The following is a 230,686-nucleotide window of genomic DNA, read 5'->3' as shown; positions in this document are numbered from 1 at the left end:
CACTTGAATGATTTATCAAATTCAAATTATCTGTACTTAGCCTTAGAAAATTCTCTTGATCTAAATTAATTAACTCCACATTCAAATTAAGTTGACTTATACATCTATCTTGAGTCAATAAAACTTTTACATTACTATCTTGTAACATGTAGTCAATTCTCTCTTTAGGAGTCTCAGGATCAATTGGTAAATACGCCGCTCCGGATTTTAAAATCCCCATAATTCCTATAATCATTTCTAAAGAACGGTCCACCATGATTCCTACAATTGTGTTTGATTGAACACCTTTTTCTCGCAGTAGTCTAGCTATTTGATTTGATTTTTCATTTAATTCCCTATAAGTTAGGTTATTACTTTTAAAGCTAACTGCCACACGGTCAGGTGTCTTCTCAACCTGTTCCTCAAACAATTGATGTATCAACCTATCTTTAGGATATTCAACGGTTGTTTCATTAAATTTATAAAGAAGGATGTTTCTTTCCTCTTCTGAAATTAAATCTATATCGATCAATTTCTTAGCATCATTTTCGATAACTTGCTTCGTTACATTTTGAATATGACACTCTAAATTGTTGATTAGTCTTTCTTCATATACATTTTCATCATATACAATTGTTAGTTTCAATTTCTCTCCTATTCCTACAGTAAGGCTTAGGCTATAATTACTTCTCTCTTCGTCGGTTACAGATACAACTTCGAACCCTAATCCACTTTCCTTTTCTTCCAATCCTTTTTCATCAATAGCATAATTTTCAAATACTAATATATGATCAATAAGATTACTTTTTAAGTTGCTAAGAGCTTGAACTTCGGCTAAATTAATATAATTATAATCATTACCCTCTATTGCATCATGTTGAGTTGCTTTTAAAACCTCTTTAAATGATTTTTCACTTTGCAACTTTATTCTAGTTGGTATTGTATTTATAAATAAACCTAACATATTCTCTATACCTTCTACAGCTGCATCTCTGCCTGAGACAACTGTTCCAAAAACAACATCCTCACTATTGTTATACTTCGCTAGAATAAGCCCCCAAATACTCTGCATCACTGTATTTAAGGTGACGTTATTTTTATTTGCCAGTTGTGTAATCTTATCAGTTAACTCTTTTGAAAACTCTATCACTTTTTCTCTTCTCTGATACTTTCCAGCACTAGAGTTATTAAATTTAGGGAGGGTAGCAGTTAACTCATACCCCTCCAGATACTTACTCCAATACTTCAATCCTTCTTCATTATCCTGATTATTTAGCCAATTTATATAATCACTATAGGGTCTAGGATCTTCTAATTGATGCTCTTCACCTTTCATTTTATGTGAATAGATAGTAAATAACTCATCTAATATAATCCCAATACACCAACCATCAAGTAATATATGATGAAAGCTCCAAATTACTTTATATGAGTTATCATTTGTTTTGATCAAACAAATTCTCATAAGGGTTTCTTTTGTTAGGTCAAAGCCCTTCACCTTATCATCTACTATATATTTTTCCACATATAAATCTTTAGTGTTTAAATCTAAATTACTTACATCATTGTAGCTAAACTTAATTTTTCTATCCCTTAATATTACATGTAATGGCTCGTCCAATTTATAATTAAATGATGCTCTTAACACTTCGTGCCGTTTCATAATCTCGTTGAAACTTTCCTCAAAAATAGTTTCATCTACATAACCTTTTATATCTAATATAATTTGTTCAAAATATGCATCTGAATTTTTATCTTCAATAGCATGAAACAGTATCCCCTTTTGCATATTTGACAATGGATAGATTTTCTCAACTTTATTAACTTTCATAAATTTATCCCCCTAAATAGTTTCCGTCGGAAAAGGCACAAAAATTATAAATATGATTTGTACAATTAAGTAGTCGCTATGATTGTGTTTTGCCTCCAGGCTTTAATTATCGATGAATTCATATTCACCTAGTAACTCATCAAGCTCTTCTAGTGACATTTTATTGTAACCATAATCGGAAGCTGTTTTTTCTGATTCCGTTTGATTAATACAATGATTGATTATCATTTCAAGGTTCTCTTTATACTTTTGGTTAAAATCAGCGATTAAAAATTCAGAATATTCCCCTTCATTGAAGGTAGTGTTTATTATTAATGTATCCTCTACAATTATTGAATTAATTTCTATAGAAGCATCTCTTGCATTTTCGCCACCTATACTTTCGCCAGGTGATAGCCATGATGCAGAAAATTCTTCATCGGTCGCTTTTTTACTCATTTCTCCCAAATAATTAAATAATATAGGTGCCGTTTCATCATTTAACAAATCTTGATCCTTTTTTAGGTATTTTAAAACCCCATATCCTATTCCGTTATTAGGAATTTTTCTTAAAGTCTCTTTTACCAATTTTATACTCATAGAAATTTCTTTTTCTTTACCTAAATCAAAATATACAGGGTATATTGTAGTAAACCACCCAATAGTCCTACTAACATCTATGTTTTCAATGACTTCTTCTCTTCCATGACCTTCCATGAGAATTTTCAGCCTGTTTTCTCCTGTTAAATCTCTTACTGTTACTAACAAAGCCGCTAAAAGGATATCATTTATTTGAGTATTATATGTTTTGTTTGTTTCTCCCAATAACTTTTGAGTGTTCTCCTTATTTAGTGAAATGGTTAAGGTCTTGCTATTTTTATAATCGGTCACATCTATTTCTTCATTTTTTGCTAAAAAATCTACTTTCATTTTAGATATGTCTGCCCAATATTTTCTTTCTTTTAGAAGTTTATTACCTACCGCATAATCCATTAAATTTTCTGAAAACTCCTTAAATGAATCCGTTTTAAAACCTATATCAAGTTTTTCATTGAGATATGCTTGTTTGTATAACATTTCGAAATCTTCGAATAATATTCGCCATGATACTCCATCTATTACAAGATGATGGATAGTAATAAGCAAATGATCACCCTCATTTGTTCTAAAAATGCAAAGTTTTAACATTTTACCGTCAGTAATCGAAATTTCTTTTTGTATATTTGTTGCTAGTTGACCCACTATCTCCTGTTGATTATCTTGACTCTTAATATCATGGACATATAAATCAAAGAAATCCCCATTTAAATCACGATTATATTGAATAATTTCACCATTTTCCTCTTTATAAATCATTCGTAAAGCATCGTGTTTTTCACAAATTTTACGAAACACCTTTTCTACAATCTGTTCTTCAAATCCATTTTTTCTATACAGCATAAATGATTGATTATAGTGATTTAGCTCTTTATTATTTAATGCTTCGTTTAATACAAAATGTCTTTTCTGTATTGGCATTAAAGGAACATTTCCCTGAATTATTTCATAGTTTTTCTTTACTCTCGATTCATTTTTTACATACTTACTAAGATTTTTAATTTTCGGGTTTTCAAATAAATCTTTAATTTTGAGTTTAAGATTCACTTTCGATAGTTTAGAAACTATTTGTAACGCTTTTATAGAATCTCCACCAACCTCAAAAAAACTATCGTTAATTCCAATTTCTTTAATACCCAAGACATCCTGCCAAGCTGATACAAGATGTTCTTCCACTTCATTTCGAGGCGCTTCATAATCTGTTCCCTTAGAAAGGTCCCCCTCTTGTACAAGAGGCAATGCTTTTCTATCTATTTTCCCATTCGGTGTAAGAGGCATTTTATCTAATTGAATAAAAAATGAAGGAATCATATAATCTGGTAAATAATTTGACAAGTAGTCTCTTAATTCACTTGTAGTTAGCTCCTCTTTAGCTATTATGTATGCACATAAATAGGTAAAACCAGCATTATCTTTCCGATCAATTACTACCGCCTGATTTATATTTTGATTACCTAATAGTTTAGCTTCAATTTCTCCTATTTCTACCCTAAACCCTCGAACCTTTACTTGATTGTCTATTCTTCCTAAAAACTCAATATTTCCATCTGAAAGCCATCTTGCCAAATCTCCTGTTTTATACATTTTTTCACCAGGTATAAAGCCATTTGAAACAAACCTTTTATGAGTAAGATCTGGCTTGTTTAAGTATCCTTTTGCAAGACCTTTTCCACCAATGTACAATTCACCATACACCCCTATAGGTTGTGGTTCTAATAAAGAGTTTAAAACATAATATTTTGTGTTATTTAACGGCTTTCCTATAGGAGTATTTACCATTTGTGGTATATAATCGTACTCTTCTTCATAATAGCTAGAATCAATAGTTGCTTCTGTAACTCCATAGCTATTAATTACTCTCATATTCTCCCCATATCTTTTAACCAAATTTTTGTACTCATGTATAGGACAGCTATCAGAACCTAATATTAATAATCGTAATGTCGTGAGATCAAAATTATTTTCATATACATAATTCATAAAAGGTATAATAAGACTTGGAGTGGATTCAAAAATATTAATCTTATACTTCTTAATTATCTTATATAATAAATCTAGTTCTAGCTTGATATGACTCGGTACTATATACATTGTCCCGCCATTTAATAAACTTCTACATAAGTCCCCTGCAAATACATCAAACGACATACTAGCCATTTGTAATAAATTCACTTCATACTTTGACAATTCATAGTGATCTCTCCAAGTGTAATGGGCATTAACCAAATTTTTATGCTCTACTAACACACCTTTAGGGTTTCCAGTTGTTCCTGATGTATATATGATATACACTAAATCATCTGGTGAATTGATATGATTCAAATTATCTTCATCGATATCATATATATCTATATGATTTATATTTACTACTTCACCGTAGGAACCATTTTTATCCGTTAGATGTTCTTGGGTAATAATAATGTCCGCACTACTATCCTCAAGCATAAATTCTATTCTCTCTGTAGGGTATTCTGGATCTATCGGCAGATATGCTCCTCCAGCTTTTAGAACCCCCAATATTCCTACAATCATTTCTACTGATCTATCCACCATTATTGCAACTATACTATTTTGTACAACACCTTTTTCTCTCAAAGTTCTAGCTAGTTTATTTGCTTTTTTATTCAATTCTTCATAGGTCAACTGCTTTTCTTCGAACACTACAGCTATATGATTTGGTGTTTTTTTAACCTGCTCTTCAAAAAGTTCGTGTATAGTACCTACTGGATATTCAACAGCAGTATCATTATACTTGTTTAATATCATTTCTCTTTCTTCTTGTGAAAGCAAATTTATTTCACTTAATTTTTGTTCAGGATTATTAACAATTTCTTTTAAGATATTAACTACATGATTTCCAATTCTTTGTATTGTTTCTTTTTTAAATAATTTTGTGCAATACTCTAAAATAAATTCTATATGATCTGTATTTTCAATTGCCGATAAACTTAAATCAAACTTTGCCGCTTTAAAATCAATGTTATACGGTTCGATTTTTAAGCCTTTTATATTCAACTCTAGATTATCTAAATTTTGAATAGAAAACATCGTATCAAACAATGCGTTTCTACTAATATCCCTTTTTAAGGCTAGCTTTTCAACTAATTCATCAAATTGATAATCTTGATTTTCATAAGAATTTAAGGTGTTTTCTTTTACTTTCTTCAAATAATCAATGAATCTACTGTCTGCTTTAGGACGATTTCTCATCACAAGAGTATTAACAAACATACCAATAGTATTTTTCAAATCATCATGTTGTCTTCCTGCAGTTGGCGAGCCAACTATAATGTCTTCTTGTCCCGTATATTTCGAAAGTAGCGTTGTATATGCTGCTAAAAGTAGCATATACATAGTAACTCCATTTTCCCTTGCAAACATTTTAAGCTTGTTTGTTAGTTCAGGATCTATTTCAAAACTTAATCTATCTCCCTCGCTACTTTGTATTTGTGGTCTTGGAAAGTCAGTTGGCATATTCAGAACTGGTATCTCATCCTCAAATACTTTAAGCCAATATTCCTCCTGTTTCTTTATATTATCACCGTTACAAAACTTTTCTTTCCATTCTGAATAGTCTTTATATTGAATTTCTAATGGCGCTAATTTTTTTTCTCCAAATATATCTGTTAACTCTTTCATCAAAATGCTCATTGATACTCCGTCTGAAATAATATGATGCATATCAAGCATCATGATATGCACATCCTGACTAACTTGTACGATTTCTACCCTTAGAAGAGGAGCTACCTCTAGATTAAAGGGTCTTATGAATCGCGCCACTCGTTCTGATACGTTCTCTTTCCCTAATTCACTATATTCAATTTTAAAATCTATTTCTTTTTCTATCTTTTGAACTGGTTCTCCATCAATCATTACAAAAGAAGTTCTTAATGCTTCATGTCTATCAATTAATGCTTTAAAGGCTTTTTCAAAAGTGTCCAATTGAAAGCGCCCCTTCATTTGTATAACAACTGGTAGATTGTAAGTAATTCCACTATCCTCTATTTGATTTAAAATATATAGCCTTTTTTGAGCCGATGAAAGATTATAAAATTGCTTTTCCTCAGCTTTCTTTATTTTTGAGTAAGTACTCGTTTCTTTCCCTTTTATATATTCGCCAATGCCTTTGATAGTAGGAAAATTAAATATTTGTTTTAATGGTATTTCAACATTTAATTCTTTGTGTATCTTTGATACCAATGAAAAAGCTTTTAGTGAATGTCCTCCAGCTTCAAAGAAGTTATGATTTATTCCAATTTTCTCTATACCCAAAACGTCCTTCCACACTAAAGCCAACTTCTCTTCTACTAGATTTCGAGGTGCTTCATAATGATTTTCTATAAATTTATTGAAATCTGGTTCCGGTAATGCTTTCACATCCACTTTTCCATTAAGTGTAATCGGCAATTTTTCCATCTCTATGAAATGCAAAGGAATCATGTAACCAGGAAGCTCTTTGGCAAGCAACTCTCTCACTTTATCTATGTTCAGTTCTTCATTCAAATCATTAACTGTAATAAATGCGCAAAGATATCTGTTTCCATCTATCCCCTCTTTATCAATTACTTTAGCTTCTTTTATGTTCGATTGTCTTAATAAGTGATATTCAATTTCTTCCAGTTCAATTCTAAAACCGTGAATTTTTACCTGATTATCTATTCTACCTAAAAATTCAATATTTCCATCAGGTAGCCATCTTACTAAATCTCCAGTCCGATACACTCGTTCTCCTAAACTAAAAGCATTAGACTTGAATTTTTCTTCAGTTAATTCTTTTTTATTTTTGTATCCTCGCGCTACACCTTCTCCACCTATATATAATTCACCAGGTATTCCTATCGGCAGTAATTGAGCGTTATTATCCAAAACATATAATTTATAATTGCTTAGTGGTTTACCTATAGGTACACTCATTCCCATACAATCATTGGAACTGACCTTATAATATGTTGCACAAACAGTTGTTTCTGTAGGACCATATGAATTATAAACATCGGCAATCTCAATAATATTTTTTATATATTCATACTTTAAAACATCTCCACCACTAATAAATTTCATATTTTTATTAAGTATTAAATGCTTATTTTTATCAATTTCATTGAGTAACAGTGGTGAACAGCTTACTAAAGTCACATTATATTTTTCAATATTTTTAACTAGCTCATCTATGTTCAGATCACCAATTTTTTTACTAATGATTAATTTCCCTGAATTAGCCAAAATAGGAAATGTTTCTTCCGTAAAAGCATCAAATGAAAATGAAACTACTTGTAATATAGAATCTTCTTCATTTAAAGTAATTTGTTTTGAAAATGCATAAATATAGTTAATGACGTTACGATGTGTAGTCATAACCCCTTTAGGCTTTCCACTAGAACCTGACGTATATATTAAATAAGCTAAATCAGATGAATGATTTAAATTTTCTAGGTTGTCCTTATTTAAAGAACTAATTTCTTCATCATTAAATAAAATACTTGGAACTATTCTTACTTTGAATTGTAAGTGCTCCTGAGTAACAACTAATTTTGCTTCACTATCTTTTAGCATATATTCAATTCTTTCTTCAGGATACTCAGGGTCAATTGGTAAATATGCTGCTCCAGCTTTTAAAATTGCCAATATGCCAATTATCATTTCTGGGGATTTATCCGCCATAATTCCTATTACAGTATCCGGCTTTGCACCATTTTTTCTAAGCAACCTTGCCAGTCGATTTGCTTTTTCATTTAGTTGTTTATATGTTAATTGTTCCTCTTCAAATATAACTGCAATATGATTTGGTGTTTTTAGAACCTGCTCTTCAAATACATGGTTTAAGGTCTTATTTTTAGGAAATTCGGCCATGGTATCATTAAATTTGTGTAATATGATTTCCGTTTCTTCTTCTGAAAGTAAATTTATTTCTCCTAATTTAAGCCCCGGATTATTGGTAATTTCCTTTATTACATTTACTAAATGACCTGCAAGTCTTTTGATTGTTTCTTTTTTAAATAATTTTGTGCAATATTGCAAATCAAATTTCAAATGATCTGTATATTCTATCGCCGTAAGACTTAAATCAAATTTCGCCACATTAAAATCAATATCGCAAACCTCAGTGGTTACTCCATTTATATTAAACTCAAAATTATTTTGAGTTTGTATATCAAACATCGTATCAAACAATGCGCTTCTACTTGTTTCTTTTCTTAAATTTAGTTTCTCTACTAATGTATCAAATTGATATTCTTGATTCTCATAAGCATTTAATGTGTTTTCTTTTACTTGTTTTAAATAATCAATGAATTTAGTATCTGCTTTTGGATAACTTCTCATTGCAAGGGTATTGACAAACATGCCAATTGTATTTTTTAAATCATCATGTGTTCTTCCCGCAATTGGTGAACCAACTATTATGTCCTCTTGCCTTGTATATTTAGAAAGAAGCGTTTTATATACTGCTAAAAGAAGCATATACATAGTAACTCCATTTTCCCTTGCAAGAAATTTAAGTTTATTTGTTAATTCAGAATCTATTTCAAAACCAAGCCTATCTCCCTCACTACTTTGTATTTGTGGTCTTGGAAAATCAGTTGGCATATTCAGAACTGGAATGTCACCCTCAAATACCTTGAGCCAATATTCCTCCTGCTGCTTTATGTTATCTCCTTTATAGTATTCTTTTTGCCATTCCGAATAGTCTTTATACTGAACTTTTAATGGTGCTAATTCTTTTTCTCTAACTAAATCAGCTAACTCCTTCATTAAAATGCCCATTGATACTCCATCTGAAATAATATGATGCATATCAAGCATCATGATATGCTCATTCTGATTAACACGTAAAATCTCTACCCTTAGAAGCGGCGCTATCTCTAAATCAAAAGGTCTTATAAATCGTGCCACTCGTTCTGATACGCTATCTTCTCCTAATTCACTATATTCAATTTTAAAATCTATTTCTTTTTCTATCTTTTGAACTGGTTCTCCATCAATCATTACAAAGGATGTTCTTAATGCTTCATGTCTATCAATTAGTACCTTAAAAGCATTCTCAAAAACTTGCATTTGAAAATCGCCCACGATTTTGATAACTAAAGGAATATTATATGTCGTACCTTTAGATTCCAAATTATTTAAAATAAGCATCCTTTTTTGTGCCATTGATAAGGTATAACAATTATTTTCTGATTGTTTCGCTTTTGGAATTTCATTCTTTTTTTCTATATCTTCATTTTTTAAAGCTATAATAATTTTTTCTTTATATAACTTTATTTTTCCCTTTAATTCAGCTGTTATTAGTTCACGAGGTCCAATAATTTTTATCTTCCCTTGATTCTGATATAAGAAAATGTTTGATTTTTTCAAATCATTTATAAACCCTTTAATATCCATAACTAGAATCATTCCCTTCGCGGTGCCCATTCAATTTCTCACACTATTAGTAAATAACTAAAACAACTATCAAATTCCATATACATCTTTGAAATTCAAACCATTGGGCCTAGCTTAACTGCACAATCTATTCCTTTTTCTCTGCTGAGAAGAAGTATAGATTGTACAGTTTTCCTAGGATAAATCCCCTTTTCTTATAATTAAATCTGAAATCTCAAAACAATCAACATTATAGAAAATCTGCCTTTTTACACCTATTACTAATATCTTTTACCTCCAAAAGAAATGAATTTCATTTTAAACCGTTATACCTCTTCCTCAACATAATCATAAGAACTATTTTGACGATCATGTTCAGTTGATAGGATATAATTTGCTAAACCCATTACACTTGGATTCTCAAAGAAATTGTGAATGCTTATATCTGTATTTAAAACTTTATTAATAGCAGCAACAGCACTCATTAACTTCAGTGAATTTCCTCCTATTTCAAAGAAGTTATGAGAAATTCCAATAGATTTGATGCCTAGGATTTCTTCCCAAATTGAAATAATAGTCTCTTCTACAAAATTACTTGGTGCTACGTACTCTACCTCAGTTGTTACATTCCCATCAGGCTTTGGTAATGACTTTCGGTCTACTTTCCCATTTGTAGTTAGCGGTAGCTTATCAAGTTGAACAAAAAATGCAGGAATCATATACTCTGGAAGCTTTTTAGTTAGATACTTTCTAATTTCTTGAATTATTAATTCATCTTTCCATGTTTCAGAAGTAAAGTAAGCGCATATATATTTTTCACCATGAATATCATCTCTTACGATAACAATAGCTTCCTTTACTTTTTTATATTTAAGTAGCTGACTCTCTATCTCACCAAGTTCAATCCTGAAACCACGAACTTTCACTTGATGATCTATTCTACCTAAGAACTCAATATTTCCATCAGGCAACATCCTAACGAGATCCCCTGTTCGATACATTTTTTCTTCTGGTATAAATGGATTTGAGACAAACTTTTCTGCTGTCAAATCTGGTCGGTTTAAATATCCATGAGCCAATCCTGCTCCACTTAAACAAAGTTCTCCAGCTACGCCGATTGGAAGTAGTCTCTGATTTCCATCTACTATAAATGCTGAAGTATTTGCTAATGGCTTCCCAATTGGTATTGTGTCGAATTCTTCATTGATTTCATTTATACAATAATACGTAGCAAAAACAGTACTTTCTGTCGGACCGTATACATGAATCAGCTTATCTTTCCCTAAATACTCCAATGCTCGTTTTGTATGTGATACTGAAATTCTTTCACCACCAAAGAGGATTTTTCTTATATTAGATAAACACTCTATTTCTAAATCAACCAATGTATTAAATAAGGCTGTAGTTATAAACATAACACTAATTTTTTCTTCTTTTATTAATTTTGTTAGCTTACTTAAATTCAATACTGTATCTATTGATACCATCACTAATTTTGCACCATTTAACAATGCACCGTAGATGTCAAATACGGATCCATCAAAAGAATAATTTGAAAGCTGTAAAATAATATCATCTGCATCAATCTTAATATAGTTTGTGTCACGAACAACCCTTACTGCATTAGAATGTGATGTTACCACACCTTTTGGTACTCCAGTAGAGCCCGATGTATATATGATATAAGCTATGTTCTCAGAATCATTTATAGGAGCTAAATTCTCTTTACTCAATTGAAAATTCTCACTCTTATCTAAACTAACCATCTCTACATCCAATGAGGAATCATTAATGAACTTCTCCTGCGTTAATAGAATTTGAATATCACTATCTTGTATCATAAATTTAATTCTATCCTGAGGAGATTTAGGATCTATCGGCAAATAAGCTGAACCTGATTTTAAGATACCCATTATTCCAATTATCATCTCAGGGGATCTCTCAACCATAATTCCCACAATTGTATTTGCAGTAATTCCTTTATCTCGTAACCATCTAGCAACTTGATTAGACCTTTCATTTAATTCTTGATACGTCATTTTAGTGCCTTCAAATTCAACGGCAATATGATTAGGCGTTTTCTCTACCTGTTCCTCAAACAGCTGATGTATAGTCTTATCCTTCGGATAATTCGTCTTTGTATCATTAAATCTATACAATAATACATCTCGCTCTTTCTCTGGGATTATGTCTATCTCATTTAATTTCTTATCCTCATTTAAAACAACTTGTTCCGTTACCTTTTTAAGATGCATTTCTATATTGTCTATTATTTCCTGTGGATAAATCTTTTCGTTATAAGTTAATTTTAATACTAACTGTTCTCCAGGAATTGCTACAATGTTGAATCCATAATTGGTTTGCTCTTCTCCCCTTATATTTTGACACATAAAACCTGTATTACTTTCTGCATGATTAAAACTACTATCATCCAGTGAATAATTTTGAAATACCATTACATGATCAATTAGATTTCTTTTTAGATCATGTAAAGATTGAATTTCAGCTAAATTTATATAGTTATATTTATTATTTTCTATTGATTCATCCTGGACATTTCTTAAAACCTCTTTAAAACTACTATCTTTTTCCAGTTTAACTCGAGTCGGAATTGTATTAATGAATAATCCTACCATCGCTTCAATTCCTTCTACTTTTGCCTCTCTTCCTGATACGACTGTTCCAAATACAACATCTTCTATATTATTGTACCTCGCTAAAAGAATGCCCCAAATTGCCTGCAGTACGGTATTAAAAGTAACTTGATTTCTATTTGCGAGTTGAATAATGTTACGATTCATTTCTTTTGAAAATTCTATCATTTTTTCTTTTCTTTTATATTCATTAACTTTATTCAAGATTTTAGGAACCTGTGCTTGTTCTTCATATCCATCCAAATAGCTCTTCCAATGTGCTAATCCTTCTTCTTTATCCTGTTCTTCCAGCCATCTTATATAATCACTATATGGTGTTGGCTCCGCTAAATGGCTATCTTCACCTTTCATCTTTCTTCCATAAACATCAAAGAACTCACCTAATATAATCCCAAGACACCATCCATCTAACAATATGTGATGATGACTCCATACCAATTTATATGAATCCTGATTCATTTGAATTAAGCTAATTCTCATTAATGTGTCTTCACTTAAATTAAAGCCTTTTTGTTTATCATTTTGTAAATAATTCTCTATAAACTTTGTTTTCTGCTCAATGCTTTCGTCTTGAATATCATAATATTTGAAACCTACTTTTCTATCTTGAAGTATGACGTGTCTTGGTTCCTCCACTAATTCATACTCAAATGCTGCTCTTAATATTTCGTGTCTCCTCATTATTGTATTAAATGATTTTTCTAAAATATCTACATCTACAGTCCCTTTTATATCCATTACAATTTGTTCAAAATACATACTAGAATTTTTATCTTCTAATGCGTGGAATAACATCCCTTTTTGCATATTTGCTAACGGATATATTTTCTCAATAGTAAAACCATTGTATTTTTCTTTTATTTCTTCAAGTTCTTCTAATGTTATATTTATATCTCCATAATCAAAAGGTGTTTGGTCTGGTTCTACTTTATTCGCACAGTGATTAATTATCATTTCAAGACTTTCTTTATATTTCTGATTTAAGTCCTTTATCATTTTTTCACTGTATTCTAATTTATTAAATGTTGTATGAATAACCAATTCACCATTTAAAACCATTGAATTCATTTCTATAGATGTATTCCTATTAATTTTCTTACCCACTGTTTCACCTATAGACCATTTCGATGCAGAGAATTCTCTCCTGTTAATATCTTGATCCAATTCACCTAAATAGTTAAATGAAATTGGTGCCTTTTCTTCATTCATAAATCCCTTATCTTTTGCTAAATGTTTTAATACCCCATAACCTATTCCTTTATTTGGTATTTTTCTCAAAGTTTCTTTAACTGTCTTTATGTTGGTCGAAAGTTCATTTTCATTCCCTATATCTAAAAGCACTGGATACATCGTCGTGAACCAGCCAACAGTCCTATTGATTTCGAAATTCTCTATTACGTCCTCTCTTCCATGCCCTTCCATATTTACTTTTAGCTTGTATTTCCCCGTCAATTCTCTGGTTCCAACTGCTAAAGCTGTTAATAAAATATCATTTATTTCTGTGTTATATGCCCTATTTGTATTTCTAAGTAAAGATGTAGTGAGTTCTTTATCTAATGTAATACTTACTGTACTACTATTTTCAAAGTTGTTTTTTGTGATTTCTTTCTTTTTAGGGATAAACTGTACATTCTCTTTTGATATACTTGTCCAATATTCCCTTTCTTTCATTAATTCCCTACTCACACTATAAGCTTTTAACTTTGATGCAAATTCTTTATAGGAATCTGTTTTGAATCCTATTTCTAGCTTTTCACCCTTTTCTAGTTGTGAATATAAAGTCTCCAAATCTTCGAGTAGGATTCTCCATGATACTCCATCCACTACAAGGTGATGAATCGCAATCAGAAGATGATCTCCTTCATCAGATTTAAATATACAAAGCTTTACAAGTTTACCTTCTTTAATATCCATCTCTTTTTGAATATTTGTAGCAATTTCATATACCTTCTCTTCCTTATTCTCAACACCCTTAACATCATGAATATATAAATCAAATAGGTTCTTGTCATAACCTCTATTATATTGAATTATTTCTCCCTCTTTTTCTTTATATATCATGCGTAAAGCATCATGATGTTCCATAATTTTATTAAATACTTCTTCTATCTGTTTTTCATCAAATCCATTTTCTCTAAATAGCATGAACGATTGATTAAAATGATGTATCTCTTCTTGGTTTTTCTCAAAATACCAACTTTGTATCGGCGTTAATTCTACTTCCCCATTTACTATTTCATGAACCTTTTGTTCTTTCTTTTCTCGTTTTATATATTTTCCAAGATTTTTAATTTTTGGATTTGCAAATAAATCTTTCATTTCTAGTTTAAGACCAATTCTAGATAACCTAGATATAATTTGGATTGCCTTAATGGAATCTCCTCCAGATACAAAGAAATTATGATTAATCCCTATATCCTCTATCCCAATAATACTTCTCCAAATTTCAAAGAGCTTTTCTTCCACTTCATTTCTCGGTTCCTCATACTCTACCCCGGTATTAATACTTCCATCTGGTTCAGGAAGTGCTTTTCTGTCTACTTTCCCGTTCGTTGTCAACGGAAGTTTATCTAATTTCACAAAAAATCCAGGAATCATATAATCCGGAAGTTTCTGTTCTAAATATTCTCGAATTTCCCTTGCATGTAATTCTTTTTGTGAAACGATATACGCACATAAATATTGATTACTTTCCTTATCTTCTCTAGCTATAACAATCGTTTCTTCGATATCTTGATGAGTTGACAGTTGACTTTCTATTTCTCCAAGTTCAATTCGATAACCACGTATTTTCACCTGATGATCTATCCGTCCTAAAAATTCTATATTCCCATCAGGTAACCACCTTGCAAGATCTCCAGTTCGATACATAGATTTACCGTTATTAAATGGATTTTCAATAAACCTTTCAGCTGTTAATTCTAGATTATTCAAATATCCTCTTGCTATCCCCTCACCTGATACACACAGTTCCCCAGCTACTCCAATTGGCTGAAGATTATTTCCCTTGTCTAATATATATATATTAGTGTTTAAAATTGGTTTTCCAATCGGAATTACCTTATCACCGCTTATTTGATCAAACTCAATTCTATAACTTGTGGAATCTACACAACACTCTGTAGGCCCATAAACATTTGTGATATTAGGTTTAAAATCAGCAAACTTTCCAAATAAACCTTTGATTAAATAAGGCGTTAATGCCTCTCCTCCTACAATAAATTCTTTAATTTCTAATTCTTGTTCTATTTTATTTACATAGCTAAGCATTGTTAAATGTGCCGGAGTAGCATCGGATACATGTATTTTATTTGTTGCATAATACTCAATTAAACTCATTGCATTCCAACATACTTCCTTTGGCACAACAAATAAGGTATGTCCTAAAAGTAATGTGGCAAATATTTGTTTCACCGATGCATCAAATATAAATGGTGCTAGCAACGCGACATTAACATTAGTATTGAACCTTTTATAAATTACATTATTTAACCCATTGACTAAGTTATTTACACTATTTTGTTCTATCATTACCCCTTTAGGATTCCCTGTAGAACCTGATGTATATATTACATAAGCTAAATTTCGAGGACTATTTATTTTACTGATATTCGTTCTATTTTCTTTATATTTTAATTTATCTAATTGTATAATTTGTCCACGAAAAGATATATCGCTATGAACCTCATTCGTTACGCATAGTATCTCTATATGGCTATTACGTAACATATATTCTTTTCTTGTCCTAGGATAAGTTGGATCAATCGGTAAATAAGCTCCTCCAGCTTTTAAAATCCCCATTATACCTACTATCATTTCAATAGAGCGTTCCACCATTATTCCCGTTACTACGTCAGGACCAACTCCTTTTTCGCGAAGTATATGCGCAAGGCTATTTGCCCTTTCGTTTAGCTCTTTATATGTTATACTTTGATTTTCAAAAACAAGTGCCACATTATTAGGTGTCTTCTCTACCTGTTCTTCAAAAAGCTCTGGAAGTGTTTTTTCTTTAGCATATTTTCCTTTTGTATTATTAAATTCGTTTAATAACTTACTTTTTTCTTTCTCTGTTAATATATCTATTTCACTTAATTTCTGTTCTGGATTTTCTACTACTTCTCTTAAGACGTTTATAAAATGCTCTAAAAACCTCTCTATTGTTTCCTTTTTATAGAGAGCCGTACAGTATTCAATTTCTAATCCTAATCCATGCTCTAACTCACTTACATGTATAGTAATATCAAACTTAACTATTTCCCTCTGATCTTCTAACATGCTAACCTTTAGTCCATCCAAATTTAATAGCATATTATCAGTGTGTTGAAATACCAGCATCGTATCAAATAGTGGATTTCTTGAAATGTCTCTTCTCACATTTACCTTTTCTACCAATTCTTCAAATTGATAATCCTGATTTTCATATGCTTTCAATGTATTTTCTTTTACTTCTTTTAAGTACTCTCTAAAAGATCTATTGCCCTTTGGATAATTTCTCATTGCAAGGGTATTCACAAACATTCCCATTACATTATTTAAATCTACATGTTTTCTTCCTGCAATTGGTGATCCTACTACTATATCCTCTTGCCCTGAATATTTAGAAAGCAAAGTCGTGTATCCTGCTAACATCAGCATATACATAGTAACTTCATTTTCTGTAGCCAACTTGTTTAACTGATTATAAGTTTCACTATTGATTTTTAAATTGATTCTATCTCCAGCAAAACTTCTTCTTTTTGGCCTTTTATAGTCCGTTGGCATATTTAGTACTGGTACTTCTTCATTGAACACATTCATCCAATACTTTTCTTGCTTTGTGATTTCTTCTTGAGTAAACAAGCCTCTTTGCCACTCAGAATAATCTTTATATTGAATGCTTAATGGAGATAATTTTTGACCATTATATAATTCAGCTAATTCCTGCATGAAAATCCCCATTGATACACCATCTGAAATGATATGATGCATATCTAATACCATCACGTGCTCATCATCTGTAACATGTATGATTTCAACCCGTAAAAGAGGAGCCTTCTCCAAATCAAACGGTTTAACAAATCCATTGATTATATCATCTAGTTTATTGGTACCCATTTCTCTATACGTCACTTGGGAATTTATGTCTTTTTTAATCTTTTGAACTGGTTCACCATCTACCATTACAAAAGAAGTTCTTAAAGATTCATGTCTTTCGATTAATTTACGGAAAGCCTGTTCAAGCTGATGAACATCCAAATCACCTTTTATTTTCATAGCGAAAGGCATATTATAAGATACTCCGCTACCCTCTATTTTGTTTAAAATGTAGAGTCTTCTTTGGGCAGATGAAAGCGGATAATAATCTTGTTCTTCTACTTTTTTGATCGATGCATATACACTTTCTTTTGTAGAGTTAATAAATTCTCCAATCTCTTTTATAGTAGGTACTTGGAATATTTGTCCTAAAGGTATCTCCACCATAAGTTCCTTATGGATTCTAGAAACCATCGTAGTCGCTTTCAGTGAATGGCCTCCAATTTCAAAAAAGTTGTGTTGAATTCCTATGTTTTCTATATCTAAAATATCTTGCCAAATGGATACAAGCTTTTCTTCGACTGTATTCCTTGGCGCCTCATACTCTACTACTCCTGCAACCGAACTTCCATCAGGACTTGGTAAAGCCTTTCGATCCACTTTCCCATTTGTAGTAAGTGGTAGCTTGTCTAGCTGAACAAAAAAAGCAGGAATCATATACTCTGGTAACTCTTTTGTCAAAAACTTTCGAATTTCTTGAACCCTAGTCTCGCCCTTCGATGTTTCGGAAGTAAAGTACGCACATAAATATTGATGATTATTATTATCTTCTCTTGCGATAACAACAGCTTCTTTTACTTCCTTATGTTTTAGAAGTTGACTCTCTATCTCACCCAGTTCAATCCTGAAACCACGAATTTTCACTTGATGGTCAATTCTTCCTAAAAACTCAATATTTCCATCAGGTAACATTCTCACAAGGTCTCCTGTTCGATACATTCTCTCTCCTGGAATGAACGGATTTGGAATGAATTTTTCTGCTGTGAGCTCTGGTCTATTTAAATAACCACGGGCCAAACCTTCTCCGCTGATACAAAGCTCGCCTGGCACTCCCAATGGACAAAGCCCATTAGATTCGTTTAAAATAAAGACTTTTGTATTACATATTGGTTTTCCTATCGGTATATTGTCATAAGAATTTTCTATAATAAAGCTTGTTGTTACTACTGAATTCTCTGTAGGACCATAGTTATTAACAATCTGGTAACTTTTATTTTCAAAATAATTTAGTTTATCTCCACCTGTTAATAATCTTCTTAAAGATGTATTCTCAAGCATTAAAAATTGTTCACATACTTGTGTAGGTAAAAAGCTTATTGAAATCTCTTTTTCAATAAAATATTTGTTTAATTTCGTAATATCTAATTTTAAATTATCATTTATAATATGAATCTCTGAACCCGCTATGATATAAGGAAATACTTCCCAAGCAAATGCATCAAAACTTATACTTGCATAACTAGCATTTTTATCAGTTTCACTTATTTTATTGAAGGAATTATGCCAATTACATAAGTTCACCAATGAATGATGCTCCACCATAACTCCTTTTGGCTTTCCAGTAGAACCAGATGTATAAATGACATAGACTAAATCTTTACTGCTGCTATCAATACGTAAGTTCTCGGTTCCGTATTTAAACAAATGCTCATTATGAATATTAATAATGCTAATATCATCAACTTCTGTACAATCAACTAAATTAATTAATTTATCCTGGGTCAATAATATTTCAGTTTGACTATCTTGAAGTATATATTTAATTCTATCTATAGGATATGTAGGATCAATTGGTAAATACGCACCACCAGCTTTTAGAATTCCCATAATTCCCACAATCACATCAACCGAACGTTCTAATAATATTCCTACTATTTTATCAGAACCAACACCATTTTCTCTTAACGCTCTTGCCAATTGATTAGATTTTTCATTTAACTCCCTATATGTCAATTGCTTATCTTCAAAAACAACTGCAATGCTATCTGGCGTTCGTTCTACTTGTTCTTCAAATAACTTGTGTATTAACTGGTTTTTAGAGAAATCTACATTTGTATCGTTATGTTCATACAATAAAAAGCGCTTTTCTTCTTGTGGGATCATATCTATTTTATTTACACTTATCGAAAGATTTCCTGATATTTCTCTCAGAATATTAATATAATTTTCTGTCATTCTTAATATTGTGTCTCTTTTGAATAATCCAGTACTATATTCGACATTTAACACGATCTCATCGTCATAATCTAAAATATTAAAAGTGATATCGAATTTTGCATTATCTAATTCAAATATAATTGGACTAAGATTTAAAGCACCTTGCTTCTTAGTAAATAATTTAGCGTCTTCCAATACAAACATGGTATCAAATAAAGGGTTTCTATTAGAGTCTCTTTCATAGTCTATACTGCGAATTAGTTCGTCAAACTGATACTCTGAGTTTTCAAATGCTGTAATTGTATTTTCTTTTACCTGTTCCAAAATTTCTTTAAAACTTTTTGTAGCATCTATATTGTTTCTTAAAGCAATAGTGTTAACGAACACACCAAAAATATTTTGTAAATCTTGATGTAACCTACCTGATGCAGCTGTTCCGACAACAATATCAGTTTTTCCAGTATATTTGTGAAGTAATATATGATAAGCGCTAAGCATAAGCATATATAAAGTTGACCCTGTATCCTTAGCTACCCTTCTTATCTGTTCAGATAACTCTTTTTCTATATGAAAGTATGCATTTTCTCCTGCAAAGGTATCAATATTTTCTTTTCTATAATCATAAGGTAATTCTAATTTAGATGGCAGATGACTGTATAAATTCAGCCAATATTGCTCTTGTTTTTTTATAGCATTAGATTGATTATACGTATTATTCCATTCTACATAATCCTTGTATTGTATATTTATCTTAGGTAGATCAAGATTGTTATATAAATCGAGTATTTCATTCATAAATATTCCTTGTGATACCCCATCTGCTATTATGTGATGGAAGTTAACAACCAATATATGCTTCTCTACTCCGATTTTAATTAGTTTAGCTCTCATTAATGATGGTTTATTTAAATCAAAAGGCTTTGTTGATTCCTTACACATTTTGCTAGTTAAATCTCTTAAACCTTCATCATCTGTTACGACTATATCTAAACATTGGTATTCCAAATCAAAATCAACTTTATCATAAACCCTTTGAACTAATTCATTATCTAATACTTCAAATCCTGTTCTCAGGATTTCATGTCTATCTATAAATTTTCTAAATGCTTTTTCAAGTCTATTACATTCGATTTCACCTTCGACAAGTAACGCCATAGGAATATGATATGCTCCTCTATTATTTTCCATCATAGAAAGCATGTACATTCGTTTTTGAGAAGGCGATGTAGCATAATAATCCTTTTTCGATACCCTTTCAATCCTATTTCCCCTATGATTGTCTTGGCTATTTTTCAAATATTGATCTAATACCTTTATAGTGTCATTTTTAAATATTTCTCCTATCGGCACCTCTATATTCATTCTCTTTTTAATTTCAGTAACAATCGATATCGCTTTTAATGAATCTCCGCCTATTTCATAGTAATTAGTATCTATTCCTATGTTTTCTATTTCGAATACATCTTTCCATATATCTAATATTTGGGCTTGAGTTTCATTTTCTGATTCTTCACATGTAGTTGCTGCAACTTCATCTAGTTCATGATTTTTTATTAATTCCCCCAAAATACTCTTATTTACTTTTCCATTTACAGTCAATGGTATTTCATCTATTTTGAAAAATCTTGATGGAATCATATAATTCGGGAGCTGATTTTGCAAATATTGTTTTAGTTCATTTGGGTTTATGTCTTCATCTGAAACTACAAAAGCATACAGGCTTTTCATTTTATTATCGTTTGTATAGTCAATTACTACTGTTTTATTTACACCTTTATATTTGATTATACAATTTTCAATTTCCCCTAATTCTACCCTATATCCCCTTATCTTAACTTGACTGTCTTTTCTTCCTAAAAATTCGACATATCCGTCCTCTTTTAACACGCCATAATCACCGGTTTTGTAAATATATCCTAATTCTTCGTGCAAAATAAATGACATCTTAGTTTTTTCAATATCATTTATATATCCACTTGCTACTCCCACTCCACCAATGTACAATTCTCCCTCTACATCTACGGGACACAATTGCTTGTTTTGATTTAATACATAAATTTTCTGGTTAGCCAACGGCATCCCATATGGTATACTTTTCCAATCTCCCTTAATTTCCTTAATAGGGTAATATATGGACCATATTGACCCCTCAGTTGCTCCACCTAAGCTAATAACTTCCGCATTTTTGAAAGTTTTCTTTATCTTCTGAGGAAGTTCCAGCGGTATCCAGTCCCCACTAAGCAATACAAGCCTTAGACTATCATCCTGTTCACTATCATTATATAAGTCCACTGTCAGTTCCATAATTGCTGGAACTGAGTTCCAAATTGTGATTCCTTCTTTCTTTACAACTTTTTTTAGGTTATATACATCCCTTTGATCATCTATAATTACAAGGGCCGCTCCACAGCTCAATGCACCAAAAACATCATAAACTGACAAATCAAAGCACAGTGAAGAAATCCCCATAATTTTATCATTTTCTGTCACACAGAATTTTTCGTTAATATCTATAATTGTATTTGTTGCTGCACCATGAGTTATTTGAACTCCTTTAGGTTTTCCTGTACTACCAGAAGTAAAAATAACATATGCCATATCTGTTTCATCTACTTTTATATTGACTTCATCACCAGAATATTCCCTAATATTTTCATCTTTATAGGTAGAAGGTGTTATAAAGAACTTACAATTACTTTTCTTTTTTATATATTCTTTTCTTTCTTCAGGATAATCAGGATCAAGCGGTATATATGCTGCTCCAGCCTTTAAGACAGCAAACAAATTTATAATGGTATCTATACATCGCTTACCTATCACACCAATGTAATCACCTTTTCTAACTCCCTTATCCATTAAGTATCTTGCAATTTGATTCGATTTTTCATTTAGTTCTTTATAAGTTATCGAATCATCATGATGAATTACAGCTACCTTATCTGGTACTAGTTTTGCTCGATTCACAAACATTTCATGTAAAGTACACTTATCAAACTTTTTGTTTGTATCATTATAGGTTTCAATAACTTTTATGCTATTGTCACTAAGGTTAATACCTGACACTTGATCATTAAATATAACCTGATTTAATACATTTATATATTGTTCAAACATTGATTTAATAACATTGATCTCAAATAATTGTTCAACGTAATCCCATGTAATATATAAACCTCCATTTAATTCATAAACTTGGTTATCTATATAAACTTGGGATGTTCTTGTACTAAAAAATTTAATTTTTTCAAAATCTATCAAATGATTAAATGAATCATCTGAGTCCTCACTCAATACACTTGTAAATACAATAGGCATTATAGCTTGATTAACCATTCTATGTTTTTTCCCAATAGCTCTTATAAAATCCACACCATCATAATGTCTATGTTCAAGGGCTTCTAACAAGGTATCCTGTACCTTCGCAGCAAATTTCCAAAATGACTCAATACTATCTTTCGCATTAATATCTAATAACATTAGAGTTGTGAAATCCCCAATGATTTTTTTTACGTCTTGATGAAACGGTATCCGATTAAAAACAGTTAAATTTACTGCAAATCGACTCTGATTACTCCAATATGCTAAGACATAAGCATATGCAGCACATAAAACCGATGTAGGGGTAAGATTTTTTTCTCTTGCTTTTTGTTTTAATCTATTCCACGTTTCGCGTTCTAAAAATTCCGAACATTTATTGAATGTAGGTTTTTCAATTTCTAATGGGTTGCATTTTAAAGGCAATGCTGGTGCACTTGGGAAATTATCCAATTTATTTAACCAGTACTTCTCATCTTTTTTATATCGATTAGATTGCCTAAATTCATTGGTTGCTAAAACATAGTCTCTAAAATTATACTCCAGCTCAGGCAGCTGCAGACTTGGCTGATTGTAAAACATTTTAAATTCCTTGATTAATATTTTCATGCTACTGTCATCACAAATTAGCGGATCTATATTTAAACAAAAATATTTTTGATTATTGGGTAATATAAATGCTTTTATCTCAAATAATGGCCAAGTACTTGGATCTATGATTTTAGCTATCATTTTTTGTCTTTGTTCCAATATACGTATCATTATATCTTCTTGATTTAAATGCCTTACATCTACTGTGTCTACAGAATAAAGAAGTTCTCCTTCTAAGATTCTTTGTGTTCCATTTTCAAAAACTATTGTTCTTAGTATTGGATGTCTATTAATTAATTTTTGTAATGCACTATTAAACCTATCTATATTAATATCTATTTCAAATTCAACCGTTAAATTTGTAGCTGCTCCACCAATTTCAAAAGCCGGATCTCTACCTATTAAATAGGCTAATTGTATACCTGTAAGTGGGAAAGGTTCATGTAAATTCTTTAAATCTGTAGTTTTTGTAAATTGTCGGTTCTCAATAATTTCTCCCTTGTTTGTTTCGATGTAAGCACTTATTTTCTTTATTGTGGATAATCTAAACAGTTCCTTTAATGGTAAATCAACACTTAACCTATCATTCATTTTAGATAAAAGCTCCATTGCGTTTATCGAATGCCCACCAAGAACTGCAAAACTGTCATTAATACCAACTTTATTTATATTCAAAGTTTCCTGCCACATTAAAACGAGCTGTTTTTCAATCTCACTTCTTGGTTCCTCATATTCAACCTCGGTATTAAAACTTCGATCTGGTTCAGGTAAAGACTTTTTATCTATTTTTCCATTTGCTGTTAACGGCATTTTATCTAACTTAAGAAAATAAGTAGGAATCATATAATCAGGTAACTTTTCACCTAAAAATTTTCTTAATTCTTCAACAGTAACTTCTCCTACTAATGTTAGATATGCACAAATATAATTGCTCTTGTCCTTTTCTTCTCTTGCTACAACTACAGTTTCTTTTACATTTGGATGCTTTAATAACTGACTCTCTATCTCTCCAAGTTCAATCCTAAATCCCCGAACCTTTACTTGATGGTCAATTCTTCCTATAAATTCAATATTCCCATCAGGTAACCACCTTGCCAAATCTCCTGTGCGGTATAAACGCTCTCCTTCTGCAAATGGGTTTTTAACGAATTTCTCTAATGTTAGCTGCTCATTATTTAAGTACCCTTTAGTTAATCCATCACCAGAAATACAAAGTTCTCCAGGTTCACCAATAGGAAGTAAATTTTTCTTTTCATCTACTATGTAAACTGAAGTATTTGCTAACGGTTTACCTATAGGTAGAGTGTCAACATCCTCATCTATTTCATTTATAAAGTAATATGTGGCAAAAACAGTACTTTCCGTTGGTCCGTATACATGAATGAGTTTATCTTTCCCCAGAAATTCTAATGCTTTTCTTGCATGGGAGACAGAAATTCTTTCTCCACCAAATAATATTTTTCTCATATTGATTAAACAATCTATTTTGATATCTACAAGCGCATTAAATAAAGCAGTTGTAATAAACATCACGTTTATGTTTTCTTGCTTAATTATATTTCCAAGCTTATTTATATCCGTGACTGTATCTTTTTCTATAACTACTAATTTCGCCCCATTTAACAGAGCACCATATATATCAAAAATTGATCCATCAAAAGAATAATTCGAAAGCTGCAGAATGGTATCATTATTATTTATTTCTATGTAATTTGTATTTCGAACGACTCTGATAGCACTATAATGCGAAATGATAACTCCCTTTGGTATTCCAGTAGAACCCGATGTATAAATAATATAAGCTGTATCATCAAAACGATTTATATGTTTCAGATTACCTGTACTTAAGTCACTTGAATCTAGCTCGTCCAAATTGATTATTTCTAAATCATATTCGATTTTCTTAATGAATTTCTCTTGAGTCAATAAAATCATGGTATGACTATCCCGTAACATATAATCAATTCTTGCTTTTGGAGTATCAGGATCAATTGGGAGGTAAGCTGCTCCAGATTTTAAAATACCCATTATTCCAATTATCATTTCAAGTGATCTATCAATCATTAATCCTATAATAGCATCTGTATTAACGCCCTTATTCCTTAACATCCTTGCTAATTGATTGGATTTCTCGTTAAGTTGCCTGTATGTGAGTTGTTTATCTTTAAACACAACTGCAATATTCTCAGGTGTTCTCTCCACTTGTTCTTCAAATAGCTGGTTTATGGTCTTATTTCTTGGATATTCGTTTTTTGTGGAATTGAATTTATTTAATATCATATCTTGCTCTGCTACTGTAATCTCATCGTAAGTTCTTGTCCCATCCTTGTTTATTTCACCAGAATTCTTAATAGACATGTTGGATTTCCCCTTTTTTAGTAATTATCCATTACCAAAATTATTTATTATTTTATTACTGTTAAAAATATAGAGAATGAATTAAATAAAAAATTCATCGTTCATAACAAGGTATACAATCCCCCCTATTTAGAAGTTACTAAAAGGAATTCTATAAAAAATTTAACTTACTACGAGAAAAATTTCCTTATTTTCACGCAAAAAACATATGATAAAAATTTATCTAAATAATTAAAATAATCAGATTTTTTTACTGTAATTTAATTAAAGACAAATATTAAAACTCATATCAAGTTACAGATAAGGCTACTACAGCACATAATTAAGAACATGAATAAGTAAGGATAACTATTGGTATATATCTGAGGAATCTAATTTAAAACCTCAGTTAACGTATCATTTATTATTGTTGTAATTTTTTCCACATTGTTATTTATAAAGAAATGATTTCCTTCCAAATTATAAATCTTAAAATTCCCACAAGTATGCTTCTTCCAACCAATTATGCCTTTTAGACTAATTAAATCTTCTGTTCCGTTTAATACAGTAATATCGCATGTGATTTTGTCCGCTTTTTCTTTATATTCATATGTTTCAACTATTTTAAAATCATGTTTTAGTAAAGGAATGAAAAATTCGAACAATTCTTCGTTACGAATTAATTCTTCTGGTGTTCCCCCTAATTCTATAACTCTATTTTTAAACTCGTTATTTGGTAAATTATAAGTTATCTCCTTCTTTTCCCTTTCACTCGGTGCTTTGTATCCAGAAAAAAAGATATGCTTGGGTTTCTTGAATCCCATTCCTATTATTTTATAGTATAATTCATACGCTAATAGGCTCCCCATACTATGTCCATAAATTGCATAATCTTCCTCACCTATTTTATCCCGAATATTATCAAAGATGTCATCTACCGCTTCTTCTAAGCTATTATAAAATGGTTCATTGAATCTTTTCCCTCTTCCTTTTAACAGTACTGGACATAGATTTATAGATGGGGTTAGATAATCACCCCATTTATAATATAACGCTTCGGATCCTCCTGCATAAGGCAAACAAAATAACATCATTAAAATGCACCTCTATCTCATAAAAGTTTGTAGAAATCATTAATAATAATATCTTGGTTAATCACTGTTATATTACTAGAAATTTCTTCATTTAATGAACATACGGCCATTTTGTATTCTAACTCTATATCAAAAATCGCCATTGAATAAGAATTACTTTTTTCTTCATTATCGGAAAGTATACGAACAGCTTTGTGACTATCTATATTAATAGAAAATGATTTTAGTGACATTGATAATCCGCTTCCATAGCATTTAATATAACTCTCTTTCAATGTCCATACCTCATAAAACTTCCTCAATTGATAATTAACATCACCTTTTTGTATATAAGCATATTCACTATCACAGAAAAAACTTTTTGCTATTTCTTCGTATTCAATATGTTTTATTTGTTCAATGTCAATTCCAACAGGGTTATTACTAATTGCACATACTACAAATTCTCCCGAATGTGAAATGTTAAAGTAATAATTCGGATACCCCTTTAAATAAGGTTTTCCATAATGATTTTTCCCCCATACTATTCTTTCATTACCGATTTTAAGCTTTTTATTTGTTAGAGTCCTTACTAGTAATTCACCAATCAAGGTTCTAATTTTATCTTTTTTATTAATAAATTTTTTTATTCTATATCTTTTCTCTTCATCTATCCACGAACAAATTTTTTCTAATTTGCGATCATTTATATCTTTAATTTTGGTAACAAAAATTTCCATAAAACCCCTCACAAATCCTAGTTAAATTAATTGATCAACTACAATTATTCGAGCGTTATGCTAACTGATTTTTCTACTTTCATTAATCGTGGAATGCTAATCATGTAAAAAACTCCTACAAATATTAAACATCCGCCAACTATCCAAAAAAGAGTTTCAACTGCAAGAATACCTGGGTAAAATCCAGCAATAAAAAGTAAGGTTAGTGACTGTGAGAGCATCATCAAAGGATTAATACACCCGTGTACTCTTCCCATCATTTTGGGATTTACTATTTTCGGAATCCAACCTCCAATTGCTACATTAATCATCGGAAGTGCTAGGGCAACTATGCCCGTACAAATAACATACAGCCAAACTGTATTGACTAATGAGCTCAAAATAGTCGCTCCTCCTCCAATAAACAAAGCTAAAATTAGTAAATGATAAAGCTTTATTTTTTGAGAAAGTATAGATGCTATAACACTACCAAGTAAAATCCCGATACCAAAGACTATACTTAATATAATTGAAACTTCTTCATAGTTTCTTGGGGCTAGTTTGTATTTTAAAATAAATACCTGCATCACTGAGAGCCCTCCATTTAAAATTCCGAAAACTATAAATCCGGAGATAAGTGTAAGTAACAAGTTGTGGTTCAAAATATAACGTATTCCCTTCACAAAATCCTTCATTACAATTGAAATGTTCAAATCCTTGATATTATGCTTTCCATTTGGCATACGAATTTCTTCTGACATTCTACAAGATTTTATTAGAAGAGCACTAATAAAAAAACTAATTGCATCAATTAAGATTGCACCATAAATACCGATTACCCAATAACAATAAATCCCGATACCACTACCAAAAAGCATAAACAAACTTGTAACCATCTGATTCAAACCAACTGCAGTAGCATAGTCATCTCTTGTTAAAACACCTTGTACAAGGGATGATTGCGCGGGTGTAAAAAAGCTCTTTACCATACTTCTTAAAAATAACAGCGCAAATGCTGCTGGCATCCAATTTAGAAAAAGAGACCATAATAATAAAAGCGATAATATAGAACAGATCCAATCACAATTTTGAGCTATTTTTTGTCGATCAATCCTATCAGTAACTACACCAACAAGAAAAAATACTACTAATGTGGGCAAAGACAACATCAACTCCGTAATAGTAGCATATGCAGGTTGGTGCGAAAAACGATTTAAAAAATAAAACATAAGTGCAGTTAAACCAATTGTACTACCCATTTGTGAAGTAAAAGATGCAAAAAATAGCCTCGAGTAATTCCCATTTTGAAATATAACTAAAATTTTCTTCATAAGGACTCCCCATTTAATTTGACTTAATTCTAATTATTCGGAATTTAATACCTTTGCTATGTTTGAAACGTATAATATCTAAATCCCTAACGTTCATCGCAGTTCCTTTGGTTAGAGCCTAACACACTGCTTTAAGATATAATTTGCCATTAGGATTTCTATCGCGGATTACACGTCCAAATGTACATTACCACTCATTAAATTGTATAGTTTTTCATTCTGATATTCATAATCCAAACATAACTATCCAAAAGCATCCTCCTTTTGATATGCAGTTTATTTTCTCTAACTTTCCACGCTACATTCTAATACTACCTTATATTGTAATCAAAATAATAAACGAATTATTTTCTCAAGTTGTCAAAATCACTAATAAATCATATTTATTAGTGATTTTGACAACTTGATTTCTCCTCTAAAAACGTAATATTACTGTAAATTGTTTTCCAAAAAATAATTATGTATATCTACAATTATTACAACAAGGAATGAACACCAATGTTATCCTATCCCTTATAACTGTTTTAACTTAAGTATGAAATTCATTTTTGAAGTGAAAATGATGTGGGGTATGTCTATGAGGTTTAGTCTTCCAAAAAAAATTGTAATGAGTAAATTCTTACCAAGAAAACGTTATTCGTATTGATGATACATATATAAACCATATTTTCACTCAGTCATTCTAGGACAATTGAAGTGGCTTAAACTTGCCACTTCAATTGTCCTAGAAATGTTTCATCTTTATCTAACATCAAATTAACACTATAAGCAAAAAGCTACTTATAATTCAGATGTTTTTCCTTAAAAATTTTTTGATTTATCTTTTGCAGGTAAAATGTAGTTTTCCCCTTTTTCATATATAGAAAGTATTCTTTTCAAGAAAGTAACTTTTGGTACTAACCAATAAGCAATTATCGCTGAAACAATCCCTAATATAGCACCTGTTATAACATCGAAAGGATAATGAACTCCTACCCAGATACGAGAAATGGCTACACAGAATGCAAGTGTAATCCATAGCCAACCAATCTTTTTATGAACAAGCCAAAATGAAAAACAAATTGAAAAGAATAAAATTGTATGGTCACTTGGAAATGAATTATCAACAGCATGCTCTACCAATTTATTAACATTGGGTAACTCTGCAAATGGTTGATAGTTTGAATGAAACTTTCCTGCTATTTTCCCGATAACCTCAGCAATCACAAAAGCAATCATCGCTTGAACAACCATCATTCGATTTTGGTTAGATCGAGTAAACCAATACACTACAATAATTAAAGCTAAGAAATATACCATATATTCTGCCACGAACGTCATAGTAGAATTGAGAAATGGGTACTGTTTACCTAAATCGTTAACGGCTCGAAAAGCATCAATATTGAATTGAGAAAAAGACATTTTCAAACTCCTCCTTACCATATATAAATCAAACGCTAATTATAATTTTTTAATCTACTTTTTGTTACTACCTAATAGTTTTAGATGGTCCCATTTTATTTTTCTTAATGAATATCTACCTTTTTAAAATATGAAATCAATAATACTAATCCAATAATAGATGTTCCAAATATACCTATATAGGAGTACTCGGGAGGATAAGTGGGCTGAAGCGTATTTCTTGAGATATCACCTGCTGCTGCCCATGGAAACAATCCTCTATGTTCTGAATTTGCTGTCATTAAATTAATCATGGTTATTACAACTGTAAATACAATGGTCGGTACGTAATTCTTAAGTACAATTGTTAAAAGTATGATTGGTGTTGATAAAATAAAAAGCAATAATCCACCTATCAAAAACTGTACAAAAGATTCCCTTATTAAGGATGAACTTAGTCCATCAAATTGAAATATTATCCCTAATAATAATGTTAATCCCCATGCTACAAAAGTTAACATCATAATCCACGAAAATAGAAGTAGGAATTTACTTATAAGAAAATTCATACGTGATACAGGTATAGTTAATAAATTCTTTAATGTATCTTCTGTATATTCCCGAATAAATAGGTAGGCGGTTACTACCCCATATAGTGGTACTCCTATTATTAGAACAGTATATAAATTTACTTCACCAAACAATTGACTAAATACAATAGTAGGAGTAGGATGTTTAGTTTTTAAGCTTACAAATGATGCTACTACTACCATAAAAGGTACTACCGATGCACCGAGAATACTAATTAAGAACATATGGGATCGTTTTAGCTTTAATAATTCTGTATATAACAGATTAACCAATTGTTCCACCTCCAACTAATTTTGTGAAGTAATCTTCTAATCTGTCTTCACTCATCAAGATTTTCAAAACCTGAATATCATTTTGTACAAATATTTTATTAATATCTCCTTGTTGCCCAAGTTTAGAATACACGCGAATAATCCCCTCATTATGAACTTCATAATCAAAAATACCAAAGTTTTTCTCTAAGATTTTTGTAGCTTTATTGTCATTCGATACTTGAAACTCAATATATTTGCGATTCTTTTTTCTAAGGCTGTTAAATTCGATTTCCTCTAAGAGCTTACCTTCATGAATGATCCCCATATGATCTACTAACTGTTCTATTTCCGATAAAATGTGGCTGGATATTAATAAAGTAATTTTTCTTTCTTTAGCCAAATTTTGTATCAATCTTCTAATTTCCTTAATTCCTATTGGATCCAAACCATTAGTAGGCTCATCTAATATTAATAATTCTGGGTAATGAAGAAGAGATCTAGCAATCCCTAATCTTTGCTTCATCCCTAAAGAATATTTGCCCACAAGCTTTTTAGTTTCATGTTGCAATCCCACGATTTCTAACGCTTCATCAATTGCATTTTTTTTGTGTATCCCAATAATTTTCGCATTAATTAGTAGATTTTCCCGTGCTGTAAGATTCTCATAAAATCCAGGAACTTCAACAATAGACCCAATTCTTTTAAGGATTTCTTTTTGATTTTTTAATAAATCTTCTCCAAATATTTCAATCTTTCCATGGGTGGGCTTTATCAATCCTAATAACATTCTAATTGTAGTCGTCTTCCCTGCACCATTTCGACCTAAAAAGCCGTAAATTTCTCCTTGATTTACGGTTATATTAAGATTATCCACTGATTTCTGATTGCCATAAATCTTTGTTAAATTTGTAGTCTTTATTATTGCGCTCATGTAAGAACACCAACTTTCTTGTATGCTTATGTTTTTAGTATAGAAAGCAAATTTTAAACCGGGCTTAACTATTTCTTAACTATTTCTTAATTATGAAATTAACTATTCATCATTAACTCCATCTTGCTCCCTTGTACACTAAAGATAACCCCACTCTCCTTTGACTTTGATATAAGTCTCATCTAGATGCTAAGTATAGTATGTAAATTTGTTTTTCTTTTTCCAAATCTGATTAACATCAGGGTATGTTACAATTACTTGACCTTTATGTAATAAGTCTTCAAACACTACTATTTCTCTTTCTTGCTGTTTAGTACCAACGAAAGTAATGGCTAGCTTTACAAAACCTTTTTTCTTTTTCAATAAACTTAATCTCAACAGTTACTTCTTTACCCTCAATTAATAATTGAGGGTAATTAGTATACAATTGATAAAAGAAAAAAGAAAACGTGAAATTCAAAATTTAATGGATAAACTATTTGAATATTAATTCTTCAAACGAGAAGAGCCCTCCAAATAGGACGGCCCTTCTTTATTTCACATACAAATAGGCTTACTTACAGTAATTTTTTTGTATAGGACTTTTTCTTAACACACATACTATTTTTGAACCTGTTTACCAATACGTGTCCTAATGGTATCTTGAATTCCTCCTAAAAAGGGCTGCAGATACGACTGCATGCCCTTTTATTTACGTTGCTTCTCTATATTGAATAAAATAATTAAAAAATAAAAATGTAATATTACATATTTTTTCTGTTCAGATTATGTTAGGATTTACTTCGTAGTCGAATTATGGTTTCGTATCTAATTCAGCAATATGTGAACTGTTTACCTAAAGAAAAGACACCCAAAAGGTGTCTTTTCTTCTTTTAATCTAAAAAACATTTTTTCTTTTCAGTAAGATCCAATTATCCCTCTAACCTAAACCTCATAATTAAAGGCAATTTAATCATGGTACTCAAGAGTTTTCATCTATTTCAATATACATATGTTTTAATTTAAAATCACATTTCCAGCACTATATTTGCTTTCCTACAGATTTTCTGTCTTGTTCTTAATTCTGTCAAAATCCTCATGTAGCTATACAAAGAATATATGCTACTATGATATTAAGAAACTATGCGTTCCCTTAACCCTGTATCCGGCCCTGTATTTATTACAGGGTCTTTGTTTATTTTATTTACTTTTATTGGCTTATAAGAGTTAATACACAACCAATTTCAATTAAAACCGTTTAAATGTTAGTTAGAATTTGAAATAATATATCTATTAACTTTTTTAACAAATGTAATCTAATATTAAATTTCTAAATCTATACTGTACTATACACCAGTTAACACTATATAAATAGTATTAACTATCTTAATTGAATATTAGTAATAGTAAGTATAAACATTATCAATTTACTACATCTTACATTTATGTAAAAATAAATACATGTTAAGCTTTTTCAAAATCTTTCCCCTAATAAAGATTTGAAGTAGCATTTCATGATTCTCCTTACTGTTAATATGCCTTGAAAAAGAACCCTATAGGGTTCTTTTTCTTCTCATTATAACCTCAGTAAGTCCATGCAAAAAGGACTGCTAATTATTTGCAGCCCTTTTACACGTTAATATACACTTGTATTACATGCTTAAAACTTTATTGTATTAGGTATTTATACCAACTAAACATGCCATTATCATTTAGATATATAACACTTCAAAGTTTAGAAGTATACAATAACAAATCTTTCCCAGCTTCCAACTACATAACTAGTAGCTGTTAATTCTCTACCACCATTTGCTGATATATATCTACCATTACTTAGTGCTTGTAATACATATATCCTATTGTCTCCACCATTATATAAGATAAACTTTTCCCATGCACCAATTGATGTACGATCTGCTACTACTCTACCATTTGGCTCAAACAAAACATACTTCCCATTACTTTTAGTTTTTAAAGCGTACGTATATAATTCCCCAGTCGGAATTAATTCGAATTTCTCCCATTCATTAACTGCATTACGATTTGCTATTATATTTCCCGAAGGCTCAGCTGAAACATATTGTAAATTTGCTGCCTGTATAGCAACTGTCCAACTTCCATTTTACTTTAAAGGTTTAAACAATTGTGACCACATTTGTTTAAACCTCCACAATTTTTTCTAAGCTATTCTCTAAAAATCTTATTTTTCGTTGTAAATAAACCTGATTGGTACTCTTTATGCAAAAGAAAAGATGGAACCTTTAATTCAACTCCACCTTTTTTCGAAATAAAAAGCATCTAATTCTATTTGAATTAGATGCTTACATTTAGTCCTTAAACCTAATATTCTAAACTATTTACGCGTTTGTAAATCTTTTTTTATTACATCCCAGAGTGAATTATCTTGACGCATCGGTTTACCCTCTTCATCCCATTTTATTTTTTCTGTTCCCAATTCATAATTCATCCCTGTCCATGTGTCTTCACGGAATGCATAGAATGATTTATGCCATCCTTTTTGGTTAAAGATAGAAATAAGATCTTGCATGTATTGAGTAGCACCTGGAACAGTACGGTTAATTCCAAACTCCTCTGCAATAATTCGATTAGATGGTACATGATTTTTCTTAGACCATTGTTGAATTGGCTTCAAAAACTTCTCTAATCCCTGTCTATTCCACATTACAGGTTTCTCTAAATCCCCTACTTTTACTAATCCTGGATATTGATATTCCTTGTTTTGTTTTTCACCTTGGCTCGTTAATTCATATGGTTCATACATATGAAATGCGTATAGTGTTTTTTTATCCTCTACTGGTTTTAAATATTTAAAGGCCCATGGAGTAGCATATAAACCTGAATCTAAAATAATCGGTGTTTCTTTGTCCACTTCACGAATGGAGTTAATCACCTTTTCATAAAATCTGTTTAAATCAGCTGTCGTTCCTTTTACTTTTGCATACCATTTCTCGTAATCTTCCGTCCAAAAATCATTATATCTATTATTTTTAGCTGTTTCTGGATGTGGTTCATTTATAATATTATAACCAACCACCGCGGGGTGATCTTTTAGTTCCAGAGCGAGGTCCTTCCAAAATTGACTTGCTTGTTCTTGATACTTCTCTTCTTCCCATATTCTGTCGTCATTCTTATTATTATTAAATTGACGCCATCGATCACCAGGTAAGGATAACATTGTAAGAACGACTTTCATTCCTTGTGATTGTGCGGCATCTAAATCCGCCTTTAATTTTTCTAGATCTTCCTTTACTAATCCCCGATAGTTATCTGCATTACCTATCAGAAAATCCTTTCCAGAAGTATCTGGTTTATCCTCAAATAGAAAATCTTTATCTTTTGCCCATTTATCAGGTGCTAAACGCACATATTCAATATTAGCTTCTTTTGCACTTTTATAGTTTTCAGGTAATGACGTACTATTCATGAAATTAGTACCCTTTCTTTTCGAATCCCAAAAACTAATTTTTGAATCTCCCTTGTGGTATGTATCAGCTCTTACATTCATTTCCTGTACTCCAAAACTCATCATGCCTAATAACGCAACAATTGGCAAAACTTTTTTCACAACTTTCCCTTCTTTCTCTTTATATTTAACACACATAACATACCTTTGTTTTGTTACAGGAATATGGCAATTTTCCAAAAATACCTTTTAAATTTATACATTGGTAGTTCATTCATAAAAAAAGAAAGAGATAATTAGAACGTTGCTTCATTTTAAAAGAAACAAAAAAGGAATCCTTTACGGATTCCTTTTTGCAATGCACTCTTTTCCAAATGGTACATTTTGCACCTACTTTTAGTATAACTTATAATTCCTATAAAATAAATAAGATTAACTGAAATTTACTTCAAATTGTGATAAAAAACATAATTAAGAAGCGCAGATAACTAAATATCATCCCTTTTATTAAATAAAAAAGATTAAATAATTCCCCCTCCAAACTAGGACCCTTTTACACCTTTTACAAATATTGTTATAATTAGATAAACTAAAGCATTATCCCATTAACAAAGAGAATCCATAATTGAAGTCCTTTTGTTAATTAGCTATTAAAAATGATAGCATGTGATTATTGTATAATTTCTTCCTTTTTTAGATCTGCATATTCTTCTACGAAATCCCATAAACCTTGCTTTTCGAAGTAAGAAATACTTTTTTCACTTCTTCTAAGAGTTTAATTGCTTCATCTTCATTAAGAGAACGTAAAATATTGAAATGATATACTCTTCATTTCCTAATTCCATACAAACTGCTAATCCTTTTTCAATAAGTTCTTTTACAATATTTGTTTTTCTTAGCTTATAGTGTTCACGCGCTTGTAAGAACAACGCTTTAAAATGGGCAATATTCTTCTCTGTCACTTCTGATAAATGACGAATTGCTAATTTAGATAAATTTTGAGTTGCATATAATAGTCCTAGATTATGCCTTACTATTAAAATCAATTTTTCTTCATTATGTTTTTGCAAAAGGTCAATGGAACGATTGAAATGTTCTTCCGCTTTTTCAAATTGCTTTAAGAATATACGAGCTGTCCCTAATGCGGTTTCACAAGAAGCAACTTTCACCTCATATCGCATTAGCCCTAAATACAAGGAATATAGATACTTATTTTACTTTCAAAGGCTGAAACCTTGCTGCATAACTACTGAAAATAAAATGAAAAGACGTTCAAATCCATATGGATAGATCGTCTTTTCACTTTATTTCATACATATACTGATTTTTCACTTATTCATTTTGTATTGTACTTAAAAAACCAATAAATTCATCTTCATTTACAGGTTTACTGTAGTAATAGCCCTGAATTAGATAACATGCAGTACGTTGTAACACTGTTAATTGTTCCTTCGTTTCTACCCCTTCTGCTATCACTTTCATGTTTAAAGTATGAGCAAGTGAAATAATGGTTTGTATAATTTCATCTCCATCAGTAGAAGTTCCAATCCTATTAACAAATTCTCTTGGAATTTTCAAAGTATCAATTGGATAAAGAGGCAGATACGCTAATGAAGAATAACCTGTACCAAAATCGTCAATTGATAAATGTACACCATATGATTTTAATGCTTTTAACTTCGATAAGGTTTCCTTTTCATCTACCATTGCTATTCGCTCTGTTAATTCCAAATCAATCGAATTAGCAGGTACTCCTATCTCTTCTATGGTAGATATAATGGTTTGAACAAAATCTTTCTGTTCAAACTCTATAGCTGATAAATTTATCCCCATCTTTAGATTTGAAAAGCCCGCAGAATGCCATTCTTTCAGTTGTTGACACGCTTTCTGTAACGTCCACTTCCCAATTGAAATAATCTGCGCCGTTTCTTCTGCGATAGGTATAAACTCAAAAGGAGAAATCAGCCCAAGCTCTGGATGTTGCCAACGTATTAAAGCCTCTGCACCAATAACCTTACCTGCCTTACTATCAATTTGTGGTTGATACAATAAAAACAACTCATTATTTTCAATTGCATTTGGTAAATCCTGTTCTAATCGTAATCGACGAGTTACTTTTTGAGATAATGTCTCGTCATACATACAAACAGCATTGTTACCTTTTTCCTTTGCGCTATACATAGCGATATCAGCGTGTTGTAAAAGTGTAGTAGTATTTATTCCTCCAAATGGATACACTGCTATTCCTATACTAAGAGATAAGTAAAAACTATGCTGATTTACTACAAATGGTTCTTCAGTTATACGAAATAAAGTTGTACACAAATCCAATAGCTGTTGCTCTGTTTGGTTATGGACAATGATCGCAAACTCATCACCACCTATTCTTGCTAGAGGAATAGTCGGTGACAGACATGTCCTAAAACGTTTGGCAACTTCTTTTAAAACCTTGTCACCAATCGAATGACCCAATGTATCATTAATAGTCTTAAAGCGATTTAAATCAATATACAGGAGCCCAAACTTATCCTGTGTTTTTTGTGCACGCTTAATAGATCTATCTAATTCTTGTTGGAAGAATATACGATTTCCAATCTCCGTCACCGTATCATGGAATGCAAGGTAATTTATCTCTTCCTGTTGTTGTTTCATCCTTGTTATGTCTTTTACCATTACATAGCTCCCAAAGGTTTGTCCTTCTATCATAATAGGAACTATAGTGACATACCAAAAGAGTATATCCTTCTCATTGTTATTTTTCACACGTAACTGTAGTGAAGATGAACTACATCGTTTCCCTTTCTTTATAGCTGCTTCCAATTCAGATTTATCTTCATCTAAAAAAATAGAGAAGCACTCTTTCCCTATCAATGCAGCACTTTCTTTTCCTAATAACATACTTCCAGCCTGGTTTATATTTAATACGATACCGTTTGAATCAATCGTTAAAATAGGATCCGGATGATACTCATATAATGACTTAAATCTCTCTTGATTTTTTACTAAATCATTAGATTTATTTATTAAATCCCTTGTTCTTTGAGATACTGTTTGTTCTAATTGATTATTAAACACTTTTAATGTTTTAGTTAACTCTTTGTTTTGCATTCGTACGATTGTATGACGAATCAGTACAAATACAAAAGCAATACAATTTCCCGTAATTAATGTAGCTGAAGAAGTTTGCTCTTTCAAAGTAAAGCCAATTAAGACTGCAACTGCAAGATAAGGGAATATACCAAGAAGTTTCTCTCCAAATGTCGGATTAATAATAAAATAATTTCTTTTAGAAGAAGTATTCTTTGGGATTGTAGCAGCAATAGCGATAAATAATAGGAAAACTCTATACAAACACCTTAAAAATATAACTGAACGCTCTGACAAATCACCTTGTAAGTAAAAATACAAATAGTCCGTAATAGCCAATCCAGTTAATACTAGGATAAAAATAAACAATTTACTTTTTGCATTGAAAATAGCAGGTCGAAAGATCAGTGTAACTCCAAGTAATAGAAGCAATAAATCTATAATCGGAAAAATAAATGAGAGAAAAACATCTCCAATTGATAAGAATAAAATATTTGCAGATGGTTTATTAAATAGGTACCACTCTAATGTAAAAATAGCAGTAACAACAATGCATAAATCACAAAGTAAATACGCTTTCTCCCATTTGTTACATTCCATCATAATTTTATAAAAGAACGCAAAAAGAAAGAAGAATAAGAAAAACAGTAGAAATACATCAGAAATATTAAAATTTTGTATTGGTAATTCTACATTAAGTACTTGAAAAGCGGATATGAAATTCCCTATCAAAAAACACCCTATTGCAATAGTAATGCAAACCCAGAATACTCCTAACTTAATTTTTTGGGATAATATAGAATACAGTAATGAGATAAATACAGTAGTTTCAACGACTAAAGATGATAGTCGGATATTAAAATCTGATACGAAATAATGATTCGGAAAAACAAATAAAAATATAAAGCAAAAGCTTATATAAGTTATTAAAGCCAATATCAATACATAAAATTGCACATATGCATGCTTACGCAATGGACTCACCTTCTTGAGTTTTTTCTATACTTTTATTAAAAAATGGCTTGATGGTGGCACAAGTCCTACTAATTAAAATGTGTGCTACCTATTATCCATATTATGACCTTTTTAAAAGATTTCTTTCTACACACAACAATCTTATTAACTTTTTGTAGATGTTTACAATTATCAATACTGAGGATTCTAAAAAGGATAAGCTGAAAAATGTAATTTTTTAAGTATTTGCGCGTCGTAAATTTGGCGGGTACAACTTATCTACTCTTTACATATGAGATAGAATCTACTCCTCTATTGGATTATAGTTGCTATCTGTCACACTTAAAAAGGAATGAAAATATACTATCATTAAAATAGAAATTCAAATTAGTTTACGAAACCAACTGTAACTATTATAGTTACACAAAAATTTGATGTCAATTTCATATCCTCCCTTTTTAACGGACAAAAGACATGACCTATTGAACAAAAATGTGATGTTTATAAAAAGGGCGGTAAAGTTTTATCTCCTTACTCAAAGAATTATAAATGATTTAGAATTAGATGAAATTGAAGCTAATATTGCATCTCCCTAAAAAGAATGTTACTCTAAAAATAGAATTATGAAAGGAATGATGGATGAATAATGATTAACTAATTTATATTTTAAGTTGAATTTTATAACTTCAAACTACAAAATATAGGGTTAGTCTATCCATTTTTAAAATTCAGTTCATACTTTATTTGTCATGATTCAAATGATTAATAAGTACTTATTAAGTATAGACGAAAGACTAATCCTTCCGATTACAAATTGGGGGATTTTTTTATTCCCGTTTGTCTTAGTTGAAACTTACTAATTGTTAAATGTACTTCACAAATAAAGGAGCGAGAAAAATGAGTACTTCAGATACTATTGTTACACATGTAATGCTCTATATAAGTCGTTAATATCCATCAAACTTATATAGAGGAATTAAAAAATGGATGGATGTTCCGACTTTATATGAAACGTTTCGATATATAAAGGAGGAATTATTATGTCAATGATAAAGGTCCAAGACTTAACTTTTTCATACCCAGGTAGCTTTGATAATATTTTTGAAAGTGTAAACTTCCAAATAGATACGGATTGGAAGCTAGGATTTATTGGTAGAAACGGACGAGGTAAAACGACATTCTTTAATTTATTGTTAGGGAATTATGAGTATAGCGGGAAAATCCTTGCTTCAGTAGAATTCAATTACTTCCCCTACTCTGTTTCAGATAAGAACAAATTCACTCATGAAATCCTTGAAGAAATTTGTCCCCAAGCCGCAGATTGGGAACTTCTACGTGAGATATCCTATTTAAATGTTGATGCTGAGGTCATGTACAGACCATTTAAAACATTATCAAATGGGGAACAAACAAAAGTGTTGCTTGCTGCACTGTTTTTAAATGCGGGTCAATTTCTATTAATTGATGAACCAACAAATCACTTAGATACAGATGCACGAAAGATAGTCTCCGATTATCTAAGGAAGAAAAAAGGATTTATTTTAATTTCACATGACAGAATCTTTTTAGATGGGTGCGTTGACCATATCCTATCTATTAATAGAGCAAATATTGAAGTTCAAAGTGGTAACTATTCTTCTTGGAAGTTAAATTTTGATAGACAGCAAGAACACGAGAAGGCTACAAATGAGCGTCTACAAAAAGACATAGGGCGATTAAAACAGTCTTCCAAACGTTCAGCAAGTTGGTCTCATGACGTGGAAGCTTCAAAAAATGGAACGAGGAATTCAGGCTCTAAGTTGGATAAGGGGTTTGTAGGACATAAAGCAGCCAAGATGATGAAAAGAGCAAAAAACCTTGAATCAAGGCAACAAAAAGCTATTGAGGAAAAATCAAAATTACTAAAAAATGTGGAAAAAACTGAGTCATTAAAATTGGAACAACTACAATTTAAATCAAATGAATTGGTTACTTTAGTTGACGTGTCCGTTAAGTACAATGATCAAATTGTGAATGAGCCGATTAGCTTCATAGTTGAACAAGGTGACCGAATTGTACTTGATGGAACGAATGGGAGCGGAAAAAGTAGTATCCTAAAACTAATTCTAGGACATCCGATACAGCATACAGGCTTAGTTACTTTAGGTACAGGACTCATCATTTCCTATGTCCAACAAGATACTTCTCATTTGAAGGGATCGCTATCAGGCTTTATTGAAGAGCACAAGATTGATGAAACCTTATTTAAGTCCATCCTAAGTAAGATGGACTTTGACCGAATTCAATTTGAAAAAGATATATCTCATTATTCTGGTGGACAAAAGAAAAAACTGCTTATCGCTAAAAGTTTATGTGAAAAAGCTCATATATATATATGGGACGAACCACTAAATTTTATAGATATCTATTCCCGTATGCAGATTGAAGAACTTATTCAACAATTTAATCCCACAATGGTTATTGTTGAGCATGATAAAATATTTCAACAAACAGTTGCAACGAAAACTATATCTATGTAGCTCAAAACGAATACTTGAAAATATAATCATTAACTTGAGTCCTTGAATTATAAAAACTTTAATGAATTGATAAAAAAAGCCTAATTTCTCTACAATACATTGAGAAATTAGGCTTTAAATAGTAATAATAGAATTCATAAACACTGAATAATTTACACATTAGGTTTATCTGTTAATGCAGTAACAATCCTGTCCACTAAGTCTTCGGGTAATCCATATTCCTTATTAACTACAGCCTGTATACTAGCAAAAGAACTTTCATTGTATTTTGATTGCCTTTTTCCTCTACTATCTTTCTCTTTATTTATGAAGTTTTCACGAGATTCATAGTTCATCTTATCTGGTTCTTTAGCAATAGATTGATTGGTGTAAATTATAAAGATACCTAACATCATAATTACACAAATGAAAATCCCTACTAATTTAAGTCTCATTATTCATTTCCTTCCTGCAACTCTTACTGTTTCTCGTTCATAATATCTCAACCATATCAAATTCATATTAATTTGAAGTAAAATTTTGTTCTTAACATATTTCTTAATAGAAAGACTGTATATCCTTCTATTTGTTTGACATCATTAAGATGCTCACAAATAGAAATAAATTCTATTCCTATATATAGATAAATAATCTAAAAATTTATATAATAAGATTAGAAGTATAGCATATTATTATTATTGAAAGGTCTTGGTATAATGCTAGGCATTAATGTAAAAAAAACAAATGAAGAGTTAATTATTTCATGGTAATTGGCGGAGATTATAATTCCATTACGTGATGTGATTGAGGTTACCGAAGATGCTACCTATGCTGGTGTTGAAGAAGTAGATGTAATATGTATTGGAACAGCTTATGGGACAACAGACCGTATTTTAATTAAAACAGTAAAACAAAATTATGTATTGTTTACTACAAATAAAGTTGCTATTTTAAATGCCATTCACGCTTAAATATAGGAGTCTTCTTGGCTAAAATGATAAAAATAAGCACATCTTGTTATAAAAACAGATGTGCTTATTTTTTAATTTCTATGCATTTTTACGTTTTAAGAAAATCACTCCACCAACAATTAACAGTAATGCTCCTGCAGCCATAGAGATCCAACTTGTAAGATTAGTACCTGTTTGCGGTAACCATCCAATTTTAGATTGAATTTCTTTCTTAAGTTGTGGTTGTTCTTTTACTTGCTCGTTAGGTTGCTCTGGTGTTGGCGTATTTTTACCTGAATTTGGCTGTTCTGGTTTAGGTTGTTCCGATTTTCCCTCTTTAAATTTCACTGTTTGTCCCTTATCTTCAATTTCAGCGTGAATAGCTACTAATATATTATCTTGATACAGTTCTTCAAATACTACTACTTCTTTACCTTGTAGTTCAGAAGCATTTAATATGAAGTCTAATGTGATAGAACCATTCTTCTCTTTAGCAGTAAACTTAGATTCTACTGTTACTTCTTTACCATCAACTAATAATGGTTTTTTTGTTGCTTTATCCATTAGTTTGCCTTTCACAACGTACTCTTTACCCACGATTAAGTCTTTGTATTCCACTTTATCTTGGATTGTTACAGATTTAGAAACGTCTAACTCTTTAGAACCATCAGCTTTGTTTGTAGCTGTCGTTTTAATGGACGGTTCTACAAATCGAACTGTTTGACCTACATCGTTAATGTCAGCGTGAGTTGCAATTACTTGACCTTCATGTAATAAGTCTTCAAACACGACTACTTCTCTTCCTTGCTGTTCAGCACCAGCGAAAGTAAAGTCTAATGTTACAAAACCGTTCTTTTCTTTTGCAGTAAACTTAGTCTCAGCTGTTACTTCTTTACCATCAATTAATAATGGTTTGTTAATAGCTTTGTTCATTAGTTTACCTTTTACAGTGTACTCTTTACCTACAACTAAGTTAGTATACTCTACTTTGTCTTGAATAGTGATAGAATCCTTTGAATGAATCTCTTTTCCACCATCAGCTTTGTTTGTAGCTGTCGTTTTTATTGATGGCTTAACGAACTTAACTGTTTGACCTTTATCATTGATATCAGCATGTGTCGTAACAACTTTTCCGTCTTTCAGTAACTCTTCGAATACTACTACTTCTTTTTCTTCTAAACCAGTTGCATCAAATGTAAAGTCTAATGTAATAGAACCATTTGCTTCTTTTGGTGTAAACTTCGTTTCAGCTGTTACTTCTTTACCATTTACAACTAATGGTTTATTAGTCTCTTTATTCATTAATTTACCTTTTAAAGTGTACTCTTTACCTACTTGTAGATCTTTGTATTCCACTTTATCTTGGATTGTTACAGACTTAGACGTGTGCATTTCTTTTGTACCATCTGTTTTATCAGTAGCTGTTGTTTTTATTGAAGGAATCTTTTCATCTTTGACAATGTGTTTAATGATTTGACCATTCTCTTTAATTTCAAAAGAGAACGTTTCTTCATTTAATACATAGCCTTTTGGTGCAATAGTTTCGTTATATGTGTATTTTCCAAATGGTAATTTTTCAAATTTAGCGATTCCTTTATCGTCTGTTTTTCCTTTTACTACTTCTTTTCCTACTTCGTTATAAATCGTAAATTCTGCATTTGGAAGCTTGTTATTTCCATCAGCCACATCTACCTTTGTAATTTCTAGATCACCTTTGATAAGATGATTAACTGCCAATAACTCAATAATCTTCCCATGTTCTTTTATTTCGAACACGATTTGTTCTTTAACAAGAACGTAACCGTTTGGAGAAGCCTTTTCTACAAATGAATATTTACCATACGCTAAATCTTTGACGTTAATCTCGCCATTTTTATCTGTCTTATATTTCCCAACTACTTTTCCACTTTCATCTTTCAATTCAAATACTGCACCTTCTAATTTTTTACTAATATCTTCATTATCTACTTTTAGTAATTTTACACTACCTTTCACTTCGGTATTTTCCACTGTAAAAGTAAGTGTTTTATTGTGCTCTTTAATTTCAAAAGGATACTTTGTTTTATTTCCAACATATCCATTAGGTGTTTTTGTCTCTAAGAAATAATATTTACCATACGTAAGACCTTCAACGTTTGCAATTCCATTTTCTTTTGTTACTACTTTTTTCACTTCTTTTCCATCTTCAGTGAAGACTGTGAATTCAACATTTGGTAAAATCTTTCCTGAATCACTAAGCTTTTTAATTTCGATGTTACCTTTTACTTTGTTATTTACTATTTGGACAGCTCCTGTTTCTCCTGTCTTAACTTCAATAGTTTGTGGTTTATCATCTGAAACATAGCCTGTTGGTGCTTTAATTTCTTTTAATGTGTAAGTACCAATTGGTAAGTTGTTTAATTCTGCCATACCATCAGCACCAGTCGTAATTTTTCCGACTGATTCATTATTTGTATTAAAGACCTCAAATACTGCACCAGCTAAAACTTCTCCATTTTCTCCAACCTTTTTAATTTTTAAAGAACCAGCTGCTTCCCAATTTACTGCAAGATCACTACTAAGCTTTTCTTCATTTCTTTCTAATAGTACTGTAGCATTCTGAACAGTATCCGTACCACGGTAAGCAATTGCTTGAACTTTAGTTAAATTAGCAGCAACACTTAAATTAAATTCACCCGTTTTTGTATTCTTAGGAATTTGGATACGAAATTTTTCTCCAACTGAAAGCTGATCTTTCACTTCTCCATTTTCACTAACAATTCTAACTCCATTAGGTGCATTTTTCGCTACTACCTTATAAGAACCACTCTTAGCATTTGTTTGTACTGAATATAGATTTGTTTCGAAGAATTCACCCTTTAATTCTGCTTTTTGCTTTTCAGCAGGAATCACATTCATAAAAACATCTTGAGTCTCTTCACTATTATTAGCATTACTAATAATAGCCTTAGCTGCTTTTTCAACATTTTTATTCTCATGTTTTAATTCATTTACATCGAGTTGACCTAATGCATTCCAAACCGCAAGTTGCGTTGCATAATGCGCTTCATTTTTATTAGCTACTCCCAGCTGTTCAGCACTTTTTTGCGGGAAACCATTTAATAAGACTCTATATACTACATTATCTGTTTTCCCCATTTCAGGAAGATCTTCACCATTTGGTGATTTTAATCCAAGAGTTAAGCAATAAGCAATTTGACCACTTGAATTTTTAATCATTTCAGTGCGAATGTACTTAGCTAGACTGTTACTATAACTCCAGTCCATTGAATATTTCTCATGCGTCATAACCTCTGCACTAGCCCTAGGTAAAAATACATTAAGGAATAATACCAGTACTGATAATAATGTAAAAACTCTTATAATGACTCTCTTACCCAATTTTGTAACCTCCCTAGAATAAATTAATTCGAGTATATATCGCAATATCTAAAACATTCACGATCGACCCAATTATCATTATAAAACAATAAATTACAAATATTAAATAATTTTAATAAAATAGTCAAAAAATTTACACATTTTATTATTTATCAAGTTTTTTAACGAATTTACTATATACAAATTCTAAAACATGCCTACAATTTAAAAGACAAATATGTATGTTAAATATATAAATAGCAATTCCTTTACTCCAATTATTAAGCTTTCCCCCTATTAAAAATAGCCTTTTCACTTTCTTATTAATCTGAGTAATTTATACACCTCTTTTAATCTATTACACTCCTCCATTTAAATATAAAGGTGACTTCTTGTTCAAAGAATAAAGTGAAACTTTAATCCGCCCGATTCCCCTCTAACTTCTTTGCTTTCATTAAATTTTTGGGCGGGAGTCTTACTGCCCAAAAATAGCGGGATATATTATGCAATATTGCATTTGATAATCATTTTCGATGTAACTATAATGATTACAGGATTACTATTAATCCAATATTCTACATGGAGGTTTTATTATGTTTAAAAAAATTATTGTATCTTCTATGGCGCTTACTATGTTCGGTGGAGCTGCAACTATGCTAGAGGCACCTACTGCTCAAGCAGCTTCTTATAACTTAACGTCATCCTCTTACTTTGATGTCACTCCTGAAGAGGCCGTGGCTTTCTATCAATCTCAAGACTATAAAAAATTAAAAGTATTTTTGGATGACTTTGAAGCTAAAAACCCTTATACTCCAGGTGGAGGCTACGCTCAAGGGAGTGTACGTATGCAAAAATTCAACGATGCTCTTAGAGATGCCAAATTAACAAATGTCTACCAAGAATTTATTAGAATCTCATACTACAATCATTATCCAGAACCAAAATAATAACAACGGATAAAATGTTATTATTTCTATAACTTAGCCTAATTTTAAATGTATAACCTAAAAATAATTACTAAAAACCACTCATATAAGAGTGGTTTTTCTATTTCCCCATATAATGTAGCTAAATGTTACATCATCTTTATTTTAATATCTTTTATAGTAGACATTCTCTCGTTGACACAATCTAGTAGGTTAGCAATGGGGATATCAAAATATATTTATAATTATTTTCTGTTTAATAGCAAAAAACGAACACCCTCTCACAATTAGATAAGGTGCTCGTTTTCATTTTTATCGGTAATTCTCAATTCATTTTAGCTTCTTTCCAATAAGCAAAGATTAAATTAACTTAAAAACAAAGCGTTTTAAATTTAATTCATAGATCTTACTGAAACTTGGAATTGCCCCTTAGAACCATCATCATTTGAAACGTAAATTTTATATGTTCCATTCGGTAATGGAGATAAAGCATTCCGTACATTTGTAACATTAATTTGTTGTTCTCCAGGTTTTATATAACCACCAACAATTAGCTCTGTATTTGGACCTTTTACACTATATCCCATTGTATTTTGACCATTATTTTTCATAGAGAAGCTTAAGTCAGTACTCCCATCATATACGAAAGAAGTTACAGCCTCGCCGCTATAATCCATTGTTTGAGTTAATAATAAGTCTGCAGAAACATGTTCAACTAAATGAATTGGATCATTCGTTTTGTGTACTTCTTCAGCATAAGTATTATTCCCTAACACACCAAGTGTTAATGCTGAAACTACTCCACAACTAAGCACTAGTTTATTTAACTTCATTTTAAGTTCCCCCTTGATGTTTGTATTCTATTACCATCATACATCCTTTTTTAAGTGCGTTTTTATGTAATAATTCATATCTATAAACCTATATATTTTAACCTTTCACCTTAATAGTTATTGAGAAAGCCACATAGATAAAGCTACAATATTACACTTCATAAAAAACATGTAAATTTTAAAGTCTTTTTCTAACAAAGTTTTATACGAGTAAGTACCAAAATAATCAAATAAATAGCATTTCTATTTCAGATAAAATGTACTAATAAAATTTTTCTAAAATTTCACTTTGTAATTTGATATATTCCATGTTAATATAACGAAGGCTACAAAACAGGAGTCACCACGCATATCATTTTCACAGAATATTCATACTTAAAAAGACTTATTTTATCAGTAACTCAATCCCAATTTTACCTATACAAAAGTTAGTTTATGATTTCATATGTACATAAATTTAAATAGATTTTTTATCTATTATTTTTTTCTATTTTCCTTATCAATTTTAATACGAGTAATATAACAGCACTTTTCAAGTACCCTTCCTTTTTTAGATAAAAAGTCTACTAATACTAAACATCTATGTCCAACTCACACATAATTCTACTTACAAACTATCGGAGATGCAAAACTATGGGAATTTCTACTCTTTTATTAAATACCTTTATTATAATAATTTGTATCCTTAGCTATCACGTATTTTGGCTAGAGTTTAAAGAAAAAATAACATGTAATAATATGTTATTTTCTATCCTTTCCTCCATTGCTATTATTTTTTGTATGACTTTTCCTTTTCATTTACATGTGGGATTTATTTATGATTTACGTTTTATTCCTATAATATTAGTTTTTCTATATGGAAATACAAAAAACATTGTTTTTATAGGAATTTTATATCTTTCTTACCGGTTTTACTTAGGCGGAAATGGCGTTCTTCCATCATTTATTATCTTTACTATCATTTCTGTTATAACAATGCTCTTTCGTTACTTATTACCTATGTATTTTAAAGAAAAAAAGATATTATTAAGCTTACTTCTTATTTTAGTATGTACAGCTTCCCTTTCTATTTGCGGTATTGTAACTCAAATAAATACAGGAGGTAAAATAGACTCTACTCTCATAGAATTTTTATTAAATTATATAATCATTAATATTTTCACAGTATTATTATCAGTTTATTTTATAGAGGAAATGATTGAGAAATATAAAATGAAAGAAAAACTGCAACGGGCTGAAAAATTTTATATAGCTAGCGAACTAGCAGCGTCAATTGCACACGAAATCCACAATCCACTAACCACGGTACATGGATTCACTCAATTATTAAATGAAAAACATGCCTCTAAGCTATCTCAGGATCAATACTTAGAAATCATGTTAATTGAAATGCAGCAAATACAATCTACTATTAATAACTATTTATCTTTAACCAAACCACAGAATACCCTAAAAGAAAAAATAGATATTAATCACATTTTAAATCAGGTGAAAGATACTATTTCACCACTCGCTCTATCATACAAAGTTGAAATCAAACAAAATAGTACAGATTCCTTTTATATAAATGGGGACCCCGAAAAATTCAAACTCTGTCTAAACAACATCATCCAAAACGGAATTGAGGCTATGAAAAATGGTGGATTATTACAAATAAATATACAAAAAGTAAAAGGAAATATCATAATTGATATTATTGATTCAGGAATTGGGATGTCATCTCAACAAATAAAACGAATTGCTTTGCCATTCTATTCAACAACAGAAAAAGGAACTGGGCTTGGTACTATGATTGCTTATAGTATTATTAGAGAATTAAACGGAGATATAGAAATAGAGAGTGAATTAGGTAAAGGGACACGCTTTTCTATTAGTATCCCTTGCTAATGTGATAACAATTTTCTGTTTAGTTAATTACATAAATGAATTTTAAGAATCCCGCTAGCTAGCTTACTTATTAATTATCTTAAATTCATATGCGTTAATTAAATATAATAAGGATCAGAGCTTATCTATTGTTACAGATACACTCTGATCCTTTAGTTTAACTACATTAAACGCACTTAATATTTATAACTTTTCTTACATCGTGATGAAATACTAGTTCATCGATTTTATCTCATTTACTGATTAGATTTGTTTAATGTAAATATAATATCTCGCGACACTTAATTTGTTATTATCACTAGTGACATTTCCTGCAGTTGTTTTTTCATTAAAGTACGGACCTTTTTCCATTCATCGAAAAAGACAACTCCCCTTCTACTACTTCACTTCCACCGTATAATTCCCTGTCCCCCCGCCATACTGATACACATGTAAATAATACTTCCCTGGATACGTGTAGTAGCTACCTACTAATTTATTCCCTTGTTGCTGAGCATACGTAACATAATTATTTAAATCTGCTTCAGAATAAAGTACCCAGTTCATTCCAATATTATTTTCATTCGTTACGTTAATTTGAAGGTTTTTAGCAGTCTCCACATTAATTTCAAAGAAATCACTTGTATCGCCATTTCCTAAACTAGCACGTAAAACTTGATTTAACTGCAATTTGTTTGCTGTTTGGAATGAGTTATTCGGTTCTTTTTCTACACTGTTATCTTCTTTCTTTTGAACAGTTACAGTCGCTGTAGCAGTATTAGTTGCTCCTTTATCGTCTGTTACCGTTAATTTCGTCGTATACGTTCCTTCTTTTGTATATACGTGAATTGGATTTTGCTCATTACTTACTGCTCCATCACCAAACTCCCATTTATATGAAGTAATTTTCCCATCTTCATCTTTTGATCCGTCGCTTTTAAATAAAATTGCTTCATTTACATTTCCACTATACGGACCGTTTATAACTGCAACTGGTGCTTTATTCTCTGCACCTTCTTCTGTATTAATACCGTGGAACACAACATCATATTCAAATTGTCCTGATGCATTCACGCGATAATTTACGAAGTATGCTGTTACTGTTTTATAGCCTGTCCATTCCTTTGCACTTAAACGTTTTAACGTATCATTAACGTTTTGTGTAATTGTTTTCCAATCTTCATATTCTCCTTTTACTGTAGTTCCTGTATATGTTCCTTGTAGTGTGAATGTATTAAAGAACTGTGATTTATTTTTCTTCACTGATACATTTTTCAATTTTGCTTCCGCTGTTATTTCTGCCGCAATATCTGAAACTCGCTTCGATGCATGATTCGCTAAATAATCGTCTGATACTAATGGCACATTATATTTCTCACGATTATCAACTAGCATTTGCATATAATCTTGATATTCTTTATTTAAATTCGCATCTTTACTTAATGTAGAGCGATATGCATCATATGCTGTTACATCATTTTTCCTAATAAGATCATGTATTTTATCGAACATATCATATCTCTTATTGTACATATACGATTGTAAAGCAAAGGAATAATTATAGAAATCCCACGTTCCATACTTTGCATTTAACGTTCGCTCTGCCGTATAACGCTCTGCTGGATTTGAAGATAATCCTCCTATAATACTCTTTCTCGGTACAACATTATCCGTTCTCGTTGCCCCTGCAAAAAATTCAGCATTCCCTTCTTCAAACCAAGATAACCTTTCATTTTCATATATTTTCCCTTGTCCCCATAACCCTGGTACTTCATATCTACCTTGTAAATAATGCGTGAACTCGTGTCTGAATAATTCTTCTAAACTATAAATACTTTCTTCTAGCGTACGCTCATAAGTAAAGAACGTACCTGTTCCTTCTATATAAAGACCACCGTTATTCGTTTCATAACCGTACAATTGACGATTAAATTGATATTCTGCTGGGCTATTATAAATAACCATCGTTAATACATCATCAGGATTTCCTTTTTCTAAAGGTTGATCACTTTCAACCGTACGATGGAATTGTGCCTTCACTTCTTTTGCCGCCCAATATAAACGTTTTACTTTTTCTTCTGTCACTTTATCTCCAGCTTTTAAAACAATTGTCCCATCATCAAACGTATACGTTTTTGGCAAATATTTTTTCTTTCCCTCTTCTCTTATTTGATCTAAATTCACCACGTTACCATTTGCATCTTTTCCGCCATAATTCGTTGCGATTTGCTCAGCAGCTACGAAATATTGCTCCCCTAAATACGGGTAAATTTTCATCGCATCAGTTACAACTTGTAACCCTTTCGTTCCTGTATTATGGAACATACCGAGTCTACCTGTATAATAAATGCCATTATTAATAAGCCAACCGTTTTTTTCTGTAATCGTTCCCATTAATGCAAAACGACTTAGTTCATTAATATAACTATCTATTTTCTGATACCATACTGTATCTTTCGGTTCTTTCCTCGTATCGTACAAATACGATTGAATGTCGTAATCAACACCTTGCATAATATCGTAAATAGCATTTCCAGCTGAAAGATTATCTACTAATGTAGAAAAATTATCATTATATTGTTTAAAAATCTTTGCAGCCGATGTTATCGTTTCCACATCGCTCGAAGCGTTTCCTATCAACTTTCCGTATGATGATACCACTCTATTTTGCTCTAATGTACCCAGCTTGAAATTTGAGTTGTTAGCTATCGCTTTTAATGCGGGTAAGCATTTATCATGATAACCCCGCTCATTTAATTTACTAAGTTCCGAATTATAAAATCCTAAATAAAATCCTGAACGTAATACCTCCACTAATGTCTCAATCCCTTTTGAATCATCCTTCGTATAGGCTTGTCCTTGCTGCTTCAATTTATCAATAATCGCCTGCATCCTACTATCATTTTGATAGAATGCTAGACTGTCTGTATTAAACTGAAATAGCCCCGTAATTTGCTCCCAATCAATTGTTACAAGTAAATCTACTAACTGCTGATTGCTTAATTGATTTAATTCAGCAATTGTATAAGTTTTCGCTACAGCTAATTGCTTACTTTCTTTTTTCACCTCAGGTGGTCTTTGTGATAAATCGGCAAATTGTAGCCTTTTCTCAAAAGACTTGCTTTCGAGCACTTTCGATGAATGAGCTAATTCTTGTACTGGTAGTTGTACACCGACTGGCTCCATTTTGAGCACATTTCGATAAGAAACTTGCTCTCCCTTAGTATCTTCTGCCAAACTTCCCCCTTGAAAATTCCCTAACATTAAACTAGCAAAACTTACCCCTACTAACATTTTCTTTGAATAGCCTTTCATGCTCTCCCCTACCTTACATTTTTAGTGTCCCGCTCCATTATTTTACTATTTTCACTTTATGTCCTGTATTGAGAAAAAATAAGGTAACGTTCACACATGTATTCATTCCATGTAAAATTAACGCTTGACTTTCCGTACATTTTATATCAAAAAAAAGATAGATAATAGCAAAATTCCTGCTACATCTATCCTCATTTTCAACACTATGATTTTAACTTTATAAACGTAACTTCCGGTAATGTTTGCATATGCTGAATAAACTCATTCTGTTCTTCTGACGATATATTTTTCAGTTGCATCCCTATCTTATAAACAGTTTCTGTACCTTGCTGTGAAGCTTCCACCTCATATGAGAGTATTGGGATGCCTTTCACTTGTAGTGTTTCCAATACTTGTTGTACCGCTTCATGTTTGTTTACAAACATTTGCACTGTAATATTTTGTGGAAATAAAAATTGCACCTTAAAAATACGACTTACAATTTCTAAACCAATTAAAACGAGAATCGTCGCTCCAATGCCTACTACATACATTCCTGCTCCAATTGCTAATCCTATGCCGGCAGTAGCCCATAAACCAGCCGCGGTCGTTAATCCTTTCACCGCCTGCTTTTGAATAATAATTGTGCCTGCACCTAAAAAACCAACTCCACTAACGACTTGCGCTGCAATCCGACTTGGGTCTAGAGACGTATGCTCTTCATACACAATATCTGAAAAGGCATATTTCGAAACAACCATTATTAACGCACTTCCTACCGCTACGAGGAAATGAGTCTTTAATCCAGCTTCTTTCGATCGAATTTCTCTTTCAATACCAATCATTGCTCCTAACAAGCCAGCAACACCGATTCGTATAATAAAATCAAAATCTACACTCACGGGCACTTCCCCCTTTCATTCATTATAGATAGATAAAACAAAAATTATCACAAATATCCATTTATCAACATGAAAGAATATCACTAAAATAAACTTAATACTCCGACCGTTTTATGTTAATATTTTAAATATTAACATAAAATAAATAACTCCTAATTTTAAACCTTCACTAATTTTCTAAAAAACCAAAGGTGGATTACATGAAATTAGGTTAAGAAATTCTGGAAAACGCTTTCATTTTGTATCATAATTTTTTATAAATACTACATAAACAAAGGAGCTTACTAACAATGAACGTCTCGTTACTTACACCTACTACTGATTTACAAGAAGAATACTTAGATTTCTATAACGAATGGAAAGATAGCGGTGAAACAATGATCCCGTGGGTTATCTCAAAAAATCCTGCTAACTTCCCAGCTATGGTTCAAGAACTTCTCGATGCGCATAACGGAATAAATATCCCTGAAACTTGGGTACCAGATTCTACATATTGGCTCGTTACAAATAATAATAGAATTGTCGGAGCTGTTAATATACGTCATAGTTTAACTGAACATCTATTTAACGCTGGCGGTCATATCGGTTATGGCATTCGCCCTTCTGAAAGAAGAAAAGGTTATGCTACGAAATTACTAGCATTATCATTAGAAAAAACGAAGGAATTAGACATCACGAAAGTACTTGTCGTTTGCGACGCAGTGAATACCGCTTCTGAAAAAACGATTTTACATAACGGCGGGCTTCGTGATCATGATTTCACTGAGGAAGATGGGAATGTAGTAAGAAGATATTGGATTGAGCTATGAATGATCACAAATAAGCGAGAAAGTGATTATACACTTTCTCGCTTATTTTACACTGCTTCTATTTCAAATTGCACTGTAATACCACTTGGATCTACCACCACAAACCCATTTGTAGTTTCATTTATTTCATGTTGTTTTTCTATTAATCTTTCTTTCACTTCATCTAACGCTTCTTTATACGGTAGTACAATCGTATACACTTTTAGCCCAGTTGCATGTACTGGTGGGTGTGGGTTGTTTACTCCGTTCCACGTATTTGCACCAATATGGTGATGATATCCCCCTGCTGAAATAAATAAGCAATCCTCTTCACGCTGTTGTACTTCAAAACCTACTGTTTCCACATAAAATTCATGTGATTTCTCTACATCAGCTATTCGTAAATGTACGTGCCCAACGACAGTATTAGCAGGCAAACCAGCAAACTCATAATCAACAAGTGTTGCCAATTCTTTTAAATCAAGTGGTGTACTTCCTCCTGGCCCTTCTCCCCATCGATCGCGCGGACGGTCTGCATAAATTTCAATACCATTCCCCTCTAAATCTTGCAAATAAAAAGCTTCGCTATATGTATGATCACTTGCACTATTAAACCTTGAAATTGGTAAAATTTCATTTGAATATGTATAACGCCCTTCTTGCTCAGCCGGGCTGTCAATTACATTCTTATTACGAAGAACCCCAAATAGCGCAGAAGCAAAAGCTTCACGAGTCGGAACTAAAAAGGCTACATGATATATACCAGTCGTACGCGGTTCTTGCAGTACCCCTTCCTCTAACTTTTCAAGAACAAGTAACGCGTTCTTTCCACCTTTTCCAGATAAATATGCTTTATTTTCCTCTTGCTTAATTACTTCTAAGCCTACAACATTTTCATAAAAAGCAATTTGACGCTCTAAATCTTTCACTTTAAATTCAACATGACCAATACGTGTTTTCGGATGAATTTGTACCATGAATAACTTCATCTCCTTATCCCTATATTTTCCCATTACATATAACCGTTACTATGAAGGATACAAGTAAAATCATCCTATGTAAATAATAAAAGTCAGAATTTACATACATTTTTATTTTCATAATAAAAAATGCACCTCCAATTGTTAGACTGTGTCTAACAATTGGGGTGCACTTCATTTTAACTTTTAGAAAAGGTGGCTTTTTAACTCTTATCTCATTTTATGTACTTCAGCAACTAGCTTTCCACCCTGAATGCCCATATAAAGCTTCACAGGTGCATCATTCGTATTTTCAAATACTAAATCTAAATATGGATATGCAATTGTAGCATCTCTTCCTTGTGGAACATAACCTACCGTTTTAGAATGTGTAGTTCTCTCCACCATTTTCAGGCCAGCTTGATCTGCTGCATTGTATAAAGTTGAAGATGTTTGACAAACACCACCGCCATATCCATCTACTAATTTACCATCAACTATTTCTTTCCCTAATTGATATCCTTTATCTGGTGTTGTATCACCGATTAATGAATTAAAAGAGAAACGGTCTCCTTTTGCTAGCACAACTCCATTTATACTCGCTGCTGACAAACGAATATTCTCAATACGGCCACCTGTTGAACCACCTAAGTTCGTTTCATATCTACCAATTACCGTACCATTTCCTTGCGCATCACTTAATGTTGCGACTGGTTTTTTCTCCACGATCGGCAACTGATACGTAGCATCCCACATACCAACATTTAACAATTTATCTACTAATTCTTTTTCCATTAATTCATAAGAAGGTTTTCCTTCTTGCCAACTTCCATCAGGTGCTATACGTGAAGGAACCATTTTTTTGTCGACGCTTTTTCCAACCTCACCAACAACCTTTGTTACAGACTTTTTAAATTTCGCTTCATCTTCAAAATAGCCTAAACTAGATAAATCTAATTTTTTCACTTCAGTACCAGTTCGACCATCAACTAAACTAATAGTATTCTGCACTTCTGCTTTAGCCTCTACAGTGTGCCCACCAATATCACTTACCAATGCAACATCACTTACTTTTGCACCACAGCCACTCATTATAGCTACACATAACACCCCAACTAATATACCCTTTACTTTACGGAACAATATACTCTCTCCCTTTCCCCAACATCACTATTATGTATTCATTTCATTTTTATGTATATTTTGTTACAATCATTTTACAATATGTTTATAAAATGTTACAAGTTATTTTTCACTCTATATAAATTACTCTTTTCTTTTACAAATGTCTATACATATTTACATAAAAGTTTGAGCTTGATAGAATTGTAACTTTTATGTAAACTCCCCTTTTATCCAGTATATACCATTAACCAAAAGAAATACAAATTAAAAACCCTCAAGCTATTTTTTATAAAGTGAAACTTTAATCAGTGGGGGTCTTACTGCCCAGCAAATAGCACGATAAAGAGAAATCCCTCAATATAAATAGGTATTTGCCGTGTCACCGCTCCGCTTTTGCACATACATTATGGTGAATTCAACCTATTTTAAAGAAATGGAGGATGTTATTATGTATCCCTACAATCCATATGATCCATATAATCAATATGCGTACCAACAACCACAGTATGACTTACAAGCACAATACCAATCTTATATAGATCAAGCAGAGCAAACGAATTCATATGACCAAAATAGACAATTCCAACTTCCAATCTCTTTTCCTGGCACTGGAAATCGTCAATTAGAAAGACGCGTAAATGAGCTTGAACAAAGAGTACGTCGACTAGAAAATACAGTTGAGCGCCATACACGTAGACTAAACCGCTTAAACCAACGTTTACGCACAGTAGAAAACAGACTAAACATTCCATTCGCAGCATTAGAAGACGGATTTTAATCGAGAAAATAAAAATTATATAAGGAAGGGGCTCCCCCTTCCTTATATAAATTGACGAAAGTTTTTTCCATCTCTATACTGATAAGAGTTAATGAAATGAAACAAGGTGATAAATATGGATTTTGAAATAAATTATCTTTCCTTTTATGTTGTACAAGTAGAAGGAAAAGGTGAAGCAGTTGATAAACGCTACAAACATTTTCAAACTTTAGACGCTGAAGAATATGAAGATAGCTCATTAAAAGAATTTTTGAATGGTGAGTTATTAAAAATATCAAAGCGAAAAGTAGAACGTCATGCAAAAACAGAACAAGCCCCAACAAAGATTGGTCGCTTTATTGTAGAAGAAGGACACGAACTGGATTCAAACCCTCATTACAACCTTTTTAATCGTATTCGCTTTGCAGAAACAAAGGAAAGCTTTAAAGATATGAGCGAACCTCTCGTTTATACATATCTTGACACAAGCGCTGTACGCGGAGGTGTATTTTTAATTGCACAGGCAAAACTACGCAAATACTTTGATGATCCATTCGTATTCGTAATGAAATGTGACTTCGAACCAAAGGTGGCTTCTATTTCTGATGAATCAACACTGATTCGTAACGTTGAAATGGCCATCACAACAAAGAATATGAAATCTATCCAATATCCGTACATGCCTGAAGAAGGTATGGTTGAAGTAGGCGAACTAAAAATACACCAAGCATCACATGCCCGCTACTTCGAAGACTTCTTAAAATTTGTCGAATATGAACGCTCTATGCCTGAAATTATGAAAACACAGGTAATGGACATGGTATACGACCAAATTGAAGATGTATTTGAAGAAGGTACGGAAGAACGCGAACAATTCGACCAAGCGATGGAAGTATGGGCTGCCAGTCCGAAACGCGAAATTATGGAACAATTTTCAACCGAAGAGGTAATGGAAGCAACCGCTCAAATCGTCGAGCACGCTCCTGAAGTGGAATTAAAGCTAAAAGCAGACCATATCTCTGTAAAGGCCCTGCTTGCTGATTTCGGGGATCAAATACATATTGCGAAGGTAAATGACCGATATGTACTTATGATTGAAGCAGACACACTTACGTTTGAAAAAGGCTTCTCTCCTATTGAGTTTCTGAAGCCAGATGAGCTGCAAGATGTGATTGAGCGGATTGAGAATAAGCAGCAGTATTCGTTTGATCCGAGCGGTATTGAATAAATACTTCCATATAACTATTTTTACTGAGCGCTTTTAACAAGCGCTCTTTTATTTTAGACTTAGTTGACATTTATATTAAAAACCGATTCTACTAAGAATCGGTTGCTCTGCTTTATAGCAAAATATGTTTATGTTTAAAATTTTTTAATCTAAGATGAAATTTGTTGCAGAATCAAGTAGATTCTTTCCTTGTTATACAAGCGTATTTCCATTAAAGATATCTGCTTCAATATTTCTAGTTGATTAAACCCTTCTATAAGTTTTTTATGTTGTTCCTTTTAGTCACTATGTATGTTCTCAAAATTAAAACTTCACTTCACTACCTCAAATTTATTGTACTCGTAAAAAGATAATTGAAAACGATATTCCGGATGTTCTCTTACCCAATCGTAGGCTTCTTCTAAAATTTCCATTTTGTTTTGCAAGTCATTAAGTTCACTACATTCGTCCTTTTTCTGTTTGCACAGAGGGCAGAATCCATTCACTATTTCCGCACTCGTCGCCCTAATAGTTTTACTTTCTAAATCAACTACTAGACGAAGAATAAAAGAATGCTCTTCTTTTGTAGTCACCTTCATTTCAGCAATCCCATCCTCATTCCAAAAGACACCGTTTAATTCCATCTTTACTGTGACATCTTTAATATCCAAGTCTACCACTACCACACCTCCCTTGTACAAAACTCAATCTTACTCTTCTATTTTAAACTTTAATACACCACAACTTAAAGAGATATTAAGTTTTTTCCAATTCTTCTTTACTATGAAAGAAAGTGTAGTTAATGCTAATTGTGTGGTAAATATTATCCCAAAAACTAAAACAGTTAAAATGTTAAAGATTGTTTCCATTAAACTACACTCTTTTCTTTATATATATTTTTATTTTATTAATACGGTTTAAAACTCTTATTACGTCTTAACACTCCCTAAGCAATTATAATGCGCAATCACAACAACAAGTTGATGCCTATTTAATATCAATACGCTGTTATTACATGTATGTAGTTAGAGATGGAGAAGAAATTCATTTAACCTCTGTATTCTCCTCCATTTCAGCCAAGTATCTAATCTGCCTTTCCGCTTTTCTAACCGCCGTACGAAAATGTTTTTTCAGCAGTTCTACTGTATTTTCACTTATATAATATCTTTCCGTTATACTTTCCCACGTGTCACTACTTTCAAATGTACTCCATTCAAAAAGGCGTTCTGTATCTTTCTTTAGTTCTTTAAACACCCATTTTCGCATCTTTTTTTTCGCTTTTTCTGTTAGTTTTCCGTTTTTTACAAGTTCAAGTTCACCATGTCTTTTGTATCGCTTATTAATATCTCTCTCACTATACACTTTAAGAAGTATATTTGCTGTATTTTCGGCATCTGCTAAAGCACGGTGCTGTTTCCCTTCCCACGTTAAAGCGAGCTGTTCTACCGCAAATTGTAAACTTGGCGTATGTTCAAACAATTCCTCATATGCTTGGAAAACAAATTTTTGCAAATCAATTCTACTTTCTTTTTCTATACTTGGGCATTCAACACCATGTAATGTACAATCATGAGATAGAAAACGATAATCTTCTTTTCCCCATGAAACAAATATAGAATCTTCGCCGATGAACTGAATAAATTTCTCTATAATTTGAGGGAATTTTTCTACACCCATTAAATCTTTCTTCGTAATACCGGTTAATTTTGTTGTATGACGAGTTAATCGTGCACTTGGTTTTACTAACTCCGAAAATTCTTCGATTATCTTCATTGTACCTATTTCTATTTTTACAGCTCCGATATCAACTATTTCTGACGGATCTTCTGATTTATACGGTCTGAAATTCCTCTCAATATCAAACACAATGTAATGTGTAGCGTTTTTCAATTTATTTACCTCTTTCTAAATTCCTTTTCACACAAACACTTTATTTTCAGTATTTATTTATTCATGTACTTTATACAAAAATACCCAAAAAAATAAATGAAAATTCAGTCTTGTTATGATATGTAAGTAGGAGGACATCTATAAAAATGCAAAAAAAAGAAGGGCGAGCCCTTCTTTTTTCAAAAATTACTTCTTGTTTACGTTAGTAGCTTGAGGTCCACGGTTACCTTGTTCTACTTCGAAAGTAACTTCTTGACCTTCTTCTAAAGTTTTGAAGCCTTCGCCTTGGATAGCTGAGAAATGAACGAATACGTCTTCTCCGCCTTCAACTTCGATGAAACCGAAACCTTTTTCTGAGTTAAACCATTTTACTTTACCGTTTTGCATGAAAAAAATCCTCCTACAATGTACCTATATGTACATATTCATTTTCAACCACCTTACAATAATAAGCCAGATATTAAAAAACTGCAACCCCTGAGGAGATTTAACATTGCTATCCTCCTCGGAAGTTACAGCTCATTTAAATCTCTATATTATTAAAAGTAAAATGGTTTAAATATACTATATCATATCAATATAATAAAAGTAAAGTTTTTTTCTTAAATTATTTTTCGTTCCCACTGCATTGCTTTTAATTCGCCTGATCCGGCTACTACATAACCATCTTTTTGATTAACAATGCGCCATCCGTGCCCTTTAACTGAATCACATACTGTAACAATACCTTCGTCAAGAAGCACACGGCACACACTACTAATACCCGCCTTATTTTGTGTTGAAGTTGTATATAAAACATGTTGATCTACACTTAAGTCTAAATAACTACTTGCTTTCTGCTCACTTTGACATGTATGCCAATATATTTTTTCACTCACAATACTTTCATCTATTTTACAATAAGAAATATTCCCGCTAACTCCCTTGCACGATCCACTTGCCGCTACTAAATAAGAATTGTGTAAAGTCAACGCGGAGATCATTTGATTCATCGCAATTTTAATCCTCTTTAATTTACGTGTCTTCAAATCAAAGAGCCAAACACCACCATATTTAGCATGTATTTTCGTACCAATAAATAAGTAATGCTTATATAAAAATAACGATCGAATAGACGCTGCCGCACTGCCATACTCAAGAAACGGATGAATAGTCTCCCATGTCGAACCGAAATTATTAGAAAGATACAGCGTTTTTTCTCCATGAGCAATGACAGTTCCTTGTACATTGCTACATACATTCCAACTCGTTGCTTTTGTTGGAAAACGCTGAATTGTCCAGTTCTCTCCACCATTCATACTACGAATAAAAATCCCTTCGTCACCTACACCATAAACTACATTATCTTCGCTATGTAAATCCCTAATTCGTTTTTGAAAACCATTTAAAATTCGTTTCCATTCTCCGTCTTGTTCAATAAATAAGCCATTATATGTAGTAGCTAACAACAGTTTTCCATCTCTTAACTTTGTAATAGCAGTTGCACTTAACATTGTCTCCACGTTGACACTCCCATTCTTAGAACTTCTCAGCAAATGCAATTGCAAAATTACTGCATTTTTCAACATCCTCTTCATCTTCTGGAGCTAATTCAATTTTCAATCCTTCTTGTACAAGCTCTGCACCACGTTCTACAAGTTTCTCTTCAAATATCGTTACCGCTTCACAAAACAGTTCATACGCCGTATCTCCTGATCCGAATACCGCTACTTTTTTCCCTGATAAATCTATATTTTCTAAGTCATCATGGAAATCTTCCGCTTCAAATGGTAGTTCACCATCTCCCCACGTATAAGATCCTAAAATGATTCCATCATAAGCTAATAATTCTTCAGCATCCATGCCTTCCATCTCTTGCAATACTACTTCATGATCAAAAGCATCTAAACTAACTTTTATTAAATCAGCAATACTCTCTGTATTTCCTGACATACTTGCATAAGCTATTAAAATTTTCGCCACTTCGGCATCCCCCTCTTACAATAAATGATTCTCATTCTCATTATATTAATAATGAGAATCAATTTCAATTGATTTTTTCTACTTTTATTTACATTACTTATTTCAAATAAAGTGAAACTTTAATGAGTAGGAGTTTTGTTCATCCCCCACTCATTATTAGTTGAACCAATCGGACTTTTACGGGCAGCAGGGCCCTCACCTAACTTCTTTGCTTCCACTGAATTTTGAGGTGGGGGGTCTTACTGTCCGGCAAATAGCGGGATAAATAAAAAAGCACAGATGACTATACAATCATCTGTGCTTTTTTATTACTTTTTAAAAATACCAAAAGGCTTTCCTACTGGTAAAACAACTTTTCCAAAGTGTGTATTTAACACTGCTGCTGCTGAACCATAGAAAGATAATAATGAAATAAGAAGTTCAGAATATGCTGCTAAATTATGCATTGCGTGCGGCATAACACCTAAAGTACTTAATGAAAGACCAATAAATAAGAAATCAATAAGGACAAAGATCATAAATAATACTTTATGTGTTTCCATTGCACCAATCGTCATAAAGATTGTGAAAATCAAATATCCGATAAAGGCTACACCAAGCTGTTTTGAATCTGCAGCTTGTGCTAATTTTTCGCCAAATACTCCAAGTTGAATTAACCAAGTCATTCCAACACCTAACCAAAATAGGCCGTACGCACCAAATGCTGTCGTACCGAATGTATTGTTATGCTTTGCATCGTGAATGCAAGCAAAGATTTGTGCAAATCCTCCTAAAAAGATTGCCCACGGTAATACAAGTGAAACGCCATCTGTTAAGCCTAACTTTTGAGATGATGCTACAAGTGTTACCATCGCTAATCCAAATAGACCAATTCCAGATGGATCCGCTGTTGTCATTTTCACATGATGTGTAGTAGTTTGATTGCTCATATAAACCTCCTGATTATAAACATACTCGAATACAATACTTAAATCAGAAGCCTATGTCAATGGTTTTTTTTGTATGTTGTCAGACGTTATATTTTATAATGATTAAATATATTTCCGACCACTTCATAAGGCTTTATATTCACTTTTTCCAACTCGTTTATCGGTAGCCATAACGGAATATAACTTCCTCTACCTTCCCGCTGAAATTCCTCAGCTGTTCCACTTCCGAACACTCCGCCTGTAATATAGGCATCATAATAATATTCATTTCCTTTATATTTTACCTTTGCAATAAGGTGCTCCACTTTTATATGTAGCCCTAATTCTTCATATACCTCTCTTTTCGTTGCCTCTTCAGGCGTTTCACCTTCCTCAACCCCTCCGCCAGGAAAAACATAATATGTTTCCTCTTCTCGAATACGTTTTATAAGAGCAATTTTCCCTTCCTGTACAATGATAGCCGCCCCGCGATTTCTTATCATTTTATTTCCTCAATACGAATCGCGACTGTTCCCCACTCTTTTTCTTGTTCTTTCGTATATATTTTGTATGTACTTTCTAACATTTCCTCTAAACTATCATTCTCACAATCCAATAATTTTTTATCAATTTGTTCATACATAGATTTAAAGCTCTCGTATCGCTTTATTTCCGTTACTTTTACCGTCATCATTTCCGTCGTCGTAAGATTCGTAAATACGATTTCATCGCCTTTGTTTATTAGTTGACGTTTTTTATCGTATAGGCGTACTTCATATACTTTTTTTCCTGATTGAATTGACTGAAACGGTTTATTATATAAACCCATTTCGTATCGCATACATCCCACTCCCTTTTGTTCATTTCACCTATTAATACAGTTCACATTACTACATCTTGCATATAATATTCCATACGTATCGCTTAATTGAGAAAGGAGGCTGAAGAAGCATGTTATATTTAAATCAAAAACCTGAATATAATAAATATGATATTGGTGATTATACTTATAGTAAAGTAGGGCCAACCATTTTTTCTTGGAACGATGAAACAAAATTAAAAATAGGTAAGTTTTGTTCCTTAGCAGAAGAAGTCGTTTTCATACTTGGCGGTGAACATCGAGCAGACTGGATAACAACTTATCCATTTAATGCACTTTTTGATGAAGGAGCACATATTACTGGTCACCCTTCTTCAAAAGGTGATATCGTAATTGGCAATGATGTATGGATTGGTTATCAATCCTGCATTTTATCTGGTGTTACAATTGGTAACGGGGCCATTATCGGCGCCAGGAGCATTGTTACAAAAGATGTACCCCCGTATGCAATTGTAGCTGGTAATCCTGCAAAATTTGTTCGATATCGTTTCCCGCAAGAAACGATTGACAAACTAGAGAATCTCGCATGGTGGGACTGGGACATTTCTGTTATAAAAGGAGCCATTCCATTACTACTCTCCGACAAAATCGACGAATTTTTCACCTCACCCAAAAAAGAATCTACATGATCAATACAGAAAGAGCATCCTTTTTTCCGGATGCTCTTTCTGTATTTATTTTTTATTTATTTGCAAATGATTACACGGAGAACATTGAAAAGGAATTTTCCCTAAGCAATTAAGATTCGTTTCACAAATTTGTTCTATCGTTGGAACAAATGGAATGACAACTATGTTACTTTCTACCATTTGTGTAACAGGTGGCAATACTGTGCCTACTTGATGTTCGAAACGAATACTCGCTTGGTTTATATAATTCCCTGAACCGCTTGGTGCTCTCTCCACTACTACTTGGAACGAAACTGTCTGTGCCTCACCCGGATTTAAACTTCCTATAAGAAATCCTGATACTGGATTTACATTTGACACTGGCGTATTATCAACAGTTACACTTCCAAGGACAAATCGAACACTACTATCTAACATATCTTGAAAACGAATATTTTGTATTGCTGTATCCCCCGTATTTGTAATAACTGTCGTAAACGTAATAACATCTCCAATCGTTGCTGTTTGATGGTCTGCCGTTTTTACGACTGTCGTTGAGACATTTTGAGGAATAAACGGGATAACAACTGTATTACTATCACCTTCAACTACTACTGGCGGCTCATTCGGATTTACAGTTGCGAGCCCATTCGCTGTAGCAGTATTTGTAACTAAATTATTTATTTGTTCTCCTGTTATGACAACTTGGAAATTAATAATTGCTGCATCATTTGGCTGAAAATCACCTAACGGAATACCAGTATTCGGGTTAGCGAATGGAAAAGGTACATCATTTACCGTTACCGTGCCATTTATAAATAGCGTATTCGGATCAATGATATCTGTTAACACAATATTGGTCACAGGAACTGTACTATCATTTATAACGGCAATTCCGTAAGTGACAACATCCCCTACCATCGCTACTTCAAAGTTTGCTCCTTTTGCAACAAATAAGATTGCAGTATTTACCGTTACAATAACTGTATTGCTCGTGTCCATCAATGTAACTGGCGGCTCTCCTGGTACTAAAATATATTCTGCTAACGCTCCAGCAACATTTACTACTGTTCCACCATCCGGAAAACTTGTAATCGTAGCTTCATATGTTACAAGTGCCGTCTCACCAACTGGAATATCTGGTATCGTAAATCCAATCTGCGGATTTAACCCCGGTTGTGGAACCCCATTTATCGTTACACTATTTGGTACGAAATCAGCTTCCTGAGATAGTACATCGATAAATTGAACATTCATTGCATCAGCAGTACCAGTATTTAATATACGAACAGTATACGTTACCGTTTCTCCTACGCCAACAACTGAATGGTCTACTTCTTTTAGCATTTCTAAGCTGCCTCTATTTATCGGCGTAACCGTCGTATTACTTGAATTTGTAATTGTAGACGGAGGTTCTCCTGGAATCAATTCGAAATCACCCGTTACTCTTGCTGTATTCATAATGCTACTAGACGGCGGAACTGCGATTACATTTACTTCAAATGTAATTAATACGCTATCCCCTACTGCAAGATCCGGTAATGAAAAGCCTACAAATGGATTTAAACCTACTTGCGGAATCCCATTTATTTGTACACTTCCAGGAACGAATTCTAAACTAGGTGATGGGACATCAATAAACTGAACATTCGTTGCTGTTACCGTTCCCGTATTTGTAACTTGCACACTATACGTTAACGTATCTCCTAAACGTGTTGCTTCTTTATTTACAGATTTTATAACGCTAAAACGCCCTCTATTTATTCTTGTTATCGTCGTATTACTCGGCTCTGTTACTACAACCGGTGACTCTCCTGGTACTAAAGTAAAGCTTCCTGTTATATTTGCAACGTTCGTAATTGTTCCTGATGACGGGATGTTTGTAACTATCGCTTGAAACGTCACGATAACCGTTTCACCAACTGGTATATCTCCAACTCCAAATCCAGTAATTGGATTTAAGTTTGGTTGCAGGGCTCCATTTATCGTTACACTATTTGGTACAAATGACGCTCCTGCTGAAATAGTATCAATAAACTGAACATCATTAGCTGTTACTGTTCCTGTATTCGTTATTTGAACCGTATACGTTAATACATCTCCAACGAGAGTAGCAGCCCTATTTACTTGTTTTATAACATTAAATTGTCCTCTATTTACAGTAGTAAGTGTTGTATTGCTCGGCTCTGTTACTATAACTGGTGGTTCTCCTGGTACTAATACAAAACTTCCTGTTACATTTGCCGTATTGGCAATTGTTCCGTTTGTTGGCACACTAACAACAGTTACTTGGAATGTGACTTCTACACTTTCACCTGGATTTATATCTGGAAGCGGGAATCCATTGTTCGGATTGAACCCAGGTTGTAACACACCGTCTATCGTTACACTATCTGGTACAAATGTGATAGAGGCCGGTAATACATCGCTATATTGAACATTCGTCGCTACCACTGTTCCTGTATTTTGAACGACTGTTGTATATGTGATTGTATCGCCTACTGCAACAACCGGCTGACTTACTGATTTTAAAACATTCAAACCAGATTCATTGATTTCTGTTAATGTCGTATTACTTGTCGTTGTTTCCGTAATAGGCGGTTCTGTTTCACTTACAGCAAATGTAGCTGTAACGTCTACAAAATTAACAATCGTTCCACCTTCTGGTATGCTTGTAACCACTTCCTGATATGTGACAAGTACAAAATCATCGACAGGTATATCTGGAACTGTAAAACCAATGAAAGGATCTAATCCTGGTGCTGGTACCCCGTTTATGCTCACACTTCCTGGTACAAATGCTACACCCGCGGAAGTAGTATCGATAAATTGAACATTCGTCGCTGGCACTGTTCCGAAATTAAAAATCAATACATCATACGTTAATATTTCTCCTACCGTCGCTACTTCTTTATCTACTAGTTTCAATGGAAAAATAAACGCTATATTAATTGTCGTAACGACTAAATTTGTTAATATCGTTTCCGTAATCGGTGGTTCCTGCGGATTTGGTTGTGAAGTAAATGTAACATCTGCATCATTTAATATGACTTCATTATCTGGAATTTCTGTAATCGTCACTTGGAATGTGACCTCAATACTTCCACCAGCGATTAATAATGGAGTAACTGTAAATCCTATTTCTGGATTTAATCCTGGTTGCTGCACTCCACCTATCGTTACACTATTGTCAACAAACGTCGTCCCTTCTGGAATGACATCTTGGAAGAGTACATCTGTAACAGGGATAATTCCTACATTCGTTATTAGCACTGTATACGTTAATACATCCCCGACAGCCCCAGTTGCAACATCAACTGTTTTTGTTGCTGTTACTTCACCAGGAGGAGGTAACGGTATTGTAACTACCGTTGTATTACTTGAATTCGTTGTTGTTACAGGTGGTTGTAAAGGATTCAATAAGAAAGTGGCTGTAGCAGATGCTGTATTTAATACTGCTCCACGTGTAGACGGTGCAACTACCGTAACTTGGAACGTTACTGTCAATGATGTTCCAGCTGCAATATTAGGAAGCGGGAAACCAATATTTGGATCAAATCCAGGTTGAGGCGTTCCATTTATCGTTACGCTATTTGCTACAAATGTTGTTTCTAAAGCAATTGGATCAATAAAAGAAACATTCGTTGCTGTTACTGTGCCGTTATTTCGAATGACTACAGAATACGTGTAAGTTTCTCCAAGTGCTGCTTGTTGTACAGATGAAGATTTTTGTATATTTAGCTGTGCTGTGTTTACTTGCGTCACTACAAAATTACTATTTGTTACAGTCGTTATTGGAGGGTTTGCTGGATTTATAAGAAAACTTGCAGTAACGTTCGATTGGTTTCTTATATTTCCACCGTTCGGAACACTCGTCACTGTAACTTGAAACGTAATCGTAGATGTTTGCCCGACCGGAATATTTGGTACTGGGAAACCTGCCATAGGATCCGCACCTTGCTGCACGACTCCGTTTATCGTCACACTATTTGCTACAAAGGCAGTACCAGACGGAATTGGATCTTGAAAAATAATATTCGTTGCAGGAACAGTTCCTGTATTTTGAATAAGAATCGTATACGTTAACGTATCTCCTACTCCTGCTTGCGATGTATTTACACTCTTCATTACATTAAGTGATCCTACATTCACTCGCGTCACAACAATATTACTAATCGTTACAATTGTAATTGGCGGCTGGAGAGGGCTTACTTGGAAATCCGCAGTTACATTCGCATTATTCGGAAGAACTCTATTTGGTGGTACACTCGTGATTGTCACTTGAAAAGCAACTGTTACCATCCCTCCTACTGGAATATTGGCAAGTGGAAATCCAGTTGTTGGGTTTAAACCTGGTTGAGATGTTCCGTTTATTGTTACACTATTTGTTACAAACGTTGTTCCAACTGGAATTGGATCAAGAAATGATACATTTGTCGCTGCTACCGTTCCACTATTTTGTATACGAACTGTATATGTTAACGTATCTCCTATTCCTGCTTCAGTAGCGCTTACACTCTTTCTCACATTTAACCCTGAAGAATTCACGACTGTCATAACAGTATTACTTGGTACCGTTACAGTAATTGGTGGTTCTGTGGGATTTACAAGAAAATCTCCAGTTACATTCGCATTATTTAGGACATTATTTCCTTGGGGAATGTCATCAATTAATACTTCAAACGTAACAATTACACTCGCACCAGTAGGCAAATTATTTAATGGGAATCCGAATTCTGGATCTGCCCCTTCTTGTAAGACCCCATTCACAAAGACACTGTTTTCAATAAATAATGTACCTTGTGGAATTGAATCTTGGAAAAATACATTTGTTGCTGGTACACTACCTGCGTTTATGATTTCGATTGTATATACTAAAACATCCCCTACCGTTGCAACATCCGTATTCACTGATTTCACAACTTCAAAGTTCCCTGATTGTACTGTTGTATTCACAATGTTACTCGGAACATTGATTGTTACGGGTGGTTCACTCGGATCCACTTGAAAACTTGCTGTTACATTTGCTTGATTTAAAATATCTTCATTTTCTGGATCCTGTACAATTAATACGTCAAATGTGACTACAACTGTTTGAGCCGCAGGAATATTCGGAAGAGAAAATCCTGTATTTGGATTCAATCCACTTTGTGGTACGCCATTAATTGTTACAGAATTTGCAACAAATGAGACAGCGGGAGAAATAGTGTCTTGGAAAAACACGTTTGTTAACGGAACGTTTCCTGTATTTTGGACGGCAATCGTATATGTTAAAGTATCACCTACTGCCGCTTGTGTCGTATTCACTTCTTTTATTACATTTAAACCACCTGTATTAACTTGTGTCACAACTGTATTCGTTTGTCTATTAATCGTCACTGGTGGTTGATTCGGAATAACAACGAAATTAGCAGATACATTTCCGCGATTCGCAATCGTGCCTCCGGATGGCGTAGATGTAACCCGTACTTGAAATGTAACCGTCCTACTTCCGCCTGGAGAAATATTTGCTATCGTAAACCCAGTTGCCGGATTTGCTCCAGGTTGTGAAATCCCATCTATAGTTACACTATTTACGATAAAAGTCGTTCCAGTTGGGATTGGATCTTGAAAAACAACATTCGTCGCAAGTACATTTCCTGTATTCTCAATTGTAACGGTGTACGTAAGAACGTCATTTACAGTTGCAAAAGCTCGATCTACTGTTTTTCGCGTTCTTATATCAGCTACATTAATTGTAGTAAATACAGTATTACTTGTCGCTTGACCTGAAATTGGTGTTTGACCAGGCACTGGGGTATAGATAAATGTTGCACTTGCACGATTTGGAATTGGATTTACAAGAGGATTAGATGTTACTCGAACTTGAAAGCGGACTACAGTCGTTTGCGAGGCATTAATACTCCCAAGATTAATACTACTTGCTGGATTTGCTCCTGGACGCGCTACTCCATTTACCGTAACACTATTTGGAACAAATGTTGTTCCAGCAGGGATATTATCAACAAAAATAACATTGTTCGCAGTGATGTTTCCATTATTCGTCACATTAACTGTATACGTTAATATGTCATTAATTGTTGCTGTTTGCAAATCTACAGACTTTTGTAAGCTTACATTCGCACGATTAATTATCGTCTGTACTGTATTTGAAGAAGCTGTACTTGTAACGAGTGGGCTTCCTACGAAAGGACGGAATTGATAAGATACCACCGCACGATTTGGAATTGGATTTGGATTTGGAAATGACGTGATCCTTACCTGAAATGTTACAATTCTCTGCGCATTATTAGGTATCGTTCCTAAATTAATTCCACTAGCTGGGTTCGCGCTCGGTTGCGCTACTCCCCCTACCGTCACACTACCAGTTATAAACGTCGTTCCGTTTGGAATACTGTCTTGTAATACAACGTTATCTGCACTTCCTGTCCCTGTATTCGGAACAGTAATTGTATAGGTGAGAATATCTCCAACTCCTGCAACTGTTTTATCAACTGATTTAACAGGATTAATAATTGGACCCGTCGCATCAATTTGAACACCAAAACCAGCTGCAGCGTATCCATCTCCATTTGTAACGAATCGAACTGTTGCTGACGTTTGATTATTTACTAATGATGAAGTGGCATTTACATTTGTAATATCCCATCCTTGTCTTCGGACAGCCAAAGCTATCCCTAACGGCTGATTCAACTCTCCAAACGTTCCAGTTGTATCTAACTCTCCAATGTCGTTACAAATTTGTGACTGAAAGAAATTATTAGCAGGGTTTCTCGGGCCGAATAATGCAATTGTAGCATTTGCATTCGGGCCGAAGCGAAGTTGATCTCCAACAATGTTGGAATCACCTTCTTGAGCAGTTACGAGCACTCTTCCTGTAACTGCTCCTGTTCCCGGAGTAGCAAATCCTGAAATGATAGTATCAACTGGTGGTGATGAAGCATCGATAATTTCTTGACCTGCATATACCGACAAATTCCGAAGTGGTAAACTTGCATTTTGATACACTACCTCAAGCGTCCATCCAGCTGAACGACTGATTGTCGGATCAGCCGAAGTTCTTGTAGCTGGGACGGCCCCTGTCGTATAAGTTCCTGCCCCACCCGCACTAACAAGATTCGTTACATTAGCAGAGCGAGCATAATAAAACTGATTGCCTACTGAGCCTTGCTGCGCGGTAGCAGGATCTGGCGTAACAGAAAATGTTCCTGCTGGTGTTGTAAATGTAATATTATCATTTAAAAATGGTAAAACATCTTCCGTATCAGTCCGGAAAGTTCCTGCCCAAACTAACTCTGCATACAAAATACTACTCCCTGCCGGAAGATTTAAAATTGCACTTGAAGAATTCAATCGCCAGTCATCCGTTGTACCTGCTGGGAACCCTGGTACTTGCAGCGCTGTATTTACCGTTGTAAAAACAGCAAGTGTACCAAAAATATTACCTGGTGCAGGCGATGTGGGACTAAGTCCTAACGTGTTCCCAGTGAACGTGACGGCACCAGTTACTGTTGTCGTAAAGCGATTCAAAAAAGGCACGTAATCATCTCATTTCATTTATAGTAAAAAGTGCTCTATACTATAAAATGTAGACAAACTATGCAATGTACTTTGTCCAACAAAATTCCGCACGTATGAGAGGAGCTTACTACACTATGCGCTATGTTATTATAACAGGAACTTCACAAGGTTTAGGTGAGGCTATCGCCGCGCAATTGTTAGAAGAAAACACGAGTATTATCTCTATTTCTAGAAGAGAAAATAAAGAACTTACGAAACTTGCACAGCAATATAATAGCAATTGTGTTTTCCACTCCTTAGATCTTCAAGATGTACATAATTTAGAAACGAACTTTAACAAAATCATTTCATCTATTCAAGAAGACACTGTATCATCTATTCATTTAATTAATAACGCTGGTACACTCGCACCTATGAAACCAATTGAAAAAGCAGAAAGCGAACAATTCATTACGAACGTTCACATTAATTTACTTGCACCTATGATTCTTACATCTACTTTCATGAAACATACAAAAGAATGGAAAGTAGATAAACGCGTTATAAATATTTCATCTGGCGCAGGAAAAAATCCTTATTTCGGATGGGGCGCTTATTGTACAACGAAAGCAGGTGTAAATATGTTTACACAGTGCGTAGCGACTGAAGAAGGGGAAAAAGAATACCCAGTAAAAATCGTCGCTTTTGCACCTGGTGTTGTTGATACAAATATGCAAGCACAAATTCGTGAAACAAATAAAGAAGACTTCACAAATTTAGACCGCTTCATCACATTAAAAGAAGAAGGAAAACTATTATCACCTGAATATGTAGCAAAAGCTATTCGTAACTTACTAGAAACTGAAGACTTCCCTCAAGGCGAGGTTATTAGAATTGATGAATAACAAAAAGGCGTGCTAAATTAGCATGCCTTTTTGTTCTACTTCTCTAAAAATATAAGCATAGACTCCGCAATTTGTTCATAACCAATTTCTTGGTAAATTTTATTCGATGTCGGATTCGCTAGATCAGTATATAACGTAGTTGTCTTGTATCCTTCATCTAACATACGTTGACTAAGTGCCGCTACACAATTAGATGCGTATCCCTTTTCCCTTGCTTCTTTCGGCGTATACACGAAATTAACTGTTATATTATTTTTAGTTGGGCGTGTTTTTGCAGCTACAGAAACAAGTTTTCCGTCTATTTCTAAACCAAATAGACGACGATTAGTAATTAATATATGTGCGGTTTGTTCCGCTTCTTCTTTTGTAGTAGGAAGATTCACTTCTTCGCAAAATTGGTATATCCACTGTTCTATTACTGGTAGCTCATCACTACTTACTTCTTTAAAGACTCCATCTCCGTTCCACTTTTTCTTCACTTGTTTTAATTCATATATACCTTGCTCCATTGCAATAGTAGTTTTCTTATTTTCTAACACGGCAATCTCTTCCGCTAATCTCTGTACAATTTTCTTATTACCAATTAATCCAGGAACATTCGGATATACTTCCGCTAATTTTTTTGCAAGTTCCACGATGGCCTCTTCCACCATTTCAGACGTAGCAACAATAATTTGTTTCTTTTCTTCTGTTTGAAGAAATACAATTGTAATTTCTTCCTCTTGTTTTACTACCCCCATAAATATCGGTTGTTGTACCATTTGTAATACACCTAATATGAGATTATTTTCCTGTTCATTTTTTTCTAAAAATGGTGTAACCGCTTCTTTAAAATTAACAATCTCTTCATATACACGTAATTGAATCATCGACAATCTCTTCTCTCTATTTATAGTTTCATTAAGTATTGGCGATTAATTCATTAAATCCTTCTTTTACGATTCAATAATATTCGAAACTAATATATTTAAATCATTTTCCACTTGTAAAACTCTCTGTTTTTCCTTTTCAAATACCTCTTCTTCTTTCCAAAATGACTCTTTTCGACTTTTAATCATGCGCTCCATTTCTTTTTTACTCGGTCCACCGTACACCTTTCTTTTTTGAATAAATGCTTCTGGCGATATAATTTCTTCCCACTCTTTTTCTAATAATTGTATTTTAAATTTTTCTTGTAAGTATATATTCACATCTTTGAAACATAATTCATGTAGCTCCTTTTTCTGTTCCAATGACATATTCGCAATAACACTTGCTACATGATGAGCATGCCGAAATGGAATGTCATAGTTTTTTGTTAAAACATCTGCGAAATCCGTTATCGTAATTGCATGTTTATAGGAACGACTTTTCAACGTTTCTTCTTCTACTTTCATCGTTCGAATGACTGCATTCAAAATGCAAAATACACGAATAGCCTTTTCAATTCCTTTATATAAATACGGCTGCAAGTCATCTTCCGTATCGACAATATCACCAAATGGTGTATTATGAATCATTTGAAATACTGTAAATGCTTCTCCAAAAGCACTACTCGTAATTGCACGGGCATGTTCAATTGAAACTGGATTTCGTTTTTGTGGCATAATACTACTAATTTGTACATATGGCCTTGCAACAGTAATACCATCATATTCTTTCGTCGCTAATAGTAAGAAATCATGAATCCATCTACTCGTATTCGTCATCATTACCGTAAGTAACGAGCTAACCTCTAATAAATAATCAGCTCCAGCGACAGCATCATATGAGTTCTCAATTACATTAGTAAATCCAAGTAAATCAGCAACTCGCTCTCGTTTAATTGGGAAACTTGTTGTAGAAAGAGCAGCTGCTCCCATTGGCGATTGATTTAAAAGTGTGTACGTTCGTTTTATTCTTTCTAAGTCTCTCTGCATCGTATCATAAATCGCTAACGTATAATGACCAAATGTTGTTGGCTGCGCTGGTTGTGTATGTGTATAAGCTGTCATAATCGTTTCCTTATGATCATCGGCAAGTTGCAGCATACTTTCTTGCAATAACAAATGATGTTCCATTAATTGTAGTACGTATCGCCTTAAACTCATGCGATACATCGTTACACCCATATCATTTCTACTTCTACCAATATGCATATTACTTACAAAATCGCATTTCGCTTCTTGAAAAATTAAATGTTCCACTAAAAAAAAGAGATCTTCATGCTGCTCTGTATAGAGCAATTGATCTTTTGGAATTCCCTCTATCTTTTTTAGTGCGTTTAATATAACTTTAGCTTCTTCCTTTTTCATTAAATTTTCTTCCGTCAGCATTGTAATATGCGCTTTATGCACTTGAAACATGTCTTTCAATAAGTAATTTCGTTGAAACTCAAATACATGTTGTAATACGCAATTCACGTATGTTTTCCCAGGGAAATCAGCGCCTTCGCTCTTTATAAACTCTTCTTTACTTTGTTTCATCACCTTTTCCCCTTTCACCTAAGTATTACTACCCATCATACCCAGAGATAGGAAAAAAGTGCTTGTACACAAAAATAAACTCGGTGCTCTCTGCACCGAGTTTATTTAATAAAAGTCGCATCATACTTATCACTTTGCAACACTTGAAAATGTAAGTTTGCTAAATGTTTCCGTATTTCTGCGCTGTCATCTTCATTTAAATTATTTGCTAAGAACACTATTTCTGTACAGTTCCCGCGTTTATCCATTGCATAAACTGCTTTTGTAACTGTCCATGGCGTATAACCATTTTTTTGCCCAGCATGTCTAAATGTTTTACGGTATTTCTTGGCACTCATGTCTGTTTCAACGATATTTGCCCACACTTTTTCTTCAGCTTCTGTCAAGCCACCTTTATGGTTTGCCTTTTGAAGTAATACCATATAATCATTTGCAGAAGCTGCTGGTAATCTATCTGACCAAATTTTGTCGTAACGTTCCTCTAAATAAAGCGGAATTTCCTTCTGTAATAATGGTCCCTTCTTCTTTAAGCGTTCATGAATAATCATCGCATATTCACGATATTGCTCTTGAGACATTTCTTTTAACTTTTTCTCTATTTTATATTTTGGAACATGTAATTCTTTATGCAAATATCCCGGGATATACAAAGATGAAACGATTGGAAATAGTGGTTGATGTGCAGGAAGTGATAAACTTTGTAAATTCCGATTAATATTATCTAATCCTAACACTTCCATTAAGTACTCAGCATTTGCATTTGAACTAAACTTAACCATTCCTTTTGCTACTTCTTCTAAAGAAACCGCTCCTTCAGTTATCTTTCCTTTCTTTTCCAAGTACCTTTGCCATCTATCTTGCGCACCACCATCTGTATTCGGTACATAATACCGATTCACATCATTAATGGAAACGAAACTAGAAGAATCAATTTTCCCTTCCGTAACTTGTTTCGTATATTCAAGCGCTATAATCAATTTCATCGTACTAGCAACTGGTAATACAACATTTGGATTTACAGAATAAACAACTTTATCATTTCTCTTTACTAGAAGTGCACTATTTTTTTCATCTTTATGTTCTTCAATAAAAGATGCAATATACTGTGCATCATCATTATTTGAACTCCACACTTTTTTCACTAAAAAGTTACCCGATATTAGCAAAACGAAAATACCCACAATCACTGCGCATACTATAGTTTTTTTCAAGTAAAATTCCTCTCCTATTGTGTAACTCTTCTCTCTATCTTTAAAAAACAAAATAATGGAGATGGTTATTCAAATAACCATCTCCATTATTTTAACTTGTATACTCCTATTATGTCTACGTCATGATTTTCACAAAATCCTCAAGGAATTTTTTATAATGTAATGACCAACCAATTCGCACCCAGTTTTTTAAGGCTTTTGCATCAGGTTGAGGACGGAAATCTGCAATACTTTCTCCTTTTGCTATTCCCACTGTATCTACATCTACACGGCGATACACATAATCCAATATTGAAGGATTTGCGGCAACCATCATTGTAACGACGTCATGTACTGGACTTCCTTTTATTTTCGGATTTAATTTTCTATAAGCTTTATAATAATACGTAAAAATCGGTTCAATTAATTTATTAAAACTTGTTTTAGAATGTTTCGTAATATACTTTACCATCTCTGGCGTAATAATAGCTTCAGATGTAACATTGAGCGGCACCAGTGTCACATTCTTGGCATTTTGCATAACTAATTGCGACGCAATCGGATCACTATGAAAATTCGCCTCTGCGACTGGTGTAACATTGCCAGGCATTAAGAAAGCACCGCCCATTATATAATATTCTTTCACATACTTCATCATTGGCTTTTCTAAAATAAATGCTGTCGCAAGTGTCGTTGACCTCCCAGCATCAACTATAATTAATTCTCCTTTATATTTTTCAAGAATGTCAAAAAACTCACAAAAAGGCTTTATATTTGGAGAAAGATTTTTCGGTGGTCGAATTGGTCCTAAACCTTCCGCCCCATGAATTTCTGGATAATACGTTGTAATATCTCCAGATAAAGGAATTTTCGCACCATTAATAACTGGTATATCTTCCCTACCTGCTAACTGTAATAAATATGCCGCATTACTTGTCGCCTTTTCTTGCGTTACATTTCCATATCCTGTAACCACACCAACAATATCAATATCAGGATGCAACAATCCATACATAATTGCTAAAGAGTCATCAATTCCTGGGTCTCCTAAAAATAATACTTTTTTCATCGACCTCAACTCCATCCCCTCAATTGTTATTAATTTATGAATAACAATCGGCATACAGAATAAAAAAGAACAATTTCATACGAAAAAACGCAGTCCTATAAGGACTACGTTCTCCAGCTAACCTATACAGTTTTTTTTACAGCACTCATACTTCCAATAATGTAAGCGATAAACGCAAAACAAATCGGAAAGACAACTGTATGTATACCAAACGGATTTGGATAGAAAAGGTGAATACACATATATGAACCTACTCCAACGAAAATGGAAGCAAGCGCTCCTGTTGCATTTCCTTTCCTCCAATATAACCCTAATACGATTGGCCAAATGAATGCTGCTTCTAATCCACCGAAAGAAAATAAATTTAGCCATATTAAAAAATCTGGTGGTTTAATGGCCGCTGCATAAACGAGTAGTCCTACAATACCAGTAATCCACAAACTTCCTTTTTTTATCGTACTGTCTGCTGCATCTTTATTTATGTAATTTACGTATATATCTTTAATAATTGACGAGCTTACAAGTAATAATAACGAGTTTACTGTAGACATAATCGCTGCCATTGGTGCAGCTAAGAAAACTCCAGCTAACCAAGGTGGCAACACTTCCATCGCAAGTAGCGGCATTACTTTATCTGGTACCGTTATACCTGGAAGTACTACTCTTGCAAATACACCTGTTAAATGCATACCGATCATAATTGTACCAACGACAACTGTTCCAATTATTAAAGCTTGGTGCATAGCTTTTGAATTTTTATAAGACATGGCACGCACGCTAATTTGTGGTAAACCTACAACACCAATTCCAATTAAAATCCAAAATGATGTCACATATGACTTCGTTAAACTGCCATCTGCTCCGAATGGTGTAATTAAATTTGGATTGATTTGAACAAGTTCCTGCATAATCTTTTCAATTCCACCACCAGCAATGACAGTAGCAATTAAAATGATTGTCGTTCCAACTAACATAATAATTCCTAATAATGTATCTGATAAAGCGACTGCACGAAATCCACCAATTAATACGTAAACAAGTACAGAAAAAGTAAATAAAAATAGTGCTGTTGTGTACGATAGACCCGTTAGTGACTCGATTAATCGTCCACCACCGACCCACTGGGCTACTGTCGCTGAAAATAAAAAGATAATAATACATAACGCAGAAAGTATAACAACTGCTTTATTATTGTATCTCCCTTTTAAATAATCGATAAGAGTAATGGCTTCCATCTTCCTAGCGATAATTGCAAACTTTTTACCGATAACCGTTAAAACGATATACCCTGTTACAACTTGAATCGCAGATAACAATACCCATCCAAGCCCCATATTGTAAGCAATACCAGGACCACCAATAAAGCTACTTGCACTACCGTACGTAGCAATCATTGTCATCGCTAATAATAAACCGCCTAGCTCACGCCCACCAAGAAAATATTCTTGTAAAAATTTATTATGAGCAGTTGCTTGAACGCGTCTTGAAGCATATACACCAATTAAAAATACAACGATAAACGAAATTATCATTGGAATGATTACATACCAATTCATCTATTATTCCTCACTTTTTTCTTCCTCATCGAGTGAAATATCTTGAAATACAAAACGAACAACTAAACTAAGTAAAATAACCATAACGATAAATCCAACGATACAGCTATAAAAAAACCATGCGGGAAAACCTAATACATATGTATATTCACTCGGATTTTTACTACCAAGCCCATAAGCGAATGCGTACCATATTATAAAATTAATAATAGCAAGTCCAAGACCAATTAACGCTTCTCTATGGGCTATTCGAAAGCGTGAATCATCATGATAATCTTTCATTTTTCCCCCTCCTCTCACGATGTATTATTGTACCATTGTTCTTCTAGTTTTTCCTACTAGAAAGCAAAACAAGCAGGATTTTTTATAATCATATAGAAGATTCTGTTACATTACATATTTTTTACAATTGTAACACAAATGAAATTTGAATTTTCAGTATTTATTAATTATGATTTTAATTAGAGGCTTTCCATCTAGTTTCCACATCCTTGATTTCGGAATAAGCGCCGTCTCGTACTGCGTTTACATTATATTTTCAAGGGGGTTATACAATGAGTCAACTAGCTGTAAATCTTCATGAAAAGGTAGAAAAGTTTCTTCAAGGTACAAAAAAGTTATATGTGAATGGATCTTTCATTGAAAGCGCTTCCGGAAAAACGTTTATAACACCAAACCCAGCAACTGGTGAAACACTTGCTGTCGTTTCTGAAGCTGGTCGCGAAGATATTCATAAAGCTGTAGTCGCAGCTCGCATGGCTTTTGACGAAGGTCCTTGGTCTCGTATGAGCACTGCTGAGCGAAGCCGTCTCATGTACAAGTTAGCTGATTTAATGGAAGAACATAAAGAAGAGCTTGCACAGCTCGAAACGTTAGATAACGGAAAGCCAATCCGTGAAACAATGGCAGCAGATATACCACTTGCAATTGAACATATGCGCTATTATGCTGGCTGGGCTACGAAAATCGTTGGTCAAACAATCCCTGTTTCCGGTAATTACTTTAACTATACACGCCATGAAGCTGTTGGTGTCGTCGGTCAAATTATCCCTTGGAACTTCCCTCTTCTTATGGCGATGTGGAAAATGGGAGCAGCGCTTGCTACAGGATGTACAATCATTTTAAAACCTGCAGAACAAACTCCACTATCAGCTCTATACTTAGCTGAATTAATTGAAGAAGCTGGATTTCCGAAAGGTGTTATTAATATTGTTCCTGGATTCGGTGAATCAGCTGGACAAGCACTTGTTAATCATCCACTCGTTGATAAAATTGCATTTACTGGTTCTACTCCAGTCGGTAAACAAATTATGCGACAAGCATCTGAGTCATTAAAACGCGTTACACTTGAGTTAGGCGGTAAATCACCAAATATCATCTTGCCAGATGCTGATTTATCTCGCGCGATTCCTGGTGCCCTTTCTGGTGTTATGTTTAACCAAGGGCAAGTATGCTCTGCTGGATCACGCTTATTTGTTCCGAAGAAAATGTATGATAATGTCATGGCTGATCTCGTCCTCTATTCTAAAAAACTAAATCAAGGTGTCGGTCTTAACCCTGAAACAACAATTGGTCCTCTCGTTTCCGAAGAACAACAAAAACGTGTAATGGGCTACATTGAAAAAGGGATTGAAGAAGGCGCTGAAGTACTTTGCGGAGGAAGTAATCCATTCGATCAAGGCTACTTCGTTTCTCCTACAGTATTCGCTAACGTAAATGATGAAATGACGATCGCAAAAGAAGAAATTTTCGGTCCAGTTATTTCATCAATACCGTTTAACGATATTGATGAAGTAATTGAACGTGCAAATAAATCGCAATTTGGTTTAGCTGCTGGTGTGTGGACAGAAAATGTTAAAACTGCACACTATGTTGCAAGTAAAGTACGTGCAGGTACAGTATGGGTAAACTGTTATAACGTCTTTGATGCAGCATCTCCATTTGGAGGATTTAAACAATCTGGCCTCGGCCGTGAAATGGGATCTTACGCATTAAATAACTATACAGAAGTGAAGAGCGTTTGGCTTAACTTAAATTAATGAGAAAGAACCTGACCTACCTGGTCAGGTTCTTTTCATTATGTATTCCTTTAAACTTGCAGTCCTCCGCTCACATTTAATACTTCACCTGTAATATAGGATGCGTATTCTGATGCTAAAAAGGCTGCTGCGTTCGCAATATCTTCTGGCGTTCCAATTCTACCAACTGGAATAGCGCCAACCATCTTTTCTTTCACTTTATCTGGTATCGTTTTTGTCATATCTGTATCCATAAACCCCGGACAAATCGCGTTACAAGTAATACCGAAACTTCCAACTTCTTTCGCTGCCGTTTTCGTTAAACCTACAACTCCTGCCTTTGTAGCCGCATAATTTGCTTGCCCTATGTTTCCTTCTCTACTAATTGAAGATATATTAATAATGCGCCCATACCCTTGTTGTCTCATGTAAAGAAGCGCTGGTTGCATACAATAAAAAACTCCAGTTAAGTTTACTTGTAACACTTGTTCCCAAGCAGACTTCTCCATTTTATGTAACATTGCGTCTCTTGTAATTCCAGCATTATTCACCAAAATATGTAATGTACCAAATTTTTGAACCGCATATTCAATTAACGACTTCGCTTCATTTTGATTACTTACATCACATCGATATGAGCACACTTCATATCCTTCATCTGATAACTCACGTGTCGTTTTTTGTAGATTCTCTTCATTTACATCGCTAATTAATACTTTCGCCCCTAGTTTTGCATAAACCCTTGCAATCTCTTTTCCAATTCCCTGTGCAGCTCCTGTTACAACAGCTGTTTTCCCGTTTAAAAACTCCATCCCTATCCCCCATTTCTATTACTTATACTGTATATTTCGGCTTTTTACTTTCCAATTCCTCTTTGTATAAAAAAGTCTATTTGTGTCAAACTAACTTTGCAACGTCGCATAAAGTGAAACTTTAATCAGTGGGGGTTTTCTTCATCCCCCACTGATTATTAGCCCTCACCAATCGGACTTTTATGGGCAGCCCGACCCCCACCTAACTTCTTTACTTTCGCTGAATTTTGAGGTGAGGTCTTACTGCCCATTAAAGCGGGATAAAGTGCAAGGAGATTGTGTCGAATGAACAAAAAAAATTTCAAACAAAACAAAGCTACTGATGGCATTGATGTTGAGTTCTCTCGCGAACTCGCTGACCACAATGACTTAGAAGCAAACGCACGTGCAAATGCCGCTGATGCACGTCAAAAGCGCCAATCAACCGAAAAATAAGGTACATCACAACCTTATTCTTTTCAAAAGGGACCTACTACCCAACAAAATAAACCGAGAGACATCTCTCGGTTTATTTTTTATATTTTTTTGCATAATGAGCCAAAGTAAGCAACGGATATATATGAGCATAACTATGATAACGAATATAAAACCCACCTGGTAAACCTGTTCCAGTAGGATATTTTTCATTTATATAAGAGTTGGAGAGCAAATATGAAATACCTTTTCGAATAACTGGCGTTTCTTTATCATAGTAAGAAATGAGGGCATCTAACGCCCATGCTGTTTGGGATGGTGTACTAAACGGCAAAGTAACAAATCTTTTTTCCACACTACTTTGGCAAGATTCTCCCCAGCCACCATCTTCATGCTGTATATGTTCAAGCCATAAAGCTGCTCGTTTTAATGATGGATTGCTAGATGGAATTCCGAATGACCGTAAACCTGTCATAACAGCCCACGTACCATATATATAACAAATTCCCCATTTCCCATACCACGATCCATTTTCCTCTTGTACATTCATTAACCAATTTATCGCACTTTGTTTTTGTTTCTCGGGCAATTCATTTTGCGTATACGTCCCAAAAAATTCTAACACTCTTCCTGTAATATCTGGTGTAGAAGGATCTGTAATCATATCACTTGCATTTTCGATTGGTAAATTTGCTAATATACGGCTCGTTACCCCTTTTTCAAAAGCCCCCCAACCACCATCATTATTTTGCAATCCTTTAACCCAATTAACAGCTCGCTTCCAAGCATTGTCTACATTTTCGTTCCCTCTACTTCGCGCCAATGCTCTTAACGCAGCAGTTGTATCATCAATATCTGGAATCGTCGTATTCACATCCGAAAAGCCCCACCCCCCCGGGAAGAGATCCGGTGCATGTACACTCCAATCTACTTTCTTCGTTTGCTGTTTTCTTAGTAAATATGCTGATGCATTGTGAATCACTTTACTTGCTTTCGGAACTTGAGCTTCTTGCAAAGCATAACTGAGTAAAGCTGTATCCCATATAGTTGATGGAGAGTTTTGCAAATGGCTCCCTCTCTCCATCTTCCATATATAAGATGTGATTCCCGTTATAGCCTTCTCAATAATTGGTGATTGAATAGAATGTCCTAATGCAAGTAAAGCATAAATCATATAAAACGAGGCAGTTGCGTAGCTATATAATGTTCCATTTTCATCAATACGCTCTTTCATAAAACGTTCTACTTCCTCATATCCTTTATGATGCAAAGAAAGTGGATACGTTATAATTTTCTTCACGTCACTTAATAATGTTTGAAAAACCGGAGACCGGTCCTCCCGAAACCATTCTCCGCCCCCGCCTGCAATGTGATTTAAATTTGGCAATAACTTTTTCCCTACTCGAAATCTTTTATTTAAACAAAGCATCATCGGAATTAAATGAATACGTGCTGAGCTACTCAGTTCAAAAATACTGAGAGGGGAATCATTCTGCAGAAACATAATTGGTGTTGGCAAATGAAAGAGAGAAGGATATTCATATTCTCCATGAATCGCTAATAAAAACTTCGTCATAAAATGAGCACGCGCTACCCCACCGCGCTCATTTATAAACATTTCCGCTCGCTTCATATTCGCATCTTCTTTTGTATATTTTTCCGATGCAAGTAAGGCAGCATAAGATTGAATTGTAGCAGATAAATTCCCCCCCGCTTCATCTTCATACAATTTCCATGTTCCTTCATTTGTTTGGAGTGATGCTAATCTTTTTACAAACGGTTCTATCTCTTTATCTCTACCTAATAATTTTAATAAGAAAATCATATGACAATCTGTTAGTGGAGCTCCTTCAAAACAAAACCGCCACGTACCATCTTGCCGTTGCATTGTTTGAAGTGCAGTTGTTCTTCTCGCTATTTCTTCATGCACTTTTTCATATAATAACAAGTTACTCACCCACCCTTTCGAAATCCGTATAACGATATTCAAAAAGATAGCTGAATATGTATGAAAACAAAGAAAAGCAGAACATATAAAATGTTCTGCTCATAAACAATATCCTACTCCGACAATAATCCCTAATAAAGCACCGACTACTACTTCATACGGTGTATGCCCAACAAGTTCATTTAACTTCTTATATTCTGTTTCTCTACCGTGAAAAAACTCATTCAATATTTTTGCTTGTTTACTTACTGCAAGCCTTACTCCTGAAGCATCATACATAACTATAATGGCAAAAATAGCAGCAACCGCAAACATCGAGCTTTCCACACCTTCCACAACTCCAACTCCTGTAGCAAGCGCTGTAACTGTTGAAGCATGAGAACTTGGCATCCCACCTGAAGCAAAAAACTTTGCAAAATCAAATTCACCTGTTTTGACTAATTTAAAGACTACTTTCGTTAATTGTGCTAAAAACCATGAAAGTACAGCAGCCATAAGCGGATCGTTATGTAAAATTGTTTCCACGTTCTCAGCTCCCTACTAGCTATAATGGAAATCCTATATAGTATCAGTATAAAGAAAAATGCGTAGAAAATACTACGCATTATGATACTTTTGCTGATTTATTTTTTATAAATTTCGGTTGTTTCTGCACTAAGAACTTTGTCTTCGCTACCGAGAATACAAATAAAGCAACCCATATACAGAAAAATGCAATCATATGTGTAGCTGTGAAATGTTCACCAAATACAAATACACCTAAAATTAAGCTAATTGTTGGCGCAATATATTGTAAAAATCCGACCATATAAAGTGGAATAAGTTGCGCTCCTTTCGCAAAATAAAATAGTGGTAATGCTGTTACAATGCCTGCTCCTATTAAAAGTAACGTTGATAACATGGAAATAGATCCAAATGAGCCGAAACCATGTGCGCCTGTCATAACAAGGTAAATGATTGCAAACGGCGTCACTAACATCGTTTCCATCGTAAGCCCGATTGTCGCATCATAGTTTAACAATTTTTTCGTTAATCCGTATAATCCAAATGAAAAGGCAAGTGAAAGAGAAACCCACGGAATAGATCCGAAACGTACTGTTAAAATGACAACTCCTACTCCAGCTAAACCAACTGCAACATATTGCCAAAAGTTTAACTTTTCCTTTAAAACGACTGTACCAAGTAAAATACTAATAAGCGGATTAATATAATAGCCAAGACTCGCTTCAATAACATGATTATGATTAACAGCCCATATGTAAACAAACCAATTTCCGCTAATCAAGACTGAAGCTATTGTTAATGACATTAATAATTTAGGTCGTTTAAAAAGATTCACAAATTCCCCAATAAACTGGCGAAATCTCTTCGTAACACCTAATACGAGTAACATAAAAACAAACGCCCAAACGATGCGGTGTGCTAATATTTCATCTGCAGGAACTTCTTCAACCCATTTCCAATAAATCGGCAGAATACCCCACATCGTATAAGCACCAGCCGCATATAGTATCCCTTTTTTTTGCTCTGCTGATTGACTCCCCATCTTCCTTTTTCTCCTCTTCTCATTTTTTCTCCATTATACGTTCTCATATGCTCACTTTACCAATAATCAATCTGCATTTCTTTCGACATTTCTCATACAACGAATAATAAACATACCGTTATTGCAACAAGTAACGGTATGCCGAAAACAAATTTCTTTTTATGAGTTTTATGATGAAACATATACATACCAATCCAAGCTCCAACTGCTCCCCCAGCTGCCGCTGATAAAAACAACGTACTTTCTGGCGTTCTCCACTGTTTCTTCTTTGCTTTTCGTTTATCAAGCCCCATAAGGCTAAAAGCTATAACATTAATAATAATAAAATAAATCCATTTCATCGCTTTCTCTCCTTATGAAAAATTCGATTAATAGTAACACGAAAAAACGACGGAAACAACTGAAGAACGCTTTTTATCAAACTAGTTTAATTCATTACTTGCATATTTATATAACCAATTAAAATCGCAGTTATAGCAATTAAACAAAAAGATGTTATGAGCAGAAGCTTATATTTCATTCCCTTCACCCACTACCATATCATCGAAAAAACTTCTCTCAATCTCTTTTTCATCAAAATAAAGAACTACGATTAACCCTACGTATAAAGAAACGAAATTTAGAAACCATTCGCCATTATCATCTTTGTTAGCTAAACATTTAAATATCTCTTGAAATTGCATACGCTCGTCTGCAGCAACAATGGGACGTACACCAAAATATTTCAATACGAGATTCAGCTTCAGTTGCACGGATAATGATAAAATATATTTTAATAGCTTCGTATACTCTGCACTATCTTTTTGACTATACAACTTCACAAGCTTTGGATGTAAATTCGAAATCGATAATTCCTCGTCAGTCACTCTAGTTACTTCTATCGTTTCAATCATCTTTTTCATATCCATCACATTCACCCCTTCTGAAAAAATTCTAAAGCCAAAGAGTACTTAATTCAAAATGTATAATAATTGTGCGTTTCTCGTCTCTCGTTCTTCCTCACTGACTAAATCATACTTTTTTAGGAGGTGAAAAACATCATTTAATAATTTCTGTGAATGAGTACCTTGCAAAAAATTCTTTAACTCTTTAAAAATCCCTTCAGGTAAAAAATTCTTTTGACTTTCAAGCTTATTCATCACATCTTCAATAGAATGATCAATGTTACATGCCATACTAAACTTCCCCCTCTATCCTCTATAAATAATATCCTCAGCTAACGATGTAAACACTTCTCCAACAAGAGAATCTTCATCATATACAGATGAACCATTATTTTCTTCACGTTTCGCAAAAGGTATTTTGGCAATTACTTCTGTTTGCAATTGTTCTGCAAGCATTTCGCCGCCGCCTTTTCCGAAGAGATAATTTTTCGATCCATCTTGTTCTTCATAATAAGCCATATTTTCCACAATACCTAAAATCTCATGCTTCGTATGTTTTGCCATTACACCGACTCTTGAAGCAACGAATGAAGCTACATTGTGCGGAGTTGTAACAATTATTTCTTTCGCTTGCGGAACCATTGCCGCAACATCAATGGCAACATCTCCTGTACCTGGTGGTAAATCAAGTAATAAATAATCTAATTCTCCCCAGTGCGTATTCGCAAGGAAATTTTGAATCCATTTATTTAGCATCGGTCCGCGCCACATCACTGGGTTATTTCCTTCTGTAAAGAATCCCATCGACATGATTTTAACACCGTGACTAATGACTGGAATTGCCGTTTGATCAATCATCGTTGGTTTCTTATTCGTTTCCATCATAGCTGGAATACTAAAACCATATATATCTGCATCTAATATCCCCACTTTTTTGCCCATACGAGCTAGTGCAGTTGCAAGATTAATTGTCACCGTTGATTTTCCAACTCCGCCTTTTCCGCTCGTTACAGTAATAAAACGTACTCCTGAATCCGGGCGAAGCATACTCGGCATACCAGTTTCTGTTCTAGTATTTTTCTTTAACTTCTCTGTTAAAGATGCACGTTCTTCTTGTGTCATAGAGCCAAATATTACCTCCACTTTAGAGACACCAATTGCGTAAAGTGATTCTTCAATATCTTGTTGAATTTTTGCTTTTAACGGACAACCTTGGATTGTTAGTACTACTTCAAGTTTAACCTCTGTTCCGTTCATTTGTATATTTCTAACCATATTTAATTCTACAACACTTTTGTGTAACTCTGGATCCTCTACATGTTTTAATGCATTCATTATTTGTTCTTGAGTAAGCATAGAACTCATCCCTTCTCTTATTCTAATTTATATACCACATCTTCTTGGCGCTTCATCTGGTGAAAAAACTTATTATCCCCCGCTAACGGGCGGGATTAATGCGACTATATCTCCAGTTTTTATCATATCTTCATTCATTACAAACTCTTCATTAACAGCCACCATCACTTTATCCAGCGTTTGTAAACAATAGCTGGCTTTGAGCCATTCTTTTAATTGCTGCACTGTCATTTCTTGCTTTTCTGAAATCACTAATCGATCCAATCCAACTTCCTCACGCAAATTTGCAAACAGTAAAATTGTAATCATTTTCTCATTCTTCCTTCTTTGGTTTTCCTTCTGAATATGGTGTGTTTTCAAGTTGATCTCCAACCCACATCGTTCCATCTTCCCAAAATTCTTTTTTCCAAATTGGAACGATTCGTTTTATACGTTCAATCGCGTACTCATTCGCTTCATAAGCTACTTTACGATGCGGTGATGAAACTGCAATGACTACTGCAATATCCATTATTTCTAGCCGCCCTACACGGTGCGTAATTGCTACTTTTGCGTCCGGCCATTTCCCACTAATTTCTCCACCAATTCTCATAAGTTGTTTTACTGCCATCGGCTTATATGCTTCATACTCTAAATGTAGCGTTCGTTTTCCTTTTGTTAATTCTCTCACCGTACCAATAAATGTTGTAATTGCTCCTGCTTCTCTTCTTGCAACCTTATTCGTTACTTCTTCAACTACAATCGGTATATCTACAATTTCAAATAGCGCTTGTCCCATTAGAACCACCTCTCCCTTTACAAAATGTCCAAGGCCATTTACTACCTTCGTTATCTTCTAATAAAAGAACATCGACAAACATATCTTTTTTATATCCTCTTGTCCCGCCCGGCAATACGATAAACGCGTTTGATTCTGCCAATGAAGAAACTGAGCTAGATTTATCAAACCCTGATGGATAAGCGATTAACTGACCTTCGTTATATGTCAATTTTGCTCGTACAAATCTTGTAAATGGATTCGGTTTTAGAAAATCTTCTCCTAATAACGCTTTTTCTCTTTTTAAATGTACTTTTTCACTAAACATATACGTCCGAATACACGGTCTTGCGAATAATTCAAACCCTACGTAACAAGCTGATGGATTTCCTGATAAACCAAATAATAACTTGCCATTTAATTGTGCTACAGTCGTAACACTTCCTGGTCGCATTGCAACTTTATTAAAAAGAACAAATGCACCTAACTTTTCGTAAATAGCTGGTAAATAATCATAATCTCCTACTGATACACCGCCCGTTGTAATTAACATATCTACTTGGCCAAGCGCTTCTTTCACAGCTGTAAAACACGTATTAAAATCATCACTAAACTTCCCAAAATATTTTACTCTTCCGCCTGCTCTTCGGATTTGAGACAATATCATATACGTATTACTGTTTCGGATTTTCCCTGGCTGTAATGACTCATTGACATCCAGTAATTCACTCCCAGTCGCTAACAGTCCAATTACAGGCTTTCTCGCAACTGGTACTTCACTATAACCGAATGTAGCAAGAAGAGCTGAAATACCTGGATTAATGTACGATCCTTTCTTTGCAAGAACTGTTCCTTTACGAGCATCTTCACCTTGAACAGAAATATTGTCGCCCGTTTTGAATGATCGCTTCACTTCTATATAATTGTTGCCCTTCTTCTCATATTGACGAGTCAGCTCTAACATAACAACCGCATCACACCCAGTCGGAATTTGTGCTCCCGTCATAATTCGAACTGCTTGAAACGGACCTACTTTCTCATGGAATAGCGATCCTGCACCAATTTCACCCACTACTTCAAATACAATTGGCGTTTCATAACTTGCTAAATTAGTATCTTCTGCTCGAATAGCAAATCCGTCATACGGCGAACGATTAAATGACGGTACATCATGGTCAGCTACTAAATCCTCTGCTAATATACGTCCGTAAGCTAATTCAATTGGTAATAGCTCCTTTAAGCCTTTATGAGCAAATCCCATCACTTTACGAACAGCTTCTTCAACCGTAATTGGCACTCTTCTTTCCATTGTTGACACCCTCTCTATTAACCGAATACGCGATAATATAGTTGTTTCGCTTTTGAAATATCATTTGTACCATGAATAAAAACACGACCATCCCGAAAAAAAACGATGCGGTAATCATCGAATTGGCAAGATAGTAAATACGGATTCCGATCTACTTTTCCCAGTTTTTTTAATACTTTTTCTATATCATCAAAATTGTATTTCCTATTGTCTACTGTTCTAATTTGAACTGTATTTCTTCCGCATAAAACAGCTGCTTTCGTTTGATTTTCGTATGATAAATAAGGATAAGTTCGATTCAAACCGCATGAGAGACAAGCGTCTGTTTTTATTTTTCCTAGTTTTATAAAATGGTTTTGATTATTCCATATATCAAACATGAAAAATGTTTTTCTAATTGCTGAAAAATCTTCTATTAAAATTTTGAGTGCTTCCGCCACTTGATATGCTGCGACGATTTGTACAGTCGGGCTAATAATTCCAGCGGTATCACATGTCACACCTGTAACAGGAATATTTTTCAGCATACAATGTAAACACGGTGTCTCTTGCGGAATAATTGTATAACTCATACCATACGATCCAACGCAAGAACCATATACCCACGGAATATTATGTTTTTGTGATAAATCATTTATTACAAAACGAATATCAAAATTATCTGTTGCATCAATGATTACATCTACATTTTTTAATAGACCTTCCATATTTTCTAAAGTTGCATCCATTACGAAAGCATGTATTTGTACTTCCGAATTAATTTGTTCTAGCCGATTTTTTGCAGCAATTGCTTTCGGCATTTTCTCTATCGCATCTTGTTCAGAGTACAATTGTTGCCTTTGTAAATTACTCCATTCAACGTAGTCACGATCAATAATCGTCAACTTGCCAACACCTGCACGTACGAAACTTTCGGCACTTGCACTTCCTAATGCGCCTGCTCCTACAATTAACACATGTTTATTTCGAATTTTTTCTTGTCCTTTACTCCCAATTGGTTTGAACAACTGTTGTCGTGAATACCGATCAGCCATTACATACCCTTCCTCTCAAGAACTCTATTTCATATTAGAATGTTGTTTCTGATAACAAGCAAAGTAAGCAAAACCAACAAACCCAGCTCCTCCAATTACATTTCCGATAAAAACAGGAACAAAATTTTTAGCCAGATCCATCCACGTTAGATGACCAGCAAAAATAACAGCGGAAATGACAAATATATTTGCTACTACTTGCTGAAATCCAATGACTACAAATGCCATAATTGGAATCCAAATTCCGATGATTTTTCCGACAAAATCACTCGTCCCGTAAGCAAGCCAAAGAGCAAGACAAACGAGCCAATTACAACCAATTGCTAAAATTAAAGTTCTCCCAAATGATTCATGTAACTTCCCTTCCGCTATCGCTACCGTTTTATTTAAATACTCTCCCTCTGTTAATCCGCCAAGATGTCCAAAGCAATACGCAACGAAAATTGCCCCAATAAAATTCATGAGAGTAATCCAAACCCAGTTATTCAGTACACTTATCAATGTAATTTTCTTTGCATAAAGCGCCATAGACAGTGACATCATATTTCCCGTAATTAATTCTCCTCCTGCTAATACTACGAGCATGAGTCCAACAGGAAATACTGCCCCTCCTAAAACATTAACTAGACTTCCCCAGCGCTCAGGTAAATTCCCTAAAACTCGAATGTTAAGTAAAAAACCTATCGCAATAAACGCTCCTCCTAAAAAACCGAGAATAAGCATCGCTGGCAATGTCTGTCTTACTTTTTGAACACCGGCCTCAATGACAAGCTCAGCAATTTGTTCCGGCTTATGAAATGCCATTACCCATTCCTCCATTTTCTCCAAATAAAAAAGCAGCTTCAAAAAACCTCCTCAAAATAAAGGTTTTTGAATGCTGCTTAATTTCTCTGCACATCTTTTACAGAGATATCAATCATCACTTTTACTATAAAATAGAAAATCCACAACTCTTGTAAATTTTCCATTTTTCACTATGACGCTAGCTTTATATATTAACCACCGATATGTGACATTTCAATTTTAGGTATTGTTTTCTTATTTGTATGATTTAAGCGTTCATCTGAATAACGATCTTCCCTATTATTCCATATATCGCGTACTACATCTGTAATGTCCTCATCTGTATGTTCAGAACGAAGCAATTCTCTTAAATCATTTCCTTTAGAAGCAAATAAGCAGGTATATAATTTTCCTTCTGCAGAAATACGAGCTCTCGTACATGAGGAGCAAAAAGAATCTGTTACCGATGAAATAATACCTATTTCCTCATCGCTTCCTATATAACGATACCTAGTAGCCACTTCACCAGAATAATTTGCTTCTATCCGTTCTAACGGCATCACTTTGTGAATTGTATTTACTATTTCTTGTTTAGAGACGACCTCTTTTAAATCCCAACCATTATAATTTCCAACGTCCATATACTCAATAAAACGAAGAATATGCCTGTTTTCCTTAAAGTATTGCGCCATCTGCAAAATGTCTTGTTCATTTTTCCCTTTTTGAACGACCATATTTATTTTAATTTTCATACCAACTTCAGCAGCAGCCTGTATTCCTTCCAGAACCCTTTGTACTTTGCTCCTATTACCATTTAAATAGAAAAACCGCTCTTCTTCTAAGGAATCTAAGCTAACTGTTACACGTGATAGTCCCGCCTTATATAAATCAGGAGCAAACTTTTTAAGTAACGATCCATTGGTTGTTAAACCGATATCTTCCACACCATCTATTTTATGAAGCCGCTCAATAAGCTTTGGAAGCCCTCTTCGAAGTAACGGTTCTCCGCCTGTAATTCGTAATTTTCTCACACCTAAAGAAACGAAAATACGAGTTATCCTTTCAATTTCATCAAAAGATAAAATTTTATCATTAGACAAAAACGAGTAATCAGGACCAAATATTTCTTCTGGCATACAATATCGACAGCGAAAATTACAGCGATCGGTAACTGAAATACGTAAATCCTTTAACGGACGTTGTAACTTGTCTAATGTGACAGATTTCATATTTATTGCCTCGCTTTTACTTATTTTATATTTAAAACACGCTCTGGATGCGTATATACATTTAAGGATTGATTCCGAATAAATCCTATTGTCGTAATACCTAAATCTTCCGCTAGTTGCAAAGCTAACTCAGTTGGAGCTGATTTTGATAGTATAATTTCACAACCGATTTTTGCAACTTTCAATAATATTTCCGAAGAAATACGACCACTAAAAACAATGATTTTATCTTTTATAGAAATATCGTTTCTTAAACAATAACCGTAAATTTTGTCCAGTGCATTATGCCTACCAATATCCATTCGGCTTAAAATAATACCATTCACATCACATAAAGCTGCATTATGAACCCCGCCAGTATGATGAAACGTATCCGCAGATTGCTGCATTTCTTTCATTAACCGAAAACAATCCTCTGCCGCAACCTGTACATGGACACCCTGCATTTTTTTTGCACTTAGTGCATCATTAGCAAAAACAAACCCTTGCCTACTCATACCACAACAAGACGTAATATATCGTTTATTTTGCATTTGTTCGTAATACGGATTTACTTTTGCCGTCGTGACATGTACAAATCCTTCTTTCTCTTGTACCCATATGTCATCAATATCTTCATACTTTCGAATGATTCCTTCAGATGCTAAGAAGCCTATTACCATATCTTCTATATATTCTGGAGTACTAACCATTGTAACAAACTCCTGTCCGTTCATTTTAATCGTGACTGGAAACTCTGTTACAATGCTGTCCTCTATATGTTTAAACGCCCCTTGTTCATAACGAAAGATTTCTCTTTCTACCTGTATCGGTTTCACGATCAGTATCCTTCTCTCACGTTATATTTTTATCAAAAACAAATACCGAAACTGCAATATCTTCTTCTACTTTCATATCTGAAAATAGGTTCACTAATTTCGCTCCAACAAGTTCCTCCAAATGTTCACGGGAATTCGCAGCATATACTTCTTGAATCATTTTCGTTCTAGCCATATGAACCATTTCCGCACCGTCCATCGTACTTGAAATGAATTTTTCAGTAGGTGTTAAGTTTCCATAAAGAGTCGCAATCGCCATGTTTTCTGCAAAAACAGTATGAATTCGTTCTGGCCCTTTTCCGAAAAGTTCCTTTCGAAGTTTTCGTATCATATCATTAAATTCATGTACTTTTTTTGACATACCATTATACCTCCCACAAACCTCATTTTACTTTATTATATATTTTACCAAAATGAGCCTTCCGCCCAAACTATTTCGTACAAACATTTGGGCGAAAAGGTTCACTTCATGAAACTTATTCTTCTTTTAATCCTTTTCCCATACCTTTTAAGAAATGAAGCCCAAACCCGATAGCACGGTTAATATCTGGGTCTTTCAATACTTTCATAAGATCGAATACCCCTACTTTTTTATTACTCTCTAAATGTTCATTACCTTTTTCTAGCCCTACTAATAAGCTACCTATAAGCTTTTTCGTAAGCTCCGGATCAAGTTCTGTTAAAGCACCCGCAGCCCCCATCATATTATTAATTAAATTTGTAACAGGCTCACGAGTCACTTGGCCAAGAACAATCTTTGCGATTGGTTCTTTCGCCTTTAGCATAGAATTAGCTGCTTCTAACATGCCAATATCATTCAATTCCCCTACTATATTAAACATTTGATTTAGAGCGTCTTCATTATTAGCTAGAAGCTCTTTTAAATCATCTAATTTTTTCTGTTTTATTTCTTCCTCAGTTAATTCTTGTTTTTGAATCATTTTTATAGGTGCAGCCATATTTTTCTCCTCCTACTTATCCGTTAAATGCACATACCCTGGACGTGCCCACTTACGATGTACCTCAATACCAGCTTGAGGATGACGTTTTTTATTACGCGGGTTCGCTTTTGGCATCGGATTTTCGCCATCAACTTCTAGCACTTCCATACGCACTTTCGTCTGTTTATAAGCAGGTGTGTTCGTACGCGTATCGACCGCAGGACCTGTTAAGAAATTAATCGCTGTTTCATTATCTGTAGAATTCATCGGTAAATATAACTCATTCGCTTTTACACGCTCTGTAACGAGTGCACGTAATTTTAACGCTCCAAACGGAGAAACAAGACGGACTAATGAACCAGTTTTCACTCCACGTTCTTTTGCAAGGTCTGGAGAGATTTCAACGAAAACACCAGGTACTTTCGTTTGAATACCTGTTGATTTATTTGTCATATTCCCTTCATGGAAATGCTCAAGCATACGACCGTTGTTAATGTGAAGGTCAAACTCAGCTGGAAATTCAGCTGGACGTACCCAGTCAGCAATCGCAAAACGAGCTTTTTTATCTGGGAAGTTAAATCCGTCTTGGAACAGAAGTGGTGTATTCGTTCCATCAAAACTTCCCCAATGGAAACTGTTCCACCCTTCAAGCACTTCATAGTTCGCTTGCGAGAACAATGGTGATAAACTTGCCATCTCAGCAAAGATTTCACTTGGGTGGCTATAATTCCAGTTTGCACCTAGTTTATTCGCAACTTCCTGGACGATCCACCAGTCTGGTTTCGCATCTCCTAGCGTAGGAAGAACTTGATATAATCTTTGGACACGGCGCTCTGTATTTGTGAAAGTACCTTCTTTCTCAAGAGATGGCGCTGCTGGTAATACAACATCTGCATATTGAGCAGTTTTAGAAAGGAAAACATCTTGCACAACGAAGAAATCAAGGCTCGATAACACTTCATGTACATGATTTGCATTAGAATCTACAAGAGCCATATCTTCTCCGACAAGGTACATTGCTTTCATTTTTCCTTCGTCACTTGCGTAAAGCATTTCAATATTATTAAGACCTGGTTCACTGTCAATTTTCACTCCGTAAGCAGTTTCAAATTTCGCACGTTCCATTTCGTTAGTAACGTGCTGATATCCTGGAAGCCATCCTGGTAAAGTACCCATATCACAAGCACCTTGTACGTTATTGTGACCTCGAAGTGGGTATGCACCTGCTCCTGGACGACGATAGTTTCCTGTTGCAAGAAGTAAGTTTGAAATTGCAGCGGAAGTATCAGAACCACCTGTATTTTGCGTTACCCCCATACCCCAAAGGATACATGTACCATCTGCATCACGAATCATTTCAGCCATTTGAATAAGTGTTTCTTTTGAAATACCTGTTACTTCTTCTGCATATTCAAGTGTATATTCTTCTAGGCTTTCTTTGAAATCTTCAAAGAAGTTTACATTCTCATTAATGAATTCCTGATTATGCCAACCTTGATCAATCATATATTTCGTAACAGCCATTAACCAAACTTGATCTGTTCCTTGTTTTGGACTAATAAAGACATCTGATCGCTCTGCCATTTCGGTTTTACGAAGATCGGCCACAATTAACTTTTGTCCGTGTAATTTATGTGCACGTTTAATACGTGTAGCTAGAACAGGATGACCTTCTGTCGGATTACATCCTACAATAATAACAAGACCAGATTGCGCAATATCTTTAATCGTTCCGGCATCACCGCCCATACCAATTGTACGGAACAAACCATCCGTTGCTGGTGATTGGCAATAACGTGAGCAGTTATCAATATTATTCGTTCCAAATACTTGTCGAGCTAATTTTTGAATTACATAATTGTCTTCATTTGTAATTTTAGAGGAAGAAATAAATCCGATAGAACCTTTACCGTACTCTTCTTTAATAGCGCCTAATTTATTTGCAACTACATTCAGTGCTTCTTCCCATGTAGATTCAACAAACGTTCCATTTTTACGAATTAAAGGTTTTGTTATTCGTTCTTTAGAATTTACGAAATCCCAACCAAATTTCCCTTTTACACAAGTGGAAATTGCGTTAACTGGTGCATCTGAAGATGGCTGTACTTTAAGGATTTTACGCCCCTTCGTCCACACTTCAAATGAACAACCTACACCACAAAATGTACATACTGTTTTCGTTTTCTTCGTACGAGTATCACGCATGGCCGCTTCCACTTCTGATACCGCAAAAATACCGCTATATCCAGGCTCAACTTCTTTAATTAAATCTACCATCGGTTCAAGAATATCTGGTTTCAATCCCGTCATAAATCCAGCTTCACCGAGCATCGTTTTCTCCATTAAAGCGTTACAAGGACAAATCGTTACACATTGACCACAGCTAACGCATGAAGAATCATTAATATTTACTCCTTCATCCCAAATAACTCGTGGGCGTTCCGCTTCCCAGTCTATCGATAACGTTTCATTTACTTGTAAGTTTTGACACACCTCAACGCATTGACCGCATGCAATACATTGATTAGGATCATAGCGATAAAACGGATGCGTCATATCAACCTCACTTACATCTACTTTCGGTTCATACGGATATTTTTGATGTTCAATTTCCATTAATTCTGCTGTATTATGCAGTTTACAGTTCCCATTGTTGTTGTCACATACTGTACAGTATAATAAATGATTTTCTAGTAACCGATCCATCGCCTCTGTTTGTGCTTCTTTTGCGCGAACAGAAGCACGTTCAATGCTCATACCTTCCGTTGCTATCGTCGAACAAGAACGCATTAACTTTCCGTCAACTTCTACAATACAAGTGTCACATGTTTGAATAGGATCTACTTCTGGCACGTAACAAATTTGCGGATGTTCAATCCCGTTCTCATTCATAACACCCAATATCGTCGAACCAGGCTCCGCTGTATACTTTTTTCCGTCAATTGTAATATGAACCATGTTGTCATTCATGGTCTTTCCCCCTTTTTGAGAATAAAAAAACTCCACCACGAAAATATACGCACCACATTTTTGGCACGCTATCATCATGGTGGAGTAGTTTATTAGCACATCTTGCTAAAATACCAATCCATTTATTCATAAATAAAACGATAGATTCATAACAGGTCATATCACGATTCCATCTTTAACACTATAATTATAGCGTTAAAGTTAAAAATATACAATATAAAATTTAAACTACGCATATGTCAGCTTGTAACTATCCATAATAACCCATATAAAACATAACAAGGAGTAAGCGAACAAATGGGGTCTTTTAATAAATGGATTCGTGGTGAAAAATCTTTTTCTACCCAAGAACAAGCTGATTACGCATTAAATAAATCTATCTCTTCTTCCCTTTCCCTTAATTTAAAGCACTTGTCCAAACTGTTTAGCGGTATTCCAGAATTAATAACACGCACTTTTCCATTAAAAAACGGACAGGAAGCTGCACTTATATATATGGAAGGACTTGTAGACAAAACTGTTATTAACGTAAACATTCTTCGTCCTCTCTTATTTAAAGAGTGGAATGAAGACGATTTTTGGGAAGCTTCTGTTTCTATCGGAAATATAAAAAAAGTTCAACAGTGGACAGACATTGAACAATCTCTTTTACACGGCAAAAGTATTTTATTTATAAACGGGCAACTATCCGCTTTAGAGCTTGATACGCAAGCGGCACCAAAAAGGAGTATTGAAGAACCTACAACAGAGAGCTCCATAAAAAGCTCACACGAAGGATTTAATGAAGTAGCGAGCGACAGCCTTGCACTTATTCGTCGATATATTCCAAATCGCGAATTGAAAGTGAAGGAATTCACTGTTGGTGAACGAGCTACTTCAAAGATTTTTTTGCTTTATCTAGCAGATGTTGCGAACGAAAATATCGTAAAAGAAATGGCATCCCGTATCGAGTCAGTAACAGTTGATGCGATTCTTACTACTGGTGAATTAGAGGGGTTTGTTGAAGATAATTCCTTTACTCTCTTTCCACAATTATCAATAACTGAACGCCCTGACACAACAGCACATCATATTCTTGATGGGCGAATTTCCGTTGTTGTAGATCGCTCACCAGGCGTATTAATAGGACCTATGACCTTTTCATCCTTTTTTCAGACGATAGATGATTACAGCTTCAGACCTATGATTCCATCTTTTATACGACTCCTTCGTTTCACTGGACTATTTATTGCAATATTTGCTCCTGCTCTTTATATTGCTATGATTTCCTTCCATTATGAAGTGATTCCGCTCAAATTGTTGTTAACGATTGGAGAATCTCGAGCCAAAATTCCTTTCCCCCCCATATTAGAAGCTTTATTAATGGAATTAGTTCTCGAAATGCTCCGAGAAGCAGCGATTCGGCTCCCTGGACCTGTTGGACAAACAATCGGCGTCGTAGGAGGAATTGTAATTGGACAAGCTGCGGTTCAAGCTGGAATTGTTAGTAACGTTATGGTTATCGTCGTATCAATTACTGCGGTTGCCTCTTTCATTATTCCCAACTTAGAAATGTCAGCAGGAATTCGGCTTCTTCGATTCCCAATGATGATAGCCGCCTCTTTATTTGGCGTCATTGGAATTATGGTTGGAATGGCAATTATTATCATCCATATTCTTTCTATGGAATCACTTGGTGTGCCATATGGTAGTCCTTTTTCTCCGTCATATGCTTCGGATTTAAAAGATACCCTTGTACGTTTCCCATGGAAAATTATGAAGAAACGGCCACTATCTCTACAATTAAAACAAGATAACCGGCAAAGAGATGTTGAGGAAAAGGAGGAGAATAAGTGACAAAACGTACAAAGAGGGAGATCACTTTATTTCAATACATTTTAACGATTAGTGGTGTTCAAGTAGGATTCGGTGTCCTTACACTTCCGCGTGAAGTTGCACAAGGTGCGAATACAGATGGCTGGATGTCTATTATTATCGGATGCGCTATCACTACTTTAGTCAGTTTATGTATTGTAAAAATTATGGAAAAGCATCCTGGATATACTTTACTTCATGTGCTGACTCGTTATCTTGGAAAATGGTTAGGAAGAGTAGGAATGATTTTTTGGATTTTATATGCTGTACTTGCAGCAGTTTCCTTAGTTTTTTCCCTCCTGTATGTTATTCACATTTGGATTTTACCTAGATCTCCTATGTTTTTAATTATGATTTTGCTTTCTATTCCAATGCTTATGCTTGCATGTAAAGGTGTACTTATTATTAGTCGCTTTGCCGTTTTCACTGTAATTTTTACCCTTTGGATGCCATTACTATTATTTATTCCTCTTAAAGATGGTCATTGGATATATCTTCTTCCCTTTCTAAAGGAAGGATGGATACCAGTTGTAACCACAGTGAAATCAACTATCATTGCGTTTCTCGGATTCGAGTTTGCATTCGTCCTTTATCCCTATCTAACTAACAAATCAGCTGCAAAAAAAGGAATCGTTATTGCAAATATGATTACTTTATTTGTTTACCTACAAGTTACGTTCGTTTCTTTCGTTTATTTTAGCCCGGATGGTATAACGAAATTTTTATGGCCGACTCTTTCTCTTGTTACACCATTTCACTTTTCATTTCTGGAACGATTTGAAATTATCTTTTTATCATTTTATCTCTTCATTATTTTCGATTCTTGTATTCCTTATATTTTCACTGCTTCAGATGGAATCAATCAATTACTTAACAAAAAAGGGAGTCCATTACCTGTTTGGATTTTATTATTCGGGTGCATTTTCGTTCTATTCTTTTATATCCCTTCCTCTTACCAAATAAGTGCGTTGCGAGAATTTTGGGGAACTGCCAGTTATTTTATCGTTTTTCTATTCCCAGTCGTATTTCTCTTATACATGACACTTTATCAGCATTGGAAAAGGAGCAAAATTTAAATGAGGCGCTTTATTCATTTCACTATACCTTGCTTTCTCATAACCTTATTAACAGGCTGTGGAGACCGGCTAGACTTAGAAAAACAATCTATTTCATTAATTTACGGTTTTGACGCAAAAGCAAAAGGAAAATTAATTGTGTACCACGTAAACCCTACTTTTAATGAAGACGTAGAAAAAAAGTACGAAACACATGAAGCAAAAGTGCGTACACCTCGAGAAGCAAAAGCAACGTTTAATAGTTCAAGTGGCGGTTTAGTATCTACAGAAAAGTTACAGCTCATTTTATTTAGCACAAATTTTTTAAAACAAGAAGGGGCTATGCCTTACCTTGATGTTTGGTATCGCGATCCTAAAAATACCGGAAACATGCGCATGGTCGCAGTAGACGGTCCAGTTTCTTCAGTTATATATAATAACTTTAAAGATAAACCTGCCCTTCCCGAGTATTTAACAGATTTAATTAATACAAATAAATTATACAATCGGACAGTTTTCACACCATTTCATGAATTTCATAGGCAAACGTTTAATAAAGGTATAACACCTGCTATTTCAGAAATAAAAAAAGGAAAAAAAGATGTTATCGTTACAGGCTCTGCACTATTAACTTCTCGCGGAATTTATAAGATGTCTTTAAATCGTTATGAAAGTGCCCTTTTGCTTATGTTGCAAAAGAAAGCTAATATACCCGTTTCACTTACAATGAAAATTCCGTCTCATTCAGTTGAAAGTAATAGTCATCTAAAAGATACAGAAGGTGACGATTTCGTAACAATAAACGTTCTTAGCATGAATCGTGCTATCCGTACAGACTATAGCGATAACCACTTCAAATTTAATGTTAAAATGGATTTAAAAATTGCCGTATCTGAACTTACATTCAACATGGATATAGACAAAGATAGAAAGAAATTAACTTCTCTCATTGCAAAACAACTAAACAAAGATTTAAACGATTTAATCCACAAAATCCAAAAACAGCAACTCGATCCATTCGGGTTTGGTGATTATGCGAGAGCATTTCAATATAAAGAATGGAAAACAGTTGAAGATGATTGGCCGAGTGCCTTTTCAAAAGCTAATGTGAAAGTGGCACCAACTATTAAAATTTTAGAAAATGGGATTATTAAATAGCAAAAACACACTACTTACTCTTATACGTTTAAAGAGCAAGTAGTGTGTTATCATTTTTATTTTGAAGCTTCCTATGCAGTTACGCTTCTGTTTCTTGTTCTTCGTTTTCCGCTTGTTCCAACCTTTGCTGTTCTGCAAGTTCGGCTGAAATCATTCCATAATAAATTTCTGGATACAATCCAAATATTTGATATACACTTCCTAAAAACGGCATCGGAATCCCTCTTTTCTAAAGTTGTATTGCCACTTTTAAGGATTCCCTTTTCATTCATTAAACATTCGTTTTTGATGTTTCCTCCTCATCATGAACACTTAATAAATTTTGCCACTTTTTATACGGTGCACTATTTGGGTCTACATAACCTTTCGCGTACGAACGATCCCACAATTGTTTAATAAACATTTCTTTTTCTTTCTTTGCAACCATATCGGTACCTGTACCGTAATAGTTTTGGAAATATAACTCAATTTCATCAAGGAATAGCCTCAATAATTCATCAGAAGTTTCTTCTAACGTTGGGTCATATTTCGCTTCACGGTCATACATTAAAATCATATCTAAAATATTATGGACATGCTCTTTACGAAGCCATCTAATATCTTGAGCACCTAATACAAACGGATGTGTATATAAATGTCCACCTTGTATCATCGCCTTCTCTTGTTCTTCTTCAAACCTGGACAAGATGTTTTCATAAATAAATGGGTTATGAAGCAACGCTCTGTGTAATTTATAACTTTCGCTTGAAATATTTTTCCCCATCGACTGAATTAAGAAGCTACGTCCAACGCCATTATATTGATACACAAACTGGCCATCAACAGCAACTAAACTAATCCAGCGATACATATACGCGTATAGTAGAGCACGATTACATTTATCGTAATCTAACTTCGTTTGCGTTGCATTTAAGTCTGGCATGAAGGCTGGTAAGTGCCAATACTTATCTAAATGCGGCGTTAAACTAGATTTTTTACTATTCAACTTGTTCACTCGGCGATAGTAAGACTGAAAATAATCACCTTTATCATTCATAAATCCATTTGCAATATGCCCAGACGAAAGCTTAGGAAAGTCTTGCAGTGATAAACCGTAATGTGCACGATAGCAAATGACTTCAAATGGTGAAAAAGCTTCATGTACTGTATCTTTTTCTTTAAACATTTCTTGCATTAATTCCTCTTGCAATTCTTTCTTTAAAGATGGGTGTATACCCCAATATTGTAATTCCCTATGATGCGAAACTTTCGGAACGAATGGACTTGCTAAATGGAACAAGTCTTCAATTTTTTCACGAACATATTCATCACGATCACGATTCTTATAATCCGCTTCTTTTCGTAATGCTTCAACGATGTTCAGCTCTAATTTATCGCGATAGCGTATTTGTAACTCATCGTAACAATAGTTTAGTATGTGCTCACGATAAAAGTCTTCTACCTTTTTCGATTGAATCTCTTCTGTTTTCGCATCCCGGCAATATTCCCCGTATAAGCTCATATAAATTTCCGCACATATATCTTTCGGTAATACACCTAAATTTAAATGTTGTTGCATATCTTGCCATATCTTTTCTTGCAACTTCTCTTCAGCTAATACGTATACATTCGTTGGGTTTGTTTTCCCTTCAAATTCCTTGCTTCGTTTTTGAATTTCAAACAGTAAATTTTCACGTGTTTCATGTAAATTATCAAAAAATCTTTCCCAATATTGAATCATTTTGTTAACTGCTTGATATAGCGATTGATAAACGAGTTCTAATAGCATTTCTTTACGGTATTCGTTTAATTTGTGTACGTACTGCGTTACAATATCTTCAAATTCCTTTTTAAATAAACGCTGCTGGTTATTAATCATTTTTCCAAACCAGCCTTGTTGCTGCGCAATTTCTACTCGGCGTACAGCTGTTACCGTTCCATCAATATTACTCACATTAAATTTCTTATCGTAGTTTTGAATTAAATTACGCTTTTGTTCATTATTTTCATGTAGTCGATTCATTTTTTCGACTAACTGCTTTCGAATTTCATATAACATAAAACGAGCTGCTACTGGGTGAACTGGATCTGTTTTCTTTAAAAACCATGTATTTAATTGATAGGACTGCCCTTCAGAACCACTTGGTGAAAAGCGGTCTGATTCAATCATGTCATATAAAAGTGTCGTTACATGTTCATGTACACGGCTCGGAATCGCATACGCATATAAACGAACCGCATGATCCACTCTTGCCACTTCACCTTTCATTTGTTCCATCATTTTCAGTTTCGTAGCTGAAATTTTACACTCATGTTGCAGACGATTTAATTCCTCATCTTTTTGCACCGTTCGTTGTACATAACTTTCTACAGCTTCTAAAAACAGTTTTGATTTCGCAACTCCGAGCTTACCACCCTCTGCTCCTTCACGTGTTTCATTGTACATTTGTCTATAGAAAATATGAGCTTGCTCTGGACGGGTAGCAAGATGCTCCAAGTCCTCTAAATAACTTTTACCTCTTTCCGGCTTTTCACGTTGCATCCCACGTTTTACATCTTGATCGTATCTTTGCTTCTTCTCTTGAAACAGTTGATCTAAATGAAGCCACGATTCATCTAAACCTTGCACCGCCCATTTTAAAGCACAATATTTTAACACATGTTCATATGGATAAATGAGTTTTGCCGTTCCTGCCCCGCAATATCGTCCTTTTCCGCTTGATTCTGCTAATTGCTGAATTTGATTGTCTTCCTGTGCAAAATGACTTGTGGACATCGGGCTAAATAACTGTAAATAAATTGTATTTGCCATCTGTTCCATATAGTCTGATAAATTGTGTAAATGGTGTCCATGTAGGTTTTCGTAATCGTATAAGAAACAATAATTGTACGGTAAATGATGTTGTTTAATTGTATGATTCGTTCTTCCGTCTTCATCTACTTGATCAGGGCGATACTCTAATTCAATTGTTACACCGCCGCGTTTTGATAATTCTCCAGTAGACCCGAGCGTAATAGCATGTAATTCTTTTAACGATGCATAGCCATTTGCTTGCACCGTTTCAAATTCTTTCGCGCTAACTGTTCTCGTCTTTACTAAAACATCCGGCATTAAAAACGCACCGCGTATTAAAATGTTATGATGCTGCAATTTCTTCCGAAGCATTTCACGTAAATATAAAGCAATTTGCAGAAACATCCCTGAACCTGTTCCGCCTGCTAGTGATGTTACTATAATGACACGCACACCATATTCCGTTTGATCACTTGTAACCGGAAAAATTTTCTCGATTTCTTGCCAAAAAGACGTCAATTTATCTTCTTTCATCGCAGCACGTAACGCTAAACGTGAAATAACGCGTAACTGTCCTGCTCCTTCTGTTAATGGCTTATCAAGTATAGTCGGATCCATCGGAAACCACTCTGGGATCGTTGGATCTCCTGCAATATACTCCCTAGGCGTTTTACTAGAACTTGTTTGTGTCTTAAACTTTCGAATATGATCAAATTTACTTAATGTATTCACATCTGTATCAAATACGTGCATTGCTACCTTTTTTCGGCGCTCTTCAGGCAGTTTTTCATATATTTGATGCGTCACAGTACTACCGATTCCACCTAAACCAATTAATATTGTTGGAACTTGTAATGTCATGTGAACCACCTTCCTATTCTTGCTTGTTTGAAAAAAGGAGAAGAGAATCCATACTCCATCCCCTTCTTATCCCTACCTACTATTCACATTCGTACTTGTAAATCTCCTTACCATATCCTCTATCAATTAGTAAAAGTTCATTTGGATATAGTGTCTTATGTTCCATTCCTACTTCATCCTCTGTTATAAACATTCCATCAATAATCATTCCAACTACTTGTGATTCTTTCGCTACAAAGACAGATTTCGAACCTTTCTTCGCTATAAATGTAACGGATTGCACAGTTTTTCTTTCTGCTCTAAATGGGATACCAAAATAATGGTTCCACCATTTATTTCGAAGTAATTCTGGTTCAGATTGATATAGCCAATCTTTCGCTACCTCTTGATCCCATTCATAATACAGTAGTGCTTTCCTGTGAAATCTTGGCCGAACAATCCATCCTAAAACAATGATTCCTACTACTAGCAGTAATAAAGTGATAGGAATGACAAACTTAAAAATAAGCGCATATTTTTCATAAAACGGAGCATTTTGAATATGAAGTGATATTTTTTTCTTTACTTCTTGTAATTTTGAATCTTGCACTACGATGGTAGCTTCTATGGTGCCGGTATCTGTGAAATTGAATGTGTCGGAGTAATGAGGGCGAGGATAAATATAAATTTGATTACCATGTTGTTTTATTTCATAGTTGATTGATTGTTTAGATGTGACACCAGTAGATTTTAATAGTTTCTTTACAGCCTCTTCTGTCATCGGCTTACCATCTAACTGTGGTTGTATAATAAACGGTTTACTATTCTCTAAATTTGTTACTTTTTCTTCATAATCTTTCGTAATCGTTTGTAGTGATAATTTTGGTTTTTCCGTTACTTCGATTTTAAATTCTTTCGTCTGTCTGTAAAATCCCTTTATGTTCATATGAACTTTCCCACGCACTAGCCCTTTAGCAATCTTCATTTCGTAGTAAAATACATGTTTTTTATCGTCCCACTTCATCGGGTAGTGTTTTCCGTCTATTTCTAATTCTGCCTGAAAGTAAGAAGACTGAACTGGTAACTCCGTAGGCTTTGCTTCAATAACAGCAGTAACACCTTCGTACATTTTCTCTACATTTTTTTGACTACTATCATCTTTGTCATAAGTAGAAACCGTATAATTAAGCGCTGGTTCAACTAGTACTTGTAGTCCTTCTTTCTCAATGTCCTGGTCCACTTCTATCGTATAAGTTCCTGGTTTAATAACTTCCTCATTTTTCGTACTTATATGAACTATATTTCCGAACAATTTTGCTTCTCCTGGTGCATGTATGGAAAAAGAAGATTGTAATTGTAATGGTTTAGAAATTTGTGTGACCTGATAATCGAGCAGAGAAGGCGATTGTCGTACAAGCGTCATACGCTTTAACGGAAACGGTGTTGTAATCTCTACTCTTTTCCCAACTACTTTCGTTTTTACAATCGATTCAACAGAGGAGAATGGATCACGATTTGCAACTAATGCTGCCACTTGATTTACACTTTTTACAATGCCATCTTCTCCGCTTGACGGCATCGTAACACCATTTATCTCTTTCTTCCATATTTCCTTGAACGTATTTAGTTGTTCTTTTTCTTGTTGTCCTAAATCTTCTTCCATCGTAATTAAGACTGGATGTAACGATATCTTTTTTGCATCCATTTCTTTCTTAAACTGGGCTAATTCCCGCAAAATTTGTTCTTTTCCGCCAACCTTATCTTTCTCTAAATCATTAAATGCCCCGTCAGTTAATACAATAAGCCAAAATTCACGTTTTCCATCTATATCTGCTTCCTTTTTTATAGATTGCATCGCCGTTTCGACTGCTCTAAATGGAGTATTTAAATACGTTTTCCATTCTCCAATTCCCTCAATTTCTGTTTGCCTTTTATCCTTCGTTAACGAAATGTTTAATGTATCATTCGGCTTACTCATTGGAACGTAAGAAAATTTATCTTTTTCATCCAATAGCGCAACTAAACTTTGCAAAGCATAATTGGCATATTTCCAGCGATCGTTATTTCTCATGCTGCCCGAATCGTCATATACAAGTGAAACGACCCTTTCCTTTGCCTCCTCTCCTTTTGCAAAAGCTGATAAAGGTAAACATATAAATAGAAACAACATGAACGTGGCACAAATTCGGATTTTCATGATGAGGCTTCGCCACCTTTGTAGACAAATTCCTATGTTTAAATTTATGAGAGGAAACAAGATATATGACTTGTATTTTAGGACAACTAACCCACCATAACTTTATTATGTAAACAGACCATACACTTGGTAATATTCCTTCTAGCATTCTCTATCCAATTATATAAGTAAAAAAGCCTGTTTAAGCTCCACACTTAAAACAGACTTTTCCTACTTTTTATTTTAAAAACACTTAACAAAAAGTTTGATTTTTAACTAACACATCACTTCAATTGTAAATCCACCAGGTGCTTCCACATAAAACGTATACGCATGTGCACGTTTAGGAGCCTCAACCAAAAATCCATCTTCCTTCAATCTTTGATTTATCTTATCTACTTGTTCTTCACTTTCTTGTGGAAATCCTACATGAAATGTTTTTGGATAATGTACGTCTTTCCCTTTCATTAACGTTAATATAAACCCATCATTATCACGCATAACTGCAAAGCCATTTCCCCTTGTTCCGCTACAAGTTAAACTAAAATACCTCTCTAAAAACGCTCTAGATGCTGTTACATCTGTAACTGTTAAATTAAGATGTTTAATTCCCAATCCTTCACCTTCTTTCTCAATTTTCTAACATTTTATCATACAAATAAAAAACACGCCTTCCACAGCGTGTTTCATTGCTTTACATACACTTCAACAATCGGATTCTCTTTATGATCCGCATGCAAGCGTATATTCTCTTCACTTGTATTATAAATACTAGCTAATAACATTATCGTTAACACATTAGGTGTCTTCGCATCACTTCCGTATTTTCTCTCAAGCGCTTCCTTATATTCAAAATCTAAATCCCCCTGCACATATGTATACACTTCAAAACCATCTTCTAAATTGCAAACTACTGTATCAATAATATCTGCCCCTACTTGCTTCTTCATTTCCTCTCGCAACGCTTCAATAAATTCTTCCCACGGTACTTCGTATGTCTGAAACTGATCTGTAGATTTCATGCCTTTTCCTCCTTATATATCCTCTTCTTATATTTCCCCTTTCCTATAACAATTATGATAGATAGGGCATTCGTACAAGCCGCACTTGTCCCCCTTACATATCGTATTACTGTAATGCGGAAGGAGGAAAGAACATGCATAGACAAAAATGTTATGATACATGCCGACGTTACTTCGGAAAAGTTGTTCGGATTGAAGACCGTGATGGCCGTATACATTTAGGGAAAATAATCGATGTGACACAAAGCTCTGTATGGATTGAACCGGTGCAACAGCGCTCATCTTTTGATTCAGGATTCGGATACTACGACGCTTATGCAAACGGTGGTTGTGACCTTTGTGGAGGCCTTAGCAGGTGTGATAGTTGTGGATTCGGATGCGGTGGTGGATTCAGCAGCTGCGGATGTGGTGGTCGTGGTTGTAGTAGTTGTGGTTGCGGCGGCTGGGGAGGCGGCGGTTGTGGCTGGGGTGTTGAACTCGGATTTGGTTTCATCTTCGGAATTACATTAGCTGCATTATTTTTCATTTAACATAGTAAAGAGTTGGCTACCTTTAGCCAACTCTTTTTCTTTATTTTTCACATATAAAAATACGATGCCCTAAAATGTGTTGGTACATAAGCCGTACATTTTCATGCTGTACCCACGCCTCATATAACTCATTCGGAATATGTGAGGATACATTCCATTCTGGCTCTTCTACATAGCCAGAGATTGTTTCTGCAATCGTGCCACCACCTGCAGTTGTAATTCTTTTAAAATTTGCTTTCTGAAATAATTGTACCCACTCCTTCTCAGTTAATAGTTCTTTCATGCCATATAATTGGGCGATTTTTTCTTCCTCACCCTTATCAATGTGCCTATCAATAATCATTTCAATGACAACAAGCTTACCGTCCTGCTGTAATACACGATAACACTCCGAGATAACCCTTTCTTTGTCTGTAAAAGCGATGATTGATTCTCCAAGTACGAACTCAAATGAGTTATTCAAACACGGTAAATGCTCTACATTTCCTTCAATTAATTGTATATCTAACCCTTCAAACAACCATCTATCTTTTGCCTTTTGAATCATAATTTCATTCTTTTCAACCGTTGTTACTTTATAGCCAAGTTCCCTTGTCATATACGCCGCTGTTCTCCCCGTACCGCAACCTATCTCAAGGACATTCGCTCCATATTTAAAAGGCAGTTGTGCTAACAATTGTTTTGTTAACGTAAAGCCACCAGGATGAGCACTTCCTATTCCGTAATAAGCTAGGAAATCGATGTATGTGTTTCGTTTCATGGGATTCTCCCTTTTTTATTTTATATATTCAAGCACGGAAGAAAAGTGCATAGAAAAAAGGGCGTATTATACGCCCCCCATCTTACTTATCCTCTGTAATATATGCCCATTTATAGCTGTAGTCTCCACCAACTGGATGGTGAACAATACCTTTTACTTTAGGTCTTTGAACGATAGCATCACCACGTTGATATAATGGTGCAATTGCTGCATCTTCCAATAACATTTTCTCCGCTTTTAGTAAGCTATCCCAACGCTCTTTCGTTTTCGTTAATAGCTCACCTTTACCTTTTTGTACAATTTCATCATATTTAGGATTTGAATATCCTGTTTGGTTATGAGGGCCATTTGTAACGAACATATCAATGAATGTCATTGGATCTAAGTAGTCAGGTCCCCAACCAGCGTAAGATAAATCATAATCTAGATCTGATTCTAATTTTAACTTTTGTTTAAATGGCTGGTTTTTCAAATTCACTGTTAAACCTGGTAAGTTTTTCTCAAGTTCTCCTTTTAAGAATTCTCCTACTTTTTTCGCACCATCACCATCATAGTTTAATAGTTCTACTGTAATTGCATCTTTTCCAAGTTCTTTTTTCGCTTTTTCCCAATGCTCTTTTGCTTTTTTCACATCTGTTTTTAAAATATCTCCATTTTCTTTACGGAAGTCTTTTCCATCTGGGCTCTTAGCAAATTCTTTTGGTACTAAGTAATCTGCCGGGGTAGATCCGTCATTTAAAATAACGTTCGTTAAGCCTTTTTTATCATATGCCTTTGCAATCGCTAAACGTAGATCTTTGCTCTTTAACACTGTATCTTGCCCACCACGTTTTTGGTTTAAGCGTAAGAAGTACGTTGACGGTGTTTTTTGTGTAAAGAAGTCGGGGTTTGATTTATATTTGTCAACAAATTCAGATGTAAGTCCTGAACGATCGATTTGTCCACTTTCATATAAGTTAACACGTGTACCGCTATCTTTTACTACGTTAAAGTTGATTTCATCTAACTTAACTGTTTTATTATCCCAATATTGTGCATTTTTCTTTAACTTCCAACCTTCTTCATGTTTCCAGTCTGTCAATGTAAACGGTCCGTTGTATAACGTCGTATCTGATTCTAAACCGTACTTTTCACCTTTTTCTTTTACAAATTTCTCGTTTAATGGATAAAATGTTCCAAATGAAGTTAATTCTACAAAGTAAGGAACTGGATTTTCTAATTCTACTTCTAACGTATAGTCATCTACAGCTTTTACTCCTAATGTATCTAGTTCAGCTTTTCCTTCATTAATCGCTTGTGCATTTTTCAAATCAAACATAATGTATGCATATTCTGCTGCTGTATTTTTATCTACCGCACGTTTCCAAGCAAACACGAAATCTTTCGCTGTTACAGGCTCTCCATTTGACCATTTTGCATTTTTATTTAATGTAAATGTATATTTTTTACCATCATCACTCTTTTTATATGATTCAGCAACTCCTGGTGTTGCTTTATTATCTTTATCAAGTCGATATAAACCTTCCATTACGTTGTTTAAAGCGAGAAACGATACTTGGTCTGTCGCTTTAGCAGAGTCCATAGATGGAATCTCTTGAGACTCTGTTAAATTAAGCACTTGCTTCGCCGCTAGCTTTCCACCTTCTTTTTCACCGCTTTTTGGTGTTGTGCTTGCCTTCTCTTTATCTCCTGATCCAGAGCAAGCCGTTAATGCCATACTCATTACTAAAACTGGTGCTACGACCGCTGTCAATTTTTTCATCTTTTTTCTCTTCATTTTTTTGTACCCTCCCCAATTATATGTACGATATTAACATTTAGAAATTCTCTACTAACTTTCGTTATCAGAAAATTCTTATTAATTAATATTCTACTGTTTTTTTAGATTTTGTAAAGTATTTTTGTAAATTTTCTAAATATTTATTTTTTTATTATAGTAACTTATCGTTTTAACTACTATATGGATTATCCCCTGTCTACTATATGTAAACATCCTTCCCCTTATTCCAATCTATTACTACGTTCTATATTTTTCTTATTAGCATGAGGTCTCTTACTATCATCTGTCTTACTACTTACTGACCTCTCTAAATCCCTCCGATAGAACCTTCCTAATTACCTACCCGATTCTCAATAGGCTAACGAGATTTATTCCCTTATACATACTAAAAAGCATTTCAAAAGCAGCTCAGCCACTTTTGAAATGCTTTCACTTTATTTTTTTCCGCCATCCTCAGTTACATACGCCCACTTAAAGCTATATTCTGGACTGATGTTATGTTTCACAATTCCTTTTACATTCGGTTTCATTACATACGATCTTCCTGTTTGATATAAAGGAACTAACCCTGCATCTTCTTCAAGGAATAATTTTTCAGCTTTCCCTAACGTTTCCCAGCGTTTTTTCGCATCACTCATTAATTCATTACCTGCTTTTCCTACCATTTCATCGTATTTTGGATTTGAATAACTCATTTGGTTGTACGGGCTCTTCGATTCAAACATATCAATAAATGTCATTGGATCCGCATAGTCTGGACTCCAACCAGCATAAGAAATTTCATAATCTTGCGCAGTTTCTAATTTTAATTTTTGTTTGAATGGCTGAATTTTCGTATTAATCGTTACACCTTTTAAATTTTTCTCAATTTGATCTTTTACATAGTCAGCAATCTTTTTCGCAGTTCCATCATCATAGCTTAGCAATTCAATTGTAACTTGATCTTTTCCAAGTTCTTTTTTCGCTTCTTCCCATGCTGCTGCTCCTTTTTTCGGATTATATTTCAGACCATTTTTAAATGTATCTTGATAATCTTTACCATCTGGCCCTGTCGCAAGTCCTTTTGGAACCAATTGATCTGTTGCTTTTGATCCATTATTTAAAATTACATTTGCCAATCCTTTTTTATCAACTGATAATGCAATTGCTTCACGAAGTTTTTTGCTCTTTAAAGGCGTATCTTGTCCGTTACGTTTTTGATTTAAACGTAAGAAGAATGTACTTGATTCCGCATACTCACCATATTCTTCTTTGTTCGATTTATATTTATCTACAAACTCTCCTGATAGTAATGTAAAATCAATTGATCCTGTATCATATAAGTTTACTTTCGTTGCAACCTCTTTTACTACACTATAGTTAATTTCTTCTAATTTCACAGTCTTTTTATCCCAGTACTTATCATTTTTCTTTAGCTGCCAACCTTGTTCATGTTTCCATGAAGACATAACGAATGGACCGTTATACACAGTTGTATCTGCTTCTAAACCGTACTTATCACCTTTTTCTTTTACGAATTTTTCATTTAATGGATAGTATGATGGGAATGCTAATAAATTTAAGAAATACGGTACCGGTTTTTCTAATTCTACTTCTAGCGTGTAATCATCTACCGCCTTCGCTCCTAATTCAGTTACAGGTTTTTCTCCTTTATTAATCGCTTCTGCATTTTTAATATAGTAAGCAATAAATGCATATTCTGCCGCAGTATCCTTATAAAGTAAGCGCTTCCATGCGAAAACGAAATCTTTCGCTGTTACAGGATCACCATTTGACCATTTTGCATCTTTTCGCAGTTTAAACGTATACTTTTTACCATCTTCACTTTTCGTACTAGACTCTGCCGCAGCAGGAATTGGCTTATTATCTTTATCAAGACGATATAGGCCTTCCATCGTGTTCCCTAAAATTTGCGAACCTAATGTATCAGTAGATTTAGAAGTATCCATCGTCGGAATTTCTTGGTTTTCCGTACGATTTAATACTTGTTTCGCTGCATATTTAATATCAGATTTTTTTCTTCCCCACTATTTGATGTAGTAGTCGTTTTCTTTTCCCCACCTGCGCCAGAACATGCTGTCAATGCAACACTCATCGCTAAAACTGGTACTACAACTGCCGTTAACTTTTTCATCTTTTTTCTCTTCATTTTTATACCCTCCCTAATTATATGTACATTACCAATCCTTGAGAGACCCCTCACTAAAGATTTATTTTTCAGAAAATTACAACTAATGTTATTCTACTCTTTTTTTCGTACTTGTAAATAGTTTCATTTTAAATATTCTTATTTTTTAATTTAGTAGGATTTATCCCCCATCTACTATATGTACATACTATACACCTTATTCGCCTCTATTTAACCACACTAAAAATTAGTATTTTAAGCTCACAAAAAAAGCATTTAAAAGTAGCTAAGCCACTTTTAAATGCTTTTTCAACTCTATTATTTTTCAGTCACATATGCCCACTTAAAGCTAAATTCTGGACTGATATTATGTTTTACTACTCCCTTTACATTTGGTTGTAAAACATAAGAATCTCCTCGTTGATATAAAGGTACAATCGCTACATCTTCTTCAAGTAATGTTTTTTCAGCTTTTCCTAACTCTTCCCAACGTTTTTTCGCATCGCTCATTAATTCCGTTCCAGCTTTTTTCACCATGCCGTCATATTTAGGGTCAGAGAAGCTCATTTGGTTATGAGAATGTCCAGTCTCAAACATATCTAAGAACGTCATTGGATCTGCATAATCTGGATTCCAACCACCGTATGAAATATCATATTGTTGCTCAGATTCTAATTTTAGTTTTTGCTTAAATGGCTGAAGTTTAATGTTAACTGTTACACCTTTTAAGTTCTTCTCAATTTGGTCCTTAATATATTCTCCAACTTTTTTCGCATTACCAGTATCATAGTTTAAGAATTCAATTGTAACTTGGTCTTTACCTAGCTCTTTTTTCGCTTCTTCCCAAGCTGCAGCAGCTTTTTTAGCATTTGGTTTTAAACCATTCTTAAACGTTTCTTGGAAGTCTTTACCGTCTGGTCCAGTTGCTAAACCTTTTGGTACTAAGAAGTCAGCTTCTTTTGATCCATCATTTAAAATTACGTTTGCTAAATTCTTTTTATCAACTGATAGTGCAATTGCTTCACGTAACTTTTTACTCTTTAATGGTGTATCTTGTCCATCACGTTTTTGGTTCATACGAATGAAATACGTACTCACTTGTGAATATGTTCCGAATTCATCTTTCTTATTTCTGTATTTATCTACGAACTCTCCAGTTAATAAAGCAAAGTCAACTTGACCGCTATCATATAAATTGATAAGAGTTGCTGGTTCTTTAACAACACTGAAGTTAACTTCTTCAAGTTTTACAGTCTTTTTATCCCAATATTGATCATTTTTCTTTAATTGCCATCCTTGTTCATGCTTCCAATCTTTAAGAACGAACGGTCCATTATAAACTGTTGTATCAGACTCTATACCGAACTTCTCCCCTTTTTCTTTTACGAATTTTTCATTTAATGGGTAGTACGATGGGAATGCTACTAAGTTTAAGAAGTACGGTACCGCTTGCTCTAATTCAACTTCAAGCGTAAGATCATCTACCGCTTTCACTCCTAATTCAGCTACAGGTTTTTCACCTTTATTAACCACTTCTGCATTTTTAATTGGGAATGCGATAAATGCATACTCAGCAGCTGTTTTTGGATCTAATAGACGTTGCCAAGCATATACGAAATCTTTCGCCGTTACTGGATCTCCATTTGACCATTTTGCATCTTTACGTAGTTTGAACGTATATTTTTTACCATCTTCACTTTTCGTGCTAGATTCTGCTGCAGCTGGAATAGGCTTATTATCTTTATCAAGACGATATAATCCTTCCATCGTATTCCCTAGCATTTGTGAAGATACTGTATCTGTTGATTTAGAAGAATCCATCGTTGGAATCTCTTGGTTTACTGTTCGATTCAACACTTGTTTTGCCGCTAATTTTCCCTCTGACTTGCTATCTCCACTTGAGTTTGTGCTTGTCTTTTTATCTCCGCCTGATGTAGAACATGCTGTTAACGCCATGCTCATTGCTAAAACCGGTGCTACAACTGCTGTTAGTTTTTTGATTTGTTTCTTTTTCATTTTGTACCCTCCCTAATTCTTAACGATAGCTATTAAAGAATTTTCTGATAATTCTGTTTTTCTCTATATATTTATCAGACGATTCTTACTAATTCTTATTCTACTAATTTTTTAATTTTTGTAAAGTATTATTATTGAAAATTTTTAAAAAATTATTTTTTTACAGTAATATTCATAAAAATGCCATATGTTGTTCAAACCTTATTTCGCATTCATACACATTCGTTGTTTTAATCACTTTCATCTCATTTACCACTTGAATACTTGTTAATTATTGCTAATAAATAATGCATATATCTAAAAACATCTTTTCTACAAAAATAAAAAAGTCAGCAAAGCTGACTTTTTACCCGGCCATTTTTTTTCGTTTCATTTCCTCTACTACTCTCGTATACTTCTCATCATCAAATTCATTTTCACTTTTTGCAACAACTACAGTTGCAATACCGTTACCAATTAAATTAACGATAGCACGTGCTTCTGACATGAAACGATCTACACCAAGTAATAACGCTAAACCTTCTAATGGGATAACATTCATAGCAGATAGAGTAGATGCTAGTACAATGAATCCCCCGCCGGTTACTGCTGCTGCTCCTTTAGATGTAACTAATAAAATAGCTATTATAGTTAATTGTTGACCTAGTGAAAGATCGACGTGGAAAACTTGTGCTAAAAATATAGTAGCCATCGATAAATAAATTGTTGTTCCATCTAAGTTAAAAGAATAGCCTGTTGGAATGACTAAACCTACTACCGGTTTCGAACACCCGAAGTCTTCCATCTTTGTCATCATTCGCGGCAGTACTGATTCTGACGATGATGTCCCGAGAACAATAAGTAATTCTTCTTTAATATGAGCTAAATATTTCCACAAACTAAATTTATACAGTTTACAAATAAAATTTAAAACAATAAAAACAAATAATGCCATTGTCGCATATACACAAATCATTAATTTGCCAAGTGGTATGAGCGTGCTTAAACCATACTTCCCAATTGTAAATGCCATCCCACCGAATGCTCCAACCGGTGCTAATTTCATTACAATTGATAAAATGTTAAAAAATACTTTCGATAATCTTTCAAAAAAATCAATAACCGGTTGTCCATTTTTCCCTAACATCGTTAATCCTGCGCCAAATAAAATGGAGAAGAATAACACTTGTAAAATATCACCTTTTGCAAATGCTTCAAACATGTTAGACGGCACAATATGTAAAAAGAAATCCATCCATTTCATTTCTTGCCCGCTTTGTACATATTGTGAAACATCTCCGCCTTTTAGTTTTGAGGGATCTAATCCATCTCCGGGACGCACAACATTCGCTACGATGATACCAATAATTAAAGCAGCTGTTGTAACAATTTCAAAATATAATAGTGCCTTCCCACCAACACGGCCTACCTTTTTCATACTTCCCATACTTGCAATACCGAGTACAATTGTTAAAAAGATAATCGGTGCAATAACCATTTTAATCATATTGATGAATGTTTCACCAATTGGCTTCATTTGTTGTCCAACACTCGGCCAAATTGCCCCTACTGCAATACCACAAATAATGGCCACAATAACTTGGAATGTTAAATTCTTTGCAATTCTCATTTTTGCTACTCCCCTGTATTTTCATTTCTCCCAAACTATTTTAAGCAATAACATTTATTCTATGTGATAGCCCCCTTGCTACTTAACTTGAACCCTACTATTATGTTACACTATTAACTCTAATTCTTAAATAGTATATAACATTAAAAACTAAATGTCATACCATTAGACAAAAATAAAAAAGCAGACATTACATCTGCTTTAATTCTCCTCAATTTGCTTTTCACTTAATCCTAGATGTGTTCTAAGAGTATTACTCAAACTCTGTAGATCTTTTTTATTAGGATTATAATAATATACACGTTGCCCGTTTGGGCCATTAGGTAAGTATAAATCATCACCAGCTAATTGTATTTTTTCAACTGAACCGTTTAAACCGTATTTATAAAAAGATAAAATATCATCCATTACTAAGTTTGTTTTAAAATCGTCGTCAACTGCCTCAACTATTTTTTCTAGCTTCGTAATCGATCCTACACTTTTTAATTTACTTAAAATCGATTCAATAACAAGTTGTTGCCTCTGCCCTCTCATCGCATCACTATCAATATGGCGCGTTCTTGCTAGTGCAAGTGCTTCTTCCCCATTTAATTTTTGCAATCCTTTTTTCAAATGAATCGCATCAGGTTCATCTTTACTATTTTGCTCCGTAAATTCAACTGGGACATCTACTTCAATACCATCTAACCCATCAACAATTTTAGTAAAGGAACCAAAATTAAATTTCACAAAATAATCAACGGGCACTTGTAACAATTTTTCTACCGCTTCCACAGAAGCTTGCGGTCCTCCATCTTTACCATTTTTAACGAAACCACTTCCATATGCATGGGTTATTTTATCTTTTTTCTTTTCAACTGGAACATATGTGTATGTATCACGCGGTATGCTCGTTAATTTCACTGTTTTATCATCTTTATTAAAAGTCGCTAACAGTAATGCATCTGTATGAAATGCACCATTATATTCCTTTTGTCGTTCTTGATTTTCATCAATTCCCATAATTAAAAGTGAAACATGATTTGCAATTGGCTTTACAGATTTCTCACGTAAATTGGATTTTTCACCTCGTGCTAAATTCAAATTAGATTTTTGTACGAGACTAGAAGTTTTCATATATACATAAGCTCCATAGCCAATTCCACCAAATAGTAATACCGCCAGTAGTAAACTTATTATCGTTTTCTTTTTATATTTTTGCTTAATTTTCTCTTCTCTTAAAGATGAATGATTCCCCATCTACTCTCCTCCTGTCTCTATTCATCAAATATGTTTTTCATTTTTTCATATTTAGCGCTATCCTTTTGAAACATACTTTCTTTCAATCCCTTATCTATTTGTATCCATTCAGTCGTAACTGAATATTGAATCAAGCCTTCTTGAAAACTAAGAAATTTCAACATAATCCCTGTATTTTTCTCCACAACCATTTCGAATTTCCCTCTTAAATCTTCAGAGGTGCTAACAGGCGTCTCTATGTTGATAACTCCTTCAATTTTGTAACAATCTAATCCAAGATATTTCGTTTCTTTATAATTCCAATCTTTATATCGAATTAACAAATCTGCAAATTCTGATTGAATACTATATTTAGCTAGCCCTACATATTCATCATCATATCTCTTTTTCTCATCTGATTTTCTCACTACCCTTTCCGTGGGATTTAATTTTAATAGTTCATTGTTTCTTTCTTTCGGGTTCCATTTTGTCTCTTTATAGGTATACTTCTCATCATCAAACTCTTTTTTCTTGCCCTCGTTATATATAATTGTTCGTTTTTTCGCTAGTTTATCTTCTTTCGAAGAGATACCTCTTTGTTTCTCCGTATCAATCGCATACTTATATGTTGTAGCAATTCTTGATGAGCTAGAATATTCCTCAAATTGTCCTGAAATATTTTTAAAATAATCAATAGAATCTAGCATCTTTTGATGAATCTTTTCTTTATCTGGATAATGTACATTCGATTTTATTTCTTCTTCATTTTCATAATCAGAAAATGCTTTTTTCTTTACATATTCAAATACTCCACCGTTTTGCGCAAAACTTTGTATAGAAAACTCAGACATAGATACCACTGAAAGTATACAAACCGCTGCACTAATTATCATCATATAAATTTTGTAACTCTTCTTTTTTACCTTAAGATTATGTACCGTGCCATTAATCTTTTCATTTAACTCTGGAGGTACTATAACATTTTCATCTTTTATTCTCTTTTTTAATTTCTCATCAAATAATTTTTCATTCTCCATCCTTTGCACCCCCTATTCCATCTTTAATCGTTTTTGTAGTTGTTCCCTCGCACGTGATAATCTTGATTTCACTGTTCCTTTCGGTATTTCTAACAGCTTTGCTATACTCTCTTGATTCATGTCTTCATAGTAATAAAGCACCGTAACAGCTCTTAATTCTTCATGTAACGATTGAATCGCATTACACAAATCTATATCTTCATACTGATCACACGCACTCATATTGTAATCATTCTCTTCTGTCACAATTACCTTTTTATAAGCTCTAATAATATTGTTACACTCATTTATTAGTATTCGAATTAACCAAGTTTGAAAAAATTCTTCTTTTTTTAATTTTTTTATATTTTCATAGGCTTTTAAAATTGTTGTCTGTATCGCATCCTCTATATTTGTCTCATCACGTAACATCGCCTTTGCTATTCGATACATTTTCACTTTTTCTGTATGTATAAGCGCTATAAAGGCTTCATGATCACCTTTTTTCGCTAAAGAAACATCCGTTTCTTCTTTTATAATCATTTTATATAAAGGGATTACTTTCACAATCGCTCCTCCTGTTTCATCCTCACTTCATCACTTCCAATTTAACTTTACATGTATTAGACGTATGAACCTAGAAAAAGGTTCACTTTTTTGAATATTTTTGTAATTAAAAAGATAAATATCCTTTATAAGGATGCAATGAACATACTAGTTTAAATTTACAAATAAAAAAAGCCCACTTTCTCAGTGGACTTTCTACTTTATAACGGTAAATCCCTCTTCCTAAATACTACAATCGCTACGATAAAAATACAAAGCGCTACAGCAGTTAAACTTATACTTACCGGCCATATATTATATGATCCTTCAGCAATTTCTTTCGGACGAAACAGCGTGAATAATGATAGGTTTTTCATCCATTCTAACTTATCACTTAACTTCCCTACCATATCTAATACGAAAAATAAGATAGTTAAACTCGCTGAATAACTTAGTGCTTTTCTTTCGTCATTACATATACAAGAAAAGAAAAATGAATAGGCACTAACGACTAAAAATATGAGCCCTCCGACTACATTTATCTTCAAAAATAATTCTTTATTTAAGTTATTATCCTCTAAAAACCATTCTGCACCTACTATACCCGCTACATACGTAACCGCTACAATAATCAGTAGTCCTAATATAAGAATAGCCGCTTGCGTAATTGCGATTCGTACTCTAGATACAGGCGTTGCTAGCAAGTATGCCATTGCTCCCTTATCTACATGACGAGCAATTAAATGTGTCGCAACTGTTACGCAAAAAATTGTTAAAATGATAATAAACAATAGACTATAGTATTCGCCCGCTAGAAAATCCATTACGTTTTGAATCGGACTTTCCATACCAACGATTTTTTTCACACTATCAGGCATGGCAGCTATTAATTCATTTAGCCCTTTCGCTGATACCATTGACGGGAATATCCAAATTAATAACCACAGATATAAAGCTGCACCAGACGCATAACTCAAAATACTTTTTTGTGTTTCTTTCAAACTAGCTAAAAATAATTGCTTATTCATGCGCTATCCCTTCTTTCTTATCGTAATAATGCATAAATAAATGTTCTAAATCCATCGCTCTCGTTTGAAGTGCCGTTACATTATAGTTTGAAAGTGTTTGTAAAACAGTTTGATAATTTCCTTGTACAATGATAGATGCCTCTCTGCCTTTTACCGCTTCAAATTGCAAATTACACTTTGTAAGGGACTCAATCTCTTCTTGTGATGATACTGTTACATCTATCACCTGTCTTCTCATACTTTGTAAATCGTGAATATTTTCAACCGTTACGAGTCGACCATCTTTAATAATAGCTACTCTGTCACAAGTTCTCTCAATTTCAGTGAAAATATGTGATGACATTAGGATTGTTTTTCCTCTTTGCTTTTCCTCTAATATTAAATCTATAAACACTTGCTGCATAAGTGGATCAAGTCCAGATGTTGGTTCATCTAAAATTAACACCTCTGGATCGTGCATAAATGCAGCGACTATCCCTACTTTTTGCTTCATTCCTTTAGACATTTTGCGAATCGGTGTTTTCACATCAAATTGCAGACGCTCTATCAGTTCATCTCGTCTTTTTGTATCCTTTAATCCACGCATTCCTTGCATTAATTTTAAAAATTCTAATCCGTTCATTCCTTCAATAAAAGAAATTTCACCCGGTAGATAACCAACTTCCCTTTGAATTTTCGCTGCTTCATTCCAACAATCTAATCCAAAAATTGTCGCTTTACCAGCTGTCGGTTTTATAAATCCCATTAAATTACGAATCGTCGTTGATTTTCCGGCACCATTCGGTCCTAAATAACCAAATACTTCTCCCTCTTTTACATCAAATGTAATATGAAACAAACCTTTTCCATTCGAAAACTGTTTTGTGACATCTTGAACTGAAATCATAATTCCACCTCATTTTTTGAAATATTTAATATGTGATATTTCAAAATTATTGTACTCCTCATCTTCCATATTCGCAACAATTTTTTGAAATATTTATTAGTCCATATTTCAAAATTATTGTTTTCCATTATTTTTTCTTGTATATTTTAAGTGAGGTGATTGCATTGAACGGCTTTGAAAGAGTAAAAGAAAAGAAAAAGCGTGCCATTAAAGAAGCAGCATTCGTATTATTTTCAGAACGTGGATTTAATGAAGTGAAAATAGAACATATCGCAAAAGAAGCAAACGTTTCTCAAGTTACAATTTATAATCATTTCGGAAGTAAAGATGCGTTATTTAGGGAGCTTATACAAGAATTTATCATATCTGAATTTCAATATTATAAAGAGCTTGCGGAAGAAAAATTACCTTTTCATGATATGATGCAAAAAATGATTGTAAGAAAAATGAATACTGGCGGATTATTTCAACCTGATATGTTACTACAAATGATGCAAAGGGACGAAGAACTCCGTAAGTTTATTTATAGTTATCAAAATGAAAAAATCCTGCCCTGGTATTTAGAAATATTAGAACGAGCTCAGCGCAAAAACGAAATTAATCCACACCTTACTAAAGCAATGATGTTACTTTACATTCAAATGTTTACAAAGTTAGGTGATGAATTTGGAGCACAACTTCTTGAAGGAGATCGCGAAAAACATATACAAGATATCGTTACGATGTTCTTCTATGGTCTTTCTGTTCCACAAAAATAAAAAGACACGAATTTCGTGTCTTTTTATTTTATAGAAATGACTCTACCCTTTTCACTGCTTTCAATCGCTAATTGAATCAGTTTAATAACATCTAAACCTTCTTTTGCTGTTACAGGTAGTTTCTCACCATTTAATATACTATCTCGTATACCTTTATAATAATTGTTATAACAACCGACTTCTGTTGGAATACGCTCTAAGCTTTCTTCTGTTTCTAAAGTAGCAAAATTCTCTTCATCGTCTACTCCATAACCGTTATCACCTGGCTTCATTCCATTTTTTAATTGCTCTTCCTGCGAATCCATACCGTACTTCACGATAGAACCTTTCTCTCCATGCACTATAAAATGCGGTCCAGCTTTTTTCACATAACTACTACTACGTAAAATGACACGTTTAACTCCGTAATGAAGTTCTATGTGGAAATAATCATCCACCTCTGCACCTGGTCGTTGTTTTATTACATCTGCACTTATAGCATCTGGTTTCCCGAATATTGATAACGCTTGGTCAATTAAATGCGATCCTAAATCATATAATATACCGGAGCCTGGTAGATTTTTTTCTCTCCATCGATCACGTACATGTGGACGGAAACGATCAAAATTCGATTCATATGCATATACATTCCCTACTCTGTTTTCTCCTAACAATTTCTTAATTGTTAAGAAATCATTATCAAAACGACGATTATGATATACGCTTAACATTACATTATGCTGCTCTGCTAATAAAATAAGCTCTTCCCCTTCTTCAATTGAAACAACAAATGGTTTTTCTACAACAACATGCTTACCGTTTAAAATTGCTTCTTTTACATATGGAAAATGAGTTGTATTAGGTGATGTAATAACAACTAAGTCAACATCAGCTCGCTTCACCAATTCATCAATTGTACTAACAACATTAGCGTTTGGTAATGTTTCTTTTACTACCTCTTCTTTTGAGGATAATACAGCACGAATATCATATTCTTCTATCGTTTGTAATAGTGGGATATGAAATGTCGTACTTGAAAAACCAAATCCTACAATCCCTACACCTATTTTTTTCATGTTGCCCCTCCATTTGTCCCGCTCTAACGGGCAGTAAGATTCCTAACTCAAAATTCAGCGAAAGCTAAGGAATTAGGTGAGGAATCAACTGCTCGTTAAAGCCCGATTGATTCAACTAATAATCAATGTGGATAAAGAAAATCCCATTGATTAAAGTTTCACTTTATGAGAACGATTTCATCCAGTTATTATAACAAGATTATTATTATTTACATAATAAATTGCCTAGAAAAAAGCATCTTGCTATTATTCATAGCAAGATGCCCTCTTTATTCTGGTCTTTTCTTCGTCCACGTTTCTACTACTTCACCAGTATCATTAACATCTAGCACTAGGCTACCATTACTATACCGGTCTTTATTTCGATACGCTTTCGGATCAATCTCTTCTACAATGTTTTTCTCTGTCTTCATGTAAACTAATTCATCGTCCCGAACAATTTCAATACCGACAATGCGGTACGGATTACGTTTTAATTCTTTGAAAATAACTAGACCTCGTTTCGCCCTCGTTGATTTTTCAATTTCTGATGCTTTTAGACGTTTTACAGCACCGCGCTGTGTTACGAGAATAAGTTGATCTTTATCACCATTTAACGGTTTACCAGAAGCGACATAGTCATCTTCTTTTAAATTAATTGCTTTCACTCCAGCAGCTCTTACACCGACTGGACTTACTTCATCTTCATGGAAAATAAGTGCATATGCACCGTGTGTAGCAAGAACGATATCACTCGTTCCATCTGTCGCAAATATATCGACAACTTCATCATCTTTTTTCAAGTTTACAGCAACGAATGCCCTTGAATAACGCTGAACTTTATATTGATTTAATTCTGTTTTCTTTATCATACCATTTCGTGTTACAAATACGATAAATCGTTTTTCTTCCTCAAAGTTCGGTACAACCGTTGCCCAAATGATTGTTTCATCCCGGTCGAGTGAAACGATATTAGCAACGTGCTGACCTAAATCTTTCCAACGAATATCTGGCATTTCGTATACTGGCAGATATATATAGTTTCCTTTATTCGTAAATAAGAGGACTGTCTCTGTCGTATTCGTATCGAATCGTTCAAGTAAGATGTCACCCTCTTTCATACCGAAGTCTTTGCCGTTTGAGGCATTATGTGAGCGCCATCCAGTACGTTTCACATATCCTTCTTTCGTTACAGTAACGATGACATCTTCTTGTGGGATCATCACTTCTACATCGATTTTAATTTCCTCGATTTGATCTTCAATAATCGCGCGTCGATCATCACTATATGTTTTCTTAACTCTCTTTAAATCTGTTTTAATTACTTGAAGCAATCTTTTTTCACTTTGTAAAATTGCCTGTAGCTCAATAATTTTCTTATTAAGCTCATCTGCTTCTTCTTGTAACGCCGTAATGTCTGTATTCGTTAAGCGATATAATTGCAAGGAAACAATTGCTTCTGCCTGTGCTTCTGTAAAGCCAAATTTTGCACTTAAATTATCTTTCGCGTTACGTTTATCTTTTGAAGCTCGAATTGTCTCAATTACTTGGTCTAAAATCGATAATGCTTTCTTTAAACCTTCTACAATATGTTGACGATTTTCTGCTTTTCTTAATTCATATTGCGAACGTCTCGTAATAACCTCTTTTTGATGTCCAATATAAGCATCTAAAATTTTCGGTAATGTCATAAGTGTTGGACGACGATTATTGATCGCTACCATATTAAAGTTATATGGAATTTGCAAATCTGTATTTTTATATAAATAATTTAAAATACCTTCGGCGTTTGCTTCTTTCTTTAATTCAACAACAATTCGTAAACCAGTACGATCTGTCTCATCACGCACTTCAGCAATACCATCTAACTTTTTATCTAGACGTAATTCATCCATTTTCTTTACAAGGTTTGCCTTATTCACTTCGTAAGGAATTTCAGTGATTACAATTTGTTGTTTCCCACCACGCACTGTTTCAACTTCTGCTTTTCCGCGAATAATAATTTTACCTTTACCTGTTTCATACGCCTTTTTAATACCATCAATCCCCTGAATAATACCGCCTGTTGGGAAATCTGGTCCTTTCATAACTGTTAATAAATCATCAACAGTACTATTTGGCTTATCAATACGCATCATTGTAGCATCAATAACTTCTCCAAGATGATGCGGAGGAATTTCTGTTGCATAACCAGCGGAAATCCCTGTAGATCCGTTCACTAATAAATTCGGGAACGCTGCTGGTAATACAACCGGTTCTTCACTCGTATCATCAAAGTTTGACACGAATTCAACTGTTTCTTTATCAAGATCACGTAATAACTCAGATGCAATTGGTGATAAACGAGCTTCCGTATAACGCATCGCTGCCGCTGGGTCCCCATCAACACTACCGTTATTACCATGCATTTCAACTAAAACATTACGTACTTTCCAAGTTTGGCTTAAGCGTACCATTGCTTCATATACAGAGGAATCTCCATGTGGATGATAATTACCAATAACATTACCTACTGTTTTAGCTGATTTACGAAACGCTTTATCATGTACATTACCTTCTACATACATAGAATATAAAATACGTCTTTGTACTGGCTTTAAGCCATCACGTGCATCTGGAAGTGCACGATCTTGAATAATATATTTACTATAACGTGCAAAGCGATCACCTAACACGTCTTCAAGCGGGAGGTCATGAAACTTCTCTGCTTGCATGTTATTCCACCTCCGTCTCCATAATCATTTCATTTTCTAAAATATTTCCTTCTTCTTGCATACCAAACTGTACATTACGTTCAATCCATTTACGGCGCGGTTCTACTTTATCGCCCATTAACGTTGTAACGCGACGCTCTGCTCTTGCTGCATCATCAATTTTTACGCGAATTAATGTACGCGTTTCAGGATTCATTGTTGTTTCCCATAATTGATCCGCATTCATTTCACCAAGTCCTTTATAACGTTGTAACATATAGCCTTTTCCAACTTTTTTCGTTACACCGTCTAATTCCTCATCTGACCAAGCGTATTCAATTACCTCACTCTTACCTTTTCCTTTACTTACTTTGTATAAAGGAGGAAGTGCGATAAATACTTTACCAGCTTCGATAAGTGGCTTCATATATCTGTAGAAGAACGTTAATAACAATACTTGAATATGAGCCCCATCGGTATCGGCATCGGTCATAATTACAACTTTATCGTAGTTAATATCTTCAACATCAAATTCATTTCCTACACCGCCGCCAATCGCATAAATGATTGTATTAATCTCTTCATTTTTAAAGATATCAGCAAGCTTTGCTTTTTCTGTATTAATTACTTTACCACGTAACGGTAATACGGCCTGGAAACGTCTGTCTCGTCCTTGTTTCGCAGAACCACCGGCAGAGTCACCCTCTACTAGGTATAGTTCATTTTTTTGCGGGTTACGTGATTGTGCAGGTGTTAATTTCCCGCTTAACGTACCTTCTGATTTTTTCTTTTTCTTACCACTACGCGCTTCTTCTCTTGCTTTACGGGCTGCTTCACGGGCTTGTGCTGCTTTAATTGCTTTTCTCACAAGAAGTGTAGCTACATCAGGGTTTTCTTCTAAAAAGTATGCTAAATGCTCAGATACAATGGCATCAATTGAAGAACGCGCTTCACTTGTACCTAGTTTCCCCTTCGTTTGCCCTTCAAACTGAAGCACTTCTTCTGGTACACGTACCGAAACGATAGCCGCTACACCTTCACGAATATCTGTACCTTCTAAGTTTTTATCTTTTTCTTTTAATAGTGCTACTTTACGAGCATACTCGTTAAACACACGCGTCATCGCTGTTTTAAATCCAGCTTCATGTGTTCCACCATCTTTTGTACGTACATTATTTACAAACGAAAGAATATTTTCTGAGTAGCCATCGTTAAATTGAAATGCTAGTTCTGCTTCAATCCCATTTTGTTCACCAGTGAAATATACAACTGGGTGAATTGAATCTTTTTCTTCGTTTAAATAGGAAACGAAAGCTTCAATTCCTGTTTCATAATGAAAGACATCTTCTAAATCATTTCGTTCATCTTTTATTGAGATTTTCATCCCTTTTAATAAGAATGCAGATTCGCGTAATCTCTCACATAATGTTTCATAATTATAATTTGTTGTGCTGAAAATCGTTGTATCTGGTTTGAAATGCATCGTAGTACCAGACTCTTTCGTCTTCCCGATTTTCTCAAGCGTCGTTACAGGAACACCGCCATTTTCAAAGCGTTGTTCGTAAATATTTCCGTCACGCTTAATCGTTACGACTAACCATTCTGATAAGGCATTTACAACAGATGCCCCAACACCGTGCAAACCACCACTCGTTTTGTAACCACCTTGACCAAACTTACCACCGGCATGAAGTACAGTTAAAATAACTTCAGGTGTAGGTTTCCCAAGTTTATGCATTCCCGTAGGCATTCCTCGCCCTTTATCTATAACGCTAATACTATTATCTTTATGTATTACGACTGAAATTTCGTCGCCAAATCCCGCTAACGCTTCGTCAACGGAGTTATCTACTATTTCATATACTAAATGATGCAATCCACGGCTGTCCGTGCTCCCGATATACATACCCGGGCGTTTTCGAACGGCTTCAAGTCCTTCTAACACTTGAATCGCATCTTCATTATATTGGAACTGATGCTTCGCCAAACTCCTTGCCCCTTTCCTAATCCAAAATCAGAACATATGTTTCTATTATAGAATAACGCCTCGACTATAGTTTTGGCAAGTTATCTTATCTCTTTTATATACCATTTTCAATAGAAAAATCCTTGTTTTCTCACAAGGATTCCTCTAGGCTACTATTTCAGAAAAATAATCGTTTGTCAACGAGAAATGGATATGTATTCCAAGATTACACATTCCAAACCTTTATTATGATCCAAATGATCAAGATCCAAAATGGGATTACAAATAACAATCCCCAAAAACAGCCTTTAAAAAATCTCATGATGAACACCTCGTTCATCGGCCCTACTTATCTATAATGAGGGCTGAATCAATCTTTCTACCTTTACATCTACACTATTTTGTCATCGCATGTTCTACTTTAATACAACGATCCATTATTACAGTATAGTCTTTTTCTTTTAAAAGTTTATATGTATCCTCATCTTGTACTCCTAATTGTGCCCAAAAAACATCTGCATCAATCTCTACAAATTCTTTTGCAACATCCATTAAAAACTCTGAGCGACGAAATATATTTACTATGTCAACGTGTTCCTTAATATCCTTTAGTGAAGAAACTGCCTTTTCTCCAAGCACCTCATCTACTGTTGGATTAACTGGAATAATGCGGTATCCAGCATCTTGCATTGCTTTTGAAACCATATACGATGTACGTTCTGGCTTATCTGATAATCCAACAACCGCAATTGTTTTGCTTTTCTTTAGCACTTCACCAATTTCCGTACGAGTTGGGTTTTCAATTGTCATAATTAATCCCTCCTATTCCTTTAGTATAGCCGATAAAGAAAGTCTCTTTCAATATGAAAGAGACTTTCTTTTATTTCGATTATTGATTCTTTGTAGCTGAATTATCTGCTAAAGTAGCCGATTTCGTCATTTTTTGACCGTTACGGTAGAATGTAACTTCTACTTTCTCGCCTACTTTTTTCTTTTCATATAAATATTTACGGAATTGAAGAGCATTCTCTACTTTTTGATTATCTAATGCTACTACAATATCATATTGCTCTAAACCAGCTTTTTCAGCCGGTGAGATTGGGTAAATTTTACCTAATACAACACCATTAGTTACTTCTTTCGGTACTTTCAATTGATTGACTGCATAAGCTTGCACATCTTCTAATGAAACAACACCTACTCCAAGCGCTGGACGTTTTACTACTCCATCTTTTTCAAGAGATTCAATAACTGGTTTTGCGATATTAATTGGAATAGCAAATCCAATTCCTTCAACTTCTTGTTGTGCAATTTTACTTGAATTAATCCCAATTATTTCACCATTTTGGTTAAATAATGCACCACCACTGTTACCAGGGTTAATCGCTGCATCTGTTTGAATAACTTGTGCTTGCCAATCTGGTCGTTTATCGCCATCAATATCAACCGGAATTTCGCGTTCTTTACTACTGATTATACCTTCCGTTACACTTCCATCAAATCCTAGCGGGTTACCGATTGCAATGGCTTTTTCACCCGCACGAAGTTTACTTGAATCACCTAAAGTGGCAACTTTATTTACATGAGATCCATCAATTTCAACAACTGCTAAGTCTAACCAAGGGTCCTTACCAACTAATTTCGCATCAACTTGCTTTCCGTCGCTCAGCTTCACAGCAAGTTTATTTGCTCCATCCACTACATGGTTGTTTGTTACAATATATGCTTTATTCCCTGCTTTTTTATAAATAACACCTGATCCTGAACCAGCTTGTTGTTCTTGACCTGTCGGTTGCATTGCAAATGGATCAACACTTTGTTGCATATTAATAACACCTACAACAACATCTTTCGCCCCTTCAATCATACCAGGTAAATCAGTTTCATTTTTCGCTTTATTTACAACAGGAACTACAGTACCTTCTACTTTTGAATCCGAACTAAATGATGATACTGGCGCTCCATTATTTTGAGCCCATGGCATATATGGTGCTGCAAAACTAATCGAAACCGCTCCGACTACAGCTCCCACTAAACCTGTGAAGAAATAGCCTTTTTTACTACCTGATTTTCTCACTTCTCTCGTTTCACTATGCTCTTCATTTAAATTTGGTCCGTCGTAATATCCCATGTTTTATTTCCCCTCTCTGGTGAATTCGTATTTTCAGTATAGTCACGTTTTGTGTCCTTCTTGTGAACTCATCGTGAAATCTAATTAAAAAAATACTCCTATCTAACATTGTAGACAAAAAAAGTATTTTTTGTACATTCTACCTTCAAAAGAGAGTATAAAATCGCCATTTCCCTAGGCTAAATTACACAAATCGTTCTAGATTATTCTTCAAATTTATAACCAACTCGAATAACAGTACCGATATGCTTCGCTTTATCTCCTAGCTTATTTCGAAGTTTTTTAATATGGGTATCAACCGTTCGGTCATCACCGTAATAGTCATATCCCCATAACTGATCTAATAAATGTTGACGTGATAACACGATTCCTTTGTTCTCCATTAAATACACAAGAAGTTCAAATTCTTTATGTGTCAATATAATTTCTTCTCCATCTACTAAAACAGTTCTAGATAGACGATTTACTTCTATTCCAGCTAAAGACATAGCATTTTCTTCCGCTACTCCTACCGCACCATCCGCACGTTTCAATAACGTCTTTGCACGAGCTACTAATACTTTCGGGCTAAATGGTTTCGTTACATACTCGTCTGCACCTAATTCGAAACCTAGCAATGTATCATCCTCATCCGAACGTGCTGTCAACATAATAATTGGTACTGCTGATTCTTTTCTAATTCTTCTACAAACAGACCATCCATCTATTTCTGGTAACATAATATCTAACATAATTAAATCAATTTCATGCTCTGCAAATAACTCTAACGCTTTTTTTCCATCTTCTGCTTCGATTACTTCAAAGCCTTCATTACGAAAATAATCACTAACAATTTCACGTAATCTTCTTTCATCTTCAACAAGCAATACTGTTTTATTCATATCATCTATCCCGCCTTTTTACTCTTTCAATCGAATAATACGTTGATTGGAGCTTCCGCGAAATGGAAGTGTTAAATCTTTTTTCTCAATTTCAAACCTTCCATCGACTAAAACATCCCCATAATGTAACAACTCTATCATATCATTATTTTGAGAACTCTGTATCTCTTCTAACGTATAACCTGTATACATCCATAGGTTTTTTTTAAAATCTTTCACGATTTTTGCTACCTTTTTCACTTCAGCAGCTTGAAAAAATGGATCTCCACCTGAAAATGTTACATCAGTTAATGGATTACTTGCAATCTCTTTCACAATTTCTTCTACTGTCATTTCCGTTCCATTGCAAATATTCCATGATTTCGGATTATGGCAACCAACGCAACGATGCGGACAGCCCGCAAAAAACACGACTGTCCGCAATCCTTCTCCATCTACTACACTATCATGAATAATATTCATCACTTTCATTTATGTTTCACCCGATCTATCTCTTCACTACGTTTCGCACTATTCCACTTCGACATATCTCCTACAAGATAGCCTGTTATACGGCGAATTCTTTCTATATTAGCCTCATCTTCATTCCCGCAACTTGGACATTCATTCCCAATAACCCCGTGATAACTACAGCACTTACAACGGTCAACAGGATGATTAATTGAACCGTATCCAACGCCATGTTCTGCCATAGCTTGTACAATTTGTTTTAATGCCTTTTTGTTATGCATTGCTGCTCCGTCTAGTTCAATATAAGTAATGTGTCCTCCATTACAGAGAGCATGGAACGGGCCCTCTAAACGGATTTTATTTATCGCTTGAATGTTATAATAAACTGGAATATGGAATGAATTCGTATAGTAATTATGGTTCGTTATACCGCTAATTTCACCAAATTCTTCTCTATCTTTTTTCACAAACTTCCCTGATAATCCTTCTGCTGGAGTTGCAATTACTGAGAAATTCAGTTGATGTTCTTCTGTCGCTTTATCCATTCTATCTCTCATAAAGGAAATAATTTCATACCCAAGTTTCCATGATTCTTCATCTTCCCCATGATGCTTTCCTGTTAAAGCTACTAAACATTCCGCAAGACCGATAAAACCAATACTTAACGTCCCTTGTTTTAAAATCGAGGCTACGGAGTCTTCAGGCTGCAACGTTTCTCCACCACGCCATACACCTTGTGAATATAAAAACTGAAAATCTCTTGCTCGCTTCGTACATTGATACGCATATCTTTCTAATAGCTGCTTAATTCCTAAATCTAAATAATAGTTTAGCGCTTCAAAAAACGCTTCTTTTGAACCACTAATTAACGCTAATTTCACTAAATTAATAGACGTAAATGATAAATTCCCTCTACCAATCGCTGTTTCTTCTCCATGTATATTAGACATAACACGGGTACGACATCCCATGTAACATACTTCACTTTCTGGTCTTCCATCATAATGCACTGCATTAAACGGCGCATCTAAAAATGAAAAGTTAGGGAATAATCGCTCTGCGGTTGTCTCTAATGCTAATTCAAATAAATCGTAGTTCGGATCACTTTCTTCAAAATTCACACCTTTTTTCATCTTGAAAATTTGAATCGGAAAAATCGGTGTCTCTCCTTTACCAAGTCCAGCTTGTGTCGCTTTTAAAAGTTGTTTAATTAACATTCTTCCTTCTTTTGATGTATCTGTTCCGTAATTAATAGAAATAAACGGGACTTGTCCTCCGCCCCTACTATGCATACTATTCGAATTATGAACGAAAGCCTCACACGCTTGATACGTATCATTTTCCGTTTCTTTCCATGCAAATTCTTCTATTTGTTCTTTCGTAAGCGGATATGATTGTAATCGTTTTTTATGTCTCTCAATTGTTTTTCGTACATAAGGTGCTAAATCAATATCAAAGAGTGCAAACGATTGACCACCATGCTGCATATTTTGATTCGCTTGAAAAATAATAGACGCAAGAGCCAATGCACTTTTAATGTCTTGCGGTTGTCTCATATGTCCATGCCCCGTATGAAAACCGTTAGCAAGCATTTGTGCTAACGGAATTTGTGAACAAGTCGTCGTTCCTGTCGCATAAAAATCTAAATCATGTGGATATAATATATTTTCATTTATTGCTTTTTTCACTTGATCTGACAATAAATTCTCAACAGCATAATATTTTGCACTCTCAGATGCGAAGGTTCCCATTACGCCCATTGGAGAGCGGCCGTCTACATTTGCATTTTCTTGCATTAAATCTTGTTCATTGCCGTGGACTATTGTCTCGAACACTTTCATTAATTCTTCTTCTCCACGTGTATTATTTTGTAACATTTATAACCCTCCACCAATATGTTGTTATCTTTTGATTAAAATGTTACTACATATAGTCTTACTGTTTCTGTGAGAAATGTAACATTACTGTGAAATTTTTTTCACGAAATAATGAATTTTTCATTTGCAAAAAAGAAATGTGCTCTTTACAAATGTATGGTACAATATACGGGAAAAACTCTTTTTACCCTTTATCAACACATTTGAATAAAGGAGACTGAACTTATGGTTACTACATATCTTTTATTTATCGTTGCCTACTTACTTGGCTCGATTCCATTTGCACTAGTTGTTGGAAAAATTGGCTACGGAATCGATATTCGTGAGCACGGGAGCGGTAATCTAGGCGGAACAAACACATTCCGCACATTAGGGAAAAAAGCAGGTTTTACCGTTACAATTGCTGACATTTTAAAAGGGACTTTAGCAACAAGTCTACCAATGATTTTCGGATTAGATATTCACCCACTATGGTTCGGGTTAGCGGCTGTTCTTGGACATGTCTATCCAATCTTCGCAAAATTCCGCGGTGGTAAAGCAGTTGCAACTTCTGCTGGGGTACTATTATGCTATTCACCAGTTGTTTTTGCAATATTGGCTGTTGTATTTTTCACCCTTTTATTTACAACAAGATACGTATCACTTTCTTCTATGGTAACAGCAGTTGTTGCTGTTATTGCATCCATTGTTAGCGGGGATAAAATCTTCATTATTGCGATGTGTTTATTAGCAGGTATGGTTATTTATAAACACCGTGCAAATATCGGACGAATTATAAATAAAACTGAACCAAAAGCAAACTTTTCAAAAAAGCAAAAATAAGATCGTAACCCACATAACGCAAAAAGAAAACGTGAAGCATATTAATAGCGTCTTTTTGCGTTATTTTTTATACTAAAGAAAAAGCAACATAATTTGGAGGAACTATACATGAATCTTTCCGTAACAAAAGAAGCAGCACAATGGTATAAAAATGAATTAAACTTACAATCAAATGAAACACTACGCTTTTTCGTACAATACGGTGGTTGCAGTACTGTGCAAAAAGGACTTTCTTTAGGTATTCGTAAAGATGATCCTGCACACCCTGCTGTTCAAATTCAAGAAGAAGGCATTAACTTCTTTATTGAAGGCGATGATGAATGGTTCTTCGATGGACATAATTTATCTGTTACACTTAACGAAGGTGACGACTTCCCACAATTTAATTATGAAAAATAAAAAAACGTGGCTTCTGCCACGCTTTTTTATTTTTTCTTAATTTCCTCATATTTCGCATACCACTCAGGATATAACTTTTTAAATGATACAGGACGGAACCCTTCTTTTTTCGCACAAATATTCGTCGTACTTGCAGTAATACACAGTTCACCATCACCATTATATATTTCATATCCATATACAACGCGAAGTGGGCTCACAGTATCTACCCATGTTTTTACGATTGCTTTTTCTCCGTAACGCATCGCTTTACGATATGAAATTTGTAAATCTAACACAGGAGAAATAATTCCTTCTTTCTCCATTTCAACATATGAAAAACCTAAATCTTGTATAAGTTTCGTGCGACCTAACTCAAGCCACACTAAGTAGTTTGAATGGTAAACAACACCCATTTGATCTGTTTCCGCATAACGGATTTCAACTTCATGTTCTGCTACAAACATATGTATATTCGCCTTCTTTCACTTCTGCTGCCTTGCATACATTTAATCATAATACAGTAACATCAAAAATAAAATAAAAACAGTGAATCTTTTACTGAAAGGAGCCAGCATATGATTCAAATTGTAACGGTTCGTAGCGGTGATAGCGTATATAGCTTGGCATCAAAATATGGATCAACACCTGACGAAATAGTAAAAGACAATGGACTAAATCCAGCTGAAACGCTCGTTGTTGGTCAGGCACTTATCGTTAATACGAAAGGAAATAATTATTATGTACAGCCTGGTGACAGCCTATATCGAATTTCTCAAACATATAATGTCCCCCTCGCTAGTTTAGCTAAAGTTAATAATTTATCTTTAAAATCTATTCTCCATGTCGGACAACAATTATACGTACCAAAAGGTACAAAACGAGCTGTAGAATCCATCGCTTATTTACAGCCTTCCACTATACCGATTAAAGAGAGTTTAGTTAATGCTACACGTGCCATCAATCCATTTTTAACATATTTAGCTTATTTTAGTTTTGAAGCAAAAAGAGATGGCACATTAAAAGAACCTACTGAAACAGCTAAAATCGCTAATATTGCAACGCAAGGTAAAACAATCCCTATGCTCGTTATTACAAATATTGAAAATGGGAATTTCAGTGCCGATCTAACATCGGTTATTTTACGCGACGCAACGATTCAAAACAAATTTATTACAAACATTTTGCAAACAGCTGAGAAATATGGCATGCAAGACATTCATTTCGATTTCGAAAGTGTAGCACCTGAAGACCGCGAAGCGTATAATCGCTTTTTACGAAATGTAAAAACACGCTTACCTAGCGGGTACACATTGAGCACAACTCTCGTGCCGAAAACAAGTTCAAATCAAAAGGGAAAATTTTTCGAAGCTCACGATTATAAAGCGCAAGGGCAAATTGTTGATTTCGTCGTCATTATGACATACGACTGGGGATGGCAGGGCGGGCCACCGATGGCGATTTCTCCTATCGGTCCTGTAAAAGAAGTACTTCAATATGCAAAATCTCAAATGCCTCCCCAAAAAATTATGATGGGGCAAAATTTATACGGATTTGATTGGAAGCTTCCATTTAAACAAGGAAATCCACCCGCAAAAGCAATTAGCTCTGTCGCAGCTGTTGCACTAGCTCGTAAATATAATGTTCCTATTCGTTATGATTTCACAGCCCAAGCCCCTCATTTTAATTATTTTGATGAAAACGGCGTGCAACACGAAGTTTGGTTTGAAGATGCGAGGTCTATTCAAAGTAAATTCAATTTAATGAAAGAGCAGGGCATTGGCGGTATTAGTTATTGGAAGATTGGCTTGCCATTTCCACAAAATTGGCGTTTACTTGTTGAAAACTTTACGATTACGAAAAAGGGCTGACAAAAGTCAGCCCTTTTTTGTACATTTTGTTAAGATTCATCTTTGATTTCACTTTTTAATGAGTCAATACTTTCTAAACGTCTTTGATTTTTTGCTTCAATAGCAGCACGATCTTTTTCATTAGAAAGTTCCGCTGTTTCTTTTGCTTCATTAAAGTTATCAACTGTATTTTGCACCATTTCTTGTAACTTTTCAGCGTTGTCACTTCGATTATCTGGATTTGGCATGTACTTCCCTCCTAATATTGTATATACACACCATCTTAAATTACCTATCTTCCCTCAAATTTATACATAAAAAAGGAGAATGTAATATTCTCCTTTTCTTTAACCGTTATCAACAATCGGTTGTTTACCTGTTTGATCTTGCATTTGCTTTCCTTTATTTCCACCAGCTTTTTTCGATTGTGTTCCAATATGATTTGGTGCAAAGTCTTTTGAATTTTTTTTCGGATTACCCATTACTATCGCCTCCTTAACACTAGTATCGTACTAGTGTTAAGAATTATTCAGCTTGCTTAAAAAGTTTCATTTCATAACGTTTTTCAATGCGCTCTTCAATGCGATCAATTGCATCACGATCGCTTAATAATTGTTGTTTATTTTCATTTACAAGTTCTTCAAATGATTTACGGCGACTTCTTCTCATGTTGTTCACCCTCTCTCCTTCGCTTTCTTATTACATAGTATGAGCAAACAAAAAACTCTTTAATCAGATTTGTAAGAAAATTTTATGTTTTAGTACTCCTAAAAAAACTCCGTGTACAATATATTGCACACGGAGTTTTTTATACCATAATATTTAAATACTCTTTTAACTTTTCATCCGCATTCATTTCATTTTCTTTATAATCATGAAGCGCCTGTAATACAAAATCATACTGCTTTAAAATATAACTTTCTAATTTCATAACATCCTCTAAGCTATTAAGCATAATTCTCGTATTACCAACTTCACTTTTTAACGCTTGTTCACATTTTAAGCTTGTACATATTTCTTTCACATCATCTTCTAATATATCTGTTAATACGTATTTCTTTCGCCCTTTTACCTTTACTCTCATAACTGGATAAAAAGCTTTTATATCTAAATAACTTCCTACGTTCATACAACGTAGCCATTCTACATTACGTTTATTACGTGCAAGCATTTCTTTCACCGCTTCGTATACTACAATTTCATCAAGTGAGACCTTATTTACTTTTCTCTGTCTTTCTTCTTCAATAGCTGCACACTTTTGATAAACAGCAGCACACGTAATGCAATCGTCAAATGCATTATGAGAGCTTAAACGAATTCCAAGCATTCGTTTTAACGTTTCAAGTTTATGATTAGGCGCATGCTTCATGTATTTCTTCGCTAAAAATACAGTATCAATTACTTTATTTTTAGGTTCAGGCAGCCCCAGCATATTTACATTACTTTTCAAAAAGCGCATATCAAAAGAAGCATTATGGGCCACAATAACATTTGTATGTAAAAATGCTAAAAATAAAGGTAACACTTCTTCAATCGTCGGTGCATCTGAAACGCGATAATTGGTAATACCTGTTAAACTCGTTATTCGGTCCGGAATTGGCCGCTCTGGATTCACGTATGAAACAAATTGATCTACCAGTTCATGATTACGATATTTCACCGCTGCAACTTGAATAATTTTATCATTATAAGGGTTAAATCCTGTTGTTTCAAAATCAATTACAACATAATCTAACGGTAAGGATACATTCCCCACTCCATACACTCCTTTATCTCTAAACGTTTATATTTCTTACATCATATCATGAAGTGATTACTACTTGAAAAAGAAAAGGCAGAAATGGGAACTCTCCATCTCTACCTTTTCACCATTATTTTAATTTAGCAACTCTTTTCTCCATCTCTTTTTGTGTCATCGGCCCAATAAACTTATCTTGAATGACACCTTTTGTATCTATAAAATACGAAGTTGGAATCGTAATTACTTTATACGCTGTTGTCACATCAATGTTCTTGTCCAATAAAATAGGAAAAGTAATTCCTTTTTCTTTAGCAAAATTGCTTACCTTCTCTTCCCCCCCACCTTTTTCTGAAGGCGTATAATTGATCGCTAAAATTTCTACGTTTTCTTTATGTTCTTTATAGAAAGCCTCCATATCCGGCATTTCTTGCTGACATGGTCCACACCACGTAGCCCAAAAGTTTAAAATTACTTTCTTTCCTTTTAAATCCGATAACTTTACATTTGTCCCATCTAACTTAGTTAATTCAAAGTCCGGTGCACTCTTCCCTATCTCAATACCATTCCTTGCAATAATCTCTTTCATCACAGCTTCACTTTTTTCTTGCTTCACTTTTACCGCCTGCTCTTTATGACCAAACTGTTCATAAGCTGCATATCCCGCTAAACAAAGTAACACTACAATAATCATAAGCTTCCGCCACATGTTATATCACCCTAACGTGTTTATCTTCTTTTAATATATCCATTCAAATGCTATATACCTTATTTTAGCTTATACGGACAAGCTTGAAAATATTCACATTCTAAATAATCAGAATTTTTATAAATAATATGAAATATTTACCTTTTAATCATATAATTAGAAATACACGGAACATTTTACAATGAAAGGAGCTCTCATGAATTTATTTGAAAAAATACTTCTATATATTCTTAGTTTTATATTTTTCCCAATCGGAATTATCACATGGATTATCTCACTATTTAGTAAAGATCCTAAAAAAACAAGTTGGACGTATTTGTCTCTATATCGCATTAATCTCATTTATCCTTTTGGCAGGCCTCGGCATTATTACTTTTTTCACAATGACTACCATTACTACTATAGAATAGTTATAGAAAGGATGATTGTTTTGGGAGAACACCCTATCACAAAAGAGCTACGCTATATACGAATATGCTTAGTTATTTTAGTAATCGTTCTTTTATTTTTCAACAGTGAAAAAGTCGTTGAAATTTCTACAAATCATGATTCCATAGAAAATGTTCCCACCAGTAATATGACACAAATTGCGGAAAATACATTCGCTATTCAAGAATATAATCCATTACTAAATAGCGAACATACAATTAAGATTTTTAAATATAATCCAGATACAAATCAACTTACTCTCGTCAAAGAAGTTAATTCTAGTGATCCGAATTCTTATACTTATCAACTTAATGAGACCGAATAAAGTGAAACTTTAATCAGCCCTCACCAATCGGGCTACCCGGCAAATAGCGGAATAAAGATAAGGGCATTACATATCTCTTATCTTTTTGTTTGCAACTCATTGTACAATGAGTTGCAATTTAATAATTCTCTAGGATTCCCACATTCCACAATAATCCCATTCTTCATGACAACAACACAATCTGCTATCATCGCTCTCTCTACATCATGTGTTGCCACAATTCTCGTTACATCTCTTCCTATCCCTTCAATCATATTCCAAACCAGTTCTTGATTGCCTGGATCTAACCCAGCCGTCGGTTCATCTAAAATAATAAGAGTTGGATTTGATACAATCGCTCGCAATAATGCGAGACGTTTTCTTTCGCCTCCTGAAAACTCTTCACCGCTTTTATGTAGCACAGTTTGACTCCCTTCAGGTAACCCTCTAATAATCGGCGTTACATTTATAAGTTCACTATTTTTTTCTAACTGATTTTCTAAACACTCTTCCCCGAAATACATATTCTCTGTTACCGTCGTTCGGAAAAAACGTGGTTCTTGCCAAACTGTAGTCATACGAGCTTCATTACCATAATAAGCAATGCTACCGTTAGATGGTTTATACAAGCCCGTTATTAACTTTAAAAGCGTTGTTTTTCCTGCACCGCTTTCTCCCACAATAATAACGAGTTCACCAGGACGAATTTGCAAATCAATATTATGAATTCTGCATTTCTCTTCGTCATTCTCCTGAAATGAAACATTTGTTATCCTGATCCCCATCGCTCTTTCTACATTGTTATCTGCTGCTCGTTTATTTAAAAAGCAAAAAGTTCTATTTGCCGAAGCGACTGCAACTTGTGTCATTATTAATAAATCGCCCACATAACGGACAGGGAAAAAGAGCATCTCAATTGTCGCTAACACTGTAATGAGTGAACCAACTTCTATTTCTCCCCTCATTATTTTTTGTGCACCTATAATGAGAACAAGGATATATGCTCCTGTTTCAATCACCGTTCCAACTACTCCAATACAATGTTGCATCATCGTCTTCTTTACTTCCGATTTATACGATTGTGCCGTTACTCTTTTAAATAAGCGAATTGCCCATTTTTCTTTTTGTAAACTCCGCAAATCTTGTATCCCCTTTACAAACTGTGACACCATCTCTACAACACTTGAGTGATTTTTTTGAGCAACGCTTGCAATATCTCTTACCTTTTCTCCCATCAGTATTGGAACAATTGTACTTAAAAATAAAAACGGAGTTACCCACAATATAAACTGTATATCTATATGTTGTAGTGCTATGAAAGCCCCAATAAATTGGGCAATAGCGTGTATATATTCTATTAATATAGAGCCATATAATCTGACCCAGTTCGGAATATCAGACACGACCAAAGTTTCTAACTCTCCTTGCTTAATCTTCTCACTCTCTTCAAACGGTAATGAGAAATAGTTACGTAATAATTCTATACGTTTCGTTTGTAATATACGTTGACTCGCTTTTGAACTTATATAATCAAATAAAAGATTGTTCGCCCACATTAAAAAGCGACTACCCGCAAACAAAGCTATATATAAATACGCACCTTTTAGCTCCCTTTGAATAAGATTGTCTACAATTAACCCCATGAAAATTGGGCGTGATAAATTTAAAATGGCAGCAATTATCCCACTACATACAGCTGCTATTACTAATATTTTCTCTTGTCGTAACGGCAACAATATTCTTTTATACTCTGTCATGACGTTTCCTCCATTTTTATAGTAAAAAGAAAGGGATGAAACCAAATGGTTTCATCCCTTTCCATAAAATAAGGAAGCTAACTATTGTTAGCTTCCTTATTGTTCATTTCAATAATTTAGTTCGATACTTTAGATTCTTCAATTTTCTCACGAAGAACCATTTGCAGAATACCACCGTGACGGTAGTAGTCAATTTCAACTTCACTATCGAAACGAGCTACTACTTCAAATTGTTTTTCGTTGCCATCTGCATCAGTTGCAACTACTTTTACAAGATCGCGTGGTCTAACTGTTTTGTCGATTTGAATTTCAAATGACTCGTTACCAACAAGACCTAACGTTTCAGCACTTTCGCCATCTTTAAATTGAAGCGGTAGTACACCCATTAACACTAAGTTACTGCGGTGAATACGTTCGAAGCTTTCTGCGATTACTGCTTTAATACCTAATAAGTTAGTACCTTTCGCAGCCCAGTCACGAGAACTTCCCATACCGTAATCTTTACCAGCAACAACTAGAAGACCTGTTCCATCTTCTTTATATTTCATAGCAGCATCATAGATAGATGTTACTTCACCAGTTGGCCAATATGTTGTATATCCGCCTTCTGTTCCTGGTGCGATTTGGTTTTTAATACGGATGTTTGCGAATGTACCACGCATCATAACTTCATGGTTACCACGACGAGAACCGTAAGAGTTAAAGTCAACTGGTTGTACGCCGTTTTCTAATAAGTAGCGTCCAGCTGGTGTATGCTTACCGATTGAACCTGCTGGTGAAATGTGGTCTGTCGTTACAGAGTCACCAAATTTACCAACTACGCGTAGGCCTGATAATGTTTCGACTTCACCTGGCTCTTTAGATAAACCTTCAAAGAATGGCGGGTTTTGAATGTATGTTGAATCATTATCCCAAGTATATAAAGCTTCGTTTGAAGTTTGGATTTCATTCCAGCGCTCATTGCTGTTAAATACTTGTGCATATTCTTTCTTGAACAGTTCAGATGTAACAACGTTTTGAACTACATCTTCAATTTCTTTAGCTGATGGCCAAATATCGTTGAAGTAAACAGCATTGCCATTTGCATCTTTACCGATTTCATCATTTTTCAGGTCAATATCAACAGTACCTGCAAGTGCATATGCCACAACTAGTGGTGGTGATGCTAAGTAGTTTGCTTTTACAAGTGGATGAATACGACCTTCAAAGTTACGGTTACCAGATAAAACAGATGTTACTAGTAAGTCGTTTGCTGCGATCGCTTCTTCTAATTCTGGCGCTAATGGACCAGAGTTACCGATACAAGTCGTACAGCCGTAACCAACTGTTTGGAAACCTAATTGATCTAAATATGTTGTTAAACCTGATTTATCTAAGTATTCAGTAACAACTTTTGATCCTGGTGCTAATGATGTTTTTACATACTCAGGTACTTTAAGTCCTTTTTCAATTGCTTTCTTCGCAACTAAACCTGCCCCGATTAATACGTATGGGTTTGATGTATTTGTACAGCTTGTAATTGCAGCGATTGCAATTGCACCTGTTTTCATCGTTACTTCTTTATCTTCTAATGTAACCTTCACTTCTTTATCGAACTCTTGCTCATTAAATCCAAGTCCTTGTGTTCCAACTGGTGCTACAACAGCTTTGTGGAACGCATCTTTCATATCTGAAAGTGGAATTAAATCTTGTGGGCGTTTCGGTCCAGAAAGGTTAGATTCGATTGTATTTAAATCAATTTCAACAAGATCAGTATAGATTGGATCTTTACTATCTGCTGTATAGAATAAACCGTTCGCTTTACAGTATTCTTCAACAACGCGAATTTGTTCTTCATCTCTACCTGTTAAACGTAAGTATTCTAATGAAATATCATCGATTGGGAAGAATCCACAAGTTGCGCCGTATTCTGGTGCCATATTTGAAATTGTTGCACGGTCAGCTAAAGGCATGCTCTTTAGTCCATTACCGAAGAACTCAACGAATTTACCAACTACACCTTTTTGACGTAATACTTGTGTTACTTTTAATGCAACGTCTGTCGCTGTAGTACCACTTGGAAGTGTACCAGTTAATTTCACACCGATTACTTCAGGTACCGGGAAGTATGAAGGCTGTCCAAGCATTCCTGCTTCTGCTTCAATACCACCAACGCCCCATCCAAGAACGCCGATACCGTTAATCATTGTTGTATGTGAGTCTGTTCCAACTAACGAATCTGGATATGCAACTAAATCACCTTCAGCATTTTTCACAGCATGAACAACTGGTGCTAAATATTCAAGGTTTACTTGGTGTACAATACCTGTAGCTGGTGGAACCGCACGGTAGTTATCAAATGATTTTTGTGCCCAGCTTAAAAATTTATAACGTTCTTCATTACGTTTAAACTCTAAGTCCATGTTGAATGCAAGCGCGTCTGCCGTACCCGCTCTATCAACCTGTACAGAGTGGTCAATTACAAGGTCTACAGTAATTTCAGGATTAATTTTGTCAGGATCTCCGCCCATGTCTGCCATTGCTTTACGAAGCGAAGCCAAATCAACAACAGCTGGAACACCAGTGAAATCTTGTAAAATTACACGAGATGGTTTAAATGGAACATCGATATCTTGAACATCTTTCGTTCCCCATTTCGCTAAATTTGTAACATGCTCTTCTGTGATTACACGTCCGTCTACTTGACGAAGTACTGATTCAAGTAAAACTTTCACGGAATATGGTAATTGAGATACGTTGCCAACCCCTGCATTTTCAAGCGCTTTCAAATCATAATAATGATACGTTTTTCCATCTACTTCAAAAGTTGCACGTGATTGAAATGGATTATGTTTGACCATTATGTTTCCCCCCTGTTAAACGTGACTAAGTTGTCTGAATATAAAATGTAGACAAACTTTTCAATACCTTACGATAATATCTTATTACAACTTTCTAAATAAGTAAATAATAAGAAACTTATAGATTATCATAAGTTTTCTTTATGTTTCTAAATTTGAATAGCTTTCATGCTCCTTATGAATACTATTATCATAAAGTAAAGTGCTCTATCAGCAGTTTACTTACAGTTCATACATACTATGAACTGCTCATCATTCAACATACAAAAAATGTTATAGAGGTGAAATAAAATGGGTAAAAGAAAAGCAAATCATACTATTTCAGGAATGAATGCTGCATCTGCACAAGGACAAGGAACTGGTTACAATGAAGAATTTGCAAACGAGCCTTTAACTCCAGCAGAGCGACAAAATAATAAGAAACGTAAAAAGAACCAGTAAAGAAAAATCCCAAAAGGTCTATTTTCCTTTTGGGATTTTTTCTAATGTTTATAACGTAGTAATTCCGAAACCGTTACAAATCGATAGCCCTGTTTTTTCAGCTCAGGTAAAATTTTTGCTAGCGCTGCTACCGTTTGACTACGATCATTCCCTCCATCATGTAACAATACAATATCGCCACTTTTAGCATTTTTCACTACATGATTTACAATGGAGTCAACCCCTGGATTTGCCCAATCACGCGGGTCTTGATGCCACGACCATAGAACGGTTTGATAGCCAGCCTCTTTCGCTGTTTTAAATACAGCATCGTTAATATATCCGCCAGGAGGACGGAATAGCAAAGGTTCTTTCACCCATTTTCCAAAAAATTTCTTTCCATCTAAAATATCATTTTCTAATTTTTCATCTGACGAATTACTCGCATACAAATGATTCATCGTATGATTTCCAATTTCATGTCCCTCTTTTAACACTTGCTTCACTAAATATGGATTACGCTGAACTCGAAATCCAATCATAAAAAATGTCGCTTCCGCCTTATATTGACGTAATAAATCTAAAACTTGTGGTGTATACGTTGGATCTGGCCCATCATCAAATGTAATTGCAATAATTTTTTCATTATTAGGTACTTCCCATGTTACATAACCAGTTGGTTCTAACTCTTTTCTGAGCAACATTTTCGCTTCCACTTTTTCCACTTGAAATATATGTACTGCGCATAATAAAGAAAAAACGAATAGAAAAATTTTCTGTTTTAGCATAACGTTTACTAAAGCAGCAAGGTTGTCGAATAAACAACAACCTCATTTACTTTTCTAATTGATCTACATTTCGCATTATATTTTGGAGATTATTTTCATATTGCTCAAGTTGTGGACGTTGTGTTTCTGAAGCTACCTCTAGTGCATTTTGAATTTGTTCATATGCTTCCTGAACCTCTTGACGTAACTCTTTTAAATCATGACCGTAGTTAGGGTCATTTTTCACAATATTATTAAATGCATTTTCTGCTTGTGTAACTCCTTGCTGTGCCGCTTGAAAAGCTTGTTGCTTATCTTTATGATATGGCATTATATAATCCCCTTTCTGTAATAGTTAGTCCCCTTTATCTTTACCTTTTTTTCTAAAAACATTCTCGTATAAAATCGTCAACTTCTCTCATTCTAAAAAGAAAGAGGAGGTGTCATATACAATGGGTAAAAACAACCGTGAATCAAAAGAAAAACAAGGACAACCTGAGCCATTAAGCGGATCTCATAAAGTAAAAAACCGTAACCATTCACGCCAAAAAAAACATGCACATCATGATATGTAATAAAAAACATTCACATACAGTGCACATTCAACATAAAATGTTTGTATTTCATCATTTATTCTTCACCTCTGTTTCATTCATGCATAACATGATATGAATTGATATTTTACGGAGGGTGTCTTACATGGGCAAGAAAAAGAAGAATTGTCTTTTTCATGTTGATGGTTTCGAAGAATGGATGGATCAATTTTGTTCCGATTCTTATAGTAACTTTAGCTTTCCAAATCAAATTCACATCGACCTTTGTGAAACTGAAGAAGAATATATTTTGGAAACAGATGTACAAAATGTTTCAGAACAAAATGTACTCATTAAAAAGTTAGAGACAGGCCTAGCTATTTGCATACTTCATAAAAACATTTCCTTACAACGAACAATCCCTTTACCTACTACTATCATTTACAAAAAGATGCTAGCCTGCTTAGAAAACGGATTTTTAGCCATTCATATTTCCAAAAATGAAGTTGCTGATAAGCATGAAAAGAAAGTTCTTTTTTCAAATTAAGAGTTAATATAATACAAACTAAGCCCCAGTTGGTTACTGGGGCTTATGTTATTTCGCATGCATTTCTATATTAGAATTTCTATCATATCTTTTTTTCAATAAACCTTTTGTAACTAAAAGCACAGGAAATGCGACAGTTGAAAATATAGCTAGTGCTGAAAATACTGCAAACCCATTTTGGTACCCGTAGTAATCGAGAAGTACTCCTCCAAACCACGGACCTATTACTGCTCCAATTCCCGAAAAGCCCATCGCACCGAAGTATGTTCCTTTTAGATACGCAACAGCAATATCATCAATAAATACATCCGTCATTGAAAACATTAATACTTCTCCAATTGTAAAAATAATTGTACAAACGGCAGCACCTAGCATAGATTCTACTATTCCAAAGCCAAACAATCCTCCGCTCACAAATAAAGTCCCCACCATAATTGATGTTAACGGTGTATACTTTTTGCACATTTGAATAACAGGGTATTGGATAATCACTACAACAATTGCATTTAAAGCGAGCATATATGAGAATAGCTTCACTCCATCCTCAAATATATATGCATTTGCAAAATATTGAGATACTGTCGTCGTTAAATGTGAAAAACCGCAATTACTCAAAATAATACCGACTAAAGCAACTAAAAATACTATATCTTTTCGCAATATACGCATTGCATTTAGCATTGTAACAGGTTTTTCTGTCCTCACTTTCTTTTTTTCCATTGGATACTTCTTAAATTGGAACGCTAATATAGCTGTATATAGAATATATACCCCAGCTGCTACTAAAAAAGGAATTGTTGATTTTGCACTCCCAATCTGTAATCCAACAATTGGTCCAATTGCAACTCCAACATTTATTGCACCGTATCGTAAGTTATAGACGAGTAACCGATACTCAGGCTTTGTTAAATCTGATAATAATGCTCTTGATGTTGGCTCAAAAAACGACCTACATAATCCATTTAAAGCGTTTAATAAAAAGAAACTTAAAACATGATCCGCAAGTGAAAAACCTATAAACACAAAAATCCAAACAATCATGGACCAGAGCATAATCGTTTTCCGGCCAAATCGATCTGATAAATTCCCTCCGATAAAACTAGCAAAAACGCCAACAAGTGCACTCGTTCCGATAATAGCACCAGTCATTCCAGCTGATACACCTTTAACAGTCGTTAAATAAATCGCTAAAAAAGGGATACTCATTGAAGTTGCAAACCTAGCAAACAATGTCCCTAAAATAATACTCATTCCAAGCGGATGAATATGCTGTAACTTCCCCTTCATCGTTAAACCTACTCTCTCTATTTTCACAAAAAAAGAAAGCAAAGGATCTGCTTTCTTTTCCTTTTTCTATACTTGAGCTGTTGATACCCGAGTTGTTCTCGTTATGTCCATATCAATTCCATATGTGAATTGTAATTCTTTACACACATCTTTAATTAAGATTACGACATTATACTTTTCATTAAATTGTAAAACGATGTTTTCTACTTCTTCATATGTATACTTATATTCCCCTGTAATGACACTTTTTAGATCAAAGCATTCGTTAATACAAAGTTGTACAAGTAGCTGGTCATATTTCTCTATTACATCTTCTTTCTTCCAAAGTAACTCTTTTACATATAATCGATCAAACTTCACACTTTCTCGATTACAATCCGTTAAAATCCGGGTCATTTCGTTTAATTCTCGATATAATTCGGAAATATTTCTGCTTAAACTAAGCAGTTTATCTACGCCGTTTTCATATAACATATTTATTCCACCCCCGCATTTTCTTTCCCTTATTATAGCAAGAAAATTCTAAAAATAGTTTCTTTCTTCTGAAATATTAGGAAACTAATTTCAATTGCTTTACAATGAAACTAGTTAATGCGAGAGGAGAAAGAAAATTGGAACACAAATTATATTACACTGACGCTTATAAGCAAGACTTTACTACTAAAATTATAAAGCAAGATTATGATAAAGATGGTAACTTATACGTTGTTTTGAATGAAACAGCATTTTATCCGACAGGTGGCGGACAACCATATGATACTGGTACATTAAATGATATAAATGTAATCAATGTAGAAGAGATAAACGGAGAAATTCGTCACTACATCGCAGAACAATTACATACAGAAGACGTAGAAGGTAAAATTAATTGGGAGCGCCGTTTTGATCATATGCAACAACATGCGGCTCAGCACATTTTATCTGCTGCTTTTTGGGATTATTTTAACATACCTACGATTGGATTCCATCTTGGTAAAGAAACGGTAACAATTGATTTAGAAACAGAAAATTTACATGCAGAAACGGTTGAAAAAGCAGTACAAATTGCAAACAATATAGTTTTTGAAAACCATCCAATCTGTATAGAGTGGATGAACTTAGAAGAAGCGAAAACATTGCCCCTTCGTAAAGAACCGACTATGACAGAGAATATACGTGTTGTTATTATCGAAAATTACGACTACAACGGCTGTGGTGGAACCCATCCGAAATGCACTGGTGAAGTTGGTCCTATTCAAGTACTAGGATGGGAGCGCAATAAAGGTGGTATACGCTTAACCTTTATCGCTGGTTGGCGTACACTTAAATTAATGGGGCAACAGCAACAAATTATAAAAGATGTTTCCAAACAATTAAACAGTAGCGAAACTGATATCCCAGCAAAAGTAGCACAGCTTCTTACCGCTCAAAAGGAAAACGAAAAAACAATACAAACAATGAATGAAAAATTATTATTTGCAGAGGCAAATGAATTACTGCAACAGTCTATAGAAATACATGCTGGGTTACTTATTTCTAAAGCATTTACAGATCGTTCTATGCAAGAAATTGCAAAACTATCAGCTATCATTACAGAACAACAAGAGCATGCAATTACGTATTTCGTTATTGAAAATGATGACAAACTACAATGTATTCTCGCTTGCGGAAAAACAGTAACGCTCGATATGAATGCTCTTTTAAAAGATGATCTTCCTGCAATTGAAGGAAAAGGTGGCGGAAATAAAAAGAGTGCACGCGGCGGCGGAAAAGCGGTGATGAACGGGGACGAGTTTTTAAATCAGCTTGTTTCTTCTTTACAGTCAGCAGTGTAAAACATGTTTATGAAGGATAGCTAACGGCTATCCTTCAACTATATTTACAGGCCTATATTTCGTTTTAACCCTTGATAACTTCCTGCATTTGCAAAACCGCCACTTATAAGATTGATAAAAGTTTCCGAAAAACCATAATAACTTAATTCGTTAATCGGTACCATTTGCACATCATGAATCGGATTATGATCGAACTCGTTAGAAGATAGTGTAATTTCACCTTCAATCCTTTCAAGCAGAAACGTAATATGTAACAAAGATGGACTAGCATCTGGTTTATCACAAACATAGAGTAGCTTCTTAATTTTAACTTCTAATCCCGTTTCTTCTCTCATTTCTCGAATCATCGCTTCTTCTAACGTTTCACCATTCTCTACCCTTCCTCCAGGTAAAGACCAATCGCGATTAGCCACTTTTTGCTTTACTAGCAATACTTTTTTTCATCTTCAATTAAAATTCCCGTAATACGAACTTGCATTACATTTTCCATATGTAATCTCCTCTTCCTGTTATATTTACAAATTAATCCTTCCACAAAAAGAACATACGTTTTATAATTAAAGAAAATTATGGAAGAAAGAAGTTGTTATATTCATGCGCCCACCTTTAACAAAATCTATATCACTTAAAGATTTTCAAAACTATTATTGGTTAAAAGCAGAACTGCAAACATTTTGTCGCGAGCATGGTTTGCCAGCTAGTGGCTCTAAGACCGAAATAACCGAGCGTATCTCACATTATTTAACTACGGGGAAAGTCTTAAAAAACAGCTCTGTGCAAAAAGTGAGCAAAGCTCCCCTCTCTTATAAAGACCTTTCTCTTCAAACGATTATTACTAAAAATCACCGCTGTAGCGAAGATGTTCGTGCTTTTTTCAAAGAAAAAATCGGAACAAACTTCCGCTTTACAGTAGCTCTTCAAAAATTTTTTAAAGAAAATGTTGGAAAAACATATGAAGACGCGGTAGCTTTTTGGCATGAAGAAAACGAACGAAAAAAAGACCCTACATACAAAACAACTATCGGTGCACAATTTGAATACAATCGCTTTACTCGTGACTTTTTCGAAGATCCAAATAATAAAGGAAAAGCAAAAGCTGATGCGATTGCTGCTTGGAATGAAATAAAAGCAAAACCTGGTAGCAATGTTTATGTTCCTCAAAAAGTAGAAAACTAGTTCCTTTCTAGTCTTCTACTTTCTCAAATAATAGCGCAACCCCTATCCCGCCTCCAATTCCTAATGTAGCAATTCCATATTTCATATGCTCTCTTTGCGCCTGATAAAATAAACGTGTTACAAGCATAGCCCCAGATGCACCGTACGGATGACCGAGCGCAATTGCCCCACCATTTACATTTAATTTTTCATACGGAATTTGTAACTCCTTTGCACAAGCTACAACTTTTGAGGCAAATGCTTCATTTATTTCAAAATAATCGATGTCCTCTACTTTCATATTCATTTCGTTTAATAATTTGTTCACCGCAAATATTGGACCAGTTCCTGGAAGATTGGGATCTACTCCAACTACAGCACTACGAACGAAACGAAGTACAGGTTTATAACCTAACTTTAAGGCTTGTCCCTCTTCCATTACAAGAACAGCACATGCCCCATCATTTACACCACATGAATTACCTGCCGTCACTGTTCCATTTTGTAAAAATGCGGGCTTTGTTCTTTTAATGATTCGTTCATAATTCATTTCTAGCTTTATAGATTCATCTAATAATCCATTAAAAGAAAATATTTCATCATGTATATAGCCTTTTTCTAACGCTTGCAATGTCCGCTTATAACTAAGACAAGCGTACTCGTCTTGCATTTCTCTCGTTATGTTATAACGCTCCGCAACATATTCAGCCGCTACTCCCATGTCAGGATCACCAATTGTTTCAGGTGAAAATCTTGCTCTTTTTTGAAAAGGTGACGTACTTGTACTCTCTACTCCTCCTGCAATATAGCAATTACCTGCTCCGCCTTGAATGAAATGACATGCAGTGCGAATTGCTTCTAATCCGGCACCACATTGCCGATCAATCGTTACACCAGGAATATGATAGCCAAGTCCTGCCGCTAAAGCAGATAATCTTGCAACATTCCCTCCTGGCCCAACAACATTACCTAATATGACATCATCTATTTCCCTCTCAATCCCTTTACTTAAAAACGTAAGAAGCGGCGTTGCTAATTGCTGAACTTCATACTCTTTTAACATCCCATTCTTCTTACCAATAGGTGTTCTTTTCGCCTCTACAATAACTGCTCTATTCATATATTTTCTCCCGGTTTTCAATCATACTTTTTGCTTCCATACGAGCGATTTTCCCACTATTTGTATAAGGTATTCCATCTACAAAATGCCATTCTTTCGGTATTTTAAAAGAGGATAATCTCTGTAAGCAAAAACTCTTTAATTGTTGTTTCGTAGCACTTCCTTTTACGATCGCGACGGGCTTTTCACCCCAGTAACTATCTTTCACACCAATTACAACTATTTCATCGACAGCTGGGTGTTCATGTAATACACTTTCTATTTCTTCTGGATAAATATTGATTCCTCCAAATAAAATCATATTCTTCTCTCTACCAACAATATATATAAAGCCTTCTTCATCTTCATAGCCTACATCTCGCACTGTCATCCAGCCTTCTGCATTCAACTCCCGTGTTAAAACCCCATCTATTATGTATCCCATAAAAAACTGATCACTTTTCACATAAACAGTTCCTATCTCGCCTTTCGGTACTTCTTTTCCCACTTCATTACATATTTGAACCTGCACATTGTGACAAGGTTTTCCTACTGAATTTGGCTTTCTTTTACTTTCTTCATCAATTAATGCTGTTACAAAACTCAGTTCCGATGCACCATAAAATTCATATTTTTGCGCATAAGGAAATATACTCTTTATTTTTTCTTTCGCTTCAGCTTCCCATTTCGCTCCTGATGAAATAATTTTCATTTTATTTTCTATTACTCTATTTTCTTTATATAAAGATTCAAGCATTGTCGGAACTGTATACATAACTGATATATTTTCAGTTTCTAACTGATCTAATACTTGATTTGGAATGAACTTTCTCATAATGTGAACTGTTTGTCCTACATATAATGCGCTTATTGCCCCGTATAAGAAAAGAGAATGAACGAGCGTCCCAGCTATTAAAATCGAATCCTCCCTTTTCATATAAAAGTCATGTACATTACAATCAAAACTATGAACCCACGATTGTTGTGCACGTAAAAATGCTTTTGCTGTTCCTGTTGATCCTGATGTAAATCCCATATAAAAAGGAGCATGTTGTACACTTTCTACAGTGGAATATGTAGGAAGATATTTCTCTATCATTCTTTTCCACTCATCAATTTCAATTACTCTTCCTTCTTCATCCAATAGATCATTCACCTTATATCGTTCTGTCACAATCATATCCGGATTACTAATTTCAATTCTTTCTCTGAGCTCATCTTGTTTCCACTTTATATCTAACGGAACACAAACCCACCCGGCCATAGCGGCACCAGAAAATAGTTGTAAAAACTCTATACGATTTTCTAATAGGATTGCTATCGTTTTATTCTTCAATTTTTTTTCATTTAACCAACTTGCTACTTTACAAACTGATTCAAACCACTCTTTATATGTTAAAACTCTATCATTTTCCTTTATCGCTATTTTATTTGGTTGTAAAGAGGCATGCTTTTTATATTCTTTTGTAATCCCCATATGAGACGTCCTTTCTTTACAAAAATAATAAAAAGAAACACGCAATAAACGTGTTTCTTCCCTTTATCATCCCGCATTTGTATATTTTCCATTCTTTAAAGCGGGTGTAATAATATGTTTCAATGAACGATGTAATTTTGTTACGAGAACTGCCGCAATAATTGCTTTTATACAATCCCCTGGTAAAAACACAGCACTCACTTTCATTGTCTCCCATACAGAAACATTCATTAAAAACGCTTGTACAGTAATACCAAATACATAAACTACGAAAATACCACCAATTATATTAATACATAATACTTTTATAATAGAAACTTCACGTAAACGCTCAATTAAATAACCAATAACAAACGCTCCAATGATGTAACCAAGTAAATATCCTGCACTTGGCCCAACAAATACACCAAGGCCACCACGTCCACCAGCAAGTAATGGTGCTCCAACTCCTACAATAAGTAAGAAAATAAGCTGACTTAACGCACCTAGACGTGATCCTAACAACCCACCCGCAAGCATAACACCGAGTGATTGCAATGTAATCGGAACTGGTGTAATAGAAAAAGCAATCGGAGGTATTAACCCTAACACTCCCATAATAGAACTAAATAAAGCGACGAAAACTAAGTTTTTTGTATTCATATTTGCTTCTCCTATTTGTAAACTTAAAATGTTTTTTAGGTAACATATTATAGAAGTTATATTATCTTTCCATTTAGTTTTTGTCAACTTATTTTCTTTATAGGTTTACAAATATAAATTTAATTATTTTTCTTTATGCAAATGCTCAAGTTCTTTCCGAAGCGCCTGCTTTAAAAACTTCCCAACAGATGTTTTCGGTATTTCTTCCATAAATACAATATCGTCTGGTAACCACCACTTCGCAAACTGTGGTTTTAAAAACTCATATATCTCTTCTTTCGTTACTGTACTATTTTTCTTTTGAACAACGCAGGCAACAGGTCGCTCTTGCCACTGAGGGTGAGGAATTGCAACGACAGCCGCTTCAAATATAGCATCATGTGCCATTAAAGCATTTTCAAGATCGACAGAAGAAATCCATTCTCCCCCGCTTTTAATAACATCCTTCGTACGGTCAACAATTTTCACGCAACCTTCCTCATCAACCGTAACGACATCTCCTGTATATAACCAACCATCACGAAAACCTTCGACAGTACGATCATCGTTATAATAGCTTTCAGCGATCCAAGGTGCTCGTAAACATAGTTCTCCCATCTCCGTACCATCCCACTTCACTTCACCCTTTGTACCGACTACTTTCATCTCTACACCAGGGACAAGATACCCTTGTTTTGATCTAATTTCTAATTGCTCTTCATACGATAATTCTGTTTCATAACTTTTTAAACGTGCAAGTGTTACGAGTGGGCTCGTTTCGGTCATACCATATGCATGGATAAACGGAACATTGTGTTTTTGTTCAAATGCTTTAATAACACTCTTCGGTGCAGCTGCACCTCCGCATAGTATTCTCGTCATACTAGATAAATCGTAACTATTATTTTCTAACTCTTGTAATACGCCGAGCCAAATTGTCGGCACACCCGCAGCTAACGTCACTTTTTCTGATTGAATCATCTCTAATAAAATTTTCGGAGTAAACATCGGTCCAGGAAGAACTTGTTTTGATCCAAACCAAGTAGCAGCGAAAGGAAGTCCCCAAGCGTTCACATGAAACATAGGGACGATTGCCATTGCTGCATCACTTTCCGATAAAGCAGCTGTATCAGCTAAACCGAGTGCCATACAATGCAAAACAGTACTACGATGCGTATATACAACACCTTTTGGATTTCCTGTAGTCGCTGACGTATAACACATACCAGCAGGTGTATTTTCATCAATATCTTTTACAAATTGGAAATTTGGATTGCCTTCTTCTAATAGCTTTTCATAATGATATACAGGTTCCAGCGTAGTATTTGGGAGTTCATCTTTATCAGTCATAATAATGTAAGCTTGTACAGTTGATAATTGTGATTGAATATTTTCAACGAGTGGTACGAGATCTTCATCTATAAGTAGAACTCGGTCTTCTGCGTGCTGAATAATGTATGAAATATGTTGAGGAGATAAACGAATATTAATTGTGTGCAAAACAGAAGCAATACCTGGAATAGCAAAATACGCTTCCACATGTCGATGATGGTTCCACGCTAATGTTCCTACACGTTCACCTTCTTTAATTCCAAGCTTTTTCAACGCACTGGAAAGTCTTCTCGTCCTTTCCCCTAACTGCTTATACGTTAACGTTGTAACTGTATCATGTGTCCGTGAAACAATTTCTTTCTTCGAAAATAGTTTCTCTGCTCTTTCCATCATAGAACTAATTGTTAGCGGTACGTTCATCATCATATTGGTTATATCCCCCTTTAAAGCGTTCTCATTTTTTGTTTATTATAACAGACTTCTGCAAATAACCACTATATTTTTCTGTATTTTCTGAATTATTTTCTTGGAAATAATTCAGAACGATAAAAAACATGTTTTGAATACATTGATTCGAAACATGTTTTTTTATCTTTTATAAACTATCTACCTTTTTTCTCACTTTCTTTTTCAGTTTAAAAATAAGACGATTACTATATTCTTTATTTTCTACTAAGATCCGATATATCTCCCATACTCCTAACACACGAACAAAAAGATAAACTCCGATAGCAATAAGTACAACACAGTAAGGGTAATACTGCACTAATTCTCCTGAAGTGATATGTTTTTTCTCAAACAAAAACGGTATTGCGCCTGCGGCTATAAAACAAAATCCAACGATCATCACTGCTGCATACCTCTTCTTAATAGTCGCATATCTCTTTGTCAATTCTTTTAGAAAGTTTTGATCAAATAGTAGTTCTTCCTTTTTCAATACATTGTATCGACTCTCTTCTATCGTTACAGGTACCATCATCGCTCCAATTCCAAGGACAGCAACAATAATGACAAGGAATGTCGACATTGTTGCATTTTCTTTAAATAATAAATACGGTATTGTAGATAAAATGAGTAAACTAAATCCTAGCGCTATATATTTAGAAATTTTTTGTCCATACACTACATACCCTTCTGCCATTTCCTGACTTACGTAATATCCATCTACATTTTCATTACTTTGCTCAGCAGTTTCTTTTAATAAATAATCGAGTGATACTTCAAATACATTTCCAATCATTATTAACTTTTCAGTTTCAGGAAAACCTTGACCGTTTTCCCATTTACTAACCGCTTGCCTTGTTGTGTTTAATTTCTCAGCTAATGCTTCTTGAGAAAGCCCCTTTTCTTTTCTTAATTTAAAAAGCTTCTCACCAAATCCCATATGTGTGTCCCCCTTTGTTTTCTTAACTAAATTGTATGTAAACATAGCCCTTATCTCTATCTTCCTGCGGTTGCACTTTGTCAACTTGCGGTTGCGATTGTGTTATATAGCGTTTTTTTTCTATACTTAGAACGTTAATAAAAATAGCGCTTCCTAATAGTCCATTTGTTGTTATCAAAATAAAAAAACTCCTTAATTCATTTAAAGGAGTTTTCAATGTAAGATATTTCATTGATTCATATATCTTTCTCTAGATATAAAATACCTTTTTGTATCACGATTCTTACCTTTAATAAACATATCCTTCTGAATTGTATATTTGTACTCCATATTCAAACGTTTCATTAATTTTTCAGATGCTTCATTTTCTGAATCACATCCCGCTTCAATGCTATTAAGATGCAATTCATGAAAACCATAGTAGAAAAAAGCTAACACAGCCTCCGTAGCTAATCCTCTTCCCCAATATTTTCGAGATAAGGCGTATGCAATTTCTGCTGTATGTGTGACCAAATCATATTTTATAAATCCACACGTGCCTATAAGTTTTTTTCCTCTTTTAATACAATTCCAAGAAGTGCTACTTGCCCTCCATTGTACTGACCCACAATTTCTTCTATATAGTTATATGTGTCACATAACGATCGATGAGCATCCCATACAGTAAAAGTTGTCATCTCTTTATCTGTAGCATACTCATATATATGTAAACTATCACTCATATTCATTTTCCTTAACATAAGTCGTTTCGTATACAAAGTTGGATATGACCACTTCTCAATAATCATAACGGTTTCTGTTTAAACCTTTCATAATTCCTTACCTTTAATAAAAGGATATTCCCACAATCTGTACAAATATAAGCATCCACCGGCGAAGATGTGAACATCGTTTCCTTTTTCCGTATTTGTGCATATCCGACAAACTCACCTTCTCCTATATTTTGAGAACCACAATTAGAGCATGTCTGCACGGCTTTTTGTTTCATGAGAGCACCACCTTTAATCTGTTTCTACTCCCTTCGACAGTTCACTTCCATTTCCCTTCCAAAAAACCTCTTATTCTCTCACATTTCAACAGGAATCTCAAAACAAAAATCGTATATGTACTATGAAATATATTTATTAACGGAGGAATTTTATGACTACTGTTATGACACTCGATATGGCAACAGAAATTGAAAATGCAGAAATTGATATGCTCTCTTCTAAATTAGAGAGACTACAAACAATGAGCGGAAACCCAATGCAAGTGCAAATGAAAAAATTCGGTAGTGCCACTGCCTTTTCATCAAAAATAATTGCTGGTCCTGCTTTTAATACGGTAAAAGGTATTACAAATGCAGATGCGATTGATGCAATCATTTCTTATTATGAATCACTACAAATCCCTTGTCGTTTTGAAATTACCCCAGCACAAGGTACAACTGAATTATTTCAATACTTATCTCAAAAAGGATTTTATCAATCTAGCTTCCATACTGCTTTGTATAGTATACCGAGAGAGGGTTCATCACTTCTTCCTTCTAATATTACAATACGAAAACTAAAAGAAAATGAGTTTGATATTTTTGCAGACATTTATGTACGTGGATTTAATATGCCATCCTTTACAAAAGATGGCGTCCGCCAAAATAACGAAATTCTCTACAATAAACCTGGCTGGTATTTTTTCATAGCCGAAGTTCAAAACACTCCTGCGAGTATAGGAGTTCTCTATATAAATAACGGTGTTGCTTCATTAGCTTCTTCTGCTACTTTGCCAGAATTTCAACGTAAAGGCTGTCATACCGCATTAATTCAAAAACGAATTGAAATAGCTATTGAAGCCAATTGTAAGTTAATAGTTGGACAAGCAAGGTTCGGTAGCGGCAGTCAAAATAATATGGAACGTGCCCATATGAAAATTGCTTATACGAAATCTATATGGACTGCAAAAGAAATATAATTAACACTCTTTCTCTTCTCATTACAATTTTATACATTTCATGACAATTCCTTTTCTATCCTATTAATCATTTGAATATTCGAACTAGATTTGATACGCTATTACTAGATACATCATTCAACTTGCAATATGAAAAGAGCATTCTAATCAAACTACAAGGAGGAGAAATGTATGACTAAACATGATCATGGTTTAAAAGAAAAAGTAGAAGGTGCCATTGATAAGGTAAAAGGTGAAGTAAAAGAAGTTGTCGGGAAAGTAACTGACAATAAGAAATTACAAGCTGAAGGAAAATGGGATAAGGTGAAAGGCACTGCTAAAGATACAGTTGGTAATGTGAAAGAAAAAGTACATGAATATAAGGAACATAAGAAAGAAAAATAAAAAAGAGCCCATCGGCTCTTTTTTTATTTTCCTTCATTCTTCTCTAACACGTATAAATCTTCTTCGATATTCGTTAATTTCTCACTTACAAGCTTTCTTGCATCTCCAATTGCTTGATTGTATGCAAATGGTCCAACTAATTTAATCATTTCTTCTATTAAACGCTCTGCTTGGAAACGTCCAATTTCATCTAGATCTTCTTCCATGAAAAATTGCTGAATTTGCGCTACAAGCTCTTCTTTTTTATCATTTGGTATTTTTATATTCATCATCGTTGTTACTCCTCTATATTTAAGATAATATCTTCCTTAACTCTACCATAGAAAAACGATTACCAGGACAGCTTTTTGTAACTCCTTCTAACTCCCTATGACCTAGTATATTTTTTTCCTTTATAGCAAATTGCTTCATAAACATTTTGCATAAAGAATATAATGCATTCACTTGTGCAGGAGTTGGATCGTATTTATCGAAATTTCCCGTCATACATATTCCAATTGTATAACGGTTATGGTCTTTCGCATGCGCTCCAATATGTAAACCTCGTCCTTCCACTACAGTTCCATCTTCTTCAATAAAATAATTGTAACCAATCCCGCTCCACCCCCGTACTTTTTGATGAAATTCATGCGTTTTATACACGTCCCATCCATCTTCAGCTGTATGGTGAATAATCAGTTGATTTACTTTTTCTAAAGGAACTAATTCATCTTGAAATGTTAGATTGACACATTTAATTTCCATTTGAACTGCCTCCTCTTAAAAATCAATCATAATAATCGTTTTATCATCTGGCCTTATTCTCTTTTCCGCTTCTAGCTCTTCAATGATTGCTACATATTCGTTTATACTATTCTTTCTTATATATGCAACAGTTTGTTCTAATGACCAATCTGGGTGGAATAACCCGTCTGAACAAATAAAAATTCCACTCACTTCATCTATATGTAATTCACCATGTTGTAAATAATGTATCGCTTCTTTCATTCCATTTGCAACTGAATAACCATTTGGCATATTTGCAAGATAACGATTGTATTTTAACTGTTGTCGCACATCTTGAAAAACATGTTCTTCTGGTACAGATAACCCTTTTTTACGATCTTCTTCCCTCTTCTTTTTTGCTCGTTTACTAATTCCTTCAACTGTGTCTTTCGTTAATACTTGCATCGTTCCATTTTGAAAAGTTGCGACAATCATACAGTCCCCAAGCTGCGCATATTCAATTTTCTCACCAACTATTTGAACTGCCGCGATACATGTGCACCACAAATGCTCTTTTTTTCCCATGTCTACTTCATATTCTAACATTTTGCTTTGCAATGCTTCATTTGCTTTGGCAACTGCAAATTGTAAACTATGATTCTCTCGTAATGCAGTAAAATAACTTGCAAATAAATGCGAAGCGATGTATGCTCCATTATGTCCCTTTTCATCACGAAACGGGACAAGTGGTGTTGCACCGTCACATACACCATAAATCTTTTTTTCTTTATTACAAAAATAAGAATCCTCACATTCTTGCTTCAACGGGCTTTTCTGTTGATATGTTTTTATCTTCACAACTGTATCCCCTTTCAAATAATAAAATACTCAAATTCTTTTGATTAATCTAATTTACCGAAATAAACTGTTTTTACCCAAAACTTTCAATATCATATATAATCTTGAAATAATATGAATTTTTCAGTGAAGGACGGGAAAGAAATGGTCAGATTCCTTGGTGTTATTATCGGTTCTATTATTATTGCGGTTGCCTTTAATCTTTTCCTTATCCCCCACAAAATTTTAAGTAGTGGAATTGGCGGAATTGCTATTATTTTAGGGATTGTAACCCCTGTAAACACAGGCATTATTAACTTTGTATTAAACTTACCTATCCTTATTTTAGGGTACATAGGTCTTGGAAAAAAAGTAATTTTTAACACAGTTGTCTCTGTAGTTGTATTATCTGTTGCATTATACTACGTTCCAGTAAAAGTCGTAGCAACAGATCCATTGTTATCTTCTATCTTCGGAGGTGTCATCGCCGGAGCTGGTATTGGTCTTGTTTTTAACTGTAATGGATCCACTGGTGGATTTGATATTATCGGTATGCTTTTATCCCGCAAGCGAGACATTAAACTTGGCGGATTCCTTATTATTTTAAATGCAGTCGTTGTAATAATCGCAGGATTCTTCTTCACCTGGGATGTTGCACTTACAAGCTTACTTTCAATTTATGTAACCGGTAAAGTAATTGATGCTGTTCATACAAAACATCGTAAAGTTACACTTATGATTGTAACAAATGAAGCAGAAAAAATGAAAAAACAACTTCTTTCAACTGTTGTACGTGGAATAACGTTACTTGATGGCGAAGGTGCTTATTCAAGCGAGAAAAAGCGTGTACTTATGACCGTCGTTTCTCGTGAAGAATTAGCAAGTATGAAACTAACAATTTCTGAAATCGACCCGAATGCATTCGTTAATATTACAGAAACTGTAGAAGTGTTAGGACTTTTCAGAAGAAGTTAAAGACTAGGTGGGAATCCACCTAGTCTTTATTTTGCATAAATTCAATTCGGTTTCCAAATGGATCTGACACGTAAAATCGAATTACATCTGGCCGTGCATAATCATCAATCACTTTAACACCTTGCTCTATAAGTGTTTGCTTAAATTCATTAATTTCATTCACATAAAAAGCTGGATGAGCCTTTTTAGCTGGTGTAAAGTTCCGCTCGACACCAATATGAATTTCTTGATTTCCGCATTTAAACCAACATCCGCCTCGTTTTTTCAACTCTTCTGGCTTTGGAATTTCTTCCATACCAATCATATTCCCATAAAAATCACGCGCCTCTTCTTCACACCCTACAGGTGCAGCTACTTGCACGTGATTAATCCCTTGAATATAATTTTTCATTTCCTCTCCCCTCCTCTACCCTAATGTTATATGGAAAACAGCCGTCTGTAACTTACAAAAGGTTTATAAAACAATATAAGCTCCCCTTATTACCACCCTGCATTCACCTTACAAAAAATAAAAAAAACAAAATTTATTCTATAACTTCCATTTTTTATAGAAATACACATTACATCTATATTATAGTTATGAATAGACAAATCTTTTTAGATGCTATTTGTACGGAGGAACTATTATGAGTCGTAAAAAATATTCACCAACTCAAAAAAAACGTCATCCGAACATTTCTAGACGTTTGCGAAACCATATACAAGATCGTTCATTAACAGAAATGTACGCATCTCTGTTCGAACACAATCCTGATAGTATTATTTCATTAAATTTAGAAGGAGTTATTCTACATATAAATCCTTCTGCCGAAAGAATATTAGGTTACACTTCTTTAGAATTAGAACAGAAAAATATTACCTCTATTTTAGAAGCCCATATTTCTGAGCAAGTATTACAAAATATAAAGAATACTGAAGCGGATAATCAACAAGAGTATATCTTATCTATTTATCATAAAAATGGATTCTTATTAGATGTTGTGACAAAACTAGTTCCTATTTTTGTTCAAAATCGTCTTACTGGCGTATATGCTATTATGAAGCCGCTTGAAAAATCAGAAAGAATTGAGAATATGCTAAAAGAAAGTGAGAAGAGATTACGTACATTAGTAAACTCCATGCCTGCCTTTGTTATATTTAAAGATCATGAAGGGCGCTGGCTTGAGGCAAATGACTACGCACTTTCTTGCTTCAATTTCCATCATGTACCTTACCATGGGAAAAAAGATAGCGAACTCATTCAATATAATGAAGCATACCGAGAAGCTTTTTTACATTGTGAAGAAATTGATGAACTAGCATGGCAACAAAGACAAATTCTTCATGGCGAGGAATTTATTATACATAGAGATGATTTCGATCTAATCTTAAGTATATCAAAAGTCCCGCTTTATCATCCTGACGGTTCTCGCAAAGGTCTTATCGTGATGGGGAGAGATGTTACTGAGCTAAAAGAAACTGAAAAGTTATTACGAAAATCTGAGAAGCTCGCAGTAGTCGGACAACTGACAGCTGGAATTGCCCATGAAATTCGAAATCCACTCACTTCTCTAAAAGGTTTTCTAACGTTGCTCCTCCCTGAAATAAATGAGGAGCAAAAATGGTATATCGATGTTATGTTAAGTGAGATTTCACAAATGGAATCCATCACGAGTCAATTTATGGCGATGTCTAAGCCACAAGTATTATCTATCCAAACTTGTAACATACAAACTTTAATTGAAGAGGTAGTTACATTTATTTTACCGACTGCAATTATGCATAGCGTTCATATCATCATGGATCATTTTGATTACGTATATGATATTCAATGTGACGGTAACCAATTAAAACAAGTTTTTATAAACATATTAAAAAATGCGATAGAAGCGATGCCCAATGGCGGAAATATTTTCATCCAAACAAAACCATTAGAGGATAATTTCATCTTAATACGAATTATCGATGAAGGTTGTGGCATTCCAGAAGATCGTATCTCCCGTCTAGGCGAACCTTTTTATAGTTTAAAAGAAAAAGGCACAGGACTAGGATTAATGATGTGTTACAAAATAATTGAAGAACATCATGGTAAATTACACATTTCAAGCGAATTAAATAAAGGTACAATTGTTGATATTAAGCTACCACTTTCTTCATCTCATCTTGCAATCCAGTCTTAAATAAAAAAGAAGCATCTGCTAATGATTAGCAGATGCTTCTTTTTTAAAATGCTTTGTCATACCACTCTTTTGCTTTTTCTACTTCACCCATCGTTAATTGATGCCCTCGATTTTCCCAATGCATTGTTACATTCGCGTTTGCATTTTCTAATAGTACCTTCAATTCCTCTGACTCTGCTGATGAACAAATTGGGTCATTTGTCCCAGCAGCAATAAATACAGATTTCCCTGCTAAATTTGCTAATTGCATTCCTCTTCTTGGTACCATTGGGTGATGAAGCACAGCACCTTTCAATGCATTTTCGTAATGGAATAATAAGCTTGCTGCGATATTTGCCCCATTCGAATAACCGATAGCTACAATGTTATTTCTATCGAATTTATATTCTTTAGCCGCTTCATCTAAAAATTCATTTAATTCCTTCGTACGGAAAATTAAATCCTCTTCATCAAAAATGCCTTCTGCTAATCGGCGGAAGAAACGCGGCATCCCATTCTCTAACACATTTCCCCTAACGCTTAATACCGACGCTTCCGGATCAACTATTTCTGCAAGTGGTAGTAAATCTAATTCATTACCACCTGTGCCATGAAGTAATAACAACACTGGTTTTGACGTATCTTTTCCTTTTTGAAAAACATGTTTCATCATAATCCTTTTCCCCCTTCAATCACTTTAATCTAAATTTCTCACTTCAAATGGTAAAAGCGTTTGTTCAATCTGTTTTCTATGTTGTTCATATTGTTCCGGTAACTTTAATTCCTCACCCATCGTCTCTAACGATTCATCATGAGCGAAACCAGGAGGATCTGTTGCAATTTCAAATAAGATTTCACCATGTTCTCTAAAATAAATCGCGTTAAAATAATTTCGATCTTGTACAGGAGTTACGTGATATCCAAAACGCGACACATGCTCTTTCCAGTCTAGCTGATCAGCATCGTCACTCGCTCTCCAGGCAATATGATGAACTGTGCCAACGCCCATTTGGCCACGACCGATTGTTGATAATTTCAAATCAATAATATTTCCAATGTCAGCAGAAGAACGGAATCGAACAAATTCACCCTCTTCTCCAATTTTCTCAAGACCCATAATATGTTCTAATAATTCAGCTGTTTTTTGAGGCTGTGTAGATAAAAGAACAGCACCTCCAAACCCTTTAATTGCTACTTCTGGTGTAACTTCTCCAAAACTCCAATTATTTAATTCGCCTTCTTCTCTTTCAACTAATTCTATATGCAAACCATGCGGATCATCAAATTCTAAATACCGCTCTCCAAAACGATTCATTTTTGTATACGAAACATCGAATTTTTCTAATCTATTTTCCCAAAACTCCATTGCACCTTTTGGTACAACGTAAGACGTAATTCCTACTTGACCATCTCCAATAATACCTTGACGAGCACCTGTCCATGGGAAAAACGTAATAATTGTTCCAGGCTTTCCTCCTTCATTTCCAAAATAAAGATGGTACGTACCTGGATCATCAAAATTCACTGTTTGTTTCACTAAACGTAACCCCAATACACCAGCATAAAAGTCTACATTTTCTTGTGGATGCCCTACAATCGCTGTAATATGATGGATTCCCATTGTTTTCTTTTCCATTTCTTCCACCCCTTTTTTATTTCATTATAAAAATTCTTTTACATTTAAATTCATTATTCATTTTGTCCATGCTACAAAGTAAAATCCGTCATTATAATTTTATCTCGAATTCGAGATATTAATTACAAGATTACGTATCGGTGTCTAACCTATTGAATTATCTCGAATTCAAGATAATTCACAAAAAATATTTGTTCGATTTATAACCATAATAAATTTTCATTATGAACATTTATTATCTCGAACTCAAGATTTATTATAAGTTACTTATTTTTTATTGTCAATAAGTCCTTACTTTCATTTTACATGTAAAAAGAGTAAACGCTATTCACCGTTTACTCTTTTTGCAAATCATTTCTTTTCTTCTTCCAATACTGCTTCCATCTCATTAAATTCACGATGTATCGCTTTAACTGGTTCTTTCGTTAATAAACTTACAATAATAACAGCTAATAAGCTACAGAAGAATCCAGGTACCATTTCATACATAGTCGCTTTTAAACTTGGAATTTGTACCCAAGTAATAACAACTAATGCCCCGACAATCATCCCAGCAAGAACGCCCCATTTGTTCGTTCTCTTCCAATATAAACTTAATAAAATTGCTGGTCCAAATGCTGATCCAAATCCTGCCCAAGCATATCCAACAAGCGTTAAAATTGTATCACTCGGATGATACGCTAAAACAACTGCAATCATCGCTACAACTAATACTGACAGCCTACCGATAAATACAAGTTCTTTATCACTTGCATTACGACGGAAAAATGTTTTATAGAAATCTTCCGTTACGGCACTTGAAATAACAAGTAATTGTGAGGAAATACTACTCATAATCGAAGCCAAAATAGCTGATAATAAAAATCCTGTAATGTACGGATGGAATAAAATATTTGAGAATGTTACAAAGACCATTTCTGGGTCTTGTAATGTCGCATTATTTTTAGCATAATAAGCGATACCAATTAGACCAGTAAGCATTGCACCTATAATTGAAATCGTCATCCAACCGATACCAATTCTACGAGAAGTTTTTAAATCTTTAATAGAAGTAATTGCCATAAAACGGACAATAATATGTGGTTGACCAAAATACCCAAGACCCCATGCTAAAAATGAAATAATACCAAGTATTGTAGTCCCTTTAAACATATCTAAATGTGATGCATCAACTTGCTTAATCGTATTGAATGTTTCTGTTACACCACCGACATCCGTAAAAGCAACAATTGGCACTAGTACAAGTGCAATAAACATAATACAACCTTGCACAAAGTCCGTCCAACTTACAGCTAGAAAACCACCAAATAGTGTATACGCAACAACGACACCCACTGTTACAAATAAACCAATTTTATAATCAAGGTTAAAAGAATTTTCAAACAAACGTCCACCTGAAACTAAACCAGCCGACGCATAAAATGTGAAAAATACTAAAATGACGATAGCGGAGACAAAACGAAGTATTTTCGTACGATCTTTAAACCGATTTTCTAAAAAGTCTGGAATCGTAATTGAATCATTTGCCACTTCTGTATACGTTCGTAAACGCGGGGCAATGATTAAATAGTTTGCATAAGCACCTATTAATAAACCTATCGCAATCCATACACTTGATAATCCTGTTGCATACATCGCACCAGGTAATCCCATTAGCATCCAACCACTCATGTCAGAAGCACCAGCTGATAAAGCTGTAACTGCTGGACCGAGTCCCCTTCCGCCTAACATATAATCTGATAAATCGGATGTCTTCTTATAAGACCAATATCCGATATACAACATACCTGCCATATAAATAGCAAGCGAAACCATAATTTCAATCTTCACCAAATCTCTCCCTTAGTCCATAAGCCATTCAAAATTTCGAAAAATGACTTTTTCTATTTTCTTGTTTTCGCTTATGGTTCCCTACCTTAACAAACATTTTTTGTTCTTTCAAGTGAACGAGCACTTTTCATTACATGTGAAAACCTTTATAAACGCCTTTATCCCAGTGGATTACAATGATTTTTCAAGAAATTAAAGTAAAAATATTCAGGAAATTAAACAGTGTTTTTTCACACCTTATTTTCATTTGTTTACCCGATAAATTTTAAAAGAAAAAGCCACACAAATGTATGACTTTTAGCTTATTGACGTCTCAATTTTCTCTTTCTCTACATATACTTTACGAAATTTCATATAGCATCCAATACGCCAAGGTACTATATAACAAACCGCAAGAGTGTAGAAAAGAATACCGATTGACTTTGGATCTAACCCTTGTAAATGTCTTCTAAAATAAGCACGTAAAAGAACGATAACTAAAAATGTCGCAATAAAAGCGATACTTTTTTTTGCATAAATTTGACCATCTTCTCTGACTTCATACCCACTTAAAATAATAAGTGGAATTGACAATAACAGTCCGATCCCAGCAGCTATACCAATTTTCCAATCAGCAAGTTGTATCGGTGCTGCATATAAAGAAAAACCTGGTAATAAGAAAAATAATGGCAATAGTAGTCGTCTTCCTTTATTATTAATTGGTCGATTCATAGAGCGCATGCGTCTAAATATAACGAGCCCTATGACGAGTAAAAAAATTGTAATACTGTAAGAACCTTGCTGCAAGTGAATCTCTCCCTAAAAATAGTCATTTTAAAAAACACTTCCCTATTATACTCCTAATTTTCCCCAAAATATGAGTATTCCTCTAAAAAATCTTACATATCAAATATACTTTTAGGTTTGATTTACTATAGGAAACAACTCCGAAAGAGGAACTACTCTCCCCACCTCGTCTTTAAACACAATATGCTCTCTAGTTAAATAGCGCGGGCTCTTCACTCCCGCCGCTGCCGCTAATGAAAATAAACTATATCTCATACTAATAATATAATTCATGACTCGCCACTTCTTCTCATACGGATCTAATGCTTTTTGATAATGTGGATTCGTCGTGGCTACACCAGATGGACATTGGCCAGAATTACATTGAAGGGCCATAATACAGCCGCTTGCCATCATAAATCCGCGGGCTGAACTTACAGCATCCGCTCCAATCGCTAAAACAATCGCTACTTTATCTGGTGTTATTAATTTACCCGATGCAAATACTTTAAACTTGTTACGGACACCATAATGATTTGCTGTATCGATAAATGTAAGTAATGCTGGGATAAGCGGCAGTCCCATACAATCTGCCATCGATTTATACGTTGCCCCTGACCCACCTTCTGAACCGTCTATTGTAATAAAATCTGGGTAAATGTTTAGTTCTTTCATTGTTTTTATTAAATCTTCCAAAGGCTTCTGCTGACCAATTACAATTTTCATTCCAACTGGTTTACCGCCGCTTTCTTGCAACTGTTGAATAAAACAAAGTGTATCCGCTGCATTCTTTAAAAATGAAAATCGATTCGGTGAATTAATCGTCTCTCCCTTTCGGACGTTGCGAACAAAAGCAATTTTCTCATTTACTTTTTGCCCCTCTAAATGACCACCACGTATTTTAGCACCTTGCCCAAATTTCAATTCGAATGCTCTAATATTACTTTCTTTCGCTTTCTCCATGAATTTTTCCATTGAAAAATTACCGTCCTCATCACGATATCCAAATAACCCTGGACCAATTTGTGCAACGATATTTGCTCCTGTATGTAAATGTTCTGGAATAACACCGCCTTCACCCGTATTAATCCACGATCCGCCTGCCATTTTCGCTCCAAAACCACTCGCTAAAATATAATTTTCTCCAATCGCACCGTAAGAAGTTGCAGATGCACCAAACATACCATGTAGCTTCCACGGATATTTACGGTTCTCACCAACTATAATTACATCATCTTCTTCATACAGCCACAGATTCGTTGTATCCGCTGTCAATTTTTCTCTTCTTGAAAATAACCCTTCTTTATGAATCACGTACTTTTTACCTTCCCGCTCTTGCGTAAGATTCACACTTAATTCCTCAGTTAATATCGGAAATAATGTATTAGCAATATAATAGCCAGAAGCTTCAAGATCTCGTTTTGATCCAAAACCAAGTATTTCAGAGCGATATTTCGCTAAAAACATAACACTTTGAAAATCATAACGGGAGAAAGGCTTTCCATCCGTATCATGATCAAACCAATATTGTCGAAATTCAGGCCCTATCTTTTCCAGTAAGTAGCGCATTCTTCCTAAGTACGGATGTAATTTTAAAATAGAATGGTGTGTTCGTTTTTTTATAAAAAATGTAATGATAAAAAAGACGATTAAAAGCAACATTAAAAATAGTAATATACTAATAATAACGAGTAGCGTTTCACTCATCCCGCTTCCCCCTATGAAATTCCATAATAAAAGGAGAACACTCGATGTGCTCTCCTTTTATCTTTATTCATACTAACGTAGCAAGATGCTCTTTCGCGTCATATTCAACTAAACTTTCAGCGTGTTTAATTCGATGAACAAAGTCTGGATTAGCAATTAACGGTCTTCCGAATGCCGCTACATCAATCGTTCCTTCTTCCAACGCTTCTTCGGCCTCTTTCGGATTCAAATTACCAACCCCAACAATCGTACCATCCCAATATTTTCTTACTAGTTGATGAAAATTCTTTCCGTCAGCAATCTCTTGCGTATAATTCATCGTTGAAGGATGGATCATCGTTAACCCTACCTCTTTAAACATATTTATGAACGTTTCAATTGCAAACTCAGGGTTTTCCCACATATAAGTAGGATTATCACCTTTGAAAGCAGAGAAGCGAAGAAGTGTTTTATTAGCTCCAACAGCTTCTATTACAGCCGCCGTTACTTCTTTCATAAACGTTAACCTTTGTTTTAAATTACCGCCATATTTATCTGTTCGCTTATTCGCAAACTCATACGTAAATTGATCGATTAAATATCCGTGTGCACCGTGAATTTCTACTCCATCAAATCCAGCTTCGATCGCATTTTTCGCAGCTTGTGCATATTGACCGATCACTTCTTGTATTTCTTCTAACGTCATTGCTTCTGGCGTATCAAATGGTTTACGAAAACGTGGAACATTTCCCTCTGCAGCGATAGCCGACGGTGCTTGTGGCATTTGACCACCAATTATTTCATGATGACTCATACGCCCAACATGCCATATTTGAGCAATAATCGTCCCGCCTTCTTTATGTACCGCCTCTGTAACAGGTTTCCAAGAATCGATTTGTTCTTGTGTATAAATACCTGGCACTCCTGGGTTTCCTTTTGCTCTCTGACTAATGACAATTCCTTCTGTAATAATTAGTCCAATTCCATCCGCAGCACGTTTTCTGTAGTACTCCACTACATCAGCACCAACTACTCCAGTCTCATTATCTGCAAAGCATCTTGTCATCGGTGCCATCGCTATACGATTACGAAGAGACCAAGCTCCAACTTGAATTGGATCAAACAACTTTGTTTCTTCAACGTTTTCAAAAAATCCCCCAGCATTTACATTTGTTCCTTCATAAATACTCGCTGCTTTATTACTTGAACTTGTCATTTTTCTTCCCCCTAAAAAATCTTACTATAATCGCATCATACTTACTTTTAGATAGTAACGTCAATTTTTACGACTTTACAATAAAAAATTCGAATATCCCAAAAATAAAATGCTATAAATAATATTAAAAAGGTTTCCTTAGGAGGAAACCTTTTTTGTTAACCATATATGGCTGTCAATTCGTTTATCTCTTTAATAAAAAACACCTTATCAATAGAAGTGAAAATGGTTCAGTATTCTTCTAAAAATAATAACTTATATACCTAAAACAATGAAAGCCCTACCTCTCTTTCATCCTTACGGCTCCTCGTCCGTGCCAGTGTGAATCAGGATTGCAAAAATCAAGTAACTATTTTATCGAAGTATTCAATTAAACTTCGAACATTCATAAATGAAATTAAAAAATAAAAATGGATTTGATTGTAGTAATAACAATAGAGGTAATGCTCTAAAAGTGGTTTGAAAGAGTTGAATGTCTTTGAAATGATAAATTTTCTATAATTATGTTCCCAAAAAATTCAAAATCTTTTTTGGGATATAATACATTATTTGTAATGAACCTTAACAAAAGCTTTTTATCTGATTTTCTGTGATACCTTCAATTAATCCCAGTTCACTAATCAAAAATTCATATGCGTTATCTAACATCTTCTTTTCGCTTGCATTAAGTGCTTTTTCTTTCTGTATACGCATTAAATCACGCACAACTTCAGCACCTTCTTGCATTTTACCCGTCTTTATTTTATCAGTGTTCAATTTATACCTTTGCTTCCACGTAAGTAATCTATCTGATTCCCCATGTTGAAAAATATCCATTATGTGTGCTAATGCGGTTATATCCGTAACTGGTCGTATATTCGAATTCAATATTTTCCCTGCTGGAATCATTAGTTCCATATTACTAGCCGACATTTTTATAACATAATACTGTTGTTTTTCTCCTGAGATTTCCTTCTCTTCTATGGCTTTAATTATACCTGCTCCCTGCATTGGATAAACAATGTTATCGCCAATTTGAAACAAATAATCCACCTCCATATATGGTAACCTTCTCAAGTTTAACACAGTTTTAGTTTTTTAGCAAAATTTTTATTTTATCACAAAATTATTTTACACGTCAACACTTCAGAAGCAAGAAATTAAATTTACACAATACACTATAAAAACCGCAATTCCATTAACAGTTCCACACACATTCATTCTCTTTTAACACAAAAACACATCACTACATTTAAGTAGTGATGTGTTTTTGATAAGACATAAATAAAGATTTACTTTTCCGTCTATATACTAACCTGCTTACTAACCGTTTCCCTCGCTAAAAGAAAACTCATAATCACTTGCGCTGCTACTCTACTCGTCATATCCCTAAAATCAAGAGTTGGATCAATCTCTACTATATCCATCCCTTGAACGAGCGGTTCTTTACCAAGGAATTCAATCGCATCTAGTAAAGTCGTACTATCCATTCCACCAGGCCCAATTGCTGGACAACCTGGTGCAAACGCTTGGTCTAGCACATCCATATCAAGAGAAATATAAATAGAAGTCACACCTTGATTTCTTAATACTTCAATACTTTCCGTGATAATATCTTTTATTTCTCGCTCTCGTACATCTTTCATTGTATACACTGTCACGCCATGTTCTATTGAATATTCATGGTACGCACGTGCATTAGAAAAATTACGAATTCCAATTTGAACAAGTTGTTTCCCTGTAATGACATCATTTTCTAGTAAACTACGGAATGGTGTACCATTTGACGGGCCTCCATCATCTAAATTACGTAAATCATGATGAGCATCAAATTGAATAATTCCGACCTTTCCTTTACTGTTTGCAAAACCTGTTATACTCGGAAAACTAATCGAGTGGTCACCGCCAAGAACGATTGGTATCATGTTCGGATTTACTTTCGTTACATGACCAACTGTTTTTACAATTCGTTTATGACTTTCTTTTATATCCGTCACATGCATCGTAATATCGCCGCAATCATATAAGACACTTTCTTTCATATCGTGTTCTTCTGTAATTGCATATGTGCTATATGCATCTAACATCGCACGAATTGTCTTTGGAGCAAAACTTGCTCCTGAATGACTAATAGATGGTTTAGAAAGGGGTGCTCCAATTAAGGCAGCACCGAATATTTCTACGCCTTCCTCCCAATCTTTAATCATCTCACTCCATTTTGTCACTTCACGATCAATAAACTTTGCATTTTTCTTTAAATAGTGGCCGTGCTCCACGATTGTTCACCTCTTGTATATGCAATATTACCATTCTTCCATACTGTATTCACATGACTTACGCCGTAATGATACGGTACGTAAGCATAATTGTAAGCATCCCATAAAACTAAATCTGCCTTACGACCAACTCTAATTTTTCCAGCTACATCACCACGGTTAATGGCATATGATGAGTTAACCGTTACGGCATTCCAAACTTCTTCTGGTGTCATTTTCAGTTTTAGCATCGCAATGCTCATAATAAGCTGAATATTTTCAGTTGGACAGCTACCTGGGTTAAAGTCTGTAGCTAACGCAACTGCAACACCTTCATCAATCATTTTACGACCACGAGCAAAGCTTTCTTTATTTAAATAGAAAGTTGTTCCTGGTAATAATGTTGCTACTGTATTCGAGTTTGCAAGCATTTCAATCCCTTTATCAGAAGCTCCAACTAAATGGTCCGCTGATGCTGCACCGATTTCTGCCGCTGCTTCCGCACCACCAAGAGGGTCGATTTCATCTGCATGAATTTTCACGTCAAAGCCAAGCTCTTTCGCTTTTAATAAAAATTCTTTTGATTCTTCTACAGAGAACACACCTGTTTCACAGAAAATATCAACGAACTCCGCTAATTGCTTCTCTTTCATTTCTGGTAGTAGGTCTAACATCCATTGTAAAAATTCTTTCGATCTACCTTTATACTCTTTCGGAACTGCATGAGCACCTAAAAATGTTGAAACTAAATCGATCGGATGCTCTTTTTGTAATTGTGCTGTTGCCTCTAATTGTTTCCATTCCGTCTCATCATCTAATCCGTAACCACTCTTCGCTTCTACAGTTGTAACTCCGAAAGATAGCATACGGTCTAAATGGAATTTCGCTTTTTGAACAAGTTCTTCTTTCGACGCCTGTTTCGTTGCATTTACAGTTGAAAGAATACCGCCCCCTTTTTCCAAAATTTCTAAGTACGGAACTCCTTGTAATTTTAGTGCGATTTCATTTTCACGAGATCCACCAAATACAAGATGAGTATGCGGATCAACAAGACCAGGAGAAACCATTTTCCCACCGCAATCAATAACTTCTTTCGCCTGAAGTCCTTTCGCTTCTTCCACTGTTCCAACGAAAGTGATTACACCATTTTCAATTCCAACCGCACCGTTTTCGATAACAGGAAGCGTGTTCATCGCTTCCCGTCTTAACAAGCCATCTTCTTGATCCATTGTTAGTAATTGACCGATATTTATTAGTAAAGTGTCCAGCATGTTTTCTCCTCCTTATTTCATCATTGGAATGTTAACGCCTTTTTCTTTCGCAGTTTCCACTGCCAAGTCATATCCTGCATCCACGTGACGAACAACACCCATACCAGGGTCAGAAGTTAATACGCGCTCAATACGTTTTGCTGCTGCTTCTGTTCCATCTGCAACGATAACCATTCCAGCGTGAAGTGAATATCCCATACCAACGCCGCCACCGTGGTGAACAGATACCCAACTTGCACCGTTTACACTGTTAATTAATGCATTTAAAATTGGCCAGTCAGCTACTGCATCACTACCGTCTTTCATCGCTTCTGTTTCACGGTTTGGAGATGCTACCGATCCGCAATCTAAATGGTCACGGCCGATAACGATCGGTGCTGATAATTCGCCATTTGCCACCATTTCATTAATGATACGACCAAATTTCGCGCGCTCACCGTAACCAAGCCAACAAATACGTGACGGAAGACCTTGGAATTCAACTTGTTGACGTGCCATACGAATCCAGTTACATAAATGTTCATTATCAGCGAACTCACGTAAAATTACTTCGTCTGTTTTATAAATATCTTCTGGATCACCAGAAAGTGCTACCCAGCGGAACGGTCCTTTTCCTTCGCAGAATAATGGACGGATAAATGCTGGAACGAATCCTGGGAAATCGAATGCATTTTTCAACCCTTCATCGAAAGCAACTTGGCGAATGTTATTTCCGTAATCAAATGTAATTGCACCTTTTGCTTGCATAGCAAGCATTGCTTCCACATGTTTTGTCATGCTCTCTTTTGATAATTGTACATAGCGCTCTGGATCTTCTTCACGAAGTTTCGCTGCTTCTTCTAATGTGTAACCTACTGGAATATAACCGTTTAATGGATCATGTGCAGATGTTTGATCCGTAACTAAATCTGGCGTAATATTACGCTTCACTAGCTCTGGTAAAATTTCTGCCGCATTGCCTAATAATCCAATTGAAATTGGTTCTTTCTTCTCTTTATACTCGTTCGCAACCGTTAATGCTTCTTCTAACGATTCTGTATACATATCACAGTATCTCTTTTCAATACGACGATCGATGCTGCGCTTATCAACATCAATAGCGATAACAACACCGCCATTCATCGTTACAGCAAGAGGTTGTGCACCACCCATACCACCTAAACCAGCAGTAAGTGTTAGTGTGCCTTTTAATGAACCATCGAAATGTTGACGTGCCGCTTCTCCAAATGTTTCATATGTTCCTTGTAAAATACCTTGTGTTCCAATATAAATCCAGCTACCTGCTGTCATTTGTCCGTACATCATAAGACCTTTTTTCTCTAGTTCACGGAAGTGATCCCAGTTTGCCCATTTTGGTACTAAGTTTGAGTTCGCTAACAGAACGCGCGGTGCATCTTCATGTGATTTAAAGATTGCAACTGGTTTTCCTGATTGAACAAGTAACGTTTCATCGCTTTCTAACGTTTTTAATGAATCTACAATCGCCTGATAGCTTTCCCAGTTACGGGCTGCACGGCCAATTCCGCCATATACAACCAATTCTTCTGGTTTTTCAGCAACTTCCGGATCTAAATTGTTCATTAACATACGAAGTGCAGCTTCTTGAACCCACCCTTTCGTTTGTAACTCAGTACCTCTTGGCGCGCGAATTGTTTGTTGTACTTTTTCCATTTCAATCTCTCCTTTTTCTCATTTTATAGTGCTGCGTTTACATCTAATCTTTCTTTGATCGAATAATTCGTTTTTAACCAATACGCAATATTTTCAATATCCGTTGAGAATATGCGGTCATTTGTAATAGAAGGTACTTGCTGACGACCTTGATGGTAGAAGCTCTTCGTCACTGTACTCATGTTTTCAATACCGCGATATTCTGCAGCTTGCATCGCACAAATCATTTCAATTGAAAGAACACGTCTTACGTTTTGAATAATTTGATGTGCATGGCGTGAAGCGATTGTTCCCATACTTACGTGATCTTCTTGGTTAGCTGATGACGGGATTGAATCAACACTCGCCGGATGTGCTAACGTTTTATTTTCAGAAACTAGTGATGCTGCAGCATATTGCATAATCATCGCACCAGACTGAAGTCCTGGTTCTGGACTTAAAAATGGTGGTAAATCATTTAATTGCGGATTCACTAAACGTTCAATACGGCGCTCTGAAATATTTGCAAGTTCTGCCATTCCTACTTTTAAGAAGTCCATCGCAAACGCAATCGGTTGACCGTGGAAATTCCCGCCCGAAATTACTTTTTCCCCACCATCAAAGATAAGCGGATTATCTGTTGCGGCATTCATTTCAATTTCTAATTTTTCTTTCACATAATTTAAAACTTGCCAAGAAGCACCGTGTACTTGCGGGATACAGCGAAGTGAATATGCATCCTGTACACGTAGTTCTCCTTGTTTTGTTGTTAATTTACTGTCATGAAGAATGTCACGAATTCTGCTTGCTACTTCCACTTGCTCTTTATAACCGCGTGCTTTATGAACATTTTCATCAAATGCATCAATAATGCCTTGTAACCCTTCAATTGTCATCGAAGCAATTAGTTCAGCTTGATACGCCGTTGCTTCTGCTTCTATATAAGAAAGAACTCCTTGTGCTGTCATCGCCTGCGTACCATTAATTAACGCAAGACCTTCTTTCGCTTCAAGTTCAATCGGCTCAAGCCCTTCTTCTGTAAGAGCAACCATTGCATGAACGCGTTTCCCTTTATAGAACACTTCACCTTCGCCTAATAATACGAGCGCAAGATGAGATAAAGGTGCTAAATCTCCACTTGCACCAAGTGAACCTTGTTGCGGAACGACTGGATGAATTTTACGATTTACAAACTCAAGAAGCATATTTACAACGAGCGGTCTAACGCCAGATACCCCTTTAAGCATCGTGTTCGCTCGTAAAATTAACATACCGCGTGATACTTCTTCCGGGAACGGATCACCTATCCCACATGCATGTGACTGAATTAAATTATGTTGAAGTGCCTTTACATCATCTTTTTGAATAAGCACATCACTAAACTTTCCAAATCCAGTTGTAATACCGTAAACGACTTTTCCGTCCTCTACAATTTTCTCAACTACTTCGCGGCACTCCGCCACCTTTTTCATACTATTTGGACAAGCTGTTACACCTTCTCCTTCCAGTAATAACCTCTTCATTTCTTCAACTGTCAATGTATGTCCTGTTAACGTAATCATCATTTTTCCTCCTTAAAAAGGCAAAAGGGGACCTTATCTTTTTTTAAGACAGACTTCTGTCCTAAAAAAGTAAGGCCCCCTTCTAACTAATAGACTATGGGCAAATCATATGTGATTAATTCCTAAACCAATCGCCTCATGCTCAGATCCTTTTACAGGTGCACCAATCGTTCCATATAATGCAACAGCAACCCATTCGCCTTCTTTTTTTCCGTCGTATGGTGTACCGCGCACAATCGCAAAACGAAGTCCTACTGTACGAAGAACGTCTGCTAACTGAATTTGACCTCTCGTCACTCCGTACAAAGCTTCCATAATTGCATGATAAAGTGCATGTGTTTCTCTGTAAACGTCTGTTTCAATAACTTGGTTGCTTTTAGCCGCTGTTTCCATTGCTGCGACAACCTTTTGCGAATTCATCGAACCCACTTTCCCCGTACAATATTTCCAACCTTTCGGAATGGATAATACAGGGCTTTCATTCTCATCCGCAAGTGCCAACAGCATGGCCATACGACCAATTCGATGTGTTCCTTGAAGAAGCATGTGACTCTCTCATTTCTTTTAATTATTTGAATATTTCTTAATTTAAGAATATATGAAAACGGTTAAATCGTCAATAGTTTAAACTCACATTCAAACAATTTTTTCATCTCCTCCATTTGTGTACACAAATGATTTACACAAATTTTTCAGGCATGCTATAGTCTCACTAACAGATGCAAAGGGGAGAGATTCCAATGAAAAAGCGAAAAGATATTCATTTTCGAATTGAAGAAAAATTACTTGAAAGGTTTGAATCCGCACTCCATTACGAAGGTTTAAAGAAAACCGATGTATTAACACATGCGATTCAACAATTTTGTATGAAAGTGGAATATGAAAAAATGAATGATGTAAAACGGCAATATAGCGTTAGTAACAATTTACAAACACGTATCGATACACATAAACATTACGAAGAAAAACAAGTGAATTTAGATGAAATCGTTATTGAACATTTACAACTTCAAGGGAGAGAAAGAATATTAGAGGTTGGGTGCGCTAACGGAAAATTCCTTTCCCTTTTGCAAGCGAATGGCCATAAAGGTCAATTAACCGGTTTTGATCAATCAGAAGCCATGCTTTCTGAAGCCACTAAAACGAATAATTTAATTGAATGGAGACTAGGTGACGCTGGAAAACTTCCTTTTGAAGCTAATTGCTACGACTGGATTGTCGCAAGACATATGCTATATCACATGAAAGATGTCGAAAAAACAATTCAAGGATTCCATAAAGTAATTCGTCCTGGTGGCTCACTTTTAGCTACAACAAATTCTAGCGTTACACTACCTCGTATAGTTGAAATGTGTAACCGCATGTTAGACGCATTTGATTTGCCGAAAACAACATCATCAGTCACTCCATTTTGTTTAGAAAACGGTAAAGAGATATTACAATCCGTTTTTCCAACTGTTGAAGAAACAGTTATTCATAATGCTCTCGTTTTTCATCATGCTACTCCGATTGTAAACTATATTTCTAGCATGTTTCCGTCGTTAAATATACCGGATAACACACTTCTTCACACCGAAATGAAGGAATGGCTAAAAGAAGAAGTAGAAAATGAATTGTTACTTCATAATGGTATATGGCGCGATCCGAAAACGTTAGCCATTTATCGATGTCAAAAAGAAAAAAGCTAGCATTAGCTAGCTTTTATACATTCTCAGGCAAAAGCTTCTCCATCATCACATTCCCTTTACCACCGTAAAAATTTATATTATGTTCGTTTGCTACTCCAAAATAAGAGGCAATCGCTATTCCGAATGGTACAAATGCATGCCCTTGTGCTGTAATGATATTTGAGTGTTGCACAACTTCTTTATACACAAAATTTTCTACTGGAAAACAATCAAGCTTTTGATAATCTAGGGTCACTGTATACGAGATTTCTTTGAATAAGCCTGCTTTTGCTAGCGCATACGGTCCAGCACAAATTGCCGCCACTAATTTTTCTTGTTCATGAAATTGACGAATGATTGAAAAAAGAGGTTTTGCATCTTTCAACTGTACTTCTTCTCCACCTGGAATAAGTATCCCCTCATACTCATCTACACGTACTTCACTTACTTCTATATGCGGCTGCACTTGCAACCCGGTTTCACTTATAACCAATTCTTTAGTTAAGCCCGCTGTGATGATTTCATATTTATTTTTCAGCAATGCCGTTGCTACTGTTATTTCAAACTCTGCAAATGTTGGGTATACAAATAAAAGTATTTTTTTCATAGCCCTCTCTCCTTTAGCCAGTCCATAAAATATACCTCTAAATTGTTCACTGTTAATCTATTTGTGTCCACATAAGTTACAGGAAATTGTTTATACCAATCTTTTTCAGTTTCTACTAATTTAAATTGCTCCTCAAACGTACTTCTGTTTCTTGTTCTATCATTATTTTTTCTAGCATATACATTCTTTTTCGTAACATCTAAGTAAAAAATCGCATCCGAACGGCATTCTCTTAATTTATATAATTCATCTTTCAATTCAGTTTCTATATCCCACTCTTCTCCTATAATCGTTGGATAAAAGAGTGTAAAAAACTCAATGTCTTCTGGTCCGCGATCAAAAATTACGACTGAATTTTTCACATTTTGAAACTCCTTAATTTTTGCTTCCATAAACATTTTTTGATTCATAATAAACCCTACTTTTGAATTCATATCTAAATTCAATTTTTTTCGCTTCTCTACAATTGGATATGGATTTTCATATATAACTCGAAACCCTCTCTTTTCTAACCTTTTTGCTAATGTTGTTTTTCCGCTAGCCATCGGCCCTTGCAGTGAAATTACATATGCCACGCCTCTCATTCCCTTACACTTTAGTACACCTATAATATACAGAACCTTGAAAACTCTCAACATTATATATATCATCTTGTTTCTTATTCTTATCTAACTTATAATGAAAAATAGAGATTATGACGGACGCATCAATAATGTAAGCTTGGAAATCCAAGCTTACATTATTTTTTGCTTTCCCTTTTCTAATAAAAAGAGTATACTAGATTAGAACGTATGTTCTTAATAATTACATACAGTAAGGAGATAGAACAATGGTATACGACACAAAAGCAATTTCTTGGAATGAATCTTTAAAACAACTTCAACGCCGCTATACAAACAAACAAGTTGACCGAAAAGAATTTGAGGATATTGAACTGATGGAATTCTTCCGCGATAACAACTACATTTCTTTACCTACACATATAAGCGGCCTATCAAAAACACGTTTTACTTCTTACTCTATTTTCACAACTGAAGATAAAGATCGTAAAGTTGGCACACTTATTATTGAGTATGTTGAAGACGATAATAATAATTTATGTGTTGAACAACTATACTTCGTTTAAACTATAACGCTTGGTCAAAATGACCAAGCGTTCTTGCTTTCTATGAATCTCACTGTATATAATATGAATAAAAGAAAACCGCTATCATTAAGGGGGGATATGCTTGCTCGAGGGATGGTTCAGTTGGTTCATTGTATTATGGACGGTTATTTTATTAGGGCTTATGTCTATCGGTGGATACTTTATGTTCAGAAAATTTTTAAAACGTTTACCGAAAGAAGACGGCATGTCCATTTTAGATTGGGAAGAACACTACATAAATAAAACGAGACATTTATGGACTGACGAACAAAAACAATTGTTAGAAGAGCTTGTAAGTCCTGTTCCAGAACTATTTCGCGATGTTGCAAAATCAAAGATTGCTGGAAAAATTGGAGAACTTGCATTACAAGAAAATGCCTCTCAAATTACACAAGACTTAATTATTAAAGGATACATCATTGCCACACCAAAGCGTGATCATAAATTTTTAATTAAAAAACTACAAGAAAAAAAGATTGATTATTCTAACTATCAATCTTTACTTGCAAAGTAACTTCATATTATTTTCGATAAAAAAGACAGCGCCTTTGACGCTGTCTTTTTTATTTAATACATATACAGTTTTTAAGTTAGCTTCATATCTTTTTCATTATAAAAACCATCTTCTTTTTCCATTTCCTTCTGTAATTTCGTAAAGGAACGATACATTGCAATTCTCCATGACACAATCATCGCAAACGCAAGTAAGAAGAACATGCCACTAAGTTGTCCTAAATCAAGAGATTGACTTAAGTATGTTTTAAATACAATCCGCACTACAAGTAATCCAATTAATATAAAAACAAAGGCTTTTGAACGCTTCAAATAAATCTCTTGTCCTCTAATTTCAAATTTAGATGTTTTAATAAGAAAAATAGAGAAAATCAAACCGACACCAATTGCTTCTAACATTTCTGCTGGAGTTAATCGAAATTCAGGAAAAACATACATCAATGCGCCCGTACTCATAAAAAATGGCGGAAGTATAATTTTTTTCAATGTTGCAGGTTTCTTAGCTGCTTTTAAACGAATAAACATCGCACCGACAGCCATACAAACAGCAACGATACTTGATAAAAGAACTATGTTCATATTTTCTCATCCTTTTTTGTGGCTATATGCAAAATATACTTTCATTATATGCTTTTCCGTTAGTATTTCCAACATTTTCGCAGAATAATACTAAAAACCAGTAAAACCACCAAATAAACTTGAGAAATATACGATAATTTTCGTCATCCAGTTAAAGTATAGGAAGACACCCATAACAATCATAATATATCCTCCGACTTTCATGAAGGCCATACTATTTCTTTTAATCCAAGACATTTTCGTAATAAAGAATGACAATACGAAAAACGGGATTGCAAATCCAAGTATGTAAGCAATCATGTATATCATTGCTGATTCTGGATTTGTTGCTGCTAATCCAATTACGGACACTAGAATTGGTCCGGTACATGGCGTCCACCCTGCTGCAAAAGCTAATCCAATTAGTACTGATCCAAAATAGCCACTTGGACGATTTTTAAATGTAAATTTACGGTCTTGCATTAAAAATTTCGGCTTAAACACCCCGACAATAATTAAGCCGAACACGATGATAAATATACCACCTAACTGTCTGATTAAATCTTTATAGTCAGTAAAGATTCCTCCAATAAAACTTGTACCAAATCCAATTGCAATAAATATAATTGAAAATCCAAGTAAGAAAAACGCTGTATGTATCATACTTCTTTTGCGAAGCATTGCATTTTCTTCTTTCAATTCAGAAACCGACATACCTGTTATGTACGATAAAAATGCCGGATAAAGCGGTAAGCAACATGGGGAAATAAATGATAAGAACCCGGCGCCAAACGCTAAAAAAATACTAATATCTTGCATCATTCCACTCCTCTCCCTAAATATTGTAACAAAAACACATAAAAATACTATGAACAATTCGTGAAATCACTTTTACAACGTGGTAATAAGAAAAACCATACTTCCTCACAGTTTCTAATAAAACGTTTTCATTTCCTTCTATTATATAGAAAAACTCAAATGGATTTTACAACTCCTTTAATTGTTATTACCATAACAAAGGTAACATAGTTTCTCAAATAATTAGCACGTTACTAGTACGTCTATATACATATTGGTTTAAAAAAATATTTTTTTCAAATGCTGTCTCTATACAATACAAAGTTGATTTTATAATACTTCTACTATTAATAATTTCAAGATTATGCATAAATATCATACTTTTATTATTATTCTATAAAATGTCATACTTTTCTTTCATTTGACCCTTTATTTCTAATTTTGTATACTTCCCTCTAGTTATATATTTTCGATACGGAACAACTTCATATAGATGGGAGGAATTTTTCATGCTTCGTTATTCTCTTTTAGTTTTATTAGGAGCGTGTAGTTATGGAATTTTAGCTATTTTTGTTAAGCTTGCATATGCAGAAGGATTTTCACTTGGAGAGGTAATTGGCAGCCAATATTTGTTCGGTTGGATTATTTTGCTTGCTATTACACTTCTATTTTCTAGACATCGCGTTCCTTTAAAGCAAGCATTACTTTTATTCGTTGCAGGAACATCTGCAAGTTTTACCGGAATTTTTTATTATGCTTCATTAAAAACTGTACCAGCTTCTATTGCAATTATTCTTTTATTCCAATTCGTTTGGGTCGGAATTATCATTGAAGCAGTCGCAACAAAAACATTACCTTCAAGAGAAAAAGTTATTTCTGTTATTTTCTTACTTGTAGGGACATTTTTATCAAGTGGTTTATTTGAACAATCAGTAGGTGCTTTCGATACGACTGGGATCATTTTAGGTTTATTATCTGCTGTTACATTCGCAACATACATTTTCGTGAGCGGAAAAGTTGCTGTTGAAGTACCTTCATTACCGCGCGGTGTTCTCTTAATGACTGGTGCTTTAACTTTAGTCATGATTGTATTCCCACCAACATTTATTTTTAATGGTGCCATTTCTCAAGGTCTATGGAAATATGGTTTAGGATTAGGAACATTTAGTATCGTAATTCCATCTATTGCCTTTACAATCGGTATTCCAAAAATCGGTTCTGGCTTAGCAACTATTCTTGGTGCAGCGGAACTACCAGTTACAACAATTATGTCAGTATTCGTTTTAAAAGAAGCTGTACTATCTTCACAATGGTTCGGTGTATCACTTATATTAATTGGGATTGCAATCCCGCAAATTGCATACGCAATGCGTGGACGTTATCGTAAACATCATACGCATAAAAAAGTCGCAGCATAAAGTAAAACTTTAATTAGTTGAACCAATCGGGCTGCCCATTAATACGGGATAAACGAGAGAGGATTTTCATTTGAGAATCCTCTCTTTTATTGTTGTATACTTATGATAAATATTTTGCTGAAGAAAGAAGGCATACTACATGGTATCTATTTCAAATCAACTAAAAGAAAAACTTATTTCCATGCGTCGACATTTACATGAGTATCCAGAACTATCATATGAAGAGTTCGAAACAACAAAAGCAATAAAAAATTGGTTAGAAGAAAAAAATATTACTATCATTGATTCCAATTTAGAAACAGGAATTATCGCTGAAGTGTCTGGTAATAAAAACGGACCAATTGTAGCAGTTCGTGCTGATATTGATGCTCTTCCTATTCAAGAAGAAACACATTTGTCCTATGCATCTAAAGTACGAGGGAAAATGCATGCTTGTGGACACGATTTTCATACAGCTGCTATTTTAGGTACTGCTTTCTTATTAAAAGAAAGAGAATCTTCCCTAAATGGAACGGTTCGCTTCATATTCCAACCAGCTGAAGAAAGTAGTAATGGCGCTTGCAAAGTTATTGATGCTGGACATTTACGTAATGTGCAAGCGATTTTCGGCATGCATAATAAACCTGATTTACCAGTAGGTACTATTGGCATTAAAGATGGTCCACTGATGGCCGGAGTTGATCGATTTGAAATTGAAATTCACGGAGTTGGTACACACGCGGCTGTACCAGATGCTGGCGTAGATCCTATTGTCGCATCCTCTCAAATTGTGATGGCACTGCAAACAATTGTAAGCCGAAATATAAGTTCATCTCATAATGCGGTTGTTAGTGTCACAAATATTCATGCAGGAAATACGTGGAACGTGATTCCTGAAAAAGCTACATTAGAAGGTACTATTCGCACGTTCCAAGCTGAAACACGTGAAAAGATTCCAGCACTCATGGAGCGTATTATTAAAGGTGTATCTGATGCATTAGGTGTAAAAACGGAATTCCGTTTTTTTTCAGGTCCTCCTGCTGTTCACAACGATAAAGCTCTTACAGACTTATCTACTCAAGTTGCCACAAAGATGAATCTTAATATCATCTCACCTAGTCCGTCAATGGCTGGAGAAGATTTTTCATTTTACCAACAGGAAATACCAGGTTCATTCGTCTTTATGGGAACGAGCGGTACACATGAATGGCATCATCCTGCTTTTACAATTAATGAAGAGGCACTGCCTATAAGTGCAGAATACTTTGCTTTACTAGCCGAAAGAGCACTTAAACAATTCTCATAAAAAAAGCCGTTCAAAGTGCATCTCAGCACCCTGAACGGCTTTTCTTATTAAGTTAAATCACGTTTTAAAAACACAGTATATGAAATACATAAAAATACGAACAAATAAAGTAGTAACATACATGATGCAAACGGGAATGTTACTCCATCAATAAAACTTCCATTCTTTGAAATACTATATAAATCTGTGTTTGCTGGCAATAAATATTTCGCCCAGTTATATCTAGTGGCTGCTAATAACGCAATATTGCCTGATAAAGCAAGGAATAGTGAAATACCAATTGCACCTCCACTAGATCTCGTTAACACAGAAATCATAAATGCAAACGATGCATACACAACCGTTGGTAACCATGATAAAACATAATATTTACTTGCTTCCACAAAAATATTTTGTTTTATTATATTTCCATCTTGGAAAATAAACTCACTCCATGCAGGCTGTTGGAATTTATAAATAACAAGTCCACATAAAGCGGAGAAAATCATATTAAATATAAACAATAAAGCTGCAAATATAACGATTGCTAAAAACTTTGCTGTTAAAATTTTAAATCGACTCGCCGGACGGATTGTTAAAAATTTATATGTTCCCCAGCTATATTCATTCGCAAAAATTGTACTTGCATACACGAGGATAAAGGGGAGCAAAATTGGAAATACGATAAAACCTGTATCTCTCATGAAAGAAAGTGGAGAACTGCTTGCCGGTGCTGTATCCGTATCTAAATGCTTCATCTTAAGCTGGTATTCTTTTACAAGCTCATCCCCTGATTTTTCTGCTAAAATAGCTTCTTTTTTCATGCCAAGCTTTTTCTCAATTTCTACAGTACGTTCTGTATAATCTACTTTCCATCCTTTTGTTTCCGGTTCAAAATACTTTACCGTAACCCATCCTAATCCGATTATTAATACTGCAATAACTGCAAATGGAATAATCGTTCGCTTCCGCTTAAATATTTTATACAGTTCATTATATACTAAATTAAACAATATCTTTTCCCCCTGTTAATTCTAAAAATTGCTCTTCTAACGTTTTTCTTTCTTCATATACACGATACACTTGAATATTTTTCTCAAGCAATGTACGAATAACATTTGGGATTTCTTCATCTTTTACATTAATAAGTAATTCATTATCTTTTACTAAAACATCATGCCCTAATATTTCCGCTGCTTTATTCGCATCATCTACACGTATACGGATCGTCTCCATCTCTTCGCTTTGGCTATGCTGAATATTTTGCGTAGCCACATATTCCCCGTGCTGAATAATGATAACTCTGTCACACATTAATTCAACTTCTGAAAGTAAGTGACTTGATACAAGTACAGCTTTTCCTTGTTCATGTGCAATTTTTTTTATGTACATTCTCATTTCATGTATTCCACTAGGGTCTAATCCATTTGTCGGTTCATCTAGTATCAACACGTCTGGATTGTGAATAAGCGCCTGAGCGATTCCTAAACGTTGTCTCATGCCGAGTGAATACGCTTTTACTTTGCGATCAATTACTTGTCCCATCCCTAACAATTTCACTACTTCATCGATACGTTCTTCAGTCACATTACCATTCATTCGTCCGAAATATGTTAAATTTTCATAGCCACTCAAAAAAGGATAAAATTCAGGTGTCTCAATTACCGCTCCAATTTTCGCAGCGGTTTTTTCGAATTGCTGTTTCACAGATTGACCATCAATCCATACTTCACCTTCTGTCATACGGATCATACCAACCATCATTCTCATTAAAGTCGTTTTTCCAGCACCGTTTGGTCCGAGTAAACCGACAACCTCGCCTTTTTTCACTTCAAAACTAATATTTTGTACAAGTGTCTTTGATCCGATTCGCTTCGTTAACCGATCGACTTTTACAATTGATTGTTCATTTGTCATTCTATACAACCTTTCCTTCCCATTCTTTGTCAGGTCTTTTCACTGTAACATGATTATTTTTATGTGTAAAATAGAAAAAAGCATGATTTCTCATGCCCTTTCTTTAAACCGCAACGAATTTTCACCCTTTAAACTTCGAACAAATCGATAACATTGCATCATCGATATTAAAACGACAGTCATAATAATTATACTAATAATTACAACTGCATATATTGTAATTGGCGCACTATTTATTCCTTGTATCCCTGCGATTTTCATAAAGATAACCGTGAATAATTTCAAAAATAGCATCCCATTAATTAATCCGAAAACAAATGCTGCTCCATAAATGAATAATTGCTCCTGACATAATACACATAGTACCTCTTTTCTTTTCATATTTTCTGCTACATAAGATGTAAACTCCTCCCTCCTCACATGCAAAAGAGAGTACATCATTTTATATGTAGTAAAAATACATATGAAAATTAATACAATAAAAAGTGTGTAAAAATACATTTGAAATACAAATGCATCCCCTACTTTCAAAATAGCTCCTTCATTAAATTGTAACGATATCATAAAAAACAAAATCATAGTACTCATAGCAATCCACATAAATTGCTTCATCCTTTTGGTAGCAAATGTTCTAATATTTTTTCTCGCTAACCGACATAAAGACATAACATTCTTCCCCTACCTTATTACATACACATTCTATACTACTAGTGTATAAAAATATGACATTTTAAACATCGCACTACAATCGGAATTTCTTCTAAGTCTTTAGTCCTAGAAAACGAAATGATAAAAAAATCACATTTAGAATATAATTGTAAAAAGGAGGAGATTGCATGCGTATAAAATTACTATCAATCTTGTCTTTATTATTACTCACAAGTTGTAGCCAACTAAAAAACAATGAAATTGCCATTGTTGAGCCATACAAATTAACAAAAGAGCAAGCTTCTATTTTACAAATGACTCCTCTTCAAGAAAGAAATAGCATGTTTTATAACGTTACGCTTAAAAATGATAAAGATGAAATAAATGCTACAATTGATTATTATAACAATGGTAAAAAAACAAAAGAAATTGCTAATATAGCTACCTCACATTTTTCAAAAAAGAAAGTAAAGCTTTCTTTTTTACCACCACATTTCCAATTCGATAAAGATATACAAGAAAAAAGGCAGTGGTATATGAATATTGAAGGTGGTTCAACGCTTGTTCATGAAGAAGAACCACGAAGCGTAAATAGCTCTGCAACTACTACAATTCAATCTATAAAAAATTTAAAATACAATCAAAAAACAACTTTAGCTGCTGTAATTCAAACCAGTAAAGAAACTGTAAGCGTTCCTACCATTGATGAAGAAACAGGTATTGATCTACTCTTAAAAGAAAATGAACACGTTTATCTATTTAGTATCGAGCTAAAAAAAGAACAATAAAGCGGAAATGCAACTTAAGTTGCATTTCCGCTTTATTGTTTAATAAGGTGTACTTTTATGGATTTGAATTAAATCCATTTTCTGTTACTACTATTATTCATCTTCTACTTCTATTCTTTTCTTCTCTCTTGCAATTTTTAAAAACTCTAGCAGCTCTGGATTACTATTCATTTTTTTGTAAGCCACTGACATTTCTGCCACAAAATTAGAATCATATAACTCTTTATATACAACTTCTGTTTTATATAACTTATTTGCCGATACGGGTATTACTGTAATTCCAATCCCTGCTGCTACAAGCCCCATAACTGTTTGATACTCTGTTGCTTCTTGTACAATGCGTGGACTAAATCCAACTTCTCTGCAAAGAGATAAAATTGTATCATACAAAGCTGGCCATACTGGTCTCGTAATAAATACAAACGGCTCATCTCGTAAATCTTCTATATGTATTTCATCTTTCTCTGCAAGTGGATGTGCCTTTGGTAAACATAAGGTGCAAGATAACCTTTGAATTGGCTCTAATTCTAATAATTGTGTTGGAATTGGTGGACGTAAAAAGCCAATATCGATACGGTTATCATGAAGTGCATGAACTTGATCTGGTGTTGACAATTCATGTAATGCAACAGACACTCTCGGAAATTTCTTTCTATATTCCCTAACAATTGATGGTAAAATATCATATATCGCCGCACCTACAAAACCAATTGAAAGTGATCCTACTTCTCCCCTTTGTGCACTTTGTGCAACTTCTACTGCTTTTTCAATTTGTTCAAACGCTTTTTTTACTTCTTTTAAAAACATTTCTCCTGCTTCTGTTAGTTCAACCTTTCTTTTCGTTCTTGAAAATAATGTAACTCCCATTTCTTTTTCTAATTGCTGTATTTGTTGACTAAGTGGTGGTTGTGTCATTTGTAAACGAGCAGCTGCCCGTCCAAAGTGTAACTCTTCTGCCACAACAACAAAATATTGCAAATGCCGTAATTCCATTTTTGGACACCCTTTTCACTTTCGATTAATACGTCTAATATATTAATACCATATAATTTATATATTAGACAAATATTTCGAATGAACGTATAGTAGAAATTGTTAATTCTTTTTTACAATTTTTATGTAAAAAAAGAAAGAGGTGGTTACTGTATGAAATGGTGGAAGTTAAGCGGACAAATTTTATTACTATTTTCTTTCGCTTGGACAGGTGAATGGATTGCAAAACAGGCACACCTCCCAGTTCCAGGAAGTATAATCGGTATTTTTTTATTATTAATTTCATTAAAATTTAACCTAGTTAAAAAAGAATGGATACAGGACGGAGCAGATTTTTTATTAAAAGAACTTATTTTATTTTTCATCCCTTCTGCAGTCGCTGTCATACGTTACAGAGATACACTAACACAATATGGAATCGATCTCATTTTAATTATTATGATTAGCACTCTTTGCGTTACCTTAGTTACAGGACTTTTAACAGAATTGCTACTAAAGCGGAAAGGATCAACGCAATGATCGGATTTCTTTGTTTACTATTAACACTATTCACATATTGGATATCAAAAAAAATGTATCAACGTTGGAATTGGAGTCTACTTTCTCCTCTTCTCGTCTGTCCCATTATTTTAATTGCTTTATTGCTCGGATTAAATACACCTTATGAAACATATGAATCTGGTGGTCACTGGTTAACTGAATTATTAAAACCCGCAACAGTTGCTTTTGCATGGCCAATCTATAAATACTTTGATTTATTAAAGAAACATGGAATGGCTATCTTACTTAATGTCATTGTCGGTTCGTTTTTATCAGTCATTACTTCAGCACTACTAGCAAATTATTTTCAAATTGATTCATCACTAGAACATAGTTTAGCGCCACATATCGTAACAACACCAATCGCAATGGCTATTTCAGAAATGATTGGTGGCATGTCACAATTAACTGCTGTATTTGTCGTTTTAACTGCCTTAACAGGAGCATTGCTCGGTCCTTCTCTCATACGTATTTGCCGTATTAAAACAGCAATCGCAAAAGGTATTATGTTAGGAACAAGCGCAAATGGAACCGGTACATCAAAAGCATTCGAAATCGGTCCTGTGGAAGGAACAATTGCAAGTTTATCTATGCTTTTAACAGCAGGCGCTAGTTTAGTTATCGTTCCGCTTTTCTTGTCTTGGATACATTAAAGAAGCAAGTATTTACATACTTGCTTCTTTATCTATATATTGGCACAGCAATTCATAATCCTCTGGAAAAGCTAAACACAATTGTTCAACTTCATGTATCCCTTTCCAAGCAATTTCATGTATTAACTCATCAGGATCTTGGATTTTCATATTACCGCCTATTTGTTTAACAAAATAATAATGGACATACACTGGAACACCGTATGTAATACCCTCTTTTTCATATATTTTATTTACAACTTCCACATTGTAACCTGTTTCTTCCCAAACTTCCCTAATACAACATTCTTCTAGTGTCTCTCCCTTTTCAAGTCCTCCACTTGGGACAGACCACCTTTTTTCTTCTCCCTCTTTTCCCTGCAGTACCATTAAAACTTCATTTCTTTCATTTACACATACCGCTGCACTACCTATCCATCTCTCCATAAACATCCCTCCCCTACTAAAATTCGCCCTCTTTTTTATTTTCCCCTTGAAAAAAAGAGGAAAATAATAAAACAATGACGAAAAATTACATCAACTTCATAGACAATCCCTTTTTAGAAATTAAAACTGGAAGGATGAAAATATGATTTCTAATTATGTTGTGGAATGTGTCTTTTGTGAAAAAAATCGAAAGCCTCGCCAAGCTATTGTCACCGTTCCCGCCACTACTCAGCTACTAGCCATTGAAAAAGTGCGTGCAGAATGTAAACGTCGTTTCGGAAAAGCTTTATTATTACAAACAGAAATTAAAGAAGAAATAGTTTTTGAACAAAAAGAAAGCTGACCATCAATTGGTCAGCTTTCTTATCCGATCATATTTTCACATGAAGATTAGGGGCATCCTCTTTAAGGATCGGGATTTTCCCATTATGTACGTTCCATAATGGTCATCGAACAATATATTTCTATGCAATTAACTATTGAATAGAATAGGGCAAAACTTGTTCGCATTTTTAGAAAAGGGATAGGGATATAATTCAAGTAGTACTTCGAATACTCGAACTTTACACTCATAATATTAAAACAAATCCTTTTATATGGGAAATATGAATTACCTACATAATTCATTCGTAAAATATATTAATAGTTTGCTATATTAATTTTATCCCGCTATTTGTAAGCAGTCCCCCCTACTTATTATAATTTCACTTTATTCCATCAATAGCATACATCCAGCTAAAACCGGTGTCATAATCATCGAAAACCTCAAAAGCATTCGCGGTGCATAATTTGTAAACTTCGCGCCAATATATGCCCCTAACATGGTCCCAATTAATACTTGCAATAACAATATATAATCTAAATATCCTTCCGAACTATATCCTAGCCCGCCTCCAATTGCAATCGGTAATATAACAAGCATCGTTGTCCCTACAGATTGCTGAATCGTTAGTCCCAATAGAACCATTAATCCAAGTTGAATAAACGGTGCAGAACCAATCCCAAATGAACCAGCCATCATTCCAGTAACTAATCCAAGGCATATACATTTCAACAAGTAGTTAACGGGAAACTCTTTATGTTTATATAAAGACGACTGTTCTTTGTTTTGGAACATAATTAATTTAATAAACATAAAAATTGCCGATAAAAATAACATCCCAGCTGTAAACCAATGAAGAAGATGAGCTGGTATAAGTGAACCAAATTTAGAACCAATATAAGAGCCAATTGCGCCAAATCCCCCAACAATCCCGCCTATAATAAGTGCTACATTGCCTTCACGGTAATGACTGACAACACCTGATAATGTCGTAAACGCCATTGCGGTTAAAGATGTTGCAAGAGCAACATGAATAGGAATATGGAATACTAAAGTGAGTATCGCGATAATAAACCCAGCTCCTCCAGCTCCAACAAATCCTAATAAAATACCCATTACTAACATTGTTATAATAATTGCCACAGACTTTCCCTCCAGTAACACAATTATCCATCATATTTATCCTTACATACAAATAAAAAGCATCCTAAACGGATGCTTTTTATTTCAATGATATGTACTTAATCTTGATTAATCAAAATAACCGCTGGACCAGCGACTACTACTCCAGCTACTTCTATCTTTTCAAATTCCTTTACTGTAATAGATATAACTCCTTCTCTTTCCATCAATTCTTTACTCAGGACATCAGTCGGGATTGCTTTCACCGTCTTACCTCCTTTTCATTTATACAATATGATAAAGTGAAACTTTCATCAGTGGGTTTTTTGTCCGTACTTATTGATTATTAACCCTCAGCAATCGGGCGAATAATCACCCAATGCATCTATATATATGCATCACCTCCGCTTTCATTCCTTATTCCACTCAAAAACCTTCTCCCCCTTCCGTGACATATTGAAAAATAAAAAAGAAGCTATAACATATAGCTTCCCTCCACGTTTCTTTAATCTTTATACACCGTATATTCCATAACTTTACCATCTCTATTAAATTGTAAAACAAGCTGTTCGCTATCTATTGGAATAAAGCCACGTTCAGTCCCAAGATAATACAAAGTGATAACTCCTTCTTCCCCACTTCTCGTTTCCGTTGGGGCTCCTAACAATTGTGTAATTTCTTCATTTGATTTCCCTATTAATTTATATTTTTGTAATAGATCATCTACCATATGTACCCGCTTATCTGCATGATTTAACCATCTATTCTGATTAAACTTTGATGTATATTCATTTACACTTAATTGTACAGTGCACACTATTAATGGTATGAGTGCTACTATTAAAACCCCCAACATTTGCTTCTTTTCTTCATTACGATTTTTAGAAACATATAAAATAACCCTTTGAATCATGACTAATAAAACAAATGGTATGAATACTACAAAAATGCTCCTTACCCTTAAGGGTATATGGACCATATCAATGAAGAATATAAATACAATGTACATTACTATATACAAACAAAAATAGCCATACAAAATACTACGCAGCATATCGTTCAGAAAGATCTCCCCTTTTAACTCACTATATAGTTCATCCGGCTAATCATTTCTCGAATCTGTTCTAATTCTTGCTCTGTATATACTACTGTCCCTGTTAAGATTTCATTTCTGAAGAACGTTACAATTTGCTCCCGATCTTTTAATCTAGGTGTTTCCTCACTAGAAAGGTCTACTATTGCTTTTCCATTTTTATTATAAAAATATACAACTGGTTTTACCTTTTCTTTTATACTATTAGCCTGCATTTCATTCAAACAATTGTATAAAATTTTAGATAGTTTCTTCGCCTTATATACTGGATTCCCTTCATTTTTCACTTGTATAGTTGACGAATCTTTACCTACTATATATTCAAATGTCTCTTCTTTATCAACTTCTTGTTGATACTTACCCATTTCATCAATCATAAATGAATATATACCAGCATTTTCTTTCGTTAAACCATGAATTAATTTCTCGTTCCATTCTTTCGTCTCCAGTAGATAAATACCAGTTTTGCACAAGATGAGATGATGGATTCTATTATCGTTTATTTCACTATTATTTTTAATAAAAACATTCGGCATGACTTGAATTTCAGCATCTAATATGATACCTTGCTCTATGAATCCTCGCTTCATATAATGTAATGTTTCGTACGTATTCATTTCAGCACCGTTTTTAGTATATTCTCGTAAATTTGCAATTAATTTTTGAAACATATGTATTTCGTTATTATGTTTATTTTGCATTTCACTACGTTCTTTACTATGCTGCATAGCTAATTGATTTTTCATCATACGCATATTTTCAATTTCTCTATTTGCACTTACTTGTAAATCATTGTATTTTTTCTGTTCCATATTTTTTAAATTATTTTGTTGTTCTTTATGCTCTATCACTGTAGCTGCAATTTCATTTTTATACGTTTCAATCGCTTGTTTCTTTTCAAATTCTACTTGCTGACTCTCTGATTCTAACTGTTTATTTTTATAAAACAGCACAAATGCTACAGCTAATAATATTAAAATCGCACCTATTAGCACATAATTCATATTTTTACTCCTTTATTTCATTTTCGATTATTTTTTATAAATATATCTACTATAGTATACTATGGTTTCGATATAGACTTTGTAAAAGTTGTATATTTTTAATAAAAGGCACCTCTGACGGGGCACCTTTTATTTTCACTCTATTGTACACCATACTGAATATAACTCGGATCGTAGTATATCCATTGATTTGTCCCTAAGCAAAGCCATCCATCTTGCTTACTCCATACTCGATACGATTCACCCTGATGTAACTGTCTTATAACATTTCCATTTAATGATGGAGCATCACGCAAATTTACATTATCACCAGTAATAGTCGCCACATAATGTTTATACTGAATATAACTCGGATCATTATATACCCACTGATTTGTCCCTAAACAAAGCCATCCATCTTGTTCTCCCCAAACTTCATATGTTTCGCCACGATTCAATTGGCGAATTACACTAGACTGTAAAGATGGTCCACTTCTCAAATTCACATTATCTCCATTAATTATAGCAACCCCGTACACTGGAGTTGCATTATTAGGCGGGGAAACATTACCTCCACCACTTGCTCCATTCCCTTTTAAAGCTTCTAATGAAACTGCAGCTGATACATCACAATTTCCTACGCCTGAAATTTGTCCAGAATCTGTGTACTGCCACGCTGTCCATCCACCAGCATCAGCAGGCGGTGTACTCGAGTATTTAGCAATCCAAAGCGGTATATCACTTAATCCGCTAATTCTGAACTCATTAATATACCAAACTCCTGTATATAACATTACATCTTTTCCAGTAGCCTGTTTCACATAATTTATGAAGCTTCTTGCCCAATTCGATATAGCGTTACCAGTTAAATTACTGTTGCTCGGATCTGTTGGTGATTCTAAATCCAGAACTGGCATTAAGTCTGTCTGGTTACTTTGTAATATACTCACAAAATATTTCGCCTCTGAAATTGCATCATTTTGTTCTGGACGTGCAAAATGGTATGCACCAATTAATACATTCGCACTTCGGGCTGCTTGTACATTTTTAGTAAAAGTAGGATCAATGTAGTTTACACCTTCTGTCGCTTTTGCATACGCTGCTGGAATTCCAGATGCCTTCACTGCATTCCAATCAATATTCCCTTCCCAATGAGACACATCAATAAACGTAACATTTGAACTTGATCTGTTTTACATATAAAATCTCCTATCAATTTTTTTACTTCGTATACATACAATATGTACAAGTTTCATAAGAGGACACGACATTTATGCTATAGAAACAAAGAGTAAACATATTTTGTATACAAAATAAAAAAGACCTTGTGTTACAAGGCCTTTTGCAAACTCACTTTATTTTGTAGCAAGTACATATTATAATACAAACCTTGCTCACTTAGTAATTCTTGATGTGTTCCTCTTTCTACTATCTCCCCATCATGCATCACAAAAATTTGATCTGCATCTTGAATTGTAGATAACCTATGCGCAATGGCTATCGTCGTTCTACCTTTTCGCATTTGTTGCAACGCTGTTTGAATAGCCTCTTCTGTTTCTGTATCGATATTAGCTGTTGCTTCATCTAATACTAATACTTTCGGATTCGTTGCTATCGTTCTAGCAAAAGCAATTAATTGTCGTTGACCGCTTGAAAATGCTGCACCTCTTTCTACTACTTCTGTTTCATACTGTTTTGGTAACTTTTCAATAAACGTATTCGCTTGCACAAATCGAGCAGCTTCTTTTACTTCTTCATCCGTAATTTCTTCATTATACATACGAATATTTTGCTTTACATTACCAGCAAATAAAAATGCATCTTGCAATACGAGTCCTATTTTCTTTCTAATTTCTCGTTCTTCAAATTTTTCTAAATCTACACCGTCTATTACAATATTTCCTGACTTAATATTATAAAATCGCATTAACAAATTCATAATCGTACTTTTTCCGCTACCAGTATGCCCAACAAAAGCAACCGTTTGCCCTTGTTTCACGTGAAATGATACATTTTTTAAAACGTCACGCTTTCCATCATATGAAAAAGTAACATTTTTAAATTCAATATCTCCATCCACGACTTGAGGATTCTCATTGCCTTTTTGAACCGGTGCTAAATCTTTCTCGTCCATTAAATGAAATACACGTGATGACGAAACAAGTGCCTGTTGGAAAAAGGACAATTTCATCATCATCTCATTTACAGGTTGGAAGAAACGATGTATATAGTTAACAAAAGCATATAAAACTCCTACTTCAACAGGGCTCTTTAAAGCATCAATCCCAAATAAACCTAGTACTAACGCAATAGCTACAATATGCACTAAATCCGTAGCTGGTCGTAAAAGTAATGCGTCTAACTTCAAAGTACGTCGCCCTGCACTATAATGTTTATTATTCACTTCTTCAAACTCTTTTCTCATACGTTTTTCTTGTCTGAAAACTTGAACAATATTCATTCCTTGTATGGACTCGTTCAACTTTGCATTTAACACGCTTAGTTGATTACGTACTTCTAAATAAAAAGCTGCACTTTTCCGGCGATATAATACCATAATCGCAAACATTATCGGAATTAATACGAGAGAAAATAGCGCTAATTTTACATCTAATAAAAACATCGCTACTAAAATGCCTACTAAAAAGACTACATTTTTCACAAATGTTGATAATACACTGACATAAAAATCTTTAATCGCTTCCGTATCATTCGTTATACGAGATACGAGCGTACCAATTGGCGTACGATCAAAGAAACTTAATGACAGCTTTTGAACATGTTCATATACTTCAACTCGCATATCTTGAACAATCTTAAAAGCAATGTTCTGAAAGTACAATAGATTTAAATACGTAAATAATACTTTTAATAAATGAGCAACTATGTAAATTACAAATAAAGTAACGAGCGCTGATCGTTCAAAATCCCGCGGTACTAGGTGTTCATCGAGGAATTGTTTAATTAAAAAAGGACCCATCATTTCCGTTACTGTCGCACCAACTAAAAAGATAAATGCTAAAGATAGCAACCCTTTATATGGCTTCATATAGGAAAGCAATCTACTTAAATCACTTCGCTTCTTCTCTACCATCATACGCCTCCTTTCTCGACTAAAGCTTCTAATTGCTGGCTTTCATACATTTCCTTATACCAGCCGTTTTCCTTCATTAATTCCTCATGTGTACCTCTTTGTACAATTCTACCTTCATCAACAACAAGAATAAGATTGGCATGCTGAATTGCACTTAATCGGTGTGCAGTAATAATCGTCGTTTTCCCTGCTCTTTCCCTCTTTAAGGCACTTAAAATCGTCTCTTCTGTTTTTGCATCTACTGCTGATAAACAATCATCCAAAATTAAAATTTCAGCATTTGTTAATAAAGCACGAGCAATAGAGATTCGCTGTTTTTGACCACCAGATAACGAAACACCTCTTTCCCCTACTACTGTTTCATATCCTTCTGAAAATTGGAGGATGTCATTATGAATACAAGCAATCTCTGCAGCTTCGGTAATTTCATTATATGTAGCATCCGCCTTTCCAAAGGCAATATTCTCACCAATACTTGCTGAAAATAAAAAATGATCTTGCGGCACGTATGAAATGGCAGAACGGACACCATGAAGTGTTATATCTCGAATATCTCGCTTCCCAATTTTTAATTCACCATTAAAATGATCATACTCACGGATTAAACATTTTAATAAAGTCGTTTTCCCTGCGCCTGTACGTCCTACAACTCCTAGTGTTTCACCCTTCTTCAAATCAAAGTGAATATCGGTTAAATGTAACAATTCATTTTTCTTATACGAAAATGAATCAACGGCAAACGAAACATTACCGCTCGCTATTGTATGTACAGCATTTTCGCTATTTACTACATCTGATTTTTGTGAAAGAATTTTTTCTACACGGTCATATGATGCACGCCCACGCTCCATAATATTGAACAACCACCCAAACGCTAACATTGGCCAAACGAGGGTACCTAAATACGTCGTAAATGTAACGAGATCACCTACTGTTAATTCACCTCTTACAACTAATACCGATCCATAACATACTGCGATTAAAAAAGAAAATCCAACGATAAGAGAGATTGTCGGATCAAATAACGAATCAATACGTGCAACTAACACATTTTTATGTACAACATCTTCTGATTTTTTTCGAAACGCCTGCAAATCTTCTTTCTCTTGTCCAAGAGACCGGATTACCTTCATCCCACTCATACTCTCTTGCACTTTATCATTGATTTCCGAAAACGATTGCTGTGCTTTATGAAACCTTTTATGTAATAACGTTCCATAATAATTTGTCGAAATGGCTACAATCGGCATTGGAATTAAACTTAATAATGTTAACTTCCAACTAATTGTAAAACCCATCGCTACGAGTACACATCCTCCGACAGCTAATGAGTCAACAAGCGTCAAAACACCCGCTCCAGCAGTTTGCTGGATCGCTTGAATATCATTGGTCGCATGTGCCATTAAATCACCTGTTCGATTTGACTGATAGAAAGATGGACTCATCTTTGTAAAATGTTCATATAAATTTTTTCGTAATTGGCGAGCTAATTTTAATGAAGACCCGAAAATCATAATACGCCATATGTAACGTAATATGTACATCGTAATACCTACAATTACTAATAATACAACCCATTTTAGTAACTTATCGGTCGTCAATGTTCCATCATTAATTTCATCTACAACGATTCCAATTACTTTTGGTGCTACAAGTTCTAGAAGTGCAACGCCAAACAATAAAATAATTCCAGTTATGTACGCTCGTTTTTCTTGTTTAAAAAACCACGCTAAATTCATAAATACTTTCATTTTTTTCCTCCTCCCTTAAAATGAGCGATGTTTTCAGTTTACCAAAAATACAGAATTTTTAAAAGTTTTAAAAACTATAACTAACAAAAAGAAAGACACTCTTAGCGAGTGTCTTTTAGCGCTTATTTCATTTGTTGCTTGTTCATCGCGCTCATCATTTGATTGATTTTCTTTTGGGAAGGTTTTTGTCCCATTTGCATCATCATCATTTTTAACATTTGTTCGTTAATTGGTGGATTTTTTTGTAAGTAATTCATCATGTATTTGCGGGCAATGAAAAATCCTAACGCCACGCCTGCTACTAGTGCTACTACGCCCACTAGAATACCTAACCAAATTGGCATATATTTTCCTCCTTCATGTTGTCTACCTTACAGTGTACTAAAACCTTTTCAATAAGACAAGATACAATTCGACATTTTTTACACATATGTTCGTACTTGTTTTAGAGGATTCAGCCATCCGTACTTTGTATTTTCATAATCCATTGCTAAAAATGTTAATTCACACTTTCTTAACACCTCAAAGAATGTCGTTTCCATAGAGACATTTCCAGAGGTATTCATACGAATATAGTGCGGTTTCACCATTATTTCGCCGTACTCCGCTCCCGTATAAAGTGTATGTGTATGATGTGTTCTATCATATTTACCAAGAACGCGCAAAGCTTGTTCTAATTTATGATGAATTTTCATTACTTGCAATGGCATCGTTATATACATCATTTGCTTATATAACACTTTTTTCTCCGAAAGGGACCCAGATTCTGAAAATCGAGCAAATAAATCAAAAAACAAATATTCACGACCAAAATAAGCTTTCGCAATATCCTCTTGAATTAAATACAATTCATACGTTTTCATTTTTCCACTCCCAATCTGGACAACCTTTTCTCTTCATTATATATAAGAAAGTTTGCAATGATTGTCTGACTGCGGAGAGATAAAAAACTTTTTCTGTCGAAAAAACTCATTTACATAGAAAAACCTCTCCATGCCGGAGAGATTTTTCTGAAATCATTAAAGCATTTCTTTTACTTTACGAACAACGTTCTCTACAGTAAATCCATACTCTTCCATAATCTTCTCACCAGGAGCAGAAGCACCGAATGTATCGATACCTAACACATCTCCTTCAAGACCTACGTAACGGTGCCATCCGAATGTAGCACCCATTTCAATTGCGAAACGTTTTGTTACTGCTTTTGGTAATACAGATTCTTTGTACTCTGCAGTTTGAGCTTCGAAGCGATCCATAGATGGCATGCTGACAACAGCTGCGTCAACGCCGTCTACTGCTAATGCTTTTTGAGCTTCAACAGCTAGGCTTACTTCAGATCCAGTTGCAAGTAAGATTACATCAGCCGTTTCTTTCTTGCTTGCCGAAACTACATATGCACCTTTTGCTACTTTTTCATACGTATCTTCTTTTGCACCTTCTAATGTTGGAAGGTCTTGACGAGTTAATACTAAAGCAGTTGGTTTGTTTGTAGATTCTAAAGCTAGTCTCCAAGCTGCAACAGATTCGTTACCATCAGCAGGACGGATAACAGAAACATTTGGCATTGCACGAAGCGCTGCTAATTGCTCGATTGGTTCATGCGTTGGACCATCTTCACCAACAGCGATACTGTCATGTGTGAATACATACGTTACTGGCAATTGCATTAATGCTGCAAGGCGAATTGCTGGGCGTAAGTAATCAGAGAATACGAAGAACGTACCACCGTAAGTTTTTAAACCGCCATGTAGTGCAATACCGTTCATTGCTGCACCCATTGCGAACTCACGTACACCGTACCAAATGTTTTTACCGCTGTAATCATCTCTTGTAAAGTCTTTTTCGTTATTCATGTATGTCTTGTTAGAACCAGCAAGGTCAGCAGATCCACCGAAGAATGATGGTACAGACTCTGCAATTGCATTAATTACAGCACCAGAAGAATTACGAGTTGCTGCTTTTGATCCTAATTCATAAGTTGGTAAGTTTTGCTCCCAACCTTCTGGAAGTTGACCGTTCATTGCTGCTTGGAATTCGTTTGCTAATTCTGGGTATGCTTGCGCATATTCACCTAGCATCGTGTTCCACTCAGCTTGCGCAGTTTCACCAACATCTTGTACTGTTTTACGGAAGTTGTCATATACTTCTTCTGCTACATGGAAGTCTTGCTCAGCAGTCCAAGCATATGCTTCTTTCGTTAATTTTGTTTCTTCTACACCAAGTGGAGAACCATGTGAAGCTGATTTTCCTGATTTGTTTGGAGAACCGAAACCAATTGTCGTTCTTACTTCAATTAGCGTTGGGCGTTTTTCGTCAGCTTTCGCTTCTTCAATTGCTTTCGCGATTGCTTCAATATCGTTTCCATCCTCAACACGGATTACTTGCCATCCGTATGCTTTGTAACGATCTTCTACACTTTCAGAGAATGAACGATTTAAATCGCCATCTAATGAAATATCGTTTGAATCGTAAAGCACAACAAGACGACCTAATTGTAAATGAGCAGCTAATGAAGATGCTTCAGCAGAAACGCCTTCCATTAAATCTCCATCACCACAAATAGCGTATGTATAATGATCTACTACATTATACGCATCACGGTTATATTTAGCAGCTAAATGTCTTTCTGCCATTGCCATACCTACAGCAGTTGCAATACCTTGTCCAAGTGGACCAGTCGTTGCATCTACACCAGCTGTATGACCATACTCAGGATGTCCTGGAGTTTTGCTTCCCCATTGACGGAAGTTCTTTAAGTCATCCATTGTTACATCATAACCAGATAGGTGAAGTAGGCTGTATAATAACATTGAACCATGACCTGCAGATAATACGAAACGATCACGGTTAAACCACGTTGGGTTATTTGGATTGTGTTTCATAAATTGAGTCCATAATGTATAAGCCATTGGTGCTGCACCCATTGGCATTCCTGGGTGACCAGAGTTTGCTTTTTCAATCGCATCGATGGATAATGTGCGAATCGTGTTGATAGAAAGTTGTTCGATTGAATGTGACATGCTATTCTTCCCTTCGCTTATATTAGTAAACGTTTTATACATTTATATGATAGCTTCCCACGCAAGATTATACAACATGTATCGACAAATATGTTGATGTTTTTTTGATTTTTTATAAAAAAATCAATGATTCCGGGAATGTATGGGTATTCAATATGACATACTTTTTCATTATTTTTATTTTAAAAAGAAAGAGAATTATCTGTATATTTATACAAATTTCTTCTATACTTACGTTTTTAAAAATATAAAAAGCATCTAACTTCGATGCTTTTCAAATAAGTTAAACAATCCGTTTGCGAATCGAACTTGAAATCAAATCAATTATAATTACCATTAAAATAATACCCAATAAAATAATCCCAACACGAGACCAATTCCGTGAACTCAGCGCAAAAATTAAAGGTGTACCAATCCCTCCTGCTCCGATAACCCCTAAAATCGCAGCGGATCGTACATTAATTTCAAATCTGTATAACGTATACGATAGAAAGTCTGGTAACACTTGTGGTAACACTGCATACCAAAGTATTTGAAAACGGTTTGCTCCTGTTGCTAGTAACGCTTCCGTGGGTCCTTTATCTATGTTTTCAATTCCTTCTGAATATAGTTTTCCTAACATTCCAATAGAATGTAATCCTAAGGCTAATACTCCTGCAAAAGAGCCTGGACCAACAGCTTTTATAAATAAAAGAGCCATAACTAATTCAGGAAACGTACGAACAAAACTAAGTACAAATTTTCCAGATCCTGAAGTTAATTTTCCACTACTCATATTCGTTGCCGCCCAAAAGGCAAACGGAACAGATAAAAATGCAGAAATAAATGTACCTAATATCGCAATTGCCAACGTATCAATTAATCCATGCAATAAATCTTCACCATCTGGCAAAGATACATACGACCAGTCTGGATTCAATACCCCTGTCATAATTGCTTTCGTGATTTCACCTGCTGTGTCCTTTATCCCTTCTAATGGTACTCCTGAAAAGGCCCAAACATAAACAAATGTAATTGCTATAAAAATAACCCAGCGATATACACTCAGTTTCTTCGGTTTTGGCACAATCATCGTCGTTTTACTCATTATAATTTCTCCCGCAACAATGTACTTGCATAATCAATTAATAATACAACAACAAGGGTATAGATAATAATAGATGCAGTTTGCTGATATTGTAAAAATCCAAGTGTACGATCATAGTATAATCCAATACCACCTGCCCCTACTAAACCTAAAACAGCCGCTGCACGTACATTCACCTCAAATGTATACAGAACATAGGAGACAAAATGTGCTTTCACTTGCGGAATTACCCCATAAACAATCCATTGCACTTTATTTGCTCCTACTGCTGTCATCGCTTCTAATGGACCTGGATCAATTGATTCAATTGACTCGTACAATAATTTTGCCACAAGCCCAATTGAGAAAAAAGTAAGAGCCAAAATACCCGGAAGTGGTCCTATTCCAAAAATAGCTACGAAAATTGCCGCTAATAATAAATCTGGTATCGTTCGAATAAAATTTAAAATCAATCGAGCTGGACTGTATAAAAATGTACTAGTAAACACATTACTTGCCGCAAACAGTGCAAGTGGAATAGCTAAAATCGCTCCTAAGGTCGTCCCAATAATCGCCATACGTATTGTATCTAACATCGCTGTTGTAATAACTTGAAAATAACTCCAATCAGGTGGCACCATTTCTTTCAATAGATCTACCATATTTGGAAAACCGTCTACCAGTTTTGAAAATGATGCATCTACTTGTACACTACTACTCCACAGCATTAAAATAACTAAAATAAACGTTAACATATGTTTCAATTTACTCGGCGGCTTCGGTATTTCATTTGAATATATCGTCACGTCATTCATTTTACTGCCACCTCTAATAATTCGCTTTTCTGAGCAACGTCCCCATAAATTTCAGCAAATTTTTCATCCGTTGCTTCTTCTACTAAACCGTCAAAAACAATTTCTCCTGCATGTAATCCGATAATGCGTGTCGCATATTGTCTAGCCAAATCAATAGAATGTAAATTTACAATTGTCGTGATTCCAAAATCCTCATTAATTTTTTTCAAATCATCTAGCACTTGCTTTGTCGTAAGTGGATCTAACGATGCAACAGGCTCATCTGCCAATATGATTTTTGCTTCTTGCGCCAATGCTCTAGCTATCGATACACGTTGCTGTTGTCCTCCTGATAATTCATCAGCACGTGCATATGCTTTTTCTAAAATATTCACTCTTTTTAATGCTTGAAATGCGAGCTCCACATCTTCTTTCGGAAACAAACCTAACGTTGTACGTAGTGTGGAATGATATCCAACACGACCAGCTAATACATTTTTTAATACTGTTGATCGCTTTACAAGGTTAAAACTTTGGAAGATCATACCGATATCCCGGCGCATACGTCGTAAATCTGTTCCTTTTGCAGCAGTAATAGACTCACCTTCAATAATGATTTCTCCTTCGGTAATCTCATGAAGACGATTTACGGATCTGAGAAGTGTAGATTTTCCAGCTCCAGATAATCCGACCATTACAACAAACTCACCTTTTTGAATTTTCAAGTTTATATTATTCAATCCTTTTGTACCATTTGGATACACTTTGGAGACATTTCGAAACTCTATCACACATCTTACCTACTTTCTATGTATTCAAAACGGCAAACTAACTGAAAACATCCCCTTTCAGCTAGCTGCCATTTCCATATGTATTATTGCGTTTTTACTTTCTTCCCATATTCACGAACGATATCAAATTTACTATCATCAGATTTAACATATCCTTCATGTGAATATACTTCTTTAATGATTTTGTGACCTTCCTCATTCTTTCCAATTTCAATGAAAGCATCTTGTAATTTCTTGCTCCACTCTGCATCTAAATCAGATCGTACAGAAATTGTATCGTTCGGAATTTTCTCAGTAAATTTCACTATTTTCGTTTGATCAAATATATTCGGATAATCTTTTTTTACAATATTACGAGCATCTTGGAATACAACAGCCGCATCTACGTCACCATTTAAAAGAGCAATAAGCGACTGATCGTGACCTTTTAATGTAACAGGTTTCACATCTTTTAACGGATCAATTCCCTCTTTTAATAGAACAGCTGCAGGCCATACATACCCTGCTGATGATGTTACATCTTGATAACCAATCTTTTTACCTTTTAAATCTTTTACACTATTTATATTAGAGTCTTTTTTAACAACAAACTCAGATTTATAAAAGTCTACTAAATCCTTTGTAGGGGCTCCCGTTTCATCATCTACTCCAAAACGTTGTGCTTGTAAAATTACATTTGCAGCCTTCTTTTCATGTGCTAATACGTACGCTGTTGGCGGTAAAAATCCTACATCTACTTGTTTAGATGCCATCGCTTCTACAATTGTATTGTAGTTCGTTGAAATACTAACTTTTACTGGAATATTCAACTTATCACTTAATAGCTTCTCAAGCGGTTTTGCCTTCGCCTCTAACGTATCCGCATTTTGAGAAGGAACAAATTGAACATTTAAAGTCTTCGGTACATACCCTTTTTTCGTATCTTCATTTTTACTTGCACTTGACTCTTCCGTCCCGCAGCCACTTAATAATCCCGCTGCTAGTACAACTGTTGTGCCCATTGCAAAAACTTTTTTCAACATGTTAATGCCTCCATTTTTCATTGTTATAAAATAACCTTTCATAAACATGAAGAAATATATCACATATTTTTACAAATAATTGATTATTTACAGAATCTTTACACATTCTATACACTCACATTAAAATTCTCTTCACATATTTGATATGATGAATTGGAAGATAACAATAGAAAAGGTGAGTCATATTGGAACAAAATCAAACTGTAACTTTAAACATCTTATTAACAAGCGATATACATGGCACTGTTTATCCTATTCACTACCAAGATAACTCCCCAGCAGAACTTGGTTTAGCTAAAATTTCTACTCTTATAAAAAAAGAACGTTCCCAAAATACAAACGTTCTTTTAATTGATAATGGCGACTTTATTCAAGGCACACCATTTACTTATCATTATGTTACATACGAAAAAAACAAAAAAAACCCAATGTCCTTATTAGCGAATTACTTACAGTATGACGCTGCAATTATCGGCAATCATGAATTTAATTACGGGATGGATATATTAAATAATGCTGTGACTACTGCGAACTTCCCGTACCTATCAGCAAACATTTTAGATAAAAACAGTAAAAAACCTTATTTCGGGAAACCATATGTAATAAAACATATTGAATCAAATATAAAAATTGCTATTTTAGGGGTGACAACGCATTACATTCCCAATTGGGAACAACCCCATCACATTAAAGATTTACTATTTGAAGATGCATTAAAGACTACAAAAGAATGGGTTTCTTACATTCGCAAACATGAGAAACCAGATTTACTAGTCGTAGCGTATCACGGGGGAGTTGAACGAGATTTACAAACCGGGGTACCGACTGAAGTGTTAACAGGAGAAAACCAAGGATATGCAATGTGCCATGAAATTGAAGGTATAGATCTTTTACTAACAGGTCATCAACACCGAGAAATTTCTCATACGATGGCTAACGGTGTAACAATTTTACAGACTGGATGCAATGGACACTCAGTTGGAAAAGTAAAAATAACATTCGAAAAAACAAAACATAAATGGGTGAAAAAAGAGAGTTCTTCTGAATTATTATCTGTACAAGGAGTTGAGGCGGACCAAGATGTACTTTCATTGGTAGCCGATTACGAAGAGATAACACAAAAGTGGCTTGATCAACCTATTGGAATCATTCAGGGGGACATGCAAATTTCAGATGCTATGCAAACTCGTTTGCATGATCATCCTTTTATCGAATTCATAAATAAAATACAGATGAATATAGCTAATGTATCAATTTCTTGTACAAGTTTGTTCCATAATACATCTCCAGGTTTCCCTGAACATGTAACAATGCGTGATATCGTTTCTAATTATATTTATCCAAACACATTAAAAGTAATTAGAATAACTGGAGCAGATATAAAAGATGCTCTTGAACTCTCTGCTTCTTATTTCACATTAAAAACAGATGGATCAATCACCGTAAGTCCTATCTACATAGAACCAAAGCCACAACATTATAATTATGATATGTGGGAAGGGATTTCATACGTATTAAACATTTCAAAACCAATTGGTGAAAGAGTAGAATCTTTACAGCATAACAGTGCTCCTCTTAATATGAATGAAGAATATGACGTTGTAATGAATAATTATCGTGCAAGTGGCGGGGGAAATTTTTTTATGTTTCAAAACAAACCGGTAGTAAAAGATATACCCACAGATATGTCTGAACTTATCGCTAATTATATATTGGAACATAAAACGATAGAAGCAACTGTTAATAACAACTGGAAAGTTATTAAATAACGATTTTTACAAATAAAAAAGATGGGCTTCGCCCATCTTTTAATTTAATTTTGCATTATCTTGCTTTTTTAAAGCTTTTAATTTCGTCGGTGTAACATCTGTACCTTCTTCGTTAACAACTTTAATACCTTTAAGTTCGTTTAACATATTTTGACGAAATCCTTTTAAATATTGTTCACGTAGCGATTGACGCTCACGTTGCTCTTCTTCAGTTAAACCTTCAGCTTTTGCTTTTTTCGCTAAGAAGTTAATGCGTTCAACGAGTTCGTGATTAATCATCTCGAATCCCCCTTCTAATCAAAACTGATTATTATCATACAATAGTTACTCTTCTTTATCAAGCAATTGCTTCGTATACTCTACATATCTACGATGTACAGTCGCCTTTGAAACATTATGACCAAATCCACGTAATGTTGCTGCGATTTCTTCAAACGTGAGTTCACTTTTTCGCAAACGTACAATTTCCTCAATTGGCACTTCTTTTTTCTCTCTTCCTACACTTAAATGACGATTTTTTAAATTATTTTCTGGACGATAACCTTTTTCTACTGCACGTTGCATGCCTCGTTTAATTTTCAAGTTATGAATCTTTCTTTGATATTCTTCAACAATACCAATAATATCTAATACCATCGAATCAGAATCCGATAATTGTAATTCACCATTATGTGTATGCGTATATACTTTTATGCCTTCTTTATGTAAGCAATGCATTAATGCGATCTTCGCATTTCCTCTACCAAGGCGCGTTTCATCTTGTATAAGTAACACATCAATTTGTTCGTCTCGAATTGTATCCAACACCTCTAATATACCGTCACGTTCAATTGTATATCCACTAGCCTGCTCTTCAATCACCTTAGTAACATTCATTTGATAGCGCTCAGCTAAATGCAATAATTCATCTTTTTGACGTAACAATGATGTTTCTTGCGCTTCTTTCGTTGTACTCACACGTGCATAAATAATTGCATTCATTTTGAACCCCTCTTTCTCCCTATTATTTCCCTATAGTGTAACATAAATCCGCCATTTGTTCGAACTTATGTTTGTAGAATGTTTTTTCACATGTTATACTTATTAATAAGAAAAATGAAAGAAAACGAGGTGTTAGAAAACATGGAAAAGTTAACGAAACGCCAGCAAGACATTCTCGACTTTATTAAGCTAAAAGTACAAGAAAAAGGATATCCACCTTCCGTACGTGAAATTGGTCAAGCAGTCGGCCTCGCTTCTAGTTCTACAGTGCACGGACATTTATCACGATTAGAAGAAAAAGGATACATTCGACGCGATCCAACAAAACCACGTGCCATTGAAATTTTAGGCGAAGACCGAATGGATACGGAAACACAATCTGTTATTCAAGTTCCAATTGTCGGAAAAGTTACTGCTGGTTTACCAATTACGGCGGTCGAAAGCGTAGAGGAACATTTCCCACTTCCAGCTAGTATTGTTGCTGGAGCAGACCAAGTGTTCATGTTACGTATTTCTGGAGATAGTATGATTGAAGCTGGTATTTTCGATGGAGATTTAGTTGTTGTTCGCCAACAACAGTCTGCATATAATGGTGAAATTGTAGTCGCTTTAACAGAAGATAACGAAGCAACTGTTAAACGTTTCTATAAAGAAAAAGACCATTTCCGTCTACAACCAGAAAATTCTTCGTTAGAACCTATCATTTTAAAACAAGTGTCAGTTATCGGGAAAGTAATTGGCGTATATCGTGATTTACATTAAAAATAATAAAAAGAAGATAATTACCTTATTTACATACGGTAATTATCTTCTTTTTGTATTTTGATAGATTTCCATGCATTCTATTTCTTATTAACGAGTTTCAATCGTCACATCTCCAGCAGCCGTTTTACCGCTAATCTTTTTACTACCATTTCCAATTGTTACATTTTTATTTTCTTCATTAAAAATTGTTACATCTCCCGCAGCACTTTGCCCAGTAATTACCGCATCTTGTGGTTTTTCCGATAAAGTAATATCTATATCTCCCGCAGTTGAACTTGCTTCTAGATTATACTTAGAATCATGATCTTGAATATTTATTTCCCCACTTGTTGTTTTTGCGGTCACTTTCCCTAATACCTTCTTAAAGTTCACCTCACCAGCTTTTGTCGATCCCTCCACATTCTTAGCCGTTACTTGTTTCAACTCTACTTCTCCAGCAAGTGTTCTAACACTTACGCTATCACTTTTCACATCACTCATTTCGATTTGTCCAGCAGATGAATTTACTTTTACATCTTGGTAAGAGCGTTCGGGCACAAGGAGAGTCAATTTAGACGTTTGAAACCTAAAATCGTAAAAAGAAAAATCAAATGAAGCACCTTTTTCTCTTTCCCCAATAACTTTTAATGTGTCACCATCTTCTGCGATACGAATCTCTTGTTTACGTACATCTCCCGATTGCTTTACATAAAAAGAAGAGTCAGGAGATTTTTGGACAATAATATCCCCGGCATCTAACTTAACTTCTATATTTTTTAATGTTTCGTTTTTAATTACATTTTCTTTACCGCCTTTTTCAGCAGTCTGTACTGCTTTTTCATATGTTTGGGAAATTCCTATTACTCCAATAATGATACAAGCGATAGCGATTAAAAATAGTTTTTTCATCATTTACTCTCCTTTTATCATTTTGAAGTTCCATATTACATATCGTACACACAATCTCTTAAACCACTTTGTACTATAAAAAGCGATAATACATAACAATAAACCTACTCCAACAAACGTTATACTAACGAAAAGATCCAACCATATAAAAGTACCCATAAATACTTTTCCAATAACGAAAAATGGTGTTACTACACTAGCAATACCACCGATCCAAAAAGAAAATATAAAAGCAATAATTGCGACTAACGGGCCTAACACAATAATAAAATTAAACAAACTAAGTCCAATCGCTGCCATAACAGCTCTTGTCACATTTGAAGTCGATGGATTTTTTTTCATTTCATCAAAGCGATACATCGCAAGTAATTCTTTCGCGATTACTTTCGGAGAACCAAGGCCCTGTATTATTTCCGATTCAGTTTTCCCTTCTTCTAGTCCAAACTGAAAGTGCTCTTCATAATCCAATAAAATATCTTGCCTCTCTTCCTCTGGTAACTTTCTAAGATAACTTGATAATTCTTTAAGAAACCCTTCTTTACTCATCCCATTCCACCCCTTCAATAATTTCTTGTACCCCTTTCGCAAAATCACGCCATTCTGTTACTAACAAATGAAATTGCGTCTCCCCTTGCTCTGTTAATTGATAATATTTACGAGGTGGCCCTTCCGTAGATTCCTTTAAATACGTTTGAAAATACCCTTCTTTCGTCAAACGACGTAATAAAGGGTATACTGACCCTTCCGATATTAAAAATTTATTAGAAATTTGCTGAACAAGTTCATAACCGTAACTATCTTTACGTTTTACAAGTGCTAATACACAAAGTTCAAGCACACCTTTTTTAAACTGAACGTTCAAGCGCCATCCTCCTTCCCTATCTTAGTACTGTTCAATACACGGTACCTACTTTATCCATAATATACCACTTAGTATTATTTATTGCAAGGTACTAAGCTATATTTATTCCCTAAATTTAGAAAATGAACTAACGAAATTCTGAATAAGACTGCGTTATAACTGAGCAGCATTCAAGGTTTCATTTCATTTACATTAATATTAAACTTCATTCACTCTTTCCTCTTGAAGAATCCACCACACCTTATTCACTATAGCTAATGAGAAAAAGCCCCAATACTTATCGGTATTAGGGCTTTTTCTCATTATTATATATTAATCGAATTCCTATTTGAGAACCTGCATACGTGACAAATACTTTAATACCATATTTTATTTCTCATCATCGTTCCCCAAGATTTTTCGCTTAACATCTGATAAATCCTTCGACAACGAACTAAATGCTTTTGCTTGTTCTTCAATGACCTGTTGATTTTTTTCAATAACTTTTTGATATTGTTCTTCGCGCTGTTCATTCTTTTTTTGCGTAGTAAACAGCATCCATACAAATAAAGCTGCGAATGCTCCTTGTTGAATCATTGAATTGAAGATTTGTTCTTCCATCGTTCTCATCTCCTTTTCAAAAATTAAAGAGAATCATACGAGTGATCCTACTCTCATATCCTTATCTCACATTAAAATGTTCTTCTTTTACCCATGTGTTTTGCCCAATATCGATATAACCATCTTTTCTTGCAAAAATTCCATATGGATAAGATCCATCTACGTTTCCTTTATACTTTCCATTCGGACCATCATATGTGTTAATACCATAACCTGCTGGATATTTTGAGTAAGCATGGAACCACTCTACTTCAAAATGTTCTTCTTTCGCCCACGCTTCCCAACCTAGGCACAACATTTTTTCATTCCCACCATACCAAGCAGCATCTATAATTAAATATGGCATTTTTGTATTAATGACATTACCTGTGAACCAAGCATCTTTTCCAGGGCCACTATATAAATTGATGCCCCATCCTTCTGGGTATTTAGACGTTGCAATTCCTAGTCCTTTTGGTTGTAGTGGTTTATTATTATCTTTGTTAAATGCTTTGTTTATCTTCTCAATGAATTGATCCAATCTTCCTTCATCGAGCATTCGGTGTGGGCAATGCTTTCCACTCCACGATTTATGTGTACGTACGTTACTAATCAGTATATTGAATTGTTTCATTAGCTGAGCAATAACAATTGCTGCATTATCTTCTGCTTTATAATATCTATCTCCACCGCTTAAAGAGTAACAAATTTCAACCCCGATAGATTTACGATTACCATTCCCGTTACCATCACCGGCATGCCAAGCATTACGATCAAACGGAATACCTTGCACTGCTTCTTTGTCGTCTACTGCAACATGAAACGACACTGAATTATTATTTCCAATCATATACGATATCTCATTTTCTGCTGATGCATCATTGTACGTATTATGTACTGTAATGAATTCTGGTGTCATTGTATTGGGACACTTTATACTATATTTACTTTGATCCACTAATTTTCTTCTAATTTCCATTACTGAACATCTCCTTTTTCTTTTATTTTTTATCATGTAAAATTCCATTGAATTATTAAGTCCATCTAGAAATTAAATGCTCATACATGCCGCATTTTATATAATGGGTTATAATCCTCATATTCAAAAAGGAAAAAGAGCAACCTTTTACATCAGTTGCTCTTTCAAAACTTCCACTCTATATTCCGCCCAGCATTTTACAGATATTACTCTCATCTCAAGAGGTATGATAACAAGTTTTTTTCATTCTACTTAATACGTGCAGATTTAAAGATATTATCTTACATTAAAATGCTCTTCTTGTACCCATGTATTTTGTCCAATATCGATATAACCATCTTTTCTTGCAAAAATTCCATATGGATAAGATCCATCTACATTTCCTTTATAATTTCCATTTGGACCGTCATATGTGTTAATGCCATAACCTGCTGGATATTTTGAATAAGCATGAAACCACTCTACTTCAAAGTGCTCTTCTTTCGCCCATGCTTCCCAACCTAGGCACAACATTTTTTCATTTCCACCATACCAAGCAGCATCTATAATTAAATATGGCATTTTTGTATTAATGACATTACCTGTGAACCAAGCATCTTTTCCAGGGCCACTATATAAATTGATACCCGATCCTTCTGGGTATTTAGACGTTGCAATTCCTAATCCTTTTGGTTGTAGTGGTTTATTAGAAGGATCAGTTGTACCACCACCTTCTCCTTTTCCTAAGTAATCTAATGGATTCACAGCATTACTCTTATTAACGTTCCAAGACCCTTTATGCAATTCAAAATGCAAGTGTTGACCACTAGAATCCCCTGTGTTTCCCATAATCCCAATAGTTTGTCCTTGTGTAACAGAATCACCTTCTTTTACTGTTCGAGAACCACTACGCATATGGGCATATACCGTTTCCCATGTAATCCCATCAATAGTGTGCACAATCATAATACATTCACCATAACTGGATGAAACATAAGAACGACTAACTCGTCCGCTAGCCGCTGCATAAATTGGATGATAGCCCGATTCAGCAAGGTCTATCCCATGATGATCTGGTCTGCTCCCCCTAAAACCACTTGTTACTCTCGTTGTATCTGTTGGATAAATAAATTTTGCCATAATAATCTTCCTTTCTATTTATAAGTAATATAAAAAGGCACTTAAAAAAGCACCTTTTATAAGATTTTTTCTTAATGTTCAAATTTAATATTTATAATCAAAGAAAAAGAGATCCTTTGTTATTACCTTACATTAAAATGTTCTTCTTTTACCCATGTGTTTTGTCCAATATCAATGTAACCATCTTTTCTCGCAAAAACACCATATGGATAAGATCCATCCACATTTCCTTTATAATTTCCATTTGGACCATCATATGTGTTAATACCATAACCTGCTGGATATTTTGAGTAAGCGTGGAACCACTGCACTTCAAAGTGTTCTTCTTTTGCCCAGGCTTCCCAACCTAGGCACAACATTTTTTCATTTCCACCATACCAAGCAGCATCTATAATTAAATATGGCATTTTTGTATTAATGACATTACCTGTGAACCAAGCATCTTTTCCAGGACCACTATATAAATTGATACCCGATCCTTCTGGGTATTTAGACGTTGCAATTCCTAGTCCTTTTGGTTGTAATGGCTTATTATCACCGCCACCATTTCCTCCATCAAAATCCACATATTGCTTAACAATTTCAGAGTAGAAGAAATTCCCTCCATTTTTATATCGATAGCCACCATTGTAAGCAACAGCGATAGGGTTACTATATTTCACCATAGCACCAGTCGTATTTCCAAGTGATGGCGCAACAACCGTTTTAGAATACTGATCTGCCACCGGTAATGAATGTTGTTTATTGTTAGAAGCTAACCAGCGAAGGTAAGCTCGTCCAAAATTATATGATTGAACAATGGCACTTAAATCTGTAATGCCATTTTTCTTTGCATCATCAAAAGCTCCTTTTAGATGCTTTACTCCATAATAAATTGAATCTTTAGGATTTTTAATTGTATTCATCACCCAACCTTGTGATTCACTGGACTGCATAATATCAGGTGTTGTTTCAGAGTTTCCTCCACTCTCCACCATAATAATCCCAAGTACATAGGGAACTAATTCAGACACACCTTGTGCTGAACATTCACTTTCTACCATTGATTGCCAACGTAACACTTGTTGTGGCAGATTCTTTGTTTTAACTGAAGCAGCTAATAAACTCATCATTAAACATCTCCTTATTTTTCTATTATTTTCGCCCGTAAAACTACTACTTTACTAAATATAACTAGAAGCTAAAGACCCATTAATCCATCAAATCACTTCATGTTACTCACCTTCTTTCACAACAAAAAGAGCAACCATAAAAATAGTTGCCCTTTCGTCGAAATCTTATATTACTACTATAAATCACTTTTTCAATACTTTCTGTACACTGCATGTATCCTACAAAAAGGTAACACTAAAATCCATCTAAAAACTTGACAATCTTCCTTATTTCAGCGTGTTTTCGGCGTATATAGCCTGTACTATAATGTAATTCAAACGCAATTTGTTCTAAAGTCATCCCATCAACATATTTCATTTTAAGTATTTGATGATCCAGTCCTGTAAACTTATTAATCAAAAGCCTTAAATCATACTCTTCATTCATCTTATAAGCTAATTCATATTCAATTGCCTCAATCCGTCCTTCTACCTTAGCCCCTTCCGATTCAGCGGTTAATCGTACATTTTGCAAATCACCGCTAATCCAACGCTTCAATTCGGCTTTTGATTTGTCTAAGTTGTATTCTAAATAAGCAATTTCTTCTTCTAACTTCTTATAATCTTTGAGCCACTCGAACACTTACTGATTCACCCACTTCCATTCCTTTTACAAAGTCTCTTAATACTAATTTAATAGAATGAATATGCTTATTAGCTTTTTCAATCTTTATTACTTGTAAATCATCTTTCATTTTATAAACACAACCCTTCCCTAACATTTTTTATCCTCTATTGATCAGTTCATTATCTTTAGAATTTCGATATTTTTAATTAATTCCTGAATCCTATTGAAAAGACTTCTAACAGTCTCCATAGAAATTTAAGAAATAAACTGAAATTACAAATCGTTCATACTTGATCCAAGCATTCACTACTATTTTTATAATACTGTTCACTATGCATCTGGAATCTTTGAAGAATATAAATGCATTATTATTTTATTAAGATAATATATTTTAAAATAACAAAATCATCTAACGGTTTTCCTTATGACTTATATTTATTTAACACTTCTTGTAATCTCTCACGCTCTTCATCAATAGACTGTACAGTTTTTCTTTCCTCTTCTAGATTTGTTGATTCATCATCTTTATATAACCAATTGGGTACAATCTCTTTTCTATTTGAATACTTCCTACCTGTCCCTTTATATTTCTTTTTCTTACTCATTTCGAAACACCTATCTAGTATGGCCACATCAACTAATGTTTTAACTTCTTGCTCCTTCCAATTCCTCAATATAGCCTTAATGTAGTTCCATCTTGGTGCATTCTCATCAACAGCTTTATTAATTGCATGCTGAATTAACTCATCACTAAACAAATTACAAAAATCCCCCAACTCTGCAATTGCAATTTCACTTAACGGAATGCCCATCCCCTTAATAAAGTTACAACTTACTTTAACCCTCTCATTGATGAATACACGAGATTCTAATTTATCCATATCATCATAATGATTAGTATTTTGTATATTTGTATTTCGTTTATTAGTAGTTAGTCTATTAGTATTTAGTAGTTTCTGATTTTCCACATATGGCTTTACCACATCTTGGTTTTCCACTTGTGGCATGTTCCTTTGTGGCGTTTCGTAAATTTCCGTATCCCACTTTGTAATTTTTTTCGTATTCCCGTCACGAACAGGATAACGTTTTACATAACCTAATTCTTTTAATTCCTTAAAACCTGTACGGAGCGAATCTTCTCCATCCTTAGCATGTCGAGCTAATTCGCTAATATGAAAAGTCCAATCGTCTGGTAATGTAAGCGCATAGGCTAAGATCCCTTTCGCTTTCCATGACAACCTTTCATCTTTTAAACCAGTATTATTTATAACGGAATAATTACTATCTTTTTTCACTCGAATAATCCCCATACTAGCCACCTCATAAATTCTCAAAAACGGTATTCAATGTTATACTTATCTAGAGATATTTTTTCTTATAGAATCCGCTGCAACGGATTCTTTTCTTATGCATTCATTCAAAACAATCATGCTATCCATATCTATTTTCTTCTAAACCTCTCTTATTCCTCAAATTCAACATCCACTTGAATTTCGATATTCATAGGAATTTCTTGTGTTATACGAATCACATTTTGACTCATTCCTTTTTGAATAAGCTTTCTAACCTGCTCTTTTGCATCTTCTTTTGTTTTAAATTCACTGACAGTTGGTAACCCTGCTAAACTACTAGTAATTACTAAAATCTTTCTTTGCATGTTCTTTCCTCCTACTGAATGTCTGCCATATTTATTTGTGAGTTTTTAACTGTAATTTCTTCATTTAAAACAGTTGGAATTGAATATTCTTCATTAATAATTTGTATTGCTCTATCCAAATGATAACGTTTAATAGCTTTATAACTATTCACACCAAATTCCCGATGTAACTGACTATAAATATCTCTATATAACTTCCTTCTAAGACCGATATCCTGATAAGAATTTGAATTTTTACCTCCCAATAACATAATACCTAACCTTTTTACAGCCCTTGTTATCTCTTCACACTCGATAGCATAAAGCGGAGTATTTTCTCGCAACCCCTTCACCTCAGACTTTATTTCTTGTATCTCCTGAGTATGTCCTTCTAACGCAGCAAATGTTAACTTTAAAACCCCCATTGGATCCTTTGGCACATTTTGTTGATTTTGTATATACTGCTTCATTCGTTTGAACTCTTTCATAAATTTAATTTTCATTCCAACCGCTTCTCTACTGTTATATCCCATAACAAGTAACGTGAATGCTTCTTCTGTTAAATCATATTTAGAGGTTCGCCTGTTCTTTGAATTAACATAAGTGGACTCGTGAAAATTTTCTCCCCCAAACTCTTCACCTACATATACAATTTGTTTTCGAACTTCCTTCAAAACGTCGAAGTGATTTTTTTTGAATATCTTCGCAATTACCAAACTATCCGTTACTACTTTTCCATTAACTTCAAATACTAATGAACTATGTACTGATGAGTCAGTTAATTGCCCCATCCTCATCTCCTCCTCACTACTAATTTTGAACTATCTTTATTGCATTGAGATAATTTAGCACTACACATAATTCGTTACTTTCTTTTTACAGATTAACTAATTATCGTAATTTAAATTAAATACTTTGATATGAACCCTCTTATTAAATTATCATTCAATAATTCGGTTATAGCATTACATTTTAAGTAAATCTCCTCCAATTTCAATTCGCTTCGTTTTCTTCAAATTCAAAAAGATATTCCAAACTATGTTCTGGAAAAAAAGTTTTCTTAATTTCAAAAGCTTCATCATAATAAAAACGAAATTTACCATTTATTTTGTCGCTCACTGTTGCGTGGCGAAGTTTCAGATGCGAAGAAATTTGTGTAATCATAATTCTTTTTCTCGCCATCTCTGCACGCAAATTCGGATACATTGACTCACCACCTGTTTTTTGTACGATATTGCGTTCATTTCCATTTAAATATAAACTCAATTTCGTATTTAGTCAACAAAAAAACGCATTTAAATACTCAATTTCGTATATTGTTCTATTTACTAACAAATTTAGTTAGGTTATGATATATACAGGAATACGCAATATCGTATACATTTTAATACGAAAGATGGTGAAAGTAATGAAAAAAGCAGAGGTTGTAACACGCCTAATAAAAGAAGCTGGCTATAGTAAAAGAGCCTTCGCCGAAAAAATAGGTCTCCCCCCCACAACACTGCAATCCATGTTATCAAGAGGGATTGGTAAAGCATCTGTTGATAATGTCATAAAAGTTTGTAAGGGATTAGGAATCACTACTGATGATTTAGAAAGACTCGCAACACAAGAGGGCAATACTGTTAAAGAAGAAGTTTCTATTTATGAAACCATCCAAAACGATCAATCAAACATTATTTACATTCCTATCATTGGTTCTGTAGCAGCCGGTACACCAATACTCGCTGAAGAAAATATCGAAGGCTATTTACCCATGCTAAGTACATTTTTAAACAAGCGTAAAAAGTATTTTTATCTTACTGTAAAAGGCACTAGCATGAATCTCGAATTCCCTGATGGTTCTTATGTTTTAGTAGAGGAAACTCCTTATGTTGAAAACGGACAAATTGCTGTTGTAAAAGTCAATGGTTATGATGCTACCGTGAAAAAGATTTCAAAATCTGGAAGCATCATTACTTTAATACCATTGAGTAATGACCCTATCCACGAACCAAAAACTTACGACCTTTCAGCTGAAGATGTAAAAATCATTGGTCGCGTTGTACAGGCAGTAAAGAATTATTAAGTTATAGCACAAGTGATTTAAAAAAAGATAAAATCAATTCTTTTGAAAAGATTTTCTTAGTAACATGATTTAAAATAACCAAAAACAATCCATTATCTAATAGTTAATATATCCAATAACTTCACTAAAAAAGCCCTGATACCGTAGTATCAAGGCTTTTTTATTTCACAAATTATATAAAACTTACGTTTATCTGATAATGTTTTTCTATGATATCACTACTTGTTATTAATTCGTGGCTTTTATGTGGCTGTTTTTCATTTTATAACCACATAAAAGTGTAATAATTGGGAATTAAAAAACCCTTGATACGAGTTGTATCAAGGGTTCAATCCTCTTAGTATAGAGACATATATTGATCGCGTTCCCATTGGTGAACTTGCGTTCTAAAGATATCCCACTCAATCTCTTTCGCTTCGATGAAGTGCTCAAGTAAGTGTTCTCCTAGTGCACCGCATACTACTTCATTAGATTGTAATGTAACTAATGCTTGCGCTAATGTTGCTGGTAAGTCAACAATACCTGCTTCTTCGCGCTCTTCTTTTGTCATTACATAGATGTTACGATCTACTGCTGCTGGTGGAGTTAATTTGTTTTTAATTCCATCAAGACCTGCAGCTAATAATGTAGCCATTACTAAATATGGGTTTGCAGCTGGGTCAACACTACGTACTTCTACGCGTGTACTAATACCACGAGATGCAGGGATACGTACTAACGGGCTACGGTTTTGTGCAGACCATGCTACGTAACAAGGCGCTTCATATCCAGGTACTAGACGTTTGTATGAGTTTACAGTTGGGTTTGCTATCGCTGTAAATGCTGGTGCATGTTTTAAAATACCTGCGATGAAGTGACGAGCATCATCACTTAACTGTAAGTCACCGTTTGCATCAAAGAATACGTTCTCACCATTTTTAAATAATGATAAGTTACAGTGCATACCTGAACCGTTCACACCGTATAGTGGTTTTGGCATAAACGTTGCGTGTAAACCATGTTTACGAGCAATTGTTTTTACAACAAGTTTGAATGTTTGAATGTCATCACATGAGCGAATTGCATTTGCATATTTAAAGTCAATTTCGTGCTGCCCTGGAGCAACCTCATGGTGAGATGCTTCAATTTCAAATCCCATTTCTTCAAGTTCAAGAACGATATCACGACGACAGTTTTCCCCTAGATCCATCGGCGCAAGGTCGAAGTATCCACCGTTATCGTTTAGTTCTAATGTTGGATTTCCTTTTTCATCAACCTTAAATAGGAAGAATTCTGGCTCTGGTCCAAGATTGAAGTCTGAAAATCCTAAAGCTTCCATTTCTTTTAACACACGTTTTAAGTTGTTACGTGGGTCTCCATCAAATGGAGTGCCATCTGCATTGTAAATATCACAGATTAGTCGAGCTACTTTACCTTTTTCAGCTGTCCAAGGGAAAATTACCCAAGTGTCTAAATCAGGATATAAATACATATCAGATTCTTCAATACGTACGAAACCTTCAATCGAAGATCCATCAAACATCATTTTGTTATCAAGAGCTTTCGTTAATTGTCTCACTGGAATCTCTACGTTTTTAATTACCCCTAAAAGGTCCGTAAATTGTAAACGGATATACTTTACATTCTCTTCTTTCGCCAAACGGAAAATATCTTCTTTTGTGTATCTAGACATTATAAATTCCTCCTTAGTCCCTCTAATCGCCTTCAGAATCAGTTATCTTTAGTGAAAAAATCTTGAAATGTCACCTTGTCGCAATGAAGTTCGATTGAATCTACCTGTATGTTGTAGTTCGTCTCGAAGTATTTTGCGAAGCTCAGTTTTTGAAATTTCTTTCGTTTCTTCTTTTACTTTCACTGCTTCTGTTTGATTTTCTTTCATTAGTAACACTTGTTTAATACCAGCCATATTCAAGCCTTGATCTAACAAATCTTTAATTTCTAACAACTTATCTACATCGTTAAATGAAAATAATCTACGATTCCCCTTTGTACGGGTTGGAGAAACAAGATTATGCTCTTCATAGTAGCGAATTTGACGTGCAGACAATTGTGTTAAATCCATAACAATACCAATAGGAAACAGCGGGGCAGAACGTCTATCTTCTTTCATTTTTCAGTTCCTCCTTCGCCTTAACTGCTTCTCATTTTATACTATGTTATGTTTAGTGTCAATAGATGTTAGCTTTTCTTACATGATTTTTTATAAATTTTTTCATGAATTTTTTCACTCTTTTTTCTAATCGCATAAATCATTACTTTTATACGAAAAAAGCTGCCGAAATCGACAGCTTCCCTTTAAGAAATTGTTAATAAATTCTTTTCAATCAATTCGTCAATCGCAGAACAAATCGCAATTTTAACATGCGAATACGTTAAGCCACCTTGCACATACGCAACATATGGCGGTCTAATTGGACCATCAGCAGACAATTCAATACTTGCACCTTGAATAAATGTTCCCGCAGCCATAATTACATCATCTTCATAACCTGGCATATAGTTTGCATACGGAGTAAAATGCGAATTAATTGGAGATGCATATTGAATCGCTTGGCAGAAGGCAATCATACGGTCTTTATCATCAAATTGAACAGATTGAATTAAGTCTGTTCTTGGTGCATTCCACGCTGGTGACGTGTTCATTCCTAACTTTTCTAAAAACGCAGCTGTAAAAATTGCACCTTTCAGCGCTTGTCCTGCAACATGTGGCGCTAAGAAGAACCCTTGATACATTTCTTGCAGACTGTATAAAGACGCTCCAGCTTCAGCGCCAATTCCCGGAGATGTTAAACGATATGCACACGCTTCAACATACTGTTCTTTCCCGACAATATAACCACCAGTTTTAACAATTCCGCCGCCCGGGTTTTTAATAAGCGAACCCGCCATTAAATCTGCACCAACATGACATGGCTCTTGCTCTTCAATAAACTCGCCATAACAGTTATCTACAAACACAACAACATCAGGTTTAATTTCTTTAACAAACGCGATCATCTCTTTAATTTGAGAAATAGTAAACGACGGACGAGTAGCATAACCTTTCGAGCGCTGAATACCGATCATTTTCGTATTATTATGAATCGCTGCTGCAACAGCCTCAAAATCAACAAGCCCAGCTTCAGTTAGCGGAACTGCATTGTAACCGATATTATATTCTTTAAATGAACCTACACCTTTCCCACGTACACCAACAATTTCTTCTAACGTATCATACGGTTTCCCAGTGATATACAATAACTCATCTCCGGGGCGTAAAATACCAAATAACGCTGTAGAGATAGCGTGAGTACCTGAAATAATTTGCGGACGAACAAGTCCAGCTTCCGCCCCAAATACATCAGCATATACTTTTTCTAACGTATCACGGCCAATATCATCATAACCATAACCTGTTGTCGGGATAAAATGCGAGTCACTAATTTTATGTTTACGAAAACTTTCTAATACACGAAACTGATTGCTTTCAATTACTTCATCCGCACGTTTATGTACTTCTGTAATCTGACTCTCTACTTCTTTTACGATTGGAGCAATTTTTTCTCCATTTTTCAAACGATCAAACATTTTTATTGTCTCCTTCTTCCACTAAAAATCTCTTTAATTGCACATTAAGTGATGAATGAGCAAAAATATACCCTGCACAATCATATACAAATTTATCTTCTAGAAACTCCATCTTTGCTAATAGAGTTTCCGTCTTTAAAAGCGTTAACAACTTACCTTCACTCGGAGGGATTTCCACTCGATAACGATCCATTTCTTTCTTCATCTTCGTTTCTATCGCTTCTTTTATACGCAATAAATCACTTTCTTCAAAAGCACTAGTCATTAAGAAATCACTTTTCGGAAACGGAATAAAGTTTTGATGTAATTCATCTTTTTTATTATATAACGTAATAACAGGAATATGGTTAATTTCAAGTTCTGATAATAATCTTTTTACTGTTTTTTCATGCCCTATGTAGTTAGGATCCGCGGAATCAACTACATGTAAAATGACATCTGCTTCCCCCGCTTCTTCCAGTGTTGAACGAAATGCAGCGATTAATGAAGTGGGTAAATCTTGTATAAAACCAACAGTATCAGTTAGTAATACTGTATAACCAGAAGGTAACGGCATCTTCCTTGTCGTTGGGTCTAATGTTGCAAACAGAAGGTTTTCTTCAAACGTATCAGCTTCCGTTAATCTATTAAACAGTGTCGATTTCCCTGCATTTGTATACCCTATTAATGACACTTGAAATACTTTATTATCTTTTCTTCTCTCACGATATCTTTTTCGATGTTCCACAACAACTGCAAGTTGTTTCTTTATTTCATCAATACGCGATCGAATATGACGACGATCCGTCTCTAATTTCGTCTCACCCGGTCCTCTTGTTCCAATACCACCACCAAGACGTGATAAGGACAATCCTTGCCCCATAAGACGCGGCATTGTATATTGCAACTGAGCTAATTCTACTTGAAGCTTACCTTCCCTCGACTTCGCACGTTGCGCAAAAATATCCAGTATTAGTTGCGTTCGATCAATTACTCTCGCATCTAATACTGAGGATAAATTCCGAATTTGACTCGGCGTTAATTCATTATTAAATACAATAACATCCGGCTCTAACTCTTCAGTTAACATTGTAAGCTCTTCTAATTTCCCTTTACCTATGTAAGTTGCCGGATGAAACTTTGGTCGTTTTTGCGTTGTTGACACTAACAATTCTGCTCGTGCAGTCTTCGCTAGTGATGCAAGCTCTTTCATGGAATGCATAAATTTTTCATCATCATCTTGTGGCAATTGACAGCCTACTAATATGACTTTTTCTTTTTCTTTCATCAAATATGTCCACTCATCCTTTTCGAAATTTAAACCTTCTAATATAATAGCAGAGGAAGCACATTTCATCTAGTTAGCGGGGGAGAAAATTCATGGCATGGGAGATTTTTAGCATCATAGGCACAATCGCTTTCGCACTAAGCGGAGCCATTGTTGCAATGGAAGAGGATTATGATATTTTCGGGGTGTATATTTTAGGAATGGCAACCGCATTTGGGGGAGGTGCCCTTCGTAATTTATTAATCGGTTATCCGATTGTCGCGTTTTGGCAACAAGACATGTTATTCCAAATCGCACTTTTATCAATGACTATTATTTTTCTTTTTCCAAATAAGTTAATTAGACATTGGAAAAAGTGGGAAAATATCACTGACGCTATTGGCTTATCGGCATTTGCTGTACAAGGAGCATTATATGCCCAAAAATTAAATTTACCAATTAGCGCCACAATTGTAGCAGCTGTTTTAACTGGTATCGGCGGCGGTATCATTCGCGATCTTTTAGCCCGCAGAAAACCTCTCGTTCTTCGAGCTGAAGTATATGCCTTTTGGACAATTTTAGCAGGTTTCTTAATTGGAGCTCAAATTATTGTTAGCGATTGGGCTCTTTACATTCTATTCATTTTAATTGTTTGCTTCCGCATGGTTTCTATTCATTACAAATGGCATTTACCGCACAGACGTATCGAAACGAAAGAACGTTCAATGCATAAATAGCACTCTAACCTCTTTACATATCGTAAAGAGGTTTTTCTTTTCTAACGATTTTTTCTTTATATAATGTTTATACTAATTTTTAAAGTGAGGTGAATACAAATGACAAACCACGTTAATAAAGGAGCTCAAAAAAGCTCAGTAAATCAATTTGGACACGATCCTAATTCAGCACACGACAAGAGCGCTAAAATGGAACACTTCCATAAAACACACCAAGAAAAAGCCAAAAAAGAGTAAACGAATTATACACAGAAATCGACGCACAGTTTATGTACTGTGCGTCTCCTCTTCGAGCATCAAATCCATACTCGATATTCCAATTAAATCATTTTTATCATATGCATCTTCTTGCAACAACCGCATCGCCTGTGTACGAATTGATTTTTCAACAATATTCCGTACATACCGCCCATTACTAAACGATGTAATTTGCGACGAATACTTCACCGCATGTAAATGATCCCTAAATTTCCATTCAGCTTCTTTTGATAACTGATATTCACGATCTTCATACATTCTCTTCCCAATTTCCAATAGCTGATTTACCGAGTAATCCGCAAATTCAATAATAAATGGAAAACGAGATTGCAGCCCTGGATTTAATGAAAGAAAGTGATTCATTTCTCTTGAATATCCAGCTAAAATCAATACAAAACCATGTTGTTTATCTTCCATATGTTTTACAAGCGTATCAATTGCTTCTTTTCCAAAATCCTTCTCTCCTCCTCGAGCTAAAGAATACGCCTCATCAATAAACAAAATACCTCCCATTGCTTTTTTTATTAAATCTCTTGTTTTTTGAGCTGTATGGCCGATGTACTCTCCTACAAGATCAGCACGTTCAGCTTCAACCAAGTGCCCTTTTGATAGAATATTCATCTCAAACAGCAATTTTCCTATCATTCTAGCAACAGTTGTCTTCCCTGTACCCGGATTCCCTTTAAACAGCATATGAAGTACTTGCTTCTCAGACTTCAATCCCTTCTCTTGTCTTTTTTTATTCACATAAATCCAAGCATATATTTCTTTTATTATCTTTTTTATATCATCCATCCCAACAAGCTTCCCCATCTCTTCTTCAATTCTCTGCAGCATTTCATGTTTAATTGCAGTTTCATTTGAAATTACCGTTTTATTTTCTGCGGCTGGCAAAGAAATTTTCTTTCGATGGTTTAACACAATATTAATTTGATTGTTGTTTTTCTTTCGCATCGATTGTTCCATACAATCACCTCATTTTATCCACTCACCAAATATTATTATTCCTGTCCCCCTTGTAAATGCCTATTTTCAGAAAAGTTTGCTATAATATAAGAAATAATTAAGGTGGTGGGACTATGGAGACAACGGAATTCCATGATACAATACAAGCCTTTTCTATTTTTTTATTGAATAAAGGCCGAAAACCCTCAACTATTAAACGTTATGTTTATGACGTTGAAGACTTCGGACATTGGTTAGAAAAAAACAAAAAGCTCCCTTCCAGTAATATATGGGCTACACTTTGTACAAAAGACTACGAAGATTACTTTTCCGATTTAAAAACGAATCGACATTACTCAGAAAAAACGATGCATCGTGTATTTATTGTACTAAATAGAATGCATCATTTTCTAAACATCCCTAATCCATTGAAGAATATGGAAATATCCATTCAACCAGACCGTACACTTCGTAACGAAGATTTCATTTCACCTGATGAAGAAAAAAGATTAAAGTATATAGTCACTTCATTAGAAGGACTTTCAGAAAAACAACTTCCTGTGCGCCCTTTATTAATGGCTCGCAATATCGCTATTTTAAATCTATTGATCGACTACGGTTTATCCTTACAGGAACTTACAGCATTAACAATGCATCACGTTCACTTTGAAACTAACACATTGTCAATCCCAGCAACCGCAGGTGTAGAAAGAACAATTACATTAGCAAAAGAAGACAAAAAACAACTATATAATTATTACAAAAGCATCCCAGAACCAGTTCGCCCTAAATACCATAGTGATGATCCATTATTTGTCGCATTCGATTTTAACCGCGGAACATACAGGTGGGTATATGAAAATGATGCACCAAAGGCATTAACGGAAATTGCTATACAAAAAATGATTCGCCTCGAAGTGGCTAGAGCCAATTTACGTAAAGGAATTTCAGGACAACATTTTCGTAACACCTATATTTTAAACTTAATAAAAAAAGAAACTCCTGAATCAGAAATTATAAAACTCGCTGGATTCAAATCAAAAATTTCATTAAAGCGATATTATCAATACGCAGAAAATAGAAAAAACGCCTTATTGTAAGGTGTTTTTTCTATTTTTTCTTTAAACAAACGATTTTACTATGACCATTTAACTAATTTCTGCATCTACTATGATGAGTTTCGTTCACATTTTCGTGAGAAAGGAGAGATTTAATGTCTCGTTATAACGACAATCAAAACAAATTCTCCAAACCATGCTTTCCAAGTAGCGCCGGACGAATCCCAAATACTCCATCAATCCCAATTACTAAAGCTCAACTTAGAACATTTCGTGCGATTATTATTGACTTAACAAAAATAATCCCAAAACTTTTCGCCAATCCATCTCCCCAAAATATTGAAGATCTAATCGATACATTGAACCTACTAAGTAAATTTATTTGTTCACTAGACGCTACTTCCTCCCTGAAAGCACAAGGGTTAGCTATTATTAAAAACTTAATAACTATATTAAGAAATCCAACCTTTGTAGCAAGCGCTGTATTTATTGAGCTTCAAAATCTCATTAACTATTTACTATACATTACAAAATTATTCCGAATTGACCCTTGCACACTTCAAGAGCTCCTTAAATTAATAGCAGCATTACAAACTGCTCTAGTTAATTCTGCTTCGTTCATCCAAGGACCTACCGGACCTACTGGACCAGCAGGCGCTACTGGTGCCACTGGACCTCAAGGTGTTCAAGGTAACACGGGGGCTACTGGCGCTACTGGACCTCAAGGTGTTCAAGGTAACACAGGTGCTACTGGCGCTACTGGACCTCAAGGTGCTCAAGGACCTGCCGGTGCTACCGGTGCCACTGGACCTCAAGGTGTTCAAGGTAACACGGGGGCTACCGGTGCCACTGGACCTCAAGGTGCTCAAGGACCTGCCGGTGCTACTGGCGCTACTGGACCTCAGGGGCCTCAAGGTAACACAGGTGCTACTGGTGCCACTGGACCTCAAGGTGTTCAAGGTAACACGGGGGCTACTGGCGCTACTGGACCTCAAGGTGCTCAAGGTAACACGGGGGCTACCGGTGCCACTGGACCTCAAGGTGTTCAAGGTAACACGGGGGCCACTGGACCTCAAGGTGTTCAAGGTAACACGGGGGCTACCGGTGCCACTGGACCTCAAGGTGCTCAAGGTAACACGGGGGCTACCGGTGCCACTGGACCTCAAGGTGCTCAAGGTAACACGGGGGCTACCGGTGCCACTGGACCTCAAGGTGTTCAAGGTAACACGGGGGCTACTGGCGCTACTGGACCTCAAGGTGCTCAAGGTAACACGGGGGCTACCGGTGCCACTGGACCTCAAGGTGTTCAAGGTAACACGGGGGCTACTGGCGCTACTGGACCTCAAGGTGTTCAAGGTAACACAGGTGCTACTGGCGCTACTGGACCTCAAGGTGCTCAAGGACCTGCCGGTGCTACCGGTGCCACTGGACCTCAAGGTG

Annotated in this window: 195 protein-coding genes and 10 pseudogenes (1 of these 205 cut by a window edge); 46 read left to right on the top strand and 159 right to left on the bottom strand. The window is 34.6% G+C overall.

All coding sequences use genetic code 11. The features are described 5' to 3' along the window. The 16 genes and pseudogenes from ACTFRH_RS11470 to ACTFRH_RS11395 form a co-directional block, all read right to left on the bottom strand. Positions 1-1,810: the start of a non-ribosomal peptide synthetase gene (locus ACTFRH_RS11470; protein ID WP_033703281.1), read on the bottom strand. Its footprint begins 17,285 nt before the window's first position; only the first 1,810 of its 19,095 coding nucleotides appear in the window; its start codon is at positions 1,808-1,810; its stop codon lies off the left edge, out of view. 102 nt (positions 1,811-1,912) lie between these two features. Beyond that, positions 1,913-9,766: a non-ribosomal peptide synthetase gene (locus ACTFRH_RS11465; RefSeq protein WP_000351749.1), complete on the bottom strand. Its 7,854-nt coding sequence runs from the start codon at positions 9,764-9,766 to the stop codon at positions 1,913-1,915. Positions 9,767-10,071: 305 nt separating this feature from the next. Continuing rightward, positions 10,072-25,893 carry an amino acid adenylation domain-containing protein gene (locus ACTFRH_RS11460; RefSeq protein WP_440048751.1) on the bottom strand — a complete coding sequence of 5,274 codons (15,822 nt, stop codon included), beginning with the start codon at positions 25,891-25,893 and terminating at the stop codon, positions 10,072-10,074. 371 nt (positions 25,894-26,264) lie between these two features. Further along, positions 26,265-26,966 (bottom strand): thioesterase II family protein, encoded by a 702-nt coding sequence (locus ACTFRH_RS11455; RefSeq protein ID WP_000979068.1) that lies wholly within the window; start codon positions 26,964-26,966, stop codon positions 26,265-26,267. 17 nt (positions 26,967-26,983) lie between these two features. Beyond that, on the bottom strand, positions 26,984-27,685 hold the full coding sequence (locus tag ACTFRH_RS11450) for a 4'-phosphopantetheinyl transferase family protein (protein ID WP_000402329.1): 702 nt from the start codon (positions 27,683-27,685) through the stop codon (positions 26,984-26,986). A 44-nt stretch (positions 27,686-27,729) separates the two neighbouring features. After that, the gene (locus tag ACTFRH_RS11445; protein WP_000722985.1) at positions 27,730-28,995 is read right to left on the bottom strand and encodes an MFS transporter; all 1,266 of its coding nucleotides are present in this window, start codon (positions 28,993-28,995) and stop codon (positions 27,730-27,732) included. 801 nt (positions 28,996-29,796) lie between these two features. After that, positions 29,797-30,396: an undecaprenyl-diphosphatase gene (locus ACTFRH_RS11440; protein WP_000010574.1), complete on the bottom strand. Its 600-nt coding sequence runs from the start codon at positions 30,394-30,396 to the stop codon at positions 29,797-29,799. Positions 30,397-30,500: 104 nt separating this feature from the next. Then, positions 30,501-31,238: an ABC transporter permease gene (locus tag ACTFRH_RS11435; RefSeq protein ID WP_000247702.1), complete on the bottom strand. Its 738-nt coding sequence runs from the start codon at positions 31,236-31,238 to the stop codon at positions 30,501-30,503. Then, positions 31,231-32,151: an ABC transporter ATP-binding protein gene (locus ACTFRH_RS11430; RefSeq protein ID WP_001273092.1), complete on the bottom strand. Its 921-nt coding sequence runs from the start codon at positions 32,149-32,151 to the stop codon at positions 31,231-31,233. The genes ACTFRH_RS11435 and ACTFRH_RS11430 overlap by 8 nt, the downstream gene beginning before the upstream one ends. 141 nt (positions 32,152-32,292) lie before the next feature. Further along, positions 32,293-32,388: pseudogene (locus ACTFRH_RS11425) on the bottom strand (IS6 family transposase); the annotation flags it as partial. Further along, a pseudogene (locus ACTFRH_RS11420) lies at positions 32,377-32,557 on the bottom strand (VaFE repeat-containing surface-anchored protein); the annotation flags it as partial. The pseudogenes ACTFRH_RS11425 and ACTFRH_RS11420, both read right to left, overlap by 12 nt. 1,308 nt (positions 32,558-33,865) lie before the next feature. After that, a pseudogene (locus ACTFRH_RS11415) lies at positions 33,866-34,252 on the bottom strand (fascin domain-containing protein); the annotation flags it as partial. 231 nt (positions 34,253-34,483) lie between these two features. Then, positions 34,484-35,752 carry a glycoside hydrolase family 5 protein gene (locus ACTFRH_RS11410; RefSeq protein ID WP_002026152.1) on the bottom strand — a complete coding sequence of 423 codons (1,269 nt, stop codon included), beginning with the start codon at positions 35,750-35,752 and terminating at the stop codon, positions 34,484-34,486. A gap of 513 nt (positions 35,753-36,265) precedes the next feature. Further along, positions 36,266-36,438 (bottom strand): annotated as a pseudogene (locus ACTFRH_RS11405) (aspartate phosphatase). Positions 36,439-36,570: 132 nt separating this feature from the next. Further along, a pseudogene (locus tag ACTFRH_RS11400) lies at positions 36,571-36,735 on the bottom strand (tetratricopeptide repeat protein); the annotation flags it as partial. 151 nt (positions 36,736-36,886) lie between these two features. Continuing rightward, complete coding sequence (locus ACTFRH_RS11395) at positions 36,887-39,616, bottom strand: sensor domain-containing protein (protein WP_001225490.1); 2,730 nt, start codon at positions 39,614-39,616, stop codon at positions 36,887-36,889. 1,019 nt (positions 39,617-40,635) lie between these two features. On the opposite strand from ACTFRH_RS11395, the gene ACTFRH_RS11390 reads away from it, so the two are divergent. Next, the gene (locus ACTFRH_RS11390; protein WP_000061795.1) at positions 40,636-42,114 is read left to right on the top strand and encodes an Lsa family ABC-F type ribosomal protection protein; all 1,479 of its coding nucleotides are present in this window, start codon (positions 40,636-40,638) and stop codon (positions 42,112-42,114) included. Positions 42,115-42,314: 200 nt separating this feature from the next. Here the strand turns inward: ACTFRH_RS11390 and ACTFRH_RS11385 are convergent. Beyond that, a pseudogene (locus ACTFRH_RS11385) lies at positions 42,315-42,548 on the bottom strand (hypothetical protein); the annotation flags it as partial. A 315-nt stretch (positions 42,549-42,863) separates the two neighbouring features. Here ACTFRH_RS11385 and ACTFRH_RS11380 point away from each other — a divergent pair. Next, on the top strand, positions 42,864-43,064 hold the full coding sequence (locus tag ACTFRH_RS11380) for a SunI/YnzG family protein (RefSeq protein ID WP_000807768.1): 201 nt from the start codon (positions 42,864-42,866) through the stop codon (positions 43,062-43,064). Between the two features lie 78 nt (positions 43,065-43,142). Here the strand turns inward: ACTFRH_RS11380 and ACTFRH_RS11375 are convergent, their stop codons facing one another. Beyond that, a complete protein-coding gene (locus ACTFRH_RS11375; RefSeq protein ID WP_000520178.1) occupies positions 43,143-46,424 on the bottom strand; it encodes a VaFE repeat-containing surface-anchored protein in 3,282 nt (1,093 codons plus the stop codon). Positions 46,425-46,996: 572 nt separating this feature from the next. On the opposite strand from ACTFRH_RS11375, the gene ACTFRH_RS11370 reads away from it, so the two are divergent. Further along, positions 46,997-47,350, top strand: a complete 354-nt coding sequence (locus ACTFRH_RS11370; RefSeq protein WP_000473480.1) for a hypothetical protein — start codon at positions 46,997-46,999, stop codon at positions 47,348-47,350. 371 nt (positions 47,351-47,721) lie between these two features. On the opposite strand, the gene ACTFRH_RS11365 is transcribed toward ACTFRH_RS11370, so the two are convergent. Further along, entirely contained in the window at positions 47,722-48,162 is a 441-nt protein-coding gene (locus ACTFRH_RS11365) for a hypothetical protein (protein ID WP_000773515.1), read from the bottom strand. A gap of 633 nt (positions 48,163-48,795) precedes the next feature. On the opposite strand from ACTFRH_RS11365, the gene ACTFRH_RS11360 reads away from it, so the two are divergent. Then, positions 48,796-50,049: a sensor histidine kinase gene (locus tag ACTFRH_RS11360; RefSeq protein WP_000513016.1), complete on the top strand. Its 1,254-nt coding sequence runs from the start codon at positions 48,796-48,798 to the stop codon at positions 50,047-50,049. Between the two features lie 378 nt (positions 50,050-50,427). Here ACTFRH_RS11360 and colA read toward each other — a convergent pair whose 3' ends face one another. Then, complete coding sequence (gene colA, locus ACTFRH_RS11355; protein ID WP_440048752.1) at positions 50,428-53,343, bottom strand: collagenase ColA; 2,916 nt, start codon at positions 53,341-53,343, stop codon at positions 50,428-50,430. Positions 53,344-53,546: 203 nt separating this feature from the next. Next, positions 53,547-54,224, bottom strand: coding sequence for an MgtC/SapB family protein (locus ACTFRH_RS11350; RefSeq protein WP_000109731.1), 678 nt, complete (start codon positions 54,222-54,224; stop codon positions 53,547-53,549). Between the two features lie 290 nt (positions 54,225-54,514). Between ACTFRH_RS11350 and ACTFRH_RS11345 the strand changes: the two genes are divergently transcribed. After that, on the top strand, positions 54,515-55,033 hold the full coding sequence (locus ACTFRH_RS11345) for a GNAT family N-acetyltransferase (RefSeq protein WP_001103123.1): 519 nt from the start codon (positions 54,515-54,517) through the stop codon (positions 55,031-55,033). A 47-nt stretch (positions 55,034-55,080) separates the two neighbouring features. Here the strand turns inward: ACTFRH_RS11345 and ACTFRH_RS11340 are convergent, their stop codons facing one another. Then, positions 55,081-55,989, bottom strand: coding sequence for a VOC family protein (locus ACTFRH_RS11340; RefSeq protein ID WP_000249873.1), 909 nt, complete (start codon positions 55,987-55,989; stop codon positions 55,081-55,083). 213 nt (positions 55,990-56,202) lie between these two features. Further along, on the bottom strand, positions 56,203-57,114 hold the full coding sequence (locus ACTFRH_RS11335; protein ID WP_000488974.1) for a VanW family protein: 912 nt from the start codon (positions 57,112-57,114) through the stop codon (positions 56,203-56,205). Between the two features lie 430 nt (positions 57,115-57,544). Here ACTFRH_RS11335 and ACTFRH_RS11330 point away from each other — a divergent pair, with 430 nt between their 5' ends. Both ACTFRH_RS11330 and ACTFRH_RS11325 read left to right on the top strand, forming a co-directional pair. Next, complete coding sequence (locus tag ACTFRH_RS11330) at positions 57,545-57,874, top strand: hypothetical protein (protein WP_000283713.1); 330 nt, start codon at positions 57,545-57,547, stop codon at positions 57,872-57,874. 115 nt (positions 57,875-57,989) lie between these two features. Beyond that, positions 57,990-59,081 carry a DUF3900 domain-containing protein gene (locus ACTFRH_RS11325; RefSeq protein ID WP_000345055.1) on the top strand — a complete coding sequence of 364 codons (1,092 nt, stop codon included), beginning with the start codon at positions 57,990-57,992 and terminating at the stop codon, positions 59,079-59,081. A 311-nt stretch (positions 59,082-59,392) separates the two neighbouring features. Here ACTFRH_RS11325 and ACTFRH_RS11320 read toward each other — a convergent pair whose 3' ends face one another. The 8 genes from ACTFRH_RS11320 to ACTFRH_RS11285 form a co-directional block, all read right to left on the bottom strand. Beyond that, a complete protein-coding gene (locus tag ACTFRH_RS11320) occupies positions 59,393-59,740 on the bottom strand; it encodes a hypothetical protein (protein ID WP_000227979.1) in 348 nt (115 codons plus the stop codon). A gap of 364 nt (positions 59,741-60,104) precedes the next feature. Then, entirely contained in the window at positions 60,105-60,950 is an 846-nt protein-coding gene (locus ACTFRH_RS11315) for an exonuclease (RefSeq protein ID WP_000786428.1), read from the bottom strand. Positions 60,951-61,136: 186 nt separating this feature from the next. Beyond that, positions 61,137-61,337 carry a cold shock-like protein CspB gene (gene cspB / locus ACTFRH_RS11310; RefSeq protein WP_001179150.1) on the bottom strand — a complete coding sequence of 67 codons (201 nt, stop codon included), beginning with the start codon at positions 61,335-61,337 and terminating at the stop codon, positions 61,137-61,139. A gap of 215 nt (positions 61,338-61,552) precedes the next feature. Next, entirely contained in the window at positions 61,553-62,452 is a 900-nt protein-coding gene (locus ACTFRH_RS11305; RefSeq protein WP_000449487.1) for a WD40/YVTN/BNR-like repeat-containing protein, read from the bottom strand. 16 nt (positions 62,453-62,468) lie between these two features. Beyond that, complete coding sequence (locus ACTFRH_RS11300) at positions 62,469-62,912, bottom strand: flavodoxin (RefSeq protein ID WP_001062755.1); 444 nt, start codon at positions 62,910-62,912, stop codon at positions 62,469-62,471. Positions 62,913-63,220: 308 nt separating this feature from the next. Beyond that, complete coding sequence (locus ACTFRH_RS11295; RefSeq protein WP_000070938.1) at positions 63,221-63,841, bottom strand: acetate uptake transporter; 621 nt, start codon at positions 63,839-63,841, stop codon at positions 63,221-63,223. An 86-nt stretch (positions 63,842-63,927) separates the two neighbouring features. Next, positions 63,928-64,323, bottom strand: coding sequence for an NUDIX hydrolase (locus ACTFRH_RS11290; RefSeq protein WP_000620833.1), 396 nt, complete (start codon positions 64,321-64,323; stop codon positions 63,928-63,930). Further along, positions 64,320-64,661, bottom strand: a complete 342-nt coding sequence (locus tag ACTFRH_RS11285; protein ID WP_001268365.1) for an ASCH domain-containing protein — start codon at positions 64,659-64,661, stop codon at positions 64,320-64,322. The genes ACTFRH_RS11290 and ACTFRH_RS11285 overlap by 4 nt, the downstream gene beginning before the upstream one ends. Positions 64,662-64,771: 110 nt before the next feature. On the opposite strand from ACTFRH_RS11285, the gene ACTFRH_RS11280 reads away from it, so the two are divergent. Continuing rightward, positions 64,772-65,329 (top strand): CatB-related O-acetyltransferase, encoded by a 558-nt coding sequence (locus ACTFRH_RS11280; protein ID WP_000966299.1) that lies wholly within the window; start codon positions 64,772-64,774, stop codon positions 65,327-65,329. A 45-nt stretch (positions 65,330-65,374) separates the two neighbouring features. On the opposite strand, the gene ACTFRH_RS11275 is transcribed toward ACTFRH_RS11280, so the two are convergent. Beyond that, positions 65,375-72,847, bottom strand: coding sequence for a DUF7507 domain-containing protein (locus ACTFRH_RS11275; RefSeq protein ID WP_001116399.1), 7,473 nt, complete (start codon positions 72,845-72,847; stop codon positions 65,375-65,377). Positions 72,848-72,963: 116 nt separating this feature from the next. On the opposite strand from ACTFRH_RS11275, the gene ACTFRH_RS11270 reads away from it, so the two are divergent. Continuing rightward, the gene (locus tag ACTFRH_RS11270) at positions 72,964-73,713 is read left to right on the top strand and encodes a (S)-benzoin forming benzil reductase (protein ID WP_001271038.1); all 750 of its coding nucleotides are present in this window, start codon (positions 72,964-72,966) and stop codon (positions 73,711-73,713) included. Between the two features lie 35 nt (positions 73,714-73,748). Here the strand turns inward: ACTFRH_RS11270 and ACTFRH_RS11265 are convergent, their stop codons facing one another. The 6 genes from ACTFRH_RS11265 to ACTFRH_RS11240 form a co-directional block, all read right to left on the bottom strand. Continuing rightward, the gene (locus ACTFRH_RS11265) at positions 73,749-74,582 is read right to left on the bottom strand and encodes a GNAT family N-acetyltransferase (protein ID WP_000615484.1); all 834 of its coding nucleotides are present in this window, start codon (positions 74,580-74,582) and stop codon (positions 73,749-73,751) included. Between the two features lie 66 nt (positions 74,583-74,648). Then, positions 74,649-76,175 carry an argininosuccinate lyase gene (gene argH, locus ACTFRH_RS11260; protein ID WP_003302262.1) on the bottom strand — a complete coding sequence of 509 codons (1,527 nt, stop codon included), beginning with the start codon at positions 76,173-76,175 and terminating at the stop codon, positions 74,649-74,651. An 83-nt stretch (positions 76,176-76,258) separates the two neighbouring features. Next, positions 76,259-77,368 carry a serine hydrolase gene (locus ACTFRH_RS11255; RefSeq protein WP_000751356.1) on the bottom strand — a complete coding sequence of 370 codons (1,110 nt, stop codon included), beginning with the start codon at positions 77,366-77,368 and terminating at the stop codon, positions 76,259-76,261. Between the two features lie 115 nt (positions 77,369-77,483). Next, complete coding sequence (locus ACTFRH_RS11250) at positions 77,484-78,470, bottom strand: nucleoside hydrolase (RefSeq protein WP_003302260.1); 987 nt, start codon at positions 78,468-78,470, stop codon at positions 77,484-77,486. A gap of 68 nt (positions 78,471-78,538) precedes the next feature. Then, positions 78,539-79,972, bottom strand: a complete 1,434-nt coding sequence (gene panF / locus ACTFRH_RS11245; protein ID WP_001104823.1) for a sodium/pantothenate symporter — start codon at positions 79,970-79,972, stop codon at positions 78,539-78,541. Positions 79,973-79,975: 3 nt separating this feature from the next. After that, a complete protein-coding gene (locus ACTFRH_RS11240) occupies positions 79,976-80,254 on the bottom strand; it encodes a YhdT family protein (protein WP_000656247.1) in 279 nt (92 codons plus the stop codon). Positions 80,255-80,526: 272 nt separating this feature from the next. On the opposite strand from ACTFRH_RS11240, the gene dhaS reads away from it, so the two are divergent. Further along, positions 80,527-82,011, top strand: coding sequence for an aldehyde dehydrogenase DhaS (dhaS, locus tag ACTFRH_RS11235; RefSeq protein WP_000080270.1), 1,485 nt, complete (start codon positions 80,527-80,529; stop codon positions 82,009-82,011). Positions 82,012-82,061: 50 nt separating this feature from the next. Here dhaS and fabG read toward each other — a convergent pair whose 3' ends face one another. Continuing rightward, positions 82,062-82,802: a 3-oxoacyl-ACP reductase FabG gene (fabG, locus tag ACTFRH_RS11230; RefSeq protein ID WP_000395038.1), complete on the bottom strand. Its 741-nt coding sequence runs from the start codon at positions 82,800-82,802 to the stop codon at positions 82,062-82,064. Positions 82,803-83,087: 285 nt separating this feature from the next. On the opposite strand from fabG, the gene ACTFRH_RS11225 reads away from it, so the two are divergent. Then, positions 83,088-83,237, top strand: a complete 150-nt coding sequence (locus ACTFRH_RS11225; RefSeq protein ID WP_001035808.1) for a YfhD family protein — start codon at positions 83,088-83,090, stop codon at positions 83,235-83,237. Positions 83,238-83,310: 73 nt separating this feature from the next. Here ACTFRH_RS11225 and ACTFRH_RS11220 read toward each other — a convergent pair whose 3' ends face one another. From ACTFRH_RS11220 to fdhF, 17 genes are all read right to left on the bottom strand, one after another. Then, positions 83,311-85,164: a terpene cyclase/mutase family protein gene (locus tag ACTFRH_RS11220; protein ID WP_000928148.1), complete on the bottom strand. Its 1,854-nt coding sequence runs from the start codon at positions 85,162-85,164 to the stop codon at positions 83,311-83,313. Between the two features lie 99 nt (positions 85,165-85,263). After that, complete coding sequence (locus tag ACTFRH_RS11215) at positions 85,264-85,689, bottom strand: divergent PAP2 family protein (protein ID WP_000447824.1); 426 nt, start codon at positions 85,687-85,689, stop codon at positions 85,264-85,266. A 79-nt stretch (positions 85,690-85,768) separates the two neighbouring features. After that, positions 85,769-86,710, bottom strand: a complete 942-nt coding sequence (gene rarD, locus ACTFRH_RS11210; protein WP_000535540.1) for an EamA family transporter RarD — start codon at positions 86,708-86,710, stop codon at positions 85,769-85,771. A gap of 92 nt (positions 86,711-86,802) precedes the next feature. Next, a complete protein-coding gene (locus ACTFRH_RS11205; protein WP_000871325.1) occupies positions 86,803-87,051 on the bottom strand; it encodes a DUF1294 domain-containing protein in 249 nt (82 codons plus the stop codon). A 168-nt stretch (positions 87,052-87,219) separates the two neighbouring features. Continuing rightward, positions 87,220-87,618: a hypothetical protein gene (locus ACTFRH_RS11200; RefSeq protein WP_000367298.1), complete on the bottom strand. Its 399-nt coding sequence runs from the start codon at positions 87,616-87,618 to the stop codon at positions 87,220-87,222. Between the two features lie 42 nt (positions 87,619-87,660). Next, on the bottom strand, positions 87,661-87,885 hold the full coding sequence (locus ACTFRH_RS11195; RefSeq protein ID WP_000752373.1) for a hypothetical protein: 225 nt from the start codon (positions 87,883-87,885) through the stop codon (positions 87,661-87,663). 15 nt (positions 87,886-87,900) lie between these two features. Further along, positions 87,901-88,950 carry a P-loop NTPase gene (locus ACTFRH_RS11190; RefSeq protein ID WP_000957516.1) on the bottom strand — a complete coding sequence of 350 codons (1,050 nt, stop codon included), beginning with the start codon at positions 88,948-88,950 and terminating at the stop codon, positions 87,901-87,903. 72 nt (positions 88,951-89,022) lie between these two features. Continuing rightward, on the bottom strand, positions 89,023-89,259 hold the full coding sequence (gene moaD, locus ACTFRH_RS11185) for a molybdopterin converting factor subunit 1 (RefSeq protein ID WP_000628483.1): 237 nt from the start codon (positions 89,257-89,259) through the stop codon (positions 89,023-89,025). A gap of 4 nt (positions 89,260-89,263) precedes the next feature. Further along, positions 89,264-89,728 (bottom strand): molybdopterin synthase catalytic subunit MoaE, encoded by a 465-nt coding sequence (gene moaE, locus ACTFRH_RS11180; RefSeq protein ID WP_000529378.1) that lies wholly within the window; start codon positions 89,726-89,728, stop codon positions 89,264-89,266. Beyond that, the gene (locus ACTFRH_RS11175; RefSeq protein WP_000442203.1) at positions 89,709-91,016 is read right to left on the bottom strand and encodes a molybdopterin molybdotransferase MoeA; all 1,308 of its coding nucleotides are present in this window, start codon (positions 91,014-91,016) and stop codon (positions 89,709-89,711) included. Before ACTFRH_RS11175 ends, moaE begins: the two co-directional genes overlap by 20 nt. Before the next feature lie 17 nt (positions 91,017-91,033). Further along, positions 91,034-92,050 carry a molybdopterin-synthase adenylyltransferase MoeB gene (locus ACTFRH_RS11170; RefSeq protein WP_000785256.1) on the bottom strand — a complete coding sequence of 339 codons (1,017 nt, stop codon included), beginning with the start codon at positions 92,048-92,050 and terminating at the stop codon, positions 91,034-91,036. Positions 92,051-92,074: 24 nt separating this feature from the next. Further along, positions 92,075-92,854, bottom strand: coding sequence for a formate/nitrite transporter family protein (locus tag ACTFRH_RS11165; RefSeq protein WP_002164134.1), 780 nt, complete (start codon positions 92,852-92,854; stop codon positions 92,075-92,077). Between the two features lie 191 nt (positions 92,855-93,045). Beyond that, positions 93,046-94,062, bottom strand: a complete 1,017-nt coding sequence (gene moaA, locus ACTFRH_RS11160; RefSeq protein ID WP_000844116.1) for a GTP 3',8-cyclase MoaA — start codon at positions 94,060-94,062, stop codon at positions 93,046-93,048. A gap of 20 nt (positions 94,063-94,082) precedes the next feature. Further along, positions 94,083-94,880, bottom strand: a complete 798-nt coding sequence (gene fdhD / locus ACTFRH_RS11155; RefSeq protein ID WP_000802676.1) for a formate dehydrogenase accessory sulfurtransferase FdhD — start codon at positions 94,878-94,880, stop codon at positions 94,083-94,085. Positions 94,881-94,896: 16 nt separating this feature from the next. Beyond that, the gene (locus ACTFRH_RS11150) at positions 94,897-95,241 is read right to left on the bottom strand and encodes a DUF2294 domain-containing protein (protein ID WP_000039582.1); all 345 of its coding nucleotides are present in this window, start codon (positions 95,239-95,241) and stop codon (positions 94,897-94,899) included. A 115-nt stretch (positions 95,242-95,356) separates the two neighbouring features. Next, the gene (locus tag ACTFRH_RS11145; protein WP_000729889.1) at positions 95,357-95,839 is read right to left on the bottom strand and encodes a DUF1641 domain-containing protein; all 483 of its coding nucleotides are present in this window, start codon (positions 95,837-95,839) and stop codon (positions 95,357-95,359) included. A 12-nt stretch (positions 95,840-95,851) separates the two neighbouring features. Then, the gene (gene fdhF / locus ACTFRH_RS11140) at positions 95,852-98,791 is read right to left on the bottom strand and encodes a formate dehydrogenase subunit alpha (protein WP_440048753.1); all 2,940 of its coding nucleotides are present in this window, start codon (positions 98,789-98,791) and stop codon (positions 95,852-95,854) included. A 297-nt stretch (positions 98,792-99,088) separates the two neighbouring features. Here fdhF and ACTFRH_RS11135 point away from each other — a divergent pair, with 297 nt between their 5' ends. Genes ACTFRH_RS11135 through gerSC form a run of 3 tightly spaced genes read left to right on the top strand, consistent with a single transcriptional unit; the run spans position 99,089 to position 102,858 of the window. Further along, positions 99,089-100,627, top strand: coding sequence for a spore germination protein (locus ACTFRH_RS11135; RefSeq protein ID WP_000534515.1), 1,539 nt, complete (start codon positions 99,089-99,091; stop codon positions 100,625-100,627). Next, positions 100,624-101,721: an endospore germination permease gene (locus ACTFRH_RS11130; RefSeq protein ID WP_000167005.1), complete on the top strand. Its 1,098-nt coding sequence runs from the start codon at positions 100,624-100,626 to the stop codon at positions 101,719-101,721. Before ACTFRH_RS11135 ends, ACTFRH_RS11130 begins: the two co-directional genes overlap by 4 nt. Then, a complete protein-coding gene (gene gerSC, locus ACTFRH_RS11125) occupies positions 101,722-102,858 on the top strand; it encodes a spore germination protein GerSC (RefSeq protein WP_001252228.1) in 1,137 nt (378 codons plus the stop codon). A 79-nt stretch (positions 102,859-102,937) separates the two neighbouring features. Here gerSC and ACTFRH_RS11120 read toward each other — a convergent pair whose 3' ends face one another. The 5 genes from ACTFRH_RS11120 to ACTFRH_RS11100 form a co-directional block, all read right to left on the bottom strand. Next, entirely contained in the window at positions 102,938-103,072 is a 135-nt protein-coding gene (locus ACTFRH_RS11120) for a phosphonate ABC transporter permease (protein WP_001116180.1), read from the bottom strand. A gap of 57 nt (positions 103,073-103,129) precedes the next feature. Next, a complete protein-coding gene (locus tag ACTFRH_RS11115; protein ID WP_000175120.1) occupies positions 103,130-106,492 on the bottom strand; it encodes a tubulin-like doman-containing protein in 3,363 nt (1,120 codons plus the stop codon). 79 nt (positions 106,493-106,571) lie between these two features. After that, the gene (locus ACTFRH_RS11110; RefSeq protein WP_000702071.1) at positions 106,572-108,668 is read right to left on the bottom strand and encodes a vWA domain-containing protein; all 2,097 of its coding nucleotides are present in this window, start codon (positions 108,666-108,668) and stop codon (positions 106,572-106,574) included. A gap of 255 nt (positions 108,669-108,923) precedes the next feature. Next, a complete protein-coding gene (locus ACTFRH_RS11105; protein WP_000511527.1) occupies positions 108,924-109,262 on the bottom strand; it encodes a VOC family protein in 339 nt (112 codons plus the stop codon). Positions 109,263-109,333: 71 nt separating this feature from the next. After that, positions 109,334-109,669 (bottom strand): hypothetical protein, encoded by a 336-nt coding sequence (locus tag ACTFRH_RS11100; protein ID WP_000842901.1) that lies wholly within the window; start codon positions 109,667-109,669, stop codon positions 109,334-109,336. Between the two features lie 134 nt (positions 109,670-109,803). On the opposite strand from ACTFRH_RS11100, the gene ACTFRH_RS11095 reads away from it, so the two are divergent. Next, entirely contained in the window at positions 109,804-110,199 is a 396-nt protein-coding gene (locus ACTFRH_RS11095) for a hypothetical protein (RefSeq protein WP_000555000.1), read from the top strand. Positions 110,200-110,239: 40 nt separating this feature from the next. Here ACTFRH_RS11095 and ACTFRH_RS11090 read toward each other — a convergent pair whose 3' ends face one another. From ACTFRH_RS11090 to ACTFRH_RS11045, 10 genes and pseudogenes are all read right to left on the bottom strand, one after another. Continuing rightward, a complete protein-coding gene (locus tag ACTFRH_RS11090; protein WP_000828259.1) occupies positions 110,240-110,959 on the bottom strand; it encodes a class I SAM-dependent methyltransferase in 720 nt (239 codons plus the stop codon). 82 nt (positions 110,960-111,041) lie between these two features. Next, entirely contained in the window at positions 111,042-112,736 is a 1,695-nt protein-coding gene (locus ACTFRH_RS11085; RefSeq protein WP_000823446.1) for a peptide ABC transporter substrate-binding protein, read from the bottom strand. Positions 112,737-113,173: 437 nt separating this feature from the next. Further along, a pseudogene (locus tag ACTFRH_RS11080) lies at positions 113,174-114,888 on the bottom strand (peptide ABC transporter substrate-binding protein). 297 nt (positions 114,889-115,185) lie between these two features. Further along, on the bottom strand, positions 115,186-116,883 hold the full coding sequence (locus ACTFRH_RS11075; RefSeq protein WP_000730141.1) for a peptide ABC transporter substrate-binding protein: 1,698 nt from the start codon (positions 116,881-116,883) through the stop codon (positions 115,186-115,188). 346 nt (positions 116,884-117,229) lie between these two features. Beyond that, on the bottom strand, positions 117,230-118,492 hold the full coding sequence (locus ACTFRH_RS11070; protein WP_001216973.1) for a dicarboxylate/amino acid:cation symporter: 1,263 nt from the start codon (positions 118,490-118,492) through the stop codon (positions 117,230-117,232). A gap of 201 nt (positions 118,493-118,693) precedes the next feature. Continuing rightward, entirely contained in the window at positions 118,694-119,731 is a 1,038-nt protein-coding gene (locus ACTFRH_RS11065) for an LCP family protein (protein WP_000526718.1), read from the bottom strand. 17 nt (positions 119,732-119,748) lie between these two features. Then, positions 119,749-120,747 carry a hypothetical protein gene (locus ACTFRH_RS11060; protein WP_000426712.1) on the bottom strand — a complete coding sequence of 333 codons (999 nt, stop codon included), beginning with the start codon at positions 120,745-120,747 and terminating at the stop codon, positions 119,749-119,751. A gap of 12 nt (positions 120,748-120,759) precedes the next feature. Then, positions 120,760-121,293: a sigma-70 family RNA polymerase sigma factor gene (locus ACTFRH_RS11055; RefSeq protein WP_000864721.1), complete on the bottom strand. Its 534-nt coding sequence runs from the start codon at positions 121,291-121,293 to the stop codon at positions 120,760-120,762. A 200-nt stretch (positions 121,294-121,493) separates the two neighbouring features. Next, positions 121,494-122,300 carry an ABC transporter permease subunit gene (locus ACTFRH_RS11050; protein WP_001041434.1) on the bottom strand — a complete coding sequence of 269 codons (807 nt, stop codon included), beginning with the start codon at positions 122,298-122,300 and terminating at the stop codon, positions 121,494-121,496. Then, positions 122,293-123,186, bottom strand: coding sequence for an ABC transporter ATP-binding protein (locus ACTFRH_RS11045; RefSeq protein ID WP_000626567.1), 894 nt, complete (start codon positions 123,184-123,186; stop codon positions 122,293-122,295). The genes ACTFRH_RS11050 and ACTFRH_RS11045 overlap by 8 nt, the downstream gene beginning before the upstream one ends. A 155-nt stretch (positions 123,187-123,341) precedes the next feature. Between ACTFRH_RS11045 and ACTFRH_RS11040 the strand changes: the two genes are divergently transcribed. Continuing rightward, complete coding sequence (locus ACTFRH_RS11040) at positions 123,342-123,944, top strand: TetR/AcrR family transcriptional regulator (protein WP_157464239.1); 603 nt, start codon at positions 123,342-123,344, stop codon at positions 123,942-123,944. A 23-nt stretch (positions 123,945-123,967) separates the two neighbouring features. Here ACTFRH_RS11040 and ACTFRH_RS11035 read toward each other — a convergent pair whose 3' ends face one another. The 8 genes from ACTFRH_RS11035 to ACTFRH_RS11000 all read right to left on the bottom strand — a co-directional run bounded on the left by ACTFRH_RS11035 (position 123,968) and on the right by ACTFRH_RS11000 (position 134,976). After that, positions 123,968-124,999, bottom strand: coding sequence for an oxidoreductase (locus ACTFRH_RS11035; RefSeq protein ID WP_000719765.1), 1,032 nt, complete (start codon positions 124,997-124,999; stop codon positions 123,968-123,970). Positions 125,000-125,268: 269 nt separating this feature from the next. Then, entirely contained in the window at positions 125,269-127,692 is a 2,424-nt protein-coding gene (parC, locus tag ACTFRH_RS11030; RefSeq protein WP_001147463.1) for a DNA topoisomerase IV subunit A, read from the bottom strand. A 1-nt stretch (position 127,693) separates the two neighbouring features. Beyond that, positions 127,694-129,658 (bottom strand): DNA topoisomerase IV subunit B, encoded by a 1,965-nt coding sequence (gene parE / locus ACTFRH_RS11025; RefSeq protein ID WP_001062202.1) that lies wholly within the window; start codon positions 129,656-129,658, stop codon positions 127,694-127,696. A 375-nt stretch (positions 129,659-130,033) separates the two neighbouring features. After that, the gene (locus tag ACTFRH_RS11020; RefSeq protein WP_000151386.1) at positions 130,034-130,447 is read right to left on the bottom strand and encodes a CoA-binding protein; all 414 of its coding nucleotides are present in this window, start codon (positions 130,445-130,447) and stop codon (positions 130,034-130,036) included. Between the two features lie 79 nt (positions 130,448-130,526). Beyond that, the gene (locus ACTFRH_RS11015; protein WP_000542644.1) at positions 130,527-131,768 is read right to left on the bottom strand and encodes a S1C family serine protease; all 1,242 of its coding nucleotides are present in this window, start codon (positions 131,766-131,768) and stop codon (positions 130,527-130,529) included. Between the two features lie 203 nt (positions 131,769-131,971). Further along, positions 131,972-132,649, bottom strand: coding sequence for a response regulator transcription factor (locus ACTFRH_RS11010; protein ID WP_001044679.1), 678 nt, complete (start codon positions 132,647-132,649; stop codon positions 131,972-131,974). An 18-nt stretch (positions 132,650-132,667) separates the two neighbouring features. After that, positions 132,668-133,120 carry an anaerobic ribonucleoside-triphosphate reductase activating protein gene (gene nrdG, locus ACTFRH_RS11005; protein ID WP_000867074.1) on the bottom strand — a complete coding sequence of 151 codons (453 nt, stop codon included), beginning with the start codon at positions 133,118-133,120 and terminating at the stop codon, positions 132,668-132,670. Then, positions 133,117-134,976, bottom strand: a complete 1,860-nt coding sequence (locus ACTFRH_RS11000) for an anaerobic ribonucleoside triphosphate reductase (protein ID WP_000940062.1) — start codon at positions 134,974-134,976, stop codon at positions 133,117-133,119. Before ACTFRH_RS11000 ends, nrdG begins: the two co-directional genes overlap by 4 nt. A gap of 225 nt (positions 134,977-135,201) precedes the next feature. On the opposite strand from ACTFRH_RS11000, the gene plsY reads away from it, so the two are divergent. Further along, positions 135,202-135,798 carry a glycerol-3-phosphate 1-O-acyltransferase PlsY gene (plsY, locus tag ACTFRH_RS10995; RefSeq protein WP_000258974.1) on the top strand — a complete coding sequence of 199 codons (597 nt, stop codon included), beginning with the start codon at positions 135,202-135,204 and terminating at the stop codon, positions 135,796-135,798. Between the two features lie 108 nt (positions 135,799-135,906). Next, the gene (locus ACTFRH_RS10990) at positions 135,907-136,197 is read left to right on the top strand and encodes a HesB/YadR/YfhF family protein (RefSeq protein ID WP_001054453.1); all 291 of its coding nucleotides are present in this window, start codon (positions 135,907-135,909) and stop codon (positions 136,195-136,197) included. Between the two features lie 26 nt (positions 136,198-136,223). On the opposite strand, the gene ACTFRH_RS10985 is transcribed toward ACTFRH_RS10990, so the two are convergent. Continuing rightward, positions 136,224-136,643 carry an acyl-CoA thioesterase gene (locus tag ACTFRH_RS10985; protein ID WP_000495812.1) on the bottom strand — a complete coding sequence of 140 codons (420 nt, stop codon included), beginning with the start codon at positions 136,641-136,643 and terminating at the stop codon, positions 136,224-136,226. A 111-nt stretch (positions 136,644-136,754) separates the two neighbouring features. On the opposite strand from ACTFRH_RS10985, the gene ACTFRH_RS10980 reads away from it, so the two are divergent. Further along, a complete protein-coding gene (locus ACTFRH_RS10980; protein ID WP_000614852.1) occupies positions 136,755-138,047 on the top strand; it encodes a glycosyl hydrolase family 18 protein in 1,293 nt (430 codons plus the stop codon). Between the two features lie 29 nt (positions 138,048-138,076). Here ACTFRH_RS10980 and tlp read toward each other — a convergent pair whose 3' ends face one another. From tlp to ACTFRH_RS10955, 5 genes are all read right to left on the bottom strand, one after another. Further along, the gene (gene tlp, locus ACTFRH_RS10975; RefSeq protein WP_001133511.1) at positions 138,077-138,274 is read right to left on the bottom strand and encodes a small acid-soluble spore protein Tlp; all 198 of its coding nucleotides are present in this window, start codon (positions 138,272-138,274) and stop codon (positions 138,077-138,079) included. A 99-nt stretch (positions 138,275-138,373) separates the two neighbouring features. Next, a complete protein-coding gene (sspN, locus tag ACTFRH_RS10970) occupies positions 138,374-138,508 on the bottom strand; it encodes an acid-soluble spore protein SspN (RefSeq protein WP_000527987.1) in 135 nt (44 codons plus the stop codon). A 43-nt stretch (positions 138,509-138,551) separates the two neighbouring features. Continuing rightward, positions 138,552-138,695 (bottom strand): FbpB family small basic protein, encoded by a 144-nt coding sequence (locus tag ACTFRH_RS10965; protein WP_001254699.1) that lies wholly within the window; start codon positions 138,693-138,695, stop codon positions 138,552-138,554. Between the two features lie 139 nt (positions 138,696-138,834). Then, the gene (locus ACTFRH_RS10960; RefSeq protein WP_000528762.1) at positions 138,835-139,782 is read right to left on the bottom strand and encodes a 3'-5' exonuclease; all 948 of its coding nucleotides are present in this window, start codon (positions 139,780-139,782) and stop codon (positions 138,835-138,837) included. A 115-nt stretch (positions 139,783-139,897) separates the two neighbouring features. Continuing rightward, positions 139,898-140,473 (bottom strand): TlpA family protein disulfide reductase, encoded by a 576-nt coding sequence (locus ACTFRH_RS10955; protein WP_000269040.1) that lies wholly within the window; start codon positions 140,471-140,473, stop codon positions 139,898-139,900. A gap of 196 nt (positions 140,474-140,669) precedes the next feature. On the opposite strand from ACTFRH_RS10955, the pseudogene ACTFRH_RS10950 reads away from it, so the two are divergent. Together ACTFRH_RS10950 and ACTFRH_RS10945 are read left to right on the top strand one after the other, a co-directional pair. Beyond that, positions 140,670-140,883 (top strand): annotated as a pseudogene (locus ACTFRH_RS10950) (hypothetical protein). 11 nt (positions 140,884-140,894) lie between these two features. Then, positions 140,895-141,227: a YmzC family protein gene (locus ACTFRH_RS10945; protein ID WP_074593090.1), complete on the top strand. Its 333-nt coding sequence runs from the start codon at positions 140,895-140,897 to the stop codon at positions 141,225-141,227. A gap of 77 nt (positions 141,228-141,304) precedes the next feature. On the opposite strand, the gene ACTFRH_RS10940 is transcribed toward ACTFRH_RS10945, so the two are convergent. After that, on the bottom strand, positions 141,305-142,963 hold the full coding sequence (locus ACTFRH_RS10940; RefSeq protein WP_000141525.1) for an ABC transporter ATP-binding protein: 1,659 nt from the start codon (positions 142,961-142,963) through the stop codon (positions 141,305-141,307). A gap of 116 nt (positions 142,964-143,079) precedes the next feature. Beyond that, complete coding sequence (gene acnA / locus ACTFRH_RS10935; RefSeq protein ID WP_000238559.1) at positions 143,080-145,803, bottom strand: aconitate hydratase AcnA; 2,724 nt, start codon at positions 145,801-145,803, stop codon at positions 143,080-143,082. Between the two features lie 291 nt (positions 145,804-146,094). On the opposite strand from acnA, the gene sspO reads away from it, so the two are divergent. Continuing rightward, on the top strand, positions 146,095-146,244 hold the full coding sequence (gene sspO, locus ACTFRH_RS10930) for an acid-soluble spore protein SspO (RefSeq protein ID WP_000518057.1): 150 nt from the start codon (positions 146,095-146,097) through the stop codon (positions 146,242-146,244). A gap of 41 nt (positions 146,245-146,285) precedes the next feature. Here sspO and pdaB read toward each other — a convergent pair whose 3' ends face one another. Both pdaB and ACTFRH_RS10920 read right to left on the bottom strand, forming a co-directional pair. Continuing rightward, positions 146,286-147,011: a polysaccharide deacetylase family sporulation protein PdaB gene (pdaB, locus tag ACTFRH_RS10925; protein WP_102947840.1), complete on the bottom strand. Its 726-nt coding sequence runs from the start codon at positions 147,009-147,011 to the stop codon at positions 146,286-146,288. 46 nt (positions 147,012-147,057) lie between these two features. Next, entirely contained in the window at positions 147,058-147,321 is a 264-nt protein-coding gene (locus tag ACTFRH_RS10920) for a hypothetical protein (protein WP_001146295.1), read from the bottom strand. A 121-nt stretch (positions 147,322-147,442) separates the two neighbouring features. On the opposite strand from ACTFRH_RS10920, the gene ACTFRH_RS10915 reads away from it, so the two are divergent. Then, positions 147,443-147,565, top strand: a complete 123-nt coding sequence (locus ACTFRH_RS10915; protein WP_000517653.1) for a small acid-soluble spore protein P — start codon at positions 147,443-147,445, stop codon at positions 147,563-147,565. Positions 147,566-147,689: 124 nt separating this feature from the next. Continuing rightward, positions 147,690-148,070: an Hsp20/alpha crystallin family protein gene (locus ACTFRH_RS10910; protein WP_000516756.1), complete on the top strand. Its 381-nt coding sequence runs from the start codon at positions 147,690-147,692 to the stop codon at positions 148,068-148,070. 48 nt (positions 148,071-148,118) lie between these two features. On the opposite strand, the gene ACTFRH_RS10905 is transcribed toward ACTFRH_RS10910, so the two are convergent. Together ACTFRH_RS10905 and ACTFRH_RS10900 are read right to left on the bottom strand one after the other, a co-directional pair. Further along, positions 148,119-149,357, bottom strand: coding sequence for an MDR family MFS transporter (locus ACTFRH_RS10905; protein WP_000676810.1), 1,239 nt, complete (start codon positions 149,355-149,357; stop codon positions 148,119-148,121). Between the two features lie 66 nt (positions 149,358-149,423). Then, positions 149,424-149,831: a hypothetical protein gene (locus ACTFRH_RS10900; protein WP_000965150.1), complete on the bottom strand. Its 408-nt coding sequence runs from the start codon at positions 149,829-149,831 to the stop codon at positions 149,424-149,426. Between the two features lie 137 nt (positions 149,832-149,968). Here ACTFRH_RS10900 and ACTFRH_RS10895 point away from each other — a divergent pair, with 137 nt between their 5' ends. Further along, a complete protein-coding gene (locus ACTFRH_RS10895; protein WP_196478531.1) occupies positions 149,969-151,171 on the top strand; it encodes an alanyl-tRNA editing protein in 1,203 nt (400 codons plus the stop codon). Positions 151,172-151,215: 44 nt separating this feature from the next. On the opposite strand, the pseudogene ACTFRH_RS10890 reads toward ACTFRH_RS10895, so the two are convergent. After that, positions 151,216-151,661, bottom strand: a pseudogene (locus ACTFRH_RS10890) (NUDIX hydrolase). 104 nt (positions 151,662-151,765) lie between these two features. On the opposite strand from ACTFRH_RS10890, the gene ACTFRH_RS10885 reads away from it, so the two are divergent. Continuing rightward, positions 151,766-152,347: a DUF6434 domain-containing protein gene (locus ACTFRH_RS10885; RefSeq protein ID WP_001247756.1), complete on the top strand. Its 582-nt coding sequence runs from the start codon at positions 151,766-151,768 to the stop codon at positions 152,345-152,347. Between the two features lie 7 nt (positions 152,348-152,354). Here the strand turns inward: ACTFRH_RS10885 and ACTFRH_RS10880 are convergent, their stop codons facing one another. The 7 genes and pseudogenes from ACTFRH_RS10880 to ACTFRH_RS10850 all read right to left on the bottom strand — a co-directional run bounded on the left by ACTFRH_RS10880 (position 152,355) and on the right by ACTFRH_RS10850 (position 159,227). Further along, complete coding sequence (locus ACTFRH_RS10880; protein WP_001078000.1) at positions 152,355-153,446, bottom strand: acetyl-CoA C-acyltransferase; 1,092 nt, start codon at positions 153,444-153,446, stop codon at positions 152,355-152,357. Next, a complete protein-coding gene (locus tag ACTFRH_RS10875) occupies positions 153,439-154,902 on the bottom strand; it encodes an acyl-CoA synthetase (protein WP_000513149.1) in 1,464 nt (487 codons plus the stop codon). The genes ACTFRH_RS10880 and ACTFRH_RS10875 overlap by 8 nt, the downstream gene beginning before the upstream one ends. Positions 154,903-154,968: 66 nt before the next feature. After that, complete coding sequence (locus ACTFRH_RS10870; protein ID WP_001093318.1) at positions 154,969-155,544, bottom strand: biotin transporter BioY; 576 nt, start codon at positions 155,542-155,544, stop codon at positions 154,969-154,971. 123 nt (positions 155,545-155,667) lie between these two features. Further along, complete coding sequence (locus tag ACTFRH_RS10865; protein WP_000980209.1) at positions 155,668-157,281, bottom strand: long-chain fatty acid--CoA ligase; 1,614 nt, start codon at positions 157,279-157,281, stop codon at positions 155,668-155,670. Positions 157,282-157,450: 169 nt separating this feature from the next. Next, complete coding sequence (locus tag ACTFRH_RS10860; protein ID WP_000505623.1) at positions 157,451-158,239, bottom strand: helix-turn-helix domain-containing protein; 789 nt, start codon at positions 158,237-158,239, stop codon at positions 157,451-157,453. Positions 158,240-158,467: 228 nt separating this feature from the next. After that, a pseudogene (locus ACTFRH_RS10855) lies at positions 158,468-159,027 on the bottom strand (GNAT family N-acetyltransferase). Then, positions 159,024-159,227 carry a hypothetical protein gene (locus tag ACTFRH_RS10850; RefSeq protein WP_000810193.1) on the bottom strand — a complete coding sequence of 68 codons (204 nt, stop codon included), beginning with the start codon at positions 159,225-159,227 and terminating at the stop codon, positions 159,024-159,026. Before ACTFRH_RS10850 ends, ACTFRH_RS10855 begins: the two are co-directional and overlap by 4 nt. A gap of 152 nt (positions 159,228-159,379) precedes the next feature. Between ACTFRH_RS10850 and ACTFRH_RS10845 the strand changes: the two genes are divergently transcribed. After that, the gene (locus ACTFRH_RS10845; RefSeq protein WP_000214350.1) at positions 159,380-160,186 is read left to right on the top strand and encodes a GNAT family N-acetyltransferase; all 807 of its coding nucleotides are present in this window, start codon (positions 159,380-159,382) and stop codon (positions 160,184-160,186) included. 171 nt (positions 160,187-160,357) lie between these two features. Then, the gene (locus ACTFRH_RS10840) at positions 160,358-160,570 is read left to right on the top strand and encodes a CsbD family protein (RefSeq protein WP_000160410.1); all 213 of its coding nucleotides are present in this window, start codon (positions 160,358-160,360) and stop codon (positions 160,568-160,570) included. 23 nt (positions 160,571-160,593) lie between these two features. Here ACTFRH_RS10840 and ACTFRH_RS10835 read toward each other — a convergent pair whose 3' ends face one another. The 3 genes from ACTFRH_RS10835 to ACTFRH_RS10825 are packed head-to-tail and all read right to left on the bottom strand — an operon-like array spanning position 160,594 to position 162,151. Further along, entirely contained in the window at positions 160,594-160,842 is a 249-nt protein-coding gene (locus ACTFRH_RS10835; RefSeq protein WP_000981064.1) for a DUF2164 domain-containing protein, read from the bottom strand. 19 nt (positions 160,843-160,861) lie between these two features. Next, entirely contained in the window at positions 160,862-161,314 is a 453-nt protein-coding gene (locus ACTFRH_RS10830; RefSeq protein WP_000402976.1) for a peptidoglycan recognition protein family protein, read from the bottom strand. Between the two features lie 15 nt (positions 161,315-161,329). Further along, entirely contained in the window at positions 161,330-162,151 is an 822-nt protein-coding gene (locus ACTFRH_RS10825; protein WP_002164145.1) for a PP2C family serine/threonine-protein phosphatase, read from the bottom strand. 126 nt (positions 162,152-162,277) lie between these two features. On the opposite strand from ACTFRH_RS10825, the gene ACTFRH_RS10820 reads away from it, so the two are divergent. Continuing rightward, the gene (locus ACTFRH_RS10820; protein WP_000251344.1) at positions 162,278-163,087 is read left to right on the top strand and encodes a YitT family protein; all 810 of its coding nucleotides are present in this window, start codon (positions 162,278-162,280) and stop codon (positions 163,085-163,087) included. Between the two features lie 19 nt (positions 163,088-163,106). Here ACTFRH_RS10820 and ACTFRH_RS10815 read toward each other — a convergent pair whose 3' ends face one another. Continuing rightward, positions 163,107-163,478, bottom strand: a complete 372-nt coding sequence (locus ACTFRH_RS10815) for a VOC family protein (protein ID WP_000800778.1) — start codon at positions 163,476-163,478, stop codon at positions 163,107-163,109. Positions 163,479-163,713: 235 nt separating this feature from the next. Between ACTFRH_RS10815 and ACTFRH_RS10810 the strand changes: the two genes are divergently transcribed. Beyond that, positions 163,714-165,246 carry a BA3702 family sensor histidine kinase gene (locus tag ACTFRH_RS10810; protein WP_000087651.1) on the top strand — a complete coding sequence of 511 codons (1,533 nt, stop codon included), beginning with the start codon at positions 163,714-163,716 and terminating at the stop codon, positions 165,244-165,246. 43 nt (positions 165,247-165,289) lie between these two features. Here ACTFRH_RS10810 and ACTFRH_RS10805 read toward each other — a convergent pair whose 3' ends face one another. The 12 genes from ACTFRH_RS10805 to hutP all read right to left on the bottom strand — a co-directional run bounded on the left by ACTFRH_RS10805 (position 165,290) and on the right by hutP (position 179,621). Further along, on the bottom strand, positions 165,290-165,898 hold the full coding sequence (locus ACTFRH_RS10805; RefSeq protein ID WP_000975488.1) for an alpha/beta hydrolase: 609 nt from the start codon (positions 165,896-165,898) through the stop codon (positions 165,290-165,292). A gap of 24 nt (positions 165,899-165,922) precedes the next feature. Next, positions 165,923-166,861 (bottom strand): ring-cleaving dioxygenase, encoded by a 939-nt coding sequence (locus ACTFRH_RS10800; protein WP_000412750.1) that lies wholly within the window; start codon positions 166,859-166,861, stop codon positions 165,923-165,925. Positions 166,862-167,212: 351 nt separating this feature from the next. After that, complete coding sequence (gene putP, locus ACTFRH_RS10795; protein ID WP_000687589.1) at positions 167,213-168,691, bottom strand: sodium/proline symporter PutP; 1,479 nt, start codon at positions 168,689-168,691, stop codon at positions 167,213-167,215. 297 nt (positions 168,692-168,988) lie between these two features. After that, a complete protein-coding gene (locus ACTFRH_RS10790; RefSeq protein WP_001183919.1) occupies positions 168,989-169,477 on the bottom strand; it encodes a cytochrome c biogenesis protein CcdC in 489 nt (162 codons plus the stop codon). 111 nt (positions 169,478-169,588) lie between these two features. Further along, positions 169,589-171,163, bottom strand: coding sequence for a glutamate synthase-related protein (locus ACTFRH_RS10785; RefSeq protein ID WP_440048754.1), 1,575 nt, complete (start codon positions 171,161-171,163; stop codon positions 169,589-169,591). 67 nt (positions 171,164-171,230) lie between these two features. Continuing rightward, positions 171,231-172,358 (bottom strand): alkene reductase, encoded by a 1,128-nt coding sequence (locus tag ACTFRH_RS10780; protein WP_000204584.1) that lies wholly within the window; start codon positions 172,356-172,358, stop codon positions 171,231-171,233. Positions 172,359-172,919: 561 nt separating this feature from the next. Next, on the bottom strand, positions 172,920-173,381 hold the full coding sequence (locus ACTFRH_RS10775) for a CarD family transcriptional regulator (RefSeq protein ID WP_175423368.1): 462 nt from the start codon (positions 173,379-173,381) through the stop codon (positions 172,920-172,922). A gap of 260 nt (positions 173,382-173,641) precedes the next feature. Beyond that, the gene (gene hutG, locus ACTFRH_RS10770) at positions 173,642-174,613 is read right to left on the bottom strand and encodes a formimidoylglutamase (protein WP_000399832.1); all 972 of its coding nucleotides are present in this window, start codon (positions 174,611-174,613) and stop codon (positions 173,642-173,644) included. Continuing rightward, positions 174,592-175,863: an imidazolonepropionase gene (gene hutI, locus ACTFRH_RS10765; protein ID WP_000887544.1), complete on the bottom strand. Its 1,272-nt coding sequence runs from the start codon at positions 175,861-175,863 to the stop codon at positions 174,592-174,594. The genes hutG and hutI overlap by 22 nt, the downstream gene beginning before the upstream one ends. Before the next feature lie 12 nt (positions 175,864-175,875). Beyond that, positions 175,876-177,534, bottom strand: coding sequence for a urocanate hydratase (gene hutU, locus ACTFRH_RS10760; protein ID WP_000416945.1), 1,659 nt, complete (start codon positions 177,532-177,534; stop codon positions 175,876-175,878). A gap of 23 nt (positions 177,535-177,557) precedes the next feature. Then, positions 177,558-179,075, bottom strand: a complete 1,518-nt coding sequence (gene hutH / locus ACTFRH_RS10755) for a histidine ammonia-lyase (RefSeq protein ID WP_000631861.1) — start codon at positions 179,073-179,075, stop codon at positions 177,558-177,560. 105 nt (positions 179,076-179,180) lie between these two features. After that, a complete protein-coding gene (gene hutP, locus ACTFRH_RS10750) occupies positions 179,181-179,621 on the bottom strand; it encodes a hut operon transcriptional regulator HutP (RefSeq protein WP_000926516.1) in 441 nt (146 codons plus the stop codon). Between the two features lie 194 nt (positions 179,622-179,815). Between hutP and ACTFRH_RS10745 the strand changes: the two genes are divergently transcribed. Next, the gene (locus ACTFRH_RS10745; RefSeq protein ID WP_000746256.1) at positions 179,816-180,763 is read left to right on the top strand and encodes a class I SAM-dependent methyltransferase; all 948 of its coding nucleotides are present in this window, start codon (positions 179,816-179,818) and stop codon (positions 180,761-180,763) included. A gap of 13 nt (positions 180,764-180,776) precedes the next feature. On the opposite strand, the gene ACTFRH_RS10740 is transcribed toward ACTFRH_RS10745, so the two are convergent. Both ACTFRH_RS10740 and ACTFRH_RS10735 read right to left on the bottom strand, forming a co-directional pair. Next, positions 180,777-181,349 carry a DJ-1/PfpI family protein gene (locus ACTFRH_RS10740; RefSeq protein ID WP_000722208.1) on the bottom strand — a complete coding sequence of 191 codons (573 nt, stop codon included), beginning with the start codon at positions 181,347-181,349 and terminating at the stop codon, positions 180,777-180,779. Beyond that, a complete protein-coding gene (locus ACTFRH_RS10735) occupies positions 181,346-181,933 on the bottom strand; it encodes an AAA family ATPase (RefSeq protein ID WP_003302191.1) in 588 nt (195 codons plus the stop codon). Before ACTFRH_RS10735 ends, ACTFRH_RS10740 begins: the two co-directional genes overlap by 4 nt. A 245-nt stretch (positions 181,934-182,178) precedes the next feature. Here ACTFRH_RS10735 and ACTFRH_RS10730 point away from each other — a divergent pair, with 245 nt between their 5' ends. Both ACTFRH_RS10730 and ACTFRH_RS10725 read left to right on the top strand, forming a co-directional pair. Further along, a complete protein-coding gene (locus ACTFRH_RS10730; RefSeq protein ID WP_000262406.1) occupies positions 182,179-182,475 on the top strand; it encodes a hypothetical protein in 297 nt (98 codons plus the stop codon). Between the two features lie 103 nt (positions 182,476-182,578). Then, complete coding sequence (locus ACTFRH_RS10725; RefSeq protein WP_000889393.1) at positions 182,579-183,010, top strand: DUF2621 domain-containing protein; 432 nt, start codon at positions 182,579-182,581, stop codon at positions 183,008-183,010. 71 nt (positions 183,011-183,081) lie between these two features. On the opposite strand, the gene ACTFRH_RS10720 is transcribed toward ACTFRH_RS10725, so the two are convergent. From ACTFRH_RS10720 to ACTFRH_RS10710, 3 genes are all read right to left on the bottom strand, one after another. Next, on the bottom strand, positions 183,082-183,588 hold the full coding sequence (locus ACTFRH_RS10720; RefSeq protein ID WP_001028440.1) for a CcdC family protein: 507 nt from the start codon (positions 183,586-183,588) through the stop codon (positions 183,082-183,084). Positions 183,589-183,678: 90 nt separating this feature from the next. After that, the gene (gene ccdA / locus ACTFRH_RS10715; protein ID WP_001152676.1) at positions 183,679-184,386 is read right to left on the bottom strand and encodes a cytochrome c-type biogenesis protein CcdA; all 708 of its coding nucleotides are present in this window, start codon (positions 184,384-184,386) and stop codon (positions 183,679-183,681) included. A gap of 16 nt (positions 184,387-184,402) precedes the next feature. Further along, positions 184,403-184,531, bottom strand: a complete 129-nt coding sequence (locus ACTFRH_RS10710; RefSeq protein WP_074593505.1) for a peptidase T — start codon at positions 184,529-184,531, stop codon at positions 184,403-184,405. A 343-nt stretch (positions 184,532-184,874) separates the two neighbouring features. Between ACTFRH_RS10710 and ACTFRH_RS10705 the strand changes: the two genes are divergently transcribed. After that, entirely contained in the window at positions 184,875-185,783 is a 909-nt protein-coding gene (locus ACTFRH_RS10705; RefSeq protein WP_000947038.1) for an EamA family transporter, read from the top strand. A gap of 139 nt (positions 185,784-185,922) precedes the next feature. Continuing rightward, on the top strand, positions 185,923-187,068 hold the full coding sequence (locus tag ACTFRH_RS10700) for a M20 peptidase aminoacylase family protein (protein ID WP_000253681.1): 1,146 nt from the start codon (positions 185,923-185,925) through the stop codon (positions 187,066-187,068). Positions 187,069-187,115: 47 nt separating this feature from the next. Here the strand turns inward: ACTFRH_RS10700 and ACTFRH_RS10695 are convergent, their stop codons facing one another. The 3 genes from ACTFRH_RS10695 to ACTFRH_RS10685 form a co-directional block, all read right to left on the bottom strand. Further along, on the bottom strand, positions 187,116-188,060 hold the full coding sequence (locus ACTFRH_RS10695) for an ABC transporter permease (protein ID WP_000482759.1): 945 nt from the start codon (positions 188,058-188,060) through the stop codon (positions 187,116-187,118). Then, positions 188,053-188,964, bottom strand: coding sequence for an ABC transporter ATP-binding protein (locus ACTFRH_RS10690; RefSeq protein ID WP_000180624.1), 912 nt, complete (start codon positions 188,962-188,964; stop codon positions 188,053-188,055). Before ACTFRH_RS10690 ends, ACTFRH_RS10695 begins: the two co-directional genes overlap by 8 nt. Positions 188,965-189,054: 90 nt before the next feature. Next, positions 189,055-189,630, bottom strand: coding sequence for an FtsX-like permease family protein (locus ACTFRH_RS10685; protein ID WP_000050625.1), 576 nt, complete (start codon positions 189,628-189,630; stop codon positions 189,055-189,057). 170 nt (positions 189,631-189,800) lie between these two features. Between ACTFRH_RS10685 and ACTFRH_RS10680 the strand changes: the two genes are divergently transcribed. Further along, positions 189,801-190,400: a hypothetical protein gene (locus tag ACTFRH_RS10680; RefSeq protein WP_001220628.1), complete on the top strand. Its 600-nt coding sequence runs from the start codon at positions 189,801-189,803 to the stop codon at positions 190,398-190,400. 93 nt (positions 190,401-190,493) lie between these two features. Here ACTFRH_RS10680 and alsR read toward each other — a convergent pair whose 3' ends face one another. Beyond that, on the bottom strand, positions 190,494-191,393 hold the full coding sequence (gene alsR, locus ACTFRH_RS10675; protein ID WP_000423234.1) for an acetoin biosynthesis transcriptional regulator AlsR: 900 nt from the start codon (positions 191,391-191,393) through the stop codon (positions 190,494-190,496). 153 nt (positions 191,394-191,546) lie between these two features. On the opposite strand from alsR, the gene ACTFRH_RS10670 reads away from it, so the two are divergent. Together ACTFRH_RS10670 and ACTFRH_RS10665 are read left to right on the top strand one after the other, a co-directional pair. Then, a complete protein-coding gene (locus tag ACTFRH_RS10670) occupies positions 191,547-191,912 on the top strand; it encodes a CidA/LrgA family holin-like protein (RefSeq protein ID WP_000872376.1) in 366 nt (121 codons plus the stop codon). After that, a complete protein-coding gene (locus ACTFRH_RS10665; protein WP_000578962.1) occupies positions 191,909-192,586 on the top strand; it encodes an LrgB family protein in 678 nt (225 codons plus the stop codon). The genes ACTFRH_RS10670 and ACTFRH_RS10665 overlap by 4 nt, the downstream gene beginning before the upstream one ends. 12 nt (positions 192,587-192,598) lie before the next feature. On the opposite strand, the gene ACTFRH_RS10660 is transcribed toward ACTFRH_RS10665, so the two are convergent. Beyond that, on the bottom strand, positions 192,599-193,012 hold the full coding sequence (locus ACTFRH_RS10660) for an NUDIX hydrolase (protein WP_000442982.1): 414 nt from the start codon (positions 193,010-193,012) through the stop codon (positions 192,599-192,601). 142 nt (positions 193,013-193,154) lie between these two features. On the opposite strand from ACTFRH_RS10660, the gene ACTFRH_RS10655 reads away from it, so the two are divergent. Then, entirely contained in the window at positions 193,155-193,355 is a 201-nt protein-coding gene (locus ACTFRH_RS10655) for a DUF3903 domain-containing protein (RefSeq protein ID WP_000625227.1), read from the top strand. Positions 193,356-193,721: 366 nt separating this feature from the next. Here the strand turns inward: ACTFRH_RS10655 and ACTFRH_RS10650 are convergent, their stop codons facing one another. From ACTFRH_RS10650 to ACTFRH_RS10585, 14 genes are all read right to left on the bottom strand, one after another. Then, complete coding sequence (locus ACTFRH_RS10650; RefSeq protein ID WP_000974657.1) at positions 193,722-194,477, bottom strand: sulfite exporter TauE/SafE family protein; 756 nt, start codon at positions 194,475-194,477, stop codon at positions 193,722-193,724. Positions 194,478-194,575: 98 nt separating this feature from the next. Then, positions 194,576-194,722, bottom strand: coding sequence for a BC1881 family protein (locus tag ACTFRH_RS10645; protein WP_000644411.1), 147 nt, complete (start codon positions 194,720-194,722; stop codon positions 194,576-194,578). A gap of 239 nt (positions 194,723-194,961) precedes the next feature. Next, positions 194,962-195,510 (bottom strand): hypothetical protein, encoded by a 549-nt coding sequence (locus tag ACTFRH_RS10640; protein ID WP_000946312.1) that lies wholly within the window; start codon positions 195,508-195,510, stop codon positions 194,962-194,964. Between the two features lie 23 nt (positions 195,511-195,533). Next, positions 195,534-196,553, bottom strand: a complete 1,020-nt coding sequence (locus ACTFRH_RS10635; RefSeq protein ID WP_001110270.1) for an NERD domain-containing protein — start codon at positions 196,551-196,553, stop codon at positions 195,534-195,536. A gap of 140 nt (positions 196,554-196,693) precedes the next feature. Continuing rightward, entirely contained in the window at positions 196,694-197,692 is a 999-nt protein-coding gene (locus ACTFRH_RS10630; protein WP_000020118.1) for a GH25 family lysozyme, read from the bottom strand. Between the two features lie 170 nt (positions 197,693-197,862). Continuing rightward, a complete protein-coding gene (locus ACTFRH_RS10625) occupies positions 197,863-199,626 on the bottom strand; it encodes an ABC transporter ATP-binding protein (protein WP_000229522.1) in 1,764 nt (587 codons plus the stop codon). Beyond that, positions 199,626-201,377, bottom strand: a complete 1,752-nt coding sequence (locus ACTFRH_RS10620) for an ABC transporter ATP-binding protein (protein ID WP_000862451.1) — start codon at positions 201,375-201,377, stop codon at positions 199,626-199,628. Before ACTFRH_RS10620 ends, ACTFRH_RS10625 begins: the two co-directional genes overlap by 1 nt. Before the next feature lie 122 nt (positions 201,378-201,499). Continuing rightward, entirely contained in the window at positions 201,500-201,721 is a 222-nt protein-coding gene (locus ACTFRH_RS10615) for a YneF family protein (protein ID WP_001123317.1), read from the bottom strand. 78 nt (positions 201,722-201,799) lie between these two features. Then, positions 201,800-202,240 (bottom strand): sporulation inhibitor of replication protein SirA, encoded by a 441-nt coding sequence (sirA, locus tag ACTFRH_RS10610; protein ID WP_000860645.1) that lies wholly within the window; start codon positions 202,238-202,240, stop codon positions 201,800-201,802. A 156-nt stretch (positions 202,241-202,396) separates the two neighbouring features. Next, on the bottom strand, positions 202,397-204,397 hold the full coding sequence (gene tkt, locus ACTFRH_RS10605; RefSeq protein WP_000019769.1) for a transketolase: 2,001 nt from the start codon (positions 204,395-204,397) through the stop codon (positions 202,397-202,399). A gap of 283 nt (positions 204,398-204,680) precedes the next feature. Beyond that, positions 204,681-205,484: a phosphonate ABC transporter, permease protein PhnE gene (gene phnE, locus ACTFRH_RS10600; RefSeq protein WP_000047915.1), complete on the bottom strand. Its 804-nt coding sequence runs from the start codon at positions 205,482-205,484 to the stop codon at positions 204,681-204,683. After that, entirely contained in the window at positions 205,484-206,278 is a 795-nt protein-coding gene (gene phnE / locus ACTFRH_RS10595) for a phosphonate ABC transporter, permease protein PhnE (RefSeq protein ID WP_001000776.1), read from the bottom strand. Before phnE (ACTFRH_RS10595) ends, phnE (ACTFRH_RS10600) begins: the two co-directional genes overlap by 1 nt. After that, entirely contained in the window at positions 206,275-207,048 is a 774-nt protein-coding gene (phnC, locus tag ACTFRH_RS10590) for a phosphonate ABC transporter ATP-binding protein (protein WP_000569249.1), read from the bottom strand. The genes phnE (ACTFRH_RS10595) and phnC overlap by 4 nt, the downstream gene beginning before the upstream one ends. An 83-nt stretch (positions 207,049-207,131) precedes the next feature. Then, a complete protein-coding gene (locus ACTFRH_RS10585; protein ID WP_000915039.1) occupies positions 207,132-208,070 on the bottom strand; it encodes a phosphate/phosphite/phosphonate ABC transporter substrate-binding protein in 939 nt (312 codons plus the stop codon). 185 nt (positions 208,071-208,255) lie between these two features. On the opposite strand from ACTFRH_RS10585, the gene ACTFRH_RS10580 reads away from it, so the two are divergent. Next, on the top strand, positions 208,256-209,839 hold the full coding sequence (locus ACTFRH_RS10580; protein WP_000437450.1) for a bifunctional metallophosphatase/5'-nucleotidase: 1,584 nt from the start codon (positions 208,256-208,258) through the stop codon (positions 209,837-209,839). A gap of 39 nt (positions 209,840-209,878) precedes the next feature. Here ACTFRH_RS10580 and ACTFRH_RS10575 read toward each other — a convergent pair whose 3' ends face one another. Together ACTFRH_RS10575 and ACTFRH_RS10570 are read right to left on the bottom strand one after the other, a co-directional pair. Beyond that, positions 209,879-210,118: a DUF896 domain-containing protein gene (locus ACTFRH_RS10575; RefSeq protein WP_000607015.1), complete on the bottom strand. Its 240-nt coding sequence runs from the start codon at positions 210,116-210,118 to the stop codon at positions 209,879-209,881. Positions 210,119-210,163: 45 nt separating this feature from the next. After that, positions 210,164-210,820 (bottom strand): YneB family resolvase-like protein, encoded by a 657-nt coding sequence (locus tag ACTFRH_RS10570; RefSeq protein ID WP_000991471.1) that lies wholly within the window; start codon positions 210,818-210,820, stop codon positions 210,164-210,166. Between the two features lie 141 nt (positions 210,821-210,961). Between ACTFRH_RS10570 and lexA the strand changes: the two genes are divergently transcribed. Beyond that, positions 210,962-211,582 (top strand): transcriptional repressor LexA, encoded by a 621-nt coding sequence (lexA, locus tag ACTFRH_RS10565; RefSeq protein WP_000413738.1) that lies wholly within the window; start codon positions 210,962-210,964, stop codon positions 211,580-211,582. A gap of 90 nt (positions 211,583-211,672) precedes the next feature. On the opposite strand, the gene ACTFRH_RS10560 is transcribed toward lexA, so the two are convergent. The 13 genes from ACTFRH_RS10560 to ACTFRH_RS10500 all read right to left on the bottom strand — a co-directional run bounded on the left by ACTFRH_RS10560 (position 211,673) and on the right by ACTFRH_RS10500 (position 220,573). Further along, positions 211,673-212,476, bottom strand: a complete 804-nt coding sequence (locus ACTFRH_RS10560; RefSeq protein ID WP_003302296.1) for a DUF4097 family beta strand repeat-containing protein — start codon at positions 212,474-212,476, stop codon at positions 211,673-211,675. Beyond that, positions 212,477-213,019 (bottom strand): DUF1700 domain-containing protein, encoded by a 543-nt coding sequence (locus ACTFRH_RS10555; RefSeq protein ID WP_000031383.1) that lies wholly within the window; start codon positions 213,017-213,019, stop codon positions 212,477-212,479. Then, positions 213,012-213,335: a PadR family transcriptional regulator gene (locus ACTFRH_RS10550; protein ID WP_001102628.1), complete on the bottom strand. Its 324-nt coding sequence runs from the start codon at positions 213,333-213,335 to the stop codon at positions 213,012-213,014. The genes ACTFRH_RS10555 and ACTFRH_RS10550 overlap by 8 nt, the downstream gene beginning before the upstream one ends. 369 nt (positions 213,336-213,704) lie before the next feature. Continuing rightward, positions 213,705-213,935 carry a BhlA/UviB family holin-like peptide gene (locus ACTFRH_RS10545; protein ID WP_000392444.1) on the bottom strand — a complete coding sequence of 77 codons (231 nt, stop codon included), beginning with the start codon at positions 213,933-213,935 and terminating at the stop codon, positions 213,705-213,707. 61 nt (positions 213,936-213,996) lie between these two features. Further along, entirely contained in the window at positions 213,997-214,893 is an 897-nt protein-coding gene (locus tag ACTFRH_RS10540; protein ID WP_000405940.1) for a peptidoglycan recognition protein family protein, read from the bottom strand. Between the two features lie 276 nt (positions 214,894-215,169). Continuing rightward, positions 215,170-216,012, bottom strand: a complete 843-nt coding sequence (locus ACTFRH_RS10535) for a M23 family metallopeptidase (protein WP_001051373.1) — start codon at positions 216,010-216,012, stop codon at positions 215,170-215,172. Positions 216,013-216,134: 122 nt separating this feature from the next. Beyond that, complete coding sequence (locus tag ACTFRH_RS10530; RefSeq protein WP_046946496.1) at positions 216,135-217,121, bottom strand: lysozyme family protein; 987 nt, start codon at positions 217,119-217,121, stop codon at positions 216,135-216,137. Between the two features lie 238 nt (positions 217,122-217,359). Continuing rightward, positions 217,360-217,746, bottom strand: coding sequence for a DUF1492 domain-containing protein (locus ACTFRH_RS10525; RefSeq protein ID WP_000464427.1), 387 nt, complete (start codon positions 217,744-217,746; stop codon positions 217,360-217,362). Beyond that, the gene (locus ACTFRH_RS10520) at positions 217,721-217,858 is read right to left on the bottom strand and encodes a hypothetical protein (protein ID WP_003302329.1); all 138 of its coding nucleotides are present in this window, start codon (positions 217,856-217,858) and stop codon (positions 217,721-217,723) included. The genes ACTFRH_RS10525 and ACTFRH_RS10520 overlap by 26 nt, the downstream gene beginning before the upstream one ends. 295 nt (positions 217,859-218,153) lie before the next feature. After that, a complete protein-coding gene (locus ACTFRH_RS10515) occupies positions 218,154-219,041 on the bottom strand; it encodes a DnaD domain protein (RefSeq protein ID WP_000511418.1) in 888 nt (295 codons plus the stop codon). 152 nt (positions 219,042-219,193) lie between these two features. Further along, positions 219,194-219,388, bottom strand: coding sequence for a hypothetical protein (locus tag ACTFRH_RS10510; protein ID WP_001189064.1), 195 nt, complete (start codon positions 219,386-219,388; stop codon positions 219,194-219,196). Positions 219,389-219,399: 11 nt separating this feature from the next. Next, positions 219,400-220,158 (bottom strand): phage regulatory protein, encoded by a 759-nt coding sequence (locus ACTFRH_RS10505; RefSeq protein ID WP_000531300.1) that lies wholly within the window; start codon positions 220,156-220,158, stop codon positions 219,400-219,402. Positions 220,159-220,360: 202 nt separating this feature from the next. Further along, positions 220,361-220,573: a hypothetical protein gene (locus tag ACTFRH_RS10500; RefSeq protein WP_000283431.1), complete on the bottom strand. Its 213-nt coding sequence runs from the start codon at positions 220,571-220,573 to the stop codon at positions 220,361-220,363. 202 nt (positions 220,574-220,775) lie between these two features. Here ACTFRH_RS10500 and ACTFRH_RS10495 point away from each other — a divergent pair, with 202 nt between their 5' ends. Further along, positions 220,776-221,435, top strand: coding sequence for a LexA family protein (locus tag ACTFRH_RS10495; protein ID WP_000708857.1), 660 nt, complete (start codon positions 220,776-220,778; stop codon positions 221,433-221,435). Between the two features lie 337 nt (positions 221,436-221,772). On the opposite strand, the gene glnA is transcribed toward ACTFRH_RS10495, so the two are convergent. The 4 genes from glnA to hflX all read right to left on the bottom strand — a co-directional run bounded on the left by glnA (position 221,773) and on the right by hflX (position 226,269). Then, positions 221,773-223,107 (bottom strand): type I glutamate--ammonia ligase, encoded by a 1,335-nt coding sequence (gene glnA / locus ACTFRH_RS10490; RefSeq protein WP_000092763.1) that lies wholly within the window; start codon positions 223,105-223,107, stop codon positions 221,773-221,775. 48 nt (positions 223,108-223,155) lie between these two features. Next, complete coding sequence (gene glnR, locus ACTFRH_RS10485; protein WP_000656783.1) at positions 223,156-223,545, bottom strand: transcriptional repressor GlnR; 390 nt, start codon at positions 223,543-223,545, stop codon at positions 223,156-223,158. Between the two features lie 185 nt (positions 223,546-223,730). After that, the gene (locus ACTFRH_RS10480; RefSeq protein ID WP_000460290.1) at positions 223,731-225,002 is read right to left on the bottom strand and encodes a methionine gamma-lyase family protein; all 1,272 of its coding nucleotides are present in this window, start codon (positions 225,000-225,002) and stop codon (positions 223,731-223,733) included. Then, the gene (gene hflX / locus ACTFRH_RS10475; RefSeq protein ID WP_000659560.1) at positions 224,995-226,269 is read right to left on the bottom strand and encodes a GTPase HflX; all 1,275 of its coding nucleotides are present in this window, start codon (positions 226,267-226,269) and stop codon (positions 224,995-224,997) included. The genes ACTFRH_RS10480 and hflX overlap by 8 nt, the downstream gene beginning before the upstream one ends. Positions 226,270-226,361: 92 nt before the next feature. Between hflX and ACTFRH_RS10470 the strand changes: the two genes are divergently transcribed. After that, positions 226,362-226,985, top strand: coding sequence for a trimeric intracellular cation channel family protein (locus ACTFRH_RS10470; protein WP_000312267.1), 624 nt, complete (start codon positions 226,362-226,364; stop codon positions 226,983-226,985). 99 nt (positions 226,986-227,084) lie between these two features. After that, positions 227,085-227,222 carry a hypothetical protein gene (locus ACTFRH_RS10465; protein ID WP_000181499.1) on the top strand — a complete coding sequence of 46 codons (138 nt, stop codon included), beginning with the start codon at positions 227,085-227,087 and terminating at the stop codon, positions 227,220-227,222. 30 nt (positions 227,223-227,252) lie between these two features. Here the strand turns inward: ACTFRH_RS10465 and spoVK are convergent, their stop codons facing one another. Then, the gene (spoVK, locus tag ACTFRH_RS10460; protein WP_000438174.1) at positions 227,253-228,209 is read right to left on the bottom strand and encodes a stage V sporulation protein K; all 957 of its coding nucleotides are present in this window, start codon (positions 228,207-228,209) and stop codon (positions 227,253-227,255) included. A gap of 113 nt (positions 228,210-228,322) precedes the next feature. Here spoVK and ACTFRH_RS10455 point away from each other — a divergent pair, with 113 nt between their 5' ends. After that, positions 228,323-229,288 carry a tyrosine-type recombinase/integrase gene (locus ACTFRH_RS10455; protein WP_000450324.1) on the top strand — a complete coding sequence of 322 codons (966 nt, stop codon included), beginning with the start codon at positions 228,323-228,325 and terminating at the stop codon, positions 229,286-229,288. Positions 229,289-229,401: 113 nt separating this feature from the next. Next, on the top strand, positions 229,402-230,686 hold a 1,285-nt coding region (locus ACTFRH_RS10450; protein WP_440049322.1), incomplete at its 3' end, for a collagen-like repeat preface domain-containing protein.

The organism is Bacillus cereus group sp. MYBK216-1 (assembly GCF_051916495.1).
GTDB classification, from domain to species: Bacteria; Bacillota; Bacilli; order Bacillales; family Bacillaceae_G; genus Bacillus_A; species Bacillus_A thuringiensis_K.
This window is presented reverse-complemented; position numbering and strand designations above follow the sequence as displayed.

Coding starts and splice junctions, on each gene's coding strand:
- ACTFRH_RS11075 (WP_000730141.1), bottom strand. CDS start 116,883: ATGAAAAAGAAACAAATCAAAAAACTAACAGCAGTTGTAGCACCGGTT.
- ACTFRH_RS10905 (WP_000676810.1), bottom strand. CDS start 149,357: ATGAAGGGGAAGTTACAGCATATTCATCCGCTTGGAATGAGTATTATT.
- ACTFRH_RS11145 (WP_000729889.1), bottom strand. CDS start 95,839: ATGGCTGCACCTATAAAAATGATTCAAAAACAAGAATTAACTGAGGAA.
- glnR (WP_000656783.1), bottom strand. CDS start 223,545: ATGAAAGAAGATAGACGTTCTGCCCCGCTGTTTCCTATTGGTATTGTT.
- tkt (WP_000019769.1), bottom strand. CDS start 204,397: ATGTCACATTCAATCGAACAACTTTCTATCAACACGATTCGCACATTA.
- ACTFRH_RS10480 (WP_000460290.1), bottom strand. CDS start 225,002: ATGTTTGATCGTTTGAAAAATGGAGAAAAAATTGCTCCAATCGTAAAA.
- ACTFRH_RS10615 (WP_001123317.1), bottom strand. CDS start 201,721: ATGCCAATTTGGTTAGGTATTCTAGTGGGCGTAGTAGCACTAGTAGCA.
- ACTFRH_RS10730 (WP_000262406.1), top strand. CDS start 182,179: ATGGTATACGACACAAAAGCAATTTCTTGGAATGAATCTTTAAAACAA.
- ACTFRH_RS10520 (WP_003302329.1), bottom strand. CDS start 217,858: ATGAAAGATGATTTACAAGTAATAAAGATTGAAAAAGCTAATAAGCAT.
- ACTFRH_RS10845 (WP_000214350.1), top strand. CDS start 159,380: ATGACTACTGTTATGACACTCGATATGGCAACAGAAATTGAAAATGCA.
- ACTFRH_RS10470 (WP_000312267.1), top strand. CDS start 226,362: ATGGCATGGGAGATTTTTAGCATCATAGGCACAATCGCTTTCGCACTA.
- ACTFRH_RS10690 (WP_000180624.1), bottom strand. CDS start 188,964: ATGACAAATGAACAATCAATTGTAAAAGTCGATCGGTTAACGAAGCGA.
- hutI (WP_000887544.1), bottom strand. CDS start 175,863: ATGCTGGACACTTTACTAATAAATATCGGTCAATTACTAACAATGGAT.
- ACTFRH_RS10900 (WP_000965150.1), bottom strand. CDS start 149,831: ATGTTATATGAAAACGGCGTAGATAAACTGCTTAGTTTAAGCAGAAAT.
- ACTFRH_RS11365 (WP_000773515.1), bottom strand. CDS start 48,162: ATGAAGTTAAATAAACTAGTGCTTAGTTGTGGAGTAGTTTCAGCATTA.
- ACTFRH_RS10685 (WP_000050625.1), bottom strand. CDS start 189,630: ATGTCTTTATGTCGGTTAGCGAGAAAAAATATTAGAACATTTGCTACC.
- ACTFRH_RS11270 (WP_001271038.1), top strand. CDS start 72,964: ATGCGCTATGTTATTATAACAGGAACTTCACAAGGTTTAGGTGAGGCT.
- ACTFRH_RS11280 (WP_000966299.1), top strand. CDS start 64,772: ATGTTATATTTAAATCAAAAACCTGAATATAATAAATATGATATTGGT.
- spoVK (WP_000438174.1), bottom strand. CDS start 228,209: ATGGAACAATCGATGCGAAAGAAAAACAACAATCAAATTAATATTGTG.
- ACTFRH_RS11100 (WP_000842901.1), bottom strand. CDS start 109,669: ATGAAATCTACAGATCAGTTTCAGACATACGAAGTACCGTGGGAAGAA.
- sirA (WP_000860645.1), bottom strand. CDS start 202,240: ATGAAAACGTATGAATTGTATTTAATTCAAGAGGATATTGCGAAAGCT.
- ACTFRH_RS11190 (WP_000957516.1), bottom strand. CDS start 88,950: ATGCTTACTCAAGAACAAATAATGAATGCATTAAAACATGTAGAGGAT.
- ACTFRH_RS11325 (WP_000345055.1), top strand. CDS start 57,990: ATGGATTTTGAAATAAATTATCTTTCCTTTTATGTTGTACAAGTAGAA.
- fabG (WP_000395038.1), bottom strand. CDS start 82,802: ATGGAGTTTTTAAACGGGAAAACAGCTGTTGTAACAGGAGCTGCACAG.
- ACTFRH_RS10700 (WP_000253681.1), top strand. CDS start 185,923: ATGGTATCTATTTCAAATCAACTAAAAGAAAAACTTATTTCCATGCGT.
- ACTFRH_RS11330 (WP_000283713.1), top strand. CDS start 57,545: ATGTATCCCTACAATCCATATGATCCATATAATCAATATGCGTACCAA.
- ACTFRH_RS10805 (WP_000975488.1), bottom strand. CDS start 165,898: ATGATGAAACATGTTTTTCAAAAAGGAAAAGATACGTCAAAACCAGTG.
- ACTFRH_RS11175 (WP_000442203.1), bottom strand. CDS start 91,016: ATGGAAAGAAGAGTGCCAATTACGGTTGAAGAAGCTGTTCGTAAAGTG.
- ACTFRH_RS10920 (WP_001146295.1), bottom strand. CDS start 147,321: ATGCCATATCATAAAGATAAGCAACAAGCTTTTCAAGCGGCACAGCAA.
- ACTFRH_RS10660 (WP_000442982.1), bottom strand. CDS start 193,012: ATGGAGAGATGGATAGGTAGTGCAGCGGTATGTGTAAATGAAAGAAAT.
- ACTFRH_RS11360 (WP_000513016.1), top strand. CDS start 48,796: ATGGGAATTTCTACTCTTTTATTAAATACCTTTATTATAATAATTTGT.
- colA (WP_440048752.1), bottom strand. CDS start 53,343: ATGAAAGGCTATTCAAAGAAAATGTTAGTAGGGGTAAGTTTTGCTAGT.
- ACTFRH_RS11465 (WP_000351749.1), bottom strand. CDS start 9,766: ATGGATATTAAAGGGTTTATAAATGATTTGAAAAAATCAAACATTTTC.
- ACTFRH_RS10820 (WP_000251344.1), top strand. CDS start 162,278: ATGGTCAGATTCCTTGGTGTTATTATCGGTTCTATTATTATTGCGGTT.
- ACTFRH_RS10860 (WP_000505623.1), bottom strand. CDS start 158,239: ATGGGATTTGGTGAGAAGCTTTTTAAATTAAGAAAAGAAAAGGGGCTT.
- ACTFRH_RS10865 (WP_000980209.1), bottom strand. CDS start 157,281: ATGATGATGAACGTACCGCTAACAATTAGTTCTATGATGGAAAGAGCA.
- ACTFRH_RS10705 (WP_000947038.1), top strand. CDS start 184,875: ATGCTTCGTTATTCTCTTTTAGTTTTATTAGGAGCGTGTAGTTATGGA.
- ACTFRH_RS11200 (WP_000367298.1), bottom strand. CDS start 87,618: ATGGATATGAAAAAGATGATTGAAACGATAGAAGTAACTAGAGTGACT.
- panF (WP_001104823.1), bottom strand. CDS start 79,972: ATGAATTGGTATGTAATCATTCCAATGATAATTTCGTTTATCGTTGTA.
- moaE (WP_000529378.1), bottom strand. CDS start 89,728: ATGGGACAAGCGCTATTTGAAATTGTAGATATACCGATTGTAGTTGAA.
- ACTFRH_RS10910 (WP_000516756.1), top strand. CDS start 147,690: ATGGGCAAGAAAAAGAAGAATTGTCTTTTTCATGTTGATGGTTTCGAA.
- ACTFRH_RS10575 (WP_000607015.1), bottom strand. CDS start 210,118: ATGATTAATCACGAACTCGTTGAACGCATTAACTTCTTAGCGAAAAAA.
- ACTFRH_RS10555 (WP_000031383.1), bottom strand. CDS start 213,019: ATGAGTAAAGAAGGGTTTCTTAAAGAATTATCAAGTTATCTTAGAAAG.
- ACTFRH_RS10620 (WP_000862451.1), bottom strand. CDS start 201,377: ATGAAAGTATTTATGAATTTAGCGTGGTTTTTTAAACAAGAAAAACGA.
- ACTFRH_RS10985 (WP_000495812.1), bottom strand. CDS start 136,643: ATGTTTGTAGCAGAACATGAAGTTGAAATCCGTTATGCGGAAACAGAT.
- sspO (WP_000518057.1), top strand. CDS start 146,095: ATGGGTAAAAGAAAAGCAAATCATACTATTTCAGGAATGAATGCTGCA.
- ACTFRH_RS10880 (WP_001078000.1), bottom strand. CDS start 153,446: ATGAATAGAGCAGTTATTGTAGAGGCGAAAAGAACACCTATTGGTAAG.
- plsY (WP_000258974.1), top strand. CDS start 135,202: ATGGTTACTACATATCTTTTATTTATCGTTGCCTACTTACTTGGCTCG.
- ACTFRH_RS11440 (WP_000010574.1), bottom strand. CDS start 30,396: ATGTCTTTTTCTCAATTCAATATTGATGCTTTTCGAGCCGTTAACGAT.
- ACTFRH_RS11265 (WP_000615484.1), bottom strand. CDS start 74,582: ATGATTCAATTACGTGTATATGAAGAGATTGTTAATTTTAAAGAAGCG.
- moaD (WP_000628483.1), bottom strand. CDS start 89,259: ATGATTACAATTTTACTGTTTGCAAATTTGCGTGAGGAAGTTGGATTG.
- ACTFRH_RS11370 (WP_000473480.1), top strand. CDS start 46,997: ATGTTTAAAAAAATTATTGTATCTTCTATGGCGCTTACTATGTTCGGT.
- lexA (WP_000413738.1), top strand. CDS start 210,962: ATGGAAAAGTTAACGAAACGCCAGCAAGACATTCTCGACTTTATTAAG.
- nrdG (WP_000867074.1), bottom strand. CDS start 133,120: ATGAAAGTGATGAATATTATTCATGATAGTGTAGTAGATGGAGAAGGA.
- ACTFRH_RS10915 (WP_000517653.1), top strand. CDS start 147,443: ATGGGTAAAAACAACCGTGAATCAAAAGAAAAACAAGGACAACCTGAG.
- ACTFRH_RS11070 (WP_001216973.1), bottom strand. CDS start 118,492: ATGAGAATTGCAAAGAATTTAACATTCCAAGTTATTGTGGCCATTATT.
- ACTFRH_RS10875 (WP_000513149.1), bottom strand. CDS start 154,902: ATGGGGATTACAAAAGAATATAAAAAGCATGCCTCTTTACAACCAAAT.
- phnE (WP_000047915.1), bottom strand. CDS start 205,484: ATGAGTAAAACGACGATGATTGTGCCAAAACCGAAGAAACTGAGTGTA.
- ACTFRH_RS11150 (WP_000039582.1), bottom strand. CDS start 95,241: ATGTCAAAAAAAGTACATGAATTTAATGATATGATACGAAAACTTCGA.
- ACTFRH_RS10680 (WP_001220628.1), top strand. CDS start 189,801: ATGCGTATAAAATTACTATCAATCTTGTCTTTATTATTACTCACAAGT.
- ACTFRH_RS10835 (WP_000981064.1), bottom strand. CDS start 160,842: ATGATGAATATAAAAATACCAAATGATAAAAAAGAAGAGCTTGTAGCG.
- ACTFRH_RS10945 (WP_074593090.1), top strand. CDS start 140,895: ATGATTGTTTTGGGAGAACACCCTATCACAAAAGAGCTACGCTATATA.
- ACTFRH_RS10670 (WP_000872376.1), top strand. CDS start 191,547: ATGAAATGGTGGAAGTTAAGCGGACAAATTTTATTACTATTTTCTTTC.
- ACTFRH_RS11115 (WP_000175120.1), bottom strand. CDS start 106,492: ATGACATTACAAGTTCCAACAATATTAATTGGTTTAGGTGGAATCGGT.
- ACTFRH_RS10885 (WP_001247756.1), top strand. CDS start 151,766: ATGCGCCCACCTTTAACAAAATCTATATCACTTAAAGATTTTCAAAAC.
- ACTFRH_RS11430 (WP_001273092.1), bottom strand. CDS start 32,151: ATGAGCGCAATAATAAAGACTACAAATTTAACAAAGATTTATGGCAAT.
- hutH (WP_000631861.1), bottom strand. CDS start 179,075: ATGATTACGTTAACAGGACATACATTGACAGTTGAAGAAATGAAGAGG.
- ACTFRH_RS10745 (WP_000746256.1), top strand. CDS start 179,816: ATGAAAAAGCGAAAAGATATTCATTTTCGAATTGAAGAAAAATTACTT.
- ACTFRH_RS11050 (WP_001041434.1), bottom strand. CDS start 122,300: ATGAATAAGCAATTATTTTTAGCTAGTTTGAAAGAAACACAAAAAAGT.
- ACTFRH_RS10530 (WP_046946496.1), bottom strand. CDS start 217,121: ATGAGTTTATTAGCTGCTTCAGTTAAAACAAAGAATCTGCCACAACAA.
- ACTFRH_RS11285 (WP_001268365.1), bottom strand. CDS start 64,661: ATGCGATACGAAATGGGTTTATATAATAAACCGTTTCAGTCAATTCAA.
- glnA (WP_000092763.1), bottom strand. CDS start 223,107: ATGTCTAGATACACAAAAGAAGATATTTTCCGTTTGGCGAAAGAAGAG.
- tlp (WP_001133511.1), bottom strand. CDS start 138,274: ATGCCAAATCCAGATAATCGAAGTGACAACGCTGAAAAGTTACAAGAA.
- ACTFRH_RS11250 (WP_003302260.1), bottom strand. CDS start 78,470: ATGCCGATTGTTATTCATAAATTAATAACAATTGAGGGGATGGAGTTG.
- ACTFRH_RS10980 (WP_000614852.1), top strand. CDS start 136,755: ATGATTCAAATTGTAACGGTTCGTAGCGGTGATAGCGTATATAGCTTG.
- phnE (WP_001000776.1), bottom strand. CDS start 206,278: ATGAATGACGTGACGATATATTCAAATGAAATACCGAAGCCGCCGAGT.
- ACTFRH_RS11090 (WP_000828259.1), bottom strand. CDS start 110,959: ATGAAACGAAACACATACATCGATTTCCTAGCTTATTACGGAATAGGA.
- ACTFRH_RS10780 (WP_000204584.1), bottom strand. CDS start 172,358: ATGACAAGTTCAAGTAATAAAGCAGCGAGTATTTATGAAGGAACAAAT.
- ACTFRH_RS11045 (WP_000626567.1), bottom strand. CDS start 123,186: ATGATTTCAGTTCAAGATGTCACAAAACAGTTTTCGAATGGAAAAGGT.
- gerSC (WP_001252228.1), top strand. CDS start 101,722: ATGAGGCGCTTTATTCATTTCACTATACCTTGCTTTCTCATAACCTTA.
- ACTFRH_RS10545 (WP_000392444.1), bottom strand. CDS start 213,935: ATGGAAGAACAAATCTTCAATTCAATGATTCAACAAGGAGCATTCGCA.
- sspN (WP_000527987.1), bottom strand. CDS start 138,508: ATGGGTAATCCGAAAAAAAATTCAAAAGACTTTGCACCAAATCATATT.
- ACTFRH_RS11010 (WP_001044679.1), bottom strand. CDS start 132,649: ATGAATAAAACAGTATTGCTTGTTGAAGATGAAAGAAGATTACGTGAA.
- ACTFRH_RS11000 (WP_000940062.1), bottom strand. CDS start 134,976: ATGTTACAAAATAATACACGTGGAGAAGAAGAATTAATGAAAGTGTTC.
- ACTFRH_RS10570 (WP_000991471.1), bottom strand. CDS start 210,820: ATGAATGCAATTATTTATGCACGTGTGAGTACAACGAAAGAAGCGCAA.
- ACTFRH_RS10510 (WP_001189064.1), bottom strand. CDS start 219,388: ATGCAAAGAAAGATTTTAGTAATTACTAGTAGTTTAGCAGGGTTACCA.
- dhaS (WP_000080270.1), top strand. CDS start 80,527: ATGAGTCAACTAGCTGTAAATCTTCATGAAAAGGTAGAAAAGTTTCTT.
- ACTFRH_RS11390 (WP_000061795.1), top strand. CDS start 40,636: ATGTCAATGATAAAGGTCCAAGACTTAACTTTTTCATACCCAGGTAGC.
- ACTFRH_RS11450 (WP_000402329.1), bottom strand. CDS start 27,685: ATGGAAATTTTTGTTACCAAAATTAAAGATATAAATGATCGCAAATTA.
- ACTFRH_RS11295 (WP_000070938.1), bottom strand. CDS start 63,841: ATGAGCAATCAAACTACTACACATCATGTGAAAATGACAACAGCGGAT.
- ACTFRH_RS10455 (WP_000450324.1), top strand. CDS start 228,323: ATGGAGACAACGGAATTCCATGATACAATACAAGCCTTTTCTATTTTT.
- ACTFRH_RS10810 (WP_000087651.1), top strand. CDS start 163,714: ATGAGTCGTAAAAAATATTCACCAACTCAAAAAAAACGTCATCCGAAC.
- ACTFRH_RS10740 (WP_000722208.1), bottom strand. CDS start 181,349: ATGAAAAAAATACTTTTATTTGTATACCCAACATTTGCAGAGTTTGAA.
- ACTFRH_RS11290 (WP_000620833.1), bottom strand. CDS start 64,323: ATGATAAGAAATCGCGGGGCGGCTATCATTGTACAGGAAGGGAAAATT.
- ACTFRH_RS11455 (WP_000979068.1), bottom strand. CDS start 26,966: ATGATGTTATTTTGTTTGCCTTATGCAGGAGGATCCGAAGCGTTATAT.
- ACTFRH_RS10800 (WP_000412750.1), bottom strand. CDS start 166,861: ATGGAAAAGAAAACAATGGGAATCCATCATATTACAGCGATTGTAGGG.
- ACTFRH_RS11170 (WP_000785256.1), bottom strand. CDS start 92,050: ATGGCTGATCGGTATTCACGACAACAGTTGTTCAAACCAATTGGGAGT.
- rarD (WP_000535540.1), bottom strand. CDS start 86,710: ATGGGGAGTCAATCAGCAGAGCAAAAAAAAGGGATACTATATGCGGCT.
- ACTFRH_RS10655 (WP_000625227.1), top strand. CDS start 193,155: ATGATTTCTAATTATGTTGTGGAATGTGTCTTTTGTGAAAAAAATCGA.
- ACTFRH_RS10500 (WP_000283431.1), bottom strand. CDS start 220,573: ATGTATCCGAATTTGCGTGCAGAGATGGCGAGAAAAAGAATTATGATT.
- pdaB (WP_102947840.1), bottom strand. CDS start 147,011: ATGCTAAAACAGAAAATTTTTCTATTCGTTTTTTCTTTATTATGCGCA.
- ACTFRH_RS10625 (WP_000229522.1), bottom strand. CDS start 199,626: ATGGTAGAGAAGAAGCGAAGTGATTTAAGTAGATTGCTTTCCTATATG.
- hflX (WP_000659560.1), bottom strand. CDS start 226,269: ATGAAAGAAAAAGAAAAAGTCATATTAGTAGGCTGTCAATTGCCACAA.
- ACTFRH_RS10965 (WP_001254699.1), bottom strand. CDS start 138,695: ATGAGAAGAAGTCGCCGTAAATCATTTGAAGAACTTGTAAATGAAAAT.
- ACTFRH_RS10495 (WP_000708857.1), top strand. CDS start 220,776: ATGAAAAAAGCAGAGGTTGTAACACGCCTAATAAAAGAAGCTGGCTAT.
- ACTFRH_RS11110 (WP_000702071.1), bottom strand. CDS start 108,668: ATGAAAATCCGAATTTGTGCCACGTTCATGTTGTTTCTATTTATATGT.
- ACTFRH_RS11015 (WP_000542644.1), bottom strand. CDS start 131,768: ATGGGATATTACGACGGACCAAATTTAAATGAAGAGCATAGTGAAACG.
- fdhF (WP_440048753.1), bottom strand. CDS start 98,791: ATGAATGACAACATGGTTCATATTACAATTGACGGAAAAAAGTATACA.
- ACTFRH_RS10850 (WP_000810193.1), bottom strand. CDS start 159,227: ATGAAACAAAAAGCCGTGCAGACATGCTCTAATTGTGGTTCTCAAAAT.
- ACTFRH_RS10990 (WP_001054453.1), top strand. CDS start 135,907: ATGAATCTTTCCGTAACAAAAGAAGCAGCACAATGGTATAAAAATGAA.
- ACTFRH_RS10785 (WP_440048754.1), bottom strand. CDS start 171,163: ATGAGTGAAACGCTACTCGTTATTATTAGTATATTACTATTTTTAATG.
- ACTFRH_RS10535 (WP_001051373.1), bottom strand. CDS start 216,012: ATGGCAAAATTTATTTATCCAACAGATACAACGAGAGTAACAAGTGGT.
- acnA (WP_000238559.1), bottom strand. CDS start 145,803: ATGGTCAAACATAATCCATTTCAATCACGTGCAACTTTTGAAGTAGAT.
- ACTFRH_RS10515 (WP_000511418.1), bottom strand. CDS start 219,041: ATGGGGATTATTCGAGTGAAAAAAGATAGTAATTATTCCGTTATAAAT.
- ACTFRH_RS11020 (WP_000151386.1), bottom strand. CDS start 130,447: ATGACAATTGAAAACCCAACTCGTACGGAAATTGGTGAAGTGCTAAAG.
- ACTFRH_RS11065 (WP_000526718.1), bottom strand. CDS start 119,731: ATGGGGAATCATTCATCTTTAAGAGAAGAGAAAATTAAGCAAAAATAT.
- ccdA (WP_001152676.1), bottom strand. CDS start 184,386: ATGCAAGATATTAGTATTTTTTTAGCGTTTGGCGCCGGGTTCTTATCA.
- ACTFRH_RS11195 (WP_000752373.1), bottom strand. CDS start 87,885: ATGGCATGTAACATTGATCATTCTATTGAAGATGTGATGAATAAGCTT.
- ACTFRH_RS10940 (WP_000141525.1), bottom strand. CDS start 142,963: ATGACAGAGTATAAAAGAATATTGTTGCCGTTACGACAAGAGAAAATA.
- ACTFRH_RS10665 (WP_000578962.1), top strand. CDS start 191,909: ATGATCGGATTTCTTTGTTTACTATTAACACTATTCACATATTGGATA.
- ACTFRH_RS11135 (WP_000534515.1), top strand. CDS start 99,089: ATGGGGTCTTTTAATAAATGGATTCGTGGTGAAAAATCTTTTTCTACC.
- hutU (WP_000416945.1), bottom strand. CDS start 177,534: ATGGAAAAAGTACAACAAACAATTCGCGCGCCAAGAGGTACTGAGTTA.
- ACTFRH_RS11445 (WP_000722985.1), bottom strand. CDS start 28,995: ATGAAGAAAATTTTAGTTATATTTCAAAATGGGAATTACTCGAGGCTA.
- ACTFRH_RS10870 (WP_001093318.1), bottom strand. CDS start 155,544: ATGAATACAAAAAACTTAGTTTTCGTCGCTTTATTTAGTTCTATTATG.
- ACTFRH_RS11085 (WP_000823446.1), bottom strand. CDS start 112,736: ATGAAGAGAAAAAAGATGAAAAAATTGACAGCGGTCGTAGCACCAGTT.
- ACTFRH_RS11035 (WP_000719765.1), bottom strand. CDS start 124,999: ATGAAAAAAATAGGTGTAGGGATTGTAGGATTTGGTTTTTCAAGTACG.
- ACTFRH_RS11095 (WP_000555000.1), top strand. CDS start 109,804: ATGCATAGACAAAAATGTTATGATACATGCCGACGTTACTTCGGAAAA.
- ACTFRH_RS10720 (WP_001028440.1), bottom strand. CDS start 183,588: ATGAACATAGTTCTTTTATCAAGTATCGTTGCTGTTTGTATGGCTGTC.
- ACTFRH_RS10815 (WP_000800778.1), bottom strand. CDS start 163,478: ATGAAAAATTATATTCAAGGGATTAATCACGTGCAAGTAGCTGCACCT.
- ACTFRH_RS11165 (WP_002164134.1), bottom strand. CDS start 92,854: ATGGCATTTCATAAGCCGGAACAAATTGCTGAGCTTGTCATTGAGGCC.
- hutP (WP_000926516.1), bottom strand. CDS start 179,621: ATGCTTCTTCAAGGAACACATCGAATTGGTCGTATGGCCATGCTGTTG.
- ACTFRH_RS11120 (WP_001116180.1), bottom strand. CDS start 103,072: ATGCCGTTTTTAGGAAGTGTATATCAAATATTTGGATTGTATCCAGAA.
- ACTFRH_RS11340 (WP_000249873.1), bottom strand. CDS start 55,989: ATGGTACAAATTCATCCGAAAACACGTATTGGTCATGTTGAATTTAAA.
- parC (WP_001147463.1), bottom strand. CDS start 127,692: ATGCAAGCAGAGAAGTTTCATGACCTCCCGCTTGAAGACGTGTTAGGT.
- ACTFRH_RS11205 (WP_000871325.1), bottom strand. CDS start 87,051: ATGAAATGGATTTATTTTATTATTATTAATGTTATAGCTTTTAGCCTT.
- ACTFRH_RS10830 (WP_000402976.1), bottom strand. CDS start 161,314: ATGGAAATTAAATGTGTCAATCTAACATTTCAAGATGAATTAGTTCCT.
- alsR (WP_000423234.1), bottom strand. CDS start 191,393: ATGGAATTACGGCATTTGCAATATTTTGTTGTTGTGGCAGAAGAGTTA.
- ACTFRH_RS11060 (WP_000426712.1), bottom strand. CDS start 120,747: ATGGAGAATGAAAAATTATTTGATGAGAAATTAAAAAAGAGAATAAAA.
- ACTFRH_RS10735 (WP_003302191.1), bottom strand. CDS start 181,933: ATGAGAGGCGTGGCATATGTAATTTCACTGCAAGGGCCGATGGCTAGC.
- ACTFRH_RS11345 (WP_001103123.1), top strand. CDS start 54,515: ATGAACGTCTCGTTACTTACACCTACTACTGATTTACAAGAAGAATAC.
- ACTFRH_RS11410 (WP_002026152.1), bottom strand. CDS start 35,752: ATGTGTGTTAAATATAAAGAGAAAGAAGGGAAAGTTGTGAAAAAAGTT.
- ACTFRH_RS10540 (WP_000405940.1), bottom strand. CDS start 214,893: ATGGAAATTAGAAGAAAATTAGTGGATCAAAGTAAATATAGTATAAAG.
- ACTFRH_RS11240 (WP_000656247.1), bottom strand. CDS start 80,254: ATGAAAGATTATCATGATGATTCACGCTTTCGAATAGCCCATAGAGAA.
- ACTFRH_RS10955 (WP_000269040.1), bottom strand. CDS start 140,473: ATGTGGCGGAAGCTTATGATTATTGTAGTGTTACTTTGTTTAGCGGGA.
- ACTFRH_RS10465 (WP_000181499.1), top strand. CDS start 227,085: ATGACAAACCACGTTAATAAAGGAGCTCAAAAAAGCTCAGTAAATCAA.
- cspB (WP_001179150.1), bottom strand. CDS start 61,337: ATGCAAAACGGTAAAGTAAAATGGTTTAACTCAGAAAAAGGTTTCGGT.
- ACTFRH_RS10560 (WP_003302296.1), bottom strand. CDS start 212,476: ATGATGAAAAAACTATTTTTAATCGCTATCGCTTGTATCATTATTGGA.
- ACTFRH_RS11460 (WP_440048751.1), bottom strand. CDS start 25,893: ATGTCTATTAAGAATTCTGGTGAAATAAACAAGGATGGGACAAGAACT.
- ACTFRH_RS10640 (WP_000946312.1), bottom strand. CDS start 195,510: ATGCTGCGTAGTATTTTGTATGGCTATTTTTGTTTGTATATAGTAATG.
- ACTFRH_RS10505 (WP_000531300.1), bottom strand. CDS start 220,158: ATGGGGCAATTAACTGACTCATCAGTACATAGTTCATTAGTATTTGAA.
- ACTFRH_RS10585 (WP_000915039.1), bottom strand. CDS start 208,070: ATGTTGAAAAAAGTTTTTGCAATGGGCACAACAGTTGTACTAGCAGCG.
- ACTFRH_RS10635 (WP_001110270.1), bottom strand. CDS start 196,553: ATGAATTATGTGCTAATAGGTGCGATTTTAATATTATTAGCTGTAGCA.
- ACTFRH_RS10840 (WP_000160410.1), top strand. CDS start 160,358: ATGACTAAACATGATCATGGTTTAAAAGAAAAAGTAGAAGGTGCCATT.
- ACTFRH_RS11225 (WP_001035808.1), top strand. CDS start 83,088: ATGAACAAAAAAAATTTCAAACAAAACAAAGCTACTGATGGCATTGAT.
- moaA (WP_000844116.1), bottom strand. CDS start 94,062: ATGAAATCTGTCACATTAGACAAGTTACAACGTCCGTTAAAGGATTTA.